General features: G+C 64.8%; 191 protein-coding genes, 1 tRNA gene, 1 pseudogene and 1 riboswitch (2 of these 194 running past the window's edge). Of the genes and pseudogenes, 105 read left to right on the top strand and 88 right to left on the bottom strand.

Going from position 1 to position 227,897, the window contains the following annotated elements:
* Together AC1RCO_RS07635 and AC1RCO_RS07630 are read left to right on the top strand one after the other, a co-directional pair.
* A protein-coding gene (locus AC1RCO_RS07635) for a winged helix-turn-helix domain-containing protein (RefSeq protein ID WP_011060933.1) crosses the window boundary here: on the top strand, positions 1–201 show its 3' end. Its footprint begins 510 nt before the window's first position; the window shows 201 of its 711 coding nt (coding positions 511–711); the start codon falls outside the window, past its left edge; the stop codon is at positions 199–201.
* Positions 202–1,491, top strand: coding sequence for an ATP-binding protein (locus tag AC1RCO_RS07630; RefSeq protein ID WP_011060934.1), 1,290 nt, complete (start codon positions 202–204; stop codon positions 1,489–1,491).
* A gap of 67 nt (positions 1,492–1,558) precedes the next feature.
* Here the strand turns inward: AC1RCO_RS07630 and AC1RCO_RS07625 are convergent, their stop codons facing one another.
* The 3 genes from AC1RCO_RS07625 to AC1RCO_RS07615 form a co-directional block, all read right to left on the bottom strand.
* Complete coding sequence (locus AC1RCO_RS07625; RefSeq protein WP_019093779.1) at positions 1,559–2,359, bottom strand: MipA/OmpV family protein; 801 nt, start codon at positions 2,357–2,359, stop codon at positions 1,559–1,561.
* A gap of 6 nt (positions 2,360–2,365) precedes the next feature.
* Entirely contained in the window at positions 2,366–4,177 is a 1,812-nt protein-coding gene (locus AC1RCO_RS07620; protein ID WP_492617601.1) for a serine hydrolase domain-containing protein, read from the bottom strand.
* A gap of 108 nt (positions 4,178–4,285) precedes the next feature.
* Positions 4,286–4,774: a GFA family protein gene (locus AC1RCO_RS07615; protein WP_011060937.1), complete on the bottom strand. Its 489-nt coding sequence runs from the start codon at positions 4,772–4,774 to the stop codon at positions 4,286–4,288.
* 110 nt (positions 4,775–4,884) lie between these two features.
* Positions 4,885–5,045: riboswitch (yybP-ykoY riboswitch) on the top strand.
* A gap of 10 nt (positions 5,046–5,055) precedes the next feature.
* Here AC1RCO_RS07615 and mntP point away from each other — a divergent pair.
* Complete coding sequence (mntP, locus tag AC1RCO_RS07610; RefSeq protein ID WP_019093782.1) at positions 5,056–5,628, top strand: manganese efflux pump MntP; 573 nt, start codon at positions 5,056–5,058, stop codon at positions 5,626–5,628.
* A 75-nt stretch (positions 5,629–5,703) separates the two neighbouring features.
* Here the strand turns inward: mntP and AC1RCO_RS07605 are convergent, their stop codons facing one another.
* Positions 5,704–6,270, bottom strand: a complete 567-nt coding sequence (locus AC1RCO_RS07605; RefSeq protein WP_011060939.1) for a GNAT family N-acetyltransferase — start codon at positions 6,268–6,270, stop codon at positions 5,704–5,706.
* Between the two features lie 275 nt (positions 6,271–6,545).
* Here AC1RCO_RS07605 and AC1RCO_RS07600 point away from each other — a divergent pair, with 275 nt between their 5' ends.
* Positions 6,546–8,234, top strand: coding sequence for a hypothetical protein (locus AC1RCO_RS07600; RefSeq protein ID WP_492617600.1), 1,689 nt, complete (start codon positions 6,546–6,548; stop codon positions 8,232–8,234).
* A gap of 2 nt (positions 8,235–8,236) precedes the next feature.
* A complete protein-coding gene (locus AC1RCO_RS07595; protein WP_011060941.1) occupies positions 8,237–8,587 on the top strand; it encodes a hypothetical protein in 351 nt (116 codons plus the stop codon).
* Here AC1RCO_RS07595 and AC1RCO_RS07590 read toward each other — a convergent pair.
* Positions 8,565–9,482 (bottom strand): LysR family transcriptional regulator, encoded by a 918-nt coding sequence (locus AC1RCO_RS07590; RefSeq protein ID WP_404673203.1) that lies wholly within the window; start codon positions 9,480–9,482, stop codon positions 8,565–8,567. The genes AC1RCO_RS07595 and AC1RCO_RS07590 overlap by 23 nt on opposite strands.
* A 142-nt stretch (positions 9,483–9,624) precedes the next feature.
* On the opposite strand from AC1RCO_RS07590, the gene AC1RCO_RS07585 reads away from it, so the two are divergent.
* The 6 genes from AC1RCO_RS07585 to AC1RCO_RS07560 all read left to right on the top strand — a co-directional run bounded on the left by AC1RCO_RS07585 (position 9,625) and on the right by AC1RCO_RS07560 (position 15,753).
* Complete coding sequence (locus AC1RCO_RS07585; RefSeq protein WP_041752747.1) at positions 9,625–10,452, top strand: HTD2 family dehydratase; 828 nt, start codon at positions 9,625–9,627, stop codon at positions 10,450–10,452.
* A 34-nt stretch (positions 10,453–10,486) separates the two neighbouring features.
* Positions 10,487–11,650 (top strand): acyl-CoA dehydrogenase family protein, encoded by a 1,164-nt coding sequence (locus AC1RCO_RS07580; protein ID WP_492617599.1) that lies wholly within the window; start codon positions 10,487–10,489, stop codon positions 11,648–11,650.
* Between the two features lie 9 nt (positions 11,651–11,659).
* Positions 11,660–13,009 (top strand): MmgE/PrpD family protein, encoded by a 1,350-nt coding sequence (locus AC1RCO_RS07575; protein ID WP_015635353.1) that lies wholly within the window; start codon positions 11,660–11,662, stop codon positions 13,007–13,009.
* 32 nt (positions 13,010–13,041) lie between these two features.
* Positions 13,042–14,247: a CaiB/BaiF CoA transferase family protein gene (locus AC1RCO_RS07570; protein ID WP_015635354.1), complete on the top strand. Its 1,206-nt coding sequence runs from the start codon at positions 13,042–13,044 to the stop codon at positions 14,245–14,247.
* A 164-nt stretch (positions 14,248–14,411) separates the two neighbouring features.
* Positions 14,412–15,224, top strand: coding sequence for an HpcH/HpaI aldolase/citrate lyase family protein (locus tag AC1RCO_RS07565; RefSeq protein WP_011060947.1), 813 nt, complete (start codon positions 14,412–14,414; stop codon positions 15,222–15,224).
* A 97-nt stretch (positions 15,225–15,321) separates the two neighbouring features.
* Positions 15,322–15,753 (top strand): HD domain-containing protein, encoded by a 432-nt coding sequence (locus AC1RCO_RS07560; protein ID WP_047336567.1) that lies wholly within the window; start codon positions 15,322–15,324, stop codon positions 15,751–15,753.
* A gap of 28 nt (positions 15,754–15,781) precedes the next feature.
* Here AC1RCO_RS07560 and AC1RCO_RS07555 read toward each other — a convergent pair whose 3' ends face one another.
* From AC1RCO_RS07555 to AC1RCO_RS07535, 5 genes are all read right to left on the bottom strand, one after another.
* Positions 15,782–15,973, bottom strand: coding sequence for a tautomerase family protein (locus AC1RCO_RS07555; RefSeq protein WP_011060949.1), 192 nt, complete (start codon positions 15,971–15,973; stop codon positions 15,782–15,784).
* Positions 15,974–16,063: 90 nt separating this feature from the next.
* Entirely contained in the window at positions 16,064–16,393 is a 330-nt protein-coding gene (locus AC1RCO_RS07550; protein ID WP_011060950.1) for a hypothetical protein, read from the bottom strand.
* Positions 16,394–16,456: 63 nt separating this feature from the next.
* Positions 16,457–17,920 carry an amidase gene (locus AC1RCO_RS07545; protein ID WP_492617598.1) on the bottom strand — a complete coding sequence of 488 codons (1,464 nt, stop codon included), beginning with the start codon at positions 17,918–17,920 and terminating at the stop codon, positions 16,457–16,459.
* 105 nt (positions 17,921–18,025) lie between these two features.
* Complete coding sequence (locus AC1RCO_RS07540; RefSeq protein ID WP_011060952.1) at positions 18,026–19,147, bottom strand: polyamine ABC transporter substrate-binding protein; 1,122 nt, start codon at positions 19,145–19,147, stop codon at positions 18,026–18,028.
* A gap of 106 nt (positions 19,148–19,253) precedes the next feature.
* Complete coding sequence (locus AC1RCO_RS07535; RefSeq protein ID WP_492617597.1) at positions 19,254–20,285, bottom strand: AraC family transcriptional regulator; 1,032 nt, start codon at positions 20,283–20,285, stop codon at positions 19,254–19,256.
* A gap of 480 nt (positions 20,286–20,765) precedes the next feature.
* Between AC1RCO_RS07535 and AC1RCO_RS07530 the strand changes: the two genes are divergently transcribed.
* Genes AC1RCO_RS07530 through dctM form a run of 3 tightly spaced genes read left to right on the top strand, consistent with a single transcriptional unit; the run spans position 20,766 to position 23,737 of the window.
* On the top strand, positions 20,766–21,767 hold the full coding sequence (locus AC1RCO_RS07530; protein WP_072442162.1) for a TRAP transporter substrate-binding protein: 1,002 nt from the start codon (positions 20,766–20,768) through the stop codon (positions 21,765–21,767).
* Between the two features lie 57 nt (positions 21,768–21,824).
* Positions 21,825–22,457, top strand: coding sequence for a TRAP transporter small permease (locus AC1RCO_RS07525; RefSeq protein ID WP_015635361.1), 633 nt, complete (start codon positions 21,825–21,827; stop codon positions 22,455–22,457).
* Positions 22,457–23,737, top strand: coding sequence for a C4-dicarboxylate TRAP transporter large permease protein DctM (gene dctM, locus AC1RCO_RS07520; RefSeq protein ID WP_011060956.1), 1,281 nt, complete (start codon positions 22,457–22,459; stop codon positions 23,735–23,737). The genes AC1RCO_RS07525 and dctM overlap by 1 nt, the downstream gene beginning before the upstream one ends.
* 232 nt (positions 23,738–23,969) lie before the next feature.
* Here the strand turns inward: dctM and AC1RCO_RS07515 are convergent, their stop codons facing one another.
* The 5 genes from AC1RCO_RS07515 to AC1RCO_RS07495 form a co-directional block, all read right to left on the bottom strand.
* Positions 23,970–24,581: a DNA-3-methyladenine glycosylase family protein gene (locus AC1RCO_RS07515; protein WP_248765875.1), complete on the bottom strand. Its 612-nt coding sequence runs from the start codon at positions 24,579–24,581 to the stop codon at positions 23,970–23,972.
* Positions 24,582–24,698: 117 nt separating this feature from the next.
* Positions 24,699–25,601, bottom strand: a complete 903-nt coding sequence (locus AC1RCO_RS07510) for an alpha/beta hydrolase (RefSeq protein WP_072452243.1) — start codon at positions 25,599–25,601, stop codon at positions 24,699–24,701.
* A gap of 44 nt (positions 25,602–25,645) precedes the next feature.
* Entirely contained in the window at positions 25,646–27,880 is a 2,235-nt protein-coding gene (locus AC1RCO_RS07505; RefSeq protein WP_370059492.1) for a TonB-dependent siderophore receptor, read from the bottom strand.
* Positions 27,881–28,027: 147 nt separating this feature from the next.
* Positions 28,028–29,365, bottom strand: coding sequence for a HAMP domain-containing sensor histidine kinase (locus AC1RCO_RS07500; RefSeq protein WP_492617596.1), 1,338 nt, complete (start codon positions 29,363–29,365; stop codon positions 28,028–28,030).
* Complete coding sequence (locus tag AC1RCO_RS07495) at positions 29,365–30,057, bottom strand: response regulator transcription factor (protein ID WP_492617595.1); 693 nt, start codon at positions 30,055–30,057, stop codon at positions 29,365–29,367. The genes AC1RCO_RS07500 and AC1RCO_RS07495 overlap by 1 nt, the downstream gene beginning before the upstream one ends.
* Before the next feature lie 182 nt (positions 30,058–30,239).
* Between AC1RCO_RS07495 and AC1RCO_RS07490 the strand changes: the two genes are divergently transcribed.
* The 9 genes from AC1RCO_RS07490 (at position 30,240) to AC1RCO_RS07450 (ending at position 37,185) form a co-directional block, all read left to right on the top strand.
* Positions 30,240–30,935 (top strand): helix-turn-helix transcriptional regulator, encoded by a 696-nt coding sequence (locus AC1RCO_RS07490; RefSeq protein ID WP_072442154.1) that lies wholly within the window; start codon positions 30,240–30,242, stop codon positions 30,933–30,935.
* Between the two features lie 5 nt (positions 30,936–30,940).
* Positions 30,941–31,726: a PhzF family phenazine biosynthesis protein gene (locus AC1RCO_RS07485; RefSeq protein WP_220224401.1), complete on the top strand. Its 786-nt coding sequence runs from the start codon at positions 30,941–30,943 to the stop codon at positions 31,724–31,726.
* A gap of 116 nt (positions 31,727–31,842) precedes the next feature.
* Positions 31,843–32,490 carry a hypothetical protein gene (locus AC1RCO_RS07480; RefSeq protein ID WP_053158042.1) on the top strand — a complete coding sequence of 216 codons (648 nt, stop codon included), beginning with the start codon at positions 31,843–31,845 and terminating at the stop codon, positions 32,488–32,490.
* Positions 32,487–32,963, top strand: a complete 477-nt coding sequence (locus AC1RCO_RS07475) for a surface-adhesin E family protein (protein ID WP_011060965.1) — start codon at positions 32,487–32,489, stop codon at positions 32,961–32,963. The genes AC1RCO_RS07480 and AC1RCO_RS07475 overlap by 4 nt, the downstream gene beginning before the upstream one ends.
* A 135-nt stretch (positions 32,964–33,098) precedes the next feature.
* Positions 33,099–33,392, top strand: coding sequence for a hypothetical protein (locus tag AC1RCO_RS07470; RefSeq protein ID WP_492617594.1), 294 nt, complete (start codon positions 33,099–33,101; stop codon positions 33,390–33,392).
* Positions 33,393–33,432: 40 nt separating this feature from the next.
* Positions 33,433–33,783, top strand: a complete 351-nt coding sequence (locus AC1RCO_RS07465; RefSeq protein ID WP_404673199.1) for a hypothetical protein — start codon at positions 33,433–33,435, stop codon at positions 33,781–33,783.
* Positions 33,784–33,890: 107 nt separating this feature from the next.
* Positions 33,891–34,499 carry a hypothetical protein gene (locus tag AC1RCO_RS07460; RefSeq protein ID WP_041752195.1) on the top strand — a complete coding sequence of 203 codons (609 nt, stop codon included), beginning with the start codon at positions 33,891–33,893 and terminating at the stop codon, positions 34,497–34,499.
* Between the two features lie 16 nt (positions 34,500–34,515).
* Entirely contained in the window at positions 34,516–35,103 is a 588-nt protein-coding gene (locus AC1RCO_RS07455; RefSeq protein ID WP_011060970.1) for a hypothetical protein, read from the top strand.
* Positions 35,104–35,577: 474 nt separating this feature from the next.
* Positions 35,578–37,185: an alpha/beta hydrolase gene (locus AC1RCO_RS07450; protein WP_492617593.1), complete on the top strand. Its 1,608-nt coding sequence runs from the start codon at positions 35,578–35,580 to the stop codon at positions 37,183–37,185.
* A 92-nt stretch (positions 37,186–37,277) separates the two neighbouring features.
* Here the strand turns inward: AC1RCO_RS07450 and AC1RCO_RS07445 are convergent, their stop codons facing one another.
* The 5 genes from AC1RCO_RS07445 to AC1RCO_RS07425 form a co-directional block, all read right to left on the bottom strand.
* Positions 37,278–37,970 (bottom strand): hypothetical protein, encoded by a 693-nt coding sequence (locus tag AC1RCO_RS07445; protein WP_225368753.1) that lies wholly within the window; start codon positions 37,968–37,970, stop codon positions 37,278–37,280.
* A gap of 97 nt (positions 37,971–38,067) precedes the next feature.
* Entirely contained in the window at positions 38,068–38,622 is a 555-nt protein-coding gene (locus AC1RCO_RS07440) for a UPF0149 family protein (RefSeq protein ID WP_065363862.1), read from the bottom strand.
* Positions 38,623–38,717: 95 nt separating this feature from the next.
* A complete protein-coding gene (locus tag AC1RCO_RS07435) occupies positions 38,718–39,119 on the bottom strand; it encodes a hypothetical protein (protein ID WP_015635375.1) in 402 nt (133 codons plus the stop codon).
* A 362-nt stretch (positions 39,120–39,481) separates the two neighbouring features.
* The gene (locus AC1RCO_RS07430) at positions 39,482–39,958 is read right to left on the bottom strand and encodes a MaoC family dehydratase (RefSeq protein ID WP_492617592.1); all 477 of its coding nucleotides are present in this window, start codon (positions 39,956–39,958) and stop codon (positions 39,482–39,484) included.
* A 9-nt stretch (positions 39,959–39,967) separates the two neighbouring features.
* Complete coding sequence (locus AC1RCO_RS07425; RefSeq protein WP_011060975.1) at positions 39,968–40,585, bottom strand: LysE family translocator; 618 nt, start codon at positions 40,583–40,585, stop codon at positions 39,968–39,970.
* A 242-nt stretch (positions 40,586–40,827) separates the two neighbouring features.
* Between AC1RCO_RS07425 and AC1RCO_RS07420 the strand changes: the two genes are divergently transcribed.
* The 4 genes from AC1RCO_RS07420 to AC1RCO_RS07405 all read left to right on the top strand — a co-directional run bounded on the left by AC1RCO_RS07420 (position 40,828) and on the right by AC1RCO_RS07405 (position 42,968).
* Positions 40,828–41,280 (top strand): Lrp/AsnC family transcriptional regulator, encoded by a 453-nt coding sequence (locus AC1RCO_RS07420; RefSeq protein WP_011060976.1) that lies wholly within the window; start codon positions 40,828–40,830, stop codon positions 41,278–41,280.
* 71 nt (positions 41,281–41,351) lie between these two features.
* A complete protein-coding gene (locus AC1RCO_RS07415; RefSeq protein WP_404673198.1) occupies positions 41,352–41,564 on the top strand; it encodes a DUF3079 domain-containing protein in 213 nt (70 codons plus the stop codon).
* Between the two features lie 45 nt (positions 41,565–41,609).
* Positions 41,610–42,260, top strand: a complete 651-nt coding sequence (locus tag AC1RCO_RS07410; RefSeq protein ID WP_404673197.1) for a DUF2239 family protein — start codon at positions 41,610–41,612, stop codon at positions 42,258–42,260.
* Positions 42,261–42,347: 87 nt separating this feature from the next.
* On the top strand, positions 42,348–42,968 hold the full coding sequence (locus tag AC1RCO_RS07405; protein WP_011060979.1) for a LysE family translocator: 621 nt from the start codon (positions 42,348–42,350) through the stop codon (positions 42,966–42,968).
* Between the two features lie 45 nt (positions 42,969–43,013).
* On the opposite strand, the gene AC1RCO_RS07400 is transcribed toward AC1RCO_RS07405, so the two are convergent.
* A complete protein-coding gene (locus AC1RCO_RS07400; RefSeq protein ID WP_019093798.1) occupies positions 43,014–43,601 on the bottom strand; it encodes an AidA/PixA family protein in 588 nt (195 codons plus the stop codon).
* A gap of 459 nt (positions 43,602–44,060) precedes the next feature.
* Here AC1RCO_RS07400 and AC1RCO_RS07395 point away from each other — a divergent pair, with 459 nt between their 5' ends.
* The gene (locus tag AC1RCO_RS07395; protein ID WP_220224262.1) at positions 44,061–45,248 is read left to right on the top strand and encodes a PrpF domain-containing protein; all 1,188 of its coding nucleotides are present in this window, start codon (positions 44,061–44,063) and stop codon (positions 45,246–45,248) included.
* A 187-nt stretch (positions 45,249–45,435) separates the two neighbouring features.
* Here AC1RCO_RS07395 and AC1RCO_RS07390 read toward each other — a convergent pair whose 3' ends face one another.
* Together AC1RCO_RS07390 and AC1RCO_RS07385 are read right to left on the bottom strand one after the other, a co-directional pair.
* A complete protein-coding gene (locus AC1RCO_RS07390; protein ID WP_445495896.1) occupies positions 45,436–45,882 on the bottom strand; it encodes a WapI family immunity protein in 447 nt (148 codons plus the stop codon).
* 1 nt (position 45,883) lies between these two features.
* The gene (locus tag AC1RCO_RS07385; protein ID WP_346624188.1) at positions 45,884–46,225 is read right to left on the bottom strand and encodes a low molecular weight protein tyrosine phosphatase family protein; all 342 of its coding nucleotides are present in this window, start codon (positions 46,223–46,225) and stop codon (positions 45,884–45,886) included.
* Positions 46,226–46,414: 189 nt separating this feature from the next.
* On the opposite strand from AC1RCO_RS07385, the gene AC1RCO_RS07380 reads away from it, so the two are divergent.
* From AC1RCO_RS07380 to katG, 3 genes are all read left to right on the top strand, one after another.
* Positions 46,415–46,972, top strand: a complete 558-nt coding sequence (locus AC1RCO_RS07380; RefSeq protein WP_401020233.1) for a helix-turn-helix domain-containing protein — start codon at positions 46,415–46,417, stop codon at positions 46,970–46,972.
* A gap of 125 nt (positions 46,973–47,097) precedes the next feature.
* Entirely contained in the window at positions 47,098–47,697 is a 600-nt protein-coding gene (locus AC1RCO_RS07375) for an HD domain-containing protein (protein WP_404673195.1), read from the top strand.
* 213 nt (positions 47,698–47,910) lie between these two features.
* A complete protein-coding gene (gene katG / locus AC1RCO_RS07370) occupies positions 47,911–50,091 on the top strand; it encodes a catalase/peroxidase HPI (protein ID WP_492617591.1) in 2,181 nt (726 codons plus the stop codon).
* 61 nt (positions 50,092–50,152) lie between these two features.
* Here the strand turns inward: katG and AC1RCO_RS07365 are convergent, their stop codons facing one another.
* The 3 genes from AC1RCO_RS07365 to AC1RCO_RS07355 all read right to left on the bottom strand — a co-directional run bounded on the left by AC1RCO_RS07365 (position 50,153) and on the right by AC1RCO_RS07355 (position 51,914).
* Complete coding sequence (locus tag AC1RCO_RS07365) at positions 50,153–50,821, bottom strand: hypothetical protein (protein WP_445495889.1); 669 nt, start codon at positions 50,819–50,821, stop codon at positions 50,153–50,155.
* Positions 50,799–51,419: a hypothetical protein gene (locus AC1RCO_RS07360; protein WP_047286240.1), complete on the bottom strand. Its 621-nt coding sequence runs from the start codon at positions 51,417–51,419 to the stop codon at positions 50,799–50,801. The genes AC1RCO_RS07365 and AC1RCO_RS07360 overlap by 23 nt, the downstream gene beginning before the upstream one ends.
* A 66-nt stretch (positions 51,420–51,485) precedes the next feature.
* On the bottom strand, positions 51,486–51,914 hold the full coding sequence (locus tag AC1RCO_RS07355) for a hypothetical protein (RefSeq protein WP_072442116.1): 429 nt from the start codon (positions 51,912–51,914) through the stop codon (positions 51,486–51,488).
* 178 nt (positions 51,915–52,092) lie between these two features.
* On the opposite strand from AC1RCO_RS07355, the gene AC1RCO_RS07350 reads away from it, so the two are divergent.
* Together AC1RCO_RS07350 and AC1RCO_RS07345 are read left to right on the top strand one after the other, a co-directional pair.
* On the top strand, positions 52,093–53,037 hold the full coding sequence (locus AC1RCO_RS07350) for a helix-turn-helix transcriptional regulator (protein WP_047336585.1): 945 nt from the start codon (positions 52,093–52,095) through the stop codon (positions 53,035–53,037).
* Between the two features lie 64 nt (positions 53,038–53,101).
* Positions 53,102–53,446: a hypothetical protein gene (locus AC1RCO_RS07345; RefSeq protein WP_492617590.1), complete on the top strand. Its 345-nt coding sequence runs from the start codon at positions 53,102–53,104 to the stop codon at positions 53,444–53,446.
* Positions 53,447–53,578: 132 nt separating this feature from the next.
* Here the strand turns inward: AC1RCO_RS07345 and AC1RCO_RS07340 are convergent, their stop codons facing one another.
* On the bottom strand, positions 53,579–54,007 hold the full coding sequence (locus tag AC1RCO_RS07340; protein ID WP_011060992.1) for a hypothetical protein: 429 nt from the start codon (positions 54,005–54,007) through the stop codon (positions 53,579–53,581).
* Between the two features lie 234 nt (positions 54,008–54,241).
* Here AC1RCO_RS07340 and AC1RCO_RS07335 point away from each other — a divergent pair, with 234 nt between their 5' ends.
* The 3 genes from AC1RCO_RS07335 (at position 54,242) to AC1RCO_RS07325 (ending at position 55,932) form a co-directional block, all read left to right on the top strand.
* On the top strand, positions 54,242–55,156 hold the full coding sequence (locus AC1RCO_RS07335) for an SGNH/GDSL hydrolase family protein (RefSeq protein WP_248765859.1): 915 nt from the start codon (positions 54,242–54,244) through the stop codon (positions 55,154–55,156).
* 321 nt (positions 55,157–55,477) lie between these two features.
* Positions 55,478–55,741 (top strand): hypothetical protein, encoded by a 264-nt coding sequence (locus AC1RCO_RS07330; protein WP_492617589.1) that lies wholly within the window; start codon positions 55,478–55,480, stop codon positions 55,739–55,741.
* Positions 55,742–55,743: 2 nt separating this feature from the next.
* A complete protein-coding gene (locus AC1RCO_RS07325) occupies positions 55,744–55,932 on the top strand; it encodes a DUF6360 family protein (protein WP_492617588.1) in 189 nt (62 codons plus the stop codon).
* 46 nt (positions 55,933–55,978) lie between these two features.
* Here AC1RCO_RS07325 and AC1RCO_RS07320 read toward each other — a convergent pair whose 3' ends face one another.
* Positions 55,979–56,647, bottom strand: a complete 669-nt coding sequence (locus AC1RCO_RS07320; RefSeq protein ID WP_492617587.1) for a phytanoyl-CoA dioxygenase family protein — start codon at positions 56,645–56,647, stop codon at positions 55,979–55,981.
* A 289-nt stretch (positions 56,648–56,936) separates the two neighbouring features.
* Between AC1RCO_RS07320 and AC1RCO_RS07315 the strand changes: the two genes are divergently transcribed.
* Complete coding sequence (locus AC1RCO_RS07315; RefSeq protein ID WP_492617586.1) at positions 56,937–57,221, top strand: DUF3077 domain-containing protein; 285 nt, start codon at positions 56,937–56,939, stop codon at positions 57,219–57,221.
* 119 nt (positions 57,222–57,340) lie between these two features.
* Here the strand turns inward: AC1RCO_RS07315 and AC1RCO_RS07310 are convergent, their stop codons facing one another.
* Positions 57,341–57,769, bottom strand: a complete 429-nt coding sequence (locus AC1RCO_RS07310) for a hypothetical protein (protein ID WP_492617585.1) — start codon at positions 57,767–57,769, stop codon at positions 57,341–57,343.
* A gap of 260 nt (positions 57,770–58,029) precedes the next feature.
* On the opposite strand from AC1RCO_RS07310, the gene AC1RCO_RS07305 reads away from it, so the two are divergent.
* Positions 58,030–60,741: an AAA domain-containing protein gene (locus AC1RCO_RS07305; protein ID WP_492617584.1), complete on the top strand. Its 2,712-nt coding sequence runs from the start codon at positions 58,030–58,032 to the stop codon at positions 60,739–60,741.
* A 322-nt stretch (positions 60,742–61,063) separates the two neighbouring features.
* Here AC1RCO_RS07305 and AC1RCO_RS07300 read toward each other — a convergent pair.
* A pseudogene (locus tag AC1RCO_RS07300) lies at positions 61,064–61,504 on the bottom strand (cupin domain-containing protein); the annotation flags it as partial.
* A 315-nt stretch (positions 61,505–61,819) separates the two neighbouring features.
* Between AC1RCO_RS07300 and AC1RCO_RS07295 the strand changes: the two are divergent.
* The gene (locus AC1RCO_RS07295) at positions 61,820–62,812 is read left to right on the top strand and encodes a hypothetical protein (protein ID WP_409286161.1); all 993 of its coding nucleotides are present in this window, start codon (positions 61,820–61,822) and stop codon (positions 62,810–62,812) included.
* 278 nt (positions 62,813–63,090) lie between these two features.
* On the opposite strand, the gene AC1RCO_RS07290 is transcribed toward AC1RCO_RS07295, so the two are convergent.
* Together AC1RCO_RS07290 and AC1RCO_RS07285 are read right to left on the bottom strand one after the other, a co-directional pair.
* Entirely contained in the window at positions 63,091–63,723 is a 633-nt protein-coding gene (locus tag AC1RCO_RS07290; protein WP_065363887.1) for a cupin domain-containing protein, read from the bottom strand.
* A gap of 73 nt (positions 63,724–63,796) precedes the next feature.
* Positions 63,797–65,749 (bottom strand): oxidoreductase, encoded by a 1,953-nt coding sequence (locus AC1RCO_RS07285; protein WP_492617583.1) that lies wholly within the window; start codon positions 65,747–65,749, stop codon positions 63,797–63,799.
* Positions 65,750–65,963: 214 nt separating this feature from the next.
* Here AC1RCO_RS07285 and AC1RCO_RS07280 point away from each other — a divergent pair, with 214 nt between their 5' ends.
* The 13 genes from AC1RCO_RS07280 (at position 65,964) to AC1RCO_RS07220 (ending at position 83,093) form a co-directional block, all read left to right on the top strand.
* Positions 65,964–67,037 carry an ABC transporter substrate-binding protein gene (locus tag AC1RCO_RS07280; RefSeq protein WP_161466926.1) on the top strand — a complete coding sequence of 358 codons (1,074 nt, stop codon included), beginning with the start codon at positions 65,964–65,966 and terminating at the stop codon, positions 67,035–67,037.
* A gap of 99 nt (positions 67,038–67,136) precedes the next feature.
* Positions 67,137–67,931: a class II aldolase/adducin family protein gene (locus AC1RCO_RS07275; protein WP_065363890.1), complete on the top strand. Its 795-nt coding sequence runs from the start codon at positions 67,137–67,139 to the stop codon at positions 67,929–67,931.
* A 281-nt stretch (positions 67,932–68,212) separates the two neighbouring features.
* A complete protein-coding gene (locus AC1RCO_RS07270) occupies positions 68,213–68,851 on the top strand; it encodes a TetR family transcriptional regulator C-terminal domain-containing protein (protein ID WP_210456765.1) in 639 nt (212 codons plus the stop codon).
* A gap of 83 nt (positions 68,852–68,934) precedes the next feature.
* The gene (locus AC1RCO_RS07265) at positions 68,935–69,651 is read left to right on the top strand and encodes a response regulator (protein WP_011061002.1); all 717 of its coding nucleotides are present in this window, start codon (positions 68,935–68,937) and stop codon (positions 69,649–69,651) included.
* A 1-nt stretch (position 69,652) separates the two neighbouring features.
* On the top strand, positions 69,653–70,450 hold the full coding sequence (locus tag AC1RCO_RS07260; RefSeq protein WP_401403268.1) for a substrate-binding periplasmic protein: 798 nt from the start codon (positions 69,653–69,655) through the stop codon (positions 70,448–70,450).
* Positions 70,447–72,702 carry an ATP-binding protein gene (locus tag AC1RCO_RS07255; protein WP_492617582.1) on the top strand — a complete coding sequence of 752 codons (2,256 nt, stop codon included), beginning with the start codon at positions 70,447–70,449 and terminating at the stop codon, positions 72,700–72,702. Before AC1RCO_RS07260 ends, AC1RCO_RS07255 begins: the two co-directional genes overlap by 4 nt.
* Before the next feature lie 208 nt (positions 72,703–72,910).
* Positions 72,911–74,314, top strand: a complete 1,404-nt coding sequence (locus tag AC1RCO_RS07250) for an amino acid permease (protein WP_258611860.1) — start codon at positions 72,911–72,913, stop codon at positions 74,312–74,314.
* A gap of 920 nt (positions 74,315–75,234) precedes the next feature.
* A complete protein-coding gene (locus AC1RCO_RS07245; protein ID WP_011061006.1) occupies positions 75,235–76,026 on the top strand; it encodes an enoyl-CoA hydratase/isomerase family protein in 792 nt (263 codons plus the stop codon).
* Positions 76,027–76,244: 218 nt separating this feature from the next.
* Positions 76,245–77,405, top strand: a complete 1,161-nt coding sequence (locus tag AC1RCO_RS07240) for an acyl-CoA dehydrogenase family protein (protein ID WP_011061007.1) — start codon at positions 76,245–76,247, stop codon at positions 77,403–77,405.
* A 21-nt stretch (positions 77,406–77,426) separates the two neighbouring features.
* Positions 77,427–79,526 carry an acetate--CoA ligase family protein gene (locus tag AC1RCO_RS07235; protein WP_370059049.1) on the top strand — a complete coding sequence of 700 codons (2,100 nt, stop codon included), beginning with the start codon at positions 77,427–77,429 and terminating at the stop codon, positions 79,524–79,526.
* 10 nt (positions 79,527–79,536) lie between these two features.
* Positions 79,537–81,144, top strand: a complete 1,608-nt coding sequence (locus tag AC1RCO_RS07230) for a 5-guanidino-2-oxopentanoate decarboxylase (protein WP_492617581.1) — start codon at positions 79,537–79,539, stop codon at positions 81,142–81,144.
* 26 nt (positions 81,145–81,170) lie between these two features.
* Entirely contained in the window at positions 81,171–82,379 is a 1,209-nt protein-coding gene (locus AC1RCO_RS07225; protein WP_019093507.1) for a pyridoxal phosphate-dependent aminotransferase, read from the top strand.
* A 9-nt stretch (positions 82,380–82,388) separates the two neighbouring features.
* Complete coding sequence (locus AC1RCO_RS07220) at positions 82,389–83,093, top strand: NAD(P)H-dependent oxidoreductase (RefSeq protein ID WP_169891783.1); 705 nt, start codon at positions 82,389–82,391, stop codon at positions 83,091–83,093.
* A 163-nt stretch (positions 83,094–83,256) separates the two neighbouring features.
* Here AC1RCO_RS07220 and AC1RCO_RS07215 read toward each other — a convergent pair whose 3' ends face one another.
* The 24 genes from AC1RCO_RS07215 to AC1RCO_RS07100 all read right to left on the bottom strand — a co-directional run bounded on the left by AC1RCO_RS07215 (position 83,257) and on the right by AC1RCO_RS07100 (position 113,935).
* Positions 83,257–84,243, bottom strand: a complete 987-nt coding sequence (locus AC1RCO_RS07215) for a 2-hydroxyacid dehydrogenase (protein WP_011061011.1) — start codon at positions 84,241–84,243, stop codon at positions 83,257–83,259.
* A gap of 18 nt (positions 84,244–84,261) precedes the next feature.
* Positions 84,262–85,557, bottom strand: coding sequence for an MFS transporter (locus AC1RCO_RS07210; RefSeq protein ID WP_053158148.1), 1,296 nt, complete (start codon positions 85,555–85,557; stop codon positions 84,262–84,264).
* Between the two features lie 137 nt (positions 85,558–85,694).
* Positions 85,695–86,657: a sugar kinase gene (locus tag AC1RCO_RS07205; protein ID WP_072442076.1), complete on the bottom strand. Its 963-nt coding sequence runs from the start codon at positions 86,655–86,657 to the stop codon at positions 85,695–85,697.
* Positions 86,650–87,432 (bottom strand): sugar phosphate isomerase/epimerase family protein, encoded by a 783-nt coding sequence (locus tag AC1RCO_RS07200; RefSeq protein ID WP_072442074.1) that lies wholly within the window; start codon positions 87,430–87,432, stop codon positions 86,650–86,652. The genes AC1RCO_RS07205 and AC1RCO_RS07200 overlap by 8 nt, the downstream gene beginning before the upstream one ends.
* A gap of 66 nt (positions 87,433–87,498) precedes the next feature.
* The gene (locus AC1RCO_RS07195) at positions 87,499–88,515 is read right to left on the bottom strand and encodes a LacI family DNA-binding transcriptional regulator (RefSeq protein WP_047336608.1); all 1,017 of its coding nucleotides are present in this window, start codon (positions 88,513–88,515) and stop codon (positions 87,499–87,501) included.
* A 142-nt stretch (positions 88,516–88,657) separates the two neighbouring features.
* Positions 88,658–89,590 carry an alpha/beta hydrolase gene (locus tag AC1RCO_RS07190; protein WP_072442069.1) on the bottom strand — a complete coding sequence of 311 codons (933 nt, stop codon included), beginning with the start codon at positions 89,588–89,590 and terminating at the stop codon, positions 88,658–88,660.
* Between the two features lie 87 nt (positions 89,591–89,677).
* Positions 89,678–90,619: a choline ABC transporter substrate-binding protein gene (locus AC1RCO_RS07185; RefSeq protein ID WP_492617580.1), complete on the bottom strand. Its 942-nt coding sequence runs from the start codon at positions 90,617–90,619 to the stop codon at positions 89,678–89,680.
* 127 nt (positions 90,620–90,746) lie between these two features.
* The gene (locus AC1RCO_RS07180; protein WP_325985975.1) at positions 90,747–91,358 is read right to left on the bottom strand and encodes a LysE family translocator; all 612 of its coding nucleotides are present in this window, start codon (positions 91,356–91,358) and stop codon (positions 90,747–90,749) included.
* Between the two features lie 50 nt (positions 91,359–91,408).
* Positions 91,409–92,248, bottom strand: a complete 840-nt coding sequence (locus AC1RCO_RS07175; RefSeq protein ID WP_492617579.1) for an AraC family ligand binding domain-containing protein — start codon at positions 92,246–92,248, stop codon at positions 91,409–91,411.
* Positions 92,249–92,328: 80 nt separating this feature from the next.
* Positions 92,329–92,970 (bottom strand): DUF1345 domain-containing protein, encoded by a 642-nt coding sequence (locus AC1RCO_RS07170; protein ID WP_065363903.1) that lies wholly within the window; start codon positions 92,968–92,970, stop codon positions 92,329–92,331.
* 128 nt (positions 92,971–93,098) lie between these two features.
* Positions 93,099–95,015: an HAF repeat-containing protein gene (locus AC1RCO_RS07165; RefSeq protein ID WP_492617578.1), complete on the bottom strand. Its 1,917-nt coding sequence runs from the start codon at positions 95,013–95,015 to the stop codon at positions 93,099–93,101.
* Positions 95,016–95,415: 400 nt separating this feature from the next.
* Positions 95,416–96,036 carry a glutathione S-transferase gene (locus tag AC1RCO_RS07160; RefSeq protein WP_072450555.1) on the bottom strand — a complete coding sequence of 207 codons (621 nt, stop codon included), beginning with the start codon at positions 96,034–96,036 and terminating at the stop codon, positions 95,416–95,418.
* Positions 96,033–99,677: an AAA family ATPase gene (locus AC1RCO_RS07155; protein ID WP_492617577.1), complete on the bottom strand. Its 3,645-nt coding sequence runs from the start codon at positions 99,675–99,677 to the stop codon at positions 96,033–96,035. The genes AC1RCO_RS07160 and AC1RCO_RS07155 overlap by 4 nt, the downstream gene beginning before the upstream one ends.
* On the bottom strand, positions 99,674–100,918 hold the full coding sequence (locus tag AC1RCO_RS07150) for an exonuclease SbcCD subunit D C-terminal domain-containing protein (protein WP_011061024.1): 1,245 nt from the start codon (positions 100,916–100,918) through the stop codon (positions 99,674–99,676). The genes AC1RCO_RS07155 and AC1RCO_RS07150 overlap by 4 nt, the downstream gene beginning before the upstream one ends.
* Before the next feature lie 134 nt (positions 100,919–101,052).
* Positions 101,053–102,024: an AraC-like ligand-binding domain-containing protein gene (locus tag AC1RCO_RS07145; RefSeq protein WP_077934014.1), complete on the bottom strand. Its 972-nt coding sequence runs from the start codon at positions 102,022–102,024 to the stop codon at positions 101,053–101,055.
* Positions 102,025–102,115: 91 nt separating this feature from the next.
* Positions 102,116–104,203, bottom strand: a complete 2,088-nt coding sequence (gene capA / locus AC1RCO_RS07140; RefSeq protein ID WP_169891769.1) for a caprolactamase subunit alpha — start codon at positions 104,201–104,203, stop codon at positions 102,116–102,118.
* A 19-nt stretch (positions 104,204–104,222) separates the two neighbouring features.
* Complete coding sequence (capB, locus tag AC1RCO_RS07135) at positions 104,223–105,968, bottom strand: caprolactamase subunit beta (RefSeq protein WP_011061027.1); 1,746 nt, start codon at positions 105,966–105,968, stop codon at positions 104,223–104,225.
* Positions 105,969–106,263: 295 nt separating this feature from the next.
* The gene (locus AC1RCO_RS07130; RefSeq protein ID WP_258611868.1) at positions 106,264–107,898 is read right to left on the bottom strand and encodes a BatD family protein; all 1,635 of its coding nucleotides are present in this window, start codon (positions 107,896–107,898) and stop codon (positions 106,264–106,266) included.
* Positions 107,895–109,640, bottom strand: coding sequence for a tetratricopeptide repeat protein (locus tag AC1RCO_RS07125; protein WP_019093496.1), 1,746 nt, complete (start codon positions 109,638–109,640; stop codon positions 107,895–107,897). The genes AC1RCO_RS07130 and AC1RCO_RS07125 overlap by 4 nt, the downstream gene beginning before the upstream one ends.
* Entirely contained in the window at positions 109,637–110,713 is a 1,077-nt protein-coding gene (locus AC1RCO_RS07120) for a vWA domain-containing protein (RefSeq protein ID WP_492617576.1), read from the bottom strand. The genes AC1RCO_RS07125 and AC1RCO_RS07120 overlap by 4 nt, the downstream gene beginning before the upstream one ends.
* Positions 110,706–111,200, bottom strand: coding sequence for a DUF4381 domain-containing protein (locus AC1RCO_RS07115; RefSeq protein ID WP_011061031.1), 495 nt, complete (start codon positions 111,198–111,200; stop codon positions 110,706–110,708). The genes AC1RCO_RS07120 and AC1RCO_RS07115 overlap by 8 nt, the downstream gene beginning before the upstream one ends.
* Positions 111,197–112,138 (bottom strand): DUF58 domain-containing protein, encoded by a 942-nt coding sequence (locus AC1RCO_RS07110; RefSeq protein WP_011061032.1) that lies wholly within the window; start codon positions 112,136–112,138, stop codon positions 111,197–111,199. The genes AC1RCO_RS07115 and AC1RCO_RS07110 overlap by 4 nt, the downstream gene beginning before the upstream one ends.
* A gap of 5 nt (positions 112,139–112,143) precedes the next feature.
* Positions 112,144–113,103, bottom strand: coding sequence for an AAA family ATPase (locus AC1RCO_RS07105; protein ID WP_003218556.1), 960 nt, complete (start codon positions 113,101–113,103; stop codon positions 112,144–112,146).
* 475 nt (positions 113,104–113,578) lie between these two features.
* Complete coding sequence (locus AC1RCO_RS07100) at positions 113,579–113,935, bottom strand: hypothetical protein (protein WP_019094865.1); 357 nt, start codon at positions 113,933–113,935, stop codon at positions 113,579–113,581.
* A 547-nt stretch (positions 113,936–114,482) separates the two neighbouring features.
* Between AC1RCO_RS07100 and AC1RCO_RS07095 the strand changes: the two genes are divergently transcribed.
* A complete protein-coding gene (locus AC1RCO_RS07095) occupies positions 114,483–119,342 on the top strand; it encodes an NAD-glutamate dehydrogenase (protein WP_492617575.1) in 4,860 nt (1,619 codons plus the stop codon).
* A gap of 97 nt (positions 119,343–119,439) precedes the next feature.
* Here the strand turns inward: AC1RCO_RS07095 and AC1RCO_RS07090 are convergent, their stop codons facing one another.
* From AC1RCO_RS07090 to AC1RCO_RS07080, 3 genes are all read right to left on the bottom strand, one after another.
* Positions 119,440–120,162 carry an META and DUF4377 domain-containing protein gene (locus tag AC1RCO_RS07090; RefSeq protein WP_015635425.1) on the bottom strand — a complete coding sequence of 241 codons (723 nt, stop codon included), beginning with the start codon at positions 120,160–120,162 and terminating at the stop codon, positions 119,440–119,442.
* Between the two features lie 367 nt (positions 120,163–120,529).
* On the bottom strand, positions 120,530–121,894 hold the full coding sequence (locus AC1RCO_RS07085) for an ArnT family glycosyltransferase (RefSeq protein WP_026020192.1): 1,365 nt from the start codon (positions 121,892–121,894) through the stop codon (positions 120,530–120,532).
* A gap of 286 nt (positions 121,895–122,180) precedes the next feature.
* Positions 122,181–122,495: a hypothetical protein gene (locus tag AC1RCO_RS07080; RefSeq protein WP_011061037.1), complete on the bottom strand. Its 315-nt coding sequence runs from the start codon at positions 122,493–122,495 to the stop codon at positions 122,181–122,183.
* 244 nt (positions 122,496–122,739) lie between these two features.
* Between AC1RCO_RS07080 and AC1RCO_RS07075 the strand changes: the two genes are divergently transcribed.
* The 3 genes from AC1RCO_RS07075 to AC1RCO_RS07065 are packed head-to-tail and all read left to right on the top strand — an operon-like array spanning position 122,740 to position 124,926.
* Entirely contained in the window at positions 122,740–123,396 is a 657-nt protein-coding gene (locus AC1RCO_RS07075) for an STN domain-containing protein (protein ID WP_050783811.1), read from the top strand.
* On the top strand, positions 123,393–123,938 hold the full coding sequence (locus AC1RCO_RS07070) for an RNA polymerase sigma factor (protein ID WP_011061039.1): 546 nt from the start codon (positions 123,393–123,395) through the stop codon (positions 123,936–123,938). Before AC1RCO_RS07075 ends, AC1RCO_RS07070 begins: the two co-directional genes overlap by 4 nt.
* 37 nt (positions 123,939–123,975) lie before the next feature.
* Entirely contained in the window at positions 123,976–124,926 is a 951-nt protein-coding gene (locus AC1RCO_RS07065) for a FecR family protein (RefSeq protein ID WP_492617574.1), read from the top strand.
* Between the two features lie 126 nt (positions 124,927–125,052).
* Here the strand turns inward: AC1RCO_RS07065 and gspJ are convergent, their stop codons facing one another.
* Positions 125,053–125,664 carry a type II secretion system minor pseudopilin GspJ gene (gene gspJ, locus AC1RCO_RS07060; RefSeq protein WP_041117921.1) on the bottom strand — a complete coding sequence of 204 codons (612 nt, stop codon included), beginning with the start codon at positions 125,662–125,664 and terminating at the stop codon, positions 125,053–125,055.
* Positions 125,661–126,122, bottom strand: coding sequence for a GspH/FimT family pseudopilin (locus AC1RCO_RS07055; RefSeq protein ID WP_492617573.1), 462 nt, complete (start codon positions 126,120–126,122; stop codon positions 125,661–125,663). The genes gspJ and AC1RCO_RS07055 overlap by 4 nt, the downstream gene beginning before the upstream one ends.
* Positions 126,123–126,252: 130 nt before the next feature.
* Between AC1RCO_RS07055 and AC1RCO_RS07050 the strand changes: the two genes are divergently transcribed.
* Positions 126,253–126,681, top strand: a complete 429-nt coding sequence (locus AC1RCO_RS07050; RefSeq protein ID WP_011061043.1) for a type II secretion system protein N — start codon at positions 126,253–126,255, stop codon at positions 126,679–126,681.
* A 3-nt stretch (positions 126,682–126,684) separates the two neighbouring features.
* On the opposite strand, the gene gspI is transcribed toward AC1RCO_RS07050, so the two are convergent.
* Entirely contained in the window at positions 126,685–127,071 is a 387-nt protein-coding gene (gene gspI, locus AC1RCO_RS07045; protein ID WP_011061044.1) for a type II secretion system minor pseudopilin GspI, read from the bottom strand.
* 148 nt (positions 127,072–127,219) lie between these two features.
* Between gspI and gspG the strand changes: the two genes are divergently transcribed.
* The 11 genes from gspG to AC1RCO_RS06990 all read left to right on the top strand — a co-directional run bounded on the left by gspG (position 127,220) and on the right by AC1RCO_RS06990 (position 152,338).
* Positions 127,220–127,669 carry a type II secretion system major pseudopilin GspG gene (gene gspG / locus AC1RCO_RS07040; RefSeq protein ID WP_011061045.1) on the top strand — a complete coding sequence of 150 codons (450 nt, stop codon included), beginning with the start codon at positions 127,220–127,222 and terminating at the stop codon, positions 127,667–127,669.
* Between the two features lie 8 nt (positions 127,670–127,677).
* Positions 127,678–128,658 carry a type II secretion system minor pseudopilin GspK gene (gene gspK, locus AC1RCO_RS07035; RefSeq protein WP_492617572.1) on the top strand — a complete coding sequence of 327 codons (981 nt, stop codon included), beginning with the start codon at positions 127,678–127,680 and terminating at the stop codon, positions 128,656–128,658.
* Positions 128,655–129,869, top strand: coding sequence for a type II secretion system protein GspL (gene gspL / locus AC1RCO_RS07030; RefSeq protein ID WP_492617571.1), 1,215 nt, complete (start codon positions 128,655–128,657; stop codon positions 129,867–129,869). Before gspK ends, gspL begins: the two co-directional genes overlap by 4 nt.
* Positions 129,862–130,428, top strand: a complete 567-nt coding sequence (gene gspM, locus AC1RCO_RS07025) for a type II secretion system protein GspM (protein WP_492617570.1) — start codon at positions 129,862–129,864, stop codon at positions 130,426–130,428. Before gspL ends, gspM begins: the two co-directional genes overlap by 8 nt.
* On the top strand, positions 130,425–132,809 hold the full coding sequence (gene gspD, locus AC1RCO_RS07020; protein ID WP_065363918.1) for a type II secretion system secretin GspD: 2,385 nt from the start codon (positions 130,425–130,427) through the stop codon (positions 132,807–132,809). Before gspM ends, gspD begins: the two co-directional genes overlap by 4 nt.
* Positions 132,810–133,029: 220 nt before the next feature.
* Positions 133,030–134,451: a type II secretion system ATPase GspE gene (gspE, locus tag AC1RCO_RS07015; RefSeq protein ID WP_015635436.1), complete on the top strand. Its 1,422-nt coding sequence runs from the start codon at positions 133,030–133,032 to the stop codon at positions 134,449–134,451.
* Positions 134,451–135,662 carry a type II secretion system inner membrane protein GspF gene (gspF, locus tag AC1RCO_RS07010; protein WP_011061051.1) on the top strand — a complete coding sequence of 404 codons (1,212 nt, stop codon included), beginning with the start codon at positions 134,451–134,453 and terminating at the stop codon, positions 135,660–135,662. Before gspE ends, gspF begins: the two co-directional genes overlap by 1 nt.
* A gap of 547 nt (positions 135,663–136,209) precedes the next feature.
* Entirely contained in the window at positions 136,210–137,388 is a 1,179-nt protein-coding gene (locus AC1RCO_RS07005) for a substrate-binding domain-containing protein (protein WP_492617569.1), read from the top strand.
* A 125-nt stretch (positions 137,389–137,513) separates the two neighbouring features.
* The gene (locus tag AC1RCO_RS07000) at positions 137,514–138,692 is read left to right on the top strand and encodes a substrate-binding domain-containing protein (RefSeq protein ID WP_011061053.1); all 1,179 of its coding nucleotides are present in this window, start codon (positions 137,514–137,516) and stop codon (positions 138,690–138,692) included.
* Between the two features lie 200 nt (positions 138,693–138,892).
* The gene (locus AC1RCO_RS06995; RefSeq protein WP_492617568.1) at positions 138,893–151,456 is read left to right on the top strand and encodes a filamentous hemagglutinin family protein; all 12,564 of its coding nucleotides are present in this window, start codon (positions 138,893–138,895) and stop codon (positions 151,454–151,456) included.
* A 165-nt stretch (positions 151,457–151,621) separates the two neighbouring features.
* On the top strand, positions 151,622–152,338 hold the full coding sequence (locus AC1RCO_RS06990; RefSeq protein ID WP_492617567.1) for a class I SAM-dependent methyltransferase: 717 nt from the start codon (positions 151,622–151,624) through the stop codon (positions 152,336–152,338).
* Positions 152,339–152,547: 209 nt separating this feature from the next.
* On the opposite strand, the gene AC1RCO_RS06985 is transcribed toward AC1RCO_RS06990, so the two are convergent.
* Complete coding sequence (locus AC1RCO_RS06985; RefSeq protein ID WP_492617566.1) at positions 152,548–153,753, bottom strand: MFS transporter; 1,206 nt, start codon at positions 153,751–153,753, stop codon at positions 152,548–152,550.
* A 124-nt stretch (positions 153,754–153,877) separates the two neighbouring features.
* Here AC1RCO_RS06985 and AC1RCO_RS06980 point away from each other — a divergent pair, with 124 nt between their 5' ends.
* The gene (locus AC1RCO_RS06980; protein WP_011061057.1) at positions 153,878–154,786 is read left to right on the top strand and encodes a LysR family transcriptional regulator; all 909 of its coding nucleotides are present in this window, start codon (positions 153,878–153,880) and stop codon (positions 154,784–154,786) included.
* 13 nt (positions 154,787–154,799) lie between these two features.
* Here the strand turns inward: AC1RCO_RS06980 and AC1RCO_RS06975 are convergent.
* Both AC1RCO_RS06975 and AC1RCO_RS06970 read right to left on the bottom strand, forming a co-directional pair.
* A tRNA-Gln gene (locus AC1RCO_RS06975) sits at positions 154,800–154,874 on the bottom strand.
* A gap of 169 nt (positions 154,875–155,043) precedes the next feature.
* Positions 155,044–155,748: a hypothetical protein gene (locus AC1RCO_RS06970; RefSeq protein ID WP_492617565.1), complete on the bottom strand. Its 705-nt coding sequence runs from the start codon at positions 155,746–155,748 to the stop codon at positions 155,044–155,046.
* A gap of 179 nt (positions 155,749–155,927) precedes the next feature.
* On the opposite strand from AC1RCO_RS06970, the gene AC1RCO_RS06965 reads away from it, so the two are divergent.
* From AC1RCO_RS06965 to AC1RCO_RS06940, 6 genes are all read left to right on the top strand, one after another.
* Positions 155,928–157,532, top strand: coding sequence for an FAD-binding oxidoreductase (locus tag AC1RCO_RS06965; protein ID WP_492617564.1), 1,605 nt, complete (start codon positions 155,928–155,930; stop codon positions 157,530–157,532).
* Entirely contained in the window at positions 157,529–159,118 is a 1,590-nt protein-coding gene (locus AC1RCO_RS06960; protein ID WP_053151291.1) for a glycerol-3-phosphate dehydrogenase/oxidase, read from the top strand. The genes AC1RCO_RS06965 and AC1RCO_RS06960 overlap by 4 nt, the downstream gene beginning before the upstream one ends.
* A gap of 23 nt (positions 159,119–159,141) precedes the next feature.
* Positions 159,142–160,716: an FGGY-family carbohydrate kinase gene (locus AC1RCO_RS06955; RefSeq protein WP_011061061.1), complete on the top strand. Its 1,575-nt coding sequence runs from the start codon at positions 159,142–159,144 to the stop codon at positions 160,714–160,716.
* 131 nt (positions 160,717–160,847) lie between these two features.
* Positions 160,848–161,351 (top strand): hypothetical protein, encoded by a 504-nt coding sequence (locus tag AC1RCO_RS06950; RefSeq protein ID WP_492617563.1) that lies wholly within the window; start codon positions 160,848–160,850, stop codon positions 161,349–161,351.
* Entirely contained in the window at positions 161,348–161,560 is a 213-nt protein-coding gene (locus AC1RCO_RS06945; protein WP_011061063.1) for a DUF4287 domain-containing protein, read from the top strand. The genes AC1RCO_RS06950 and AC1RCO_RS06945 overlap by 4 nt, the downstream gene beginning before the upstream one ends.
* Positions 161,561–161,707: 147 nt before the next feature.
* Positions 161,708–163,834: a TonB-dependent receptor family protein gene (locus AC1RCO_RS06940; protein ID WP_492617562.1), complete on the top strand. Its 2,127-nt coding sequence runs from the start codon at positions 161,708–161,710 to the stop codon at positions 163,832–163,834.
* A 98-nt stretch (positions 163,835–163,932) separates the two neighbouring features.
* Here the strand turns inward: AC1RCO_RS06940 and AC1RCO_RS06935 are convergent, their stop codons facing one another.
* The 3 genes from AC1RCO_RS06935 to AC1RCO_RS06925 all read right to left on the bottom strand — a co-directional run bounded on the left by AC1RCO_RS06935 (position 163,933) and on the right by AC1RCO_RS06925 (position 165,764).
* Positions 163,933–164,082 (bottom strand): hypothetical protein, encoded by a 150-nt coding sequence (locus tag AC1RCO_RS06935; protein WP_015635448.1) that lies wholly within the window; start codon positions 164,080–164,082, stop codon positions 163,933–163,935.
* A gap of 150 nt (positions 164,083–164,232) precedes the next feature.
* On the bottom strand, positions 164,233–164,730 hold the full coding sequence (locus AC1RCO_RS06930; protein ID WP_015635449.1) for a hypothetical protein: 498 nt from the start codon (positions 164,728–164,730) through the stop codon (positions 164,233–164,235).
* Positions 164,731–164,864: 134 nt separating this feature from the next.
* Complete coding sequence (locus AC1RCO_RS06925) at positions 164,865–165,764, bottom strand: serine hydrolase domain-containing protein (protein ID WP_308447958.1); 900 nt, start codon at positions 165,762–165,764, stop codon at positions 164,865–164,867.
* A 136-nt stretch (positions 165,765–165,900) separates the two neighbouring features.
* On the opposite strand from AC1RCO_RS06925, the gene AC1RCO_RS06920 reads away from it, so the two are divergent.
* Positions 165,901–166,431, top strand: coding sequence for a hypothetical protein (locus AC1RCO_RS06920; protein ID WP_041117962.1), 531 nt, complete (start codon positions 165,901–165,903; stop codon positions 166,429–166,431).
* 8 nt (positions 166,432–166,439) lie between these two features.
* Here the strand turns inward: AC1RCO_RS06920 and AC1RCO_RS06915 are convergent, their stop codons facing one another.
* The 5 genes from AC1RCO_RS06915 to AC1RCO_RS06895 form a co-directional block, all read right to left on the bottom strand.
* Positions 166,440–166,913 carry a hypothetical protein gene (locus AC1RCO_RS06915; protein ID WP_011061069.1) on the bottom strand — a complete coding sequence of 158 codons (474 nt, stop codon included), beginning with the start codon at positions 166,911–166,913 and terminating at the stop codon, positions 166,440–166,442.
* Positions 166,914–167,013: 100 nt separating this feature from the next.
* Complete coding sequence (locus AC1RCO_RS06910) at positions 167,014–168,726, bottom strand: amidase (RefSeq protein WP_041752218.1); 1,713 nt, start codon at positions 168,724–168,726, stop codon at positions 167,014–167,016.
* A 214-nt stretch (positions 168,727–168,940) separates the two neighbouring features.
* A complete protein-coding gene (locus tag AC1RCO_RS06905) occupies positions 168,941–169,561 on the bottom strand; it encodes a GIY-YIG nuclease family protein (RefSeq protein ID WP_015635452.1) in 621 nt (206 codons plus the stop codon).
* Positions 169,562–169,615: 54 nt separating this feature from the next.
* Positions 169,616–170,056 carry a hypothetical protein gene (locus tag AC1RCO_RS06900; RefSeq protein WP_283994478.1) on the bottom strand — a complete coding sequence of 147 codons (441 nt, stop codon included), beginning with the start codon at positions 170,054–170,056 and terminating at the stop codon, positions 169,616–169,618.
* A 20-nt stretch (positions 170,057–170,076) separates the two neighbouring features.
* Positions 170,077–170,925, bottom strand: a complete 849-nt coding sequence (locus AC1RCO_RS06895; protein WP_492617561.1) for a suppressor of fused domain protein — start codon at positions 170,923–170,925, stop codon at positions 170,077–170,079.
* 186 nt (positions 170,926–171,111) lie between these two features.
* Between AC1RCO_RS06895 and AC1RCO_RS06890 the strand changes: the two genes are divergently transcribed.
* Positions 171,112–171,471 carry a DUF7677 family protein gene (locus tag AC1RCO_RS06890; RefSeq protein ID WP_065363932.1) on the top strand — a complete coding sequence of 120 codons (360 nt, stop codon included), beginning with the start codon at positions 171,112–171,114 and terminating at the stop codon, positions 171,469–171,471.
* 74 nt (positions 171,472–171,545) lie between these two features.
* Entirely contained in the window at positions 171,546–171,983 is a 438-nt protein-coding gene (locus AC1RCO_RS06885) for an HIT family protein (RefSeq protein WP_065363933.1), read from the top strand.
* A gap of 248 nt (positions 171,984–172,231) precedes the next feature.
* Here AC1RCO_RS06885 and AC1RCO_RS06880 read toward each other — a convergent pair whose 3' ends face one another.
* The 3 genes from AC1RCO_RS06880 to AC1RCO_RS06870 form a co-directional block, all read right to left on the bottom strand.
* Complete coding sequence (locus AC1RCO_RS06880) at positions 172,232–174,451, bottom strand: OsmC domain/YcaO domain-containing protein (RefSeq protein WP_492617560.1); 2,220 nt, start codon at positions 174,449–174,451, stop codon at positions 172,232–172,234.
* Between the two features lie 151 nt (positions 174,452–174,602).
* A complete protein-coding gene (locus AC1RCO_RS06875; protein WP_019094888.1) occupies positions 174,603–176,111 on the bottom strand; it encodes an NAD(P)/FAD-dependent oxidoreductase in 1,509 nt (502 codons plus the stop codon).
* Positions 176,108–177,139 (bottom strand): LysR family transcriptional regulator, encoded by a 1,032-nt coding sequence (locus tag AC1RCO_RS06870; RefSeq protein WP_011061077.1) that lies wholly within the window; start codon positions 177,137–177,139, stop codon positions 176,108–176,110. Before AC1RCO_RS06870 ends, AC1RCO_RS06875 begins: the two co-directional genes overlap by 4 nt.
* Positions 177,140–177,624: 485 nt before the next feature.
* Between AC1RCO_RS06870 and AC1RCO_RS06865 the strand changes: the two genes are divergently transcribed.
* From AC1RCO_RS06865 to AC1RCO_RS06830, 8 genes are read left to right on the top strand one after another with little or no spacing between them, the layout of a single operon-like run.
* Positions 177,625–177,891 carry a phosphopantetheine-binding protein gene (locus AC1RCO_RS06865; protein ID WP_011061078.1) on the top strand — a complete coding sequence of 89 codons (267 nt, stop codon included), beginning with the start codon at positions 177,625–177,627 and terminating at the stop codon, positions 177,889–177,891.
* 13 nt (positions 177,892–177,904) lie between these two features.
* On the top strand, positions 177,905–179,254 hold the full coding sequence (pltA, locus tag AC1RCO_RS06860; RefSeq protein ID WP_011061079.1) for a 1H-pyrrole-2-carbonyl-[peptidyl-carrier protein] chlorinase: 1,350 nt from the start codon (positions 177,905–177,907) through the stop codon (positions 179,252–179,254).
* Positions 179,255–179,286: 32 nt separating this feature from the next.
* Positions 179,287–186,663 carry a type I polyketide synthase gene (locus tag AC1RCO_RS06855; RefSeq protein ID WP_492617559.1) on the top strand — a complete coding sequence of 2,459 codons (7,377 nt, stop codon included), beginning with the start codon at positions 179,287–179,289 and terminating at the stop codon, positions 186,661–186,663.
* A gap of 48 nt (positions 186,664–186,711) precedes the next feature.
* The gene (locus tag AC1RCO_RS06850) at positions 186,712–192,036 is read left to right on the top strand and encodes a type I polyketide synthase (RefSeq protein ID WP_492617558.1); all 5,325 of its coding nucleotides are present in this window, start codon (positions 186,712–186,714) and stop codon (positions 192,034–192,036) included.
* A 50-nt stretch (positions 192,037–192,086) separates the two neighbouring features.
* A complete protein-coding gene (locus tag AC1RCO_RS06845) occupies positions 192,087–193,721 on the top strand; it encodes an NAD(P)/FAD-dependent oxidoreductase (protein WP_077934032.1) in 1,635 nt (544 codons plus the stop codon).
* A 1-nt stretch (position 193,722) separates the two neighbouring features.
* Positions 193,723–194,865, top strand: a complete 1,143-nt coding sequence (pltE, locus tag AC1RCO_RS06840; RefSeq protein ID WP_492617557.1) for an L-prolyl-[peptidyl-carrier protein] dehydrogenase — start codon at positions 193,723–193,725, stop codon at positions 194,863–194,865.
* Positions 194,862–196,358, top strand: a complete 1,497-nt coding sequence (gene pltF, locus AC1RCO_RS06835) for an L-proline--[L-prolyl-carrier protein] ligase (protein WP_210671664.1) — start codon at positions 194,862–194,864, stop codon at positions 196,356–196,358. Before pltE ends, pltF begins: the two co-directional genes overlap by 4 nt.
* A 3-nt stretch (positions 196,359–196,361) precedes the next feature.
* The gene (locus tag AC1RCO_RS06830; protein WP_011061085.1) at positions 196,362–197,144 is read left to right on the top strand and encodes a thioesterase II family protein; all 783 of its coding nucleotides are present in this window, start codon (positions 196,362–196,364) and stop codon (positions 197,142–197,144) included.
* Positions 197,145–197,149: 5 nt separating this feature from the next.
* Here the strand turns inward: AC1RCO_RS06830 and AC1RCO_RS06825 are convergent, their stop codons facing one another.
* A complete protein-coding gene (locus tag AC1RCO_RS06825; RefSeq protein WP_026020031.1) occupies positions 197,150–197,785 on the bottom strand; it encodes a TetR/AcrR family transcriptional regulator in 636 nt (211 codons plus the stop codon).
* 111 nt (positions 197,786–197,896) lie between these two features.
* Here AC1RCO_RS06825 and AC1RCO_RS06820 point away from each other — a divergent pair, with 111 nt between their 5' ends.
* The 6 genes from AC1RCO_RS06820 (at position 197,897) to AC1RCO_RS06795 (ending at position 205,130) form a co-directional block, all read left to right on the top strand.
* Positions 197,897–198,910 (top strand): HlyD family secretion protein, encoded by a 1,014-nt coding sequence (locus tag AC1RCO_RS06820; RefSeq protein ID WP_011061087.1) that lies wholly within the window; start codon positions 197,897–197,899, stop codon positions 198,908–198,910.
* The gene (locus tag AC1RCO_RS06815; protein WP_041117996.1) at positions 198,907–200,676 is read left to right on the top strand and encodes an ATP-binding cassette domain-containing protein; all 1,770 of its coding nucleotides are present in this window, start codon (positions 198,907–198,909) and stop codon (positions 200,674–200,676) included. Before AC1RCO_RS06820 ends, AC1RCO_RS06815 begins: the two co-directional genes overlap by 4 nt.
* Positions 200,677–200,679: 3 nt before the next feature.
* Entirely contained in the window at positions 200,680–201,828 is a 1,149-nt protein-coding gene (locus AC1RCO_RS06810) for an ABC transporter permease (protein WP_011061089.1), read from the top strand.
* A 4-nt stretch (positions 201,829–201,832) separates the two neighbouring features.
* Positions 201,833–202,951 carry an ABC transporter permease gene (locus tag AC1RCO_RS06805; RefSeq protein WP_011061090.1) on the top strand — a complete coding sequence of 373 codons (1,119 nt, stop codon included), beginning with the start codon at positions 201,833–201,835 and terminating at the stop codon, positions 202,949–202,951.
* 11 nt (positions 202,952–202,962) lie between these two features.
* Entirely contained in the window at positions 202,963–204,459 is a 1,497-nt protein-coding gene (locus tag AC1RCO_RS06800) for an efflux transporter outer membrane subunit (protein ID WP_220224312.1), read from the top strand.
* Between the two features lie 71 nt (positions 204,460–204,530).
* On the top strand, positions 204,531–205,130 hold the full coding sequence (locus AC1RCO_RS06795) for a LysE family translocator (protein ID WP_174394776.1): 600 nt from the start codon (positions 204,531–204,533) through the stop codon (positions 205,128–205,130).
* Between the two features lie 117 nt (positions 205,131–205,247).
* Here AC1RCO_RS06795 and AC1RCO_RS06790 read toward each other — a convergent pair whose 3' ends face one another.
* From AC1RCO_RS06790 to AC1RCO_RS06770, 5 genes are all read right to left on the bottom strand, one after another.
* A complete protein-coding gene (locus AC1RCO_RS06790) occupies positions 205,248–205,886 on the bottom strand; it encodes a hypothetical protein (protein ID WP_258571660.1) in 639 nt (212 codons plus the stop codon).
* Between the two features lie 292 nt (positions 205,887–206,178).
* Positions 206,179–207,177: an NADP-dependent oxidoreductase gene (locus AC1RCO_RS06785; protein ID WP_492583435.1), complete on the bottom strand. Its 999-nt coding sequence runs from the start codon at positions 207,175–207,177 to the stop codon at positions 206,179–206,181.
* Positions 207,178–207,235: 58 nt separating this feature from the next.
* The gene (locus AC1RCO_RS06780; RefSeq protein WP_492617556.1) at positions 207,236–208,114 is read right to left on the bottom strand and encodes an alpha/beta fold hydrolase; all 879 of its coding nucleotides are present in this window, start codon (positions 208,112–208,114) and stop codon (positions 207,236–207,238) included.
* 75 nt (positions 208,115–208,189) lie between these two features.
* A complete protein-coding gene (locus AC1RCO_RS06775) occupies positions 208,190–208,978 on the bottom strand; it encodes an SDR family NAD(P)-dependent oxidoreductase (RefSeq protein WP_492617555.1) in 789 nt (262 codons plus the stop codon).
* 54 nt (positions 208,979–209,032) lie between these two features.
* The gene (locus AC1RCO_RS06770; protein ID WP_492617554.1) at positions 209,033–210,133 is read right to left on the bottom strand and encodes an alkene reductase; all 1,101 of its coding nucleotides are present in this window, start codon (positions 210,131–210,133) and stop codon (positions 209,033–209,035) included.
* Positions 210,134–210,282: 149 nt separating this feature from the next.
* Here AC1RCO_RS06770 and AC1RCO_RS06765 point away from each other — a divergent pair, with 149 nt between their 5' ends.
* Complete coding sequence (locus AC1RCO_RS06765; RefSeq protein WP_026020161.1) at positions 210,283–210,870, top strand: TetR/AcrR family transcriptional regulator; 588 nt, start codon at positions 210,283–210,285, stop codon at positions 210,868–210,870.
* Positions 210,871–211,172: 302 nt separating this feature from the next.
* Here AC1RCO_RS06765 and AC1RCO_RS06760 read toward each other — a convergent pair whose 3' ends face one another.
* Positions 211,173–211,955: a hypothetical protein gene (locus AC1RCO_RS06760; RefSeq protein WP_401260003.1), complete on the bottom strand. Its 783-nt coding sequence runs from the start codon at positions 211,953–211,955 to the stop codon at positions 211,173–211,175.
* Between the two features lie 123 nt (positions 211,956–212,078).
* The gene (locus tag AC1RCO_RS06755) at positions 212,079–212,870 is read right to left on the bottom strand and encodes a helix-turn-helix domain-containing protein (protein ID WP_492617553.1); all 792 of its coding nucleotides are present in this window, start codon (positions 212,868–212,870) and stop codon (positions 212,079–212,081) included.
* Between the two features lie 139 nt (positions 212,871–213,009).
* Between AC1RCO_RS06755 and AC1RCO_RS06750 the strand changes: the two genes are divergently transcribed.
* Positions 213,010–214,113 (top strand): extracellular solute-binding protein, encoded by a 1,104-nt coding sequence (locus AC1RCO_RS06750; RefSeq protein WP_015635473.1) that lies wholly within the window; start codon positions 213,010–213,012, stop codon positions 214,111–214,113.
* Positions 214,114–214,277: 164 nt separating this feature from the next.
* Positions 214,278–215,462 (top strand): contractile injection system protein, VgrG/Pvc8 family, encoded by a 1,185-nt coding sequence (locus AC1RCO_RS06745; RefSeq protein WP_492617609.1) that lies wholly within the window; start codon positions 214,278–214,280, stop codon positions 215,460–215,462.
* Between the two features lie 123 nt (positions 215,463–215,585).
* Here the strand turns inward: AC1RCO_RS06745 and AC1RCO_RS06740 are convergent, their stop codons facing one another.
* Together AC1RCO_RS06740 and AC1RCO_RS06735 are read right to left on the bottom strand one after the other, a co-directional pair.
* Positions 215,586–216,017: a hypothetical protein gene (locus AC1RCO_RS06740; RefSeq protein WP_492617552.1), complete on the bottom strand. Its 432-nt coding sequence runs from the start codon at positions 216,015–216,017 to the stop codon at positions 215,586–215,588.
* Positions 216,014–216,484 carry a DUF6896 domain-containing protein gene (locus AC1RCO_RS06735; protein ID WP_492617551.1) on the bottom strand — a complete coding sequence of 157 codons (471 nt, stop codon included), beginning with the start codon at positions 216,482–216,484 and terminating at the stop codon, positions 216,014–216,016. The genes AC1RCO_RS06740 and AC1RCO_RS06735 overlap by 4 nt, the downstream gene beginning before the upstream one ends.
* Positions 216,485–217,010: 526 nt before the next feature.
* Between AC1RCO_RS06735 and AC1RCO_RS06730 the strand changes: the two genes are divergently transcribed.
* The 4 genes from AC1RCO_RS06730 to AC1RCO_RS06715 all read left to right on the top strand — a co-directional run bounded on the left by AC1RCO_RS06730 (position 217,011) and on the right by AC1RCO_RS06715 (position 220,085).
* Entirely contained in the window at positions 217,011–217,805 is a 795-nt protein-coding gene (locus AC1RCO_RS06730; protein WP_041118028.1) for an NYN domain-containing protein, read from the top strand.
* Between the two features lie 77 nt (positions 217,806–217,882).
* Complete coding sequence (locus AC1RCO_RS06725; protein WP_492617550.1) at positions 217,883–218,554, top strand: DUF998 domain-containing protein; 672 nt, start codon at positions 217,883–217,885, stop codon at positions 218,552–218,554.
* Between the two features lie 55 nt (positions 218,555–218,609).
* Complete coding sequence (locus AC1RCO_RS06720; protein ID WP_492617549.1) at positions 218,610–219,206, top strand: hypothetical protein; 597 nt, start codon at positions 218,610–218,612, stop codon at positions 219,204–219,206.
* Positions 219,207–219,545: 339 nt separating this feature from the next.
* A complete protein-coding gene (locus AC1RCO_RS06715) occupies positions 219,546–220,085 on the top strand; it encodes a P-loop NTPase family protein (protein ID WP_065363949.1) in 540 nt (179 codons plus the stop codon).
* Positions 220,086–220,208: 123 nt separating this feature from the next.
* On the opposite strand, the gene AC1RCO_RS06710 is transcribed toward AC1RCO_RS06715, so the two are convergent.
* Positions 220,209–221,102 (bottom strand): LysR family transcriptional regulator, encoded by an 894-nt coding sequence (locus AC1RCO_RS06710; protein WP_065363950.1) that lies wholly within the window; start codon positions 221,100–221,102, stop codon positions 220,209–220,211.
* A gap of 99 nt (positions 221,103–221,201) precedes the next feature.
* Here AC1RCO_RS06710 and AC1RCO_RS06705 point away from each other — a divergent pair, with 99 nt between their 5' ends.
* Together AC1RCO_RS06705 and AC1RCO_RS06700 are read left to right on the top strand one after the other, a co-directional pair.
* On the top strand, positions 221,202–221,519 hold the full coding sequence (locus AC1RCO_RS06705; RefSeq protein ID WP_255313421.1) for a hypothetical protein: 318 nt from the start codon (positions 221,202–221,204) through the stop codon (positions 221,517–221,519).
* Positions 221,520–221,533: 14 nt separating this feature from the next.
* Positions 221,534–222,745 carry an MFS transporter gene (locus tag AC1RCO_RS06700; protein ID WP_065363952.1) on the top strand — a complete coding sequence of 404 codons (1,212 nt, stop codon included), beginning with the start codon at positions 221,534–221,536 and terminating at the stop codon, positions 222,743–222,745.
* Between the two features lie 177 nt (positions 222,746–222,922).
* Here AC1RCO_RS06700 and AC1RCO_RS06695 read toward each other — a convergent pair whose 3' ends face one another.
* Positions 222,923–223,111, bottom strand: a complete 189-nt coding sequence (locus AC1RCO_RS06695) for a short-chain dehydrogenase (protein ID WP_370505755.1) — start codon at positions 223,109–223,111, stop codon at positions 222,923–222,925.
* A gap of 339 nt (positions 223,112–223,450) precedes the next feature.
* Here AC1RCO_RS06695 and AC1RCO_RS06690 point away from each other — a divergent pair, with 339 nt between their 5' ends.
* The 4 genes from AC1RCO_RS06690 to AC1RCO_RS06675 all read left to right on the top strand — a co-directional run.
* Complete coding sequence (locus AC1RCO_RS06690; RefSeq protein WP_011061110.1) at positions 223,451–224,053, top strand: transposase; 603 nt, start codon at positions 223,451–223,453, stop codon at positions 224,051–224,053.
* A gap of 74 nt (positions 224,054–224,127) precedes the next feature.
* Positions 224,128–225,762, top strand: coding sequence for a ShlB/FhaC/HecB family hemolysin secretion/activation protein (locus tag AC1RCO_RS06685; RefSeq protein ID WP_492617548.1), 1,635 nt, complete (start codon positions 224,128–224,130; stop codon positions 225,760–225,762).
* A 21-nt stretch (positions 225,763–225,783) separates the two neighbouring features.
* On the top strand, positions 225,784–227,601 hold the full coding sequence (locus AC1RCO_RS06680) for a DUF2341 domain-containing protein (protein ID WP_065363954.1): 1,818 nt from the start codon (positions 225,784–225,786) through the stop codon (positions 227,599–227,601).
* An 11-nt stretch (positions 227,602–227,612) separates the two neighbouring features.
* Positions 227,613–227,897 carry the 5' portion of an ExbD/TolR family protein gene (locus tag AC1RCO_RS06675; RefSeq protein ID WP_011061113.1) on the top strand. 141 nt of this gene lie beyond the right edge of the window, so only the first 285 of its 426 coding nucleotides appear in the window; the start codon lies at positions 227,613–227,615; the stop codon falls past the right edge of the window.

Genomic DNA, 227,897 nt, shown 5'->3' with positions numbered 1-227,897 from the left:
AGCGCGCCGGGCAAGACCCTGTCCCGGGACGACATCCTCAACCGCATGCGCGGCATCGAGTTCGACGGCCTCAACCGCAGTGTCGACGTCTACATCAGCAAGCTGCGGGGCAAGCTCAAGGACAACCCGCGCGAGCCGGTGTGCATCAAGACCGTGTGGGGCAAGGGCTACCTGTTCAATCCGTTCGCCTGGGAGGTTTGAATGCTGCGTCTGTTTCTGGGGCTCTACCTGTTCCTGGCCCTGGGCTTCGCCGGGGCCATGACCGCGGTGCAACACATCTTCATCAACTACCTGGCCGCCGACCTGATCGAGTCCTACAACCGCGATGCGGTGCGCGGGCCGGCCTACAGCCTGAGCGAACAGTTGCGGCCGTTCGACGAGGCCGGGCGTCAACAGCAGCTGGAGCAGCTCAAGCCGCACTACGGGCTGCTGCTCAAACTGGTGCAGGCCGACGACCTGGACCTGAGCGTGCGCGAACAGGCCCTGCTGGATTCCAACCAGTTGGTGGTGCGCGAGGAGTTCACCGAATTCATCGGCAGCATCGACGGTGGCAAGCAACTGTTGAGCATCAAGCTGCCGGAAGACCCGCCCCTGACCCTGCTCTACAACATCGCCGCCTATGCCTTGCTCGGCGCGCTGCTGGCCATCGTCCTGTACTTCTGGGTGCGCCCGCACTGGCGCGACCTGGAGCGCCTGCGCCTGGCCGCCGAACGTTTTGGCGACAACGACCTGGGCACCCGGCTGCACCTGTCGCGGCGTTCCAACATCCGCGACCTGGCCCAGCACTTCAACCGCATGGCGGCGCGCATCGAGGGGCTGATCGCCAATCAGCGCGAGTTGACCAACGCAGTGTCCCACGAACTGCGCACGCCCATCGCCCGGCTGTCCTTCGAGCTGGACCAGTTGCAGCAACAACCAGATCCGGATGAAAACCGCGAGTTGATCGCCGACATGTATGCCGACCTCGGCGAGCTGGAGGAAATGGTCTCCGAACTCCTCAGCTACGCCAGCCTGGAACATGGCGCGGCCACCATCAACCGGGAAAACATCCAGGCCCAGAGCTGGCTCGACAGCGTGGTCGGCAGCGTGGCCCTGGAGGCCGAGGCGGCCGGGGTGCAACTGCTGATCCGTTCCTGCCAGGTGGAGTACGTGCGCATCGAACCGCGCTTCATGGCCCGGGCAGTGATCAACCTGCTGCGCAACGCCATCCGCTACGCCGACCGCCGGGTCGAGGTGTCCCTGGTGCGCCTGGAGCATGGCTACGAAGTGCGGGTCAACGATGATGGTCCCGGGGTGCCGGTGGATGGCCGGGAGAAGATCTTCGAGCCGTTTTCCCGTCTCGACGCCAGCCGTGACCGGCGTACCGGCGGTTTCGGCCTGGGCCTGGCGCTGGTGCGGCGGGTCTCGCAATGGCACGGCGGCAAGGTCGAAGTGGCGGATTCGGAGTGGGGCGGTGCCTCGTTCCGCATGACCTGGGCCCACCTCGACTGAGGTTCGCGCGCAGCCCTGAACCTGAGCAGCAACGCGGCCCGTGATCACGGGCCGCGCGTTCCCTTTCTTAGAAGCTGTACTCAAGTTGAGTGGCGATGCTGGTCTGCATGCGCCGGTCGACGATCGGGCTGTCGCCGGCTTCCTTGCTCAGGTACTTCATCGACAGCAGGGTCGAGACCTTGGTCTGCTCATTGAGGGGCAGGGTCCAGGCCAGGTCGGCACCGCTGCTGACCCGTCCACCCTTGGCCCGGTAGGCGCCGAAGCGGCTGTGGGCCGCCTGGGTGTCGCTCACCCCGTACCAGGTCTGCATGTAGTCGGCGTTGCCGAACAGGCTGTTGAGGCTGGCATCCAGGCTGCCGAAGCGGCCCTGGTAGAGGTTGCTGCCAATGCTCAGTTCCAGTGCGCTGTAGGCCGAGCCGGTGTCGCGGTTATCGTTCTTCTTCACCGCGTGGGTCAGGGTGGCGCCCAGTTCGAACGGCCCCAGGTCATAGCCCAGGTGCGCGCCAAACTGTGCCCGGGTCTTTATTTCGCCCATGCCCTTGAGGCGCTTGGAGCCCTGGCCCAGGTGGTTCTTGTCGCGCCGTGATTCGCTCGGGCCGACCCAGGTACTGAACGACAGGTCGCCCCATTCGTTGCCCCAGCCCAGGCCCTGGTCGGTATTGAGGAACACGCCCCAGGGGCTGATGATCTCGCCGCCGAGAATCGGCGCCAGGGCGCGTTCGTCACTGCCGCTGTAGCGCGGCACGCTGGCCACCCCGGCGTGCACGCCGTACTTCCAGTCTTCGGCGTGCAGCGTGCCGCAGACCGTGCTCAGGCCCAGGGTGCCGGCCCACAAGGCGGCGGTGGTGGAGTGTTTCAGGGTTTTCATGAAGGGTCAGAACCTCAGGTGGTTGGCGTTATAGGTGCGTTTGAATGAGTAGCCCAGGACGTTCACGCCGTTGACCTGGCGGCGCACGGTGTCGCCCAGGCCCGGGCCGTTGCCGGCGATCACCGCGTGGGCGTTGTCCACCGGGGCGAGGATGTAGTCGGTAAGGGGACGGCCTTGCTGCAGGCTGCGGATCATCAGGAAGCCGTCCTCCAGGGCGATGTCCATGCCGTTGATGGGCGGTTCGCCGGGGTCGTCGCTCAGAGCCTGGTAGGTGCCGATCGTGGCCAGCCAGTTGTCCGTCAGGGGCACCGGCTCGATCCGTTCTCCCACCGCCAGCAACTGGCCGTGGCTCTTGGCGGTGAACACCCGATGGCCCTGGACCTGCATCACGTCCAGTTGCAGCTGCCCCAGCGGGCCCAGGTCCTGGGGCCAGAGCCCGAGGCGCTTCTTGCGCACCCTTAGCCAGCCCTGTTCGTCCCGCAGCAGTTCGTAGCGCTCGCCGGCCAGCTCGGCGTACAGGCGCTGGTGCTGGTCGCGGATCCGCAGCACACCCCAGCGGGTGGCATAGAAGCCCGCCAGGTGCCGGCGATCCGCCGCTTGCGGAACCCGACGTTGCTGGGCCCGGGGGGCCGTGGCCGGTGGCGGTGGCGGTGGCGGGGCGCCGTGGGCCTGCAGCAGCATGCGCAGTACCTGGGGCACCAGGGGCTGGGCCAGGGCCTCGCCGCTGTCGGAATTGCTCATCACGATCACCGCCAGCTGCTGCTCGGGCAGCACGCTGATCCGGGCATGAAAGCCCTCGCCGAAACCGCTTTGCTGCCAGGTGCGCATATCTGGCCGGACCCATTCCTCGCCGCAGGGCGACAGGAACCAGCCAAGGCCTACCTGGCAGTCGAAATCCAGCGGGTTGCCGGCGTTCTGCGTGCGCACCATTTCGTCGATGGATGCCGCCGAGAGCAGTTGGCGGTCCTGGTACCGGCCCTGGGCGAACAGCATGCGCACATAGCGGCTCAGGTCCCGCGGGCTGCTCCACAGGCCCTGGGCGGAAAGGTCGCGGACCAGCGCATCGCTGCTGACACCGTCTTCATAGCCTCTTGCCCGGTAGGGCTGGGCGCGGCTGTCCCCGACAAAGCTCGACTGGCTCATGCCCAGTGGGCGCAGCAGGCTCTTCTGCAACTGCTGTTCGAAATCCACGCCGCTGCTGCGCTCCACCGCTGCCCCGAGCAGGGCATAACCGAGGTTGGAGTAGGCGGTCTGGGTTCCCGGAGCGTTGCTCAGCCACAACCCGCTGAGCTTTCCCGGCAGTTCGTCGAGGGCGTTGGGGGTGCGTGCGTCGCGCAGGTACTCGCTGGGAATGCCGCCCTGGTGGCTGAGCAGGCGGCGCAGAGTCACGGCCCGGTCGGCGGCGTTCTGGTCCTCGTGGAAGCGCGAGCGGACGTAGAACTCCCTGAGGGTGTTCTGCAGCGGCGCGTCCAGTTGCAGGCGCCCTTGTTCCACCAGTTGCATCACCGCCGTGGCAGTCAGCAATTGCGACAGGGCACCGGCGCGAAACGCGGTGTTTTCGGTCACTTGCAGGCCCCGGGCCTGGTCGGCGAAGCCAAAGCCCCGGGCCCAGATCAGTTGCTGGCCGTCCACCAGGGCGATGGATAGCCCGGGCACCTGATGTTCGGCCATCTGTTGCGGGATGTACTGCTTCAGGTAGCCGATGATGCTGGCGTAATCGCCGGGCGCGATGGGTGGCGGCGCCGGAGGCTGGCCGTTGCAGCCGAGGTTGCTCAAGAGCAGGCCCACCAGCGGCAGGCCGAGAAGTTTGCGGGACATGCAGCACCCGAGGGCCAATTGGATCAGCGGATGCTAGGGAAGGGGGGCGTGGCAGTCTTTGACAGCTTTGTCGGGAAACTGTCAAAGACTGTTAAGCCCCGGTTGCGCTCAGGCCTCCAGCCCCAGGCGCTGGTGCCACTGGGCAATCGATTCCTCGGGGTATTCGGCGAACTGCAGGTCGTGCGCCCCGGCATCGACCTCGACCCAGGGCGCCCTGGAGTCGAGCATCAGGTGGGTGTGTTGCGGCGGCACCGGCAACGGGGTGTCGATGGCCGAGGCAAAAGGGTGGATCAGCTCCGGCCATTGCGGGCTGAACAGCCACAGCCCGGAGCCGCAGCGCCCGCAGAAGTGCCGTTCGGCGCTGCTGCTGTGGGCCCGGGCGGCACCGGCGGGCTTGAGCCGGGCATGGTAGATGACGATGTGCTTGCGCCCGCGTACCTTGAGGCTGGCCGCATCGCCCCCCAGGTTGATGGCGTAGCCGCCACCGCCCTGGGTCTTGCGGCAGATCGAGCAGTAGCAGCGCTGGTAGGGATAGGGATGGCGGCTGGACAGGCTGAAGTGCACGGCGCCGCAATGGCAGGAGCCCTGGAGTTGCATGGGGTACCTCCACGAATCAACGGGTGGATTGCACAGGCTAGCCGCTGTGCGAGCAGCTGTCGTGGCGCGGTGCTGATGAAATTTTCACATGTGCCCGGCTAAGCTGCGCGCCTCTTTGGGGAGTAGCCTGCCACCGCGCCCTGCGGTGGCGCCCGTATCAACATTCTCGGCAACCTGCCGTGGTACGGGCACCGTTTCGGTTGGTGAGACCATCGACATACCTGCGCTGAAGTCGGGCGCGTGGGCATGTCGTGGACTCAAGCCCGACCGGAAGACTCAACGTGAACCCAGCCTCGATCATCTTTCTCGCCTTCGCCATGTCCACCGATGCCTTCGCCGCCGCGGTGGGCAAGGGTTCGGCCATGCTCAAGCCGCGCCTGCTGGAAGCTTTGCGCATCGGCCTGATCTTCGGCGTCATTGAAGCCATCACCCCGGTGGTGGGCTGGTTCATCGGCCAGGCCGCGACTCAATGGGTGGCCAACTGGGACCACTGGATCGCCTTCAGCCTGCTGCTGTTGCTGGGCCTGCACATGATCTACAACGGCACCCGCCAGCAGGCTGAGGCCGAGGAAGAAAAACCGCGCCAGCACGGCTTCTGGCTGCTGGCGGTGACCGGCTTGGCCACCAGCATCGATGCCCTGGCGGTGGGGGTGGGGCTGGCGTTCGTCAACGTCAACATCTGGGTCGCGGCCAGCGCCATCGGCCTGGCCACCATGACCATGGTCACCCTGGGAGTGATGCTGGGCCGCGCCATTGGCACGGTGATGGGCCAGCGCGCCGAAGTGCTGGGCGGGGTGGTGCTGATCATCGTCGGCTCGGGAATTCTCTACGAGCACCTGTCGGCTGTGGCTTGACTTCAGTATCGGCGGCGGGGCGGTTCTGCGGGCAATGCGGCCGCGCCTCGGGCCGAGGCGCGGAGCGCTCTGGCGTTACAGCGCCAGGCTGTGGATCACCTGGGTGGCGTCATCGGGGTCGATGGCGCTGCGCATGCCCAGCTGTTTTGCCAGGCGGCGCATGCTGTAGTTGGCGGCGGAATCCACCGAGTACATCTGCTGGAAACCGTTGTTGCGGGCTTCGTCGATCAGGTGCTGCATCAATAGCGCGCCGAGGCCCTTGCCTTGCCACTCATCGGCGATGGTCACGGCGAACTCGCAATGCGAGGGCTGCTCGTCTACCTGGGCGTAGCGGCTGATCCCCACTTCCCGCAGTTCGCCGTTGTCGTGGACCAGGGCCACATAAGCCACCCGCTGCGGCGTGCCGACATCCATCAGTTGATTGAGCAGTTGCTCGCCCACTTCCTTGATCTCACCGAGAAAGCGCTGGTGCCGGGTGGCCGGGGAGAGGTTTTCGATAAAGGCCTTTTCCCGCTCCCGGTCCTGGGGCCGCAGCGGGCGGATCAGCACATGGCTGCCATCGTTCAGGGCGTCGATCCAGTATTGGCCTTGCTGCGCCGGGAACGGTGGGTGGGCGAGGGTATCGAGAGCGGTGCTGGGCATGGTCAAGTCTCCGCGGAGCCAAAGGGCGGGCTGCGCACACAGCCCTGATTGGCTTCAGGTTTACTCCGCTGGCGAGGCGGGCACTTGATCGGCATCAATGTCTCTGCTTGCGCTGCCGGCCAGGGCGATCACCGGTCACGACCCGTTCAAGCCGCCACCGCTGCTGGCGTACAGGCATTTGGCTATTAATGCTAGCGCCTAATGTTCTTTTTCCTGGCGCGTTGCCGTGAGAGCGCTGATCTACGCTCTCGAACAGCCAAGGGAGGAGTCAGGATATGGAGCATCAACAAGACAAGAATCGTTTGCAGCGGCAGGTTTCCTACATTGCTATCAGTGTTGGTCTGGCGCTTCTGGGCGGCGTTTCGAACGCCGCCCCGGTGTCGATAACCGTATCGCCCGAGGTACCCGCCGATATACCCGGGGGGGCATCCCAGGCAACGTTGGCACAGGCTGCGGCCTTCGCCTGGCAGGAGTTCATCGCTCTCAACTGGCCGGCCCTGGGCGGGCAGCGCGATGTGCCCGATATCCGCCAGCCTTTCGGCAGCCAGGGCGTGCCTCTGGTGTGGCATACGTACCGAAGCAAGGTTGAGATCTTTCCGGGCAAGGGCAGTGCCAACGTCGGCCCCCCGGGCTACAAGCCTGATGGCGCTCCCAGTTATGGTTATGGCACTGCGCCAACCTATGACTACAGTTTTGCCGTGCCTGCCTGCTCTGGCCAGATCGCACCCAAACTGCCGGCCTGGATCAACCTCGACGAAAGCACCCAGATCGGCCTCGACCAGATGTATGCCGGTGTTGTTCCGGCGACTCCCACCGGAGGCAATTCCAACCCCCAGCTGGTGCGCTTCCTGGCCAAGGCCAATCAGGTGCAATACACCTACGTCGCCGCCAACCAGTTCTGGTACGCCAACCCCGCGCTGGCACAAGCCGCGCGGAACTTCTTCAACGCGGTCAAGCAGACACCTCCGACTTTCCCCAGCGCGCCGCGGGTCAACTTTCCCAACGGCACCATTGAGGTCAAGTCCGCCTGGCGCCAGCTGGGCCCCGGCGAGGACCCCTCGCGATTCCACAGGCAGACGGTGCGCTTCTACGAGCAACCACCGGGCAAGGGCACCTGCTATTTCGAGGCGCAATGGGCGATGGTGGCGTTGCACATCATCCAAAAGACCCCCACGGCCCCGAGTTTTATCTACGCGACCTTCGAACAGGCCGACAACATCCTGCTGCCCAGTGGCAAGCCGCTTGAGGATGAGAACGGCCGCATCATCAATCCAGCGCCGGGCCCCATGCCCACCAATCCCGGGCTGAGTTACCAGGACGACCCCAACAACCCTCAAGTCAAGGCCCTGGGGGCCTTCTGCAAGCCCGGCAAGCAACTGTATCTGCGCGAGATTGCCAAAGGCGGGACTCCGGCGGGCGGCCCGATCTGCATCAACCAGCGCTATGAGCCGATTGCGGCTGACGTGATTCAGGTCAATCAGGCGGCGCATCAGGCTATCCAGAGCTATAGCCAGGCCAAGAATGTCAAGAATTCGCCCTGGCAGTACTACAAGCTGGTCTCGGTCCAGGCCCAGCCGTTCGACACCACGCAGCTATCGAAAACCGATCCCAGCCACTCTGCCGCGGTGTACTACCAGGCCAATATCATGGTTGAAACGGACTATACCCTGCAGCAATTCAGGGGCCGGATTGCTGCTAACGGTGCTCCGACTTCCTTCCAGGCCGCAGGTGCGCCACCCCCTCCGAACGTGTTTGCCCAATCCGCCGGTTCCGCCGCTGTGCATGGGGTGAACATGGGAGGCTGCATGGGTTGCCATGGCAATGCCCAGGTGGCCGGCTTCGATTTCAGTTTCATCCTCAAAGGCGGCAACGTTCGGGCTCCCGAGACGGCAGGGGCTGAGTCGGCGGCAGCGGCCAGCCAGCGTTATCTGCAATTGTTCACCCCATCTAGCACAGGGAAATAGTCATGGCACTCAACACCTTCAAGGATGTACAGAACCTGCTCGATGCCTTCGTTGCGCAGAACAACCTGCCGATCTCCGGAGCGCCTCACGGGGCCTTCTGGCAGACCTCCTACCAGTCGTTCGTGACCGGTAATGTGCCGGGTATCCAAAACCCGGAAACAGGGCAGGCGGTACCTATCCTGGTCAAAGGCGATGGCGCGCATTCCAACCTGATTTATGCCCTGAGCGGAACCCCGGGCACCCCCTGGGGGCCGGATGGGGATTTTGGCCAGATGCCCCCCGGTGGCCCCTTTCTGCCTCAGGCCCAGATCGACGAACTGAGTGCCTGGATCAGCCAGGGTTGCCCGCAATAGAAGGTTTCTGGCTGGCCGGCATCAGCGTCGCGATCAGCGCCCGCACGCTGCCGGGCAGGGCCTCCAGTTCGCGGACGATGATGCTGCGTTCGCGCACGGCCCAGCTTTCATCCAGCTTCACCGTCACCAGCTGCATGGTGCGGCTGTGCCGCAAGGCCGCGGACTCGGGAATGATGCCGATGCCGACCCCGGCTTCCACCATGCGGCAGATCGCTTCGAAGCTCGACACCTGGATGCGCAGCGAGAGTTGCTTGCCCAGGCGCTCCACGTGCTCGCGCAGGAAGGTCAAGAGGGTGCTGCCTTCATGCAGGCCGATGTGCTGGTAGGCCAGGGTCTGTTCCAGGGTCACCGAAGCCTGCCCCGACAGCGGGTGGCCCACGGGCACCATCAGCACCAGGTGGTCGGTGCTGAAGTGCAGCACCTGCAGGCCGCTGGCTTCCACCGGGCCGGCGATGATGCCCATGTCGCTGGTGCCGTCCAGCACACCGCGAACGATGTCCCGGGACAGGCGCTCCTGCAGGTCCACCGTGACTCCCGGGCGTACCGAGAGAAATTTCGCCAGCACTTCCGGCAAGAATTCGGTGACCGCCGTGGTGTTGGCGAAGATGCGGATGTGCCCGGAGGAATCACCGCCGTACTGGGTGAATTCGCTTTTCAGGTAATCCACCTGGCGCATGATCAGCCGCGCGTGCTGCAGCAGCCGTTCGCCGGCGGGGGTGACTTCCACGCCACGGCTGTCGCGGTACAGCAGGCGGGTTTCGAGCTGGCCTTCCAGGGCCTTGATCCGCGCGCTGGCGGCCGCTGGCGAGAGGAAGGCGCGGCGCGCGCCCTGGGTCAGGCTGGGGGATTCGGCAATATGGATAAACAGGCGCAGGTCCGCCAGATCGAAATGCATGTCCGGGCTCCTGAAGGCAGGGGTAGGGGCGAATGGCGTTCAGCATAAACGAACGCCGGTTTATAGAAATGCAAATTCTCCATACGCGCCAGCCCCTTGCATGATGGCCGCCATCACCTTCGTGCCACAGGACCCTGCCACCATGAGTGCCACCGACCCCAGCGCCTGGATCGGCCGCAGCCAGCGGATCGACGACCACCTCAGCCATAACCTGCTGGCCCGCATCGCCGCCACGTTCGGCCAGCCCGCCCCGGCCCCGGGCGAGGCCCTGCCGCCGTTGTGGCACTGGTGTTTCTTCCAGCAGCCACAGCCGGCCTCGGCCCTGGGCGGCGACGGGCATCCGGCGCGGGGCGGTTTCCTGCCGCCGGCGGCCAACCGCAACCGCATGTGGGCCGGTGGCCGCCTGGCGTTTCACCGGCCGCTGCGGGCCGGCGCCGAGGCCAGTTGCACCAGTACCATCCTCCAGGTCGAGGAAAAGGCCGGGCGCACCGGCAAGCTGCTGTTCGTCACCCTGTGCCACGAATATTTTCAGGACGGCCAACTGGCGCTGCGCGAAGAACAAGACATCGTCTACCGCGAAGCGTCCCCGCCGAAAATGAGCAGTGGCGAGCTGCTGCCCGAAGGCGACTGGCGCGAGCCGGTGGAGCCCACGCCGACCCTGCTGTTTCGCTACAGCGCGGTGACCTTCAACGGCCATCGCATCCACTACGACTATCCCTACGTCACCGCCACCGAGGGCTACCCGGGGCTGGTGGTGCACGGCCCGCTGATCGCCACCCTGAGCCTGGGGGCCTTCTGCCGGGCCCACCCCGAGGCGCGCCTGCGCCATTTCGCCTACCGCGGCCTGCGGCCCTTGATTGCCCCGCAGCCTTTCGAGGTCGGCGGGCGCATCAGCGCCCCTGGCCACGCCGAACTGTGGGCCGGCGACGGCTCCGGGCTGGCCCAGCGCGGCGAAGTGCAGTTCGACTGAATTCCAACAATAAGCAAAGGCGGAGTGCCGATTGATGACCCCCCATGACACTGAAGAACTCAATGCCATCCGTGAAGGCGTGCGTGCCCTGTGCGCCGAATTCGACGCCGCCTACTGGCGCGGCATCGATGAGCGCAAGGGCTTCCCGGAAGCCTTCGTCAAGGCCCTGACCGAGGCCGGCTGGCTGGCGGCGATGATCCCTGCCGAGTACGGCGGCTCCGGCCTGGGGCTGGCCGAAGCCTCGGTGATCCTCGAAGAGGTGAACCGCTGCGGCGGCAACTCCGGCACCGTGCACGGGCAGATGTACAACATGTTCACCCTGCTGCGCCACGGCAGCCAGGCGCAGAAGCGCTACTACCTGCCCAAGCTCGCCAGCGGCGAACTGCGCCTGCAATCGATGGGCGTCACCGAGCCCACCACCGGCACCGACACCACCAAGATCAAGACCACTGCCATCCGCCGCGGCGACAAGTACGTGATCAACGGGCAGAAGGTGTGGATCTCGCGCATTCAGCATTCCGACCTGATGATCCTGCTGACCCGCACCACGCCACTGGCCGAGGTGCGCAAGAAGTCCGAAGGCATGTCGATCTTCCTGGTGGACCTGCGCCAGGCCATCGGCAACGGCCTGACCGTGCAGCCCATTGCCAACATGGTCAACCACGAGACCAACGAGCTGTTCTTCGACAATCTGGAGCTGCCCGCCGACAGCCTGATCGGCGAGGAGGGCAAGGGCTTCAAGTACATCCTCGACGGCCTCAACGCCGAGCGCACGCTGATCGCCGCCGAATGCATCGGCGATGGCCGCTGGTTCATCGACAAGGCCAGCGCCTATGCCCGCGACCGGGTGGTGTTCGGCCGGCCCATCGGCCAGAACCAGGGCGTGCAGTTCCCGATTGCCGAGGCCCATATCGAGATCGAGGCCGCCGACCTGATGCGCTGGCGCGCCTGCGAGGAATACGACAGCGGGGGCAACGCCGGGGCCAGCGCCAACATGGCCAAGTACCTGGCGGCCAAGGCTTCCTGGGAGGCGGCCAACGCCTGCCTGCAGACCCACGGCGGCTTCGGCTTTGCCTGCGAGTACGACGTCGAGCGCAAATTCCGCGAGACCCGGCTGTACCAGGTGGCGCCGATCTCCACCAACCTGATCCTGTCCTACGTCGCCGAGCATTTGCTGGAGCTGCCCCGCAGCTTCTAAGGAGCCCCCATGAGCCATACCCACGACTTGGCCGGGTTCCTTGCCGGCCTGCGCTACGCCGACCTGCCGGAAAGCGTCCTGCTGCGCACCCAAGAGCTGTTCCTCGACTGGCTGGGCTCGGCCCTGGCGGCCCAGGGCGCGCACCCGATCCCCTTGTTCGAGGCCTATGCCCGGCACATGGGCCCGGCCAGTGGCCCGGCGCGCATCCTGGTCAATGGGGCCGGCAGCTCGGCGTATTTCGCCGCCCTGGTCAACGCCGCCTCCTCGCACCTGGTGGAGCAGGACGACCTGCACAACAGCTCCGTGCTGCACCCGGCCACCGTGGTGTTCCCGGCGGCGCTGGCGGCGGCCCAGGACCTGGGCAAGTCCGGCCGCGAGCTGCTGCTGGCGGCGGTGGCCGGTTATGAGGCAGGGATCCGCATCGGCGAATTCATGGGCCGTTCCCACTACCGGATCTTCCACACCACGGCCACCGTCGGCACCCTGGCCGCTGCGGTGGCGGTGGGCAAGCTGATGGAATTCGACAGCGAGCAGTTCATCAACCTGCTGGGCAGCGCCGGGACCCAGGCCGCCGGGCTCTGGGAGTTTCTGCGCGACGCCGCCGACTCCAAGCAATTGCACACCGCCAAGGCCGCCGCCGATGGCCTGCTGGCCGCCTACCTGACCCGGGACGGCCTGAGCGGCGCGCGCAATATCCTCGAAGGCGAGCAGGGCATGGCCGCCGGCATGTCCCGGGATGCCGAACCGGCATTGCTCAGTGCCCGCCTGGGCAGCCGCTGGGCGCTGCTGGAAACCTCGTTCAAGTTCCACGCCTCGTGCCGCCACACCCATCCCGCCGCCGATGCCTTGCTTGAGGTGATGCAGCGCGAAGGCCTGGAACACGGGCAGATTGCCCGGGTGCTGACCCGGGTGCACCAGGGTGCCATCGATGTGCTGGGCCGGGTCCAGGTGCCGCAGACCGTGCACCAGGCCAAGTTCTCCATGGGCACCGTGCTCGGCCTGATCGCCGTGCACGGCAAGGCCGGGTTGCCGGAGTTCCAGCGTCATGGGCTGAACGACCCCCGGGTCGCGGCGTTTCGCGACAAGGTCGGCATGCAGCTGGACCCTGAAGTCGATGCGGCCTATCCAGCGCGCTGGCTGGGCCGGGTCGAGGTGCAGTGCGTGGACGGCCGCACCCTGCACGGCGCCATCGATGAGCCCAAGGGTGACCCGGGCAATGGCCTGTCCCGGGCCGAGCTGGAAGACAAGTTCCAGCGCCTGCTGCAGTTCTCCGGCGCCCGCACCCCGGAGCAGGGCAATGCCTTGATCCGTCGGGTCTGGGCCCTGCGGGACGCTGCCGATCTCAACTCACTGCTCTGAATGCCCGACATCGAACAGGGCGAGGACCGAACATGACTGACAACACAGCACAGCCACGGCCCCTGGACGGCATCACCGTGGTCAGCCTGGAACACGCCATTGCCGCGCCGTTCTGCACCCGCCAGCTGGCGGACCTGGGCGCCCGAGTGATCAAGGTCGAGCGCCCCGGCAGCGGCGATTTCGCCCGGGGCTACGACCAGCGGGTCAAGGGCCTGGCCTCGCACTTCGTGTGGACCAACCGCTCCAAGGAAAGCCTGAGCCTGGACCTCAAGCAGCCCGAAGCCGAGGGCCTGCTGGACAGCCTGCTGGCCGGGGCCGACGTGCTGGTGCAGAACCTGGCACCGGGGGCGGCGGCGCGCATGGGGCTGTCGTTCGAGGCGCTGCATGAGCGCTTTCCACGGCTGATCGTCTGCGATATTTCCGGCTACGGCGAAGGCGGCCCCTATGAGCGGAAAAAGGCCTACGACCTGCTGATCCAGAGCGAAGGCGGCTTTGTATCGGTGACCGGCGGCCCCGAACCGGAGCAGATGGCCAAGGCCGGTTGCTCGATCGCCGACATTGCCGCCGGCATGTACGCCTACAGCGGCATTCTTTCGGCCTTGCTGCTGCGTGGGCGCACCGGCCTGGGCAGCCGTATCGACATCAGCATGCTGGAAAGCCTGGTGGAGTGGATGGGCTACCCCCTGTACTACGCCTTCGAAGGCGCCGAACCGCCACCCCGGGCCGGCGCGGCCCATTCCACCATCTACCCCTACGGGCCGTTTCCCGCGGGTGACGGCGGCACGGTGATGCTCGGCCTGCAGAACGAACGGGAATGGGCGGCCTTCTGCGACAAGGTGCTGGAGCTGCCCGAACTGGCCACGGACGAGCGCTTTGGCGCCAACTTCAAGCGTTCGGCCAACCGCGAGGCGCTGCGCCAGATCATCGTCGAGCGCTTTGCCCGGCTCAGCGTCGCCCAGGTGATCGAGCGGCTGGAGCAGGCGCAGATCGCCAATGCCCGGGTCAACGACATGCAGGGCGTGTGGCAGCACCCGCAACTGGCGGCCCGGGACGCCTGGCGCCAGGTGGACAGCCCGGCGGGCCGCCTGCCGGCGCTGTTGCCACCGGCGCGCAACAGCGCCTATGCGCCGCGCATGGACGCAGTCCCGGCGCTGGGCCAGCACAGCGCAGCGATACTCGCCGAGCTGGGCCTGAGCCCGCAAGGCATCGAGCAACTGCAGGCCCGTGGAGTCATCTGAACCCCAACCTCCCCGTAGGAGCCGGCTTGCCAGCGTAGAGGCCGCGAGATCGCCTTCGCCGGCAAGCCGGCTCCTACGGAGGGCAGGGCAACACCAGGCTCTTGCCGTAGGGGCCGGGCAGCAAGCCTGGCCGCCATTGGTCTTCCAATAACAAGGATCCGAACATGTCCAACCCCATTGTCCGCTCCGCGCTGTTCGTCCCCGGCAGCCGCCCCGAGCGTTTCGCCAAGGCCCTGGCCTGTGGCGCCGATGCGGTGATCGTCGATTTCGAGGACGCCGTCGAGGAACCCCTCAAGGTGCAGGCGCGAGAGCACCTGGGGCGCTTCCTGCTGGCGCAGCCCCAGGTGCGGGCCTGGGTGCGAATCAACGCACCCGAGCACCCCCAGCACCTGGCCGACCTGGCGTTCTGCCAGGCCCATGCCGGTGTGGTGGGCATTCTCCTGCCGAAAGTCGAGAGCGCAGCCCAAGTGGCGCGGGTGGCCGCCAGCGGCCGCCTGGTCTGGCCGATCATCGAAAGTGCCCGGGGCTTGCTGGCCCTGGGCGAGATCGCCAGCGCCCCCGGGGTCCAGCGCCTGTCGTTCGGCGGCCTGGACCTGGCCCTGGACCTCAACCTCAGCAGCGGCTCGGCGGCGGCTCAGTTCGCCCTGGACCAGGCGCGACTGGCGCTGATCCTGCACTCCCGGGCGGCGGGGCTGCAGGCGCCGCTGGACGGGGTGTTTCCCGGCATCGCCGACAGCCAGGGCCTGGCCGCCTCGGTCCGCCACGCCTACGCCATGGGCTTTGCCGGTGCGCTGTGCATCCACCCGGCCCAGGTGCCGGTGATCCACCAGGCCCTGGCGCCCAGCGCCGAGGAATTGGCCTGGGCCCAACGGGTGGTGGAAGGCGGGCGCGAGGGTGCCGGGGCCTACCAGGTGGATGGGCAGATGGTCGATGCCCCGGTGCTGCTGCGGGCCCAGCGCTTGCTGGCGATGGCCTGACCCTGCGCCTGGGCCGCGGCGCAGGTAGAATGGCGCGGTCTTTTTATCGAGGTGGCACCATGCACGGCTCAGCCCCATTCACCTGCGGTAGCGTCCGATGAGCAGCCTGGAGCGGGCCATCGCGCTGGCCGCCCAGGCCCATGCCGGGCAAGTCGACAAGGGCGGCGCGCCCTACATCCTGCATCCCTTGCGCGTGATGCTGCGCCTGACACACCCCGAGGCGCGGATTGTCGCGGTGCTGCACGATGTCCTGGAAGACTGCCCCATCACCCCGGAGCAGTTGCGGGGCGAGGGCTTCAGCGAAGAGGTGCTGGCGGCACTGCTGGCGCTGACCAAGGTTGCCGGCGAGGACTACCCGGCGTTCATCCGCCGCGCAGGCGCGAACCCCCTGGCGCGGCAAGTGAAGCTGGCGGATCTGGCGGAAAACAGCGACCTGTCGCGCATCCCCGAGCCGGGTGCCGAAGACCTGCGGCGCCTGGAGAAGTACCGCCAGGCCACGGACTACCTGAACTCACTGGCGCGCGACTGAGTTCGTGATACCTGCGCCCAGCAGCGGCTCAGGCTTGGTCGTCGTCGCTGAGCTCGCCGGCAAACCCCCAATCGCTACCGTCGATTTCCTGGATCACGATGTGGGTATGCTCGGGCTTCTTGCCCAGTACCCGCACCAGGGATTCGGTGAATTCCTTGACCAGTTGGGCCTTCTGCTGGCGCGTGGCGCCCTTGGTGATCTGCAGGTTGATATAGGGCATGGATCGACACTCCAGGTGATGGCGCATGGACGGACGGCAGGGCAGCCTACGACAGCCGCTGCCCTCCCGCCAGCCAGGGGCCCTGGTGCGTCAGTTGCTGTAGCTGGACAGCGCCACTTCGGCGGTGCGTGCCGGTGGCTTGCGCCCACGGGTGCGCCAGTGCTCGATCAGCGCCCGGCCATGGGCCAGGCCGGCCTGCAGCGCGGCTTCAGTGCTGGCGTAGTCGTTGCCGTAGGGCGGGCAGGCGAAGTGCACGGAAAAGCACGGGTGCTGGCCGTGGCCGGTGAGGCGGCCGACGTAGCTGTAGCTGGAACCGGACTGATGGGGATCAAGGCTGGGAGAGCTCGGTTCACGAATGATCATCACGTAGATGTCGTGGTCGAATTGGGTGTCTTGATACCAACTGCTTGAAGAATCCATGGTCCACCTCCTTGTCCGTGAGCCTTCGCCGTGGCCGGCGTCGGCATTGTCTTCTGTGCGGGTCTAGCGGTTTGCGGGTGACGCCTGGGGGGCGTCGTGCAGCCCGGCGGGGTGGCGGAACACCCCCTCGGGCAGCCGTTTTTCCAGGGCCCGTGCGGCCCTCAGTACCAGGGCGTCGCGGCCGAAGCGGGCGACGATCTGCAGGCCGATGGGCAGGCCCGCCTCGCTCAGGGCGCAAGGCAGGCTCAACGCTGGCTGGCGGCTGAAATTGAACGGGAAGGTGGTGGGCTGCCACATGGCGCTGATCTGTTCCGGCCAGTTCGGCGGCAGCAGGCGTTCCACGGCGAAGGGTTCGACCACCGCGGCAGGGGTCAGCAGCAGGTCGTACTCACCCAGGAAAGCGTGAAGCTTCTGCGCCACCTGATGGCGCTCCTCCACCGCACAGGCGTAGTCCAGGGCATTGAGCTGGCGCGCGCGGACCTGGGCCTGCTGGAGAAAGTCCCCCACCAGATGGCGGTCCTCGGCGGGTATTTCCTGGGCCACGGCGCAGGCCACTTCCACCGGCCAGGCCCGCAGGTAGTTCGGCGCCGGGTTGCCGATGTCCGGCGAGGCCAGGACCAGGGTGGCGCCGGCTTCCTGCAACAGCCTGGCAGCGTTCAGGCAGGCTGCGGCGATCTGCGGGTCGACATGGGCGGCGTAGCCCAGGTCGGCGCTGAAGGCGATGCGCAGGCCGGCGACGCCGTCCTCGATGGAACTGAGGAAATCCCTGGGCCCATGGGGCCAGGCAAAGGGCTCGCCGGGCTCGTGCACGGCCATGAGCTCCATCAACAGGGCAATGTCGCGCACGTGGCGGGCAATCGGGCCTTCGGCGGCCATGCCGCCCGGGTCGATGCTCGGGCAGGCGGACACCAGGCCATGGCTGGGCTTGAACCCGACCACGCCGCAAAAGCTCGACGGGGTACGGATCGAACCGGCGGCATCGTTGCCTGTCGCGGCCGGGGCATAACCGGCTGCGACCCCCGCAGTACTGCCGCCACTGCTGCCACCGGCATGCAGGGCCAGGTTCCACGGGTTGCGGGTGATGCCGGTCAACGGGCTGTCGGTCAGGGGCGTGCTGCCCAGTTCCGGCAGGGTGGTCTTGGCGATGAAGATCGCCCCGGCTTCACGCAGGCGTGCCACCAGGCTGGAGTCCCGGGTCATGGCCGGGCGGTTGGCCAGGGCCCGGGAACCACTGCGGGTCTGCCAGCCCTGTACGTCGTTGTTGTCCTTGACCAGGATCGGAATGCCATCCAGCCGGCCCATGGGTTGCCCGGCGGCCCAGCGCGCGGTGGACGCCTGGGCAGCGCGCAGCGAGGCCGGGTCCTGGCGTTCGCAGAGGGCGTTGAGCTGTGGCTCGTGGCGCTCGATCTGCGCCAGCACGGCCTGCAGCACGTCCACCGGGGTGAACTGCAAGGTGGCGAACCCCTGCAGCAGCGCCTCGATCGACAGGTGCGGCAGGGCCGCTTGGCTGGAAGTGGGCAACGGCATATTCGGCTCTTCGTTCAAGCACGCCGGGCGCGGGCTGCGCCACGGCGTGGAAAGGCGGCATGGACGCCGTTGGCGGCGTCCTGGCGGGCCTTCGCAGTGAATGACTCAGCGGCCACTGGTGACCTTGACCCAGGTCCGGGTCCGGGTGCGCTCGGCCTTGGCCGGCAGCGGGGCCAGAGGGTAGAGGCGGGTCATGGTCTCGGCGCTGGGGAACAGGTCCGGGTTGTCCAGCAGCGACTGCTGGATGAACGGCTTGGAATCGGTCACGCCGTTGGGGTAGCCGACGTAGTTGCTGATGGAGGCAATGACCTTGGGTTCCATCAGGTAATTAAGGAAGGCGTGGGCGGTGTCCACGTGCTTGGCGCCGGCGGGAATGGCCACGGTGTCGATCCACACCAGGGTGCCTTCCTTGGGAATGCGCATTTCGATGTGCACGCCGTTCTTGGCTTCGTTGGCGCGGTTGGCCGCCTGCAGGAAGCCGCCGGAGTAGCCCACGGCCACACAGATGTTGCCGTTGGCGATATCGCCCATCCACTTGGCGCTATGGAAGTAGCGCACGTAGGGACGCAGCTTGAGCAGCATGGCCTCGGCCTTGCGGTAGTCCTCGGGGTTCTGGCTGTTGGGGTCCAGGCCCAGGTAGTGCAGGGCCAGGGGCAGCATTTCGGTGGGCGAGTCGAGGAAGGTCACGCCGCACTGGCTGAGCTTCTTCAGGTTCTCTTCCTTGAACACCAGGTCCCAGCTGTTGACCGGCGCGTCGCTGCCTAGCAGCTCCTGGACCTTGTCGCGGTTGTAGCCGATCAGGTTGGTGCCCCACATGTAGGGGATCACGTAGCGGTTGCCCGGGTCGCTCTGCTCCAGCAGCTTCATCACGGCCGGGTCGAGGTTCTTCCAGTTCGGCAACTGCCCGCGGTCCAGGGGCTGGAAGGCGCCGGCGCTGATCTGCTTGCTGACGAAACCGCTGGAGGGCACCACCACGTCATAGCCGCTGTTGCCGGTCAGCAGCTTGGCTTCGAGCACTTCGTTGCTTTCGAAGATGTCGTACTTGACCTTGATCCCGCTCTGGGCCTGGAAATCCTTGATGGTGTTGGGAGCGATGTACTCCGACCAGTTGAAGATGTTCACCGTGCGCTCGGGGGCGGCCTGGGCGGTGACAGAGGCGGCCAGGGCCAGGGCACCGAGGGTGCAGGCCGTGGCGAGGCGGGAGAGGGCGGTGTGCAACGATTTCATATGACAACTCCATGTCCGAAATGAGCGGAACCATCCGAGGCGGACATTTTTCGTCGGATAGGTCGCAGAGAGAATGCTTGCAACGGTCAATAGGGGATATTTAGCGTCAATCTTCGGCGCAGTCCGAGAGCGGCCCGAGCTGGCCGGCCAGCTGGCGGAAGCGCCCGGGAGCGACGCCGCTCCAGCGTTGGAAGGCGTGGCGGAAACTTGCGGTTTCCTTGAAGCCCAGGGCTTCGGCGATGCGGTAGATGGGCAGGCTGTGCTGGCCCAGCAACTGCTGGGCGCGGGCGTAGCGCAACTCGTCCAGCAACTGCTGATAGCTGGTGTCCTGGGCTCGCAGGCGCCGGCGCAGGGTGCTGGGGGAGCAGTGCACCTGGCGCGCCAGGCTGTCGAAATCCGGCACCGCGTGCAGCTGTTCATTGAGGATGCGCCGCACCTGGTCGATCCAGGTCGGCCGCGCGCTGAGCTCCTCGTTGAGGCGGATGCAGCGTTGCAGCATGTCGTTCTGGGTCACCAGGTCCGCCAGGGGCAGGCGCCGGTCCAGCCACTCCAGGTCGAAGCCGATGGCATTGCGCGCGGCATTGAATTGCACCGGGCAATTGAAGGCCTGCTCGTAGCTGTCCATATAGGGCTGGGGGCCATGCATCAGTTGCACCTGGCGCAGGGGCAGGGAGCAACCCAGCAGGTCCTGGCAGGTGACCCGGTAGGACGACATGCAGAAATCGGTGTTGAACACCTCAAGTTCGCTTTCGCTGTACTGGTCGGCGGTGAGCCAGGCCAGGCCGTCGCGGACCTCAAGGTCGAGGCGGAAGAAGGTGCCCAGCAGCAAGGGGTAGCGCAGCGCCAGGGACCAGCCTTCGCGCAGGGTGGCGCTGGTCAGCAGGGTCAGGCCGAACATGCCGTAGGCGGAAATGTGCAGGTTGCGCCCCAGCACCAGCCCCAGGTCCTGGCGAAACTGCACGGCGTTGCTGAACACGCGCATTTCCTGGCTGATATTGATCAGGCTGTTGGGCAGCTCCAGGTCCGCCAGCTGGATGCCGCTGCCCTCCAGCAGCACCTGGGCGGGTACGTCGCTGTCACGGAAGGCGTCCAGCACCGCTTGGGTGGTATGCAGGGTGGTCAAGCGAAGGGCGGTCATCGACGATCTCAGAGTGATATCGGGAGGCGTGACTTTAGGGGTTACGCGCCCGCGGTTCAATTGCCCCTTGCAGGCGCTGGCGGGGGCGGCGCAGGGCTAGGGGGCCCTTTCGCCGGCAAGCCGGCTCCTACGGGGAGGTGGGCGGCGCCGATTGCGCAGGCACTGCCCGTTGCAGGAGCTGGCTTGCCAGCGAAGACGCTGGCGGGGGCGGCGCAGGGCTCGGGGGCCCTTTCGCCGGCAAGCCGGCTCCTACGGGGTGGTGGGCGGCGCCGACTGCGCAGGTACTGCCCGTTGTAGCAGTTGGCTTGCCAGCGAAGGCGTTGGCGGGGGCGGCGCAGGGCTCGGGGGCCCTTTCGCCGGCAAGCCGGCTCCTACGGAGCGTTCGGCGGGGGTGAACGCGGGTATCAAAAATTCGAAATTCTCTATACGCCATGCCTTAGGCACTCTTCCCTCAATCACAACAATAAAAAGGTGAAGTCCATGTTCAAGCTCTCAAGAGCGCTGTTCTGTGCCGCCGCATTGCTCGCTGCCGGGGTGGCCCAGGCCGCCGAATCCACCGGCAACCCGATCATCATCAAGTTCGCCCACGTGGTGGCCGAGAACACCCCCAAGGGCCAGGGCGCGCTGCTGTTCAAGAAGCTCGCCGAGGAGCGCCTGCCGGGGCGGGTCAAGGTCGAGGTCTACCCCAACTCGTCGCTGTTCGGCGATGGCAAGGAAATGGAGGCGCTGCTGCTGGGGGATGTGCAGATGCTGGCGCCGTCCCTGGCCAAATTCGAGCAGTACACGAAAAAGATCCAGATCTACGACCTGCCGTTCCTGTTCGACGACCTGGCGGCGGTGGACCGCTTCCAGGCCGCCGAGGGCAAGCAGTTGCTGACCTCGATGCAGGGCAAGGGCATTCTCGGCCTGGCCTACTGGCACAACGGCCTGAAGCAGTTGTCGGCCAACAAGCCCCTGCACGAACCCAAGGACGCCCGTGGCCTGAAGTTCCGCGTGCAGGCCTCCAGCGTGCTCGAAGAGCAGTTCAAGGCGATGCGCGCCAACCCGCGCAAGATGAGTTTCGCCGAGGTCTACCAGGGCCTGCAGACCGGCACCGTCAACGGCACCGAGAACACCTGGTCGAACTATGAAAGCCAGAAGGTCAACGAGGTGCAGAAGTACTTCACCGAGTCCAACCACGGCCTGATCGACTACATGGTGATCACCAACGCGAGCTTCTGGAACGGCCTCCCGGCGGACGTGCGCGGCGAGCTGGAAGCCATCATGGCCGAGGTCTCGGTGGAGGTGAACAAACAGGCCGAGGCCCTGAACCAGAGCGCCCGGCAGAAGATCGTCGAGGCCAGGACCAGCGAAATCATCGAACTGACCCCCGAGCAGCGCCAGGCCTGGCGCGACACCATGCGCCCGGTGTGGAGCAAGTTCGAGGACGAGATCGGCGCCGACCTGATCAAGGCCGCCGACGCCGCCAACCAGCGCCACTGATACGCCCTCCCGGCCGTCCGCGGCGGACGGCCACTGCCCGTTTCGCGAGGTATCTCTATGCAGTCCCTGAGACGTATCTGGGAGCACCTGGAGGAGGGCCTGATTGCCCTGCTGCTGGCGACCATGACCCTGGTGACCTTCGTCTACGTGATGCTCAACAACATCTACACCCTGTTCTTCGCCCTGGCCGACAAATGGACCGCCAGCAGCGCCTTCTTCAACGCTCTGGGCGACGCCACCATGGGCCTGGCCCAGGACATGACCTGGAGCGTGGCCCTGACCAAGGCGATGTTCGGCTGGCTGATCTTCTTCGGCATCTCCTATGGCGTGCGCACCGCCGGGCACCTGGGGGTGGACGCCCTGGTGCGCCTGACCCCGCGCCCGGTGCAGCGCTACCTGGCGCTGCTCGCCTGCCTGTGCTGCCTGGTGTACGCCGGGCTGTTCATGGTCGCCAGCTTCAAGTGGCTGAGCGCGATCATGGCCGCCCATATCGGTGCCGAAGACCTGGACCGCTTCGGCATCCAGGTCAGCCATATCGTGGTAATCGTGCCCATCGGCTTCGCCCTGGTGCTGATCCGCTACCTGGAAATCTTCTACCGCATCTTCACCCGACGGCAGTTCGGCCTGGGCCTGGCCGACGAGGCGGGCGAGGCCAGCAAGCTGGCGGGCAGCCATGAGGAGCGTCACTGATGGCCGTGCTCTGTCTGTTTCTGCTGCTGTTCGTGTTCATGTTCCTCGGCGTGCCCATCGCCATTGCCCTGGGCCTGTCGGGGGCGGTGTCGATCCTGATGTTCAGCCAGGACTCCCTGAGCTCCCTGGCGATCAAGCTGTTCGAGACCTCCGACGCCTACACCTTCCTGGCGATTCCGTTCTTCCTCTTGTCCGGGGCCTTCATGACCACCGGCGGCGTGGCCCAGCGCCTGATCGACTTCGCCAACGCCTGCGTCGGCCACATCCGTGGCGGCCTGGCAATTGCCGCGGTGCTGGCCTGCATGCTGTTCGCCGCGCTGTCCGGTTCCTCACCGGCCACCGTGGCGGCGGTAGGCTCGATTGCCGTGGCGGGCATGGTGCGCTCCGGCTATCCCAAGGAGTTCGGCGCCGGGATCATCTGCAACGCCGGGACCCTGGGCATCCTGATTCCGCCGTCGATCGTCATGGTGGTGTACTCGGCGGCCACCGAGACTTCGGTGGGCAAGCTGTTCATGGCCGGCGTGGTGCCCGGCTTGCTGCTGGGCCTGCTGTTGATGGTGGCGATCTACATCGTGGCCCGGGTGAAAAAGCTGCCGGCCCAGCCACGGGCCACCTTTGGCCAGTGGCTGAGTGCTGCGCGCCGGGCGTTCTGGGGCCTGTTGTTGCTGGTGATCATTCTTGGCGGCATCTACAGCGGCATGTTCACGCCCACTGAGGCGGCGGCGGTGGCGGCGGTGTACTCGGCCTTCGTCGCCCTGTTCGTGTACCGCGACATGAAGCTGCGGGACTGCCCCAAGGTGCTGCTGGAGTCGGGCCGGCTGTCGATCATGCTGATGTTCATCATCGCCAACGCCATGCTCTTCGCCCATGTGCTGACCACCGAACAGATCCCCCAGGAAATCACCGCCTGGGTGATTTCCGAAGGCCTGACGCCGATCGGTTTTCTGCTGATGGTCAACGTGGTGCTGCTGGTGGCGGGCAGCTTCATGGAGCCCTCGGCGATCGTGCTGATCCTGGCGCCGATCTTCTTCCCGATTGCCATGAAGCTGGGGATCGACCCGATTCACCTGGGCATCGTCATGGTGGTCAACATGGAGATCGGCCTGGTGCACCCGCCGGTGGGCCTGAACCTGTTCGTGACCTCGGCGGTGACCGGCCTGACCCTGGGCCAGACCATCCGCGCGGCGATGCCGTGGCTGATGATCCTGCTGCTGTTCCTGATCCTGGTGACCTACGTGCCGCTGATCTCCCTGGCCTTGCCCAACTGGCTGGGCATGTAGCGCCCCCATCGCTGGCAAGCCAGCTCCTACAGGCGGGCATAACCCCGTAGGAGCCGGCCTGCCGGCGAACCGCGCAGCGGCCATTGGGCGCGGTTGATGGCGAGGGAATGGGGCGATCTTGCGGGCGCTTTCGCTGGCAAGCCAGCTCCTACAGGCGGGCATATCCCCATAGGAGCCGGCCTGCCGGCGAACCGCGCAGCGGCCAGTCCGCACCGGGTCAAGTGCGCGGTGTTCAGGCCGTCGGCACGCGCCACAGGTACCAGGCAGCAGTGGTGCGCCAGGGGCTCCAGGCCTGGCCGATCTGGCGTAGCTGCCGGGGGCTGGGCTGTTTCTCCAGGTCTTTCAGGCGGCGATAACCTTCGCGCACGCCAAAGTCGTCCACGGGCAGTATGTCCTCGCGCTCAAGGCTGTAGATCAGCAGCATCTCCACGGTCCAGCGGCCAATGCCGGGCAGCTGGATCAGGCGCTCTATCAACTGTTCGTCATCCAGGCCACGGGCGCTGGCGGCATCGGGGACGCGGCCGTCCAGGGTGGCCTGGGCGATGCCCTGCAGGGTCGCTACCTTGCGTGCGGAAAAGCCGCAGCCGCGCAGGCTCTCCAGGCTGGCAGCGGCCAGTTGCCCGGGCGTGGGGAAGGCCTGCCCGGGAAACAAAGCGCGCAGGCGGCCGAGTATCGCGTCGCCCGCGCGGGCATGCAGTTGCTGGTAGGCCACCGCGCGCACCAGCGCCTGATAAGGCTCGCGCTCCGGGCGGGGCTGGTGCAGGCAGGGGCCGACGGCGGCGATCAGCGCGGCCCAGTCGGCATCCAGTGCGGCAAGAAAACGAGTGGCGGGGCAGGTGGGCATTGGTGATCCGGAACAAGTGGCGGGGCGAGCGGCAGATTAGCCCGCCGCCCCAAGGCTTGCACCCTGTCTCTTGCGCTGGAACTCGCGGCCCGGGCCTTGCACCCGGGCGCAGGGTTTTCAGTCCTTGGCCGCCGATAGGTAGAGCCGCTCCAGCACGTAGTGCAACGAGGCCGCCAGGGTTTGGCCATGGCTGAGTGTTTCAAAACTGTGGTAGTCCAGGGCCAACCCCGGCACCTGGGCCAGTTGCGCCTGCAACTGTCGGGCGCGCTGGTCGGCCTCGGGCCCTGCTGGCTGGCGCGGGTTGCCCGGCTCGGCGCCGCCGCGCATCAGCAGCAATTGCGCATGATGGCCCTGCAGGCGCTCGGCCAGGCCCTGGGCCTGGGGCAGGATCAGGCCGTCGCCCCACCACAGCGAAGGGCTCGCGGCAGCGTAGTGGCGAAACGCCTGGGGCTGGCTGAACAGCGCCTGCAGCACCAGCAGGCCGCCATAGGAGTGGCCCCACAGGGTCTGTTGCGCGGTATCTATCGGTGCCTGGGCCGCCACGGCCGGGCGCATGCGTTCGCGCAGCAGTTGCAGGAAGGCTTGCGCGCCGCCGCTGGGTTGCCCGGTCAGCGGGTCTTGCTGCTGCGCCTGGCCCGGTTGCTGCGGGGTGTAGTCATAGGTGCGGGCGTTGCGCTCGATACGCAGCGGGGTCTGGTAACCCACTGCCACCAGCAGCGGCGCCTGGCCCTGGTCCAGGCGCTTGAGCTGCTCGGGGTCGAGGGCGCCGATGGCGGCGTTGCCATCGAGCATCCACAGCACCGGGTAGCCCTGTGGCGGCGGCGCCTGCAACGGTTTGCCGATCCACAGTTGGTAGTGCCGCTGGCCGTCGGCGGAATCCAGTTGCAGGCTAGTGAAGCGGTAGGGCAGGTCCTGGCGTTGCAGCAGGCTGCGGTCCATGGGCTGGTCCGGGGCGGGGGCGGCCAGGGCCGCTCCCGCAAGGCCCCAGGCCAGGGCCAGGGGCAGGAAAAAAGTTCTCATCAGGCGTTCTCGACAGGCTCTTGGTGATGGCTCTTGGTAATGGCTCAGAACGAAGCGGTCAGGCTGGTGTACAGGGTGCGCCCGGGTTCGTTGTAGGTGGCGGCGCCGGCCCCGGCGATGTTGTTCACGCCCTGGGCATTGCCTTCACGGAACAGGCGTTTGTCGAACAGGTTGTCGACCCCGGCGGTCAGGCTCAGGTTGCGGGTCAGGGCGTAGGTGCCGCTGACCCCGGCAATGGCGTACGGCGCCAGTTGCTGGGTGGCGCTGCCGGTGACGCGGTCGCCGTGGTAGTCGTACTTCTTCGGCGTCTGCTGGCCGTACCAGGCCACGGTCGCCTGCAGCGACAGGTCCTGGGTGGCCTGCCAGTCGAGCATCGAGTTGAGGGTGTAGCGCGGGGTCACCGAGAGGTAGTCGCCGGTTTCCTTGTTCTTCGATTGCAGCATGTAGGTGAAGTTGTTGTTCCAGGTCAGCTGGCTGGCCAACGGAATGGTCAGGGTGCCTTCCAGGCCTTCCACCAGGGCCTTGGGCACGTTTTCCCACTGGTAGATCGCCGAGTTGCGGTAAGCGCCGCTGCCGCCGCTGGCATGGCTCACCGGCGCCAGGCCGGATTCCACCTTGTTCTTGTAGTCGTTGCGGAAGTAGGTCAGGCCGGCCACCCAGCCGTCGGCCTTGTATTCCAGGCCCAGTTCCTTGTTGACGCTGGTTTCCGCCTTGAGCTTGTCGTTGCCCTGCAGGTAGCAGCTGGTGCTCTGGCCATAGCAGCCCTGGCCGCGGCTGTAGAGCAGGTAGTCGGAGTTCAGCTGGTACAGGTTCGGCGCCTTGTAGGCCCGGGCGATGCCGGCCTTGAGGGTCAGGGTGTCGCTCAGGGCGTGGGACAGGTTGAGCGATGGGCTCCAGTTGTCGCCGACGATGCTGTGGTGATCCAAACGCAGGCCCGGGGTGAGCATGGTGCCCGGCTGCAGTTCGATGTTGTCTTCGGCAAACAGCGAGAAGATCTGCGCGCTGGACTGGGTGCTGCGGTTGCTTGAGCTCAGGCCGCCCACGGCGCCGCCTTCACTGGTGCTCTGGGTGTTGGCGCTGGGGTCGTCGAGCTTTTGCTGGGACCATTCGCTGCCCAGGGTTAGGGTCTGCTCGAAGCCGGCGCGCAGGGGCAGGTTGACCTCGCCATGGGCGGTCAGGTCGCGCAGCACCGCGGTGTAGAACTCGCTGTTGCTGAAGATGCCTTCGGTGCCGCCGGCCAGGCCTTCGTTGATCCGCGTGTTGCGGGTCTTTTCGTATTGCAGGTAGGCCATGGAACTGCCGAAGTCCCATTCGCCACGATGGGTCACCGAATAGGTCTCGCGGTAGCTGCGGTTGGTCTCGTGGCCCAGCAGGTTTTTCACCGTGCTGTTGCTGTTGGTGTTCTGGGTATCGCCGGTGTAGATGTTGCCCTGGCGGCTGAAGCCGGCTTCGAAGTCCAGGCTCTGGTCCGGGGTCAGGTGCCAGCTCAAGAGGCCGTTGAGGTCCTTGTTGCGTACCCCTTCGCGGCCGGCGGGCAGGGTGCCGACCTGGTTGCCGGTGCGCAGGGATTCATGGCCGGCGTTGATGTCGGCGTCGTCGGAATCGGTCTTGGCCACGTTGCCGTAGACCCGGTAGCTCAAGCTGTCGGTCAGCGGGCCGTTGAGACCGAAGCTCATGCGTTGGGTGGCCCCTTCGTCCTTGTGGGTCGGGAACGAGCTGTAGATCGTGGCATTGCCGTGGGTCTGGATGCCGGCCTGCTTGGTGATGATGTTGATCACCCCGCCAGCGGCGCCGTTGCCGTAGCGGGCCGCCGCCGGGCCGCGGATCACTTCGATGCGTTCGACCTGGTCGGCCGGTACCCAGTTGGTGTCGCCGCGGCTGTCACGCTCGCCGCGCCAGCCGTAGCGCACCGAGTTGCGGCTGCCCACCGGCTTGCCGTCCACCAGGATCAGGGTGTTTTCCGGGCCCATGCCGCGGATGTCGATCTGCCGGTTGTTGCCGCGCTGGCCACTGGTGGAGTTACCGGTGAGGTTGACCCCGGGCATGGTGCGGATGATCTGCGACAAGTCGTTGGCCGGCGGGCGCTTCTGGATGTCCTCGGCGGTGATCACCGAGACCCCCGGTGCCTGCTTGGTTTCTTCCTTGGCGGTGGCCACCACGCTCTGCGGTTCCAGTTCCAGGACCGGCTGGGTCGAGCCTTCGTTGGCGGCCTGCACGGCCTGGCTGAGCAGGCAGCAGGTGGACAGCAGGAAAGGGGCGAAAGGACGCATCGAGCGCATGGACATCGGTGATCTCCGGGACAGAGGCAGAAACAGAAGATCACGAATGATAATGACTGCTATTTGCGAGTAAAGCGCATTAACTTTCTAAACACTTCCAGGTCGGGGCGAGGTTTTGTCAGGGGGCCGGGCGCGCTTGTGCCGGGCCTAGGCGGCGGGTAGCAGCAGGTGCATGCACAGCCCGGGGTGGCCGTTGCTGGCCCAGATCCGCCCCTGGTGCAGCTCCACGGCGCGCCGGGCAATGGCCAGGCCCAGGCCGAAGCCGTCGCCCTGGGCCGAGTCCAGGCGCTGGTAGGGCTGGAAGATGCGTTGCAGGTCCTGTTCGGCAACCCCTGGTCCCTGGTCTTCCAGGCACAGGTGCCAATAGGCGCCTTCGCGCCAGCCGCGCAGGCTCACCCGGCCGCCGGCGGGGGAGTAGCGGATCGCGTTGCGCAGCAGGTTCTCCAGGGCCTGGGCGATGCTGTCCAGGTGCACCTGGACCCGGCACTCGGCGTCCAGCAGGCAGGGCAGGCTCTCGGCGTCCCAGGCGCTTTCGAAGCAGGCGTCCTGGCGCAGGGCTTCCCAGATCGACAGCACCTGCACCGCTTCGGTAGGCAGTTGCGGGCGCTCGGTGTCGAGCCAGGCCAGGTCCAGGGTGTCTTCCAGCAGGCGCTGCATGTCGGCGATTTCCCGGTCCAGGCGCTGGCGCAACTGCTCCGGCGGCAACCGGCTGTCATGGGCGATGCGCAACCGCGCCAGGGGCGTGCGCAGCTCGTGGGACAGCGTGCGCAGCAGCAGGCGCTGCTGGGCCAGGCTCTGGCGCAGGCGCTCGGCCATGTGCTCGAAGGCCAGGGCCAGTTCTCCCAGTTCGTCGTGGCGGTTCACCAGGGGCGTGCCCAGCCCCTGGCTTTCCAGGTCGTCGGCGCGCAAGGCATCGGCGCGGTCGCGCAGGCGGTTCAACGGCAGCACCAGGTGGCGGTAGAGCAACAGGCCGAGCAGGGCGGCCAGCAGGGTCGGCACCACGCCATGGCTGAGCACGTGGGTCCAGGGCGTCAGGCCGCTGGGCAGCAGGCGCTCGGGCAGTTGCAGCACCAGCCGGCCTTGCTCCGGGTGCTCGGGGAATTCGATGCTGACGTAGGGCAACTCGTCCTGCAGGCGCCGGCTCATGGGCCAGTCGAGCTTGCGCATGAAGGTCAGGTGGCTGGCTTCCTCGGCGGTCAGCGGCGTGCTGCCCAGGCTCTGCAGGCGATCGCCGATCACCGCGACCCAGGTGTCTTCCCGGGTTGCCAGTTGTCGCTGGAACTCATCGACCGCGGCCACGCCGCCCTGGCGCCAGGCGTGCTCGGCCTGCTGGGCGTAGCTGGCCAGGTACTGGCGGTCGGCGGGGTCGAGAAAATAGGTGCTGCGCTCGGCCGACAGGCCCCAGGTCCAGATGATCCAGGTCAGCAGCAGGCAGAAGCCGATCTGCAACAGCGCCAGTTTCCACAGCAGGGGGTGACGGCGCATCAGTGGCGTTCCGCTTCCACCAGGATGTAGCCCGCGCCGCGCACCGCCTGGATCTGCAGGTGCTGCACCCCAAGGTCGGCGAGTTTGCGCCGCAGGTTGCACACGTGTACATCCAGGCCGCGATCGAGCCTCGTGTAGATGCGGTGCAGCACGTGCTGATAGAGAAACGGCTTGCTCAGGGTTTCCCCGGGGTGCTCGCGCAGGGTCGCCAGCAGCCGGTATTCCGAGCCGGTCAGGCCCGCTGCGCGGCCCTGGTGCAGTATGTCCTGGGCCTGGTCGTCGAAGCTCAGGTGCGGGTCCTGGCGCGTGGCCTGCAGCTGTTGCACCCGGGCCATACGCCGCAGCAGGGCGTCGGCGCGGGCGTCCAGTTCGGCCAGGCTGAAGGGCTTGGGCAGGTAGTCGTCGGCGCCTCGGGTAAAGCCGGTGATGCGGTCCTGCTCGGCGCCCAGGGCCGACATCAGCATCACCGGCGTGCCCTGTTCCTGGCGCAGGGTTTCCAGCAGGGCCAGGCCGTCCATGCCCGGCAGCATGATGTCCAGCAGCACCAGGTCGAAGTGGCCGGCGCGCACCACGGCCAGCCCCTGGCGGCCGTCGGTGCAGGTGGTGACGGTAAAGCCGCGCTGGCGGAAATGCAGGTCCAGGTCGTCGCGCAGTCGGGCGTCGTCTTCCACGAGAAGCAGGTTGGGGGTCATGGGGCAGAGCACTTGAATGGGGATATTTAATGAGAACGTTTTACATTTGCGAATATTGCAGCAATGCCCTTGGCTATGCAATTGCCATGATGGGCGGGCATGACCGGGATCAATCGAACAAGAAGTTGAATATTCAACAAAGTGTTGATATTTTTCCTGGCCGTTCACCTTGGTAGTCACCCATGAACCGATCTTGCGCTTCCCTGCTTGTCGAACGTCAGCTGGTGCTGCAGGTGCTGCACAGCACTTTGCAGATGCTGGGCAGCGTGGTCGGCCGGCACGTGGAGATTGTCCTGCATGACCTTGACCGTCCCGAGTGCTCGATCGTCGCCATCGCCAATGGTCATGTCACCGGGCGCCGGGTAGGCGACCCGGTGCTGGTCGGGCCGCGCCAGGACCTGGGTTTTGCCGCGGTGCGACGCGCCCTGCAAGACCGCTCCGCGGCGACCCCGCTGGTGCTGGAGAACTACCCGACCCTGGCCCCCGACGGCCGCGAGCTGCGCAGTTCCACGGTGATCTTTCGCGACAGCAGCGGGCAGCCCTTCGCCAGCCTGTGCAGCAACAGCGACCTGAGTGGTATCGCCGCCGCTCATGCCTGCCTCGGGCAGTTGCTGGGCCTGGGCAGCGCGCCTGCGCCGCGCCGCGACGAAGCCCCCGACATGGAACAGTTGCTGGCCCAGATCATCCAGGGCGCCTGCCCGGGAAACGGGGCGCGCATGAGCAAGCAACACAAGCTCGACGCCGTGCGCCAGATGCAGGAGCGCGGGGTGTTCATCGTCAAGGGCGGGATCGAAAAGGCCGCCGCGGCCCTGGGGGTGACCCGCTACACCATCTACAACTACCTGGAACAGATCCGCGCCCAAGGCGCCGAGGAATGACCGCGATGCAGCTCGATATCTTTCAAGTGGATGCCTTTACCTCCCACGTCTTCGGTGGCAACCCGGCGGCGGTGTGCCCCCTGGATGCCTGGTTGCCGGACGAGGTCCTGCAGCGCATCGCCCTGGAGAACAACCTGTCGGAAACCGCCTATTTCGTGCCCCGGGGCGAAGTCTTCGAACTGCGCTGGTTCACCCCCACGGTGGAGGTCGACCTGTGCGGGCACGCCACCCTGGCGGCGGCCTGGGTGCTGTTCGAGCAGTTGGGCGAGCGCCGCGACGTGCTGCGCTTTGCCACCCGCAGCGGCGAGTTGCGGGTGAGCCGCGAGGGCGGCCTGCTGTCCATGGACTTTCCCGCCAAGCAGCCCGAAGCCGTGGCGATTCCCCCGGCCCTGCTGCAAGCCCTGGGGTTGCCGGCGGCCGAGGCCCTGTACCGCACCGACGATTACCTGCTGGTGGTGGACGACGAATCTCTGGTGGAGGCGCTCAAGCCCGATTTCGCCGCACTGGCCGCCTTCGATGTGCGCGGCATCGCCGTGACGGCGCCGTCCCGGGCATTCGATTTCGTCTCGCGCTGGTTCGGCCCGCGGGTCGGGGTCAATGAAGACCCGGTCACCGGTTCCGCCCATACCTCCCTGGCGCCTTACTGGGCCGCGCGCCTGGGCAAGCGTCAGTTGCGGGCGCAGCAGGGCGGGGCGCGCAAGGGCCAGTTGCAGTGCCAGGTGCTGGACAACGGGCGGGTGATCATCAGCGGCTACGGCGCCTTGTACCTCAAGGGCGGTATTTTCCTCTGAACCGGCTGCGGCGCCGCTCTGCCATGCAGGCCTGGTGCCTGCAGGCGGATTTGTCTCGGCGGTGCCGGCGGGAGTAGAGTCGCGTTTTTTTTCGCCTGCTCAGGATGCTCCAGACCATGCAACGGACGCGCACCTTGCCCCGCCTTTCCACCTCACCGCTGTTGGCCTTGCTCCTGGGCTTGAGTGCCGGCGCTGCCCAGGCAGCGAGCCTCAGCCAGAGCCTGCTGGAGTGCCAGCCGAGTTTTTTCAAGGCCCTGTATCAGCAGCGCGCCGAGCTCGGGCAGGTGGTGAAACTGGCGGAGAATCAGCGCCAGGGCATCGCCTGGATTCCGGTGGCGGAGCGCCGCGACAGCGCCACCGCGCTGATGGCGTTTTCCCGGCCGCTGCTGGATCAGGGCCTGCCCCTGACCGCCTACTACGACCGCCAGTTCGACCTGGGCGAGCAGGGCACCTTTCACTTCTGGGGCTTTGAAATCGATGCCAGCCGCGAGGCCGTCATGGCCGCGCTGCCCCAGGCCGGTTGGCAGGAGACTGGCGAATACTTCGTCTCCCGGCCGCAGATCAAACTCAACGCCGCGGCCCCCTGGCAGGACAACCCGGCCGCCGCTTCGGGCATCGCCCCGGCGCCGGGCTCCGCGGAAAAGATCCTCATGCTCAGCCAGGAAGACGGCAAGACCCGTTTGCTCTGCTCGCTGCAGGGCACTGTCGATCAGCCATTGCTGGAGCAGGAGCGGCCGGACCTGGCCCAGGGAGCGGGCCGATGAACAAGCTGTCGAGCTTGAGCGCGGCGCTTTTGCTCGCCGGTTGCGCGCATTCGGGTACCCCCGGGGAGGCCCCGGCGCCGCAGCGTCCGGACGGCATGTTCAAGGTGCTGGAAAGCCCGGAACTGGCCACCTACTTTGCCGCCAACTCGCTGGCCCTCTACCAGAACAACCCGAACCTGCGGCAGTTCTATCTGGTCAACAACTACGCCAAGCCTGCTGCGCTGGGCGGTGGCAAGCCGCCGATCTACAGCTCCCGCGCGACCCGGGTGATCAACTGCGAGAAGGATGAGTCGGCGCAATTCGGCCGGGTGTACTTCTCCGAGCCCTTCGCCCAGGGCGTGGAGGTCATGCGCAAGGATGATCTTGCGCAATGGGCCGCCTTTCCCCGTCAATCGTTGATCGGGGAGCTGCGCAACATGGCCTGCGCGGTCGATCCGACCCGGCTCAAGCTGGCTCCGGCACCGAGTCGGTGAGCGGTGTCAGCCGGGCCTGCTGTTCAGCCCGGCCAGGCCATGATCAGCATGGGCGGTGGCCTGCCTGATTGAAGCGCGCGCCGCACGCCGCCCAGGCGGCGTTCTGTCCAACTGTTGAGCACCAAGGAAGTTTCGATGCTGGAAAGCAACCGCACCATCACCCTCTCTGGCGAGCAGGCGCTGCAGGCCCTGGCGGAGCTGGAGTTCGTCTTGATCTCGTTGCACAAGATGGGCGCCTACTACATGGATAAACCCGTGGCCGACTACCAGCGCGCCACCACCGATTTCATCGATAACCAGCAGGTCACCCAGCGCCTGGCCCAGGTGCGCAGGATTCTCAGCGAACCCTTCGACCGTACCCTGGGGGAGGACGACATGAACGACATCGAGCGCCATGTGGAGGGGCTCGAACTGTGGCGCCCCGAGTAGCAGGGCGAGGGCTGCCCGCCGATTTATCAAGGAACCTGCCATGTCCAGAATAAGCATCGCCGCCGCGACTCCTAGCACTGACCTGGCGCTGGTCAAGTTTCTCCATCAACGCCTGGGCCTGTCCCTGAGCGTTGCCCAGGGCTATCTGCGCCGTGGCGCCGAGGGCTTCTTCTACAGCGCCAAGCTGTTTCACAACGACCATGTGGAACGTGGGCAGGAACTGCGCGACATCCTCGCCTTCTGCAACAACGCCCAGGTGCCGCTGCTGATTGTCGAAAGCGACCCCGATGAGGAGTGGAACGGTGTTGCGCCCGAAGCGCTGGAGGACTGCGCGATGCCCCAGGAGCACTTGTTCAATCTGCTCCAGGCCTATGAAGAGGACTATCAATAAGGCCCGGCAGCGGGCCTGTAGCGCCCAACCGAATGCGAGGTTTTCCTAAAGTTCTGGGCGCCGGGGTCGAGACGTTGGTGCTGTCCGTCCCTCAATAAGGATATTTCGTGTTCAGAACCCTCCTCAGGGCCACCGCCCTTGTCGCCACCCTGGCGCTGACCGGCTGTGTGTCCTACAACGTCACCGGCCCCCTGGGCGCACCGCTGCATCCCGCGCCTGCCAGCAGCCCGCGCACCGCGCAAATCGCCGATGTGCAGGTTTCCGCCGCCGGTATCGACGAAGCCACCCGCACCGCCATCAGCCGCTCCCTGACCGCCCAGCTGACGCCCTACGTCAAGAGCGCCGGCTACTTCCAGCAACTCAGCGAGTTTCCTACCCGCCTGGGGGAAAACGACGTGGTGCTGAAGTTCAACATGACCTCCCTCAAGGGCCATCGCGGGCCGCACCCGGGCTATGTGCCGGGGGCCCTGCTGACCCTGACGCTGTGGATCTGGGTCAATGGCCCGATCTACGTCGACAGCTTCGACCTGGCCGGTGATCTGTCGATCGTTGATCGCGACGGCAAGGAACTGGCCAGCGCCAGGGAGCAGCTCAAGTTCGAGCGCAATGTCGGTCTCTACGGGCGCGAATACTGGGCCCCGACCCAGGGCGCCAAGCAGCTCAACGAGCTGGTTGCCAAATTGCTCGACAACGCCACCGCCCGGTTGGCGCACTAGGATCAAGGAGCGTCACATGTTCGGTTCCATCAAGCACCTACTGGTGCTGGCCGCGGTACTGCTGAGCGGCTGCGTGTCCTATTCGCAACACGAACTGGCACCGGTCACGGCCTGGCCACCCACCGCCCAGGCGGAGCAACACAAACCCACGGCCTTCGTGCGCACCACCGCGATGAACCAGGTCAATGGCGGCCCGGCCAATGCTGCCGCCGGCGCCCCGGCCGCCGCCTGGGAAGCGGCGGTGGCCGATACCTACCGCCAGTCCGGGCGCTTTGCCCGGGTCAGCACCGACAAGGTCGAGTCGGACCTGTACGCCGAAGCCACCCTGTACAACAACGAACAGTTCAGCATGGCCTCGGCCATCATCACCGGCGCCACCTTCTTCATCATCCCGTCCACGGCGAAGAACACCTTCACCCTGGAGACGGTGTTCAAGGACAAGGACGGCAAGGAACTGGGGCGGATTCGCAAGAGCGAGTCGGTGCGTACCTGGATGCAACTGCTGCTGATCGTGGCGATTCCTTTCCAGGCGGATACCCGCGACGTGGTCCAGCAACTGGCCCGCAGCACCCTGGATGAAGCGGTGCAACGCCAGTTGCTGTAACCCCCGCGCAGCACCTGATGGCAGGCATGAAAACGCCGCTGGCCCGGGTAGGGCCAGCGGCGTTTCTCATGGGCCGGGCCAGCAGCGGAACCAATATTCTCATGCCACTGCACTGGCCAGAGCCCGGCGTAGTTGATCTTGTAGTAATTGATTATTTTTGTGTTTATTAAGTAAAAGTTGATTGTCGCCTAACTATAAGTTCGCTATCGAATAGGTTTTTTCAAGTAGTGGCTGGATTTAAATTTGATTTGTGCTAGCGAGTGAGGGCAGGTCGGAGTGTTGAAGTAAAGTTGATCTCATGTGGAAAAGGCTTTAGAGGTAAGTCTTAATATTTATATATCGAGATGCTGGCTGAATGCCGCTTGCTGACTATAGTGGTGTTGTGACTAGGCAAGATGTCCACGTTGCCTCTAACTAATGTGTCTACGGCGCGAAGGTCAGTATAAGGGTCAGGAGTGATCCAGGGAGTTAGTTATGATGCGTCTCAAATGGTTAAGCCTGATTGCCTTGGGAGTAGGAGTTGCTGGTTGTTCCGGACCCGGGTCGGTCATGGAGCCTTATGAGTCGGCATTGCAACTGGATAGCACCAATGCAAAAAACTTCCATTCCAGCCTGTATTTTCCATCCGGAACCGCCTTGCATTACCCAGGGTATGTCGTGGCCATTGAAAAAAGCCCACAGGCCATCGTCGGCGGCCCCAAGGCTTATCCCCAGGTCAGCTTCGTACGGAGCGGCCAATACATCAGCGCGGAAGAACCAAGCCGCTGGGGAACACCAAGTCAGATCAGGAGATTTCAGGAAAGTGACTCTAAGGCGATGTTCATTTCGCACATCATAAAAAACTCGATAGCCAAGGACACCGCCGGGGCAAGTGATCCTTATCTTTCAAAGAATCATTGCTTTGTATATAACGCTTACGCGGCAAAGCAATTATCACTCGTCAAAAAGAACTATGATCTGGCGAAAATAAGTGACTGGCATGCCTGCTCAATATCCACCAACCTAGACAAGGTGGATGCCCATGCCTATCAGTTTTACGATTATGGAAAGTATGCGCTGCTATCGCTGGAAAATAATTTGACCCAGGACCTTCGGCAAGGTAGTTACACCCATGTTCTGGTGATTGTCATGGGCTGGAACACTGCCCAACAAGAAGCAATACGAAATTTCAATGACTTGGCTGGTAACTTGATGGCCGCTTCTTTGGAAGCGGCCAAGGGACAGCAAGAAAGTCCGATCGACAGGACGCTGGCAATCAAACCGCTGGTCGATGATCAGGTGACTGGTCACTTCCGCCCCTTGGTCATTGGCGTGACCTGGCCGTCTTATTGGTCCAACTCCTTCGGCAACGTATTCAGCTATTCAAATAAGGCCAATGATGCGGACGAAGTAGGCTTGTCCTGGCTGAACAAGATGCTCAACGAAACCATTCCGCGCAGCCTGGCGGCCTCTGGCAGCAAGGCCAGGGTTGTTGCGCTAGGCCACAGTTTCGGGGCGCGCGCCATGACTCGCGCGGTGTTCAGTTCACCGGCCCTGGTGCCTCTTGGCAGTCAGTTCTCCGATCAGCCGATGGTCACCAGCCCGGTTGATCTGGCCGTTGGCTTGCAAGGGGCGATGAGCATCAACCGTTTTGCCCCGGACCTCGGACGTGAAGGCGCTCCCTATCGGGACTACGGGCATCTTCAAAAGACCAAGGTGGTGCTGACTGCAGCCACCAACGATTCGGCGACCGGCGCCCCCTTTATCGTCTGGACCGATCCTGCCGGATCGATCGGCTCATACCACAAGGCCTGCGATACGACCGACCCCCAGTACCAGCGCATATTCGAGTGCATGACGGCTTCTGACACATCCGCAGTTCCAGGAGGTCGGTTCGAAGTCTGCAAGCACGGTCAGCAAGGCTGCGCCGAGCCGTTCAAGAGCACCGGCCCGGACAGAAAAGTGGCCTATATCGACGCTTCTAACGGTATTACCGAATTCAACTCGCCGGGATCCGGAGGAGGGGCCCACAGCGATATCTACCGCCTACCGATGGGCCGTTTGCTGTGGAAACTGATTGAGGAATATGCGCCTACCCAATGATCTGAGGGCCTTACTACTACCCTGTTGAAGCGCACCCAGCTTTGCAGGCATGGCGCACACCATGCCTGCTTAAAACGGGAATGGACCTTTGATCAGACTTTCACGGCCAGGAGTAGTGAAGCGGCTCGTGAAGCGCAGAAGGTTGCATCATCGCGCCAAGTCACCATGAGCTGGCCTAGAGTTAAATCGGTGATGGCCGGCAATGAGTACCAATGACCATTCAAGTGAAGTTGGATGTCCTGTCGTGGAATGGTCAGGCAGGGGGGATCGCAAATGATGTATCGACACTCTTGATCGTTTTGGGTCCCATCGGCAAAGCTTGTTCGCCCTGTCAACGCCGCGGTGTCTTTTTTATAGCGAGCCAGAAAGCACAGGAGCATCCAATGTTTGTAAGGCGAGATCAGCCCTGAGGCAGCCTCAATGCACTCCTTATGGTGCGAGGCAATCTTCGTTTGTGCATAGGGGAATGGGCTGTAGTAGTAGAACACGTACACCAGACCATGGACGGCTGCGTAATTTTTCAGCGCTTCGTTCATCGTCAGGTCTTGGGAATGACCTCCTCCCTGGTTGCGGCAGGGTATGGTGAATTCGCTTGAGAAGTATCGCGTCCATTGGTCAGCCGCTTCTGTTCGGTAGTAGAAGTCCTCGTCGGGCTCATGATCGCAAGTTGGCAAGCCGGACAGATATTCCTCCAATGTCGGAGGGGCGGCGGGTGCGGGAATGTCCTGCGGCTGCGGCTGCGCTGGTGCATTCCGGCTGAAAAGTCTCTTGATGCATTTGAACATGGGCATTATCCGTCCTTGGCTGGCAGACTTCCCCGAGCGGGAAATCTGCCTTTTTTTGCCCCTTAGGGCCCCCGCGGTGCTTCTGCTGGCGTCAGCCTCAGCGCTGCGCCGTCCAATAGGCATGCAGCGCCCGCGCCGCCGGTTCGATGGCCGCTACCTGCTGGCGATGCTGCTCCAGATCCAGGTCGGCCGGCAGTTCGAAGTTGTCCTGTTCGGCACAGTCGATGATCGTCTGCAACAGGCCGGTCTGTGGTGCCGGCATCTGCGGCCAGTTGCCCACGGCCACGCCACGCAGGTAGCCAAAGCACCATTCTTCGGCCAGCAACAGGTCCTGGCCCTGGTGTTCGGTGGTTTCGAAACGTGCATGGAAACCCTGGGCATCACTGGCCAGTTGTTCGGCCAGGGTGTTGATGTGGCGCACGCACAGGTCGATGAACTGCCGGCACTCTTGCGGAGTTTCCCAATTGGGGTTCTCGCCGCCCCAGATCGCCGGGAACCATTCGGCGATATCCACCTGGGTCGGGCCCGACACCAGCGCGGTGAAATAGCCGTCCAGCTCGCAGGGGTTGAGTACCGAGTGGTCGTCGCCGTACTTGAGCAGGGTGTCTTCGAGGGTTTCGAAGTCGGCGGCGTTCAATGGGGTGTTTTGCATGAGAGAAGTCCTGGAAAAAGCAGCGGCAAGTTTCCGGGTTCAGGCCCCGGGCTGCAAGCCTTGAACGGTATGGGCGGCGCTTGAGTGCGCGGCCCTCAGGTGCCGCGCAACAGGTCCTGGGAGTCCAGCAGGCGGTAGGCGATTTCCGGGCGCTGCTCCATGGCCCGGCGGATGGCGGCCGGGATCGATTGCCGGGTCTTGCGGCACAGGCCGGGCAACTCGCCCAGGGAAATGGCGATGCCGCGCATGCTGCGGACCACGTTGTCACTGGGGCTGATCTGGACGCGGATGCCCAGTTGTTCGTACATCCGCCGCTGCATGTGTTCCAGGTCCGCCAGGTCCTTGAGGTTTTCCAGGCGTTCGAGCAGGCGTTTTTCCTCCTGGCGCGTGAGATTGAGGATGCGCAGGTCGGCTCCGGGGGTGTCCAGCAACTGCTCGCGCTCGCAAATGCAGGCGCCGGGTGGACAGGGTTGGCGGATCGCGGGGCTGGGGTTCATGGTGATCCATCATAGCGATCCCGTAGCCGCTGTCAGAGAAAATTCTGTGCCCGGCCAGCCCCAACGAGATGGCGTGGTGGCGGGGCTTTGTGTAGGAGCTGGCTTGCCAGCGAAGGCGTCTTCGGGTTCGCCGCAGGGCTTGAGGGCCTCTTCGCCGGCAAGCCGGCTCCTACGAGGTGGGGTAGTGGCGGGGCTTTGTGTAGGAGCTGGCTTGCCAGCGAAGGCGTCTTCGGGGGCGTCGCAGGTCTTGAGGGCCTCTTCGCCGGCAAGCCGGCTCATACGAGGTGGGGTAGTGGTGGGGCTTTGCGTAGGCGCTGGCTTGCCAGCGACGGGGGCTTTGGGTGCGTCGCAGGTCTTGAGGTCTACCGAGCCAAGGGGTTGCCCGGGTCGCCTTCGGCGAGCATCTGGCTCAGTAACTGCCGTTCCTGTTCGCCGGGAAGCACGCCGCGGGTTTCGCCTTCGAGCACGATCACGCCATCTTCGTTGCTCAGGGTGATGACCGCCGTGGCCCGCTCCCGGGCATCCACCTCGGTGATCAGCCAGCGGCAGGTCACGGTATCCCCCGCATAGTCCGGGCGGCGGAACTGGAAGCTCATCGCCGAGGCCAGCCAGCCGATCTGCCCGCCGATCTCGGTCACCAGGCTGGCGGTCAGCAGGCCATGGGCCACCGGTTCGCGAAACCCTCGGGCCTCGGCGAAGGGCGGGTGGTAGTGCACCGGGTTGTAGTCCCGGGAAATCTCGGCAAAGCGCTGGATGTCCTGGGGAGTGAAGCATCGCGACAGGCTGAAGCTGTCACCGCTTTGCAGCCCGCGAGCCGCCCGTTGTCTGAAGCTGTGCATGGGTCTTCCTCAAGCCAGGAGTTGTTCCGCCAGCAACACTAGCGCAATCAGGACCATCAACCCGCCCGACAGGCGACTGACCCACAGCGCCGCCACCGGCCGCGCCTGTAGAACCGTGCGCGAGCCGAAGCCCACCAACAGGTAGATCACCGCGCAACTGAAGGCATGCAGCAGCCCCAGGGCGAGGATCTGCAGCGACACCGGCCAGGCGGCCGCGGGGCTGGTGAACTGTGGCAGCAGGGCCAGGAACAGCAGGAAGACCTTGGGATTGAGGCCGCTGACACACAGGCCCTTGAACGACCAGCGTGCCCAGGAAGCATCGGCCTGGCCTGCGCCGGCCTGTGGCGTGGACGGGTGGCGCAGCAGGCCGACGCCCAGCCACAGCAGGTAGCCGGCACCGGCCACGGTCAGGCCCGCAAGGGCCAGGGGGTAACGCGCCACCAGCCCGCCGACCCCGGCGGCCACCACCAGGGTCGCCAGCAGGTGGCCGCTCAGCAGCCCGGATACCGCGGGAATCACCACCCGGCCGTTGAGCCCGGCAGAGATGGCATAGGCCCAGTCGGCGCCGGGGGTGATCACGAACAGCAGCGACACTGCCCAGAACGCGGCCAACATGCTCGGTTCCATGCTGGCTTACCTCGGCTGGCTGCAGGTAGCGTGGGCGGGGCAGGCGGTCGCGCTAGGCAGCGCAGGGTGCGGCTTGGCAAGGGGGTAGGGCATGGGGCTTTCTCACGGGCATCAGGGGCTCGACCGCCGCACAGCTGCGGTGAACAGGGGCTTCAAGGTGTGAAGAAAGAATAGTGAAGATCGAGGGGGATTTTTTCTCTAATATTCCAACTGAAAACCTTCGAATGGGGAGAATTATTCAGATGGATCGGATTGATCAGAAGATTCTTGCCGAACTGCAAGCTGACGGCCGCCTTTCGGTCACCGACCTGGCCGAGCGGGTCGGTCTCAGCCTGTCCCCTTGCCATCGCCGGGTACGGGCGCTGGAGCAGTCCGGGGTGATCCTGGGCTATCGCGCACAACTGGCGCCCAGCGCCCTGGGGTTGAATTTCTCGGCCATGGTGTTCGTCACCCTGCGCGAGGGCGATCACCAGGCCGTGGCGGCCTTCGAAACTGCCTTGCAGGGCATTGTCCAGATCGTCGAGGCGCAGCGGCTGTTTGGCGAACCCGATTACCTGCTGCAGGTGATCACCCGCGACCTGCCGGCGTTCCAGCGGTTGTATGACGAGCGCCTGTCGACCTTGCCCAATGTCCAGCGCCTGACCTCGACCCTGGTGATGAAGCAGGTGATCCAGGACCGCACCCTGCCATTGTGATCGGGATCAAGGCTCGAAGGCCCCGCAGGTTCTAAGGTGCAGGCTCCTTCATCCAGGTTCCGGGAGCCGCCATGGCCAAGCCCTTTCCCCTGCGCCCCAAACACCCCGAGCGGATCTGCTGGGGCTGCGACCGCTACTGCGCGGCCAATGCCCTGGCCTGCGGCAATGGTTCCGATCGCACCATGCACCCGGCGGAAATGCTCGGGGAGGACTGGTACCTGGACGGCGACTGGGGCATCGAGATGCCCGCCGACAGCGAGCCGGCCCCACAGCGGCAGTCTTAAATATTACCCGGGTATTATTGCTTGTCTTATTAATACCCGGGTAATATGCAGCCTCGTTTCCTTGAGGCCATAACCATGTCCGACTCACTTACCCAACCCGTCACTGCGTTTCAGGCCCAGCAGGTGCTGGCGGCCGGCCCGTTGCTGGAGGTCGCGCTGGCGGTCAAGCGTGCCAGCGAAGAGGCGGCGCCGCAGCCGTTGCTGGTGTTCGACGATGCCAGCGGCCGGGTCATCGACCTCGACCTGCGGGGCACCCCGGACGAAGTGCGCCAGCGCCTGGCCGCCACGCCGGCGCCGGGCAACGGGCGCTATCGCCCGCGCCAGCCTGCTGCTGCGCCGGTCGAGGGCGAAGAGGCTGCGCCCCGGGGGCGGGGGCGACCCAAGCTGGGGGTCATCGCTCGGGAAGTGACCCTGTTGCCGCGCCAGTGGGACTGGCTGGCCGAGCAGCCCGGTGGCGCCTCGGCGGTGCTGCGCCGGCTGGTGGACGAAGCCCGGCGCCATGGCGCCGAACCGCAGCGCCAGCGGGCCGCGCAAGAGGCGGCCTACCAGTTCATGCTGGCCATGGGCGGCGATCTTCCCGGTTATGAAGAAGCCACCCGGGCGCTGTTCGCCGCGGACCTGGCGCGCCTGCAACAGTGCATCGAGGACTGGCCGCAGGACATCCGCGCCTATGCCTTGCGCCTGGCCGGGGCGTAATCGCCGGGGCTGGCTTGTGTCCCGGGGCCCAGGCGTTTTATGTTCCTTGCCGGTCAACAACGACGCCTTGCCGATTCTGGAGTGCCTATGAACCTCGCCACCCTGGCGCTATTTCTCCCGGCCTGTTTCGCCCTGAACATGGCCCCCGGGCCGAACAACCTGCTGTCGGTGCGCAATGCCAGCACCTACGGTTTTCGCACCTCGTGCCTGGCGGGCATCGGCCGCCTGGCAGCGTTCGCCCTGATGATCGCCCTGGCCGCCGCCGGCCTGGCGGTGGTGCTGCAAGCCTCGGAGCTGTTGTTCTACGGGATCAAGATTCTCGGCGCGGGCTACCTGCTGTACCTGGCCTATCAGCTGTGGACCGCGGACCCCCAGGTGCAGAGTGCGGAGCGCAGCCGGGTGTCCGGGCTGCTGGCCCTCAGCCGGCAGGAATTTCTGGTGGCCATCGGCAATCCCAAGGCGATCCTGATCTTCACCGCGTTTCTGCCGCAGTTCGTCGAGCCCGGGGCGCCAGTGGGTTCGCAGTTCCTGGTGCTGGGGCTGTTGTTCCTGCTGCTGGAGTGGATCGCCATCAGCGCCTATGCGCTGATGGGCCTGCACATGCGCCGCTGGTTCAGCGAGCCTGCGGGCAAGCGCCTGTTCAATCGTTGCTGCGCGGCGTTGCTGTCGGCGGCGGCCTCGGTGCTGTTGCTGGCCCGGCGCGCCTGAAGCCTGGAGCAAGCCTCTCCCCGCAACGGGGAGAGGCCATGGCCATCAGTGGATGGAGAAGTACGGGTCCCAGGAGCAGTAGGCGATCACCTTGTTGTTGCTGTCCAGGATCATGAAGGCCCAGGTGTAGGTAATGCGCGAGCCGACCCGGGTGGCGTTGGCCTGCCAGTAGTAGTTCTGCACGCTTTGCGCGATGGGCTGCCCGGCCGGGTTGTCCTTGTCGATGATGGGCAGCGGCGTGCTGTCCAGGACCACCGGCGTGACGTCGGTCAGATAGGGCGGATTGCCGGCACTCGGTATCGGGTTGGTCTGGGTGTACTGGTACAGCAGCACCGCGTTGTACATGCCCTTGGACAGGCTGGTGGCGCGCCAGCGGACAATGTCCCCCTGACGCAGGTTGACCGCCAGTTCGGAGCCGCCGTCCGGCCCGTCGGTGTTGTCGCGGCGGGCCACCATGTAGACCACCTGGTCGGACAGGCGCTGGCCGTTGCTGTAGTAGTTGTAGAGCTGGGTGGGGGTGGCGCTGTGCTGGCTCAAGGTCAGCGTGTTGCCGCCGTCGAAGGTCTTGCCGTTGCTTTCCAGAATGGTGTCCACGTCAATGGTGACAAGGATATCCACGATGTTTTCGTTCATGTCCGGCTCCCTGTTGTCGCGCTATGGGCCTGGCGATCCAGGCCCGGGTGTCATCGGCTGTGCAGCGTGCGGCCACCGAGCATCCGGGCGCGGCGCAACAGCTGTCGGGCACCGGGCGAAATGCACTTCCATGAGGTCGCCAGTGGAATCTAGAAGCTCAAGACTGTTAGTCAAATGGGCCGGTCAAAAAAGCGCCGCGAGGGCGTCCTGGCCGCTTCGGGCTACAGGCCTGTAGCACCCGTGCCAAGGCCCAGGTGCTGATCGGCCCATAGCGCCGCCTGGGCGGCATGGCTCAGGCCCAGGTCGTGATCGGCCCCGGGCACGATGTCCAATCGGGCGACCCCGGATCGCCAAGCGACAGGCCCCGGGATCGGCCGCGACGGTTTATCATGCTGCGCTGCCGCCCGTTGCCCGTGCGACAAGGGGCTGCTCCATTCGCCCACCCTGGAGGCGCCCGCCATGCCTGATCTGCCCAAGCCTGCTGCCATCCCTGAATTCCCCGTGTGCCACGCCCGTGGCGGCACCTCCACCGGGCTGATCCTGGCCCGCGAAGCGCTGCCCCGGGACGAAGCGCTGGTGGAAGAGTTGCTGCGCCACCTGATGGGCGTGCCGCTGCAGGGCGAGTGGCCGGGCAACAGCCAGATCACCGGCCTGGGGCGCGGCGGGCCCACCAGCAACAAGGTGTTCATCGTCGAGCGCCGCCCCGGCGAGACGCGCATGGTCAGCACCCTGGCGCAACTGGCGGCGGGCAAGAGCGCCATCGACTGGAGCGTCAACTGCGGCAACATGTCCGCGGCCCTGCCGTTGTACGCCCTGCAGCGCGGCTGGCTGGAGCCCGGGGAGGGCGGTGGGCAGATCGAGATCTACAACAGCAACACCCAGACCACGATGTATGCGCGCCTGGGCTTCGCCAATGGCCGGCTGCTGAGCGACACGCGGATTCCCGGGGTCAACGGGGTGTTTCCCGGGGTCGACCTGTTTCTCGACAAGCCGGTGGGGGCCAAGACCGGCGCGCTGTTCCCCACCGGCAAACGGGTGGACCTGCTGGACGGCATCGCCGCCACCTGCATCGACGTGGCGGTGCCCATGGTCATCCTGCGCGCGGCGGACCTGGGCAAGACCGGCGAGGAAACCCCGGCCCAGCTGGACGCCGACCCGCAATTCAAGGCGCGCCTGCTGGAACTGATGGTGCTGGGCGGGTTGCGCATGGGCCTGCGCAAGCGCGATGGCAGCCTGATGAGCGCCGACGACCTGCGGCGCAGCGAAACCATCCCGAAGATCTGCATCGTCAGCCCGGCGCGGGAGGGTGGGGATATTGCCACCCGCTACTTCACCCCGCAGAACGCCCACCCGTCCCTGGCGGTGTCCGGCGGTTGCTGCCTGGCGGCGGCCTGCCTGGCCGAGGGCACCGTGGCCCATGCCTTGTTGGCGCGGGCGCCGGTGCTAGGCGAGGAGCCGGGCGAGTACCCGCTGGCAATTGAAAACCCCGCCGGAGTGCTGGAGACCCTGATCAATGCCCGGCTGGCCGGTGGGGAGCTGCTGATCGATGGCGCCGCCTACCGGCGCAGCGCGCAGATCCTGTTGCAGGGCAGCACGCCGCTGTACAACGCCTCCCCAGCGTTGATCGCCGCCCTCGGCTCCGTCTAACCACCACCACCACCACCGAGGCTCCTTCGCGGCCACACAGAGTCCAACCCTGCGCGTGCCCCGCTTCTTGTAGCCGCTGCCGAAGGCTGCGCACGAGCCGCAGGCTCGCAGGCGATCCCCCTGGCGCCTAGGCCCCTTCGGTGCCTATCGCAGCCTGCGGCAGCGGCTACAGACGGGCGGCTGTGGTTCAGCGCTGGGGGAAATCCCGGCGCAGGGCATCCAGCCCTGCCAGCAGCCGAGGCACGGCATTGCAGGCCAGGGGCAGCGTCACTTGGCAGCCGTCCAGCCGTTGCTCCGGGTTCAGCCAGGGCGGTGCGGCTTCAAGGCAAAAGTGGATCTGGATCTGCGGCTCGGGGCCGCCCAGGTAGTGAAACGCCAGGCAGGGCTCGGTGAACCAGCAGGGCCGGGGAGGGCCTTCGGGCTGATCTAGGGCCTGTAGCCACTGGGCCAATTGATCGAGCTCATGAGTCCTCAGGCAGGCATCCTTGAAACGCCAGTCGCCCTGGGGATGCTCGATGCGGCCCTGCACCATCAGCCAGTTGGCGTCCAGGTGATCGTGGCTGCCAGGGAACTGGTAGCCAAGGATGTCCAGCTCCACCCGCAGCTCAGGTGGGGCCCTGAATATCAGGGGCATATCAGCGAGCCTCGCCGCCATCGGGAAGAAACTGCGGCACCTTCTGCTGCAGCAACTGGATCAGCTCCGGGTCCATGAACTCGTAATCATCGGGAATGTTCAGGCAGACAATCTGCTGGTTGTTCAACTGCGCCTTGAAGCGCTTGCGCAGTTTTTCCCGGTGCCGGGTTTCCATCACCACAATCAGCCCGGCCCATTGCACCAGCTCCGGGCCCAGGGGCACTTCGGCATCGTGGTTGAGCCCCGCCGAAGCGGTCTCGATCCCCGGCCAGTCGGCGAACAGCTGCTCGGCGGTGGGGCTGCGCAGCTTGTTCTGGCTGCAGACAAACAGGACATTGAGCATTGGGCCGAACTCCTTGGCACAGACGCCCGGCCCGTAGAGGGCAGGGCAAAGACGCTGATTTTTCGGGGCTTTTACTGCACTGTCCAGCAACTTGTGGCGGGCCGGGCGAATGGCGTGGGTCAGCGCCAGTTGCCCGTCAAGCGCCGGGGCTGCGAAACTGTCGGCCCCTTTACCCCTATCACTCATTCCATGCCCGCAGCCCCGTTCACCTCCCCCCATCTGGGCCTGGCCCTCAGGCGCTGGCGCCTGTTGCACCGGGTCAAGCAGCAGCACGCCGCAGAGCTGTTCGGCGTGGCGCAGTCGAGCATTTCCCGTTGGGAAAACGGCCGGCAAGCCATGGAACCGGCAGAGCGTGCGCGCTTGGAGCAACTGCTGGCGGCCAACCTCAGCGCCGCCGCCGATCAGGCCCTGGCGCGGCTGGTGAATGACAGCCCGCGCGCCGTGCACCTGGTGTGCGACCTGACCCACCGCCTGCTGGCCTGTTCCGCCACCCGCGCCGGGCAGTTCGGCGTGCCCTTGAGTGAGCTGCTGGGGCAATCCCTGTGGGGCTTCTGCACCGAGGAAATCGTGCGCAAGGAAGCCGCCCTGGATGACCTGGGCTGGCGCGAAGTGCTGGCGCCGCCGTCCCTGGAATTCTTCAGCGGCCACAACGATTCGGCCATCGTGCCCATCGCCCCCAGCCAGTGCCGCTGGACCCGCCTCAACCTGTCCGACGGCAACGCTGTGCGGCTGGTGGAAACCCTCTGAAGCGCTTGTCGAGGCACGCCACGCATATTTTATCCGTGGACCGGGCTCCGGCCGCTGACTAGTCTGGTAAGCCATCGCCCGCCGCCCCACGGCGCGGGCCTCGTTCACTTGCAGCAGGCTTGTCCATGACCTCCGAACTTCTCAGCGGCCGCCTTGAATTCCTCCGTGAAGCGGAAAAACTCAAGGACGTGCTGCGCAGCGCCCACACCTCCAGCGGCCGCCAGGAAAGCACCGCCGAGCACAGCTGGCGCCTGTGCCTGATGGCGCTGCTGTTCGAAGACCAACTGGGGGATCTGGACCTGCTGCGGGTGCTGAAACTGTGCATCGTCCACGACCTGGGGGAGGCCATTCACGGCGACATCCCGGCGGTGGCCCAGGCCGCCCACCCGGACAAGAGCCAGCAGGAGCGCGCGGACCTGCAACTGCTGGCCCGAGCCCTGGACGCCCCGGCCCGCGAGCACCTGCTGGAGCTGTGGGACGAATACGAAGGCACCGCCAGCAACGAGGCGCGCGCGGTCAAGGCCCTGGACAAGCTGGAAACCCTGCTGCAACACACCCAGGGCCAGAACCCGGCGGGTTTCGACTACCGCTTCAATCTCGGCTACGGCCGCCGCTACACCGACGCCAGCCCACTGTTCCAGGCCCTGCGCCAGCAGATCGATGCCGACACCCAGCGCCGCCTGGACGCCCAGGCTCAGGCCGCGGTTCAGCATCGGCTGCGCTAAACAAGCCCGGGCGCCGCTCGCCAGATCCAGGGAGGTTCCCAGGGGGCAGGGCGCCCCGCGCAGAAACCTTGCAGGCGTCATGGTTTTTTTCTGCCAGGGTCATCAAGCGGGTCTATTTTTACCTTCGCTTGCCGTTCACTACGCTTTTCATACGCACGTCCAGCCTCGGGCCCATATCGAGCAGCCGGGTAGGGATGACCGAAGGAGAGTCCCATGTCCAACGAATCCAAGTGTCCGTTCAAACACACCGCCGGCGAAGGCACCAGCAACCGTGACTGGTGGCCCGGCCAACTGAACCTGAAGATCCTTCACCAGCACTCGCACCTGTCCGACCCCATGGCGGAAGATTTCAACTACGCCGCCGAATTCAACACCCTGGACCTGGCCGCAGTGAAGCGCGACCTGCAGGCGTTGATGACCGATTCCCAACCCTGGTGGCCGGCGGATTTTGGCCATTACGGCCCGCTGTTCATCCGCATGGCCTGGCACAGCGCCGGCACCTACCGCATCGCCGATGGCCGGGGTGGTGCCGGGGGCGGGCAGCAGCGCTTCGCCCCGCTCAACAGCTGGCCGGACAACGTCAGCCTGGACAAGGCGCGGAGGCTGATCTGGCCGATCAAGCAGAAGTACGGGCGCAAGATTTCCTGGGCCGACCTGATCATCCTCACCGGCAACGTCGCCCTGGAATCCATGGGTTTTAAAACCTTCGGCTTTGCCGGTGGCCGCCAGGACGTCTGGGAGCCGGAAGACAACGTCTACTGGGGCAGCGAAACCACCTGGCTCGACGACCAGCGCTACAGCGGCGACCGCGAGCTGGAGAACCCCCTGGGGGCGGTGCAAATGGGCCTGATCTACGTCAACCCGGAAGGCCCCAACGGCAACCCCGACCCGCTGGCGGCGGCCCGGGACATCCGCGAAACCTTCGCCCGCATGGCCATGGACGACGAAGAAACCGTGGCCCTGATCGCCGGCGGCCACACCTTCGGCAAGACCCACGGCGCCGGCCCGGCGAGCCACGTCGGCCCGGAACCGGAAGCCGCCGGCCTGGAAGAGCAGGGCCTGGGCTGGAAAAGCAGCTTCGGCACAGGCGTCGGTGGCGACGCCATCACCAGCGGCCTGGAAGTGACCTGGACCACCACCCCGACCCGCTGGAGCAACGACTTCTTCGACCACCTGTTCGGCTTCGAATGGGAGTTGACCACCAGCCCCGCCGGCGCCCACCAATGGCGGCCCAAAGCCGGCGCCGGGGCCGACAGCGTGCCCGACCCCCACGACCCGAATAAACGCCGCACGCCGTCGATGCTCACCACCGACCTGTCGCTGCGCTTCGACCCGGCCTACGAGGCGATCTCCCGGCGCTTCCACCAGCACCCCGAGCAACTGGCCGAAGCCTTCTCCCGGGCCTGGTTCAAACTCACCCACCGCGACATGGGCCCGCGCGCCCGCTACTTGGGCCCGGAAGTGCCGGCCGAGGAGCTGATCTGGCAAGACCCGATTCCCGCCGTGAACCACCCGCTGATCGACGCCCAGGACATCCAGCAGCTCAAGGGCCAGATCCTCAATTCCGGCCTGTCCGTGGCGCAACTGGTGTCCACCGCCTGGGCCTCGGCCTCGACCTTCCGCGGCTCGGACAAACGCGGCGGCGCCAACGGCGCACGGATTCGCCTGGCCCCGCAGAAGGATTGGGAGGTCAACCAACCGCAGCAACTGGCCCAGGTGCTGCAAGGCCTGGAAGCGGTGCAGAGCGCCTTCAACAGCGCGCAAAGCACTGGCAAGCGCGTGTCCCTGGCGGACCTGATCGTCCTCGGCGGTTGCGCGGCGGTGGAACTGGCAGCGAAAAATGCCGGCTACAGCATCAGCGTGCCCTTCGCCCCGGGGCGCATGGACGCCAGCCAGGAACAGACTGACGTCGAATCCTTCGCCGTGCTGGAACCGGTGGCAGACGGATTCCGCAACTACCTCAAACCCGTCAGCGGCGTCACCGCCGAAGCCCTGCTGGTGGACAGAGCGCAACTGCTGACCCTCAGCGCCCCGCAACTCACCGTACTGCTGGGCGGCCTGCGAGTGCTGGGGGCCAACGTCGGGCAATCGCCCCACGGCGTCTTCACCTCGCGCCCGGGCACCCTGAGCAACGACTTCTTCGTCAACCTGCTGGACATGGGCACCCAATGGAAACCCCTGTCCGAGGCCCGCGACCAGTACGAAGGCAGCGACCGCGCCACGGGCCAATACAAATGGAGCGGTACTCGGGTCGACCTGCTGCTGGGTTCCAACTCGCAACTGCGGGCCCTGGCCGAGGTGTATGCGGCGGCGGATGCGGGTGAGCAGTTCGTGAAGGACTTTGTGGCGGCCTGGGACAAGGTGATGAACCTGGATCGGTTCGATCTGCGCTAAAACGGGAGCAAACCGGGTAATACGACAACGCCTCCCTAGGGAGGCGTTTTTACTGGCCCGGCTACTGCGTTGCCCCCACCCGTTGCACCTCCGGGAACAGTTGGCCCAGGGTGCTGCGGGCCTGGGCCGCATTCAGGTAGGCGTAGAGCAGGTCGGTCAGGGCTTGGAAATCCAGGCGCTGGCCATCGAGCATCGGGTTGAACAGCCACAACCGCACGCGCATGCCCGCGGCCACCGGCCAGGCATGGGGCGCGGCCAGGGACTTGAAGCAGGCTGGTGCCAGGGCCGGCGCACGGCTACCGGCGATCACCGAGAACACCAGCCCCAGGCTCAGGTAGCGCTGCTCCAGTTCGAAACCATCGAAACACACCCAGGGAGTGGGGGCGGGCGCATTGGCGAACTGCAGGGTGTCGGGGGTCAGCGCCAGCACCTGCTGGCCATGCCGCCGACGCAGGGCTTCGGCCGCCGCCAGGCCCACAAGCCCGGCGCCCAGCATCAGCGCCCCGGGCAGCCAGAACCACAGCTGGGCAGAGCGCAACTGCCAGGCCGAAGGCAGGCTGGCCAGCCAGCCGCCCAACAGCACCAGCAGCAGCGAGAGCAGGGCCAGCATGACCGCTTGCCCAAGGGAGCGCTCGCGAATCTCGCAGCGGCGCCGGGGGCCGTCGGCATCGGCCTGCAGTTGCAGCAACAAGGCTTCTTTTTCGGCGTTATCCACGGCCTTGCAACTCATCCAGCTGTTGCTGTGCATTGGCCGCCTGGCAGTAGGCGTCCAACAGCGCGGCAATGTCATCGATGGCCAGTTTGCGCCCCCCGCTCATCAACCCGGCGGAATGAATGCGAATGTGAGGTTCGGGGCTCTTGAGCGCCATGGCCTGGTTGCCGAACAACTGGCGCACGGGCCTGTGGGTCGGCAGCGCGCTGCCCGGGCGCAGGGTCAGCTGCTGCAGGGTCAGCAGCCCCTCATCCTTGACATGGACATCCACCACGTCCGTCAGGTTGACCGGTGCACTCAGGGAATCCACGAACAGCTGGCGCCGGGTCAACCGCATGAAGGCATGCTGGCCGGCGTGGCGATGCTGCCAGGTCACCAGGGCGAACAACGCGGACAGAAACAGCCCGCAGAGCAACATGCCGGTCTTGCCCTGCTGGATACCCCAGGCCAGCATGCCCAGCGAAATCAGCGTGAACAGCGGGCCCAGCAATTGATAGCGGCGCGTGTTGGTGAATTCGCTCTGCTCGGGCACACGCTGGATCACCTGTTGGAGCTGGGCGATCACCTGTTCGCGCTGAGCGTCGCGGGATGCATCGGGTTGCAGCGATGAAGTCATAAACAAGTCCTTGATTCACAGAAAACAAAGCGGCCGAGCGTCTGGGTGCCGGCGCTCCCCCAGGGCTTACCGGGCCTTGAGATAGTCGGTAAGGAACGCCTGGGCATCGCCCTGGCTCGACAGGTTCTCGTCATAGCGCACCCGCACCGGCGCGGCTTCACCCGGCAGGTACAGCTCGCCCCAACCCTCCTGGAGCACCAGTACCACGAATTTCTGCCCGTCGACGGTCGTGGCGTAGCGGGTATCCCTGGCGGTCTTTTCCACGGCCATTTTCTGGATGCGCAGGTTCCAGTCGTGATCCACGTCCTCCACCTGCACCAGGGCCTGATGCTCACTGCGCTCACCGATGCGCAAGGTCCAGACCTTCACCCCCTGCTGGCCGACATAGGCCGCCAGCTTATCCGCCACCGGGGGCCGTTCATCGGCTTGGGCCAGGCCGGTTACCAAGGCCAGCGCCATGGCCCACACGGCCGCCCATCTGCAATAAAGCTGCATTGTTCACACTCCTGACATCTGAAAAAGCCGTTCATTGAAGTCGGCACCTGCTGCCCTGCCAAGCGCTTTGGCCGTCATTCACAAGAAAAATTCCGACGCTCACAACCACCGCTGCGCAAAGTGTGAGTGAGTTACCATTGGCCGCCGTAGCAACCACCCCCATGGACCCGCTTTGCCGATGGAATGCTGGAACCCCTACCTCGATACACAATTCTGCTTCGACCGGCCGGTTGGCCTGGCCCGCGCCGGGGTGTTCGACCCCAGTGCCCGGCGGGTGATGGGCAGCGCCGTCGGCCACTACCGCGCCCGCACCGTGCGCCCACACTTGCAGTACTTCGACTGCAACCTGCAATTCCCCGATCCGCTGCGCATCCACAAGGTATTGCCCGACAGCCTGTGCATCGTCCAGGTGCTGGCCGGGCAATGGCAGCACCGGATCGACGGCCAGCTCCACCACTACACCCCCGGCGCGCCCCAGGCACTGGGCCTGAGCGAAACCATGGAAGCGCTGGACCAGATGCCCGCCGGCAGCCACGCGCGCATGGCCGGCCTGCGTATCGCCGGTAGCTATCTGCGGGAACTGGCCGAGGAAGACCCGACGCTGCAGCCCTTGCTCGGCCTGCTGGACGACGGCATCCGCTTTCGCCAGTTTCAACGCTGCCGGGCGTTGGGCAGCTTGCTGGAGCGGCTCTACCAAGCGCCGTACCAGGGCGCCCTGCAACGCCTGCACCAGGAAAGCCTGAGCCTGGCGGTGCTGGTGGAGCTGGCGGTGCACCTCCAGGGCCAGCGCCCTGCGGCGCCCACGGTGCGGGGGCAACTGGACCTGGCCCACGAAGCCCGTCGCCAGCTCGACGCCCACCTGCTGGACCCGCCCGGCAGCCAGGCGTTGGCCCAGCAACTGGGGGTAGGAGAGACCACCCTGCGCCGCGCCTTTGCCCAGGTATTCGGCCAGTCGATGCTGCAGTATGTGCGGCGCCAACGCATGGAGCTGGCACGCACCCTGTTGCGCCAGCGCAAATGGCACGTGGCGCAGATAGCCTACCGCCTGGGCTACGCCAACCCGGCCAATTTCAACCACGCCTACAAGGCCCACTTTGGCCATCCGCCCGGCGCGGAAGGCTAGCGCAGGCGCACCCCAGCCCCTTACGCCTTACTCGATCGTCAGCGATACCTACATCGATCAAGCCATGCAAGAGGGCAGCAAGGTGCTGGCCTACAGACCCGCGGCGCGACAGGTGGATGGTTACGGACAGCCCATCACCCCGGCGCGGCGAATCGAAGTGGTTGAAAACCCGGGGCAGGACAGCGACGAAAACGGCCTGGCCAAGATCGCCGGAATACCCGCCTGGATTCAGGGTCAAGAGACACGCCCAGGCTTGAACTATGTGCTGCAGATCAACAACTCCCGGCTGAACAGCGCCGCTCAAGAGCACAAGGGCATTTTGGTCGGTGGAGCCTGCTACCTGCTATTGAAGCAAGGCATTGATGACGAAGACCTGATGGCCGGGGCCCTGATCATCCAGAGTTCATAAGAAAGGGGCCGGGCCCTCAGCGTCATGAACCAGAACCGGTTTGATCTGCGTTGAGAGGGATGCACACGGGGAAAAACGACAACGCCTCCCTAGGGAGGCGTTGTTACAGAGCGGTCACGGCCGCCCGACGCTTTACTTCGCCTTGAGGTACTCATTGAGAAACGCCTGGGCATCGCCATAGCTGGACAGGTTGCTGTCATAACCCACCTTCAGCGGCTTGGCCTCACCCGGCAGATGCAACTCGCCATAGCCTTCCTGAAGCAGCAGCACCACGAACTTCTGCCCGTCCACCTGAGTGAAGTAACGGGTGTCGCGATCGGTTTGCTCCACGTTCATTTTCTGAATACGCATGTTCCAGTCGTGGTCGGCGTCTTCCACCTGCACCAGCGCCTGATTGGCGCTGCGCTCACCGATGCGCAAGGTCCAGACCTTCACCCCGTGCGGCCCGGTGTAGGCCAGGATCTTGTCCGCCACCTGTGGCCGTTCCTCGGCCTGGGCCAGCCCGGTTCCCAGTACCCACGCCATGACCCACGCGGCCGCCCAACGGTAATAAAGCTGCATCCTTCTAGCTCCTGAACATGAAAAGGGGCGGTTATTGAAGCCGACCCGTGCGGCGCTGCCAAGCACCCAAGGCAACAGGCGGGATAAAAAAACCGGCGCACACGCTGGACTCACCCGCCACCGACCTGTCGCGAACAGCACACTCTTTGCGCCCTCGGCTAAATACAGGTCGCAAGCGTGGCGAGGCAAAGCGTCGCCACCGGTAGTCTAAGAGCACCACCCGGGAGACTTTCAATGATTCGACGCGCTTGCTTGGCCGCTCTATTGACAATGACTGCCGCAACCGCCTTTGGCGGCCCTGGCTACGATCATCTCTATGCGTTCGGTGACAGCTACTCTGACAATGGCGCGGGTGAAACCTTCACCCGAACCATGGCCGCGCAGAAGGTCAAAGATGCACAGGAACTGCCTGGTTCGTTGTATTGGCAGGGACGCTGGAGCAATGGTCCCACCGCGGTCGAGCACTTGGCGCAGGCCTTGAAAATTCCCTTGACCGACTACGCCATTGGCGGCGCCAAAAGCGGCAACGGCAACTACTACGCCTGGATGCAGCCCTCTCGCGACACTGGGGTTTTCGGGCAAATCGCCGATCACCTGAAGGCCGCTAAAACACACAAGGCTGATCCGGATGCGCTGTATTTCATTTTCATCTCAGCCAACGACTTTTTTGAATGGGCCGACTTCGCGCACCCGGAAACGATCGACGTGCTTGGCCAGAACAGCGTGGCGAACATACAGAAGAGCACCGAGACGCTGATCGCCGCAGGGGCGAAGCACCTGATGGTGGTGGGGACCACGGATTTGAGCCATGTGCCGGCTGTGGTGCAGGGCAATCAAGTCAAGAACGCAACGCAATACCAGCAGATACTCGAACAAAAACTGCCCGCCGTGCTGACAACACTGGCTAACGCCCATCACGTGAGCATTGGCTACTTCGACCACCTGGCCTTCAGCAACAAGCTTCGTGCGGCACCCGAGGTGGCGGGTCTGAAGGATCTGGATACCCCGTGCCAAGCCACCTACCCGGACGTCAAACCCGTGTGTGCGGATCCGGATAGCCATTACTACTGGGATGAGTGGCACCCAACCCGCAAAGTCCACAGCCTGGCCGCCGAGGCGATGCTTGAAACGCTAAAAGCGAGCCGTTGAGGTTCTCTATCCGCTCATAGCCGGTCAGCATTGCCCGGCTATGAGCGCCAAGCATTGTCATGGTCATTGCTCGGACATCCTTGCCCTTGTCGTTGAGAACAGCATGCTGTGTTCACGGGACGCTTAGCGACATGTGACCTTGTCGGCACCCTGGGGGGAGACGCCGGCTACGAGTTCTCCAGTGGTATGGCGGACATGGGCTTGGCTCCATTCTTGAGGTCGTTGTTTGGGCTTAAACCCGATAAAGTGACCCGCCTCAAAGCGCCTAACGCACAAGCCGCGCCCCGATTCAAAGGCTGCATTTTCAGGATGAATACCCCTATGAGCCAACTCACCGCACTGATTGCCCAAGCGCAAGCCGGGCTTTCGGTCCAGCAAAACATTCCCCAGGAACGCTGGGAGGCCATCGCCACCCAGTGCGGCGCCGAGGAAATCGCCGAGATCAAAACCCGCATCGCCTCACTCAAGGCCGCCAGGGAAGCGGTGGAAGACTGGGACGGCGACACCCGCGATGACCTGTATTTCGCCATCGCCCACTTCACCCGCCTGCTGGAACTGGCCAGCGCCCACGCACAAGGTGAATGAACATGTCGGTTGACAGCACAACGGATTATTTCGAGAGCAGCGACGGCGACGTGCGCCTATGGATAGAGCAGGGCAGTGCCATTCATCTCAAGGCCATCAGCCCGCACAACGACCCGGTGGAACTGACGGCAGAACAGGCCCTGGAACTGGCCCAGGCACTGCAACGTCTGGCCAGCCGCCTGGCCGACTGAATGAGCGCCACGCTGCGGCTGACGCACCCCTGGCGCCCGAGCCTACTCAGGCAAAATCCGCCGGTTCGAAACGCTCGCGGGTGTCCATGCGGATAGCACGCAGGCCCAGCGTCTGCAGATGGGACTCATACAGCCCCAGGGCGCAATAGCTGACCAGCAAGCTGCGACGGCGCGCACCACTGGGGTTCAGACTGGCCCCATGCACCAGATCGGCATCGAACAGCAGCACGTCCCCCGCATTCCCCGCCAACTGCACCACCCGGGATTCATCACTGAAATCAAAGGGCGCCAACCGCTCCCCGGGGCGATGACTGCCGGGCACTATGCGCGTCGCGCCATTGGCCGGCCCATAGTCATCGAGATAGACCAGCGCCGTGACCCGGTCGCCGAGGCGCTGCTCCGACAGATCCCGGTGCAATACCTGATGACCGCCCCCCGCCAACGGCTCCCGGCCCTCCACCTGAGCCAGAAAAAAGCCTTCCCCGATCAACTCCCCGGCCACCGCCAACAGCGCCGGCAAACGACACACCGCCTGCACCCGTGCATCCAGATCCACCAGCGCATGACGCCAATCGTGGCCCCGAGGCACCGGCCATCGCTCAGGCCCAATCACCCCCGCCTCGAACGTGGCCCGCAGCTCATCCAGCCAGTCGGCGGGCAGCGCCTGACGCAGCAATTGGTAACCGTTTTGCTGGAGATGTTCGCGGTCGATCATGAGGGGCAGATGTCCTTATCCGGGGTGGGGGAGAGCATAACGGCTCGCTAATCCGAGTGACATAACCGGCTACGGTTTAGCGGTTGCCGGACCCTGAGCAGACCTCATAGTCTGCTGCGGTCGCTGCAAAATCAGCGACCGGGCCTGAGAACCCGATCAGATGCAGGCACATTGTTGATCAGGGAGTTTCAATCATGTCTGCCGGTAATCTGTACGTAATTTGCTGCTGTTCCTTTCCGCTTTCTTCGCTCAATAGCCTCTGCTGCCAGACCCTGGCGGGAGGTGCCCAATGAGCCATTCAAACTCCATCAAAACCCAAGGTTTTGTCACCTTTGGCCAATGTGCCGATCCTGAACTAACGTTGTTTCGCGTCAATGCGGATGTGCCTTTGCAGCAGGCGTTGGAGCAGGCTTCGACGTTGTTGTACTACGCCAAGAAGTTAGCGTTGGATGCGGCTATGGAAGAGCAGGGGGAGCGGTATGCCTGGGCTGCGTACTTTTTGGCGGAGATGGGGAAGGCGGTGATTGATGATGCGGGGTTGGGGTTGAGGGAAAGAGAGGGGGGGCTGAGTTAGGGCCACACCGTACTAGATAGAAACGCCGCTTACCGCTAGTTGATAAGCGGCGTCTTTATGAATTGAGGGACCGCTATCGGCCAGAAGCGGACGAAAAACTATTTCCGCTCCCCATTGCTTTAGTCGTCCTGATCGCGGTCACGACACCACCGGAGGAAGCCACTAAAGGTAGTTGCGATAGGTGCTAATTCGCCCTTTAGAAGAAGGTCGAACTGACCGAACTCTACATCAAACACAGCTTGGGATGAGCGATTGTAGAGCACGATGCCTTGCCCCACTACTCCGGTAAGAGCCAGATAACCAACTGGTACTCCAAGCTCGTTGATCGCATAGGTAGTCATCTGCTCAACCTGATCTATTTCGATCAACTCATACCATCCCCGAACAGGCATTGCGCCGTGACGAAAATAAAGATCGGCTAGCTCAGTACCCTCGATTTCCAACGTGGTGACGTAAAACGAGACGTCAGCTTGGTGAGCTAGCAAATGTGCTCTATAGCCAGAGGAAGAGTTAGATTGGAGCCATTCTTCGATGTCGGAAGGGAGCATATGTTGAGGGCCAGGAGCGAAGTTTGTTCGGCAGGCTACTAGAGTATTTTTACCGTGCAAAGCTCTAGGTAAGCGCTGTCCGCTCCTGGCCGATAGCTGCCCTCCGCGAAGGACAGCTATCGACCGGAAGCACGGCAGATGGCTAAACGCATGAGCCGGCTATCGATCCTGTACGCAATGATGGCAATATGACTCTTCTTGGAGAAAGTAGCATTCGGCGCAAGGAAACACCGGATGTCATACGCATAGGGATATGGAATATGGCTTCGATTCAGGTGGATGGTGAGGACAAGACCGCAAAGATCAGCGACTGGGCGATTCGCTGGAGTGACAAGTACGAAACCCTGGAACTGACCTGTCATTTCCCTTCCAAGAAAAAATACACCCGTCCTCTCAGTAACTGCCAAGTTTTGCCATCCCGTGAGTTGACCAATGTATTGCTGCACAAGCCCAGCAGCACGATTGTTACACCCATTGCCAAAGCGACGATTTATGGCGAGAGATATGCCGTCGTGCACTACCCGGGTGCCCCAAAGCCATATGTCTACAAGATGGACGGTATCGGCTTTACCGCCCCGACATCGATGAAGGAAACGCCGGTCTTCCGCTATTTCACTAGCGTGGCGAATGCCCGACGGGATCACGCCGAGTCGAAGATTGACCGTGAAATCGCCGATAATGTGGTGCGTCAGCTCGGAAAGCTGCCAGCCATTGCTGGCACCGCCTTGCAAGCCTACTGTATGGGGCGCAACGGCACGTTGGCGCCGGGTCAGGGGCTCATTTATCCGTTCGGGCTTAACGAGAGTCAGCTTCAGGCGGTCGAGCGGGCGTTCAGCGCGCAAATCAGTGTGATCGAAGGCCCGCCAGGGACCGGCAAGACCCAGACGATCCTCAACATCCTCGCCAATATTCTGTTACGTGGGCAGACGGTAGCGGTGCTGTCCAACAACAATGCGGCCGTGGAAAACGTCTACGAAAAGCTGGACAGATACGGCCTGGGCCACTTGGTCGCCAAGCTTGGCAATCAGGAAAAACGTAAAGCCTTCTTCGCCGACCTGCCTGCTTGGCCATCAAGCGCCCCCGAGCCGGCACCGTCTCTGGATGAGATCCAGGCCTTGCTGACCCGTTTGAAGCAACACCTGCAAGACCACAACAGGGCGGCACAACTGCAAATCGAGCTGGACGAGCTGGTCATCGAGCGGCGCTACCTGCAGCAGTGGCAGGCCGAAAGCGATGTGCAGGCCACAGGCTCGCTCGACAAGTACGGCCTGACACCGCGTAAGACTGCGGACCTCATGGCCTACCTGGCTTACCTCGGCGAGCAGCGCATTCATCTAAAAGACCGCATCGAGCTACTGTTCAAATTCAGAATCTTTCGCACCAAGCCATTCGCCGAGGGTGAGGCGCGCATGGCCGTTTTCCATGCACTGCAGATGCATTACTACGACAAGTCGCTACGGGACAAGGAAGCTGAGCTGAGAACTTGCCGTGAATCGCTGGAACGCGCTAATTTCACGGCCCTGCTAAATGAGCTGACAACAGCATCGATGCACCATCTGAAGCAGCATCTGCAACTTCAGGTACCGCCGTTGGACAACTTTGAAGTCAAAACTTACTGCAGGCATTTCGATGCCTTCGTGCAGCGCTTCCCTATTCTGGGCAGCGGCACGCACTCCATTGTCAATTCGATCGCGCCGGGCGCTGTCCTCGACTACGTGATCATCGACGAAGCCTCTTTGCAGGACATCGTGCCGGGCATCCTGCCACTGGGCTGCGCAAAGAACCTGATCGTCGTCGGAGACAACCGCCAGTTGCCGCATATCCCTGTGGCACTGGGACTTCAAGCACCCGCCGAGACCTACGATTGCGAGCGCTACAGCCTGCTGGATTCGTGCATTGCCGTGTTCCAGGACGCGCTGCCCAGAACCCTGCTGAAAGAGCATTACCGCTGCCACCCCAGGATCATCCAGTTCTGCAACCAGCAGTTCTACGACAACGCACTGGTGGCGATGACCGAGGACAAGGGAGAAGCGCCCCTGCGCCTAGTGGTGACAGCCAAGGGTAATCACGCCAGGAAGAATACCAACCTTCGGGAATTGGACTCCCTGCTGAAGATGCTTGAGGACGAGGGGCAGCCTGTCGGAATGGACGGCGAAGGCCGCGGTTACATCGCCCCGTTCCGGGCGCAAGTCAACCTTTCCGATACGCACTTGCCAACGGATTTCGTCAAGGACACCGTGCACAAGTTTCAGGGGCGCGAATGCGACGAGATCGTCTTCTCTACCGTGCTGGACAAGAAACGCTACAACCAGGCGCAAACACGCCTGGATTTCGTCGACGACCCACGCATGATCAACGTGGCAGTTTCGCGGGCCAAACATCGCTTCACCCTGGTGACCGGCGACGAGGTGTTCACTGACAATAATGGCCACATCGCTGCGCTGATCCGCTACATCAGCTATTACGCACAGGACGAGCAGATCGTGCACGCGCCGGTGGTGTCGGCATTCGACTTGCTATACCGCGAGTACGACCAGTCTCTGGCACGCTTGGACGCCCGACTGCGGTCCGAGGACTCACGCTACAAGTCCGAACAGATCGTGGCACAGTTGCTGCGCGAAGCGTTGTCAGCCCCGGAGTGCCAGGCATTGAAGTACCACACACAGATCAAGCTGGATAAGCTTGCATCGCCGGGTAAGCTGGACTGGACGGAGCCCCAGCGGGCGTTCATGCGGCGTGCCAGTTGCGATTTCGTGATCTATTTCAAAGTGGGCAAGAAACCGATAGGGGTGATTGAGGTCGATGGCGGGTACCACGACCGACCCGTGCAGGCAGCTCGGGACGCTATGAAAAATGAAATTTTGGCTAGAAGTGGCATTCCTATTCTGCGGCTGCGGACAGTTGAGAGTGACATTGAGCGGAGAGTTGGCAACTTTATCGGGCAGTGGACTAGTCCTACTCAAAGCGCATAAGCACTGGGTCAGAGGCCGTCAATCGTTGATGGTAGCAATCGACCCGAAGCTGCTTGTAGCCAAATCGCAAGCTGGCCGATCGAAGGTTACCGAATGTATTCGCGACCCCTATGGGAGCGGTCTTGCCGGAATACCGCACTACCGCGAACACTGGTTAAGCCCTTGCCATCCAACACTATGCTGGCTTCGCGAGCAAGCCGGCTCCCACAGAGACAGCATTGCGTATGTAAGGATCAGGCTTGGTCAGTAATCGCTTCAGAGATCAGGTCGAAAGCAGCTTTTCGGGACTCGCAGCTGTTGATCGATAGCTGCCGTTTCCCCCTCAAAACGTCGGCGGCGTTATCACCCACAACACCACCGCATCCTCCTCCCCAGGGTTCCCATACTTATGCGGTTCCTGACTGGAGAAGCTAAAGCTATCCCCCTCACTCAACTGAAAATACCGTTCCCCCACCCACAGCTCAAAGCTCCCCGACAGCACATACCCGGCTTCCTCACCCTCATGGCTGTAACTCTCCTTGCTGTAGGTCCCCGGCGGAAACCGCGAGTGCAGAAACTCCAGCTGCCGGGTCGGTTGCGGGGTCAACAGCTGATCAATAATCCCGTTCTCATAATTCACCTGCAGCCGCTGTTTCTTGCGCACGACATAGCTTTGATCCTCGGGCGCGGTCTGGGTTTCGCTGACGAAGAGCCATTGGATGGTCACGCTCAGGCTGCGGGCGAAGTTAAATAGGGCTGTGCGGGGAGGGAGGTCGCGCTCCAGTTAGCTGATAAGTGGCATTTTTTAGTTGTTGAGGCTGCTTTCGGCCAGAAGAGGACATTGGGCGGGCTAGTAGCTGCGAAAGTCTTTGGCGACGTGATGGATGGCTAGGCGGTGGATGTAATGGGGCACTAACCGGAGTCAACGGCCTTTACGCACCAGTGGAGGACGTTTGCACGAAGCACGCGAGTATTATGTTCCCCAGACAGGACCCAACGCGTTAGTTTTTGCGTTGCAGGTACTCCTACGGTTGGCTATACCCGGATTGGCAATAGCACATTGCTACACAAGCCAAGCTGACAACATGGAGCGTCATATATGAAACGCCTCAAAACTGTAGGAGTAGCAGTATTTGCTTTGGCATTAACAGGTTGTGAATCGTGGTCAATCATTACCTCATCAAAAATAGAGCCTTCCGCAACAGACGCGGAATACAGCGCTGTAGTGCCTGTAGCTACGGATGAGGGGTGGAATACGCTGTTCGACAATGATTCGATTGCTGAGAACTACCGGAAGGTTTGTGTCATCGCGGGCCGGCAGGAATTGATTGGCTCGGCAGGGGCGGCGGTGCTAACCGCTATCGGCGGTGCCGCATGGGATTTGGGTGTCATGGCGGTAAATGACAAAGTCGAGAAGATTCAAGAGCGGTCAAGCAGTACCTGGAATGCAGCATGGACTACGACTTCAGATGAGTTGAAGAGTTATCGATGCCTTGCCCTAGTCAGATACAGATACACCATGACAGAGACCAAAGGTAAGCAAACGGAAAGCGTACCTATCCCTCAGATGGTATTGCTGCTCAAACTTACTGAGTTCGACCCGAAGAAGGACAAGCTGAAAGCCGTTCAGTTTGTGCCATTGCTCGCTGCCTCAAGAACTAGCGCAGCACTGACCAAAGACGAGGGGAAGGGGCTGGGCAAGATCGGCCTCTCCGCTGCCGGTGCAATCTCCTATTACGTTGATGGAGAGCTTAAAGAATCAACGCCAGATGCAATCAGTGTCTCGGGAGTTACGGTAGGCGAAACAGGGAGCAATCCGCCTCTGATGGTCAAGTCATTTGGATACGGCGGATCAAACGCGACGAAACCTGTCACCTACCCCTTCGACAGTACTGCTGGCACAGATGACGGGAAAGGTCATAAGGTCCGCGAAATCACTCCGTTGTACGTGAAGTTTGCAGTGGCGGAGACAGGCACGTTGTCCGGTAAAGATGCGAAGGCGAAGGCCGAAATCAAGGTCATTACCGACGCGCTCGGCCCTGTTGTGAAGGATCTCATCAAGAAGAGATTTGAGGACGACGGTTCAAAGTAATCGCTAACAAGGCCGTTGTTCTGCTTTTGGGCGAGCCCTGCCCCCAGATTGTGGAGTCAGGGTTCCCTAACGCGGATTCCACTCCGATGATCTCGAAGCGCTGCCCCCAAAGCTAGAAGGCCTCAAGACCAAGCTTAAAGACCTTATTCCGCATGTTGCAAAGGCGCGTCGTTCCCATTTCCAAGAGCCCAACGAAATCTCACTCGCTGTCTGGCTTATCCCATCGCAGCGCTTATTGAACGAGAGTCCGCTTTGGGTCGATAGCTGCCGTTTTCCCCTCAAAACGTCGGCGGCGTTATCACCCACAACACCACCGCATCCTCCTCCCCAGGATTCCCATACTTATGCGGTTCCTGGCTGGAAAAGCTAAAGCTATCCCCCTCACTCAGCTGGAAATACCGTTCCCCCACCCACAGCTCAAAGCTCCCCGACAGCACATACCCGGCTTCCTCGCCCTCATGGCTATAACTCTCCTTGCTGTAGGTCCCCGGCGGAAAGCGCGAGTGCAAAAACTCCAGCTGCCGGGTCGGCTGTGGGGTCAGCAGTTGATCGATAATCCCGTTCTCATAATTCACCTGCAGCCGCTGTTTCTTGCGCACCACGTAGCCCTGATCCTCGGGTGCGGTTTGGGTTTCGCTGGCGAAGAACCATTGGATGGTCACGCCCAGGCTGCGGGCGATGTTGAACAGGGCGGGGATGGAGGGGTAGGCGAGGTTGCGTTCCAGTTGGCTGATGTAGCCGGCGGTGAGTTCGCTCTGTTGCGCCAGTTCGCTCAGGGTCAGGCCGCGGCGTTTGCGCAGGCCGCGGATGCGGGTGCCAAGAAACTGTGGGCCGCCAGGGGCTTGGTTGTCGCTGCCGGGCTCCGGTGCGGGAGGGCGGCTCGCGGGCGGCGTCTTGCTGCTTTGGTTCATGGCGGGCTCCGGACCAGGGGAACGGGCGCGTCCGGGCACCCGTCCTGCAAAAGCCCTGGAGTATAAAGCAGCCTCAAAGCGCCCAGGCGACTTTCAAGCCTTCGTGGATGGCTTCTTCCACGGTGCGCGGTGCCAGGCAGTCGCCGATGCGTTGGAAGGGCACCAGGCCTTTGAGTTGTTGGCCGAGGTCGTCCACGGATTGGTGGCCTTGGCACAGGACCAGGCTGTCGACGTTTTCCAGCAGCATGGGTTCGCCGCTGGCGGTGTGTTGCAGGTAGACGGTGCTGTCGTCGCAGCCGTAGAGGCGGGCGTAGGGGATGATCGGGATCGCCAGTTTGTGCAGTTCGCCGGCCATCTGGTCGCGCACGTACAGCGGCAGGCTTTCGCCGCAGTGGGTGCCGTTGACCGCCAGTTGCACTTGGTGCCCGGCGCGGACCAGGCGCTCGGCGATGCCGGGGCCGATCCAGTCGCAGCGCCAGTCGGCCACCACGACGCTGCGGCCCAGTTGCACTTCGTCGCGCAGTACTTGCCAGGCGTCCACCACTTGCAGGTCGCCGCCGCGTTCGAAGTTCGGCCAGTAGGGCTGGGCGCCGGTGGCGATGATTACGTGGTCGGGGTTTTCGCGCTCGATCAGGGCGCGGTCGACTCGGGTGTTGCGCACCACTTCGACGCCGGCCAGTTGCATTTCCCGTTGCAGGTTGGTGCTGGCGCCGCCGAATTCGCTGCGCCGGGGCAGCAGCTGCGCCAGTTGGATCTGGCCGCCCAGTTGCGCGCTGGCTTCGTAGAGGGTCACGCGGTGGCCGCGTTGGGCGGCGACGGCGGCGGCTTTCATCCCGGCCGGGCCGCCGCCCACCACCAGGACGCGTTTGCCGCGGGCGCTGGGCTTGGGCTGGCCGTAGAGCAGCTCGCGGCCGGTTTCCGGGTGCTGGATGCAGGAGATCGGCAGGCCCTTGTGGAAGTGGCCGATGCACGCCTGATTGCAGGCGATGCAGGCGCGCACGTCTTCGGCTCGGCCGCTGTCGCTCTTGTTGGGCATCTGCGGGTCGCAGATCAGCGCACGGGTCATGCCGCACACGTCGGCCTGGCCCTTGGCGATGATCGCTTCGGCTTCCTGGGGCTGGTTGATGCGCCCGGTGACGAACAGCGGGATCGACAGTTTGGCCTTGAAGGTGCCAGCTTCCCGGGCCAGATAAGCCGCTTCCACCGCCATGGGCGGGACTATGTGCACCGCGCCACCGAGGGAGGCGGAGGTGCCAGCGACTATGTGCACGTAGTCCAGTTGCCCTTGCAGCAATTGCACGGCGGCCAGGGATTCGTCTTCGGTGAGGCCTTCAGGGTCGCGTTCATCGGCGGAAATCCGCAGGCCGATGATGAAGTCGGCATCGGTGCTGGCGCGCATGGCGTCGAGGATTTCCCGGATAAAGCGCAGGCGCTGTTCCAGCTCGCCGTTGTAGCCATCGGTGCGGCGGTTGACCCGCGGGTTGATGAACTGCGCCGGCAGGTAGCCGTGGCTGGCCACCAGTTCCACGCCGTCCAGCCCGGCCTGATGCAGGCGCCGGGCGGCGTCGGCGTAGCCCTGGATGATCTCGTCGATCATGTCCTGGTCCAGGGCCCGGGGCATGACCCGGAAGCGTTCGTTGGGCACCGCCGAAGGGGCGTAGGCCACCGCCAGCAGGCCGTCGGCGGACTCCATGATTTCCCGCCCCGGGTGGAAGATCTGCGACAGCACCACCGTGCCGTGGGCGTGGCAGGTTTCGGCCAGGCGCCGGTAGCCGTCGATGCAGGCGTCGTCGGTGGCCATCAGCACGTGGCTGGTGTAGCGCGCACTGTCGTGGACCCCGGCCACCTGCAGCACGATCAGGCCCACGCCGCCTTCGGCCCGGGCGCGGTGGTAGGCAATCAGCTGTTCGTTGACCAGGTTGTCGGTGGGCATCGAGGTGTCGTGGCCGCTGGACATGATGCGGTTCTTCAGGCGTTTGCCACGGATCTGCAAGGGTTCGAACAGGTGCGGGAAGGCGCTGGTCATTGCGGTGACTCCAGGCGGGCCAAGGGCAGGGGGCGGGGCCTTGGCGTTGTTATTGTTGGCCTATCAAAATTTACCGCCAGTAAAAAATCAACTTGTTTTTTTACTAGTGCTTGCAGTAGCTTCGATCTGCGCCCGCTCCCGGGGCCAACCTCACAACAATAAAAAAGGGCTGTGCCGGCGCCTGCCGGTGTGGCACCGCGAAGAGGATTCACAGATGAAAGCGCTCACCCGCAAGCACGGTTGTTCTTTCCTGGCCCTGAGCCTCGCCCTGGGTCTGACCCTGGGCCAGCCGCTGATTCAGAACAAGGCCCAGGCAGCCCCCGACATGGTGGTCGTGGCGTACGGCGGAGCCGGACAAAAAGCCCAGGATGTGGCGTTGTTCCAACCCTTCAGCAAGGCCGATGGCAGCAAGCTGATCCAGAGCGAATACAACGGCGAAATGGCCCGGATCAAGGTCATGGTCGACACCGGCAACGTCGACTGGGACGTGGTGCAGATCGAAGGCCCGGACCTGATGCGCGGCTGCGACGAAGGCATGTACGAGCCCCTGGACTGGAAGGCCCTGGGCCGTGCCGAGCAGCTGATTCCCGATGCCGCCCAGCCCTGCGGCTCGGCGGTCCTGGTGTGGAGCGTGGCCATTGCCTACGACCGCAACAAGCTGGCCAAGGCCCCGACATCCTGGGCGGATTTCTGGGACGTCAAACAGTTCCCCGGCAAGCGCGGCCTGCGCAAACGCGCGGTGTACAACCTGGAATTCGCCCTGATGGCGGACGGGGTCAAGGTCGAGGACGTGTACAAGGTCCTGGCCACGCCCGAGGGGGTGGACCGGGCCTTTGCCAAGCTCAGCGAACTCAAGCCCTACATCCAGTGGTGGGAGGCCGGGGCCCAGCCGGGGCAGTGGCTGGCCGCCGGTGATGTGGTGATGACTTCCACCTACAGCGGCCGCATCGCCGTGGCCGCCCAGGCCGGCGCGCCGCTGGCGGTGGTGTGGCCCGGCAGCCTGTACGGCATGGACTACTGGGCGATCATCAAGGGCTCGAAACACGTGGATCAGGCCAAGCGCTTCATCGCCTTCGCCAACACCCCTGAAGCCCAAGTCAACTACGTCAAGCAGATCCCCTATGGCCCCACCAACACCCTGGCCGCGGCCAAGCTCGACCCGGCGCTGGCGCAGTGGGTGCCGACCTCGGAACAGAACCTCAAGGGTGCACTGGCGATGGACGTCGGGTTCTGGGTTGATCATGGCGAAGAGCTGGAAGAGCGCTTCAACGCCTGGGCCAGCAAGTAAGCGCAACGGGCTGGACGCCTGCGGGCGTCCGGTCCTATTGTTTGCGGGCTCTTTTTACCGGCCCCGTTTGCCCGCCCACCTGCCTGGAGGACTCCAACAATGAACAATATCGCTCCCAGCCCCCACGCCCTGACCGAGCGCAGCGCCACTGAACAGCGCCTGCGCGAAGAGCTGGCGGCCTGTTACCGGCTGATCGCGCACTTTCGCATGACCGACCTGATCTTCACCCATATCTCGGTGCGCCTGCCCGGGCCCGAGCATCACTTCCTGATCAACCCCTACGGCTTGATGTTCGATGAAATCACCGCCTCCAACCTGGTGAAGATCGACCTCAATGGCGAAGCCGTGGAGCCGTCGCCGTACCCGGTGAACCCGGCGGGGTTCGTGATCCACAGCGCCATTCACGGCGCCCGGGAAGACGCCCAGTGCGTGCTGCACACCCACACCAAGGCCGGATGCGCGGTGGCGGCGCTCAAATGCGGCTTGCTGCCGGTGAACCAGATTTCCATGGAGTTCTATGGCCGCGTGGCCTACCACGACTACGAAGGCGTGGCCCTGGACCTGAGCGAGCAGCAACGTCTGGTGGCCGATCTCGGCGACAAGAGCGTGCTGATGCTGCGCAACCATGGCCTGCTCACCGTGGGCGAAACCGTGAGCCAGGCGTTTTTGCGCATGTACTACCTGGAGAAGGCCTGCGAGATCCAGCTGGCGGCCCAGGCAGCAGGGGAGATCGTGCTACCACCGGACGCGGTCTGCGCCCACACCGAACGCCAGTTCAACGACCCGGGCCGGCCGCTGCAGGAAGGCGAACTCAACGACCCGGACGCCATGCAACTGGCCTGGGCAGCGTTGTTGCGCCTGCTGGAGCGCATCGCCCCCGACTACCGCGCCTGACCCCACGTGGGTTTGTATCTACCTGTAGCCGCTGCCGAGCCATGGCGAGGCTGCGAAAAGGCCCGCAGGGCCTTGCTTGACGATCTGCCGCCGAACCTGTGTCGCCTTGAAGATCGTTGCGTCCCTACGACGGAATGCCGCCCAGACCGTTCGCAGCCTTCGGCAGCGGCCACAGGAAGCGGTACGGCTCGGGCGGCCACACAAACGCTGGATAGCCACGGAAGGCCTGTTGTACAGTCGTTCAGTTTCAACTTCCCGCCACTGCCCAAGGAACCCGCCCCATGAGCCAGGAAGCGCGCTTTTCCCGCCTGGAACCCGACCTGCGCAAGGCCGAGCTGATCGAGGCGACGCTGACCTGCCTCAAGCTCCACGGTTTCCAGGGCGCGTCGATCCGCAAGATCTCCGCCGAGGCCGGGGTTTCGGTAGGGCTGATCAGCCATCACTACTCCGGCAAGGACGAGCTGGTGGCCGAGGCCTATCGCGCCATCACCGGGCGGGTCATGAGCCTGCTGCGCGAGGCCATGGAGCAGGCCGCGCCCGACCCCCGGCAGCGGCTGTCGGCGTTCTTTCGCGCCTCGTTCTGCGCCGAACTGCTGGACCCGCGGCTGCTGGATGCCTGGCTGGCCTTCTGGGGCGCGGTGAAGACCGCCGAGGCGATCAACCTGGCCCACGAACATTCCTATGGTGAATACCGCAACGAGCTGGCCGGCCTGCTGGGCCAGTTGGCCGGCCTTCAGGGCTGGAAAGGCTTCGACGCCGATCTGGCGGCCATCAGCCTCAGCGCCTTGCTCGACGGCCTGTGGCTGGAATCCGGGCTCAACCCGGGGACCTTCAGCCCGCAGCAGGGCGTGCAGATCTGCGAGGCCTGGGTCGAGGGGCTGCTGGCCAGCGGCGGGCGAGGTTTCGCTGTGCCGACATAGGGCTGTTGATCGGTTGTTCAGTAATGGCTAGGCTGCTGCGCTGTAGGTGGTTTCTCTAATAAAAATAATCAGGAACACAGGCGATGACTCCTCGGGTATTGATCGTCGACGACGATCCGCTGATTCGCGAGCTGCTTCAGGCTTATCTCTCTCAGGAAGGCTACGACGTGCATTGCGCCGCCACCGCGGAGCAGGCGGAGAGCTTTCTCGGCCAGCACACGGTGGACCTGCTGATGCTGGATATCCGCCTGCCGGGCAAGGACGGCCTGACCCTGACCCGGGAGCTGCGGGTGCGCTCGGAGGTGGGGATCATCCTGATCACCGGGCGCAACGACGACATCGACCGCATCGTCGGCCTGGAATGCGGCGCCGACGACTACGTGATCAAACCCCTCAACCCCCGCGAGCTGGTGTCCCGGGCCAAGAACCTGATCCGTCGGGTGCGCCAGGCCAGCCCGCCCCAGGCCCCGGCCAACAGCCCGAGCCCGGTCAAGCAGTTCGCCGACTGGGCCCTGGACACCGACCGCCGCCGGCTGATCGACCCGCGGGGCGCTGAAACCCTGCTGACCCACGGCGAATACCAATTGCTCAGCGTGTTCCTGCGCAACAGCGGCCATACCCTGAGCCGCGACCAGTTGATGGACCAGATCCGCAACCGCGAATGGGTGCCCAGCGACCGTTCCATCGACGTGCTGGTGGGCCGCCTGCGGCGCAAGCTGCACGACGATCCGGCCGAGCCGGAGCTGATCATCACCATCCACGGCGCCGGTTACCTGTTCACCGCCAGCGTGGCGGCCTGAATTGCTGCGTCGCGCGCTGGTGCTGTGCCTGGGCCTGTGCCTGATCCCGCTGGCCGGCGCGACCTGGGCCGAGCCCCAGCCCGTGCTGCGTTATTGCGACTACCCGGTGTACCCGCCGATTTCCTGGAGCGACGGCAGCCAGGTGCGTGGCCTGGCACCGACGGTGGTGCGCCAGGTGCTGGGGGACCTGGGCTATCAGGTGCAGGTGGTGGTGCTGGGCAACTGGAAGCGCTGCCTGCTGGACGCCGCGGCCGGCCGGGTGGATGTGGTACTGGCCTACAGCACCGGCCAGCGCCAGCAGGACCTGTTGTTTTCCCGGGTGCCGGTGCTGCGTGAGGAGGTGGCGCTGTTCGTCAACCGCCGCAACCTGCCGAGTTTTACCCACTTGCAGGACCTGACCGCCTACCGCGGCGGCCTGCTGTTCGGCGAGAGCTACGGCCAGGATTTCGACCGCGAGGTGGTGCAGCACGGCAATATCGAATGGGTCTCCAGCAGCCAGCAGAATTTCGGCAAGCTGATCCGCCAGCGCATCGATTTCATCCCCCATGAACGCCGCACCGGGCAGTTGTTCATCGAGCAATTGCCGGGGGCCCAGGACATCATCGCCTTGCCCCAGGCGGTGAGCGTCGACTACCTGCGCCTGGCGGTGTCGCGCCATTCGCCCCTGGCGCCGCGCATGGCCGAGATCGACACCCAGTTGCAGCGCCAGGTGGACAGCGGCGCGGTGCAGCGCTGGCTGGCGCAGAGCCAGGACGGCTACCGCGCCATGCTCAAGGCCCAGGTCGAGGGCCGGCCATGATTGCGCTGCGGCCCAGCGGCCTGTTGCGCCGCCTGTTGCTGTTTATCCTGCTGTTCAGCCTGTGCTTCACCGTGCTCGCCAGCAGCGTGCAGCTGTACTTCGAATACCGCCGGGAAATGCGCGACATCGACAGCCGCATGGAGCTGATCCGCGCCGGTTACCTGGGCAGCCTGGAACGCAACCTGTGGGACCTCAACCAGGAGCAGCTGACCGTGCAGTTGCAGGGGCTGGTGGACTTTTCCGATGTGGCCCGGGTGCACCTGATCAGCAACGACTTCGACTTGCAGCAGGGCAGCGCCGAGCTGATCGGGCCGCTGCGGGTGGAGCGTTTCCCCCTGAGCTACCAGCCGCCGTCCGGGCCCTTGCGCCAGTTAGGCGAGTTGCAGGTCAGCACTGATCTGGGGGCAGTGTATCGGCGCCTGTACGCCACCGGGCTGGCCAGCCTGTTGTGGATGAGCGTGTTTCTCTGCGGCTTGGCGGTGGCCTTGTCCGGGCTGTTCTACCGCCTGGTGACCCGGCACCTGCAAGTGATGGCCGATTTCGCCCGGCGCGTGGCGGCCGGCGAGCTGCACGAGCCCTTGCACCTGGACAAGCGCCAGCGCCCGGATGGCGACGAGATCGACACCGTGGCCCGAGCCCTGGACGACATGCGCCGGGCGGTGCTCGATGATGTGCAGCGCCGCGAAGCCGACCGCCTGGCCCTGCAGGACAAGCGCGATGAATTGCAGAAAATGGTCCAGCGCCGCACCGCCAGCCTGATGCACGCCAAGGACGAGGCCGAAGCCGCGAACCTCGCCAAGTCGCGCTTTCTGGCGACCATGAGCCATGAACTGCGCACCCCCTTGAATGGCATCCTCGGCATGGCCGAACTGCTGCGTTCGGCGCCCCTGGGCAGCCAGGATCGCCAGCGCTTGCAGGCCCTGCACCAGGCCGGGGAGGGGCTACTGAGCATCCTCAACGAAGTGCTGTCCTTTGCCCGGTTGGAGGAGGGCGAAAGCCGCCCGGAAGTGCGGGATTTCTCCCTGCGTCAGTTGCTGGAAGAAGTCACCACCTTGTTGCAGCCCCGGGCCGAGGCCAACCGCACCCGCCTGGAATTGCACATCGACGAACAACTGGCACCGCGCCAGCAGGGCGCCGAGCAGTACCTGCGCCAGGTGCTGAGCAACCTGCTGGCCAACGCCATTCGTTTTACCGAAGACGGCTGGGTGCGGGTCGAGGTGCAAGTGCTCGACAGCACCGCCGGTGGCCAGCGCCTGCGCTGCTGCGTGCGCGACAACGGCATCGGCATTGCCGCGTCGATGCGCGAAAAGATCTTCGAGCGTTTCGTCCAGGCCAGTGATGAAGTCAGCCGCCGCTATGGCGGCACTGGCCTGGGATTGGCCATCTGCAAGCACCTGCTGCAGCAACTGGACGGACGCATCGGCGTCGACAGCGAGCTGGGGCAGGGCAGTTGTTTCTGGTTCGAGCTGGTGCTGGGGGTGGGTCAAGAGCCTTTGCCGTCGCCACAGCTTCAGGTGCCGGCGCAGGGTTTGAAGATCCTGGTGGTCGAAGACGTGGCCCTCAACCGCGAAGTGGCCAGCGGCCTGCTGCAGCGTGACGGCCATCAGGTGTGGCTGGCGCAAGACGGTGAAACGGCCCTGGCCCTGTGCCGGCAGCAAGCCTTCGACCTGTTGCTGCTGGATGTGCACTTGCCGGGTATCAGCGGGGTCGAGTTGTGCCGGGACATCCGCCGCCGTCCCGGGCCCAATCGGCAGGTGCGGATCTTCGCCCTGACCGCCAGCGTCCAGCCGTCTGTGGTGCGCAGTTATCTGCAGGCCGGGATGCAAGGCATTCTCGGCAAGCCGTTGCAGTTGGCCAGCCTGCGTCAGGCGCTGGCCGGGCAGTTGCAGCCACCGCCGTTGCAGGCCCCGCAAGGCTTGCTCGACCAGGGCTTGCTGGACACTCATCGCAGTCTGTTGGGCGAGCAGAAGTTGCAGGACCTGCTCCAGATCCTGGCCGATGCACTGGATCAGCAACAACCACTGTTGGCCGACGCCCTGGCCGCCGAAGACTGCACCGAGGTCCTGCACCTGGCCCATCGGCTGGCGGGCAGTGCCGACTCCCTGGGGTTTTGCGCGCTGGCCCGGGTGCTGCGGGAGTTGGAGGAGGCGGCGCAGCAGGCGGATCGCCCGGCTCTGGCGTCCCTGGCGGCGAGGCTGCAGCAGCCCTGGCAAAAGTCTCGGACCTTGCTGCAGCGCTTGCTGGCGGCCTGACGTACAAAATCCTTACGACTTTTTACATCTTCGATCTTTTGCTTCAACCCGAACTTACATGGCTTTCCAATAATCGCTTGAGCCGCGCCCGCCGCGGCCTTCGAAGCTTATTGGAGATAATAATAATGAACTGCCTGCAAGCTGCTTGTACCCCACGTCCCGTCCCATCGCCCCGCGCCCTGCGCCTCACCGACTGCTGAGGTGCACCATGACGACCAGTACTGAACGCAAAGGCATCCAACTGACGCGCTCGCTGAAGAGCCGGCACATTTTCATGCTGTCCCTGGGCGGCGTGATCGGCACCGGGCTGTTCATGGGCTCCGGGGTCACCATCAACCAGGGCGGGCCCTGGGGGGCGATCCTCTCCTACCTGGTGGCCGGCTTCCTGATGTACCTGGTAATGGTCTGCCTGGGCGAGCTGTCGGTGCAGATGCCGGTGTCCGGCTCGTTCCAGGCCCACGCCACCAAGTACATCGGCCCGGCCACCGGCTTCATGATCGGCTGGGTCTACTGGATGAGCTGGGCCACCACCGTGGGCCTGGAGTTCACCGCCGCCGGCATGCTGATGCAGCGCTGGTTCCCCGGGGTGCCGATCTGGTACTGGTCGGCGCTGTTCGTGGCCTTGCTGTTCGGCATCAACGCCCTGGCCACCCGGGCCTTTGGCGAGGCCGAATACTGGTTCGCCGGGGTCAAGGTGCTGGCGATCCTGAGCTTTATCGTGGTGGGCGCGCTGGTGATCTTCGGCGTCATCGACCTGCCCAGCGGCGCCCCGGCGCCGATGTTCGACAACCTCAAGGGCGACTCCCTGTTCCCCAACGGCCTGCCGGCGGTGTTCGCGGTGATGATGACCGTGGTCTACGCCTTCCAGGGCTGCGAGATCATGGGCGTGGCCGCCGGTGAAACCGACCAGCCGGAAAAAAGCATTCCGCGTGCCGTGCGCAACGTGGTGTTTCGCGTGCTGATCTTCTACGTCCTGGCAGTGATGGTGCTGGCGGCGATCATTCCCTGGCAGCAGGCCGGGCTGGTGGAAAGCCCCTTCGTCCAGGTGTTCGACATGGTGGGCATTCCCTACGCCGCCGACCTGATGAACTTCGTGATCCTCACGGCGATTCTTTCGGTGGGCAACTCCGGTTTGTATGCCTCCACGCGCATCCTCTGGGCCATGTCCAAATCCGGCATGGCGCCCAAGGCCCTGTCGCCCCTGAGCAAACAAGGCGTCCCCCTGCGCGCCCTGTTCATCACTCTGTGTTTTGCCCTGATCTCGCTGATGACCAGCTTCATCGCCGCCGACACCCTGTTCATGGTGCTGATGGCGGTGAGCGGCATGGCCGGCACCGTGACCTGGATCGTCATCGCCCTGGCCCAGTACCGCTTCCGTCGCCAGTTCCTGCGCGAAGGCGGGCAACTGGAGCAGCTCAAGTACCGCGCGCCCTGGTTTCCCCTGGTGCCATTGCTGTGCATCGTGCTGTGCAGCTCGTTGTTTGTGTTTCTGGCCCTCGACGAAACCCAGCGCCCGTCGCTGTATTGGGGGTCGGGCTTTATCGCTCTGTGCTATGGCGCCTACTACCTGATGCAACGTAGACGCCAACTGCAACCTGCAGCCGCTGTGTAGGAGCCGGCTTGCCGGCGAAGGGGCCCGGGAGACATGCAGCGCCTGGGCGGACGCCTTTGCCGGCGTTTGCGGCTAGAGGGACGGGGTAGATATTCATTCCTGCGGTCATGGCCGCTGGTGGTTTCGCCTTTACAGCGAGGTTGACGGGGTACATATCCGTTGCTGCGGGTGCGGCCACTGGCGGTTTCGCTCTTACAGCGACTCACTTTTTTCAAACGCCAAAAAAGTAAGCAAAAACGCTTGCCCCTCCATGGGCCCCTCGCTAGGGCTCGGGGTTCCCTCTCTCCGGCATTGCTCCGGGGGCCGCCGCCAACCGGCCATCCATGGCCGGGTGGCGGCTAGCTCGGCATCCCTGCCGAGCTGCCCCCTACGCAACGCCTACGCTCGGCCGGCTGGGAAGGGGCCTGAAGATCAAGATCAAGATCAAGAGCAAGATCAAAAGCCAAGCGCGTTTTACGCGCTTTTCGTAGGAGCCGGCTTGCCGGCGAAGAGGCCCGCAAGCCTTGCATCGCCAGGGCCTGCGCCCACGGGGGCAACCACCGCAACTCCCTGTAGCCGCTGCCGCAGGCTGCGAGCGGCTTGGGCGGCATGCCGACGTAGGAGACGCGGCGGTCTTGAAGGCGCCCAGGGTCTGCCTGAGGACCGCCAAGCAAGGCCCTGCGGTCCTTTGCGCAGCCTCGCAGGCTCGGCAGCGGCTACAGAGCCCGCGCGGGAGGTTGTAGGCGGTTGTTCGAAGTTGTAACAGAGGCGCCCGAAGCAACGATTGATTCTGATTAATGTTTATTTAAAACAATGAGTTATGTGTGTTTTCCGGAATGAGGACAGGCCTCGATCAACCAATTGCCGCCTTGTTGAACACTCGTTTAGTATGGCCCTCACGTCACCTCCCTCACGCCAACCACAATAATTCGAGGACGCACATGACCCCTTCATCGTCGCTGCTCAGCCGGGTCGAAGCCGGCGTAGCCTGGATCACCCTCAATCGCCCGGAGCAACGCAACGCCCTGGACATCCCCACCCTCAAGCAACTGCATGCCTTGCTGGAGCACTGCAACAGTGACCCGGCGGTACGGGTGCTGGTGCTGACCGGCAGCGGCCGCAGTTTCTGCGCCGGGGCCGATCTGGCGGAATGGGCCGAAGCCGAGGCCCGGGGCGCCCTGGAAAGCTACGGCTGGACCGAAACCGCCCACGCCCTGATGACCTGCCTGCACAGCCTGGACAAACCCACCATCGCCGCCATCAACGGCACGGCGGTGGGCGGTGGCATGGACCTGGCGCTGTGCTGCGACCTGCGGGTGGCGGGGCAGTCGGCGCGCTTCAAGGCCGGCTACACCAGCATGGCCTACTCGCCGGACGCCGGGGCCAGCTGGCACCTGCCGCGCTTGATCGGCAGCGAACAGGCCAAGCGCCTGCTGTTCCTCGATGAGCTGTGGAGCGCCGAACGGGCCCTGGCCGCCGGTTTGGTCGGCGAGGTGTGCGCCGACGAACAACTGATCGGCAGCGTCAGCGAGCTGGCGGCGCGCCTGGCCACGGGCCCGACCTTCGCCTTTGCCCAGACCAAGAAGCTGATCCGCCAGGGCGCCGACCGCAGCCTGGCGCAGCAACTGGCCGCCGAACTGGCCGCCGGCCTGCTCTGCGGGCGCAGCGCCGACGGCGCCGAAGCCCTGCGTGCCGTCAGCGAAAAACGCCCGCCACGTTTCCAAGGGCTGTAGGGGCGGCCGGGCGGCGCTCGGTTTGCCGGCGAAAGGGCCCCTGGGCCATGCGCCTATTTTGTAGGAGCCGGCTTGCCGGCGAAGGCGCCCGCAAGAACAGCGCCTGATTCAAGGGCCTGTTCGCCAGCAAGCTGGCTCCTACGGGAAGGTGTTTTTCGCCAGATCGTCCTGCCAGATCACTGGTTTTTTTGCACCGTCAATCACTCACAGGTAGCGCCATGAATTTCCAACTCAGCCAAGAACAAGAAATGTTGGTGGACGCGGTTCGCAGTTTTGTCAGCAAGGAGTTGCTGCCCCACGAAGAGGCGGTGGACCGCGCCGATGAGGTCAGCGCCGACCTCGCCGGGGAAATCCGCAGCAAGGCCATCGCCGCTGGCTTCTATGCCTTCAACATGCCGGAAGAAGTGGGTGGCGGCGGCCTGGACTACCTGTCCCAGGCGCTGATCGAGCGCGAGCTGGCCAAGTGTTCCTGGGCCCTGCATGTGTTCGTTGCCCGGCCGTCGAAAATCCTCATGGCCTGCACCGGCTCGCAGATCGGCGACTACCTGCTGCCCTGTGTGCAGGGGCGCAAGGTCGACTGCTTCGCCCTGACCGAACCCGGGGCCGGCTCCGACGCCAATGCGATCAAGACCCGCGCCGTGCGCGACGGCGGTGACTTCGTGCTCAACGGCAGCAAGCACTTCATCAGCCACGCCGGGCATGCGGATTTCGCCATTGTCTTTGCGGTCACCGGCACCTATGAGCACAACGGCCGCCAGCGCAACGCGGTGACTTCGTTCCTGGTGGATCGCGACACCCCGGGCCTGACCATCCGCCGTGGCCCCAAGTGCGTGAGCAACCGCGGCTACCACACCTTCGAGATGTTCTTCGATGACTGCCGGGTACCGGCCAGCAAGGTGCTGGGGGAGGTGGGCAAGGGTTGGGAAGTGGCCAACGCCTGGCTCACCGCCGGGCGAGTGATGGTCGCCGCCAACTGCGTGGGGCAGGCCCAGCGCGCCCTGGATGCCTCCTTGCAATGGGCCGCGGACCGCAAACAGTTCGGCCAGGCCATCGGCAGTTACCAGGGGGTGTCGTTCAAGCTGGCGGACATGGCCACGCAGATCCGCGCCGCCGAGCTGTTGACCCTGCACACCGCCTGGAAGATGGACCAGGGCAGCATGACCGATGGCGAGGCCGGCATGGCCAAGCTGTTCGCCAGTGAAGTGCTGGGCCGGGTGGCCGACGAGGCGGTGCAGATCTACGGCGGCATGGGCCTGATGGACGAAGGCCCGGTGGAGCGCATCTGGCGCAACGCGCGGATCGAGCGGATCTGGGAAGGCACTTCGGAGATCCAGCGCCACATCATTTCCCGTGAACTGCTGCGGCCGCTGATGCGCTGAGCGCCCTGGAGAATTGCCGTCATGTCCCAGACTTTGCGTGACAATCTCAAGCGCCTGCTGGCCCCGCGGCACCTGGCTTTCGTGGGCGGGCGTAGCATGGCCCGGGCCCTCAGGCGCTGCGCCGAAGGCGGTTTTGCCGGGCCCATGTGGCTGGTCAACCCGCAGCATGCCGAGCTCGATGGCGTGCCGTGCGTGGCCAGCATCGAACAGCTGCCCTGCGGCCCGGATGCGGTGTTCGTCGCCACCAACCGCGAGCTGACCCTGACCTGCGTCGCGGCGCTGGCGGCCAAGGGCGCCGGCGGGGCGATCTGTTACGCCTCGGGCTTTGCCGAAACCGGCGCCCAGGGCCAGGCCCTGCAACGGCAACTGCTGCAGGCGGCCGGCGACATGGCGCTGCTGGGCCCCAACTGCTACGGCCTGCTGGACTACCTGCACAGCGCCGCGCTGTGGCCGGTGGCCCATGGCGGTCAACCCGTGGAACGCGGTGTGGCGGTGCTGACCCAGAGCGGCAACTTTGCCTACAACCTGTCCATGAGCGATCGCTCGCTGCCGGTGGCCTACATGGCGTCGGTGGGCAATCAGGCGCAGCTGGGCATTGCCGAACTGATGGACGTGCTGCTGGACGAGCCGCGGGTCACTGCCATCGGCCTGCACCTGGAAGGCCTGAAGAACGTGCCGGGTTTTGCCCGGGCGGCGCATAAAGCCCTGGAGAAGGGCATACCCATCATCGCCCTGAAGACCGGGGTGTCGCAGATCGGTGCCGAGCTGGCCTTGAGTCACACCAGTTCGCTGTCGGGATCGGACGCGCTGTACGACGCGCTGTTCCAGCGCCTGGGGGTGATCCGGGTCAGCGGCCCGGTGAGTTTTGTCGAAACCTTGAAGGCCGCCTCCTGCGGGCAGTTGCCGGCTGGCCCGCAGCTGATGGCCCTGGCCTGTTCCGGGGGCGATGCCGGGCTGATCGCCGACTACGCCGAGCGCAACGGCCTGCAGTTGCCCAAGCTGGATGCCGGGCAATGCGCCGAGCTGGCCCAGGTGCTGCCGGGCTACGCCAACCTGGTGAACCCGCTGGATTTCACCACCGCCATCTGGGGCGACGCCCAGGCCCTGCAAGCCATGCTCGACACGGCCCTGCGTACCGAGGCCGACAGCGCCATGCTGGTGCTGGATTACCCGGCCGAATTTACCGGCGAGCGCAAGGAATGCGACCTGCTGCTGGAGCTGTTCTGCGCCGCGTTGCAGCGCCACGGCAAGCGCGGTTTTGTCACTTCGGCCTTTCCCGAGCTGCTGCCCGCCAGTGCCCGCGAGCGTTTGCACGGCCACGGCATTCCCGCCTTGCAAGGGGTGGAGGATGGCCTGGCGGCCTGGGGGCGGATCGTCGCCTATCAACAGCGACGCCCGGCGTTGCTGGCCCTGGGGGAGTCGGCCCTGGTGCCGCTGTGCCCGCAGGCTCTGGACGGTAGCGCTGTGCTGCTGGACGAGTGGCAGTCCAAGCAGGCCTTGCGCGCTTTTGGCCTTTGCACCCCCGATGGTGTGTTGACCACCCCCGGGCAGGCCCTGAGCGCGGCGGCGGGCATTGGCTACCCGCTGGTGCTCAAGGCGGTGAGCGCCGAGCTGCCGCACAAGACCGAGGCCGGGGCGGTGGCCCTCAATCTCAAGGACCCTGAAGCCCTGAGCGCCGCATTGCGGCTGATGCGCACGCGGATTGCCGAGCATGCGCCGGGGCTGGCCTTTGAACAGATCCTGCTGGAGCCCATGGCCGCGGCGCCCCTGGCGGAGCTGATTGTCGGCATCAAGCGTGAGAACGACTTCGGCCTGGCCCTGGTGATCGGCGCCGGCGGGGTGCTGGTGGAACTGCTCAAGGACAGCCGCAGCCTGCTGCTGCCCACCACCGAAGGGGCGATCCGCCAGGCCTTGCTCAGCCTGCGCAGCGCTACCTTGCTGCAAGGCTTTCGCGGGCGCCCCGAGGCCGATCTTGAGGCCCTGGTGGCGGCCATCGGCGCGGTGGCGGACTACGCCTGCGAACATGCCGGGCAACTGCTGGAACTGGATGTGAACCCATTGTTGGTCGGTGCCCAGGGCACCGTCGCGGTCGATGCGTTGATTCGCCTTGGCCAGGCTTGAGGAGAGAGACATGCACGATCAGACCTTGACCGGTGGCCAGGCCCTGGTGCGCCTGCTGGCCGGCTACGGCGTCGACACGGTGTTCGGCATTCCCGGGGTGCACACCCTGGAGCTGTATCGCGGCCTGCCCGGCAGCGGCATCCGCCATGTGCTGACCCGCCACGAGCAGGGCGCGGGCTTCATGGCCGACGGTTACGCCCGGGTCAGCGGCAAGCCCGGGGTGTGCTTCGTTATCAGCGGCCCGGGGGTGACCAACGTCGCCACGCCGATTGGCCAGGCCTATGCCGACTCGATCCCGCTGCTGGTGATTTCCAGCGTCAACCACAGCGCCAGCCTGGGCAAGGGCTGCGGCTCGCTGCACGAAACCCAGGACCAGCGGGCGATTACCGCGCCTATCACCGCCTTTTCGGCCCTGGCCCTGAGCCCGGAAGATTTGCCGGAGCTGATCGCCCGGGCCTTTGCCGTGTTCGACAGCGAGCGCCCGCGCCCGGTGCACATCAGCGTGCCCCTGGATGTGCTGGCAGCCAAGGTGGCCCGGGACTGGACCGGTGAAGTGCGGCGACGCCCCGCTCGCGGCCCGGCTGCGGCGGCAGATATCCAGCAAGCGGCGGACAAACTGCGCAAGGCCAAGCGGCCGATGATCATTGCCGGTGGCGGCGCGCTGCACGCCGCCGAGCAACTGCGGACCCTGAGCACGCGCCTGGGGGCGGTGTTCTTCAGCAGCGTCGCCGGCAAGGGCCTGCTGCCGGATGAAGCGCCACTGAACGCCGGGGCGACCTTGTGCGTGGAGCCCGGCTGGCAGTTGATCGCTCAGGCCGACGTGGTGCTGGCGGTGGGCACCGAAATGGCCGACACCGACTACTGGCGCGAGCGCCTGCCGCTGAACGGCGAGCTGCTGCGCCTGGATATCGACCCGCGCAAGTTCAATGACTTCTACCCGTGTTCGGTGGCCTTGCACGGCGATGCCCGCGCCACCCTGGACGCACTGCTGCTGGCCTTGGAGCAACAGGTCACGCCTGCCACGGCGGCGATTCATGCGGTGGCCGATCTGCGCCAGGCGGTGCAGAACGGGCAGGGGCCCTTGCAGCAGATTCACCGCTCGATCCTGCAACGCATTGCCGCCGAGCTGCCGGAGCACGGCTTTATCGCCAGCGACATGACCCAGCTGGCCTACAGCGGCAACTACCTGTACCCGACCCGGGCCACCCGCAGTTGGCTGCACCCCACCGGCTACGGCACCCTCGGCTACGGCTTGCCGGCCGGCATCGGCGCCAAGCTCGGTGCCCCCGAGCGGCCTGGGCTGGTGCTGGTGGGCGATGGTGGTTTTCTCTACACCGTGCAGGAGTTGGCCACGGCGGTGGAGGAACTGCGCAGCCCGCTGGTGGTGCTGCTGTGGAACAACGATGCCCTGGGGCAGATCCGCGATGACATGCTGGACCTGAACATCGAGCCCATTGGCGTGCTGCCGCGCAATCCGGATTTTGCCGCCCTGGCCCGGGCCTTTGGTTGCAGCGTCAGCCAGCCCGCCAGCCTCGATGAGTTGCAACAGGAACTGCGCGAGGGCTTTGCCCGCAACGGCGTGACCCTGATCGAACTCAAGCACGCCTGCGCGCGCTGACCATCCCTTTTTCCTGGAGCTTGTGCATGCGCTTTTCTCGACTGACCCAACGTATTGCCGGAGACGGCGCCGCCGCCTGGGACATTCATTACCGGGCCCTGGCCAAGCGTGAACGTGGCGAGGAAGTCTGGTTGCTGTCGGTGGGCGACCCGGATTTCGACACCCCCCAGCCCATCGTCCAGGCGGCCATCGACAGCCTGCAGGCCGGCCACACCCATTACGCCGATGTGCGCGGCAAGCGCGCCTTGCGCGAGGCCATCGCCCGCCGCCATCAGCAGCGTAGCGGGCAAGTGGTGGATGCCGAGCAAGTGGTGGTGCTGGCCGGTGCCCAGTGCGCCCTGTACAGCGTGGCCCAGTGCCTGCTGGACCCGGGTGACGAAGTGATAGTGGCTGAGCCGATGTACGTCACCTATGAAGCGGTGTTCGGTGCCTGCAACGCCCGGGTGGTGCCGCTGCCGGTGCGGGCCGAGGACGGCTTTCGGGTGCAGCCCGAGGCGGTGGCCGCGCGCATCACCGGCAAGACCCGGGCCCTGGTGCTCAACAGCCCGCACAACCCCACCGGCGCGAGCATTCCCCGGGCCACCTGGGAGGCCCTGGCGGCGCTGTGCATCGAACATGACCTGTGGCTGATCTGCGACGAGGTCTACAGCGAGCTGCTGTACGAGGGCGAGCATGTCAGCCCGGCCAGCCTTCCGGGCATGGCCGAGCGCACCGCGACCCTCAACAGCCTGTCCAAGTCCCATGCCATGACTGGCTGGCGCCTGGGCTGGGTAGTGGCGCCGACGGCCCTGGCCGCGCACCTGGAAAACCTCGCCCTGTGCATGCTCTACGGCTCACCGGAATTCATCCAGGACGCCGCCGTGGTGGCCCTGGAACAGCCCTTGCCGCAGCTGCAAGAGATGGCCCAGGCCTATCGCCAGCGCCGGGACCTGGTGTGCGACTGCCTGGCCGATTGCCCCGGTGCCCGGCCGTTGAAACCCGATGGCGGCATGTTCGTCATGGTCGATATCCGCGCCACCGGGCTCAGCGCCCAGGCCTTCAGCGAGCGCCTGCTGGATGAGCAGGGCGTCTCGGTGCTGGCCGGCGAAGCCTTCGGCCCCAGCGCCGCCGGGCATATCCGCCTGGGGCTGGTGCTGCAAGCGGATGACCTGCGCGAAGCCTGCCGGCGCATCGCCTTGTGCGCCCGGCAGTGCCTGGCCGAACGCGATGCCCCTGTTACTGTGCAACCTGTCTGAGGAAGCTTCATGAATGTGTTGATCGTCCACGCCCACCCCGAACCGCAGTCCTTCACCGCCGCCTTGCGTGACCAGGCCCGCAGCACCCTGGAGGCCCAGGGGCACCAGGTGCAGGTCAGCGACCTGTACGCCATGAACTGGAACCCGGTGGCCAGCGCCGCGGATTTTGCCTCCCGGGACAACCCGGATTACCTGGTGTATGCCCTGGAACAGCGCCTGGGGGTGAAGAACCAGAGCATTGCCGCGGATATCCAGGCCGAGCTGGACAAGCTGCTGTGGGCCGACCTGTTGATCCTCAACTTCCCGGTGTTCTGGTTCTCGGTGCCGGCCATGCTCAAGGGCTGGATCGACCGGGTGCTGGTGTCGGGGGTGTGTTATGGCGGCAAGCGGTTCTATGACCAGGGCGGGCTGGCGGGCAAGAAAGCCCTGGTGACCCTGACCCTGGGCGGGCGCGAGCACATGTTCGGCGAAGGCGCGATTCACGGCCCGCTGCAAGACATGCTGCGCCCGCTGCTGCGCGGCACTTTGGCCTATGTCGGCTATGACGTGCTGGAACCCTTCGTGGCCTGGCACGTGCCCTACATCAGCCAGGAGGCTCGTGAAGCCTTCCTGCACAGCTACCGCCAGCGCCTGCAGCACCTGGCGGACGACCAGCCCCTGGTTTTCCCGCGCCTGGACCAGTTCGATGAAGCCCTGTACCCCTTGCCGGCCTGAAATCCCCACCGCCGATACGCCTTCCTCCGTAGGAGCCGGCTTGCCGGCGAACAGGCCCTTGAGCCGTGTGCTGCTCTTGCGGCCGCCTTCGCTGGCAAGCCAGCTCCTACACGAGCATTCCCGGCGATAGGGAGTTCTTCGGGGGCGCTGCGCGGGCTGGCCGTTAGGGGCGCGGGCTGGTCCACGCCGCGGGGTTGACCAGGTTCGGTGGGCGCTGGCCGGCCAGGGCCGCCAGCAGGTTGTCCACTGCGCAGCGGGCCATGGCTTCGCGGGTTTCGTGGGTGGCCGAGCCGATGTGCGGGGTGGCCACGACGTTGGGCAGTTGCAGCAGCGGGGAGTCGTGGTCCAGCGGCTCGCGTTCGAAGACGTCCAGCCCGGCGCCGCGAATCCGCCGTTGTTGCAGGGCTTCTATCAGCGCCGCTTCATCCACCACCTTGCCCCGGGAAATATTGATGAAGATGCTTTCGGGGCGCATCAGGGCGAACTCCCGGGCGCCGATCAGGCCCTGGGTGCGTTCGGTCAGGGGCAGGGTCAGGCAGATGAAGTCGGCTTCCTCAAGCAGTTGCTCCAGGCTTCGGTACTGGGCATTGAAGCGTTGCTCCACCGCGGGCTTGGGCCGGGTGCTGTGGTAGATCAGCGGCATGCCGAAGCCGAAATGCCCGCGCTGGGCCAAGGCTTCGCCGATGCGCCCCATGCCGATGATGCCCAGGGTCTTGCCGTGGACATCCGTGCCAAAGTGCGCCGGCCCGATGTTGCGCTGCCATTGCCCGGCGCGCACCAGGTTGGCCAGTTCCACCACCCGCCGGGCGGTCGCCAGGATCAGCGCGAAGCCGGTGTCGGCGGTGGTCTCGGTGAGCACGTCGGGGGTGTTGCTGAGCAGGATGCGGCGCTGGGTCAGGTAGTCGATGTCATAGTTGTCGACCCCCACCGAAACGCTGGCCACCGCCCGCAACCGGGGCGCCAGGTCCAGCAGTTCGGCGTCCAGGCGCAGGCTGGCGCCCAGCAGCCCGTCGGCGCTCGGCAGCGCCTGGCGCAGGGCATTCAGCCCCGCCGCGTCGAGTGTTTCGATCAGGGTCACCTGCGCCTGCTCCTGCAGGCGGGCCATCAGCGTTGGGGAGAGTTTCTTGTACAGCACCAGGTGTTTTTTCATGGGGTTCTCTAGACCGTTTCAAGGGTGGGCCAGGCGCCGGCGCAGGGGCAGGGCCTTGGCCTGCGGCTGGTCGGCACCGGGTTTGAGCAACAGGGTCAGCAGTACCGAGAGCAGCAGCGCGCCGCTCATCAGCAGGTAGGAGGCGCCGGGGGAGCCGGTGGCGCTGTTCAGGTAGCCCACCAGGTAGGAACCGCCGAAAGAGCCCAGGGCGCCCATGCTGTTGATCAGGGCCATGGCGCCACCGGCGACGTTGGCCGGAAGGATCTCCGGGACGATGGCGAAGAACGGCCCGTAGGGCGCGTACATGCAGGCCCCGGCGATCACCAGCAGGCTGTAGGACCACCAGAAGTGCTCGGCCCCCAGCAGGTAGGAACCGTAGAAAGCGATGGCCGCCACCAGCAGCGGCGGCCAGACGAAGCGCTTGCGCTTCTGGGTGCGGTCCGAGCCCCAGGACACCGCCAGCATGGCGATCACCGCCGCCAGGTAAGGCAGCGCCGAGAGCCAGCCGGCTTCCACCATGTCCATCTGCGCGCCGTGCTTGAGGATCGACGGCAGCCACAGGACAAAGCCGTAGACCCCGATGCTCCAGCAGAAGAATTGCAGGGCGAGGATGATCACCCTGGGCGAGCGGAACGCCTCGGCGTAGTTCTTCACTGCCTTGATCCCTTGCTGTTCGGCGGCCAGGGCACTTTCCAGGTCGCGTTTTTCGTCCTGGCTCAGCCACTGCGCCTGGCTGGGCCGGTCATCGGCCAGGCGCCACCAGATAAAGGCCCAGATCACCGCCGGCAGGCCTTCGATGATGAACATCCAGCGCCAGCTGAAGTGCTGCACCAGGTAGCCGGAGACCACCGACATCCAGAGCATGGTCACCGGGTTGCCGAGGATCAGGAAGGTGTTGGCCCGGGAGCGTTCGGCGCGGGTGAACCAGTGGCACAGGTACACCAGCATCGCCGGCATCACCGCGGCCTCTACCACCCCCAGCAGGAAGCGGATGCCGATCAGCATGTAGGCGTTGGCGACTATCCCGGTGAGGGTGGCCAGGCCGCCCCAGAGGATCAGGCTGACGAAGATCAGCTTCTTCACGCTGCGCTTTTGCGCGTAGATCGCCCCGGGCACCTGGAAGAAGAAATAGCCGAGGAAGAACAGCGCCCCCAGCAGCGAGGACAGGCCGGGGGTGATCTGCAGGTCGTCGGCCATGCCCGAGGCCGCGGCGAAACCGTAGTTGGCGCGGTCCAGGTAGGCCAGGCTGTAGGTGATGAAGACGATGGGCATGATGTACCACCAGCGGCGGGTGGCGAGTTTGAGCGTGTCCATGAAAGTTCTCCTGAGCTTGTTGTTTTTGTCGCAGCAGGTGGTTCGTGGTGTTCGGTCACTGCAGGAGCCGGCTGGCCGGCGAAGGGGCCCTTGAGGCATGTGTCGCCGGGCGGGCGTCTTCGCTGGCAAGCCAGCGCCTACAGGGCGCTGGCGGTTTTCAGGCTGGGTGTGTGCTCCGGTAGTTCGTGGCGCAGGGGCAGGCCTTCCATATCGCCACGGCTCTGCACCGCGCGGCTGCCGATCCAGTTGGCCCGCTGCACCGCTTCGAGGATGCCGCGGCTTTCCAGCAGGGCGCTGATCAGGCCCACGGCAAAGCCGTCGCCGGCGCCTACGGTGTCCACCACCTGGGCCACCGGCACGCCCTCGACGAAGCCGGCATCCAGCTGGGTGCGGTAGTAGGCGCCGTGGGCGCCGAGCTTGATCACCACGGCTTCGGCGCCCTGGTCCAGGTAGAAGGCGGCGATGTCCGCCGGGTCGTCGCGGCCGGTGAGCAGGCGGCCTTCGGCGAGCCCCGGCAGTACCCAATGGGCCAGCGCCGCCAGGCGGTTGATCTCGCGGATCATCAGCGCTTCGCTGGGCCACAGGGCGGGGCGCAGGTTGGGGTCGAACGACACGCTGTGCCCGGCGCTGCGCTGGGTGTGCATCAGGTGGCCGGACAGCTCCCGGGCCGAGTCCGAGAGCGCCGGGGGAATGCCGGTGGCATGCAAGTGGCGGGCCCGCAGCAGGGCCGGGTCGAGGTCGCCTATGGCCAGGTGGCTGGCCGCCGAACCGCGGCGGAAATACTCGACCCGCGGGTCGTCGCCGCCGTCTTCCCGGGACTTGAGCTGAAAGCCGGTGGGATGGATCGGGTCGCAGCGCACGAAACGGCAGTCCAGGCCTTCGGCGCGCAGGGTGTCGAGCACGAAGCGCCCCAGGGAGTCGTTGCCTACCCGGCTCAGCCAGGCCACCTTGAAGCCCAGGCGTGCCAGGCCGATGGCCACGTTGCTGTCGGCCCCGGCGATGCGCTTGTGGAAGTGCTGGACCTGGGCCAGGTCGCCGCCGTGTTCGGCAACGAACATCGCCATGGTTTCGCCGAACGAGAGGATATCGATATCAGGCATCTGCATGCTCCAGGCGCGATTGGCCAAGGTGGGCCAGCAGGCTGACCTGCTCGGTGGTCACTTGCAGCAGGTCGGTGCCTTGCAAGGGGTATTCCACGGCCCGGGTAATACCTTGAGTCATGTGCCGCAGCAGTTGTTCCCATTGATGCAGCTCCGGGGCGCCGGGCGGTATGGCCACCAGCTTGCCGTCGACCCGCAGGCGCACCGCCTTGCAGTGCACGTAGGCCACGTGCCGGCCCAGCAGGCGCGCGGCGTTGAGCGCCGATTGCTCCTGCCATTGCCAGTTGCCGATGTCGAAGGTCATGCGCAGCGGCAGGTTCAGCGCCTCTACCGCGCTGAAAAAGCGCTGGAACGGCTCGATGCGCCCGCCGTGGGCGGTCTGGTCGTTCTCCACCAGCAGGGCCAGGGGCTGGCGAAACAGCAGGCTGGCCAGGCTGCGCAGGTCGTGGTGTTCGCGAAAGTGCCCGAGGGACACCTTGAGCCGCTTGGCGCCGAACTCTCGGGCCCGTTGCAAGGTGGCGCTCAGTTGCGGGTTGGGCTCGCTGCGCTCGGCCTGCCACAGCTCCAGGGGCGAGGAAAACACGCTTTCCAGGCCGTGCTCCGCAGCGCTGCGGGCCAGCTCGGCGGGCTGCTCATGGGTCAGCAGTTCTTCGCGCCATTCGATGCAGGACGCGCCGGCGGCGGCCACCAGGGGAATGAAATGCGCCTGACCTTGTGCGCGCACAAGGTCTGCGCCGTAGCTGGACAAACTGATGGAGACGGGGGATTGCTGCATGTTCCTGACCTCTGAAACCGGTTTCATTTTTGTTCGAGAAAAAAGTGGTGGGTCTTGCCCCCACTGTTACAACCGGGTGGAGCCGCGCACGATCAACTGCGCCGGAAAATCCACCACCCGCGCCGGGGCATCGTCGCCCCGCAGGCGCTTGAGCAGGCATTCGAAGGCACTGGTGCCTATGGCTTCGGTGGGCTGGGCCAGGGCCGTGATGCCATTGCCCACCAGGGGGTACCAGTCCAGGTCGTCGAGGGCGATCAGGCCCACGCCTTCGAACAGCGGACACTCCAGCTCACGCAGGGCACGGGTGGCGGCCAGGGTCGCCACGCCGTTGGCGCAGAACAGCGCCTTGGGCCCGGGGCCGGGGGCGGCGAGAAAGGCTTGCAACTGGCTGGTCAGGTGGCTGCCGGTTTCCAGCAGTTGGCCGCGCAAGGCCGGACGGCGCTCGATCTCGGCCTGGAAACTGGCGCTGCGCTCCAGCCGCGAGCTGGTGCCGTCATGGGGTTCGCTGACCAGCAGCAGGTCGCGATAGCCCTGCTGCTGCAGGTGGTCGAGGGCGCTGCGCACCGCCGCCGGGTTGTCCAGGCCCACCAGGTCGGCCTGCAACTGCGAGAGCTTGCGGTCCACCAGGACCATGGGCATCTCTTCCTGCAATTGCTGCAACTGTTCCAGGTGGTGGCCCAGGGTGTTCACGATCAGGCCTTCGATGTTGTAGGCCCGCAGGTTGGCCAGGTGCCTGGCTTCCTGTTCGTCGTCGCGGTCGGTGTTGCACACCACCAGACTGTAGCCGTGCTGGCGGCAGGCGGTTTCCACGCCATGCATCACGGCAATCGAATAGGGGTTGCGGATATCGGCCACCAGCATGCCGATCAGGCGGGTGCGCCCGCGCTTGAGGCCGCGGGCCATCTGGTTCGGGCGGTAGCCCAGTTCGCTGATGGCCTGATCGATGCGCAGGGCAATGGCATCGGAGAGCAGGGCCCGGTCCTCGCCGATAAAGCGCGACACGCTGGCCTTGGAGACCCCGGCGCGGCGGGCGACATCGAGCATGGTGACGCGGCTGCGCTGGGCGGCGGAAAACTGATTCACGGGCGACGACCTTGTTTTTGGAATTATGGGTTCCAGTTGCGCTGAAACCGGTTTCAGGAAACCGCAAAAGCGCTTCGGCCGTCAATAGTGCAGAGGCAGGAAATAGCATCCACGCAGGTCGGTGGCTGACCAACGGTCGCGTTCAGGGGCGGCCCAGGTGCTGTTCCAGGTAGGCCAGCAGGGCGCTGTACAGGGCGTCCACTTCAGGGGCCAGGCCCCTGGCACGCAGGCAGCCGTGCACCAGCCCCAGGCCCGGGTACAGCTGGCTTTGCCCACCGGCTGCGAGCAAGTGCTGGTGATAACGCTCGCCGTCATCGCGCAGCGGGTCGAACTGTGCCAGGGCGATAAAGGCCGCGGGCAAGCCGGCGAACTGTTGCGCCAGTAGCGGCCGGGCATAGGCCGAGCGCTGCTGCGGGCCGGGCAGGTACAGGGCCTGGAAACAATCCAGGTCGCTGCTGCTGAGCAAGGGCGCGTCGGCGCACTGGCTGCGCGAGGGCAGGTTGGCGGCGCCACCCAGGCCGGGGTAGACCAGCACCTGGGCCGCCGGCCCGGGTTCGCCGGCATCGCGCAGGGCCAGGCACAGCGCCGCCGCCAGGTTGCCGCCGGCGCTGTCGCCCATCAGCACCCGGCGCTGCGGGTCCAGTGGCAGGGGCAGCAGCCCTTGTTCCAGGGCCCGCCAGACCCCCAGGCAATCGTCGAAGGCGGCGGGGAACGGGTGCTCCGGGGCCAGCCGGTAGTCCACGGCGATCACCAGTATTCCCAGCTCGCTGGCCAAGCGGGCGGTGATGAACTCGTGGGAGTCCAGGCCCCCCAGCACCCAGCCGCCGCCGTGCAGGTACAACAGCCAGGGCCAGCCCGAAGGTGCAGCCGGGCGCTCGGGGTGATACAGGCGCAGTGGCACCCCGGAAAGTTGCAGCTCCTGTACCGCCAGCCCGGCCGGGCGAGGCGGGGTGAAGGCCCGGCACATGCGCTCGTAGCTGTCGCGCAGGCCCTGGAAGCTGCTGTCGACGCTGGTGTAGCTCAGGGTTCGCTGGACAAAGGCCGCCAGCTCGGCAGAAAGCGGGTAATGGTTCATGGACAGTCCTGGAGGGTGGGAGCCGGCTTGCCGGCGAAGGGCCCGTGAGACCGCCTGCGCCGGCAAGCCGGTTCCTGCAGAGGGTGGCTACAGGCTCGCTTTGACCGCTGCCACGCCATCGCCGCCGTCGAAGGTGGTCACCCCCGCCAGCCAGCGCTGCAGGTCCTCGGGATGCTCGCGCAACCATTGCCGGGCCACCTCCTGGGGCGATTGGCGCTGCATGATGGGCACCATCAGCTGGCTTTCCTGGGCTGCGGTGAAGCTCAGGTTCTTCAGCAGCCGGTCAACGTTGGGGCAGCGCTCGGCATAGTCCGGGGCGGTCACCGTGGACACCGTGGCCGCGCCTTCGTTGGGCCCGTACACGTCCTCGCTGCCGGTGAGGTAGGTGATGGCCAGGTTGATGTTCATCGGGTGCGGGGTCCAGCCGACGAACACCACGAACTCCTTGCGGTTGATCGCCCGCTGCACCGCTGCCAGCATCCCGGCCTCGCCGGACTCGATCAGCTTGAAGCCCTTGAGGCCGAAATGGTCGGTGTCGATCATGGTCTTGATCGTGGTATTGGCGCCGCTGCCGGGTTCGATGCCGTAGATCTTGCCCCCCAGCTGCTCCTTGAAGCGGGCGATGTCGGCGAAGGTCTTCAGGCCCGCTTGCGCCACGTAGTCCGGCACTGCCAGGGTCGCCTGGGCATCGGCCAGGCTGGGCTGGGCCATGACCCTGACCTGCCCGGCGGCCAGGAAGGGCGCGATGTTCTGGTCCATGGCCGGTTTCCAGTAGCCGAGGAAGATGTCCAGGCGCCGGTCGCGAATGCCGGCGAAGATGATCTGCTGCACCGCGCTGGTCTGCTTGCTGTCGTAGCCCAGGCCGCCGAGCAGCACGTCGGCCATGGCGCTGGTGGCGATCACGTCGGTCCAGTTGACCACGCCCATGCGCACGGTCTTGCAGGCGGCGGGCTCGGCGGCCCAGGTCGGGGCACTCAGCAGGGCGCTGGCGCAACAGGCCAGGAAACAACGCTTGAACGGTGTTTTCATCGGAGGCTCTCGTGGGGCAGTGGTTTTTGTTCGGGGCGGCGTCTTGTTGCGCCGTGTGCGCCACCCTACAGCGCCCCGGTGCCGAGCCAAAGGCACTGGAGCGACCGCCCGTTGCACTGTGGCGACCTCAGGCCCACAGGCTCATCCAGGTGGATGCCAGCAACAGCAGGGCCATGCCCCGATTGAATGCCTGCAGCGCCCGCGGCGAGCGCAGCCAGCGCGCCGAACCGGCCCCCAGCAGTGCCCAGGCGCCCAGGCACGGCAGGGCGATGAGGAAAAACACCAGGGACAGCCACAGCGCCCGCCACTGTCGGTCGGCCTCGGTACCGGCGAACACGCTGACCACCGCCAGGGCCATCATCCAGGTCTTGGGGTTCACCAGTTGCAACGCGGCGGCGCCGGCCAGCCCCAGGCGGCGCGGCTGCCCGGCACTGGCATCCAGGGCGCTGGCCGGGGCCTGCCAGATCTGCCAGGCCAGGTAGCTGAGCCACAGCAGCCCGAGCCACTGCATGGCCTGCTGCACCTTGGGCCTGCCGGCGAGCCAGTCGCCCAGGCCGGCGCCCACCAGCAGCACGATCCCGGCCGCGGCCAGCGCCGCGCCGAGGATGATCGGCGGCGCCGCCCGCAGGCCATGGCGGGCGCTGTTGTTCAGCACCAGGATATTGGTCGGCCCCGGGGTGATGGAGGCGACGAAGGCAAACAGCACAAAGGGCAGCAGGGTCGAGAGAGACAGGGGCATGGCGGGCAACTTTGGGAAGTGATCGGCAGTTGATCCTGGCCCAGTTGCTTTCAGGCGTCTGGAAGCTTTGTGCAGCGCTTGCGATACAGCGCCGGGCTCAGCCCGTAGGCACGCATGAACCAGCGCCCCAGGTGGCTCTGGTCGGCAAAGCCCAGGGCCGTGGCGACCTCGGCCGGCGCTGCGCCTCCGGCCAGCAGGCGGCGTGCCCGGCTCAGGCGCAGTTGCACCAGGTAGGCATGGGGTGGCAGGCCGAAGGCGGCCTTGAAGGCGCGGCTGAGGCGAAAGCGGTCGACCCCGCAGGCCTGGCTCAGGGCTTCCAGGCTCAGGTCCTGGGCCAGGTGTGCATGCAGGTAGTCCCGGGCCCGTTGCGCCACCAGCGGCAGGCGCGGGTCCTGGGTGTAGCGCCGGCGCCAGTGCAAGTGCCCGGTCAATTGTTCCAGCAACTGGTCCAGGGCACTCTGGCGGACGATGCGCAACTCGCCATGGTGCAGGCTGTGAAAGGCCGCGCTGGTGGCCCGGGCCAGGCGCGGATCGCTGGCCAGGGTACTGCCGAATGCCAGTTGGGCATTGGCCGGCGCCTCGGCGAACAGCGCCCCCAGTTCGCGCTCCAGCCACTGCGGGTCGAGGTACAGCATGCGGTAGGTAAAGCCGCCCTCGGTGGGGGCCTCGCCGTCGTGGATTTCCCCCGGTTCCAGCAGGAACACCTTGCCCGGCGTGCTCTGGTGCCGGGCCCGGCGGCAGTTGAACTGCTGCACCCCTTGCTCGGTGACGCCCACCAGGTAGCTGTCGTGCCAGTGCGGGTCATAGGCGTGGCCGGTGAAATGGGCCCGCAGGGTCTCGATGCCGGTGTCGGCATCCTGGGCCAGGTCGATCCAGTTGGGCGTGGTCATGGGGCGGTCCGTGGGGCGTGGCGGCAACCCTGGCAGTTAACGCCGGTGCCAGGGCTGGGGTCTAGAAGTTTTGTGCAGCCTCAACTGAACAGCCCGGCGGCGATATTGATCGAGAAACCGAGGATCGCGGTGTTGAACAGAAAGCCGATCAGCGATTGGGCGAGGACGATCTTGCGCAGCTCGCGGGTGGCCACGCCGACGTCCGAGGTTTGCACCGCCACGCCGATGGTGAAGGAGAAATACAGGAAGTCCCAGTAGTCCGGGTTGGTCGGGCCTTCGGCAAAGCGCAGCGCCGGTTCCTTGCCGTCCCAGGTGTAGTAAAGGCGCGCGTAGTGCAGGCTGAAGATCACCCCCACCAGCAGCCACGAGCCGATCACCGTCAGCCCGGTGAAGCCGTAGTGGACCAGGCGCTGGGTGCTGTCCAGGTCCTTGCTGCCCACCAGCTCCAGGGTGATCGCCACCAGGCTGGCAATGGCCGCCACACAGACGATCAACAGCACCAGGCCGGCGTTTTCATCCTCGGCTTCGGCGATGCGCCTGACCTCATCGGCCCGGGCCCGAACGGTGAGCCAGAACATCAGTGCCAGGTAGCTCCAGACAGCGGCGTTCCAGCCAATGAGGATCTTGCCGGTCAGGCTCTGGGCAGGAGCGAGCAGACCAATGGCGCAGCCGATCAGGACGCCGATGGTCAAGCGGGGGTGGGTGCGGATGACGACGGACATGGGCATTTTCGCGAGAGTGGAAGTGGCCAAACCTTAGCATGGTGCTTGGCTCCCGGGCCCGCCCAATGGCGAACGTGCACCCGCATCCCCGGCCGGCCTCGAACTCCGGCCGGTGGGGCAGGCTGCTATCAGAACTGATAAGTGAAGGCTGTCTGAATACCGGTCACATCACTGCCACCTGGTTGCTGCGCCCAGAACACGCCCGTATGCACGGCGCTGTGTTCGTTCAGGGCATAGCTCACTCCCGTGCCGGCCCCCAGGCGAGCGTCGTGCTGTTTTCCGGCCTGGTAGGTGTAGCGCCCCAGGTACTCCATTTGGGCGTGAAAGGCATCGCGCTTGTTGCGCAGGTCCTGGGTCAGCTCCAGGTTGGCACTGAGTTCCAGCTGCCGGGTGAGCTTTTTGGCGCCCCGCACACCGAGGTTCAGGCTGGTGGTCGTGCGGCCCATTTTCGCGTAGCTGGCTGCAAACACCGCGCCGCTGTTTTCACGATAGCCCTGGCGGCTGACCTGAGTCTGGCTGAGGCCCAGATACGGCGTCAGGGTCATTGCATTGAGCATCACGCCGTAGGCGCCTTCGATGCTCAAGGACTTGCCGCGCAGGCTCGAACGTCCTTGGCCGGCCTCGGTGTAAGCCAGTTGTTCGCGTGTGATGTCGACCTTGGAAGACACATAGGCTGCGGCCACACGGCCCTGCCAACCCAGCCCGTGGCCTGTTTCATCAACGGCGGCGAAGAGGGCGACCGCCGGTGCTGCCGACCCTGCCTTGGTGTAGTTGTCCGGCAGTTGCCGATCGAGGTCCTGATCCAGGGTGACGCCAAGGCGCAGATGCTCGGTGGGACGAACCCCCAAGGTCAGGCTCATGCTGGTCTGCCTGGCCACGCTGTTGCGGCTGTAGCTTGGGCCCACACCGATACAGAACGAGCCACTGTCGATCTGGCATTCCTGGCTCATCAATCGAGCCAGTTGTTCGCTGCGCAAATCGAGCATCCCCCAGGCCCGATTGGCGTTCTTGGCCATGGCGGTGCGGGTGTTGTCCAGGTCGACAAGGTGGGAACCTGTTTCGGTGATTTTCCATAGCGCGGCGTGCGTGGCACCTTCGCCCGTAATGCTGATACCCACGACAACATTGCCGTCAGCGGAGACGCCGGTCGCCGATGACGTTCCACCACCCAGGGTGCCCAGGTCGACCATGCCGCTGGCATCGGTGTGCCGGAATGCATGGGGATCGCCAGTGGCCGTCGCAGCTGTACCCACGACGACGCGACCGTCGGCAGAAGCGCCATAAGCAAAGGAAGGGCCACCCCATGAGCCCAGGCCGACCATGCCGGTGGTGTCAGAGTGTTTGAACGCTTGAGTGTCGCCTGTAGCTGTCTGGGCCGTTCCCACGACAACATGGCCGTCAGCGGAGATGCCGAATGCCAGTGAGGTCTGCCCTCCCAGGGTGCCCAGATCGATCATGCCGCTCGCGTCGGTGTGCTTGAAGGCGTGTTTCAGGCCTGTGCTGGAGTCGATATTCGCGTATCCCACGACGATGCTGCCGTTCGCGGACACGGCGGTGGCAAAGGAGACGCCGCTGTTGTCCGCCTTCAGGGTGCCCAGATCGATCATGCCCTTCGCGTCGGTGTGTTTGAACGCACGATAGTAGCTATTGGTTGCAGACGAATAGCCTACGACAACCGCGCCGTCAGCCGATACGCCTGTCGCCTCTGACATCCCCTCTCCACTCAACGTGCCCAGGTCGACCATGCCGGTTGCATCGGTGTGCTTGAAGGCGTGAGTGTGGTTACTGGAGAGGGCGGCGAACCCCACGACCACCTTGCCGTCAGCGGATACGGCCTTGGCATGGGATTGATTGCCACCCAGTGTGCCCAGATTGACCATGCCGGTCGCATCGCTGTACTTGAACGCATATTGATTGCCGCTCGTGAACTCAGTGCCGACGATGAAACGGCCGTCAGCCGATACACCGTAGGCGACGGAGTCATCAACGCCTAAAGAACTCAGGTCGATAGTAATGTCGGCACAGGACTGTGCTGAATAAATCATTCCATAGATCAGTGTTAGTGCGGCTGTTGCAAAAGGCGATTTCAATGTAATGAACCTGGCGATAAAGTAAATGATTACAGCGGCCTGAGTAATGGAATTTTTTTATGGGCGAACAGGCTACTGCCGAGGTAAAGGCTTGGTTTACGCAGCGATGAGGGTGTGACGCCCGGATGGCTTGGGGTTTAGGGCCGGGCGGGGCGCAATGGCGTGAGTCGAAGTTGTCTTGCTTACATGCGGGTAGTAACTGGGCGTTTAACTAATTGCTGTGTTGGATATGAATTTGATGTGTCGGGTTAGTTTAGTTATTAGTTGCGGATGAAGTCTTTAGGAAGATTCTGAAAGCCGGTTATTTCGGCAGCTCAATCTATTTGAGGCTGCCGATGCGCGCATCTTGTGAAGGTTATTGTTTGGCCATGACTGCCAGGAACAACTCTGATTCGAGTTGCTCCTGCAACCACTCCTGCAAGGAGCGATAAGGCGTCTGGGCAAACCACTCCCGGTCCACATGGGCAAACTGGCGAACAAACGGCAGCAGCGCCATGTCCGCCAGGCTCGGATGCGCCGCCAGCAGATAGCGGCGCTGCTGCAACAGGCTATCGAGGCGCGCCAGAAACGCCTCGCCCTGGGCCCGGTAGTGCTCCATGGGCGCCTCGGGGTAGCGCTCGGCGTACTTGTAGCGATTGAGGTGCACCTTGAACACCTGGTCATTCTCGGCAATCAGCGCCGCCATCTGCGCCTGGGCCGTCGGGTCCGCCGTGAGCCGCCAATCCTCGGGGTCATGCTGGGCCAGGGCCCAGTGCATGATCTCCAGGCTTTCATCGATCACCCGATCCTCCAGTGCCAGCACCGGCACCGTGCCCTTGGCCGACAGCGCGAGCATCTCGGCCGGCTTGGCCTTGAGGCTGACTTCGACAATCCGCATTGGCACCCCGGCATAGCGCAGGGCCAGCCGCGCACGCATGGCGTAGGGGCAGCGGCGAAAGGAGTAGAGGGTCGCCCCCGGCGTTTGCAGCGTGCTCATTTCACCTCCAGGGTGCTCAGGCCATTGCCCTGGCGGCTGACCTTGATCTGTACCGGAATCCGTTCGTGCATTTCCTGTACGTGGGAGATCACCGCCACCTTGCGGCCCTGGGCCTGCAGGCCGTCGAGGGCATCCATGGCCAGTTGCAGGGACTCGGGGTCGAGGCTGCCGAAGCCTTCGTCGATGAACAGCGATTCGATCTTCAGGGTGCTGGAAGCCATGGAGGCCAGCCCCAGGGCCAGGGCCAGGGACACCAGGAAGGTTTCGCCGCCGGACAGCGAGTGCACCGAGCGCAGTTCGTCGCCCATTTCGGTGTCCAGCACCAGCAGGCCGAGCATGCTGCCACCGCGCTTGAGGCGGTAGCGGCGCACCAGTTGGCGCAGTTGGGCATTGGCGTGGTGCACCAGCAGGTCGAGGTTGTAGGCCTGGGCGATCTTGCGGAACTTGTCGCCTTCGGCCGAGCCGATCAGGGCGCTGAGCCGGGCCCAGCGCTGCCACTGGGCGTAGGCCTGTTCAAGGCGTTGGTTGAGGGCCTGGTTGGCGGCCTGGCGGCGCTGGTCCTCGCTTTGCCGTGCACGCAGGTCCGCCACCTGTTGTTCGCTGGCCTGGGCCTGTTGCTGCAGCTGTTCCAGGGCCTGGGCCAGTTGTTCGGTCTCCAGGTTGCCGTTGTGCTGGGCCTGATGCTGTTCCAGGCGCTGCTGGCGTTCCTGCAGCAGGACCTTGGCCTGCTCGATGGCCTTGTCGTTGTCTTGCAGGCGCTGGCGCAGTTGCTGCACCTGTTCTTCGTCCAGCTCCAGCAACTGTTGCAGGCCGGCGTCATCCAGTTCCGGGTGCCCGGCGCGCCACTGCTCGATGCTGGCGGCCAGCTGCTGTTGTTCGCTTTCCAGGGCTTGCAGGCGTTCTTCCCGGGCCTTGAGCTCGGCGCCCAACTCGATCGCTTGCTGGTGCAGTGCCTGCTGCTGTTGCTGGGCCAGGGCCTGGGCGCTGCGGGCCTGGTCCACGGCTTGCTCCAGGTGCTGCTGCCAGTGCTCGGCGCTGGGTTGCTGGCCCAGCAGTTCGGCGAGCCTGTGCTGGCAGGCCTGTTGCTGCTGGTGCAGGGTGTCGAACTGCTGTTGGGCCTCGGCCAGTTGCTGCTGGCGGGTCAACTGGCGGTCCTGTTCCTTTTCCAGGGTCAGCTGGCGCTGTTGCTGTTCTTCGGCCTCTTCCTGCTGCTCGCGCAGTTGCTCGATGCGTTGCAGCACCTGCTGGTCGAGCTGCATGAAGGTGCTGGCCGGGTCGCGGCGCAGGCCGTCGAGGACCTCTGCCGGCAGCAGGTGGCTGAAGCTGGCCAGTTCCTCGTCCAGGCGCTGGCGGTCGGCGCTCAGTTGCTGCTGTTGCTTGTCCAGGTGCTGGGCGGCCTGCTGGCTGGCGTCGATTGCCGCCTGCAGCTGGTTTTGCAGGCGCGCGGCATCTTTTTGCAGGGTCAGCAGGGCGCCCTGGCGGTTTTCGTCCTGGGTGATGCTCTGCTGCAGCTGGTCGAGTTGCTGTTGCAGCCAGGCGTCGCGCTTGGGCGGGTCCTGGTCCAGGAGGCTGGCGCTCAAGGGGTGGGCTTGCAGGCTTGGGGCCAGGGCCTGCTGCTGGCTCGCCAGTTGTTCCTGCTGCTGGAGGAATTCCTTCTGCTGGGCGATCAGCCCCTGGACCTGGGCCCGCAGTTCGTTGAGCTGTTCCTTGAGGCTGTCCACCGTCTTGCGGGCGCTGGCTTCTTCGTTCTCGTCGTGGCGCCCGAGGCTCTGCAGCAAGGCTTCAGGCTGGTGGTAGGGGTGCTCGACGCTGCCGCACACCGGGCACGGCTGGTCGCTCTGCAATTGCCCGCGCAATTCCTCGACGCTGGCGCTGCGGGCCAGCCGCTGGCGCTCCAGCAGGGCCTGGGTGACGCTCAGGGTCTGCTCGGCCACCACCAGCTCGGCCTTGGCCTGCAGGCCGACCTTGTTCAGTTCCTCGCGCTGGGCGGCCACCGCCTGCTGCCTGTCCTGCAGGGCCTGGCCGCGCTGGTCCAGTTCGCGTTGCTGGGCCCAGAGCCGGGCCAGCTCTTCGACGGCGCGCTGCTGCTTGCGGTTGTCCTGGAGCAGGGTGCCGAGCAACTGGATCTGCTCGGCCACCGCCTGGGGCTCGGCCCCGGCTTCGCTGTAGAGCAGTTCGAGCTGCGTGCGTTGCTCGCTCAGTTGCTGGGCGGCGCTGCTGGCGCGCTGTTCCAGGGCCGGCAGTTCGGCCTGGCCCTGGTGCAGGCGATTGCCGATCAGCATCAGCTGTTGCAGGCGTTCGCGGTAGGCGTTCCAGGCGTCGCTCAAGGGGGCGAGGGCGACGCTGTGGGCCAGTTGCCCGGCGATCCGCTCCAGGCGTTCGCCCACCAGGCGCTGTTTTTCCAGCAGTTGCTGGATGCCTTGCTGGCCCTCGGTGCTGGCCTGCTCGGCGCGGCTGCGTTGGGCCTCGGCCTGGGCCAGGCTCTGCCCCAGGCGCTCCAGGTTGGCCTGTTCGGCAAAGGCTTCGCGCAGCAACGGGGCGCTGGTGCTGTGCTGTTCCTGGGCCTGGGACAGGGCCGTGCCGGCGTCCTGCAGTTGCTGTTGCAGGCGTTCCTGCTGTTGTTGCAGGGCGCCTTGCTGTTCGACCTGCTGCTGGATCTGCTGGCGCAACGGCAGCAGGCTGGCGCCCAGCTCTGCCTGGCGCAGGAACTGGTGCCGCTGCGGCGCCAGTTGTTCCAGGCGTTGCAGGCGCAGGCGCTCCGGGGCCAGGGCCAGGGCGTCCTGTTCGGCCGCTTGCAGTTGTTCGGCGGCGCTCTGCCGGGCTTCCTGCCACTGGCGTAGTTCCTTGAGCCAGACGTGCTGGGCTTCCAACTGCCTGAGCTGGGCCTGTTGCTCCTTGAGCTGTTGCTGGGCCTGGCTCAACTGCTGTTCAAGCTCGGCCCGGGCCTCGGGCTCCAGCGGGCTGATGCCGCTGGCCTGGGCCTTGAGCTCCTTGTGGGCGTCTTCGGCCTCCTTGCTCTTGCTGTAGGCGCGGCGCCCCAACTGGCTGTAGACCGCAGTGTTGGTGAGCTTTTCCAGCAGCTCGCTGCGTTCCTTGTCGTCGGCCTTGAGAAAGGCGCTGAACTCGCTCTGGGCCAGCATCACCGCCCGGGTGAACTGTTCGAAGTTGAGCCCCAGGCGGGCCTCGATCAGTTGCTTGTATTCGCTCTTGCTCTGGTTGCTCAGCAGCTGTTCGCTGTCAAGGTCGGTGAGGTTCTGCCGGCTGCCTTGCAGCTTGCCGGTGGCTTTGTCGCGGGCGCGGTTGGTTTCCCAGCGGGCGCGGTAGCGACGGCCGTCGATGCCGACAAAATCCACCTCGGCATAGCCGCTGCCGGTGCCGCGGCGCAGCAGGGTGCGCGGGTCGCTGGTGAGGATCTCGCTGTCGACCTCGGGGACCTTGGTCTCGCGGCCGATATTGTTCAGCCGCGGCACCGCGCCGAACAGCGCCAGGCACAGGGCATCCAGCAGGGTGCTCTTGCCAGCGCCGGTGGGCCCGGTAATGGCGAACAGCCCGGCGCTGGCCAGGGGCTCGGCGGTGAAGTCGATCTCGAAGGGGCCGGCCAGGGAGGCCAGGTTCTTCAGGCGGATGGCCAGGATCTTCATGGCTGTTCACCTTCTTGCTGGACGTCCTGCAACAGCAGGGCGAAATCCTTGAGGGTGGCTTCGTCCACCTCGTTGGCGTAAGCGTCGCGCCAGGCGCGGCGGAACAGTTCTTCGGGGGTCAGCTGGTCCAGCTCGATCAGCTCGGCACTGGCCTCTTCACCGTCGCCTGCGCCCTTGCCGGCGTATTCGGCGGCGATCCGCACCAGGCGCACGGCCTTGCCTTGCAGGGCGCTTTCCACTTGCTGGCGCAGGTCCGGCTGGGGCTCGTCCAGGCGCACCCGCACTTCCAGCCAGGGCTGGCGCTGCTCCTCGGCCAACAGGTCGATGTCCGGCAGCTCGCCGAGCTGGGTCAGGAGTTCCCCCAGGGGCGCCGGGCCCAGGCGTTGCAGGTTCACCGCGCGGGGAATCAGCCGCGGTTCGACGCTGACCAGGGTCTCGCCGTCCAGGCGCACGTCGAGGATCTGGTGCTGATAGCCGATCTCGGAGAACGACAGCGGGATCGGCGAGCCGCTGTAGCGGATGCGCTCCTCGCCGTTGACCTTCTGCGGCTTGTGCAGGTGGCCCAGGGCCACGTAGCTGATGTCCGGGCCGAACAGGCTGGCGGGCAGGGCCTCGGCGTTGCCGATGATCAGGCTGCGTTCGGAATCTTCCGAGACCGAGCCGCCGGCCATGTGCGCATGGCTGACGGCGACCAGGGCCTGGCCCGGCTGGCGCTTGGCGTTGGCCGCGGCGATCAGCCATTCGTGGACCTGGGCAATGCCCTTGAGGTAGTCGTCGCCCAGCTGGCGGCCGGTGACTTCCGCCGGCCGCAGGAACGGCAGGGCCAGGCACCAGGCGGCGACCTGGCCGCTGGCGTCGGGCAGCGGCAGCAGCAGGCGCTCGGCGTCCAGCTGGCCGTCGTCCAGCCACAGCACCCGGCCCAGGGCGTGGGTGCGCAGGCGGCGCATCAGGGGCGCCGGCAGCTCGATGCGCGAGCCGGAGTCGTGGTTGCCGGCGATCATCACGACGGTCAGGGCCGGCTGCTGCTCGTGGGCGCTGACGATGAAGTCGTAGAGCCGCTCCTGGGCGCTGACCGGCGGGTTGACTGTGTCGAAGATATCGCCGGCGATCAGCAGCACATCGGGCTGTTCGTGCTTGAGCTGGCGCAGCAGCCACTCCAGGAAACAGGCGTGTTCGAAGTCGCGTTCCTGGCCGTGGAGGTTCTGGCCCAGGTGCCAGTCGGAGGTGTGAAACAGACGCAAGGCAGGCTCCGCATGCAAAAGGCTTGGCCGCACATAAGGGTGACCGCGGCGAAAGGGCAGAGAGTTTACTGGCAAATGCGTGTTCATGCCCGAGCCGTGGCAAATGCCCCGGCGCCGCCAAGTGGGGCCGGCGTTCAGTGACGCGGTACGACAGTGCCCTGGCCGGCGCGCACTTCGCTGGCGGTGCAGCCGAACCGCTGGCGAAAGTGCCGGGCGAACTGGGCCTGGTCGGCAAACCCCCAGCGCGCGGCCAGCTCGCCGATCGACAGGCGGCAGTGGGCGTCGCGCAGTTGGCGGTGCACGGCGCAAAGGCGCTGCTGACGAATCCATTCGCCCAGGCTGAAGGGGCTGTCGGCAAAGAGCTTGTGCAGATAGCGCAGGGAAATGCCACAGGCGCTGGCGATCTGCCTGGGGTTGAGCTCCGCCGAGCCCAGGTGCTGCTCCACGTAGCTTTCGATGCGTTGCAGGTGCAGGGCGGCGAGGCTGGAGCTTTCACTGCTGAGCACCCGTTCGTCCTGGCGCAGGGTCAGCAGCAGGGTCGCCAGGGCCTGTTCCAGCAGCATATGCCGCGCCGCCGGGGCGCATTCGTCGAAGCGCGCGGCGCACATGGCCAACTGGTCGGCGAAGATCCGCCCCAGGCCGCGCCGGGCATCGAAACAGAAACGGGTGTAGCGCTCGGCGCCGCGCAACTGGCCGTGCAGGGCCTGCTCCGGCAGCTTGAACACCCAGAGGTCGTTGTCGCTGGCGTAGCGGAAGCGGTAGGGCGCATCGCCCCGCTCGAAGATGAAGCTGCCGGGGCGGCAATGCAGCTCGCGGCCGTCCTGTTCGAACAGCACCTCGTGGCGCCGGGGAATGGTCACCAGGTAGCAGGCCTGGGTGTCGTTGCTGACCTGGGCCTTGCTCCGGGAATAGCCCAGGCGGCTGGAACGCAGGCGCGACAGGGCCAGGGCACTGCTGGGGGTTTCCCAGATCCGCAGGTTGCCCTGGAAGGGGCGGTCGCTGCTGAATTCAAGGGACAGGGGAAAGTAGGCGTTGCCAATGGCTTCGGCCCAGCGGGGCTGGCATTGGTGCTCGGGCCAGTAACGGGTGGATAGCTGCTGAACCATCATCACTCCTGCTTTCTTGTGTTTTTTAGTCAGGACAGCACCGGGTGGTCAGCCACGGTGCCGGTGATCTTTGGGCAAAAGCGCGGGTCGGTCAATCGGCAGGCGTCAGCCGGTAGCAGGCCGAGGGCGCGAGCGTCGCCTGCCAGCCCGGCGGCACCACGATGTTGGTGGTGGCTTCCTCGATCACGCAGGGGCCGGTGAGGGTCTGCCCGGCCTGCAGCTGTTCGCCCTGGTAGACCGGCGTCGGTTGCCAGCCGCCGGCTTCGTCGAACAGCATCGAGCGCTGTTCCCGAGGCGTTGCCGGCACCTGCTGCTCGGGGATCGGCAACTCCGGCATCGGTGGGTGCTGCAGCCTGGCGATCACCGAGCATTCAAGGTTCACCAGCTCGATCGGGCTCTGCGGCTCGCTGTAGGAGAACAGCGCCTTGTGCCGGCTGTGGAAGGCCTCGCGCAGGGCGCCGAGGCCGGCCGGGTCCAGCTCGTTGCTGGCCAGCTCGACGCTGCATTCGTGGATCTGCCCCAGGTAGCGGATTTCCAGGTGGTACTGGGTATCGACCCGGTTGCCGTTGCTGAAGCCGTCCTGGCGCAGGTTCTCCAGGCCCTGTTCGCGCAGCCGGGCCAGGGTCCGGTTGAGCAGCGCCAGGTCCACGTGCTGGTCGTCCAGGCGCATGGGCAGGGTGGTCAGCTGGTCGTAGCGGATGTCCGAGAGGATCTGCCCGAAGGCGCACAGCCCCGAGGCCACCTTGGGAATCAGCACCACCTGGCTGCCGATTTCCTCGGCCAGGCGGATCACGTGCATGCCCGCCGCGCCGCCGGCGCCGATCAGGGCGAACTGGCGGGGATCGTAGCCGCGCTCCACCGATACCCGGCGGATGCCGCTGACCATGTTCAGGTTGACCAGGGTGATGATTCCCAGCGCCGCGCGCTCGATGCTGATGCCCAGGGGCTCGGCGATCCGGCTGGCGATGGCCTGCAGCGCCGCCTGGCGTGACAGGCGGATGCTGCCGCCGAGCAAGGCGCCGTCCGCCAGGTAGCCCAGCGCCAGGTTGGCGTCGGTCACCGTCGGCTCGCTGCCGCCCTTGCCGTAGCACACCGGCCCGGGGTTGGCTCCGGCGCTGCGCGGGCCGACCTGGAGCATGCCGAAGGGGTCCAGGTGGGCGATGGAGCCGCCACCGGCGCCGAGGGTTTCCACCTGGATCATCGGCACGCCGATGCGGTAGCGCAGAAAGTCGCTGTCCTTGCTGAAGTTGGTGCGCCCACCCTGGCTCAGGGTGATGTCGAAGGAGGTGCCGCCCATGTCCACGGTGATCACGTTGTCGATGCCGAATGGCCGGGCCACGCACAGCCCGGCCTGGGGCGCCGAGGCCGGGCCGGAATTGATCGCATTGACAGCCCGGGTGCTCATGATCGCGCCGGGGGCCAGGCCGCCGTTGGACTGGAAGTAGCGGGTCGGCTGCTGTGCGCCCAGTTCTTCGAACAGGCTGTCGATGCGCTCCACGTAGCGTTGCATCACCGGGCTCAGGTAGGCGTTGACCACGGTGCTGGAGGTGCGGGTGTATTCACGGATCTGCGGGAACACTTCATTGCCGGTGCAGACGAAGACCCCGGGCAGGGCCGCGCGCACCAGCTGTGCGGCGCGCTGCTCGTGGGCCGGGTTGCGCACCGACCAGACAAAGGAGATGGCCACCGCCTGCACCTCCTGCTCGCGAAAGTACTCGATGGCCCGCAGGATCGCCGTTTCGTCCAGGGGCGCGTGCTCCTGGCCGTCGCTGCGCATGCGCCCGCCGATGGGCCGGCGCAGGTGGCGCGGCACCAGCATGTGGGCCTGGGGGTAGCTGGCGTCGTAGCGGTGGCCGTCTTCCTTGTGCCCCAGGCGGATTTCCAGGCTGTCTTCGTGGCCGTCGGTACACAGCAGGCCGACCTTGGCCCCGGTCTTCTCGATCAGGGCGTTGAGGGCCACGGTGGTGCCGTTGATGCACAGATCGCAGTCGCCGATGATCTGCGCCGGGCTGCGCCCCAGGGCGTCGGCCATCTGCGCCAGGCCGTTGCGGATGGCCAGGGTGCCGTCCTGCGGGGTCGAGGGGGCCTTGAACAGCTGCACGTTGCCGAGCTGGTCGGCGAGGATGAAATCGGTGAAGGTGCCGCCGGCGTCGATGCCCAGGCGATAGTGTTTGCTCATGGGGGGATGCTCCGTGGGTTCAGGGGCGGGCGCGCAGGGCGCGGGTGGCGTCGTGGTCCAGGCGCTGCTCGGCGTCGAACACCACGCCGTAGTCCAGGCGCGCGCCTTCGAGGGAGACCAGGCCATTGCGCAGGTCTTCGGCCACTCGCTCCAGGGGCCGCAGGAAGGGGTCGCCATAGCCGCCACCGCCGGGGTTGAGGTTGATCACCCGCTCTCCGGGTTGTGCGGTCAACTGGGCGTTGTGCTGGTAGGTGTGTTCCTGGCCGTCGGCACGGCGATGGGTCAGGCGCCCGAGCTTGGGCGCCAGCAGGCCGTTGCGCGCCCCCGCGGCGCCGGCGGTGGGCAGTTGCCGGCCTTCGCCGAAACCCACCACGGTCATCGGGTGCTGCAAGGGTTCGATCTCGATGCAGGTGCCCGAGCCGCCGCGAAACTGCCCGGCGCCGCCGCTGTCGGTGATCAGGCTGTAGCGGTGGATGAGGATCGGGTAGGCGTATTCCAGCAGTTCGATGTCGCCGGACATCAGCGCGCCAAAGCAGCACAACGGGCCGCAGGCCGGCCAGCCGTCCATGGCCTGGTTGGCCCCGGCCCCGGAGATGATCGAGGCCAGGACCATGGTCACGTATTCGGCGTTGTCGTTGCGCGGGTCGTGGCCGGCGATGTTGATCCCGCTGGCATGGCCCCAGGACGCGGTGACCCGTTCCGGCGCGGCCTGCTCCAGGGCCTGGCGCACCGCGTCGGCGAGGGTTTCCATGGGGGTGGTGGTGCTGTTGACGTGGGGCGCGGGTTCGCTGGCGTTGCACAGGGTTCCGGGCTCCCCCAGGTCGACGCTGATGCAGCGGTACAGGCCCTCGTTATAGGGCGGCGGCACCTGGGCGAACATCATCAGCCCCAGGTACACCCCGGACACCGAGTTGCCGGCGTAGGAATTGATGAAGTAGGGCACCTGGGGCGGGCTGTCGATGCGCACCCGGGCCTGATCGCCGCTGATCTGCACCTGGGCGGTGATGGTCAGCTGGCCCAGGCCGTGGCCCGAATCCTCCAGCACCGCGCTGCCGTGGTAGAGGCCATCCGGCACCTCGCGCAGCAGGGCGCGCATGTGCCGGTCGGCCATGTCCTTGAGCTCGCCGATGCAGGCGCGCACCTGTTCCACGCCGTAGCGCTCCAGGAGTTGCAGCAGGTGCCGCTCGCCGACGCTGCAGGCGCCGTACTGGGCATTCAGGTCGCCTTCCTGGTAGACCCGGGCGCGCATGTTGGTCAGCAGCAGGTTGATCACATCCTCGCGGCGCTGGCCCCGGGACCAGAGCTTGACCGGCGGAATCCGCAGGCCCTCGGCATAGATCTCCCTGGCGTCCGGGTTGTAGCCGGCGGGCACCGGGCCGCCGATGTCGGTGAGGTGGCCCTTGCACACCGCCCAGAACACCAGCTCGCCCCGGTAGAACACCGGTTTGTACATGCAGCAGTCGAGGATATGGCTGCCCTGGTAGGCCGGGTCGTTGTGGTAGATCACGTCCCCTTCATGGATGTCGTCGCCGAAGAATCCGGCCACGCATTTCATCGCCGGGATCAGCGAGCCGAGGTGGATCGGGATGTCCTGGCCCTGGAGGACCATTTCCGGGAGGTGGTCGAACAAGGCATTGGAGTAGTCGTGGGCCAGGTTGAAGACGCTGGAGCGGCCGGTTTTCTCCAGGGTCAGGGTCATTTCACGCTGGGCGGTTTCCAGCGCCCCTCGCACCACGGCGAGGGTGATCGGATCTACTGTGCTCATGGCTCACCTGAGTTCTTGTTGTTCTCGGGGTGGGGCGCGACGGCTGTTGCGCCCACGGCCTTAAGCTACGCGCAGCCAGGCGCACCTGGCTTGTCGTCGGGTGCAGGGCTTTTTGCGTTCTGGTGCACTGTTGCCACTGCTGAATGTGGGGGGCACGCGCTGCAGGAGCTGGCTCCCCAGCGAACAGGCCCGCCCAGGCGCGGCATGGCTTACGGGGCTTTTCGCCGGCAAGCCGGCTCCTGCGCGGGAGGTCGCCGGCAAGCCGGCTCCTACGGGGGGCTGCGCGAAGCGCCGGCTACTTGGGGTACAGCGGCGGCAGGCTGGTGGTGTCCGCCACCGGGTCCTGGACCCGTTCGTCGATCGGGATGGCGCGTATCGCTCGCCACAATTCCTCGCCCTGCCAGTACTGGCCGGTCTCGCTGTAGAGCGCGCCGTTGAGGCCGTCCAGGGCGTCGGACAGCGGCACGAAGCGCGCGGCCATTTCGGCCAGGGTTTCGGGCTGTTGCCGGGCCCAGGCGTCCAGGGCCTGGCGGGTAGCCTGGGGGTCGTTGGCCTGGCAGGCACGCTTGAGGTCGTCCAGCAGCGAGCGCGGGCTGGGGCCGGTCTGGGTGGCGCGCAGCACCGCCGGCTGCCAGCGGGCGCGCCACCACAGGCCGAAGCCCAGCAGGGTGGTGCAAGCCAGCAGCAGGGTGCTCAGTTGCCACAGCCACAGGTTGCCGCTGTCGGGCCCGGCCGGGGCGTTGCCTGCCGGGGTGTCCACCACCAGGCTCGGGTTGTTCGCCACCTGCAGGGCCCGCGACGGCAGGCTGGTGCTTTCCAGGCGGTCTTCGACGGTGTTCCACCAGGTCACTTCAATGGCGGGCAGTTCGACGTTGCCGGGGCGGGTGGGCACCAGCGCCTGGCGGTCTTCGCGAATGCCCAGAAGGCCCTGTTCAACGTGCTGGTTGCTCAACTGCGGCTGGTCCGGGTAGCTGCGCAGGCCATTGACGTCGGCCAGGGGCAGCGGCGGCAGCTGGGCGCTGGACAGGCCTTCGGCGCGCAGGGTCAGGCTGCGGGTCAGGGAGTCTCCGACCTGAGGGTGCTCGGGCTCCGGGTTCCAGCTTTCGCTCAGGCTCAGGCTGCGGGCCGGCAGCCAGGGCGCGTCGGCCGGGTAGGTGGCGGGCTTGGCCTTGACCTGCAGGCTGATGTCACTGGAGCTGACGTGGATCAGCTTGCCGGCCCGGGGCGTCTGCGAGCTGGTTTCCTGGCCCGGGTCCGGGTTGGCCAGGGTGGCGCTGAAGGTCAGCGCGGGAATCTGCAACGGCCCGCTGCGCTGGGGATAGAGCGCGTAGCGCATCTCGATCACCCCGTGGCGCACGCCATTGATGAGCTTTTCGTAGGTGCGCGGCTCGCCCAGCTGTTCCACCCGGGTGTCGCTCAGCAGCAGCGGGCTCAGGCTGCTGTCGTCGAACAGCGGCACCGAGTGGTAGATGTGCAGGGTCAGCAGGGCCTGGGCCTGGACATAGACGCTGGGCTGGTCGAGCTCGGCTTCGATGAACACCGGTTCCAGGCGGGCGTTCTGGTCCTGGGCCGGGCTGGTGTTGACCTGCAGGCTCAGGGGCTGGCTCTGCAGGCTGCCCAGTTGCAGCGGGGCGATTTCCAGGGTGCCGGTGTGGCGCGGCAGCAGGGTGACGATCCAGCGGGTACTGGCGTGGTTGTCCCCCAGGCCGTTGAGCTGGTTGACCTGGCGTGTGCCGCGCACCTCGAATTGTGCCTCCAGGGGCGCCAGGTCCGGCTTGCCGAACTGGGTGACATCGGTGGACTCCAGGGTCAGCTCGACGGTTTCCCCGGAATTGACCTGGCTGCGGTCCAGGCTGGCGAGCAGGCCGGCAGCCTGGGACTGGCCAGTGCAGAACGCGAGGGCAAGCAGTAGGGCGGTGCAGCGGGTCATCGAGTTTTTCCCTGATCCTGATGTTGTTGCTGTTCGTACCAGAATTTGCGCCTGAGCAATTCACCCGGGTCGTCGGGGATCTTGCGCAGCCATTGTTCCAGCGCCTGCTGGTGTTCAGCGTCCAGGCTGTCCTCCACCGGGCGCAGCGGGGTGGTGGTGTGCTGGTCGTCCAGCTCGCTGCCGGGCACTTCGCTGTGGCCGGCGGCCTGTGGATCCGGCGGCGGCGTGTCGCCTTCGTTGGCCGGCGTCTGCGCCGGGTCCTGCGGGCCATCGCTGCCCGGTGGTGGCTGGGTGGCCGCGCCGCTGGGGCCCGGGCGGGTGTCGTCGCCTTCGGGGGTGTCCGGCTTCTTCGCCGGTGGCGGTGTTTGCGCCTGGGCCTGTTGCTGTTGCAGCAGGCTCTCCACCAGGGCCTTGTTCTGCAACGCCGGTTGCAGGTCCGGCTGGCGTTCCAGGGCCTGCTCGTAGGCGTCGATGGCGGCTTCCAGCTCGCCGCTGCGGGCCAGAGCGTTACCGCGATTGTAGTGGGCGCGGGCGTCGTTGCCCTCGGCGAAACGCTCGGCGGCGGCAGTGTAGTTGCCGGCTTCGTACAAGGCCACGCCTTGCCATTGCGGGTCCTGGAAATGCCGCGCGGCCTCCGCCGGGCGCTGCTGTTGCAGAAGCCGCTGGCCCTGCTGGTCGGGGCGCAGCCACAGGTCATTGAAGTCGAAGGCGTAGCTCGGTTGCGGCACGGCGAACAGCAGCAGGGGCAGGCAGAACAGCCAGCCCCGGCGCCCGGCGCAGGCGGCCAGCAGCAACAGCGGCAGCAGCAGCCAGTAGCCCTGGTCGGCCCAGGTATCCAGGCGCAGGGTCTGGCCGTCGCTGCGCAGGCCTTGCGGGCCGCCCAGCAGGCCCAGGCCGCGCAGGTCGCTGTCGTCCAGGCGCGCCTGGCGGTAGCGCCCGCCCACGTCGCCGATGAAGTGCTTGAGGTCCGGGCTGTCCAGGCGCGATACCAGGATCGCGCCCTGGTCGTCCTTGAGGTAGCTGCCGTCTTCCTGGGCCACCGGGGCACCGTCGCGGCTGCCGAAGCCGAGCATCAGCAACTGCGGGGCGTCGCCCTTGAGCGCCTGGCGGATGCCCTGGCGTTCCTCTTCGTTGAGGGAGGAGGCCATCAGTAGCACCCGGCCCTGGCCCAGGGCCCCCTGGTCCAGCAGCTTCAGGGCCTTGAGCAGGGCCAGGTCGGCGCGCTGGCCGGCCTGGGGCATGATCGACGGCTTGAGGGCGTCCAGCAGGTTGCGGCTGGTGGCCAGGTCATCGGACAGCGGCACCAGGGTGTGGGCGCTGCCGGCGTAGACCACGATGGCGGTCTGCGCGTCGCTGCGCAGTTGCAACAGGTCCAGCAGCTTGTGCCGGGCCTGCTCCAGGCGATCGGGCGGCACGTCGTTGGCGAGCATCTGCGGGGTCAGCTCCAGCAGCACCACCAGCGGGTCGGCGGGTTTCTGGCTGGTCTGTTCCACCCGCTGCCAGCTGGGGCCCAGCAGGGCCAGCACCGCCAGCAGCCAGGCCAGGCCCAGGGCCACCCAGGGCAGCTTGCTTTCGCGGCCATTGCCGCCGCTGAGCAGGGCGGCGTGAAAGGCCGGGGGCAGGATCATCTGCCAGCGCCCGGCGCGTTTCTGCCGGTGCCAGAGCTTCCACAGCAGCAGCGCCAGCAGGGGCAGTACCAGCAACCAGCCGGGGCGGAACCAATGGGGCCAGAGGCTGATCATCGACGCCTCCGCAAGCGCAGGCGCTTGAGCCGCTGGCGCCAGTCATGGGCAGGCAGCAGGAAGTTCGACTGGGTGAAGAAGCGTTGCAGCGGGTTCTGCGGCCAGCGCTCGCGCAGCACCAGCAGCACGCTGAGCAGCAACGCCGTGGCCAGGGGCCAGTGGTACAGGGCCTGGGCCTGGCGTGCCTGGGTCGGTTGCTGGGCCACCGGTTCCAGTTGGTCGAGGGTTTGCTTGATCGCTTGCAGCTCCTGGCCGTCCCGGGCGCGGAAATAGCGCCCGCCAGTGACTTGCGCCAGCTCCTTGAGGGCCGGTTCGTCCAGGTCCAGGCTCGGGTTGATGCCCAGCACGCCGAGGGTGGCGCTCTGTTCCGGGTCGGCGCCGATGCCGATGGGGTAGATCTTCACCCCTTCCTCGGCGGCCAGCCGGGCGGCGGTGATGGGGGCGATCTCGCCGCCGTTGTTGGCGCCGTCGGTGACCAGGATCAGCACCCGGCTCTGGGCCGGGCGCTGGCGCAGGCGCTTGAGGGCCAGGCCGATGGCATCGCCGATGGCGGTGTTCTTGCCGGCGATGCCGATCTTCGCTTCATCCAGCCAGACCCGCACCGTGTGCCGGTCGAAGGTCAGGGGCGCCTGCAGGTAGGCCTTGCTGCCGAACAGGATCAGGCCCACCCGGTCGCCTTCGCGGTGTTCGAGAAAGTCCCCCAGCAGGTGCTTGACCAGGTTCAGGCGGCTGACGTCCTCGTCCTGCCATTGCATGTCGGGGAAATCCATGGAGCCGGAAACGTCCACCGCCACCAGCAGGTCGCGGCCGCTGGCGGCCACCGGCAAGGGGTCGCCCAGCCATTGCGGGCGCGCGGCGGCCAACAGCAGCAGGAGCCAGAGCAGGATGAAACGCACCTGCTGGCGCCAGGCCGGGAGGTGGGCGCGGGCCCGGCGCTTGGACAGGCCTTCCAGGTCACTGAGAAAACTGACTTTCAGCGCCGGCTCGCCGCTGTCGGCCACCGGCAGCACCAGGCGCAGCAGCCAGGGCAGCGGCAGCAGGACGAAGACCCAGGGCCAGGCGAACTCAAACATGCTTGCGAATCCAGGTGTCCACCGCCTGGGTCAGGCCGGCGATGGCTTTGTCGTCGAGCTTGCATTCGGGCTTGTAGGCGCCTTCCACCAGCACCATCCAGCGGGTCAGGCCGGCGGCCGGGCAACGGTTGTCGAGGAACGCCAGCCATTTGCGCCCGTTCAGGGTGTGGCTCTGGCTGTAGGGGTAATGGTTGCGGCACAGGCGCTTGAGCAGGGCATTCAAGGCCTGCAGCCAGGCGCCGGCGGGGGCACCGTCATAGGGCTTGGGCAGCAGCGCCAGTTCTGCCAGGGCGGCCAGGCGCACCGGGTCCAGGGGCTGCTCGCTGCGGGCGCGCACGGCCTTGCGCGGCCACAGGTGGCGCCAGTGCCAGAGGGCCAGGCCCAGCAGCGGCAGCAGGATCGCCAGCAGCCACCAGCCCGGGGCCGGCGGCCACAGGCTGACGGCGGGCGGCGGCAGCAGCGGTTGCAGTTGTTCCAGGCTGCTCATCGGCCGGCTCCGGGGCGCTGCGGGTTGAGGTACTCGCGCAGCTGCTCGACCATCTCGCTCTGGGTGCTCAGGGGCATCAGCAGCACCCGCAGCTTTTGCGCCAGGCGTTCCCAGCGGGCGATGCGCGCTTCGCTCATGGCGCGGTAGGCCTGGCGCAGGTCGTAGTTCAGGGTGTCCAGTTCCAGCTGGGCGCCGCGTTCGGCAAAGCGCAGCAGGCCGGCGGCGGGCAGGGCGTGGTCCAGCGGGTCGGAAAGGGGCATCAACAGCAGGTCGCAATGGCGCGACAGCAGGCTCAGTTGCTGCTCGGCGGCGTCGCTCAGGGCGCGTTCGTCGCAGATCACGATCACCAGGCTGCCGGGGCGCAGGACTTCGCGCCCGCGCAGCAGCGCGGTGCCCAGGGCGTCGCGCTGGGGCCGGGCTTCGCTGTGCAGCGACTGGTTGACCCGCACCAGGCGGTTGAGCAGCTGCAACAGGCTCTGCTTGCTGCGCCGCGGCTTGATCTCGTAGTGCTCGTCGTCGCCGTAGACCAGCCCGCCGACCCGGTCGTTATGGCCCAGGGCGGCCCAGCCGATCAGGCTCGCGGCCTGGGCGGCGAGCACCGACTTGAACATCAGCCCCGAGCCGAAGAACAGCTGGCGGCTCTGTTCCACCATGATGAAGATCGGCCGCTCGCGCTCTTCGTGGAACAGCTTGGTGTGCGGTTCCTGGGTGCGCGCGGTAACCCGCCAGTCGATGGTGCGCACGTCGTCGCCGGCCTGGTAGACCCGCACCTGGTCGAAGTCCACGCCGCGCCCGCGCAGCTTGGAGTGGTGCAGGCCGATCAGCGGGCTGCGCTGGCTGGGGGTGGAGAACAGCTGCACCTCGCGCACGCGATGGCGCATCTCGATCAGCTCGCCGAGGGTGATGCGAATGCCGGGTTCGGCAACGGGCTGGGTCATGGGCTTCAGGCGACGGCAACGACGTCGAGGATGCGCTGTACCACACGGTCCTGGTCGATGCCGGCCGCTTCAGCCTCGAAGGACAGGATGATGCGGTGGCGCAGTACGTCGAACAGCACGGCCTGGATGTCTTCGGGGCTGACGAAGTCGCGGCCGGCGAGCCAGGCGTGGGCCCGGGCGCAGCGGTCCAGGGCGATGGAACCGCGGGGGCTGGCGCCGTAGGCGATCCACTCGGCCATCTCCGGGTCGAACTTGGCCGGGGTGCGGGTGGCCATCACCAGTTGCACCAGGTATTCCTCCACCGCATCGGCCATGTACAGGCCGAGGATTTCCTTGCGTGCGGCAAAGATCGCCTGCTGGCTGACCCGGCGCTCGGGCTTGGTTTCGCCGTTCAGGGCTTCGCCACGGGCCTGCTGGAGGATCCGCCGCTCCACCGCGGCGTCCGGGAAGCCGATCTTGACGTGCATCAGGAAGCGGTCGAGCTGGGCTTCGGGCAGCGGGTAGGTGCCTTCCTGCTCGATGGGGTTCTGGGTCGCCATCACCAGGAACAGCGGCGACAGTTCATAGGTGCTGCGTCCGACGCTGACCTGGCGCTCGGCCATGGCTTCGAGCAGGGCCGACTGGACCTTGGCCGGAGCGCGGTTGATTTCGTCGGCCAGCACCAGGTTGTGGAAGATCGGGCCTTGCTGGAACACGAAGCTGCCGGTTTCCGGGCGATAGATCTCGGTGCCGGTGATGTCGGCGGGCAGCAGGTCGGGGGTGAACTGGATCCGATGGAATTGCGCTTCAATGCCTTCGGCCAACTCCTTGATGGCCTTGGTCTTGGCCAGCCCCGGAGCGCCCTCGACCAGCATGTGGCCGTCGGCGAGCAGGGCGATGAGCAAGCGCTCGATGAGTTTTTCCTGGCCGAGAATCTGCGTTGAAAGAAAGGTTCGCAGCGCCAAAAGCGCTTCACGATGTTCCATCGGTGACTGTTCCTGGAGAGGGTGCGCCCCGGGCGTTGAGGGAACGTCGGGGCTGGGGGCGATACTTTAATCCATAGCGGGGGTCGGCGACTAACGGGGAAAACCTGATTTGGCGAATTAGTCGAAAAAAATCCGTGTTTTATTCAGCACCACGTGCACCCCGGTAGGAGCCGGCTTGCCGGCGAAGAGGCCGGCAAGGTTTGCGGCGGGGCCGAAGACGCCTTCGCTGGCAAGCCAGCTCCTACGCTCGGGCGCGGTGTTGGGGTTCTGGTAGGAGCCGGCTTGCCGGCGAAGAGGCCGGCAGGGTTTGCGGTGCAGCCGAAGACGCCTTCGCTGGCAAGCCAGCTCCTACGCTCGGGCGCGGTGCTGGGGTTCTGGTAGGAGCCGGCTTGCCGGCGAAGGGGGCGGCAAGGTTTGCGGCGGGGCCGAAGACGCCTTCGCTGGCAAGCCAGCTCCTACCGGGAAGGGCGGCGGGTCAGGACAGCTGGCTGATGTAGGTGCCGGTGCCCTTGAGGATGTTCTGCAGGGTTTCCTCCACTTCGGCCAGGTCCGAGGCAGCGGTGCTGTGGCGGATCTCCAGGTGGTCGGCGCCGTTCAGGGCGTCGGCGTCGGCCGCGGCGATTTCGATCAGCAGGGTGGTGGGGCTCAGGGTCACCTTGACGCCATCGAGGGTCGAGGGCTCGCCGTCGAGGGTGATCTCCAGTTCGTCTTCGTCCGGGTAGCGGCTCATCAGGAACATCTCGCCCTGGGTGCTGTGGCAGCAGAGCATGGCCATGTTGTCTTCTTCGTCGTCGCAGGGGTTGGCGATCAGGTGGGCGGTGGTCATGTGCATGGGGGCATTCCTGAGAGAGTGGCCGGGCGGGCAGAAAGGAAACAATTCTGCCAGCCCGATGGAATTTCTGCTGGCTTGTCTGTCAGAGAACAGGTCGTGAACACAATCGCTGCGGCAGTCACTTTTGGTACGCAAGTACCGTGAATCCGGGGAAAAAAACCGGTTTTTCCACCGCGGCTGCTAGTGTTGCTCAAAGCGCGAGCGTTCTGCTGCGTGCCGTTGACCGAATATGTCGCAGCATCGCAAGCAGTTGTCACATCGCACTCGTTAAGCTGCGCAGCGGACAATTTGTTCTTAGTGCAATAGGTTGCGTCTGATTTGTGATGGTCACCTGTAAAGGCATTGCGCTCGGTTTCCCGGCTAGCGTCAGTCGTTTTTGCAGATGCCCATCCCCGGAAGGTGAATGTGACCTGTGCGTCTCGTCCAGCTTCACCCACCTGTCATCCTGCTACCTCTGCCCGAGACCAGGAGCAGGATGCAGCACCGCCCCGCGAGGGGTTTGCACGCGACGCTTCCATCAATAACAAGCCCAAGCGGAGTACCACAGATGGCGTTCTTCACCGCAGCCAGCAAAGCCGACTTCCAGCACCAACTGCAAGCGGCACTGGCGCAGCACATCAGTGAACAGGCACTGCCACAAGTGGCGCTGTTCGCTGAACAATTCTTCGGCATCATTTCCCTGGACGAACTCACCCAGCGTCGCATGTCCGACCTGGCGGGCTGCACCCTTTCTGCCTGGCGCCTGCTTGAGCGCTTCGACCACGGGCAACCGCAGGTCCGCGTCTACAACCCCGATTACGAACGCCATGGCTGGCAGTCGACCCACACTGCTGTGGAAGTCCTGCACCACGACCTGCCGTTTTTGGTGGACTCGGTACGCACCGAGCTCAACCGTCGCGGCTACAGCATCCACACCCTGCAGACCACCGTGCTCAGCGTACGTCGTGGCAGCAAGGGCGAGCTGCTGGAAATCCTGCCCAAGGGCACCCAGGGCGAAGGCATCCAGCAAGAGTCGCTGATGTACCTGGAGATCGACCGTTGCGCCAATGCCGCCGAACTCAGCGTGCTGGGCAAGGAGCTGGAGCAGGTACTGGGCGAAGTGCGGGTCGCCGTGGCCGACTTCGAGCCGATGAAGGCCAAGGTCCAGGAACTGATCCAGAGCATCGACAACAGCCAGTTCCCGATCGCCGCCGAAGAAAAGACCGAGATCAAGAGCTTCCTCGAATGGCTGGTGGGCAACCACTTCACCTTCCTCGGTTATGAAGAATTCGTGGTCGGCGCCGACCAGGACGGCGGGCATATCGAATATGACCCGAACTCCTTCCTCGGCCTGGCCAAGCTACTGCGCGCCGGCCTGACCAGCGATGACCTGCGCATCGAAGACTACGCCGTCAACTACCTGCGCGAACCGACGCCGCTGTCCTTCGCCAAGGCCGCGCACCCGAGCCGCGTGCACCGTCCGGCCTACCCGGATTTCGTCTCGATCCGTCAGATCGATGCCGACGGCAAGGTCATCAAGGAATGCCGCTTCATGGGCCTGTACACCTCTTCGGTGTACGGCGAAAGCGTGCGGGTGATTCCTTACATCCGCCGCAAGGTCGAAGCCATCGAGCAGCGCTCGGGCTTCCAGGCCAAGGCGCACCTGGGCAAGGAACTGGCCCAGGTCCTGGAAGTGCTGCCCCGCGATGATCTGTTCCAGACCCCGGTGGACGAGCTGTTCAGCACCGTGATGTCCATCGTGCAGATCCAGGAACGCAACAAGATCCGCGTGTTCCTGCGCAAAGACCCCTACGGCCGCTTCTGCTACTGCCTGGCCTACGTGCCGCGCGACATCTATTCCACCGAAGTGCGGCAGAAGATCCAGCAAGTGCTGATGGATCGCCTGCAAGCCACCGACTGCGAGTTCTGGACCTTCTTCTCCGAGTCGGTACTGGCCCGCGTGCAGTTGATCCTGCGGGTGGACCCCAAACAGCGCATCGACATCGATCCGCTGCTGCTGGAAAAAGAAGTGGTGCAGGCCTGCCGCAGCTGGCAGGACGACTACGCCAGCCTGGTGGTGGAAAGCTTCGGCGAAGCCCACGGCACCAATGTGCTGGCGGACTTCCCCAAAGGCTTCCCGGCCGGCTACCGCGAGCGCTTCGCTGCCCATTCGGCGGTGGTGGACATGCAGCACCTGCTGAGCCTCACCGAAGCCAACCCGCTGGTAATGAGCTTCTACCAGCCCCTGGGCCAGGTCTCCGGCCAGCGCGAGCTGCACTGCAAGCTGTACCACGCCGACACCCCGCTGGCGCTGTCCGACGTGCTGCCGATCCTGGAAAACCTCGGCCTGCGCGTGCTGGGCGAATTCCCGTACCGCCTGCGTCACAACAATGGCCGTGAGTTCTGGATCCACGACTTCGCCTTCACCGCCGCCGAAGGCCTGGACCTGGATATCCAGCAGCTCAACGACACGCTGCAGGACGCCTTCGTCCATATCGTGCGCGGCGATGCCGAGAACGATGCCTTCAACCGCCTGGTGCTGACCGCCGGCCTGCCATGGCGCGACGTGGCGCTGCTGCGTGCCTACGCCCGCTACCTGAAGCAGATCCGCCTGGGCTTCGACCTGGGCTACATCGCCAGCACCCTGAACAACCACACCGACATCGCCCGCGAGTTGACCCGGTTGTTCAAGACCCGCTTCTACCTGGCGCGCAAGCTCACCAGCGACGACCTGGAAGACAAGCAGCAGCGTCTGGAGCAGGCGATCCTCACCGCCCTGGACGACGTACAGGTGCTCAACGAAGACCGCATCCTGCGGCGCTACCTGGACCTGATCAAGGCCACCCTGCGCACCAACTTCTACCAGACCGACGCCAACGGCCAGAACAAGTCCTACTTCAGCTTCAAGTTCAACCCGCACCTGATCCCCGAGCTGCCCAAGCCGGTGCCCAAGTTCGAAATCTTCGTCTACTCGCCGCGTGTCGAAGGCGTGCACCTGCGCTTCGGCAACGTTGCCCGTGGCGGCCTACGCTGGTCCGACCGTGAAGAAGACTTCCGCACCGAAGTCCTGGGCCTGGTCAAAGCCCAGCAAGTGAAGAACTCGGTGATCGTGCCGGTGGGCGCCAAGGGCGGCTTCCTGCCGCGTCGCCTGCCACTGGGCGGCAGCCGGGACGAGATCGCGGCCGAGGGCATCGCCTGCTACCGCATCTTCATCTCCGGCCTGCTGGACATCACCGACAACCTGAAGGACGGCGCCCTGGTGCCGCCGGCCAACGTCGTGCGCCATGACGACGATGACCCCTACCTGGTGGTCGCGGCGGACAAGGGCACTGCGACCTTCTCCGACATCGCCAACGGCATTGCCATCGACTACGGCTTCTGGCTGGGTGATGCATTCGCCTCCGGTGGTTCGGCCGGTTACGACCACAAGAAGATGGGCATCACCGCCAAGGGCGCGTGGGTTGGCGTGCAGCGCCACTTCCGCGAGCGCGGCATCAACGTGCAGGAAGACAGCATCACCGTGGTCGGCGTCGGCGACATGGCCGGCGACGTGTTCGGCAACGGCTTGCTGATGTCCGACAAGCTGCAACTGGTGGCGGCATTCAACCACCTGCACATCTTCATCGACCCGAACCCGGATCCGGCCACCAGCTTCGTCGAGCGCCAGCGCATGTTCGCGCTGCCGCGTTCGGCCTGGAGCGACTACGACACCAGCATCATGTCCGAAGGCGGCGGTATCTTCTCGCGTAGCGCCAAGAGCATCGCCATCTCGCCGCAGATGAAAGAGCGCTTCGACATCCAGGCCGACAAGCTGACCCCCACCGAGCTGCTCAACGCCTTGCTCAAGGCGCCGGTGGACCTGCTGTGGAACGGTGGTATCGGCACCTACGTCAAGGCCAGCACCGAGAGCCACGCCGATGTCGGCGACAAGGCCAACGACGCCCTGCGCGTCAACGGTAACGAGCTGCGCTGCAAGGTGGTGGGCGAGGGCGGCAACCTGGGCATGACCCAGCTGGGTCGTGTGGAGTTCGGCCTCAATGGCGGCGGTTCCAACACCGACTTCATCGACAACGCCGGTGGCGTGGACTGTTCCGACCACGAAGTGAACATCAAGATCCTGCTCAACGAAGTGGTGCAGGCCGGTGACATGACCGACAAGCAGCGCAACCAGCTGCTGGCGAGCATGACCGACGAAGTCGGCGGCCTGGTGCTGGGCAACAACTACAAGCAGACCCAGGCCCTGTCCCTGGCTGCGCGCTGTGCCTACGAGCGTGCCGCCGAGTACAAGCGCCTGATGAGCGACCTGGAAGGCCGTGGCAAGCTGGACCGCGCCATCGAGTACCTGCCGACCGAGGAGCAGCTCACCGAGCGCGCCGCCACCGGCAAGGGCCTGACCCGTCCGGAACTGTCGGTGCTGATTTCCTACAGCAAGATCGACCTCAAGGAAGCCCTGCTCAAGTCCCTGGTGCCGGATGACGACTACCTGACCCGTGATATGGAGACCGCGTTCCCGCCAAGCCTGGTGGCCAAGTTCTCCGAGGCCATGCGTCGCCATCGTCTCAAGCGCGAGATCGTCAGCACCCAGATCGCCAACGACCTGGTCAACCACATGGGCATCACCTTCGTGCAGCGCCTGAAGGAGTCCACCGGCATGAGCCCGGCGAACGTCGCCGGTGCCTATGTGATCGTGCGGGACATCTTCCACCTTCCGCACTGGTTCCGTCAGATCGAAGCCCTGGACCACCAGGTTTCGGCTGAAGTGCAACTGGCGTTGATGGACGAGCTGATGCGCCTGGGCCGTCGTGCCACCCGCTGGTTCCTGCGCAGTCGGCGCAACGAGCAGGATGCGGCGCGCGACGTTGCGCACTTCGGTCCGCACCTGGCGGCCCTGGGCCTGAAGCTCGACGAGCTGCTCGAAGGCCCGACCCGCGAGGGCTGGCAAGCCCGTTACACCGCCTATGTCGAAGCCGGTGTGCCGGAGTTGCTGGCGCGCATGGTTGCAGGCACTACCCACCTGTACACCCTGCTGCCGATCATCGAGGCCGCTGATGTGACCGGCCACGATGCGGCGGAAGTGGCCAAGGCCTACTTCGCCGTGGGCAGTGCCCTCGACCTGCCGTGGTACCTGCAGCAGATCAGCGATCTGCCGGTGGCCAACAACTGGCAGGCGGCGGCGCGCGAAGCCTTCCGCGATGACGTGGACTGGCAGCAGCGGGCGATCACCATCAAGGTCCTGCAGATGGCCGATGCGCCGGATGACATGGAGGCCCGCGTGGCCCTGTGGCTGGAGCAGAACGCGAGCATGGCCGATCGCTGGCGCGCCATGATGGTGGAAATCCGTGCCGCCAGCGGCACCGACTACGCCATGTATGCGGTGGCCAACCGCGAGTTGCTGGACCTGGCCATGAGCGGTCAGTCGGTGCTGTAACGGCCTGACCCCGCCCAGAACCAAAAAAGCCCCGTATCTTGCGATACGGGGCTTTTTTATTGCCTGTCGGTTTGTGCCGGCTGGCGGGTGGCTCGGCTCAGTGGGCCGCCGAGGCGTCCTGCTCGACCACCATGTCCAGCACATAGACGCTGGACGGGGCATCGGCGGGTGCATTCTTCCACTCGTACTGCTTGACCCGCAGCACATTGCGCACGCCGTCCTGGTGCTCGTAGCCCTCGATGGACTGGTACAGCGGGTGCCAGGTGTCCTGGGTCGGCAGCTGCAGGCCGGCGTCGTCGTAGCGGCGCTCACGCACTTGCAGGCACTGGAAGTCGGGGATCAGCGGGTGGCTGCACTTGACGGTCTTGGCCGCCACTTCCAGGAAGCGGGTCTGGCCCTGGCTGCCGTAGCGGGTTTCCGGGGTGGGCTGGCCTTCGAACGTGAGCAGGGTGCCGTCCTGGGTGGCCAGTTGCAGGGTCGGGGTCGACTGGTCGCCGCCGAAGGTGGTGCGCAGGTCGCCCTTGAGCAGGTTGGCGATTTGTGCGTCCAGGGCCATCAGTTTCGGCTCGCAGGCCATCAGGGTGGCGGCCAGTGGCTGTACCTTGAGCACGCCATTTTCATGCTGGAAGCCGCCGAACTGGCGGTTGCAGCCGCCGCTGATGCTCAGGTTCTGCCCGGCGAAGGTCAGGCGCAGCTGGCGCTCGATGCCCTTGTCCAGGGCGGCGACGGGCTTGCCCGCCGCATCGCGGGCCGCAACCAGCTGCCAGTAGTAGGCGGACAGCGCAGGCTGGGCGCTGACGGAGGCAGTGCTGGCGGGCATGGAAGAAGATCCTTCAGGGGTGGTGGAAGCCGGGGTGCAGGCCTGGAGCAGGGCGGCACAGACGGATACGAGGAGGATGTTTTGCTTCATGGTTCGCTCTTTCAGCCTTGATGGAGTATGGCCTGCCGCATGGGGGGGCAGGCCCAGGCCGGTAACCTGTGGCGGTGAGGTCGTCGGGCCAGTGCTGCGTGGGCCGCAAGCCGCCGCAGGGCGACCTCCGCCGTTACCGATTGCGATGTGACAGCACTGTGCCAGTTCGGTTTCATCGCCGGGGGTGCCCGGGAGTGTTACCAAATCTTGCACGCTGCCGGTGAGCGCCGTTGCCTGCTTCCGGCCGGGCGCTGCGGGCCAGGTGTGGACGCCCGCCTTACCAGAACCAGTAAGGCAGGAATTTGGGAGTGGGTTCTTTGGCCAGTTCCAGATGATAGGTGATGGCGTTGAAGAAGAACCCATCCAGCAAGAGAAAGGCCGCCACGCCGAATGCCAGGACGATGACCTCGTAATGCCGGTGCCCGGTGTACTGCCGGCCGATCCAGTAGCGTACGCCGCTGAGCAGGGCAAAGCTTGAAAACACCCCGGCGAAGTCGGGCTGCAGGGGCCGGGCGGCAAAGCTGTTGTAGCCCAGCACCAGCAGCGCCAGGAACGCGCCGATGGTCGGCAGGTTCAGGCACAGGCGCAGCAGGCGTCTGCGGGTGGCGCTGAACAGGCCGTTGGGGTCGATGAAGATGTAGGCCGCCAGCAGGGAAATGGCCGGGGTGATGGACAGCACGTAACGCGCCTTCTTCGAGTTGGGGATGGTGAAGAACACAATCAGCACCACGAACCAGGCGCCCAGGTGCAGCAGCAGGCGCGGCGCCGACAGCGACGGGGCGCCGAGCCACTGGCGGCCGCTCCTGGCCATCACGCAGAGGGCGTAGAACGCCGTGAAGCTGTAGGTGATCAGCCCGGCGCTGAAGTAGAAGTAGTAGCGCGGCGAGTGATCGCTGGCGATCCGGCCCAGGCCCTGCATCTCCAGCACTTGCTGCATGAAGGCATCGCCGCCCTGCACGTGGGCGGCCCAGGCCAGTAGCGCGACCCCGGCGGCGAACAGCAGGCCGCTCACCAGCGAGAACCCGACCAGGGTTCGCCACTGCCGGCTCAGCAGGTAATAGCTGCCGACCACCAGTGCCGGGCCGATCATGCCGATCGGGCCGCGCAGGGCAAAGCCCAGGATCAGGCCGAGGAACACCAGCGCCAGGCGTCCGCGTTGCTGCTTGAGGTCGGCGGAGTAGGCCAGGTAGAAGCAGCCCGCGGTGATCAGGGCGGGGTAGATGTCCAGGGCCAGGGAGTTGACGCTATCCACGAAGGCCCAGGTGAACAGCGCAAAGAGCACGCCGCACAGGCCCCATTTGCGCTCATGCAGGGCCCCCAGCTTGTAGATGAACACCAGCATCAGCGACGCAGCGATGCAGAAGGGCAGGCCCATCGACAGCACGGACAGCTGGCCGAAGGGCAGCGACGCCAGATAGACCAGCACCGTGTTGGCAATGGTGTAGTCGGGGTAGGGCTGCAGATCGTCGGCAATGGGGAACAGCGTCATGCCGTGCTGCAGCATGTAGTCGGCAAAGTCGACGAAGCGCGTGGTGTAGTTGAGGACTGCCGGTTTGTACTGCAGCGCCATGAACAGCGCGAGGGCAATCAGGAAAATGCTTTGGCAGGGGCGCTGCAGGATCAGCTTTTTATAGTCTTCCATGCGTCCAACACGCAAAAAAACACCAATGATAGGGTGGCCGGCAGGCGAACGCCATCCACGCGCCGTGTTCGGGGCCGTTGCCGGCACCGGGGTTCAAGGCTCGGCAATCTAGCGCGCCCGGGGTTAACGCCCGGTATACGGGCAGGGGCTGATCAAGGGGGCGCGGCGCAGTGCGCGATTGGCCACGGGGCGACCGTCGCCCGCTGCCTTCGCCGCTGTCCAGGCGGGCCCTGGGACGGGCCCGGTGGCGGGTAGCGGCCCGGCAATCGGCCGACCGCGGCGCCGTTCAGGGCCGTTGCGGCTTGACCGAGGTGCCGAAGGTGTTGCCCATGCGCACGCCGGTGGCCGCCGGCGTCGAGAGCCCGACCTGATTCGGTGGGCGCTTGTTCACCGGGTCCTCCAGGGCCTGCTGGTTGGCCTGGGCCGCCTTCACTGCGTCCGGGTTGTTGCCCATCTGTTTGCTCAGGCAGTTGTAGTCGGGGGCCTTGTAGCCGCCGACGCTGACTTCCACGCAGCCCTCGCTGGCTTCTTCGGCATGCAGCGTCCAGGGCAGGGCGCTGAGCAGCCACAGGGCTGCGCTGTATCGGCTTAATCGTTTCATCCTGGCCTCCTGGCTGGCCCGGGGAATCGGGCTTCGATGCCGGCCGAGTGTAGTGCAAAGCCCGGCCTGAAAAAGTGATGGTTTTTTTGCCGTGGCCGTAACACCAGATTCATAAACTGGCCTCAGGATGACGCTTTTCAGGGATTGGACCGCAGTGCAGCGACGCAGAGCGCAGGTCGGGCGATGGACTTCATTGCACGGGGGCTTGGCGACCTGTGTGGTGGCGCTCGGGCTGCTGCTGTGGATGCCGGCGGGCTGGGCCCAGGGCCCTCCCGGCGGGCCGCCGCGGGTGGATTCACAGGCCCTGCTGGCACTGGAGATACCGGCGCAGAACCTGGCGGATGCCCTGGAGCTGTTCAGCCGCGCCACCGGGATGGCGGTGCTGGTGGACCGGGAGCTGACCCGGGGCCGGCGCTCGGTGGGGATCAACGGTCACTACAGCGCCCGGGAAGGCCTGAGCCGGTTGTTGGCCGGCAGTGGCCTGATGGCCCGCTACGCCCGCAGCGATGCTTTCACCCTGCAGGTGCCGCAGGCCACACAGCCGGCCGTGCAGCCCGGCGCGGCGGGCAGTCGTGCGGCGCGGCTCAACAGCAGCTACGCCAGCGCCCTGCAACGGGCGGTGGAACGCAGCCTGTGCGGCTCGGCGCTGACTCGGCCGGGGAGCTTTCGCGCCTTGCTGCAACTGTGGATCGGCGGCGACGGAGCGGTGCAACACAGCCGCCTGGTGAGTTCCACCGGCGACCTGCAACGGGATGAGGCGCTGGTGCAGCGCCTGGCCCAGACCCGGGTCGAGCGCCAGGCACCGAGCTCGTTGCGCCAGCCGCTGACCTTACTCTTGATACCGGACACGACAGGGAAACGCATGGACTGCAAGGAATGGGAAGGAGCTTCCGGGGTATGAAAAATACCGGACACAGTGCGATGGTCAGGCTGTTCCTGACGTCCTACGAGGATTTTCGGGTGCGCTTGCGCAGGCGCCTGGGGTCCGAGGACCTGGCCAACGACGTCCTGCACGAAACCTACCTGCGGGTCGACCGCATGGAAGAGCCGCCGAACCTGGCGCAACCCAATGCCTACCTGTACCGCATGGCGCTGAACATTGCCGCCGACCGGCGCCAGTCCGATGCCCGCCTGCTCACCGGCGATGAGGTCGAGGAGCTGTTGCAGATCGCCGACGAAGCCCAGGACCCCTCGCGGGTGGTGGGTGGCCAGAAGGAAATCCAGACCCTGCTCAAGGCCCTCTACGAACTCCCGGCGCGGCGCCGCAAGATCTTCATTGCCGCGCGCCTGGAAGAGGCGCCGCACCTGGAAATTTCCCAGCGCTTCGGCATTTCCACACGGATGGTGGAGAAGGAACTCAAGGCAGCCCTCGGCCATTGCGCCCTGCGCCTGGAAAGAAAAGTCATTCAGCGGTTCGGTCCCGGGGCCGGAAAACCGTCCTAGACAAAGAGCCCTGATCAATCCGTGAGTACCTGCGCGCTTGAACATTTTTAGCATCTCCACACCCCAGGCCTCGGCGGACCAGCAGTTGCTGAGCGAAGCCCGGGACTGGCTGGTCCTTCTGACGTCGGGGCGGGCCACCGCCGCTGATGCCCGGGCGCTGCGCCAATGGTGCGGGCAAAGCCCGCAGCACGCGGCCGCCTTCGAGCAGACCAAGGCCCTGTGGCATTGCCTGCAACCGGCAGCGGCGCTGCTGGAACAGCAAGCGCGGCCGCGGCACTTTGGCCGCCGGGCCTTTCTTGGCGGCGCCCTGGCGGCCTCGGCGGCGCTGTTCATGGTGCGGCTCACGGTGCCGGGCGGCTTTGCCGGATTGACCGCCGACTTTGCCACCGAAGTCGGCGAACAGCGCCGGGTGGATCTGGCCGAGGGCGTGAGCCTGGAGCTCAACACCCAGACCCGCATCAGCCGGCGTGACCTGGGCGCGGGCGAGCAGGGCATCGAACTGCTGGAAGGCGAAGTGGAAGTCTTCAGCCAGCGCCTGCAGCCGCTCAAGGTCCAGGCCGGCGAGGGCTGGCTCAGCGCGCGCCAGGCGCGCTTCAACCTGCGCAACACCGACCACCAGGTGTGCGTCACCTGCATCGAAGGCAGCCTGCAAGTGGACGTGGCCGGGCGCAGCATTGGCCTGGACAGCGGCCGCCAGCTGACCTACGACCCGCGCAGCATCGGCGAGCCCCAGCTGGTGGACATCCACAGCGTGATTGCCTGGCGCGAGCAGGTCCTGGTGTTCGACAACGCCAGCCTCAACACGGTGATCAGCGAGATCAATCGCTACCGCCCGGGAATGCTGGTGCTGCTCAATGCCGAACTGGGCAAGCGCAAGGTCCAGGCGCGTTTCAACCTCAACCAGCTGGCTGGCGTGGCCTTGCTGATCCGCGACGCCTACGGTGCCAAGTGCACCGAATTGCCCGGCGGCGTGGTGCTCCTGAGCTGATCCGCGAAACACCAACAGCCCCCTGTAGGAGCTGGCTTGCCAGCGAAGGGGCCGGCGCTATTTGCCGAATTCTCAGGGCCTGGCCGCTACGCGGTTCGCCGGCAAGCCGGCTCCTACGGGAGAGGGTTATTGCAACGGCCCCAGCACTTGCCGGTAGCGCTCTTCGCCCTGGGGCGTCTGGCGCACCAGGCGGATCTCCAGGCCCAGGGGGCTGTCCTGGCGGTTGCCGCTGAGCTGGCGCCAGCCTTTGTCGGCATCCCAGACCCGTACTTGCAGGTCGCTGACCCGGTTCAGCACCGCCACGCCGTCGCGCGGCGCGGGCAAAGGGTAGCGGTCGCGGGGCTCGGCCACGGCGCGGTACAGGGTGTCGCCCTTGAGCCACCAGCGCACCCGTTGCAGGCCTTCCCCCGGGGTGGCGGCGCTGCGTATCACCTCCAGGCGAAAGCCCTTGCTGTCGGAGCTGCGCACGCTCAGCGGGGCCGGGCTGTCGGGCTCGGCTTCTTCGCTGTCGCCCAGGGCCGGCTCGCGCAGCTGGGTGCCGGCACGCAGGGCCACGTCACGTTCCAGCTGGTTGAGGGTGCGCAGCAGTTCTTCGGTCTGTTCGGTGCTGGCCTTGAGATGGCTGTCGGCGCGGGTGACGCTGTCCAGGCCGCGCCAGGCAATCAGGCTGACCACCGCCATCAGCATGATCGCCACCATCACTTCGATCAGGGTGAACCCCTGCTGCCGACGCTTCATGGCTGGGTCACCACCCGCAGTTGGCCGGCGGCGCTGCGTTCCAGGCTCAGGCTGTGCTGGCCGTCGGACAACAACAGGCGCAGCGGCGGGTTGATCCATTCGGCGTTCAATACCAGGCGCTGCCTGGGTTCGATGCGCACTTGCAGCGCCGGGGTTTCCCAGGCCCGGGGGCGCAGTTGGGGGTCGCCACGCAAGTCATCGATGCCGCCTCCGGATTCGCTGTGGCGGCTGAAGGCAAAGCCCTTGGCCGTGGCTCGCCAGGTGATCGGCCGACCATCGGCGCGGGCTTCGGCCTGGGCCACTTGCAGCAGTTGCGCCAGGCGCTCGGCGTCCTTGCGCAGCAGTTGCAGCGGGTCGGGCTTGATGCTCAGGCCCACGGCCGCGCTGGCAATGCCGATGATCACCAGCACCACCATCAGCTCGATCAGGGTGAAGCCTTGTTGCTTGCCTGCCTGCATCGGATTGCACTCCTTGGCCCTCGGACCAGCCTGCTAGACGCAGATGATCGTCCGGTGAAATAAAACCGTGAGAATTGAGCGGTAGGCTGGGGGCACGGACAAACAGGAGGTCCCCCCGATGCTACGTGCCATGTCATTCGCCCCGCGCCTTGATGCCCCTCGACTGCTGCAGTACGCGGCCTTGCTGGCGGCCCTGGGTGGGGTCGCCACCTGGTCGTCGCTGCTGCTGACCCCGGCCGAATCCCAGACCCCGGCGGTGGCGCCCCAGGTGCTGGCCGCGCGTTCCGACAACCCGGCCCTGCAGTGGTTTGCCAACCAGCCGGCCCAGGTGCAGATCAAGGTGTCCGGGGTCATGGCCGGGGCCCGTGGCGCAGTGGCGATCCTGCATCTGAACGATGGCCCGCCGCGCAGCTTCCTGGCCGGGGAAACCCTGACCCAGGGTGTGCGCCTGGCTGCGATCGAGGCCGACGGCGTGCTGATCGAGCGCGGCGCCGAGCAGTCGCGGATCAAGGTCAGCAAGTTGCCGGACTCGCCGGAGCTGCCGCGGTTGACCCGCTAGGCCTCACTGGCGTTGTACCTGCGGCCGGCTGACCAGGGTTTCCAGGCGCGCAAGCGGCGGCGCCTCGCGGCTGCGGTCGCTGACTTGCACCTGCACCCGCACCAGCCCCGGCGCACTGCCCGGGGCGATGCGGGTTTCGCAGCGCAGCTTGAGCCGTCCCTGGTCGCAGTCGAGGTTCTTCACGCCGCTGTTCAGGCGGCCTTCCAGGCGCACTTCGGCGACCCGGCTCTGGGCCGCCAGCAAGGCCAGGGATTTGTCCCGCAGCAGGCCATTGCTCTGGGTCATCAGGCCCGCCACGCGCACCGCCGCAGCCATCGCCACGGCAATGATGGCCAGGGCCACCAGTACTTCGATCAGGGTGAAACCAGCTTGTTTGCGCAGGGCTTGCATGGGCCGCTCGAGACCGGGAAACAGCCTCGCAGACTAGCCTGCGGGCTTGACCGAATGGCGACCGAAACTCCCGAGGTTTTTCAATACCACTGACATATCTTCTTGCAACACTGCGCGACGAATCGAACTTACGCCAAGGAATGTCGAGATGGATATCGCGCCTGTAACATCCCCGCCCCGAGGCCTGCGCGGCCAGCGTGGCTTCACCCTGATCGAGATCATGGTCGTGGTGGTGATCCTCGGGATCCTGGCAGCCATGGTGGTGCCCAAGGTCCTGGATCGCCCGGACCAGGCACGGGCCACGGCGGCCAGGCAGGACATCGCCGGGCTCATGCAGGCCCTCAAGCTCTATCGCCTGGACCACGGCAGCTACCCGAACATGAACCAGGGCCTGAAGGTGCTGGTGGAGCGCCCGGCCAATGCCAAGGACAGCAACTGGCGCTCCTACCTGGAACGTCTGCCCAATGACCCCTGGGGCCGCCCGTATCACTACCTCAACCCCGGTGCCAACGGCGAAGTGGATGTGTTTTCCCTCGGCGCCGATGGCCAGCCCGACGGCGACGGCGTGAATGCCGATATCGGCTCCTGGCAACTATAGGGCCGGTCGTGAAAGCCCATTCGCCCAGTGCGGCGAAGCAGCGTGGCATGGCCATCATCAGCGCCTTGCTGATCGCCGCGGTGGTGGCGGTGATCGCCGGGGGCATGCTTGCCCGGCAAACCTCTTTCACCCGTGCGGTGGAAGCCGAACAGGCGCGGATCGTCGCTGCCGGGGTGCTTCAGGGCGGCCTGGAATACAGCCGGCAACTGCTCTGGGACGCGCGCCAGCGTGATGTGTTGACACGCCTCGACCAGGCCTGGGCGCGGCCCATCGGCGACCAGGCCCTGGGTGGATTCAACGCCGGGTTCCAGGGCCACCTGCAAGACCTGCAGGGCAAGTTCAACCTGCGCAACCTGGTGTTCAACCAGCAGGTGGATGCGGGGCAACTGCAGAGCTTCCAGCAGTTGTGCCAACTGATCGGCATCGACGGCGCCCTGGGCCGGCGCATCAGCCAGCGGGTGATCGCTTCCTACCCCCAGCGCCTGCAGGCGCCAGCCGCCACCAGCAGCCATGGCAGTTTCAACAGCGGTCGCCAGACCTCGGCAGGCGCTGCGGCGCAGACCCTGGCGCCCAGGCAGCCGATGCTGCGCAGCCTGGACGACTTGCTGGGCCTTGAGGGCGTGACCCCGGAACTGCTGGCGCGCCTGGAGCCGTACGTGAGCATCCTGCCGGGCAATACCTGGATCAACGGCAACACCGCCAGCGCCGAGGTGCTGGTGGCGGCGGTGCCGGGCCTGGATCTGTCCCGGGCCCGGGCCCTGGTGGCCGAGCGTGACGCCGGGCACTGGTTCATCAACCGTGGCGACTTCGTCAATCGCCTGCGCCTGCCGCAGTTGCAGGTGGACCAGATCAAGGTCGGCATCACCAGCGAGTGGTTCCTGCTTCAGGGCCAGGCCCGCCGTGATCAGCGCCGGGTCAGCCTGCAAGCGCTGCTGCACCGTCCCGAGGACCGCATGCCCCAGGTGATCTGGTCGCGGGTGGGCGCATGAGCCGCCTGCGCATCGGCCTGCCGCCCCTGGACTTGTTGCTCGGCACCGAGCAGCCGCAGCAGTGCCGAGTGGATTTTGCAAGGCTCGATCGCGGCGGGCGGATCACGGATACCGGTTGCTGTGCCCTGGGCCAGCTGGGGTTGCCGGGCAAGGGTGACAAGCCGCCCGCAGTGGAGTGTTTCCTGCACCCACTGGACAGCCTGCTGACCCAGATCCCATTGCCGCAATTGCCCGCTGCGCGGATCAAGGCCGCGGTGGCCTGCGCTGCCCAGGCGCTGATCCTCGGCTCCAGTGAACAGATGCATGTGGCCCACGGCCCCCGCGATGCAGAGGGCCAGGTGGCGCTGAGCTGGCTGCCCCGGGAACGCCTGCAGGCCCTGGGGCGGCTGCTGGAGCAGGCCGGGTTGAAGCTCGCCGGCCTGTACCCGGCGCCCTACGCCTTGGCGGTGCCGCCCCCGGGGCAGGTCAACCTGTGCCTGCTGGACGAACAGTTGCTGGTGCGCCAGAGCGCCACCCAGGGCAGCGTGCAGCCCCTGGTGGCCGAGACCCTGGAGCAGTTGCGCGCCAGCGCCAGCGAGCTGTGCTGGATCGGCGAAGTGCCAGCGCTGCCGGGGCAACCATTGCCAGCGCCAGAATCCCTGCCGGCGCAATTGCGCTGGAGCGGCACGTCGCCTTCCTGGGGCCTGCACAGCGGCGCGCTGGCCGGCACCCGCGCCCCCCGGGGCTGGGGCCGGGCCCTGGGCTGCTGCGCCCTGGCGGTGGCGGTCTGGGTGCTGGGCCTGAACCTGTACGCCGCCCGCGAGGCAGAGCAGGGGCAGCGGCTCAAGGCGCAGATGAGCCAGCGGGTGAAGCAGGTATTCCCCGAATTGCCGGTGGTGCTCAATCCGTTGCAACAGGCTCGCCAGCAACTGGCGGCGCGCCAGAGCGGCGCTGCGGCGGACCCGAGCCAGGGCTTCGCCCACCTGCTGGCCCAGGCGGGGCTGGCCATGCCGTTCATGGTGGGTAGCGTGCAAAGCCTGGAGTTTTCCGGGCAGCGCTTGCAGCTCCAATTGTTGCCAGACACCCCGAAAACCGCCGACAGCGCCTGGCAGGGGGCCCTGATCCAGGCCGGCTACAGCGTCCAGGCCCAGGGCAATGGCTGGAGCCTGGCCCCGGGGCAGGCTCCAGCCGAAGAGAGCACAGCCGAGGCAACGGGGGAAGACAATGAATAAGGCCATGCTGGCGCCGTATCGGGCGCGCTGGTCGCGCCTGCGGGCCCAGGCCCTGGGCCACTGGAACGGCATGGCCCTGCGGGAAAAGCGCTTGCTGGGGGCTACTGCCCTGGGGTTGCTGGGGCTGTTGCTGTGGTTGCTGCTGATCCAGCCGCCGCTGAAGAAGATCGACTACTGGCAAGCCGAGACACCCAAGCTGCGCTCCCAGGCCGAGGCCCTGGAAGTGCTGCTGCACGAGGTCGCGGCGGGCCCTCGCAATGCCCCGGGCGAAAGCCTGGAACAGGCCCTGCGCCAGGCCCTGGATGCGGCCGGGCTCCAGGGCCGCTACCAGTTGCAACACGCGGATCAAGCCGGCCCCGAGAGCTGGCGGTTGACCTTTGAGCAGGCCCCGGCGGATGCCGTGGTCGGCTGGCTGCTGGGGGCTCCCCGGCAGTTTTCACTGCAGGTGGTGGAGGCTCGTCTGCAACGCGCAGACGCGGCCGCCGCCCAAGACTCGGCAGGCACACTGTCCGGGACCGTTCGCATGGATCAGGCGCAGGGCGCTAAGGAAGCTTCATGAAGTGGTCAGGTTCCAACTACGTGCGCCAGTGTCGCAAGGCCGCACCTTTTCTGCTGCTGGCGCTGGGGGCTTGCAGCAACACCACCTCCACCACGCCGCCGCCCTTGCTGGTGGACAGCGAGCTGGGCCAGCCCCTGGCCGACACCCGGCGCAGCGGCGATCTGCTGGCGGACCGCGAGCGCTTGCAGGCGCAACAGGCGCAACGGCCGAAAGTCCTGCACCCGGTGACCAGCAGCAGCCGCGCCCAGGGCACGTCGCGCAGCACCAGCGTGCCGCGCAATCCTCTGGGGGATCAGCCGGTGCAGTTGAACTTCGTCGACGCCGATATCCAGGCGGTGGTGCGCGCGCTGTCCCGTTCCACCGGCCAGCAGTTCCTGGTGGACCCACGGGTCAAGGGCAACCTGACCCTGGTCAGCGAAGGCCAGGTGCCGGCGCACCAGGCCTACGACATGCTGCTGGCGGCCCTGCGCATGCAGGGTTTCTCCGTGGTGGACGTGGGCGGGGTGGCCCAGGTGGTGCCCGAAGCCGACGCCAAGCTGCTGGGCGGGCCGATCTACAGCGCCGACAAGCCGGCGGGCAACGGCATGCTGACCCGCACCTTCCGCCTGCAATATGAAAATGCGGTGAACCTGATTCCGGTGCTGCGGCCCATCGTCTCGCCGAACAACCCGATCAATGCCTACCCGGGCAACAACACCATCGTGGTCACCGACTACGCGGAGAACCTGCAGCGGGTGGCGCAGATCATCAACGGCATCGACACCCCGAGCGCCATCGACACCGATGTGGTGGCGGTGCAGAACGGCATCGCCGTGGACATCGCCACCATGGTCGCCGAACTGCTGGAAACCCAGGGCGCCGACCAGACCCAGAAGATCAGCGTGATCGGCGACCCGCGCTCCAACTCCATCATCATCCGTGCCGGCAGCCCGGAGCGCACCGAACTGGCGCGCAACCTGATCTACAAACTGGACAACGCCCAGAGCAACCCCAGCAACCTGCACGTGGTGTACCTGCGCAACGCCCAGGCCGGCAAGCTGGCCCAGGCCCTGCGCGGGCTGCTCACCGGGGAAAGCGACAGCGCCGGCAGCGACGGCGCCCGGGCCATGCTCAGCGGCATGGGCGGCAACAGCCAGGGCGCCCAGGGCGCGAGCCAGAACAGCAGCGGCACGCCCACCGCCAGTGGCAACCTGAACAACAGCAGCAGCGGCAGTGGTGCCTACGGCCAGGGCAGCAGCGCCGGCCAGGGCGGCACGGGCCAGCAGAATGACCAGAACACCGCCTTCAGTGCCGGTGGCGTGACCATCCAGGCCGATGCCACCACCAACACCTTGCTGATCTCGGCGCCGGACCCGCTGTACCGCAACCTGCGGGAGGTCATCGACCAGCTCGACCAGCGTCGCGCCCAGGTGGTGATCGAGAGCCTGATCGTCGAAGTCAGCGAAGACGATGCCAGCGAGTTCGGCGTGCAGTGGCAGGCCGGCAATCTCGCCGGGCGCGGCGGCTTTGGCGGGGTCAACCTCGGTGGCAGCGGGCTGGTGGGCACGCCGGCGAGCAAGACCAGCATCGACGTGTTGCCCAAGGGCCTGAACGTCGGCGTGGTCAACGGCACGGTGGACATCCCGGGGATCGGCAAGGTGCTGGACCTCAAGGTCCTGGCCCGGGCATTGAAGAGCAAGGGCGGCACCAACGTGTTGTCGACGCCCAACCTGTTGACCCTGGACAACGAGGCGGCGAGCATCTTCGTCGGCCAGACCATTCCCTTTGTCACCGGCAGCTATGTGACCGGCGGTGGCGGCACCAGCAACAACCCGTTCCAGACCGTGCAGCGTGAAGAAGTGGGTCTGAAGCTCAATGTGCGGCCGCAGATCTCCGAAGGCGGCACGGTGAAGCTGGATATCTACCAGGAGGTCAGCAGCGTCGACCAGCGGGCTTCGGTGGACGCCGGCACCGTGACCAACAAGCGGGCGATCGACACCAGCATCCTGCTGGATGACGGGCAGATCATGGTGCTCGGCGGCCTGCTGCAGGACGGCTACAGCCAGAGCAACGACGCAGTGCCGTGGCTGTCGAACATCCCCGGGCTCGGGGTGCTGTTTCGCAACGACAAGCGCAGCGTGACCAAGACCAACCTGATGGTGTTCCTGCGGCCCTACATCATTCGCGACAGTGGCGCGGGGCGCAGCATTACCCTCAATCGCTATGACTTCATGCGCCGGGTACAGGGCCAGTTGCAGCCGGAGCGCAGTTGGGTGATGCCGGATATCCAGGCGCCGCAACTGCCGGCGGCGAGCAAGGCGATCCCCGGGGCAGTGCCGGTGTCCCTGCAGGGCGTACCGCAGACGCCGCGGGCGCCGATTCGCGCGGTGCCGGTGCAATGAACGGGGCAAAGGGGCCCCAAATCCGGGCTGCCAAGCCCTTCGTAGGCACCGGCTTGCCGGCGAAGCGGCCCGTGGATCGGGCGCTGATCTTGCTGGCGCCTGCGCTGGCAAGCCGGCGCCTTATGGGGGATACCCCCATTCATTTCCAGGCCGTCGGGCATCGCGGGTTTCACCGTGGCAGCCCACGCAATGGCGCCGCACCCCACAAGGAGCCACAGCCATGACCACCCAGTTGCCCTACGCCTGGGCCAAGTCCCAGCGCATCCTCCTGCGCCACACCGAGCAGGGCGCGGTGCTGCTGGTGTGCCCCTCGACGCCTGGCTGGTCCATCAGCGAAGCCCGCCGCCAGTTCGGCCCGGCGCGCCTGGAGCGGATTCGCGACGAGGAACTCGACGGCCTGCTGGCCACCGCCTACGCCGACACCGGCAGCGCAGCAGCGGTGGTCGGGGCGGCGGAGAACGAGGTGGACCTGGACCGCCTGATGCAGGACATGCCGGAAATCACCGACCTGCTGGACACCCAGGACGGCGCCCCGGTAATCCGCATGATCAACGCCTTGCTCACCCAGGCCGCGCGGGACGAGGCCAGCGATATCCATATCGAACCCTTCGAGACCCATTCGGTGGTGCGCTACCGGGTCGACGGCACCCTGCGCGACGTGGTGTCGCCACGCAAGGCGCTGCACGGCGCGCTGGTGTCGCGGATCAAGATCATGGCCCAGCTGGACATCGCCGAAAAACGCCTGCCCCAGGACGGGCGCATCGCCCTGCGGGTGGCCGGGCGGCCCATCGATATCCGTGTGTCCACGGTGCCCACCGGGCATGGCGAGCGGGTGGTGATGCGCCTGCTGGACAAGCAGGCCGGGCGCCTGCAACTGGAGACCCTGGGCATGGACCCGGACCTGCTGGCGCGCCTGGATACCCTGATCCGCCAGCCCCACGGCATCGTCCTGGTCACCGGGCCCACCGGCAGCGGCAAGACCACCAGCCTCTACGCGGCCCTGGCCCGGCTGGATGCCAGCACCAGCAATATCCTCACCGTCGAGGACCCGGTGGAATACGACCTGCCGGGCATCAGCCAGATCCAGGTCAACGCCAAGATCGACATGACCTTCGCCCTGGCCCTGCGGGCGATCCTGCGCCAGGACCCGGACATCATCATGATCGGCGAGATCCGCGACCTGGAGACCGCGCAGATCGCGGTCCAGGCCTCGCTCACCGGGCACCTGGTGCTGGCGACCCTGCACACCAACGACGCGGTATCGGCGGTCAACCGCCTGATCGACATGGGGGTGGAGCCGTTTCTCCTGGCCTCGTCGATGCTCGGGGTGCTGGCCCAGCGCCTGGTGCGGCGCCTGTGCAGCCAGTGCAAGGAGCAGGACCCGGCCAACCCCGGCACCTGGCGCCCGGTGGGCTGCCCGGCCTGCAACCACATCGGCTACAGCGGGCGAACCGGGATCCATGAGCTGTTCTGCATCGATGACGATGTGCGCAGCCTGATCCACCAGGGCGCGGAGGAGCAGGCCCTGCGTGCCGCCGCGCGCCGGGCCGGGATGTTCAGCATGCGCGAGGACGGTGAACGCTGGGTGCGCAGCGGCGCCACCGCGCCGGAAGAAATCCTGCGTGTGACACGGGACGCCTGATGAATCGCTATCGCTATGAAGCCGCCGACGCCCTCGGCAAGATCGAATCCGGGCACCTGGAAGCCGACAGCCAGGGTGCGGCCTTCGCCAGCCTGCGCAGCCGCGGCCTGACCGCCTTGCTGGTGCAGCTCGATGGCAACGGCGGCGACGGCGGAGCAGGGGGGCTGCTGCGCCCCAGGCTCTCGGACAACGACCTGGCCTGGGCCACCCGCCAGCTGGCCAGCCTGCTGGGGGCCAGCCTGCCGCTGGAGGCCGCGCTGAGCGCCACGGTGGAGCAGGCCGAGCGCAAGCACATCGCCCAGACCCTGAGCGCGGTGCGCGCGGATGTGCGCAGCGGCATGCGCCTGGCCGAGGCCCTGGCGGCGCGGCCCAGGGATTTTCCGGAGATCTACCGGGCGCTGATTGCCGCCGGCGAAGAGTCCGGCGACCTGGCCCAGGTCATGGAGCGGCTGGCGGACTACATCGAAGAGCGCAACGGCCTGCGGGGCAAGATCCTCACCGCCTTTATCTACCCGGGGGTGGTGGGGCTGGTGTCCATCGGCATCGTGATCTTCCTGCTCAGCTATGTGGTGCCTCAGGTGGTCAGTGCCTTCTCCCAGGCGCGCCAGGACCTGCCGGGGCTGACCCTGGCCATGCTCAATGCCAGTGATTTCATCCGTGCCTGGGGCGGCCTGTGCTTTGCCGCCATGGTCGCCGGGTTCTGGGGCTGGCGGGTGTACCTGCGCAACCCCCGGGCGCGCTTGAACTGGCACAGCCGGATCCTACGCCTGCCGCTGATCGGGCGCTTTGTCCTGGGGCTGAACACCGCACGTTTTGCCTCGACCCTGGCGATCCTCGGCAGCGCCGGGGTGCCTTTGTTGCGGGCCCTGGAAGCGGCGCGCCAGACCCTGTCCAACGACCGCCTGAGCCAGAGCGTGAGCGAGGCCACGGCCAAGGTGCGCGAAGGCGCCAACCTGGCGGCGGCGCTGCGGGTGGAAAAAGTCTTTCCGCCGGTGCTGATCCACCTGATCGCCAGCGGCGAGAAGACCGGCGCCTTGCCGCCGATGCTGGAACGGGCGGCGCAGACCCTGTCGCGGGATATCGAGCGTCGGGCCATGGGCATGACCGCCTTGCTCGAACCCTTGATGATCGTGGTGATGGGCGGTGTGGTGCTGGTGATCGTGATGGCGGTACTGCTGCCGATCATCGAGATCAACCAACTGGTCACCTGAACCGCACAACCCCGCCCGACCTGACCCCGTCCGGCCCGGTCCGGCCCGGTCCGTAGGCGCTGGCTTGCCAGCGAAGGCGTCGGCAGCGGCGATGCAGGGCTGGCGGCCCTCTTCGCCGGCAAGCCGGCTCCTACGAGAGCGAAGCGGTGGTGCGAAGCACAGGGCAGGGCAGCCATAAAATTTCGCGCCGCGTGCCTCACTCCCGACCAGGCAACGGGCCAACCTCGGGTTCCTCGTTCTGTCATGTTCAGACCCGGTGGCCAGCCCCCTCGGCGCTTGCAGGGCAATGCCGCTTCCAGCCCCGGCAACCTGGCGGTCATTTTCCCGGGAAAGGCGCGAAAACCTCCGACAAACACCCGAGAATCTTTTGCAAAAACAGGCGCTTTCTCCCGAGGTTTTTTCCTTTATCTGTCACCGGAAACTGCGAACTTCTCTCCCCATGGCCTCACCCATCAAGCCGTCTGGATCAAGGCTTCTGGCCCGAGTGCCATGGCGTCATGCAAGAGCTATTCACCCAACGTACGAACACGACGAAAGGAGATTCTTCATGTTTAAGCGCAACGTTCTCGCGGCATCCCTGACCCTGGCTGCCCTGTGCTCGGCACAGGCTGCAATGGCTGATATCAACGGCGGTGGCGCAACCCTGCCACAACCGCTGTACCAGACCGCTGGCGTACTGACCGCCGGCTTCGCTCCCTACATCGGCGTAGGCAGCGGCAACGGCAAGGCTGCCTTCCTGAACAACGACTACACCAAGTTCGTGGCCGGCACCACTGGCAAGAACGTGCACTGGGCCGGTAGCGATTCCAAGCTCAGCGCAGCAGAGCTCAAAGGTTATGAAGACAATCACCAAGCGGCCTGGGGCAAGCTGATCCAGGTGCCTTCGGTGGCCACTTCGGTTGCCGTTCCATTCAACAAGGCTGGTTCCACCGCCGTTGACCTGAGCGTCAATGACCTGTGCGGCGTGTTCTCGGGGCGCGTTTCCAAGTGGGAGCAGCTTCCGACTTCGGGCCGTACCGGCGCCATCACCGTGGTTTACCGCAATGAAAGCAGCGGCACCACCGAGCTGTTCACCCGCTTCCTGAACGCCAAGTGCGCCGAGACCGGCACCTTCGCCGTGAGCACCAACTTCGCTTCCAGCTACTCGGGCGGCCTGCCTGCCGGTGCGGTTGCCGCTGTTACCAGCCAAGGCGTCATGGACGCGCTGAACGCAGGCGACGGTCGCATCACCTACATGAGCCCGGACTACGCCGCGCCGACCCTGGCCGGCCTGGACGACGCTACCAAGGTGGCCAAGGTGGCTGGCGTTTCCCCGGCGCCTGCCAACGTTTCCTCGGCTATCGCCGCGGTTGCCGTGCCTGATACCACTGTTCGTGGCGACCAGAACCTGTGGGTTCCTGTCTTCACTTCCCAGGCCAACATCGACGCCAACCCAAGCGACAAGAGCCTGCGCCTGTACCCAACCAGCGGTTACCCAATCCTGGGCTTCACCAACCTGATCTTCAGCCAGTGCTACGCCGACGCTAACCAGACTTCGCAAGTACGGGCTTTCTTCAGCCGTCACTACGGTGCCCTGGTGAACAACGACACCGCCATCAACAACAACCGCTTCGTGCCTCTGCCAGCTGCCTGGAAAACCGCAGTACGTGACTCGTTCGTCACTGCCTCCAGCGGCCTGAGCATCGGTAACGCCAGCGTCTGCAACGCCATCGGCCGTCCGCTGTAACTCTCGCGTCCGATACCTGCAGCACCCGGATCAGCAACGGTTTCGACCGTTGCTGATTTTTTTCATGCTCGGCACAACGGTCCGGCACGAGTGCTCGCCCGTCCTGATACGACAGGAGTCATGTCATGTTCAAAATGCATTGGTTAGCCACGTCACTGGTGGGCAGCGCCCTATGTGCCCAGTTGGCCCTGGCGGATATCAACGGTGGCGGGTCGACGCTGCCGCAGTCGTACTACCTGGCGCCCGGGGTACTGACGGCGGGTTTTGCGCCCTACATCGGCTCTGATCTCGGGGACAAGGAAGCCTTTCTGAACAACGACTACAACCGCCTGATTCCGGGCGCCCCTACCCGGAACGTGCACTGGGTGGCCACTGAATCGAAGTTGAGAGGCAGCGAACTCGACGGCTACTCCATGGCCCATGGCGCGAGCTGGGGGCCGTTGATCCAGGTGCCCGTCGCCGCCACGGCGGTGGCGATCCGCTTCAACAAGGCCGGCATTGGCAACCTGGACCTGAGCGTCAATGACGTGTGCGGGATCTTCTCGGGCCGGCTGGACCGTTGGGAGTACCTGTCGAGCGGTGCAGGCACTTACGGACCGCTGACGGTGGTCTACCCGCAAGGGCCCAGTGGCACCACCGAGCTGTTTACCCGTTTTCTCAATGCCAAGTGCTCTGAACCGGCCGGGCCTTTCGCGGTGACCCGGTTCTTCGCCAACGCTTATCCAGCCTCGGTGCCACAGACCGCCAAGAGCGCGCAGGGCAGCCCCCAGATCATGGAAGTGCTCAATGCAACCCCGGGGAGTGTGACCTTCATCGGTTCCAGCCACGCATCCAGCACCCTTGCCGGGCTGGAAGATGGCAGCAAGGTAGCGCGGGTAGGGGGGATAGCCCCGACACCGGCGAACATCGTCAACGCCATCAGCCTGATCAGCCCGCCGACGGCGAACCTATCGACCGGCCCGTTCAGCGACCCCATCAGGTGGGTACCGGTGTTCGCCGCTTCGTTCGATGGCAATGACCCCTCGGTGGTGCCATTTCCCAGCGTCGGGTATCCGATCCTGGGCTTTAGCACCGCGATTTTCAGCCAGTGCTACGCCGATGCGACGCAAACCGCCCAGGTGCGGGCGTTCTTTGCCCGCCAGTACGGTTCGCTGGTCACTAACGATGCGGCACTGCTCAACAACAACCTGCAACCCTTGCCGGCGATCTGGAAGGCCGCGATACGGAACGCCTTCGTGACGCCCGCCAGCCTGCGCAGTATCGGCAACCCCAATATCTGCAACGCCATCGGCCGACCTTTCTAGCCGGCCAGCGCCGCTTGCCCCTGCCTGCCGCCGTGGCACGCAGGGGCAGGGGCGACACCCTGCACCCCAAAGATGAATTTTCCGTGACATCCGTTCGGTCGCGCCTCGCGCCAACGGCCTATCCCCTAAAGCAGTGACGCGCGCCCTGGGCCCTACAAGCGTCGCGCTCCCGTGGGCGTCATAACAAAGGATGAGTAGTAATGGTTCGCTGCAAACCACCGGTCAAATCCCCCGCGCTGCGCCCTGATGGCGAGTTGCCGATCCTGCGGCTCAAGCCCCTGGCCCAGGCCATCGCCCTGCTGATGGTGGCGGGCAGTGCCCATGGCGCCACGGCCTTCAGTTCCGGCTGGTTCGCCGACAAGGGCGCGTCCCAGGCCGCCACCGCCGCGCGCACCAACGGCCAGGTACCGGGGATCCCGCCGCTGTCCCAGCAGACCCGCGCCAACCAGCAGTTGCAGCGCTCCCTGAGCAACCTCAATTCCAGCGTTGCCGCCATCGCCGCCCAGCAAGCGGCCCAGGCTGCCGCACGCCAGGCCGCATTCGGCACGGTGAGCACCATTCCCGATGGCCTCGGCGAAGGCGGGCTGAAGGTCGACAACAGCCTGACCCAGGGCTGGCTCAATGCCAAAGGGCCGGTGCAGAGCCAGTCCGGCGGCAAGACCACGGTGACCATCGAGCAGACCGCCGACAAGGCCATTCTCAACTGGGAGACCTTCAACGTCGGGCGCAACACCACCGTCGATTTCCAGCAGCAGTCCAACTGGGCGCTGTTGAACAAGGTCAACGACCCCAATGGACGGCCCAGCGAAATCCAGGGCCAGATCAAGGGCGCCGGTACGGTGATGATCATGAACCGCAACGGGGTGATCTTCAGCGGCACCAGCCAGGTCAATGTGCGCAACCTGGTGGCGGCCGCGGCCACCATCAGCGACGAGCAGTTCACCCAGCGCGGGCTCTATGTGGACGCCAACGGCACCCAGCCGACCTTCAGCGATGCCCTGGGCAAGGTCCAGGTGCAGCGCGGCGCGCTGATCCAGACCCACCCGGCGGCCACCTCCACCGAATCCGGCGGCTATGCCTTGCTGCTGGGCTCGGAAGTGGAGAACGCCGGCACCATCGTCACTGCCAAGGGCCAGACCACCCTGGCGGCCGGCGACAGCTTCTACATCCGCCGCGGGGTCGGCACCAGCGGCAACCAGCACTCCACCACCCGGGGCAATGAAGTTGCCACTTCGCTGAAGGCCGGCAGCAGCGCCGGCAAGGTCAGCAACAGCGGCCTGATCATGGCCTCCACGGGCGACATCACCCTCACCGGGCACCAGGTGGCGCAGAACGGCGTGGCCCTGGCCAGCACTTCGGTGGACACCCGCGGCACCATCCATTTGCTCAACTCCGCCAGCGACAGCACCGGCAGCGTGACCCTGGGGCAGGGCAGCACCACCGCAATCCTTCTGGACAGCAGTGGCAGCAACGCTCTGGACAGCCAGCGCAACAACGGCCTGATCAACCTCGACGGCACCCCGACCAACCTGATCACCGGCCAGTTCAACAACCTCAGCAGCGTGGCCGACCGCAGCGACCAGTCCCGGGTGGAGATCGTCAGCGGCGGCACCGTGGATTTCCAGGACGGCTCCATCACCCTGGCCACCGGTGGCCAGGTGGCGGTCAGTGCCGGGCAGCGCAGCCTGGTGCGCGATGGCGCGGTGATCGATGTGGCCGGCGCCGTCGGGGTCAAGGTGGCGATGGAGTCCAACAACATCAAGATCAACGTCCAGGGCAACGAGCAGCGCGATTCGGCGGGCAACCGCGACAGCGGCCAGTTGATCAACAACGACGTCTGGGTCGACCTGCGCGAGCTGGTGTTCGTCCCGGCAGGCACCAACGGCTACGCCACCGATCGCTGGTACACCGCCGGCGGCCTGCTGGAAGTGGGCGGCTACCTGGGCACCCAGGGCCACAACGTCGGCGAGTGGATGGCCCAGGGCGGTACCCTGACCTTCACCGGCAAGGACGTGGTGACCCAGTCCGGCGCCCAGTTGAACCTCTCCGGCGGCACCGTCGATGTGCAGGGCGGCTACATCCAGCAGACCTGGCTCAAGGGCGCCGACGGGCGCTTGTACGAGCTCTCCAGGGCGCCGGGGGACCTGCTCTACACCGGCATCTACAAGGGCTATGTGGACAGCAGCCCGCGCTGGGGCCGCACCGATTACTACTACAACCCGCTGATCGCCCAGCAGCGCCGCTACGAGGCCGGCTACAGCGTCGGCCGCGACGCCGGCAAGCTGGTGATCGGCACCAGCAACGCCGTGCTCGAAGGCCAGCTGGTAAGCGAAGTGTTCAAGGGCGACCGCCAGACCCAGGCGCCGAACATCAACCTCGACGGCTACCAGCAATCGCACAAGGCCGCGGCCCAGCGCGCGCAACTGATCATTGGCAACTACACGCCGATCTACAACAAGGCCAGCGGCACCCTGCGCTACGCCCTGAGCCCCAGCGTGGACAAGGTGCTGATCGAGGCCAACCAGCAGAAGATCGCAGACGGCCTGGACCTCGCCACAGCCCTGCCGGCCAACCGCCAGGGCCAGCTGGTGCTGGACAGCGACCAGCTCAACGGCTTCCAGCTGGGGGCGATCAAGGTCGGCGCCAGGCAGCAGGTCCAGGTCAACGGCGCGCTGAAGGTGGCCGATGGCGGCGACATCACCCTGTTCGGGCCAGAGGTCAAGATCAACGCCAACCTCACCGCCCACGGTGGCAGCATCAACGCCGGCAACGTGCTGAACCAGGTGGATGTGAACCGCAACTTCGTGGTCGGCGATGTGATCCTCGCGCCCACCGGCGGCGCCCAGGCCCGGGTCGATGTAGCCAGCGGGGTCAAGCTGGATGCCAGCGGGCGCTGGAACAACCTGGCCCTGGACCCCTCGGACAGCAGCGGCCTGGCCTTTATCAACGGGGGCAAGGTGTCGCTGCGCAGCAGCGGCGACCTCAACCTGGCCAACGGCACCCTGGTGGATGCCAGCTCCGGCGCCAGCATTGCCTATGACGGCAAGACCAGCGGTGGCAAGGGCGGCGACGTGACCCTGGCCGCCGACGGCAAGCTTGACCTCGATGGCGAGCTGCGCGGGTATGGGGTCAACGGCGGCGGCACCCTGGCCCTGCAGGCGCACAAGGTGCTGATTGGCGCCCATGATCCGGCCCCCGAGGCCGGCACCCTGCAACTGGCCGGGGATTTCTTCAACAAGGGCTTCGGTGCCTACGACATCACCGGCAACGAAGGGCTGACCGTGGCCGAGGGCGCGCAGGTCGAGGTCAACATGCCGGTCCACCGCTTCGGGGCCCAGGCCAGCAGCAGTGCCACTGGCAGCGACCCGGCCACGGTGCTGGAGCGCTGGTTGCCGCAGCTGTACCAGCAGGATGCAACCAGGGGCGTGCTGACCCAGCGCCGTGGCGCCGGCCTGACCCTGAGCGCCGGCAACCAGTACTCCACGGCCGCCCAGTTGGCCACCACGGCGCTGAGCGTGGGGCAGGGCGCGGTGATCAGTGTCGACCCGGGGCAGGCCATCAACCTGCGCAGCGTTGGCCAGTTGACCCTGAACGGCACGCTCAATGCCTGGGGCGGCAGCGTCAGTCTGGGCGGCCTGACGGTGGCCAGTTCCGAGGCCGCCAATGCCGCCGGTCACGGGCGCTCGATCTGGGTCGGCGAGCAGGCGGTGATTGATGTGGCGGCGCGGGCGGTGAGCGCCGTGGACAACCGTGGCCGCCGTTACGGCCAGGTGCGCAATGGCGGCAAGATCGCCATCGGCGGCGAGATCGACCTGGCCACCGGTATCGCCAAGGCCAGCGACCTGTTTGTGGTGGTGCGCGAGGGGGCGCGTCTCGACGCTTCCGGCGCCCAGGCGGCCCTGGACATTCCCGGCCAGGGCCGGGTGCAGGTGGCCAGCAACGGTGGCAGCATCAGCTTCGCGTCCAACAACGGCCTGTACCTGGACGGCAGCTTCGTCGCCCGGGCCGGAGGCGCTGGCGCTGCAGGGGGCACCTTGTCGCTGGCCCTGGAAAGCCCGTACTACATCAAGAACGCGGTCAGTGACCGGGTGCTCAAGGCCCGGGAGCTGGTGCTCAGCCAGATCCATCAGGGCAGTGCATTGCCCGGTAGCGCCGACGCCGCGGCCGCCAGCCTGGAGTATGGCCACGGCCGCCTAGGGGTGGATCAGGTCACCGCCGGCGGCTTCGACAACCTGGCACTGCTGAGCAACGGCCTGTTGAGCTTCGATGGCGATGTGTCGCTGAACATGGGCCAGAGCCTGCGCCTGTACAGCGGTGCCCTGAACCTCAGCGAAAGCGCCGCGGCCAATAGCCGGGTCGACCTGTCGGCACCCTACCTGCTGCTGGCGGGCATCCTCGCGCCGCTGGAAGCCAAGGACCAGTACGTGCGTCCGGTCTCCACCGGCACGCCGTCGCAACAGGCCACCCAGGCGCAGTTCAATGCCAGCGGCAACCTGATCGATGTGCGTGGCAACGTGGTGTTCGGCAGCAAGGGCACGTTGCGCCAGGCCGACAACAGCCTGCTGAGCGTCGAGCGCCGCGGGTTCGACCATGTGCAACTGACCAGCCAGGGCGACCTGCGCTTTCTCGCCGGGGCCGGGGCCGATGTGATCGCCAAGGGCATCAGCACCCAGTTGCTGACCCAGGGCGACATGACCCTGCGGGCCGCGCAGTTGTACCCGGGTACCGAGGTCGGGGCCCGGGTGATTGCCGGCTACCTCAACGATATTTCCGGCACCAGCATCAACTTCGACCCCACGCGCACCCTGACCATCGGCCGCACCGGCCAGGGCGAGGCGCCTGTGCCGTACTCGGCCTTCGGCCGCTTGCAGCTGGGCGCGGCCAACATCCAGCAGGGCGGGGTGGTCCGTGCGCCCCTGGGGCTGATCGAGATCGGCAACCTGGGCGCTAGCAAGGTCGAGCTGCTGCCCGGCAGCCTGACTTCGGTCAGCGGCAAGGGCCTGGTACTGCCTTACGGCGGCACCGTCGATGGCCAGGTCTACAAGTACAACGGCAAGACCGTGACCTTCCTCGGCCAGGGCGCCCTGGTGAATGAGAACAGCGACCTGAGCGTCGGGGTGATCCTGGGCGGCAAGTCGGTGCAGGTACAGCCCGATGCCACCGTGGACCTGTCCGGTGGTGGCGAACTGCTGGGCGCCGGGTTCATTTCCGGGCGCGGCGGCTCCACCGATGCGCGCTACAGCCCGCTGGTGCAGATCGGCGCCAACGGCAGCTTCATCCTCCCGGGCCTGGGCAGCAACCCGATCTACGCCATAGTGCCCGGGGCGCAGCCGGGCTATGCGCCGGTGGCACCGGAGGGTGGCGCGGTGGACCCGCTGATCGGCCAGCAGATCACCATCGGCGCCGGGGTTCCGGGGCTGGCGGCGGGCACCTACACCCTGATGCCGTCCACCTATGCGCTGATGCCGGGGGCCTTTCGCGTCGAGATCAACGGCCTCGCCGGGCTCGGCACCGAAGGCGCGACCCAGCCGTTGCGCAATGGCTCCTGGTCCACCGCCGGGCGCCTATCGATCGCCCATACCGGGATCAGCAACAGCGTCGCCAGCCAGTTGATCCTGACCTCGGCCGACACCCTGCGCCGCTATTCCCAGTACAACGAAACCGGCTATGCCCAGTTCGCCCTGGCCGATGCCGCCAAACTCGGGGTGCCACGGCCGATGCTGCCGGTGGACGCCAAGACCCTGAAGCTGGCCCTGGAGCCGGGGGCCGGTGCGGATGCCTTCTCGTTCAAGGGCATTGGCCGTTTCGATGCCGCTGCGGGGGGCTATGGCGGCACCGTCGCGGTGTTGAACATGGGCAGTGGCAACATCGAAGTGGTGGCGGCCGGCAAGTCGGCCACCCAGGGTTTCAACGGCGTTACCCTGGATGCCGACAGCCTCAACGCCATGGGCGCAGCGCGCCTGATGCTGGGCGGCCTGACGCTGGTCAAGTACGGCCAGGGCGGCAACTACATCACCGTGGCCGAAGGCGTGAACACGCCCAAGGGCTCGATCACCTTGCGCGAGGGCGCCACCCTGGCCGCGCCGGAAGTGTTCCTGGTGAGCAACACCGGCGAGATCGTCCTGGAGCAGGGCGCCTCGATCAATACCCTGGGCCGAGGCAAGGCCAGCTATGACGCCCGTGACGGTTTCACCTACCAGGTGGCCAATATGCTGGCGGTGTCCAACGGCCTGCTCAACGTGATCAGCAAGGCCCAGGCCGGCGGACAGACCAGCGGTGGCATCCGGCTCGGGGTGTGCGCCAGCGCGCCGTGCAGCGGGCAGACCGCACTGTATTCCGATGGCAGCCTCGTTGCCTTGACCGACAACGCCTTCGAGCTGGGTGACCAGGTGCGCTACGGCACCCGCCACCTGAACCTGGGCCTGAACAACATCAACGTCGGCAGCCCGGAGGCGCTGGCGGCAGCGGCGGCGGGCAATCGCCTGCCCAGCGGCATGACCCTGACCCAGCAACTGCTCGACCGCCTGCTGCGCGGCGATACCCAGTTCGGCGCCCCGGCCCTGGAGACCTTGCAGCTCTCGGCCCGGGACGGCTTCAACTTCTACGGCAGCGCCAGCCTGGACACCTACGACCCGGCGACCGGCAAGTCGCTGCTGAGCAACCTGATGCTCTCCACCCCGGCGATCTACGGTGCCGGGGGCGCCAATGATGTGGCCAGCATCCACACCGCCAACCTGATCTGGCAGGGTTCCGAGACCCCGGCAGGCGCGGTGGTGGCCGGCGGTGCCGGAACCGGCAGCGGCCGCCTGCAAATCAATGCCGAACGCATCGAGTTCGGCTACGGGGCCTTTGCCCAGCCCAGCACCACCAAGAGTTTCGACCGCCTGGCCCTGGGTTTTGCCAACGTCGACCTCAATGCCAGCCAGCGCATTACCGCCAACCACAAGGGCAGCCTATCGGTCTACCAGAGCCAGGGCGCCTTCGATCCGCTCAAGGGGTTTGCCTACAGCGGCGGCAACCTGAATATCCTCACCCCACTGATGACCGGCGAGGCCGGCTCGGTGAACCGCATCACCGCTGGCGGCGCCATGGATATCGGCGCCTCGGCCGGCCCTCGTGGCCAGGCCAATGGCCAGGGCGCGGAACTGTCTCTGCAGGGCGACAGCATCCGCCTGGCCAGTGCCGTGGTGCTGCCCAGCGGCAAGGTGACCCTGGGGGCCCGGGGTGATGTCAGCCTGACCGATGCGGCGCTGATCGATGTGGCTGGCCGCACCATCGCCTTCAATGACCTGAGCAAATACGGCGCCGGCGGCGAAGTGCTGCTGCAGAGCGCTACCGGCAATGTGCTGCAGGCCACGGGCTCGACCATCGACCTTTCGGCCACCCATAACCAGGCCGGCAAGCTGCGGGCGGTGGCGCTGGACAGTGCGGCCGGGCGGGTAGACCTGGCGGGCAAGGTCCTTGGCGGCAGCAGCGGCTACTACGATGCCGGCGGCACCCTGGTGCCGTTCCTCGGCGCCACGGTGGAAATCCAGGCCCAGCACCTGGGCAGCAGCGGCACCCTGGACGAGCAGTTCGCCGCCCTCAACCAGCGCCTGAACCAGGGCCAGGTCTTTGGCGCACGCAGCTTCCAGCTCAAGCAGGGCGACCTGACCATCGGCGACGGGGTCAGGGCCAGCACCGTCAACGTCTCGGTGGACAACGGCAGCCTGCGGGTTACCGGGCGAGTGGACGCCAGCGGCGAACGGGTCGGCAGTATCAACCTGGCGGCCGGCAAGGGCCTGACTCTGGACGGCAGCGCGGTGCTCGACGCCCACGGCAGCAAGCTGCGGGTGGACAGCTACGGCAAGATCATTGACTCACCGAACCGCGCCAGCGTGGTGCTCAGTTCGGGCCAGGGCCGCCTGACCCTGGCCGACGGTGCGCGTATCGACCTGCGCCACGGCACCGACGTGGCAGTGGGCAGCGCTGCGGGGCAGAACGACGGCCGCAGCCGCGGCACCCTGGAGCTGAACGCGCCGCGCCTCGTCCAGGCGGACCAGAGCAGCAACGACATCGACATCGATGCCCGCGGCCCGCTGGATATCCAGGGCGCGCGCTCGATTGCGGTCAACGGCATGCTCCGCTACGACGATGCTCCGGAAAAAACCGACGCCACCGCCAGCGGCCGCCCTTACCAGGAAATCACCCAGGCCTACCTGGATGCCAAGCATGCCCAGAGCACGGCCTTTATCAATGCGGCCCTGCAAAACAGCGACCTGCTGCAGAACAAGCTGGCTGGCCTGAACAACGCCGGCTATGCCGACGCCTTCCATCTGCGGCCCGGGGTCGAGATCGTCAGCAAGAGCGCAGACGGCGACCTGGTGGTGCAGGGCGACCTGGACCTGTCGGGCTATCGCTATGCCAGCCTCAACCCCCACAGCCAGAAGACCTCGGTCTACGGTTCCGGCGAGGTCGGCAGCCTGACCCTGCGCGCCGGGGGCGACCTGAATGTCTATGGCAGCATCAACGACGGCTTCGCGCCGCCGCCTGCCACCGTGGACGACAAGGGCTGGGTGCTGCTGCCGGGCGTGGACTTCACCGGTGGCACTATCATCGTGCCGGGCAACGGCGTGACCCTGGCCGACGGCACCGCCTTCCCGGCGGGCAGCACCCTCAACTACGACCTGCCGATCAAGGGGCTGACCGTGGCCGCGGGCACGCGCCTGCCGGTCACGGCGACTCTGGACCAGACCCTGGTACTGCCGGCGGGTACGGTACTGGCGGCGGCGATTCGCGATGCCTCGGGCAACCTGCTGTTCGCCGCCGGCACCCTGCTCGGCGAGCCCCGGACCCTGGTCGCCGGCACCCGTCTGGAGGCCGGGACGCTGTTGACCCAGGGCACCCAGCTGCGGTCCATGACCTGGCCCAAGGGCGTGCCGCTGCCGCAAGTACACCTGGCCAATGTGAACAACAACATCGTCATGCTCGACGGCAGCAAGGCCCTGCCCAAGGGCGGGCTGATCCCGGCCGGCACCAACGTCAAGCTGCCGAGCGGCGTCGACTCGGTGCAGTTGCGGCCCGAAGACGTCGGGCGCCAGGGCAAGCTCTGGGCCATTGCGCCGATGCTTGCCGAAGGCTCGCAATCCTGGTCCCTGCGCCTGGTGGCCGGGGCCGATACCAGCGCAGCCGACAGCCGCATCGTGCAGGCCAACCCACGCAGCGGTGACTTGCATCTGGCGGACAGCCATTACGGGATGTTCGCCAAGGAACTGCCCAGCCAGGTGGTGCGGACCTGGACCCAGGTGGCGGTGGATGACCTGGCCGGCGTAGGGATAGTGGTCAAGGCCGGCGATCCGATCGACGAACAACTGCTGGTGGATCTGGGGCAGACCTCGATCGAGCAGTTCTGTGCCGACAGCCCGGCCTATTGCGCGATCAAGGCCAGCTACGCCTGGACCCAGCTGGCGGTGGACGAGCTGGCGGGCGCCGGGGTGGTGGTCAAGGCCGGCGATCCGATCGATGAGCAACTCCTGCTGGACCTGGGGCAGTCGTCCGTCGCGGCCTTCTGTGAAGAGTCGCCCGCCTTCTGCATGGCCCTGGACAGCAAGACCTATGGCGCAACGCCGTCCAGCAGCCGCTTCAGCGTGATCCGCACCGGCACCGGCGACCTTGAACTGCTCAGCGCCGGCAACCTGAGCATGGACTCGCTGTACGGGGTCTACACCGCCGGTACTTCCTCCACGGCGACGACGGCCGGCGATCCCTACAACCAGCCACGGGCCCTGGGAACGGGAGCCACGGTGCTCAATGACCCGGGCAGTTACTTCGAGCAGTTCGTCAATGGCAGCGGCACCAGCCTGTACCGCGCCTGGTACCCGGAGGCGGGGGGCAACCTGCGGGTCAGTGCCGGTGGCGACCTGACCGGCAATATCAGCAGTACCGCCAACGACAGCCGTGCCTGGCCCAACCCCAAGGACAACGGCCAGGACTCGGCCGAAGTGGGCAACTGGCTGTGGCGCCAGGGCAGCGGCGATGTCGCCACCGGCGGTTCGGCGCAACCCGTTGCCTGGTGGATCAACTTCGGCACCTATGCGGCCAACGGCAGCGCCGACCGGATGCTGGGCTTTACCGGGTTCGGCACCCTGGGCGGCGGCAACCTGGAGCTGAATGTCGGCGGTGACGCGGGCATCCTCCAGCGCCTGACGGACAGCGCCGGCGCCTCCACCGTGGCGCCCCGCAGCCAGGGGCTGGTGCTGGCCGTGGGCAGTACCGGCCGGGTCGCCAGCGATGGCAGCCTGCAACTGACCGGCGGTGGCGACCTGCGGGTGAACATTGCGGGCGCCTTGAACCCGGCCAGCAACCTGGTCATCGAGCATCGCAACGGGGTGGTGGTCAACCTGCGTGGCAGCAGCCATTTGCAGAGTGCCTCCCTGGGCAGCATCGACCTGCACTATGGCGGCACCGCCGTTGACCACAACCCCAGCGAAGCCCGGGCCTTCGACCCGTTGCGCGCCACCCGTGGCCTGGCCCAGGGCGGCCTGACCCTGGTGCCCGGCGATGCCACCTTCAACCTGCAGAGCCGCGGCGACCTGGTGGTGCAGAACGTCGAGGACCCGGGCCGGGTCCGCCAGTTCAACACCGCGCTCTTCAGCCGTGGCAGCCAGCAAGGCAGCGGCCGGAGCTGGTTCACCCTGTGGACCGAGCGTACCGCCATCGACCTGATGTCCCTGGGCGGCAACCTGACCCCGCTCACCAGCCCTGGCAGCACCGATCTGGCGGTGGTCTATCCGTCGATCCTCAGGGCCGTGGCAGCCAGCGGCAGCCTTTACTATGGCAAGGCCGCCAGCGCGCAAGTCGGCGACCTCAACTACCGGGTGCCGCTGTTCCTGGCGCCGGGCGCCGCAGGGCAGTTGCAGTTCCTGGCCCAGGACTCGATCTACGCGGGCGGTTTCACCGTCAGCCAGTCGGGCGCCGCGGCCGCTTCGGTGGCCACGCCCTGGCGTCCGGCATTTGTCGGCAGCATCGAGGGTGAGGTGGTGGCCAGCAACCTGTCGGTCAACGGCAACCCGGTCATCGGCTCGATCCTGCCGTTGTTCGCCTTCGGTTCCGGCAGCGTCTCCGGGCTGGTTGCCGGCCCGGCCGATCCGGCGCGTTTCTATGCGGTGAACGGCGACCTGATGGGGGTCAACAGCGGCCGGATCATCACCTTCGGCCAGGCGGCCTCCCAGTTGCACTCGGGGCAGACCTGGTACGAGGGCAGCCGCCCGGTGTGGATGATGGCCGGGCGCGATATCGTCAGCAGTGGCCGGACCTTCGGCGTCGAGGACCCGGTCAATGGCTCGACCTCCCAGGGCAACCTGTTCGTGCACAACAACCCCAGCGACATCTCCGTCGTCAGCGCCGGGCGCGACATCCTCTACAGCAACTTCAACGTCGCCGGCCCCGGCACCCTGGAACTGACCGCGGGGCGCAACATCCTCATGGAGGACAAGGTCAGCGTCACCAGCATCGGTGCCGTGGCGCCGGGGGACCGCCGGCCTGGGGCGAGCATCGTGATGCAGGCCGGGTTCGGCCCCAACGGCCCGGACTACCGGCGCTTCGTCGAGGCTTACCTGGACCCGGCCAACCTCGCCCAGCCGGGCGAAAGCCTGTCGGGCGCCCGAGTGGCCAAGACCTACGAGGGCGAACTGCTGGACTGGCTGGCCGAGCGCTTCGGCTTTGTCGGCGACAGCGTCCAGGCCCGGGCCTATTACGCGGCCCTGCCCGCGGAACAACAGCGGGTGTTTGCCCGGAATGTGTATTTTGCCGAGCTCAAGGCCGCCGGCCGCGAGTACACCGAGGAAGGCGGCATGCGCCAGGGCAGCTATGCCCGTGGCCGTGCGGCGATTGCCGGGCTGTTCCCGAGCACCGACGTGGCGGGCAACCCGATCACCTACCAGGGCGATATCACCCTGTTCGGCGGTGCCGGGGTGCACACCGACTTTGGCGGCAACATCCAGATGCTGACCCCGGGCGGCAACCAGACCTTCGGCATCGAAGGCACGGCGCCACCGGCCTCGGCGGGGATCATCACCCAGGGCGCGGGGGACATCCAGCTGTACTCCCTGGGCAGCATCCTGCTGGGCCAGAGCCGGATCATGACCACCTTCGGCGGCTCGATCATGGGCTGGTCGGCGGCGGGCGACATCAACGCCGGCCGCGGTTCCAAGACCACCGTGGTCTATACACCGCCCAAGCGGGTCTACGACAACTGGGGCAACGTCAGCCTGTCGCCGTCGGTGCCCAGCACCGGGGCGGGGATCGCCACTCTCAACCCGATACCCGAAGTGGCGGCCGGCGACATCGACCTGATCGCGCCCCTGGGCACCATCGATGCCGGCGAGGCGGGGATCCGGGTCTCGGGCAACGTCAACATCGCCGCTCTGCGGGTGGTCAACGCGGCGAACATCCAGACCCAGGGCAAGTCCAGCGGGGTGCCGGTCACGGCGGCGGTCAACACCGGCGCCATGACCTCGGCCAGCGCCGCCGGCTCCGCCGCGTCCCAGGCCGCGGAAGATGCGGCCCGCAACCAGCAGGCGGCGGCCAAGCAGGGCCGGGCGTCCATCGTCACCGTGGAAGTGCTGGGCTTTGGTAGCGAACCGGTGCAACGCCCCCGTGAAGACGCCAGCCGCGCCCCGGGCTACAACCCCGACAGCCCGGTGCAGGTGCTGGGCGCCGGGCCCTTGAGCGACCAGGCCCGGGCGCGCCTGACCGACGAGGAGCGCGGGCAACTGACGCTGTAGGTTCTCTCGTGGTAGCAAGGCTTGGGGGGCGATCGTCGATCGCCCCTTTTTTTTGGAGCAGGGGAGGTGCTATTCCAGGTGGGAATGCAATGAATAAAAACAATGAATTTTAATTATCAAACCGCAGGGCCTAGCCTGTCCCGATCCTTTGAATGGAGCCCTGCCATGACCTCATCCTCGGTAAACCCGGCTGAAAAATTCGACCGCTCGCGAGCCGACGAATACGCCCGCCAGAGCCGTATCGCCCTGGCGGGCTACGACGCCTGCCATGACCTTGCCGCCTGCATGTTGGCGGCCAGCCTGGGCGAGGGGCGTGCGGCCCACATCCTGGCCGTGGGGGTCGGTGGCACGGCCCAGGAGATTATCGCCATGGCTTCCCTGGAACCGGGCTGGCGCTTTACCGCTGTAGACCCCTCGGCACCGATGCTGGAGACAGCGCGCCAGCAGTTGCAGGCGCAGGGTTTGCTGGAGAGGACCGAAGTGCGTCTGGCCACGGTGGACGAACTGGCGGCGGACGAACCCTTCGACGGGGCCACGCTGATCGGCGTGCTGCACCATCTGCCCGGTGATGAAGCCAAGCGGCAACTGCTGCGGGCCATCGCCCTGCGCCTCAAGCCCGGCGCGCCGCTGATCGTCGCCGGCAATCATTACGCCTACGCCGGCCAGCCCCTGCTGCTGGCGGCCTGGGGGCAACGCTGGCGCCAGCAGGGCGCGACGGCGGATGAGGTACACGCCAAGCTGGGGAAAATCCTTCAGGGCGCCGACCCGCCCCATTCCGAGGCGGCGGTGCAACGGTTGCTCGAAGAGGGCGGTTTCAGCGCGGGAACACGTTTCTTCAGCAGCCTGTTCTGGGGCGCCTGGCTGAGCCGCAAGAGTCGCTGAGGGGCCGCTCGAACATGCCTGGCACGCCTTCAGGCCGGCAAGTTCCACAAGGTCATCACTCATGGAGTGTCGCCGCATGCCGGGCCAGCCCGCGAGGCCGGTATCGCCTTTGAGCATCTGCTGTGCATGAGGAATGTGCCGCCACTGGCGGCCTCGCCCCCCTGTCGGGCAGCCCAGGCGCCGATTGCCGCGCGCCTGGGCATCAATGATCACGCGCCGGTCCTGCTCCTGGCCTGTTCCAGGTTAGCCGCGCCCAGCCAGTAGAACAGCCCGCCGGCGACTATGAACGCTCCCAGCATGTAGAAGATCCAGTGCGCCGGGTGGCTGGCCAGGAGCATGCCGCAGAGTATCGGGCCCAGTGCGCCGCCGAGGTTGGAGAGGTTCTGCGCGCCGTAATACAGGCCTCGCAGGTGTTCGGGGGCGATCAGGTCGATGAACATGTACTCGGCGGGAAACACGATGATTTCCCCCAGGGTGAACACCACCATCGACAGCACCCACAGCGCCAGGCTGGTGGCCAGGCCGAAGCCGCTGACCCCCAGCAGGAACAGGCCCAGCCCCAGCGCCAGCCAGCGGCTCAGGTGGCGCTGGGTAATCCTGCGGCCGATGGCGTATTGCAGGGCGATCACCAGCAGCGCATTGGTCGCCACCAGGGTGCTGATGATGCGATAGGTGGCCTCCGCCGAGGTGGTGACCACCAGGTACTGCGACAGGTACGCCGAGAACTGGCCAAAGACCACGGCGCTGAGCAGGCCGCCCAGGGTGAAGCACACCAGGCGGTAATCCCGTAGCAGCTGTTTGCCCAGGGCCGCGAAGGATAGCGGCGCTGGCGTCGGGCCGGCGGCGTTCAGCTGTCTGTCGCCCCAGCACATATGGATCGCCAGGAACCCGGCGCCCAGGGCGGCGGAGATCAGGAACGGCAGGCTGATGTCCAGGCGCGCCAGCCCGGCGCCGAGGAACGGGCCCACGGCGTAGCCGATATTGGTCAGGGTGTATTTGATCGAGAAGGCTTCGCTGCGCTGTTCCACCGACAGGCGCTGGGCAAAGCCGGCCTTGATCGCGATGTCGATCACCGCATAGGCCAGGTTGACCAGCACCAGGCACAGGTAGAACAGCCACAGCTGGCGGGCACCGAAGGCGCCGATGAAGCCCAGGGTGAACAGCGCGCAGCAGGCCAGGATCAGCCGGTAGCTGGGCGTGCGGTCCACCAGGAAACCACCGTAGAGGCTCAGCAGCGAGCCGAGGATCATGCTGCTGCCGATCACCAGGCCGATGTCGCTCACTTGCAGGCCGAAAGCACTGCTCAGGTAGATCACCAGGTAGGGCAGGGTGATTGCCCGGGCCAGGGTCAGCACCAGGGTGCCGGCCAGCAGCAGGTTGATTGCTTTCGGGTAGCTTTTCAGGGTGCGCAGCATCCGTGCCTCATCGGTCTGTAACGGCGTTTTTGAGAATGGCAGCCAGCTTACTGGGGAATCTGGTTCTGTTTTATGATGTTTTTTACCCAGTGAATGGAATCAGATTCATGAATAAGAGGCGCCGATGTTTTCTTCCGAACGCTTGAAGGGGATCGATGTGTTTGTCTGCGTGGCCGACTGCGGCAGCTTCAAGGCCGCCGCCGAACGGCTCAACCTTACGGCTTCCGCCGTCAGCAAGGCCATCGCCCGGCTGGAAGGGCGCCTGCAGGCGCGGCTGTTCCAGCGCACCACCCGCAGCCTGGCGCTGACCGACGCGGGCACGGCCTTCTACCGCACCTGCAGCGGGGTGCTGGCAGACCTGGAAGAGGCCGAGCTGGCGCTGAACGCGGAAAACTCCGAGCTGCGGGGGCGGGTGCGCATCGACCTGCCCGGGACCTTCGGCCGCTCCCAGGTGCTGGGCGCCGTCCTGCGCTTTGCCCGGGAGCATCCGGGCTTGCAGCCGCACATCACCTTTTCCGATCCCGGTGTCGAGCCGCTTGAAGCCGGTGCGGACATCGCCGTGCGCCTTGGCGGCTCGGGGCAGTGGCCGGCGGCGCTGGGGCACCGCTGCCTGGGCCGCGAATGGCACCTGTTCTGCGCCTCGCCCGACTACCTGCGCAGCCATGGCGTGCCGCTGACCGACCAGGACCTTGAGCGCCATCAGTGCATTGCCTATGGCTGGGTGGATGGCCGGGTCAGCCCCTGGAACTTCGCGAGCGGCCGCCCGGGCGAGAGTGAGCGCCGGGTGATGTCCGCCAGTTGCGTGGTGGGCGATGGCGAGGGGCTGTTGATGGCGGTGCAGCAAGGCTACGGCATTGCGCAACTGCCTTCCTGGCTGGTCAAGCGCCAGTTGGAGGACGGAAGCCTGGTGGAGGTGCTGCCGCAATGGGCCAGCGAAGGGCAGGCGATCCATCTGCTGTGGCTGAAAAGCCGGCAGGGGTTGCCCAAGGTCAGTGCATTGCTGGAGATGCTGGAACGGAATCTGCGGGGATAACGATGAGAAAAAATGGCAGGGGCGGCTGGATTCGAACCAACGCATGGCAGGATCAAAACCTGCTGCCTTACCGCTTGGCGACGCCCCTGTAGCTGTTGCGACGTTACTTGCCTGAACTGCAGGCCCGGGGAGGGCCGCTGCAAGAACGGGCGCAAATTTATCAACTTATCGGCGGGCTGGGAAGCCCCCTGGTGAAAAAAATGAGTTTGAAAACAGCTGCTTAGTCTTTTTCAGGGCGATTTTATCCGTCCCGGGGTTCAAGGGACCAGGTAGCCGGGCTGTGAATCCTTCAGCGGCCGGGCCATGTCCAGTGCGCGGCGGATGGCCCGCAACTCCGCCCCTTCAAGGGCGCGCCGGCCAAATTGATAGTCGTCGCCCCCCGGGCCCAGGTGCACCGAAAGCAGCCCGAACAGCTGCTCGCCCACTGCTTCGATGAACATTTCCATATAGCTTTCGTAACGGCCGTAGGCGCACAGGTAGATCAGCCCCTGGACCTCGGTGCGCTCGCACTCGTGAATGTCATCCCAGGTCAGGCAACTGCCCTGTTCGCCACTGATCAGCGGCAGGTGCCAGGCGTTCGGTACGAGCGGTTGGGCGCGCAGGGCCGCCGGTAGCGGCTGGCAGGACAGCACCTGGAAGCGGTACCTGAGCCTGCCATGGTGGTTGGCATGCCGTGGCGCGGGCGGCTCGGCGGCCGGGCCGGTGATCCGCACGTGCAGCAGGTGGCTCAGGGCGATTTCCGAGGGTTGCTCGTTCCAGCCATTGAGGTCCGCCAGCGGCGGGCACCAGATCAGTTGCAGGGTTTCACCGAGCACGATGCCGTCCTGGCGTTGGAAGAAGGCTGAGCTCTGCTCGCCCACCACTGGCAGCAGGTCGCGCAGCTGCAAGGTCGGCGCGCCGTAGTCGATGCCCAGGTCGGTGGACCAGAACAGGGGGGTGCAGGTTCTCAGGGTTGCCGGCATGGACGCGAGCCTGTGATGGGGAAGGGGAGGATTCTTCGGTAACTGGCGCCGGATGTCACCTCTGTCTGACTCAATCGGCTACATCCGCTGGCTCAATGTGACCGTGACAGCCCGCTGCCGCGCACTAGTATAGGGAGCCTTGGGCAAGACCTATAAGAACAGCAGAAGGACACACACGCATGCGACGCTGGAACGGCTGGGGGGATGCATCCACGGTGGTCGAATTGCCGGCCCAGGGCGCGGGGTTTCTCGCCGAGCGCCTGGGGCCGGGACGCAGGTTGCCGGAGGCGACCCTGGAGCAGGCCCTGGCCCGGGTGCCGGCATCGCGCCTGCAAGCCCATGACTTGTACAGCATCAGTGTCGAGGACCGGCTGCTGCACGCCCGCGGCCAGAGCCTGGCGGACTGGCTGGCGCTGCGCGAGGGCGAGCTGGGGGCCTACCCGGACGCCGTGGCGTTCCCGGAAACCGCCGAACAGATCCGCCAGTTGCTGGCCCTGGCCGAGGACCGCGACCTGTGCCTGATTCCCTACGGCGGGGGCACTTCGGTGGCCGGGCACATCAACCCCGGCTGGTCCGAGCGGCCGGTGCTGACGGTGTCCCTGGCGCGCATGAGCCGCCTGCTGGACCTGGACGAAGACAGCCTGCTGGCGACCTTCGGTCCTGGGGCCAGTGGCCCTCAGGTGGAAAGCCAGCTGCGGGCCCGGGGCTACACCCTGGGGCACTTTCCCCAGTCCTGGGAACTGTCGACCCTGGGCGGCTGGGTCGCCAGCCGCTCCAGCGGCCAGCAGTCGTTGCGCTACGGGCGCATCGAGCAGCTGTTCGCCGGCGGCACCCTGGAAACCTTTGCCGGGCCGATGCCCATCGCCACCTTTCCGGCGTCCGCCGCCGGGCCGGACCTGCGCGAGGTGGTGCTGGGCAGCGAAGGGCGCTTCGGGATCATTTCCGAGGTCAAGGTGCGGGTCAGCCGCCTGCCCGATGACGAACGTTTCTACGGGGTGTTCCTGCCCGACTGGCAGCAGGCCCTGCAAGCGGTGCGCGCCCTGGCCCAGGCCCGGGTGCCGCTGTCGATGCTGCGCCTGTCCAATGCCCTGGAGACCGAAACCCAGCTGGCCCTGGCCGGCCACCCGACGCAGATCGCCTGGCTGGAAAAGTACCTGGCCTTGCGCGGCGCCGGGGCGGGCAAGTGCCTGTTGACCTTCGGCGTGACCGGCAACCGCCGGCAGAATGCCTTGTCCCTGCGCCAGGCGCGCCAGCACCTGAAGGCTTTCGGCGGGGTGTTCACCGGCACCCTGCTGGGCAAGAAATGGGCGCAGAACCGCTTTCGCTTTCCCTACCTGCGCGAAAGCCTGTGGAACGCCGGCTACCTGGTGGACACCCTGGAGACCGCCACCGACTGGAGCAATGTCGACCGCCTGCTGCAACGCATCGAGCAGAGCCTGCGTGACGGCCTGGCCGCCGAGGGCGAGCAGGTGCATGTGTTCACCCACCTGTCCCATGTCTATGGCGAAGGGTCGAGCATCTACACCACCTACGTGTTCCGCCCGGATGCCCAGTACCCGGCGACCCTGGCCCGCTGGCAGGCACTCAAGCACGCTGCCAGCCAGACCATCGTCAACCACCGCGGCACCATCAGCCACCAGCACGGCGTGGGCAAGGACCATGCGCCGTACCTGCTGCGGGAGAAGGGCCCGCTGGCCATCGATGCGCTGCAGGCCCTGAGCCGCCACTTCGACCCGGCCGGGCGCCTCAACCCCGGCACCCTTTTGGAGCCCCGTGAACCATGAGCCAGGACTGGAATGCCCAGTGGCGCCAACAGGCGCTGCCCGGGCTGGCGGCGCAAGCCTGGGACCTGATCGTGATCGGCGGCGGCATCAGCGGCGCCGGCATCCTGCGCGAAGCGGCGCGGCGCGGCTGGCGTTGCCTGCTGCTGGAACAGCGAGACTTTGCCTGGGGCACCTCCAGCCGCTCCTCGAAGATGGTCCATGGCGGCTTGCGCTATATCGCCAAGGGCCAGTGGCGCCTGACCCGGGATTCGGTGCGCGAGCGCCAGCGCCTGTTGCAGGAGGCCCCGGGGCTGGTGGAGCCCATGAGCTTCCTGATGCCCCATTACCGCGGCAAGTTTCCCGGGCCCCGGGTGTTCGGCGGCCTGCTGGGTGTGTATGACGCCCTGGCCGGGCGGCGCAACCATCGCTTCCACGATGCCCGGCAGCTGGCTTTCCTGGCCCCCGGGGTCAAGGAGCCGGGGCTGTTGGGGGGGACCAGCTTTCTCGACGCCCTGACCGACGATGCGCGGCTGGTGATGCGGGTGCTGGCCGAGGCCCGGGCCGATGGCGCCCAAGTGTTCAACGGCGTTCGGGTCACCCGCCTTTTGCGCGAGAACGGGCGGGTCTGCGGGGTGCAGATCGAGGACAGCGAAGGCGGGCAGCCGCAGCAGGTGCGCTGCGCGGCCCTGGCGGTCGCTACCGGCGCCTGGGCCGAGCGCCTGCGCCCGGCGGACCGCGTGCGCCAGCTGCGGCCCTTGCGCGGCAGCCATCTGCTGCTGCCGGGCTGGCGCTTGCCGGTGGCCCAGGCCTTCAGCTTCATGCATGCCGAGGATGGCCGGCCGGTGTTCGTCTTCCCCTGGGAGGGCGCCACCGTGGTCGGCACCACCGACCTGGATCACCGCGATGACCTGGACCAGAGCGCCAGCATCAGCCAGGAAGAGCTCGAGTACCTGCTGGCCGCCTGCGCCCAGCAGTTTCCCCAGGCCCTGATCACTGCCGGCGACGTGCTGTCGACCTGGGCCGGGGTGCGCCCGGTGGTGGCCAGCAGCGACGGCCAGCAGGGCAAGCCTTCCAATGAAACCCGCGAGCATGTGCTGTGGCAGGAACCCGGCTGCGTGACCCTGGCCGGCGGCAAGCTCACCACCTTCCGGCCCCAGGCCATCGAAGTGCTGCAGGCCTGCGGAGCGATGCTCGGGCGTGAAGTGGTGGACGACGGCGCCCCGGTCTTCACGCCTGTGGCGCCCCTGGAGATCCCTGGCCTGAGCGGCGCCCAGGTGCGGCGCCTGGCTGGCCGCCACGGCCGCCATCTGCCGCGGCTGGCGCAGTGGGTGGCGACTCTGGGCGGCGATTGCGTCGGCGCCAGCGACACCCTGTGGGCCGAGCTGGCGTTTGCCGCCGAGGCGGAAATGGTCCTGCACCTGGACGACCTGCTGCTGCGCCGCACCCGCATCGGCTTGCTGCTGGCCGAGGGCGCCGCCCAGTACCTGCCGGCCATCCGCCGCCTGTGCCAGCCACAGCTGGGCTGGGACAACGAGCGCTGGCAGGCCGAGGAACAGCGCTACCGGGCCCTGTGGCAACGCCATCACAGCCTGCCGCCACTCGCCTAACGATGCTCAACCAAGAGAGCCCCATGGATAACCACAACAACAATAAGCAGGACTACCTGCTGGCCATCGACAACGGCACCCAGAGCGTTCGTGCGCTGCTGTTCGACCTCAAAGGCAACCTGCTGGGCAAGGGCAAGGTGGAGCTTGAAGCCTATTTTTCCAGCCGGCCCGGCTGGGCCGAACAGCACCCGGACTACTACTGGGCCAAGCTCGGCGAAGCCTGCCAACTGCTCTGGCAGCAGACCGGCATCGACCGTTCGCAGATCCGCGGCGTGTCCCTGACCACCCAGCGCGGGACCCTGATCAACGTCGATGCCCAGGGCCGCGCGCTGCGCCCGGCGATCCTCTGGCTCGACCAGCGCCAGGCCGAGGTCGAAGGCAAGATCAAGGGGCCCTGGGGCTGGTTGTTCAAGTTGATCGGCGCCGAGGCCACGGTGGATTATTTTCGCGCCCAGGCCGAGGCCAACTGGGTGGCTCAGGAACAGCCCGAGGTGTGGGCCGCCACCGACAAGTTCCTGTTGCTCTCGGGCTTTCTCACCCATCGCCTGACCGGCAATTTCGTCGACTCGGTGGGCTGCTGCGTGGCCTACCTGCCGTTCGACTACAAACGCCTGCGCTGGGCCGCCCCCAGTGACTGGAAGTGGCAGGCCCTGGCGGTGCGCCAGGAGCAGTTGCCGACCCTGCTCAAGCCCGGGGAAACCCTGGGCCGGATCACCGCCGAGGCCAGCCGCCATACCGGCATACCCGAAGGCTTGCCGCTGATTGCCGCGGGTGCCGACAAGGCCTGCGAAGTGCTGGGCTCGGGCGTCCAGGACTCCACCACCGCCTGCCTGTCCTACGGCACCACGGCCACCATCACCACCACCCGTTCGCGCTACCTGGAGGTAGTGCCTTTGATACCGCCGTACCCGGCGGCGGTGCCGGACCACTACAACTGCGAGGTGATGATCTTTCGCGGCTACTGGATGGTCAGCTGGTTCAAGCAGCAGTTCGGCCTGCGCGAAGTGCAGCAGGCGGCGGAGCAGGGGCTGGAGCCGGAGCAGCTGTTCGACGCCCTGGTCCAGGCGGTGCCGCCCGGGTCCATGGGCCTGACCCTGCAACCCTACTGGTCGCCGGGCATCCGCGAGCCGGGCATGGAAGCCAAGGGGGCGATGATCGGCTTTGGCGACGTGCACACCCGGGCGCACATCTACCGGGCCATTCTCGAAGGCCTGGCCTATGCCCTGCGACAGGGCATGGAGCGCATCGAAAAGCGCTCCAGGCTGAAGATCAGCCGCCTGCGGGTGGCCGGCGGTGGCTCCCAGAGCGACGCGGCCATGCAACTGACGGCGGACATCTTCGGCCTGCCGGTGGAGCGGCCCCATGTCTATGAAGCCTCGGGGCTGGGTGCGGTGATCGCCTGCGCAGTGGGCCTGGGGCTGTACCCGGACTTCGCCACGGCCATCAGTGCCATGACCCGGGTTGGCGCAGTGTTCGAGCCCCAGCCCCAGGCGCAGCAGATGTACCAGCGGCTGTACAGCGAGGTCTACCTGCGCATGTACCGCCAGCTCAAGCCGCTGTACCAGAGCATTCGCGAGATCACCGGCTACCCGGCTTAGCGGAAGCGCCGGCCAGCGGCCGGCAGGGGGGGCGAACCTCTGCGGGGTAAAAAGTTCTTCCAGGCGCCAGGGCTGATCTATCGTGATCAAGGGGCAGGGCCCCTTCGACCCCCCACGCCGGCGAGACGAGCATGAACCGCCAGGAAGCGCTGAACATCCTGTGGAAGCGACTGTTCCTCATCTTTGTGCTGCTATTGGCGGCATCCCTGGTGTCGGTGGCCATGGCCGATGGCTACACCATTCCCTCGGTGGTGTTCATTGCCGGCAACATCGGCGGCTATGTCGGTTTTCACCGCCAGCTTTCCAGCCTCAGCGAGGAGGAAATCATCGGGCTGTGCAGTTCCTGGTTCAGCCTGGTGCTGCCGTCATTCATCGGCGGCATCCTCGCGGGGCTGCTGTATATCCTGTTCATTTCCGGGGTGGTGCAAGGGGAGCTGTTTCCAAAGATCGTCGCCGATGAAACCTGTCGCTACAGCGAGAACAGCTTCTATGTGATCTTCTGCCAGCACGCCGGTGGCTATGCCGCCTACGCCAAGCTATTGTTCTGGTCCTTTGTCGCGGGGTTCAACCAGAACTACGTGGTGGACCTGATCGACAACATCAAGGGCAGCCAGAAGACGGAGAGTCAGCCATGAGTGAACAGAGCAAAGGGCCGGCGTCGTACTTCCCCTCCATTGAAAAGCACTACGGCCAGCCCATCGGGCACTGGCTGGAGCTGCTGGCAACGGTCGACGGCAAAAAGCATATGGAGCTGGTGGCCTGGCTCAAGACCGAACACGGCATGGGCCATGGCCACGCCAATGCCCTGGTGGCGCACTTCCTGGCGGCCAGCAAGGGCCGCTAGTCCCCGGGGCGCCATTCTTCGCCAGTGAAAGCCTGACTGCCGACATCCGCTTTCCTGGCGAAAAAAGCCAAATTCCCCTGTGTTCTCTTCGTTCTTTCCTACGTCGCACCTTGCATTGCCCTCTTTCTGCCTGTCGGAGTTTTCTCGATGTCTTCGCCAAAATCCTTGCCCGCGGCCCTGTTGGGCCTGGCCCTGGCCTGCCCGGCATTTGCCGAAACCCGTGCCGTGGAGCTGGCTCCGGCGCAGGTCCTGGGCCAGGAACAGGGCGGTGAGGGGCAGCCGGCGCAGGAAGCCGCGGCGCGGCTGGCCCAGGTGCCCGGCGGCACCAATGTGGTGGACATGCGCCGCCCGCTGCAGGGCCGGGTGGCCAGCAACCAGGATGTGCTGGCCTACCAGCCCGGGGTCTATGCCCAGTCGGCGGGCAACGAAGGGGTGAAGATCTCGATCCGCGGCTCGGGCATCAACCGCGCGCCGGGTGCCCATGCCTCGGGGCTGTATACAATGCTCGACGGCCTGCCCCTGACCGGCCCCGGTGGCACGCCCTATGAATTGCTGGAGCCCTTGTGGGTCGACCACGTGGAAGTGCTGCGCGGCGCCAACGGGTTCGACCGTGGCGCCCTGGCCCTGGGCGGGGCCATCGACTACGTCAGCCATACCGGCTATGACGCACCGCTGTTGCAGGTGCGCTACGCCACCGGCAGCCACGGTTATCAGCAGCGTCAGGTCAGTTCCGGGCAAGTGCTGGGGGATTTCGATTATTACGTGTCATTGACCGACTCCAATGCCGACGGCTACCAGGATCACACCCGCAGCCAGAGCAAGGGGCTGATCGGCAACTTCGGCTACCGCTTCAACCCGAACCTGGAAACCCGCTTCTACCTGCGCTACCGCGAGACCGACAACGATCTGGCCGGGCGCGTGACCAAGCGCTCCATCGAACACGACCCGCGGGCGGCCAACCCGGCCTACGTCAGCCGCGACGACCGGCGCAAGCAGCCGGGCAGCACTTTTGTCGGCAACAAGACCACCTATTACATCGACGATGATTCGAGCATCCAGACCGGCCTGGTCTACCACGACTACCCCATGGACCTGCGCGAAGGCCCCAACCGTCTGAAGGTGGCCTACAGCGACGTCAGCGGCACCCTGGACTACAAGCGCCGCGACAGCCTCTGGGGCCTGGAAAGCCGCAGCACCCTGGGCCTGCGGGTGACCAAGCACCTGCCCAATGACGGTGCCAGCGAGTTCGTGCGCATTCCCACCGGCAATACCAAGACCTACGCGCCGGGCACGCGGATCCGCAACTTCACTTACCAGGGCTCGGACACCGTCCTGCACGTTGGCAATGACCTGGAGATCGCCGACGACCTGTGGCTGACCACCGGGCTGGCGGCCATCTACACCCGCCGCGAAAGCGCGGTGACCTACCCCGAGGGCGGCGGCAAGACCAGCCTTGGCGACTGGGACTACGCGCCGCGCCTGGGCCTGCGCTACCAACTGAACCCGGATCTGCAACTGTTCGCCAACCTCAGCCGCTCGGTGGAAGCGCCACACCCCTGGTCGCTGATCTACAGTGCCAATCAGCGTTTTCCGGACACCAGCGGCGTCGCTTACGGTGCTCAAAGCAATCCGGTCAAGCTGCGCAATCAGACCGCTACCACCCTGGAACTGGGCGGGCGTGGCGACAGCAGCCTGGGCCAGTGGAGCCTGGCCTGGTACTACGCCCAGGTGCGCCACGAACTGCTTTCGGTGCTGCCGGATGCCAACGCCATCACGCCTTACGAACTCAACGCCAGCCCCACCGTGCACCAGGGCGTGGAAGCCAGCCTGCAGAGCGAGCTGTGGTCGCGCCCGGGCGTCGGCCGCCTGAGCCTGCGCCAGGCCTATACCTTCAGTGATTTCCACTACCGCGACGATCAGCGTTTCGCCGACAACCGCCTGCCGGGCCTGCCCATGCACTACTACCAGGGCGAGCTGCGCTACGACTGGCCCCTGGGCTTCTTCGCCGCGGTCAATACCCAGCTGGTGTCCAAGGTGGCGGTGGATTACGCCAACAGCTACTACGCCGATCCCTATGCGCTGTTCGGCGCCACCCTGGGCTACAACGCGCCGAAGAACGACTGGCAGACCTGGGTCGATGTGCGCAACCTGACCGACAAGCGCTACGCCGCCACCGTGACCCCGGGCTATGACGACAAGGGGCTGGACGCGGCGCGTTCAACGCCGGGGGAGGGGCTGGGGGTGTACCTGGGGGTGTCCTGGAGCCTGCGCTGAAAGCAGGGCCGCGAGCGAGCCGACACCCGTCAATGAAAGTGCCCGCAGCAGCGGGCACCTGGTTCATGCCGGGCGGTTTCAGCCCGGGCGGCAGTGATTTACCACTGGCCCGAGAACACGCAGGTCAGTGCTTCGATGGCGCTGAACTTCCACAGCGAGTCGCCGCAGTCGCTGGCAAAGGCGTGGGCGTTGGAGGCGGTGAGGGCCAGGGCGATGGCCGAGGCATAGACGATTTTCTTGAGCGACATGGGAAAACTCCTTGTTATGAATCCGCACGTTCTTGTAGGCGCCGTCCTGAAGGGGGGGCTGCTGCGGACTATAGGCCCGTGCTGCCCCCGGCACTATTAGCCCGAATGTGCTAATGGCCCATGCGCATCACTGTGCCGCCCGGCCCAGGCTCAGTTGCGAAAATACAGCTCGTCCAGCTGCCGCCGGCGTATCACCAGGTACTCCTCCCAGACCTTGGGGAAATCCTCGTCCCGGGTCAGGGGGAAGGTCAGGTAGTAAGTCCGACCGCTGACACTGATGTACTCCCGCACCCGCTTGTACGCCGGCTGTTCCAGCAGCGAGATGTATTCGTCATAGGCGTAGTGGTAGTGGGAAATCGTCACCCGATGGGGCGCGATCATGCAGCGGGAGAAGTCGATCACCCAGCCATGGCTCATGTCGCTGCCCAGGTAGCCGTAGACCCCATCCTCGGAGAGGCTGATGGCTTTTCGTGCCTGTACCCCATCCTCATCGTTGACCAGCACGATCTGGCTTTCGAAATAGCGGATGGCCTGTTGCTCGGGGCCGCGCAACTGCAGGTTCCAGCCGACGGCGCCCATGCGGAACTCGCCCTGCTCGGTGAATTCGGCAGTCCAGCCGTTGGCGAGGCTAATGCGGTGTGTGGTCATTGTCGTCCTGGTGATGGCTGTCCCTGAAGGCTGGGGATTGTACGTCAGCCGCGGTGCGAAGCGGCAGGGCCCGTGGCGCCCGGTCAGTCATGCCAGCATGCGAGCTGTCCTGTGACTGTGGCCGTGCCCTGTGGCTAGTTCGCCAGTGCGTGGCGCAGATGCGCCAGGGCCCGGGTTTCGACCTGGCCCTGGTCGCTCCCCGGATTGAAGACCGCGCAGCAGGCGCTGGTGCCGGCGACGTTGGCGCGATAGACCGCCAGCGTGCTGCCGGGGCCGCTGCCGGTGTGGCCGTAGAGCGTCAGGCCAGACTCGACACTGCCCACCATCAGGCCCATGGCATAGCCGGGAGCGACCCAGGGCCGGCCGGCCATCGGCCCGCCCAGAACCTGGGCCTGCTGCATGCCTGCCAGCAGTGCCGGGGGCAATAGCGCGCCGCTCAACAGCCGATCCAGCAGCAGCGCCGCCTCCGCCAGAGGCCCCACCAGCAGGCCGTGGTAGACCCAGCCGGGGTGGTAGTCGCCCAACTGGCCCAGGTCCACATCCCGCAGGTCTTCGCGGGTCACGGCGAGGCGTGTGCGAGACAGGCCCAGGGGCGCCAGTACCCGTTGTTGCAGGGCAAGGTGCAGGGGCAGGTCCGTCGCCTGCTGGATCAGTTGCGCCACGAACAGGTAGCCCACATTGGAGTAGCGCCACTGGCTGCCGGGGGCGTAGCGCAGGCGGCTGGCGTCCAGGCGCTGCAGCATCTGTGCACCGGGCCATGCATCCTCGTTGCGCAAAACCGCGTCGTGGTAGTCGCTCAGCTCGCTGTAGTCCGCCAGCCCGGCCTGATGCCGCAGCAACTGGCGCAGGGTGAAGGGGCCCTCGGGCAGCGGCTCATCCAGCCCCAGCAGGCCGTCGCGCACCAGGGTCAGGGCCGCTGCGCTAAGCACGGTCTTGGTGAAGCTCCACCAGGGCACCAGTGGCTGGGGTTGCTGTGGGGCCAGTGGTTGGCCGTTGTGGATCAGGGCATGAAGCACGGAGGGGATGTCCTTGATGGGCTGTGTTGCCGCGCGCTGTTGGGTCAATCAGGCCGTGAGCGGCCCTGCAGGGTACGGCATAATGCGCGGCCGTTTTGGCTAAACCTAGGAATTGATCAGGAGGATCAGGCTGGCTATGTACAGACTTGGGCACATGATAGACAACCAGTGGGTCGAGCACAGTTATCCGCCGGTATTCGTGGTGGCCCCCATTGGCGAGGGGCAGCGCGTGGTGGCTGGCGTTCCAGGCTCGGACCCGCAGGTCCTGCTCAGCCTGCTGGGCTGCCTGGCCGAACCGCTGGTGCTGCTGTTCGTGCTGCATACGCCCCGGGACGAATCGCAAGCCGGACGCTACTGGAGCCCGCAGCTGTCGCGTGAAGACGTTCAGGATTTCATCTACGACTTCAAGCCACTGCTCTGTGGCGACAGCCGTTTCGACCTGTGGGTCCACTCGCCCGAGCAACAGGCCACCGTGGTCTGGGACCGGCACAACCTGATCTATGGCTACGGGCCGCTGGAAGACTACGCCACGGCCCTGCGCGCACTGGGCTTCGGCCATGGCGAGCCGCAGTTGCCCGTGCCCCATACCCACCACTACCACCCGCAGCTGGACGACCTGTGCCGGCAGTTGCTCACCCACTTCGATTGGCAGCACTCGCCATTGCGGCCAGAGGATGAGCAGTGATGGTGCAATCAAGCCCACTCATGCTCGGTCAATCTTTTGAATTCAGTGCAGGCCTCGTCAAACTGTTGCCTGGAGAATTCGGCGCGTTGAGCGTTGCTGTTCCAGGCCACCGCAGTGACCAGTCCGTCGATCACTGTGACGGCTCGTCCAAAACGTTCCCAGATCAGCTTGTCTCCCCGTACCACCTGCTCGACCACGGCCACTGTGCAACTTAGATCCATGTCGTCGGGGCAGATCAGCAACGGGACGATGCTCGAGCAATCCTCGCTCGCGGGAGCCAGTAACTGCCAGGCAAGTTCTGCGTGCTCGTCATCGATCAGCCAGCCCTGGGCCGGTACCAACCCCTCGGTGCTGTCTGCCCCCGAGCCATCGTAGATGACCCCCTTGATCCAACTGTCCAGGGGGACGTCGTCGAGGGTGAAGACGGGGTGGGGGGCCTTGGTGTATTTCGATTGATGCATTGCAGCGCGAATGTGGTTCATGGGGTCTCGCCAACGGGTTGAGCGCAAAAGGTCATGCGCAAAGGGGACTCGAAGGGACGGAGTTGAGGAACGGGGCCGTTGCGGCCCCGGTCCCGGTTTGTCACTGGCCGCTGTGCAAGGCCGGCGTGCGCGGTGGTATCAGGCGCTTGCTGCCGGTGGCCTCGAAGGCCGAAGCCAGGCGCAGCAGGCTCGAGTCGTCATAGGCGCGCCCGGCGAAGGTCAGCCCCACCGGCATGCCGATGTCCGCCATCACCCCCATGGGCACGGTAACGGTGGGCACCCCCAGGTGGCGGATGGCGAGGTTGCCGTTGGCCACCCACACGCCATTGCTCCAGGCGATGTCTGCCGACTCGGGGTTGATATCGGCATCGGCCGGGCCAACGTCGGCCACGGTGGGGAACAGCACGGCGTCCAGCCCCAGGCGGTCCATCCAGTCTTCCAGGTCGATGCGCCGGGTCTGCTCCAGGCCGCGCAGGCCGTCGGCCAAGGTGGCGATCTGGTCCCAGGTCTTGAGCCCGCGCTTGGCCATGTTCACGTATTCGTCCATGCCGGCGGCCAGGTCGTCTTCGCGGTTGGGCAGGGTGCCGGGGTCGTGGGGGAAGATCTGCGGCCCGTCGACATCCGCCAGGCGGTTGAGCTTGGGGTCGTCGTTGGCCCGCAGGAAGTCGTCGAAGGCCCAGCCCGAGAGCTCCCACAGCTCGTCGTGGAGGAACTCCTTGCTGACCAGGCCGCGGTTGTACACGGTCGGCGCGCCGGGGCGGTCGCCCTCGCAGTTGGACACCAGGGGGAAGTCCACTTCCAGCACTTGCGCGCCGGCGGCCTCCAGGGCCTGGCGCGCCTGTTCCCAGAGGCTGATCACCGAGGGCCGGGTATGGATGCGCTGGCCGGTGGGGCCGCCGATGCCCGGTTTCTCGCTGGTGCCGGCCTCAGGGTCGGCATTGATGTACATGCGCGGCACGCCAAGGCGCTTGCCCTTGAGCGCCGCGGCGCCGGCCGCCAGTTGCGGGTAGGAGGCCGGGCGCACCGAAGCGACGCTGGGGATCGGCACCCAGGGCTGCAGGCGCCACAGGTCGCCGCGGGTGTCCGGGTCTTCGGCCACCACCACGTCCAGCACTTCCAGGAGGTCGGCCATGGTCCGGGCAAAAGGCACCACCACGTCCATGGTCGGGGTCAGCGGCCAGTTGCCGCGCACCGAGATCACCCCGCGCGACGGGGTGTAGGCGCACAGCCCGTTGTTGGAGGCCGGGCCACGGCCGCTGGACCAGGTTTCCTCGGCCAGGCCGAAGGCGGCGAAGCTGGCGGCGGTGGCGGTGCCGGCGCCATTGGACGAGCCCGAGGCGAAGGGCGCGGTCAGGTAAGCGGCGTTATAGGGGCTTTCGGCGCGGCCATACACGCCACGCTGCATGCCGCCGTTGGCCATGGGCGGCATGTTGGTCTTACCCAGGCAGATGGCCCCGGCAGCCCGCAGGCGCTCGATGGTGAAGGCGTCGCGGTAGGCCACCAGCTCGGCGAAGGCCGGGCTGCCGGAAGCAGCCGTCAGGCCCTTGACCAGGTAGCTGTCCTTGGCGGTGTAGGGAATGCCGTCCAGCGGGCCCAGGGTCTGGCCCTTGGCGCGGCGCTCATCGGCGGCCCGCGCCTCGTTCAGCGCCTCGGGGTTGCGCACCACCACGGCGTTGAGGGCGGTGGCGGTGTTCGGGCCGTCATAGGCCTCGATCCGCGCCAGATAGGCCTGGACCAGTTCCACCGAGGTGGTCTGCCCGGATTCCAGGGCAGCGCGCAGGTGGGCAATGGAGACTTCGGTGACTTCGATCATGCTGCTACCGCCGTTGGCTGGTGGGTGATGAGGTGCAGAGGGCGCAACGGAGCGCGTGTGTTGGGGTATTGGCTGTGCATGGTGGTTCTCGTGGTACGGCTGGCACGACAAGGGTGGCATGGGAACGCTGGGGGCCTTTTTAGCATCTAGTGCGGGGTAGAGGAATCGGCTTGATGGATTATTGCTTCAGGCCAGCTGCGCCAGGGCCTGCGGGCTAGAGGTAGATCTTTCCCTCGGCGTCCCTTGCGTGAAACTGCTGCAGGAAAGCGTGGTAGTCACGATAGTCATGGAAGTCCATGCCGGCCTTGTCAGCCCGATCGTGGAGATCCCGTGGATTGGGACGAAAGATTTTCTTGATCTGGCGCATTCGCTGCACATCGATGCCGTTGAATTTTTGATCTCGCTCATAGTGACTGTAGAGATTCTTTCCACCGACCGAGAACCCGCGGCGAGCCAGAATCCAGTCGACTTGAGCCTCTGCCTCCTCGGGATGTATGGGGAACCATTCGGAGTCACGGCCGGTGTCCAAGTGCTTGATCGGCTCTCCAAAGACCGATCTTGAATGGATGTAACGCTCGATGTCGGACAGCTCCCGGCGCGAAGTCCCGTTGGAGCACTTGGACAGTTCATAGACCGTGAACAGGGTAAGGAAAGGATTGTAGGTCTTGCCTTCGGCAATCCGTTGCTGCGGAGTTCGCTTGGTGGTCAGCCCGATCTTTGTCAGGCCCATGTCGCGGATGTCGATGGCGATATAGAGCCAGGCATACAGGGCAGGGGTGCAGTCAGCGTAGTACTCGTTGAACTGCGCTTCTTCATCGTCAAAATCGAGGTCCATCTAGCCACCTTCCTTACGGGCTGCTGAATGCAATCGCTGATTGCAAGAGCTCGCTCATGCGGGCTCCACGTTGAACTCGCCGAGGTAGTCCAGGGTTGCCGTGCTTGCGGGCTGGCGTTGATTGGCGCCGCCGGAGATCGATTTGTGGTCACCGTAAATCGACTCGCAGCCAACGATGATGAAATGGCTGTAGCCGGAGTCGACGCGCGTGCGCAGCTGCTTTTTTTCGGCGTCGCTGCGGATCAGCGATTCCAGGTATTGCGGGCCGTCTTCACTGCCGATCAGCTCGACGAAATCGGAGTCCATGTAGTACCCCAGCTCCTGTTTGAGGCGCCAGCTGGGGTTGCGTGCTTCCCAAGCGCTGAACTCGGCGTCGCTGACATCAGCCGCGGGTTCGGGCTCCCACTGTTCGAAGGCAAACCGTTCGGCCTCTGCCTGGTCCGGGAACCGGGCAGCGAACAGGTAGAAAGGAAAGTAGGCATCGGCTTCTGACATGGACGGCTAGGCTCCTTGGTTCAGATCAGGCTGGCGCGCTGCAAATGGCTGACATGACCATGGCCGGCGGCGCTCAAGCGCACGGCCAGGTCTTCCCGGGCCTGGGCCCCGCCGCTGCGCACGTACTCCAGCTCCGCGGCGGTGATCAGCACCACCGGCACCAGGGTCACGGGGGACAGCGGCATGTCTTCCAGGCGTGTCGGGAAGTCCGGGGCCGGGCCGCCCACCAGTACCCCGGCGCAGTCGTCGGCGCTGATGAAATGCGCTGGCAGTTGCTCGCTCATGGTGCGGGACTGGCTGACGCCGGGCAGTTCCAGGGACAGCACCCCGTAGCGCTGCAGGCGTGCAGTGAGGCCACCGGCATCGGCCGTGGTGTTGGCCACGCAGCGCAGCAGTTCAAAAGCCCAGCTATCGGCGAACGGATAGACATCACCCACCGCGCCCTGGGCATGGGGTGGGATGTCCGGGGTTTCGACGAACAGTTCCATCTCGAAACCATTGCCCAGATCATCACCGGTGACCCCATCGAACGGATCGGACAGGCCCTCGGTGGCGAGAATGATGCCGTTGTTGCGACGCACGATGCGATAGGCCTGGCGCGTGGAGGGCCAGTGCGAGCCGCCTATGAAACTGGGGCTGATGGCGAAGCCCAGGACGTCTTGCTCACAGTGGCCGACCGCTTGCCAGTGGCGATCGAGGCAGGCGGCACCGGCCTCCATCAGGGCAATGCCGGCCAGCTCTGCTTGGGTTGGCTGGTACTGGGCGTAGGGCTCCTCTGCGGCGGCCGGCTCGCCGGCGGGCAGGGTGGGCTCGGCCTTTTGTGGCGCCGGCTTTTTGAAGACGCTGAGCAGTTTTTCCAGGAAATTCATCGGGCGATCCTTGCGGGGCAAGTGCGTTGCACAAGGCGCACAGCACAGGGGTAGAGAGAGGGGGCACATTGTGACGGGTTTGCCATGCCCATGGAAACCGACGGATGCAAGTTGCACGAAGCCTTGCCTTGCCGGTGTGGCTGCCCGAGAATCCGCCCCGGTCCGCTATCAAGGAAAGTGATCAGCATGTCTTACCCGAAGAAGCTAAGTCCGGAGTTTTCCGGGGCACTGAGAACCTTCAGTTTCTGGGTCGCCAACGGCACCTTGGGCTATCCGTTGCTGGAAGGCGTCGACTACCGCAGTTGCCTCGGGGACGAGCCGAGCATGCTGGAGATGGCCTATGCCATTTTTGCCAATGTGCTGGAGCTGGACGAGCAGGGCGTACCGGTGAATGCCAAGTACGCCGAGCACCGGGCGGCGCAGTACATCCGTCAGTATTGCGATCCGGGCTACCAGGCACGGCCGGCGTTCGAGGACTGGGAGCAGGAGCTGTACGGCCCGCCCGAGCGGGACGACAGCAAGCCCTGGCCAGCCGGCGTGGCCTAGGTTTTTCGACGGCTGGATACAAGCCTCGGGCACTATGGCTTCGAAACGACGAACCCCCTCATCAAGGATTATGAATGTCGCTGATTTCGCAACGTGTAGAACTGGCCCGCCAGGGTGCCAACGACAAGCTGATTTGCCGCATGGCTTCGGGCTGGGCGGTGATGGGCGATGTGCAGTTTCTTGAGGGCTATTGCCTGTTGTTGCCGGACCCGGTGGTGGCCAGCTTGAACGACCTGGATGCCCAGGCCCGGGCCACCTACCTGCTGGACATGGCCCGCATCGGCGATGCGCTGCTCGAGGCCACCGGAGCGCTGCGCATCAACTATGAAATCCTCGGCAACTCGGAGCCTGAGTTGCATTGCCATATCTTTCCCCGCTACGCCTCGGAGCCGGAAGGCAAGCGCCGGATGCCGGTGTGGTTCTACGACTGGAAGACCGCGCCGCCCTATGTCGAGGCCGAGCACGGCCCATTGCGCCAGCAGCTTGCCCGGATACTGGCTGGCCAATTGTAGGAGCGAGCTTGCTCGCGATGGTCGTTAACGAAAACGCCGCGTTCACTGGGGGAGCGCGGCGTGCTTGAGTGCTTCGCGAGCAAGCTCGCTCCTACGGTGTCTGGTGGTGCGATCAATCCGGGCGTCTGGTTAATTGTAGGAGCGAGCTTGCTCGCGATGCTCGTTAACGAAAAACGCCGCGTTCACTGGGGGAGCGCGGCGTGCTTGAGTGCTTCGCGAGCAAGCTCGCTCCTACAAGGGGCTGTTGATCAGCGGTTTGCTGCGCTCCACTTGGCTCGCGCTGCGTGCAGCTTCTTGTAGCTGTCGATCAGCCGCAGGTGGCGGTCCAGGCCTTCGAGCTGCAGGTTGGTCGGGGTCAGGCCGTAGAAGCGCACGCTGCCTTGCACTGAGCCGATCACCGCGTCCATCCGTTCGTTGCCGAACATGCGCCGCAAGTTGGCCTCGTAGTCGCCCAGCTCCAGCTCGTTGTCCAGCTCCACTTCCAGCACCGCGTTCAGGGCCTGGTAGAACAGCCCGCGCTCGACGGTGTTGTCGTTGTATTGCAGGAACATCTCCACCAGCTCCTTGGCCGGGTCGAACTGCCCCAGGGCCACGTGGATCAGCAGCTTCAGCTCCAGGATGGTCAACTGGCCCCAGGCGGTGTTGTCGTCGAACTCGATGCCGATCAGGGTGGTGATGTCGGTGTAGTCGTCCAGTTCGCTTTCTTCCAGGCGCTCCACCAGCGAGCGCAGGCCGTCTTCGTCCAGGCTGTGCAGGTTGAGGATGTCTTCACGGAAGAACAGCGCCTTGTTGGTGTTGTCCCAGATCAGGTCGTCCACCGGGTAGATTTCCGAGTAGTCCGGCACCAGGATGCGGCAGGCCGTGGCCCCCAGGTGTTCGTACACCGCCATGTAGACTTCCTTGCCCAGGCCCTCGAGGATGCCGAACAGGGTCGCGGCCTCCTCGGCGTTGGCCGCCGCTCTTTCACCGCTGCTGCCCTGGCTGGTGAAGTCCCACTCGACGAATTCGAAATCCGCCTTGGCACTGAAGAAACGCCACGACACCACGCCGCTGGAGTCGATGAAGTGCTCGACGAAGTTGTTCGGCTCCATCAGCGCCTGGCTTTCGAAGGTCGGCTGCGGCAGGTCGTTCAAGCCTTCGAAACTGCGGCCCTGGAGCAGTTCGGTGAGGCTGCGCTCCAGCGCCACCTCGAAGCTCGGGTGGGCGCCGAACGAGGCGAACACGCCGCCGGTGCGCGGGTTCATCAGGGTCACGCACATCACCGGGAACTCACCGCCCAGGGACGCATCCTTGACCAGCACCGGAAAGCCTTGTTCTTCCAGGCCCTGGATGCCGGCCAGAATGCTCGGGTACTTGGCCAGCACTTCCTGAGGCACATCCGGCAGGGCCATCTCGCCTTCGAGAATCTGGCGCTTGACCGCCCGCTCGAAGATCTCCGACAGGCACTGCACCTGGGCTTCGGCCAGGGTGTTGCCGGCGCTCATGCCGTTGCTCAGGTACAGGTTCTCGATCAGGTTGGAGGGGAAATACACCACCTCGCCGTCGGACTGGCGCACATAGGGCAGGCAGCAGATACCGCGCTCGATATTGCCCGAGTTGGTGTCGTACAGATGCGAGCCGCGCAGCTCGCCATCGGGGTTGTAGATGGCCAGGCAGTGCTCGTCGAGGATCTCCTTGGGCAGCTCATCCTTGCGCCCCGGCTGGAACCAGCGCTCGTCCGGGTAATGCACGAACTCGGCGTTGGCGATCTCTTCGCCCCAGAACTGATCGTTGTAGAAGAAGTTGCAGTTCAGGCGCTCGATGAACTCGCCCAGGGCCGAGGCCAGGGCGCTTTCCTTGGTGGCGCCCTTGCCGTTGGTGAAGCACATCGGCGACTGCGCATCACGGATATGCAGCGACCAGACGTTGGGCACGATATTGCGCCACGAAGCGATTTCGATCTTCATCCCCAGGCCCGCGAGGATCCCGGACATGTTGGCGATGGTCTGCTCCAGGGGCAGGTCCTTGCCGGCAATGTAGGTGCCTTCGCTGGAGCCCGATTGCGGCATCAACAGCGCCTGGGCATCGGCGTCTAGGTTTTCCACTTCCTCGATGATGAATTCGGGGCCGGTCTGCACCACCTTCTTCACCGTGCAACGGTCGATGGAACGCAGGATGCCCTGGCGGTCCTTGTCGCTGATGTCCGCCGGCAGCTCGACCTGGATCTTGAAGATCTGGTTGTAGCGGTTTTCCGGGTCGACAATGTTGTTTTGCGACAGGCGGATATTGTCGGTGGGGATATTGCGGGTCTGGCAGTACAGCTTCACGAAGTACGCCGCGCACAGCGCCGAAGAAGCCAGGAAATAATCGAACGGACCCGGCGCCGAACCATCGCCCTTGTAGCGGATAGGTTGGTCGGCCACCACCGTGAAGTCGTCGAACTTGGCTTCAAGTCGAAGGTTGTCGAGAAAGTTGACCTTGATTTCCATGGGGGGGCACCGGCATCACAAAGCAAAAAATGGCGGGCATTATCCGGGTTTTTGCGCGGGAAGTGTTGTGGTTTTCGGCGGACGGGTGGATCGCCAGGGCTGGCTGCCGGTCACAGACACCGGCACCCGGCCCCGGGCATCACTCAGGCATTCAGACTTTGAGGATGAAACGATTGGATATCCGTGAATAGCCCAGGGGCAACAACTCGGCTTCGTGCTCCTTGATCAGCTCATGCAGCGCGTTGGCGGTTTCGGCCACCGGCCTGGCTTGTTCCCTGGCCTGTTGCATGACCTGGCACGACCGCCTGAACAGGCTTTCATAGGCGGGCGAGTCCAGGGACAGGCAGCCAGGGAAGCGCACCGCCTCAAGCGCTGCATCGAACTGGCGGGCGTCGCCACTGTGTTCCAGGTCGTGCAGCAGCTTTTGCAGAAAGGCACTGCCCAGGTTGGAGCCGCTGAGCCAGACCCGATGCCACACGTTCCACAGGTGAAAGTCGCTGAAGGCTTCATAGGAGCAGGAGACCAACTGGTCATTGGTCGCCACCGCGTTCAGGCAATGGCGCTCGACTTCGATGAACTGCTCCCGTTGCCAGCGGTTGCTGCGGGCGGCGTCCAGCACCTTGGGGGCCAGCCTGAGGATGGACTCGAAGGTGGTGATCAACCCCCTGGAGAACAGCGGGTCGATAAACCCTGTGGCTTGCGGCAGCAGGCAGAAGCGATCCCCGACATTTTGCACGCTGCGGTAGTTGATCCGCGGCGCGTAGATCCACTCCCGGGCATTGACCGCATCCTTGAAGTGTTCGCCGATGGCCGGGTACTTTTTCAGCAGTTTGCGAAACTCGATCTCCGGAGCCTCGGTGGGACGGTACTTGGCGTTGTTGAACTGGAAGCCGATGCTGCACAACTGATTGGTGCCCTGCGGGTGGTTGTTGAAGGGGATGACCCACAACCAGCCCTCTTCGAAGATGTGGTGCAAGGTGCTCTTGAACAGTTCGATGGGGGAACGAGTGCGGGACAACGGAGCCAGGGCATCTTCGTAGCTCTTCACATTGAGCATGTGGGTGAAGAATGAGCAGGTGTCGGTCGCCAGCCCTTCGGTGGTGCGCAAGCCCAGTTGGCGGGAGAGCGGAGAGCCCTGGGCAGCAGCGTCAATGATGAACGCGGCCTTGACGGGGGCGGCGTTGGACAATGCCACCTCGACCCCGTCGTCGTTGAGGCTGATCGACTCGATCTTGATGTTCTGTCTGGATTCGGCGCCGTGTTTCAGGGCAATCATCAGGGCGAAATAGTCGATGTCCTGCCGGAAAAGATGGGCTTCCGGCACCTTCAGCGGCGGGGCCACAAGGTGGTCGGGGGACGACGGCGCGTTCTCTTGATGCCAGGCAAAACTGAAGCCCAGCTTGATCCCGCAGGCGCTCGAACCGACGTGCTGGATGATCTTGTCGGGGTGCGAGAGGTAGGCGATTTCAGGGATGTCGAAGCGCTTTGAGAGCAAACGCAGCAGAAAACCGCTTTCCGGTGTCGCCGCTTCGCCGACGGAGAATCGTGGGTGCTGGGCCGAGTCGAGGATCAGAACGTTCAGCCCGGACTTCGCGAGGACGGCGCCGGTCAGCGCGCCGGCGATACCACTACCGATGATAATGACGTCGTACTGATTCATGATGTCTGGCTCTTGTCTTGCAAGGTGGTCGCTCTGGAAAGCGCTGAATGCATTGCGGTATCGAAATGCAGGGTGGCCAGGGTCTGCGGTATTTCCTTTTCAAACGGCAAGTCCCAGTAAGGCGTGCTGCCGATCGAGCGTTTCAACTCATTGATGAACAGGCGGGTCTTGGCCGGGACAACGCTGCTGCGTGCCCTCAGTGCGTAGATCGCTCCCTGTTGCGGATCGGCCTCGCAATATTCGTCGAGCAGCGACACCAGTTGGCCGCTGGCGATCTGTTCATGCACCAGCCAGGTGGGCGCGTGGATGATTCCTATGCCCTGAAGGGCGCCGTCCACCAGCAACTCGGAACTGTTGACCGATAGCCGGCTGCTGGGCATGAGCTTCTTGAGCAGGCCATCGACCTTGAATTGCCAGGTCAGTGAGAAGTTGCTGCAGGTGCTGTGGATCAGGCAGGCATGTTGGTACAGGTCTTCAAGAGTTTGCGGACAGCCGTGTTGCCGGATGTATTCCGGGCTTGCGCAGAGCACGCGCCGCATATCCGCAAGTTTCGTTGGAATCAGATTACTGTCCGGCAATATGCCCAGCTTGATACAGATATCGACGTTATCGATGCTGGGGTCGAGAGCTTTGTCGTTAAGCGAGAATTCAATTTTCAAACCGGGATGATGGTTCAGTATTCTGCTCAATAAAGGCGCTACATGGCGCCGTCCAAAGGCCACGGGTGCTGAAACCTTGAGAACGCCTAGGGTCGATGCAGTGTGTTCTTTTACTTCTGATCTAGCATGCCCAATGCATCTCGAGATGTTCTTTGCATGTTCGAGAAAGAGCAGGCCTGTTTCGGTAAGTATCAAGCATTTTGTCGATCGATTGAATAGACAGGTTTCAAGTTCTTTTTCGAGGCTATTGATTCTGCGCATCACCGAAGAAGGTGGGATGCCAAGTAGTCTTCCTGTTTCGGAGAAACTACCCGTTTTAGTTACGGATATATAAAGGTCTATGTCATTGACAACGCCTAGCGCCTTCATTCCTAAATCCTTTTAGAATTTTTAGTGTCTTATTTTTGTAAAGGCAAATTACAAATAGATCATGACAGCCTCCTTAGTACGGCTAGGCTTTTTGTTTGTCAAGCAGTGCTGGGGCCATGATTAGTTGGCTTTGGGAAAATTGATTCATAACATTTCAGGCGCCACAGCTCTACCCGGCGCAGAGCGGAACACCGTCCAAGTGCAAGGCTTGGTTTGCACTATCTGGATACAAAAATAGTTCTAGTGGCTAATTGCGCAGAGCGCCAAAACTATGCTTGGGCGCTCGAAGATGACTTTCTGAAGGCCGTCATATAGGCCTGTGGAACATCGTTAAGTTGTGTTGGCTTCGATATTGTCGGGGCTGTTTTGCCTTTGCGGATATGCAAAGGCCTTTTGCAAAAACGGCTATTCACAAGTGCATTCTTATTGAGGATTGTAGACGGGTTTTCCCAACCCACGATTGTCGAATGCAGGAGCGTACGTCTATGGACGGAGAGGAAGTTAAAGAAAAGATTCGTCGCTACATCATGGAAGATTTGATCGGGCCAAGTGCAAAGGAAGATGAGCTTGATGACCAGACTCCACTACTGGAGTGGGGCATTCTCAATTCGATGAATATCGTCAAGCTCATGGTCTACATCAGGGATGAAATGGGTGTCTCGATTCCAAGTACCCATATCACCGGCAAATATTTTAAAGACCTGAATGCAATATCCAGGACTGTCGAGCAACTAAAGGCCGAGTGCGCCTAACAGGGAGTGGGCAATGAGCGATCATGATTATGATGTAGTGATTATCGGTGGCGGGCCGGCGGGTTCGACCATGGCCTCCTACCTGGCAAAAGCCGGTGTCAAATGCGCGGTGTTCGAAAAAGAACTGTTCGAGCGCGAGCATGTTGGCGAGTCGCTGGTACCGGCCACCACTCCGGTGCTGCTGGAAATCGGGGTGATGGAAAAGATCGAGAAAGCCAACTTCCCGAAGAAGTTCGGCGCTGCCTGGACCTCGGCAGATTCCGGCCCCGAAGACAAGATGGGCTTCCAGGGCCTGGACCACGATTTCCGTTCGGCGGAAATCCTCTTCAACGAGCGCAAGCAGGAAGGGGTCGATCGCGACTTCACGTTCCACGTCGACCGCGGCAAGTTCGACCGCATTCTTCTGGAGCACGCAGGTTCGCTGGGGGCCAAGGTCTTCCAGGGCGTGGAGATCGCTGACGTCGAGTTTCTCAGCCCGGGCAATGTCATTGTCAATGCCAAGCTGGGCAAGCGCAGCGTGGAGATCAAGGCCAAGATGGTGGTGGATGCCAGCGGTCGCAACGTGCTGCTGGGCCGCCGGCTGGGCTTGCGAGAAAAGGACCCGGTCTTCAACCAGTTCGCGATTCACTCCTGGTTCGACAACTTCGACCGCAAGTCGGCGACGCAAAGCCCGGACAAGGTCGACTACATCTTCATTCACTTCCTGCCGATGACCAATACCTGGGTCTGGCAGATCCCGATCACCGAAACCATTACCAGCGTGGGCGTGGTTACGCAGAAGCAGAACTACACCAACTCCGACCTCACCTATGAAGAGTTCTTCTGGGAAGCGGTGAAGACCCGGGAAAACCTGCATGACGCGCTGAAGGCATCGGAGCAGGTCCGCCCGTTCAAGAAAGAGGCGGACTACAGCTACGGCATGAAAGAAGTCTGTGGCGACAGCTTCGTGCTGATCGGCGATGCCGCACGGTTCGTCGACCCGATCTTCTCCAGCGGCGTCAGCGTTGCACTCAACAGTGCGCGCATCGCCAGCGGCGACATCATCGAGGCGGTGAAGAACAACGACTTTAGCAAGTCCAGTTTCACTCACTACGAAGGCATGATCAGGAATGGCATCAAGAACTGGTATGAGTTCATCACGCTCTATTACCGCCTGAACATCCTCTTCACCGCGTTCGTTCAAGACCCACGCTACCGCCTGGACATCCTGCAATTGCTGCAAGGGGACGTCTACAGCGGCAAGCGCCTGGAAGTGCTGGACAAGATGCGCGAAATCATCGCTGCGGTTGAAAGCGACCCGGAACACCTCTGGCACAAGTACCTGGGCGACATGCAGGTTCCTACCGCCAAACCCGCGTTCTAAACACTAAACACCCAGTCGAAGGAGATGACTGAATGGATGCTCGTGCGCCCATGGATTTTGAACCCATTGCAATCATCGGGAGTGGATGCCGCTTTGCCAAAGGTGCATCGACCCCCGAGGCATTCTGGGAGCTCCTTCGTGCTGGGACCGATTTTGTCGGACCGGTTCCCGCAGAGCGCTGGGACACAGCGGCGATCTACGATGAGAGCGCTGCTGAAACCGGTACGACCTACAGCAAGGTGGGGGCGTTCCTCGAGCACATCGACCGCTTCGATGCGCATTACTTTGGCATCTCGGCCTCTGAAGCCAAGGAAATGGACCCGCAGCAGCGCCTGCTGCTGGAGGTCGCCTGTGAAAGCGTGGCCCGTGCCGGCCTGACCCGCGAGCAGCTCAAAGGCAGCAGGACCGCGGTCTATGTCGGCATGCTGGGCATGGATTACCTGGCACTGCATTCCCGCGAGGCCGGCATCGAACAGATCAATCCCTACTATGCCGCCGGCAAGGAATTCAGCTTCGCCGCCGGGCGTATTGCCTACCACCTGGGTGTTCATGGGCCGGCAATGACCGTGACCACTGCATGCTCTTCTTCCCTGGTGGCCATGCACCTGGCCTGTCGCGCCTTGCAGGCAGGGGAGGCGGACATGGCCCTGGCCGGAGGGGTGAACCTGATGCTGGCGCCGGACCTGACGATCTACATGAGCCAGATCAGGGCGATCTCGCCCAGTGGCCGCTGCCGGGTATTCGATGCGGCGGCCGACGGGATCGTCCGGGGCGAGGGCTGCGGGGTCACGGTGCTCAAGCGCCTGGCAGATGCCCTGCGCGATGGCGACCCGATCCAGGCGGTGATCAGGGGCTCGGCGATCAACCAGGATGGCGCCAGTGCCGGCCAGACCGTGCCCAACGCCAATGCCCAGGCTGCGGTGATCAGCCAGGCCCTGAAAGTGGCCGGCTTGAGCGTGGACGACATCGACTATGTCGAGGCCCACGGCACCGGTACGCCCCTGGGCGATCCGATCGAACTCTCTTCGCTGGACAGTGCCTTCCAGGGGCGTGGGCGGCCGCTGTGGGTGGGCTCGGTCAAGGCCAACATGGGCCATCTGGATGCGGCCGCCGGAATGGCCAGCGTGATCAAGACCATGATGGTTCTCAAGCACGCCGAGGTGCCTGCGCAACTGCATCTCGCACAGTTGAACCCACTGGTGGACTGGAAGCGTTCCCGGCTGGCGGTGCCCACGGCGATCGAGTCGTTGCCCGACCGGCCGCGCCTGGCTGGAATCAGTGGTTTCGGGCTCAGTGGCACCAACGTCCACATGATTCTCGAAGATGCCAGCGCCTATCGGCAGGCACAGCCGCAGCAGGAACGATCGGCACAGGGCCGGCCCTGGGTCCTGCCGGTATCGGCCAGGTCCGCGCAGGCCGTGGTGGAGCAGGCCAGGGCCTATGCCGTTCATCTGCCGCAGCAGGACGATGGGCAATTGCAAGCCTTTGTCGCCAGCGCCATTCATCGTCGTGATCACTTTCCCTACCGGTCGGTCGTGGTGGGTGCGAACGCCGCGCAATTGAAGAGCCAGCTGGAGCAGTTGCCGGCCCCGACCTTGGCCTGCACGACGGACGAAGAGGATCGGCGCGGGCCCGTGCTGGTGTTTACCGGGCAGGGCGCCCAGTGGGTGGGAATGGGTCGCGACCTGCTTGAACGGGAGCCGGCCTTCCTGGCGATGATCCGGCGTTGCGACCAGGCGCTGGCCCAGTGGGCAAGCTGGTCGGTGGAGGCCGAGCTGCGCAGCGACGCCAGTGGGTCCCGCCTGCACCTGACCGAATTTGCCCAGCCCTGCATCTTTGCCATCCAGGTGGCGATCAGTGAATGCCTGCGCCAGTGGGGTGTGATCCCGGCGGCGGTGGTCGGCCACTCCATGGGGGAAGTGGCCGCGGCCTATTGCGCCGGAGCATTGGACCTGGAGTCGGCGGTGCGGGTCATCCACCATCGGGCCCAGGCCATGAAGGACACCCTGGGGCAGGGGCGGATGCTGGTGGTGGGCTTGCCCGCGCCGACGCTCCAGTCGCGTCTGGCGAACAACCCGCAACTGGAACTGTCGGTGGTCAACAGTCGAAACAGCTGTGTGGTGTCCGGCAGCCCGCAGGCTGTACAGGCTCTGGATCAGCAACTGCGTGACGAAGGCATCTTCACTTACCTGATGCCGGCGGAATATGCCTTCCACTCTTGCCAGATGGATGAGTGCCTGACGCAGATCCGCGCGGGGCTGGAGGATTTGCCGGTGGTTGCCGCGCACACGCCCTGGATTTCCACCAGCGCGATGCCCGAGGAGCCGATCCTGGCAGATGCCGACTACTGGGCGAGGAATGCCCGTGGCATCGTGCGCTTCGATCGCGCCATCGAACAGTTGATCGAGCAGGGACACCGGCTGTTCGTCGAGATCGGCCCGCACACCGTGCTGGCGGCGTCGATCAACCAGGCCCTGGCCGACAAGGGAACCCAGGGGCTGGTGTGCGGCGCCTTGCACAAGCAGGGCGACGCCGCCCTGGAGCTGGCCAGTATTGTTGCCCGCCTGTACGAGTGGGGCGCAGGTCCCGACTGGCAAGCCTTCCAACCCAGGGAGGCGGCGCTGGAGCTGCCGGCCTATCCCTGGCAGCAGGAGCGTTTCTGGTTTGCCCCGGCGCCGCGGCCGCAGCCGGCAGGGCTCGTGTCCCAGCTGCGGGCGCAGGTACTGGTGTATGACGCCCAGGGCAATCTCTGCGCCCAGGCCAACGATGTGGCGCTGAGCGTGCCGCAGCTGGCACAGGCCGCTGTGCCGGCACCGGCCAAGGTGCCCGCAGCGGCGCAGCCGGTGGGGGATGTGCGGGCGCAGATTGGTGCACTGCTGACGCAGATCATCGGCGTGGCCTGTGCCGACCCGGACCCGGATCGAGGCTTCTTCGAACTGGGCCTGAGCTCGATTTCCCTGGTTGAATTCAAGCGCATGCTGGAGCGCCAGTTCGCCCTCAAACTGTCGGCGACCGTGGGCTTCGACTATCCCACCATCAACCGGCTGGGCCAGTACCTGGAAGGGCTGCTGTCCCGGGAGCCGGCCAGCACCCCGGTAACGGTCGATGCCGGGGCGACCGACGCCGCGGGGAGCGTCGCCGTGGTGGCCATGGCGTGCCGGTTTCCCCAGGCCGACAGCCCCGAGGCACTCTGGAAGCTGATGCTGGAACAGACGGACACCGTGGGGCCGGTACCGCCGTCCCGGCTCGCCGGCGCCAAACCGGAGGAAACCTTCCCGCGGTTTGCCAGCCTTATCCAGCGCCCCGAAGGGTTCGACGAAGCGTTCTTCCGCATTTCCCCCAAGGAAGCCCGGAGCATGGACCCCCAGCAACGGCTGTTGCTGATGGTGGCCTGGGAGGCTCTGGAACGGGCCGGTATCCCTCAGGAGAAGCTGCTGGAACAGAGGGTCGGGGTGTTTGTCGGGGCCAACTCCCACGACTACGAAACCCGGGTCCTGGGTAGCGCGCAAGGCGTGGATGCCCACTACGGCACTGGCAGTTCGTTTTCGGCGATCTGCGGGCGCCTCTCGCATTTTCTCGGCGTGCGTGGGCCGAGCCTGACGGTGGACACCGCATGCTCGTCATCGCTCACGGCCATCCATCTGGCGTGCAACAGCTTGCGTGCCGCGGAGTGCGACATCGCGATTGTGGGTGGGGTGAATGTCATCGCCTCGGCGTCGATCTTTCAATCCATGGGGCAGGCCGGCGCATTGGCCCCGGACGGCATCAGCAAGGCCTTCGACGACAGTGCCGACGGTTACGGTCGAGGGGAGGGCTGCGGCGTGGTCATTCTCAAGCGCCAGGCCCAGGCCGAGCGGGAGCGTGACCCGATTGTCGCGACGATTCTCGGTTCGGCGGTCAATCACGACGGTGCCTGTGCCGGGCTGACAGTGCCCAATGGTCCGGCGCAAGAGGCGCTGATCAGCGAAGCACTGGCCAACGCCGGCGTGCATCCGGAGCAAGTCAGCTACGTCGAGGCCCATGGCACCGGCACGGTGCTGGGTGACCCCATCGAGCTCAACGCCCTGCACAACGCCTATCGCCAGGCCAGCCCCGACAGTCCGCCGCTGACGGTGGCCTCGGTCAAGGCCAATATCGGGCACCTCGAGGCGGCAGCGGGCATCGCTTCGCTGATCAAGGCCTGCCTGGTGGTGGAGCACGGCCGGATTGCCCCGCAAGCCCATCTGCAGCGGGCCAACACCCGTGTCGACTGGGCGGCCATGAACCTCAAGCTGGCGCATCAGGCCATGGACTGGCCGGGCCGGCCGGAGTCGCGGGTGGCCGGGGTGAGTGCCTTTGGTTTCACCGGGACCAACGTGCATGTGCTGCTCAAGGGCTATACGGCGCCCGCGACAGCGCCTTTGCCACCCGCCACAGCACCAGTGGCCTTGTGCCTGTCCGCGGCCACCCCGGCGGCATTGGCGGAGCTGGCCCAGCGCTATGTGTCCTTCCTGGGCGCTACCGAGCACTGCCCACAGACCATCTGCTACAACGCGCTGATGCGGCGCACGGCGTTCAAGGAACGCCTGGTCGTCCACGGCCAGGATTGCCGCGAGCTGGCTCAGGCACTACAGGCCTGGCTGGCCGGCAGCCCCATCGCCAATGACCGCAAACCCGCGGCCGGCGAACCCTGGGCAACCCTGGCCGAGGCCTTTGGCCGCGGCGCCCAGTCGCCGGGCCCCGAGCGCTTGCCGGACGGCTGTCAGGCCATCGGGTTGCCCACCTATCCCTGGCAGCTCAACGACTACTGGATCGATGCTGGCCAGCCGGCTACGGCGGTGCAGCCCGCCCGGGCAGCCTCGGGCCATCCTTGCCTGCAGAGGCTGGTACGGCCGGCCGGGCAGCTCTGGTACTGGTCGGGGGCTCTCGCTCCCCAGGCCGGGCATTACGACCCGCTGGGCGAGCAGGGGTACAGGGTCAAGACTCACCTGTTGCTGGATGCCGTGCTCCAGGCGGTGCGGGAAACACCGCGGGGCGTGCAGCAGATCCGCGACTTGCAGATTGCCCAGCTGCGCCTGCGCGGCGAACAGCACCTCACTTCGCACCTGAGCATCCACCTCACCCAGGCGCCTGACGCCTGCTTCGAACTGGCCTTGCAAGGGGCCGGCGACGAGCGCCGCCAGGTCTGCATGAGCGGAACCCTGGTTGACTGTGCAGCGCAGTTGCAGGAGGAAACCCTGTGCGGGGTGTCGATGCTCGATGAGCCTTCACCGCCGGCGCCGGACGTTGGCCTGTGCCCATGGTCCGGGTGTGCGGCCACGGGCGGGCAGCGGGCCTTGTACCGTTTTGCCCACTCCCTGACGGCGGCCGAGCGCCAGACCCAGTTGCTGGCCAGTGTGGTCGAGCTGTTTGAAGGCGCCCACGCCGCCGCGCTGGTCGGGTTCTCCGGGCTCCAGGTATGGGCAGACCTGCCGGCGCAGGTATGGATTGTGCTGGCCGGCCATGACGCCGACAAACCCGACAGCCTGCAGGTAGTGGATGCCCGGGGTTGCCAGCTGGCGCTGTTCGAAGGTCCGCAGTTTGGCCATCCTGGTTCGTGGTACTTGCCCGACCTCCAGACTGCACCCCTCGACCTGCCGATGATCGCTCGCCAATGGCAGGACTATCCGATGCCGGGCGAGGGCGCTCGGCAACGCGAGGGCTACTGGATGGTGCTGGCCTGGAGCACTGCCGAGGTCCAGCCACTGGCTGCGGCGTTTGCGGCTGAACAGCGTCCGGTCGAAGTCATCGAGCTGCGCGCCGGGCAACAACCTCTGGCCCGCAAGCTGTCCTCGGCGTTGCGCGGGGCAGTGGCCGATCCGTCCTGCCTGGGGGTGATCGTTGCCGGCGTTGAGGCTCAGGAGGCCGACGGCCTCGGTATATCCCTGGTGGCCTCTGCGGCGCTGGTACAGGCCTTCGCCGGTGCGATTGCCAGCGTCGGAACACCGGCAAAGCCGGTCTGGTTCGCCCTTCATGCCAGTGATGCTGCGTCGCCGGCCATGGCCGCTGTCCAGGCCACCTGGCAGGGCGCCGCGCATATCTTCGCCCTGGAGCATCCTGCCTGGTGGGGCGGTCTGGTGACTTTGCAGGGCAGCGACAGAAGAAGCTACGCCAGCCTCTGCCGGCTGTTGCACGGCCAACCTGGCCATGATCACTTTGCGATCAGCGGCGCCCGGGTCGAGGTGCAATACCTGGTGGAGGATCAAGCCGACCCGCTACAGCGTCTGGAGCCGCCGGCGCTGAACGGAACCGTTGTGCTGCATGCCGTCCCGGGATCTGACCTGGAGACTGTGCTGACGGCGCTCGGGCAGCGGGGTGTGCAGCGTGTGCTGCTGCTCTGCGAGGCCCCCGGGCAACTGCACATGCCTGAGCGGATGCCCGAAGCGATGGCGATCAGCAGCCTCTCGGACCTGAGCCGGGAAAACCTGGCTGACACCTTCGCGACGCTGCGAGCGCAAGACCGCATCGCCGGCTTTATCCACCTCGATCTTGACTGGCGCACGGTTGCGCTCAAGGAGCCAGAGTTTGTCGTGCGAATGCAGGAAGGCGTTCGGCCGCTTGAGGTCTTGCAGCAGGTTCACCAGCTGATCGATGACCCTGAAGCGTTCTTCCTGATCCTGGGCAGCGTGTCTTCCCTGCTTGGCGGGGCCGGCTTCGCCCGCTCGGCGATTGCCGATGCATATGCCTTGTGGGTGCATGCACAGCGCCGGCGCCAGGGGTTGAACTGCCAGCTGCTGCACCTGACGCAGAGCGAACAGGAGCTTGAGCAGGACGCCGCAGCCCGCACGGCCATGCAAGGCAGCGGCCTGCAGCCTTTGCAGCGCTCGCAGATAGTGCAGGCCATAGCCCGCGTGCTGGGTGGCCAGGGCCAGTGCGGGCTGCTCAATGTCGACTGGCAACAACTCAAAGGGCTGTACCTGAGCGTGCTGCCCTGGCCCTTGCTCGAACACCTGGGTGCAGCGGATAGCGCAGCGGATCAGCGTCTGGCCGAGCTGATTGGCCTGCCACCGCTGCAGCAGCGCCGGGCCATGCAGGCGCTGGTCTGCGAGGTAGTGGGGCAGGTGTTCGGCGTTGCCGATGGCCTGGAGCTCGATGTCAGGAAGGGCTTCTTCGACATGGGCATGTCCTCGGTCATGTCGCTGGACCTGCGCTCACGGCTGGGCCGGGCGTTGAGCATCGACCTGCCTTCGACCTTCGGCTTCGAATACACCTCCATCGAACAGGTCACGGACTACCTCATGGGCCAGCTCCTGGCGCCTGAAACCCGGGAGCCGGTGGCGGCGCCCGAACCTGTGTCGCCAGCGTCGCGGCATCAGGACCTGCATGAACTGTCACGGGCCGAGCTGATTGGTGCTCTCGAAGACGAGCTGCGCGATATCGCCAATTACTAGCCCTGGGGCTGGATGACAACTGCCAGAGAATCACTGATCGAGGCCTTTATGGATAACGATGTCCGCGATGTAAGCAAGGAACAGCTGCAAGAGAGTCTTGCTCAGGCAATCACCACCATCCGTGCGCTCAAGGAAAAGGTGGCCGGCAAGAGCTCGGCGCCTGTCGAGCCGATCGCCGTAGTGGGCCTGGGGTGCCGGCTGCCGGGCAGTGCCGACACACCGAAGCGGCTGTGGAGCCTGCTGAAAAACGCCACCGATGCGGTGGGCGACATGCCCAGCGACCGTCTGTACGGCACCGACTATTACCATCCTGATCCCCAGGCACCCGGCAAGGCCTACGTCATGCGCGGTGGCTTCATCGAGGGGGTGGATCAGTTCGACCCGGGCTTCTTCGGCATTTCGCCCAAGGAAGCCGAAGGCATGGACCCCCAGCAGCGCCTGGCCCTGGAGGTTGCCTGGGAGGCCCTGGAGAACGCCGCGATCGCCCCCGACAGCCTGCATGGCAAGAAGCTCGGCGTGTTCATGGGGGTCAGTACCAATGATTACGTGCGCCTGCGCCAGCAGTTGGGCGCGGTCGAGGACGTCAACGCCTACCAGTTCTATGGCGAAACCAGCTTCGTGGCCGGGCGCATTGCCTACACCCTGGGCTCCAGGGGCCCGGCGGTGGTGCTCGACACCTCCTGCTCCTCATCCCTGGTGGCCCTGCACCAGGCCTGCAACAGCCTGCGCAGCCGCGAGAGCGAGCTGGCGCTGGCCGGTGGGGTCAACCTGATCCTGTCGCCCTACGGTTTCATCCTGGTCAGCAAGCTGCGGGCCGTGGCCCCCGATGGCCGCTGCAAGACCTTCGACGCGGCGGCCGATGGCTACGGGCGCGCCGAAGGCTGCGTGATCCTTGCGCTCAAGCGGCTGAGCGATGCGGTACGCGACCAGGACCCGGTGCTGGCCGTGATCGAGGGTAGTGCGGTCAACAACGACGGCGCCAGCAGCGGCATCACCGTGCCCAACATCCACGCCCAGGAAGAGGTGATCAGGCTGGCGCTCGGCCAGGCCGGGCTCCAGGGCAGCGAGGTCGACTATGTCGAGGCCCATGGCACCGGCACCGCGCTGGGCGACCCGATCGAACTGCACGCCCTGCATGCGGTACTGGGCAAGCAGCGGCCCGTCGATGCACCGCTGCTGGTGGGCTCGATCAAGGCCAACATGGGGCATCTCGAACCGGTCGCGGGGGTGACCGGGCTGGCCAAGGTCCTGCTGTGCCTGCAACAAGAGGCCCTGGTGCCCCAGGTGCACTTCAACACGCCCAACCCGCGGATCGAATGGGATCGCCTGGCCCTGAAGGTGGTCACCGAATCCACGCCCTGGCCACGCCAGGGCAAGGCGCGGCACGCCGGTGTCAGTTCGTTTGGTGTCACCGGCACCAACGCCCATGTGCTAGTGGGCGACGCGCCGCTGCGCGAACGTGCCCAGGGGCGCGACAACCCCTGGCAGCTGATCACTCTGTCGGCCAAGGGCGAGACGCCCCGGCGCCAGATTGCCGGACGCTATGAACGTTTTATCGCCGACAACAGCCAGCTCGAACTCAAGGACCTGTGCTACACGGCGAACGTCGGGCGGGCACACTTTGGCCATCGTTTCGCGGCCGTGGCCGATAGCCGTGAGGGGCTGCGCGAGCAACTGGCAGCCTATGCGTCACGCAAGGTGGTGGGGCATGTATTCGAAGGGCGCTGCCAGGGAGCGGCGGCGCCGCTGGTGATGCTCTTTCCGGGGCAGGGCTGCCAGTACCGGGCAATGGCCCAGGCACTGTATGACAGCGAACCATTCTTCAAGACGCAGATCGATGAATGCCGCGCCCTGTTGCAGCCGCTGATGAACGTGGACCTGCTGACCCTGGTGCTGGACGCGGGTGCGGCCAGTGACAGCTACCTGCAACAGACCCGCTATGCCCAGCCGGCGATATTCGCGGTCGAATATGCCCTGGCGCGGTTGTGGATGCATTGGGGGGTCGCTGCCGATGCGCTGTTCGGACACAGTTTCGGCGAGATCGGTGCAATCTGTGTGGCCGGGGCGGTATCCCTGGCTGACGCGCTGCGTATGGTGGAGGCGCGTGGGCGCCTGGCCCAGCAACTGATGACGGCCGGCGGCGCGATGTACGCACTGGGCATGAGCGAGGCGCAACTGCTGGAGCTGCTCAAGGACCGGCCCGGCAGCGCGATCGAACTGGCGGCGGTCAACAGCCCGCAGGACGTGGTGGTGGCCGGGCCGCAAGCCGAGGTCCAGGCGCTGGCCGAAGCGGCGCTCGCCAGCGGTTGCAAGGTCAAGAAGCTTGCGGTTTCCCATGCCTTCCATACCGCAGCCACCGAGCCGATGCTTGAAGCGTTCCGCCAGACGGTGGCGCAGATCACCTTCAGCGAGCCGCGCTTGCCGGTCATCAGCAGTGTCACTGGCCGGGTGCATACGCTCTCCAGCCTGAGCTCGCCCGATTACTGGTGTACGCACACCCGCCAGGCCGTGAGGTTCAGCGAAGGGGTCAACACCCTGATCGCAGAGCTGGGGGTGAAAACCTTCCTTGAAGTGGCCTCCGATGCTGTGTTGACGCCGCTGATCGGCCGTCACCCCCTGGCGGACGACAGCCTGGTCCTGGCCAGCCTGCGCCGGGCCGGCGATCCGTCCAGGGACCTGCGCCTGGCCGCCGCGCAGCTCTACGTGGGCGGCCATAACCTCGACTGGGCCCGGCTGCACGAGCATGACGGGGCCTTGCGCCAGGCCTTGCCCGGGTATGCGTTTCAGCGCCAGCGCTACTGGTTCGACAACGCCAGCGGCTCGCCCCTGCAACAGGTCGCTGCGGGAGCGGTCGGCCGGCTGCTGGGGCACTCGGTCAATGCACCCACTCCGGCATTCGAGTCGACGCTCGATAGCGCGCTCCTGCAGGCCGTGGGCGGCGAGATCCGCGATGACCTGGCGCTGCTGCGTCCTGACCGGTTGCTGGCAGCCCTGAGCGATGAGCTGGCCGGCCACTTGCAGCTGGACACCTATGGGATGAGCCTCGCCAGCATCACCCCGGCCCTGGCGTTCCATGTCGATGACCAGTTGCATCTGTTCACCGAACTCAAGCCGCTCTCCGGCGCGGCCTGGGAGGTCAACTGCTCGGCCCTGAGCGCAGCGGCCAAGGTTGCCGGTGCCGATTGGCAGCCGGTCCTGTCGCTGACCCTGGAAGGCCTGCCGGCGGCTGTCCGGGGCGGCCTGCCGGACCCGGGCCATGCCGCCGCCCAGGACGCAGGCTTTGTCTACCACATGCAGTTGCCGGCAGAACCCGATCCGCATGGCAATCGCCTTGGGCAGGTCCTCGAGTACCTGGGGCAGGCGGTGCCGGGCGATGTGCCGGGCTCGATAAGCGGCATCCACCGCTGGGTCGCCAGCCGGTCCGCTTCGCCCCGGGCAAAAAGCCTGGTGATTGCCACGAGCCAGGCACATCCGCAGCAGTTCGACTGCGCCTTGTACGATGCGCACGGCCAGTGTGTAGGCAGCCTGGAAGGGCTGACCCTGGCTGCCGCCCCGAGTGAGGAGGCGCTGCGTGGCATGCTTTACCAGCCCGACGTGCTCTACAGCCTGGATTGGCTCGAACGCCCTCGCCAGCGCGCCGAAGTGCCGCAGCAGGGCCGCTTGTTCACCCTGGTCAGCCGCTCGCCGGAGACCGCCGCTCCTCTGGTCGAACACCTGCAGCGTGGCGGGCATCGTGCCCGGGTCCTGTGCCCGCAGCAGTTGCTCGATAGCGCGCGGAGGGTGCTGGCCCAGGACCCGAGCCAGGCATTGACCGATGAAGGCGAGGCCTTGGCCGCCGATATCATCGTGCTCGATGGCAAAGACATCGAGGATGCCGGCTCGACCACGCTGCAGAGCCTGTCGAGCCTGCAGGCGACACTGTTCCACCCGTTGCTGGAGATGGTCCAGGCGCTCATCGAACTGGGCCCGCGCGGTGGCCGGTTGTGGCTGGTGACCCAAGGGGCAAACCCTGTTGGCCTGGATCGCGACCAGCCCCTGCAAGTGGCGACCGGGCCGTTGTGGGGGCTGGGCAAGACGCTCGCCCTGGAGCACCCCGAACACTGGCGCGGGCTGATCGACCTGGCCCCCGACGATCCTCACTGGGCAAGGGCGCTGGCCGAAGAAGTCAGCGACCCCGATGGCGAGGACAAGATCTGCCTGCGCCCGGGCAAGCGTTATGTCCAGCGCCTGAACCATTTCAGCGCTGCGCATTTGCCAGCACAGGCCTATGCACCTTGCCCGCAGGGCAGTTACCTGATTACCGGCGGCATGGGTGGAATTGGCCTGGCCATGGCCCAGTGGCTTCTGGATAAAGGCGCGGGCGCTGTGCTGATCACCGGCCGGCGGCCACTGGAGGATGTCGCCACGGGCCTGGAGCGCTTCGGCGCTGCGGCATCGCGGGTGAGTTACGTCCAGGCCGACATCACCTCGCCCCAGGACATGCAGCGGCTGTTCTGCGGTCTGGAGGCGTCGGGCGCGAGCCTGAAGGGCATCTTCCATGCCGCCGGGATTTCAATTCCGCAGGATCTCAAGGACGTCGACCGTGACAGTTTCGACCAGGTGATGCGGCCCAAGGTCGAGGGCACCTGGTTGTTGCACGAACTGTCCCTGGGGCTGGACCTGGACTTCTTTGTCCTGTGTTCGAGCATCGCCAGTGTCTGGGGTTCGCAGCATGTCGCCAGCTACGCAGCCGCCAATCAGTTCCTCGACAGCCTGGCGTGGCAGCGTCGGGCCATGGGCCTGAGTGCCCTGGTGATCGACTGGGGGCTGTGGGCCGGCGGCAGTCACCTGTTCGACGAGCAGGTGCTGAATTTCCTCACCAGCGTTGGCTTGAAACAGATCGCCCCGGTACAGAACGTCGGCCTGCTGTCGCGGATTCTGGCCAGCGAGCTGCCCCAGATGGTGGTGTCAGGGGTGGACTGGAATCGCTTCAAGCCACTGCTCGAATCCCGCGGCCCGCAACCGCTGCTGCAGTACATCCGCAGCCAGGCTCCGACCGCCAGGGCCGGCGAAAGCAGCAACGTGGAGATCCTGCAGCAACTGGCGGGCGCCGACGAAGCCGCTGCCCTGGCATTGCTGGATGACTACGTGTGGGAGCAGTACGCGCAGTTGCTCGGGGTCAAGACCGAACAGGTGCGGGCCAAGCTCGAGGATGGCGGCAGCCTGATGGACTACGGCCTGGACTCGCTGCTGGTGATGGACATGGTCGCCCGCTGCCGGCGCGATCTGAAGCTGGAGATCAAGGCCCGCGAGTTTCTTGAGTGTCCGGGCCTGATGTGGCCGGACTTCCTGGCCCGTTCGATAAAGGAACAGGGCTGCGTGGCCGAGGCCTGACAGGCCGCGGGCAGTGCAACCCAGACCCATGATCTGTGATTGAGGTGGTTATGAACGATGTGCAGTCTGGCAAGGCGCCAGAGCATTACGACATTCTCTTGGCGGGCAACAGCATCAGCGTGATCATGCTCGCCGCCTGCCTGGCCCGGAACAAGGTCCGGGTCGGTTTGTTGCGCAACCGGCAGATGCCCCCCGACCTTACCGGTGAGGCGACGATTCCCTATACCTCGATGATTTTCGAGCTGATTGCCGACCGCTATGGCGTGCCGGAAATAAAGAATATCGCCCGCACCCGGGATATCCAGCAGAAGGTGATGCCGTCTTCCGGGGTCAAGAAGAACCTCGGGTTCATCTATCACCAGCGCAGCCGGGCGGTGGACCTGGGCCAGGCGCTGCAATTCAACGTGCCCTCCGAGCATGGCGAGAATCATCTGTTCAGGCCCGATATCGATGCCTATCTGCTGGCGGCGGCCATCGGTTATGGCGCGCAGCTGGTGGAGATCGACAACAGCCCAGAGGTGCTGGTCGAGGACAGCGGGGTCAAGGTAGCTACGGCACTGGGGCGCTGGGTCACTGCCGATTTCATGGTTGATGGCAGCCAGGGCGGCCAGGTGCTGGCGCGGCAGGCGGGCCTGGTCAGCCAGGCTTCGACGCAGAAGACCCGGACCCTGGAATTCTCCACTCATATGCTCGGGGTGGTGCCGTTCGATGAGTGCGTGCAGGGCGACTTTCCCGGCCAGTGGCATGGCGGCACTCTGCATCACGTGTTCGACGGGGGCTGGGTGGGGGTCATCCCGTTCAACAACCATCAGCACTCGCGCAACCCTTTGGTCAGCGTGCTGGTTTCACTGCGTGAGGACCTCTGCCCGAGCATGGACGGCGACCAGGTCCTGGCCGGCCTGATCGAGCTGTACCCCGGCCTGGGGCGGCACCTGTCCGGCGCCCGGCGGGTGCGCGAGTGGGTGCTGCGCCAGCCGCCCCGGCAGGTCTATCGCACGGCGCTCGAACGCCGCTGCCTGATGTTCGACGAGGGTGCCGCGAGCAACGATCTGTTGTTCTCGCGCAAGCTGTCCAATGCTGCGGAACTGGTTCTGGCCCTGGCGCACCGGCTGATCAAGGCGGCGCACAGCGGTGACTACCGCAGCCCGGCCCTGAATGATTTTGTCCTGACCCAGGACAGCATCATCAGCTTGAGTGACCGGATCGCCTCAGCGGCCTATGTGTCGTTTCGCGACCCCGAGTTGTGGAATGCCTTCGCCCGTGTCTGGCTGCTGCAGTCGATTGCCGCCACCATCACCGCGCGCAAGATCAACGATGCCTTTGCCAAGGACCTGGACCCGCGGGTGTTCGATGAAATCGACCAGCTCGCAGAGGACGGTTTCTGGATGCCTCTGTATCAGGGGTACAAGGATATTCTCAACACTACGCTGGGCCTTTGTGATGACGTCAAAAGCGCCAAGGTCTCTGCTGCGCACGCGGCGAGCAGCATCTTTGCGGAGCTTGCCAACGCCAGTTTTGTTCCGCCTATTTTTGATTTTGCTAATCCTCACGCTCGTGTCTATCAACTGACCACCTTGAGAAAGCTCAAGGCGCTCTGGTGGGGCCTGATGCAAGTGCCCTCAGAGGTCGGACGGCTGATTTTCTATCGATCCTTCAGAAAACCTTCCCTGCGCAAGGAGAGTTGAAATGGACTTCAACTACGACGATACCCAGAAAAAACATGCGGCCATGATCGCCCAGGTGTGTGCCGAGCAACTGGCGACCTGTGGCAATGAACACTCGCGGTATTTCACCGCCCGGCAATGGGCGATCTGCGGCGAGGCCGGATTGCTGGGGCTGTCGATTCCCCGGGAACACGGTGGCCAGGGCCTGGGTGCACTGTCGACGGCCATTGCCATGCACGCCTTTGGCCTGGGTTGCACAGACATGGGCCTGGTGTTCGCGGCGGCGGCCCACCAGTTTGCCTGTGCGATGCCGATCGTCGAGTTCGCAACAGCGGAAACCAAACGCGATGTGTTGCCCAAACTCGCCAGCGGTGAATTCATCGGCTCCAACGCGATCACCGAACCGGAGGCCGGCTCCGACTCCAGCAATTTGAAGAGCCGTGCCTGGCCCCAGGCTGATGGCAGTTATCGCCTTGACGGCCACAAGAGCTTTGCCGGCAATGCGCCGATTGCCGACATCTTCGTGACCTATGCCACCACCCAGCCCGAGTACGGTGCCCTGGGGGTCAGCGGTTTTATCGTCCCCCGCAGCAGTGCGGGGCTCAGGGTCAGTGAGCCCCTGGACAAGGTATGCCTGAGAAGCTGCCCCGCGGGTGAAGTGTTCTTTGACGATTGCAGGGTTCCTGAGGTCAACCGCCTGGGTGAGGAGGGGCAGGGCCGGCAGGTGTTCCAGAGCTCCATGGGCTGGGAGCGTGCCTGCCTGTTCGCAGCGTTCCTGGGGATGATGGAACGGCAACTGGAACAGACCATCGAGCATGCGCGCACCCGGCGCCAGTTTGGCAAGCCGATTGGCGACAACCAGGCGGTTTCGCACCGTATCGCGCAAATGAAGCTGCGCCTGGAGTCGGCGCGGTTGCTGCTGTTCCGGGCGTGCTGGGGCATGGACCAGGGCGATCCGGGGCAGCTCAACATTGCCCTGTCGAAACTGGCCATCAGTGAAGGGGCGCTGGCATCGAGCATCGATGCGGTGAGGATTTTCGGCGGCCGGGGCTGCCTGGAGTCTTTCGGGATCGAGGCGATGCTGCGCGATTCCATCGGCACTACGATCTTTTCCGGCACCAGCGACATGCAGCACGAGATCATTGCCCGGGAGCTGAAGCTATGAAGCTGCTCCATGAACGGATGATGCACAGCCTTGCCCGCTACCCGCGGCAGACGGCGGTGGTGGATGAGCAGGATGCCTTGAGCTACGAGGCGCTGGAGCTCAGGACCCGGGAATTCGTGGCAATGCTCTGTGCCCTGGGGGTCGGCCAGGGGCAGCGGATCCTGCTCTGGGCGCACAAGTCGGTGGACCTGGTGGCGGTCATGCAGGCGGCCCTGCGGCTGGGGGTGGTGTATGTGCCGGTGGACCCTCTGAGCCCGGTGTCGCGCCTGGAAAAGATCGCCGGGGATTCCCAGGCCGTGCTGGTCCTCTGCACCGCGGCACGCCAGGAAGAACTCGCCGGCTCCGCGCTTGCCCAGGTGCGCAGCGTGGTCCTGGACGACCCGGCCAGCGCCGGCTACTGGCGCAACATCGATACCGGCTCCAGCGTAGTGCCGACGTTGGCCATCCAGCCGGACGATCTGGCCTACATCCTCTACACCTCCGGGTCCACCGGCGTGCCCAAAGGGGTTGCGCTCAGCCACGGCAATGCCCTGGCCTTCGTCGACTGGGCGTGCGAGCGCTATTGCTTCCAGCCTGGCGAGCGTTTCGCCAACCATGCCCCCCTGCATTTCGACCTGTCGGTCCTGGACATCTACTGCGCGCTCAATGTGGGCGCGACGGTGTGCCTGGTTCCCGAGTCGATCGCGTTCTCGCCGCGGCTGCTGACCGACTTCATCCGCCAGCACGAAATCAGCATCTGGTACTCGGTGCCCTCGGTACTCATGATGATGATGCAAGACGGCGACTTGCTCAGCGATATCCAGGACACCCTGCGGGTACTGTTGTTCGCCGGCGAGCCTTTTCCGATCAAGCACCTGCGTGACCTGCGCGCGGCCTATGCCGATGTGCGTCTGGCCAATCTCTTCGGCCCCACGGAAACCAATGTGTGCACCGCATTCGAGGTCGGCGCCATCGATCCCGAGCGCGTGCTCCCGGTGCCCATCGGCACGGCCGCCTCCGGCAACCAGGTGTGGGCGCAAAAGCCTGATGGCAGCCGCTGTGCAGTGGGTGAAGAAGGTGAGCTGGTGGTGCAGGGGCCTACGGTCATGCTGGGCTATTTCGCCAAGCCGGCTCAGGAGGGGCCCTACAAGACCGGCGATATGGTCAGGCAGCGGCCTGACGGCAACTACGAATACCTGGGGCGTCGTGACGACATGCTCAAGGTGCGTGGCAACCGGATCGAGCGCGGGGAAGTCGAAGCCGCGCTACTGGCCCATCCCCAGGTCAGCGAGGCCGCCGTGCTGGTGGTCGGGGAGGGGATGAACGCGCAGTTGTGGGGCGTGCTGGTCGCTCACACCCGGGACGCTCTTTCGCTGATCGACCTCAAGCGCCACTGCGCCCAGCGCCTGCCTCGCTACATGATCATCGACAAGGTGCTGTGCCTGGACGCACTGCCACGCAACGCCAATGGCAAGGTCGATCGCTTCGCCCTGGCCAGGCAGGTGGAGGGCTGACCCATGGGAACTCCATCACGCGTGGCCAAGGACGCCTGGTTTCCCTATGCCAGCCGGCCTCGGGGCAAGATGCGCCTGTTCACCTTTCCCTATGCCGGGAGCGGGGCCTCGGTCTTTCATCGCTGGTTCCTGCCCCTGTACGACCAGGTCGACCTGTATGCCTTGCAGTTGCCGGGCCGCGAGGGTCGCAGCCAGGAGGCCTGCTACAGCGACATGCAGGCGGCGGCCAATGACGTGGCCGACTGCCTGGAGCAGTTTGGCGATGACATCCCCTGCTGTTTCTTCGGCCACAGCATGGGCGCCTTGCTGGCCTTTGCGGTCGCCGGTGTGCTGCAGGAGCGGCGGTTGCCGATGCCGCAGCAACTGATGCTCTCGGGCATGGTTGCGCCCCATGTGCGGCAACGGGTAGCACCGCTGCACCAGCTGCCGGCAGAGCAGGCCATCGCCGCGCTGCAGGCCATGGGGGGCGTGCCGGCGGTGGTGCTGGCCGAGGAGGACCTGATGCAGATGTACCTGCCCATCATTCAGGCCGACATACAGATGGTCTACTCCTACGCCGGTGCCCAGCCGCAGCCGCTGGACACCCGCATGATCTGCCTGAGCGGCGCCCAGGACCTGATTGCGCCGCCTGCGCAGATGCAGCAGTGGCGGCGCTACACCCTGGGCGGCTTCGAGCAGTTCGTGTTTGCCGGTGGCCATTTCTTTCTCGACGCCCAGGTCATGTCGCGGGTCAAAACAGTGCTGGGCAGCGCCCTGCACAATCAGCCTGGCAGTCTGGCGGTGTGAGCCGACTATTGGGCAATGGCCGCGAGGCCGGACCTGGCGAACAGCTTGAAGTGGGCTTTCAGGGCGTTGGCGTCGTGTTGCAGGACGGCTTGCAGCGGGCTGGGCTGCTGGCGATCTATCACCGCCAGCATCAGGCAGGGCGCGATGATGCTGATGGTGCAACGCGCCAGCGCCGGGTCACCGATCGGAAAGCCGGTGATCTCGCTGATGAGCGCTTCCAGCAGACGGAATTTGGGCATCACTTCTTCTTGCACAAGGCTGGTGAAATGGACAGTGGGCGCCAGTATTTCCCGTGCACAGACTTTGCTTTGCCAGCTCTGCTCATCGAGCACCCGGGTGACGATGGCATCGATGAAGCTATCGAGCTTGATCAGCGCCGGCTCTTCGCTTTGCGCCAACTGCGACAGGGCTTCGAAGCTCACCAGCTGCTTGTGTCCCTCGATCAGCACCGCCTTGTACAGGGCTTCCCGGCTACCGAAGTGGTAGTTGATGGCGGCGAGGTCGGCGCCGGCTTCTTCACAGATGAGCTTGCTCGCGGTGTTGGCATAGCCATGCTGGGCAAACAGGCGGGCAGCCACTTCGAGAATGCGGATTTTAGTGTGTTCGCCGTCGCTTCTGCTGGTTCTGCGTCGCGTGTTCATGATGTTCCTCGTGGTCTGAGCGGGGGGTTGCTTCATGGCCAGTATCTGTTATTTTCTAATTTAAATTCAAATTGAATTTTAATTAGGCCTTGGCAAACAAAGGACTCATGGATGAAGAAGCAGTTGATTGTAGGGGTTGCCGTACTGCTGGTGGCCACAGCGGGTGTTTCCTGGTTTCTCCTTCGCCCCGAGAAGCAGAACGACCACCTCAAGCTCCATGGCAACGTCGACATTCGCCAGGTGTCCCTGGCGTTCGACGGCAGTGAGCGAATCGCCGCGCTGTATGCCGAAGAGGGCGACCTGGTGCAGCCAGGCCAGGTCCTGGCGGAACTCGACACACGCACACTGCGCCTGGAAATAAATCGCTCCAAGGCCAGGATCGGCGCCCAGGAACAGGCGCTGCTGCGCTTGAAAAATGGCACACGGCCTCAAGAGGTCGAGCAGTCCAAGGCACGTTTTGATGCCGCCCAGGCGCAAATGCAGCTGGCTCAACTGCACATGCAGCGCCTGCGCAGGATCGCCGACGACACCCAGGGCAAGGGCGTCAGCCAGCAACGCCTGGACCAGGCAGCCGCCCGCTTGCAAGTGGCCAAGGCCCAGTCGCAGGAGCAGCGCGAATCCTGGACCCTGGCCAAGATCGGCCCACGCAATGAAGACATCGCCCAGGCCACGGCCGACCTGCAAGCCTCCAGGGCCGACCTGGACCTGCTGGAACATTACCTGGCGCGCGCTCAGCTCAAGGCGCCGACCCAGGCCCGGATCCGCACGCGCCTGCTGGAGCCGGGGGATATGGCCTCGCCGCAGCGCCCGGTGTTTGCCCTGGCCCTGACCGACCCCAAGTGGGTACGGGCCTATGTCAACGAACGCCAGTTGGGCCACATACGTGCGGACCAGATGGCGCGGGTCTACACCGACAGCTTTCCTGACCAGGCCATCGACGGCAAAGTCGGCTACATCTCCTCGGTTGCCGAATTCACCCCCAAGTCGGTGGAAACGGAAGACCTGCGCACCAGCCTGGTCTACGAGATCCGGGTGCTGGTCAAGGACCCTGACGATCGCCTGCGGCTCGGTATGCCGGCGACCGTCTACCTTGACCAGGCACCGGTGGCCGGGGCCACGCCATGAGTGCGCCAGCGGTAACGGTTCAGGCTGTTGAACTGGTCAAGCGCTTTCGCAGTGGAACGCGAGAACAGTTGGCTCTGGAGCAGGTTTCTCTGGAGGTGCCCAGTGGCAAGTTGAGTGCCCTGGTGGGGCCGGACGGGGCCGGAAAAACCACCCTGTTGCGGATGATTGCCGGCTTGCTCAAGGCCGACGAAGGGCTGTTGAAGGTGCTGGGGCTGGACGTCGCCGCAGATCCGCAGCAGGTGCAGGACCTCATCAGCTACATGCCGCAGAAGTTCGGCCTGTACGAAGACCTGACGATCCAGGAAAACCTCGAACTCTACGCCGACCTGCATGGCGTGCGCGCCCAGCAGCGCGAGGAGCGCTTTTCCCGGTTGCTGCAGATGATGGACCTGACGCGTTTTCGCGACCGGCTGGCCGGACAGCTTTCCGGCGGCATGAAACAGAAACTGGGGCTGGCCTGTACCCTGGTCCGTTCACCGCAACTGTTGCTGCTGGACGAGCCCACCGTGGGGGTGGATCCGCTGTCGCGGCGGGAACTGTGGAGCATCATCGAACAACTGATCGAGCAGGAAAACCTCACGGTGCTGATCAGCACTGCCTACATGGACGAGGCCCAGCGTTGCGCCCAGGTCTTTGTGCTGTACCAGGGGCGGCTGATCGCCCAGGGGCCACCGGCGCAGTTGTGCCATCTGGCGCAGGGCCTGTGCTATGGCGTCGGCCCCGAGGCCGGCACCCCGGCCAGGCTGTTGCAGGCGCGCTTGCTTGACGACAATGAACACATCATCGATGCCGTGCCCGAAGGCGGCATGGTTCGCTTTATCCGCAGCGCCCAGGTGCCTCTGCAGGCCATTCCATCCCTGGCTGGCCAGGCCTCTCCCCAGGCGCTGGAGGCCCGCCTCGAAGATGGCTTCATGGTGTTGCTCCGGCAACAGGTTGGCAGTGTTGCAAGCCTGGACGAGCCGGCGCAGGCGCCCGCCAGCGACGGCCAGGGCGACGCTGCCTCTGGGCGTGCGGTGGTCATCGAGGTCCGCGACCTGGTGCGCAAGTTCGGGGACTTCACCGCGGTTGCCAGCACCTCGTTCGAGGTGTTGAAGGGCGAGATATTCGGCTTGCTGGGCCCCAACGGAGCCGGCAAGACCACCACGTTTCGCATGCTTTGCGGTTTGCTTCCCGCCTCCAGCGGGCACCTTGAGGTGGCCGGCGTCAACCTGCGCACCGCACGGGCGGCGGCGCGGCGCAAGATCGGCTACGTCTCGCAGAAGTTCGCCCTGTACGCGAACCTGTCGGCCCTGGAGAACCTGCGCTTCTTCGGCGGCGCCTATGGCCTGCACGGCGCGAAGCTGAAAGCGCGGGTGGCGTTGATGCTCGAACAGTTCGACCTCGACGAACACAAGCACCTGCGCAGCGGCGAGCTGCCCGGTGGCTACAAGCAGCGCCTGGCCATGGCGGTCGCGCTGCTGCACGAGCCGCAGATCCTGTTTCTCGACGAACCCACCAGCGGTATCGACCCCTTGGCCCGCCGGGCATTCTGGCGCCGTATCACCGCCCTGGCGCAAAGCGGCACGACGATCGTGATCACCACCCACTTCATGGAAGAGGCCGAGTACTGCGACCGTATCGTCATCCAAGATGCCGGACGGCTGCTGGCCCTGGGCACTCCGGAACAGGTACGCCACCAGGGCAGCGAGTCGCTTGCCGACATGAACAGCGCCTTCATTGCCGTGGTCGAGCGTGCTCGGGCCCAGGCCAGCGCCCCGGTGCAGTGAGGAATGACCATGACTGACTCCAATCGATCCGCCTCAGGGTTCAGGCGCAGGCTCATTGCGCTCACCCGAAAGGAGTTGCGCCAATTGATGCGTGACAAGAGCAACCTGGCGATAGGCATTGTCCTGCCCATCGTACTGATCCTGATATTTGGCTACGGCCTGTCCCTGGACATTCGCAACACGCCGCTGGCCGTGGTCCTGGAAGACAGCTCCCCCAGCGCCCGCAGCGTGGTGGCGAAGCTTGCGAGTTCGGACTACTTCTCGGTGGTCCAGGTGACCAGCATGGCCGAGGCCCGAGCGCTGATGGACAAGCGTCGGGTCGACGGCATCGTGCGCGTGCCGGCGGATTTTTCCAGGCGCCTCGAACAGCAGGATGCGCGCTTGCAATTGCTCCTGCATGGCGCCGATGCCAACAGCGCGGCGACCCTTGGACGCTATGTCAGGGGCGCGCTGAATGTCTGGCAACAGCAGCAGTTCGACCGCTCCCGGCAGCCCCAGTCGGCCGGTCGGGTGCTGGTCGTCGAACGCATGTGGTTCAACGCCGCCAACAGCAGTACCTGGTACCTGGTGCCCGGGCTCATCGCCCTGATCATGACCCTGGTGGGTGCCTTCCTGACCTCTCTGGTACTGGCCCGGGAGTGGGAGCGGGGCACGCTCGAATCACTGTTCGTCACCCCGGTCAGGTCGATCGAAATACTCCTGGCCAAGATCATTCCCTATTTCCTGGTGGGCCTGCTGGGCCTGGTGATGTGCCTGGTTTCGGCGCGGTTGCTGTTCGAGGTACCGATCCAGGGTTCGCTGGTGCTCCTGCTGTTGAGCTCCATGCTCTACCTGCTGGTCACCCTGGGCATTGGCCTGCTGATTTCGGCGAAGACACGCAACCAGTTCCTGGCCAGCCAGATCGCGATCATCTTCAGCTTCCTGCCGGCGCTGATGCTCTCGGGGTTCCTCTTCGATCTGCGCAATGTGCCGACGTTCATCCGCGTGGTGGGCTCGATCCTGCCGGCGACTTACTTCATGGAACTGGTCAAGACCCTGTTCCTGGCTGGCAACAACTGGCCATTGATCGCCAAGAACCTCGCAATCCTCGCGGCCTACGCCGTGTTCCTGTTGAACGCTGCACGCCTGTGCACCCGCAAGAAGCTGGATTGAAACCATGGACAAGCTGATGAATTTCCTACGCGAGTTGCTGTTCCTGTTTCAGAAGGAGTTCCTGGCCATCGTCAAGGACCCGGCCAACCGGGTGATCCTGATTGCCCCGGCGATCGTCCAGTCATTGCTGTTTGGCTACGGCGCCACCTACGACCTGAACTACGTGCCCTATGCCGTGCTGGATCAGAGCCAGGGGCGCGCTTCGACAGAGCTTTTGGCACGCTTCGATGCCTCCGGGGTATTTGCCCGAGTGTCGACCCTGACCAGCGTCGATGAGATCGCCCCGGTGATCGACCGGGGCAGTGCCTTGCTGGTGCTGCATATCGCCGCAGACTTCGACGAGCGCCTGAGCCGGCATGAAAACGCCGGCTTGCAGTTGATCCTGGATGGGCGTAACTCGACGACCGCGGGAATGGCGGCCGGGCATATCGCCAACCTGGTGGCTGACTTCAACCAGCAGTTCCTGGCGGTGGACAACGCGCCGGTACGCCTGGAGACCCGTGCCTGGTTCAACCCCAACCTGCAAACCCGCTGGAACATAGTGCCGGGCCTGATCGCCGCGCTGAGCATGATCCAGACCCTGATGCTGGCGGCGTTGTCGGTAGCCAGGGAGCGCGAGCAGGGCACCTTCGACCAACTGCTGGTGACTCCGCTGACGCCTTTCGTGATCCTGCTGGGCAAGGCCCTGCCGTCGGTACTGATCGGTCTCTTGCAGTCCAGCCTGATCCTCCTCATCGGCCTGTTCTGGTTCAAGATCCCCATGATCGGCTCCGTGCTGGACCTGTACCTGGGGCTGTTCGTCTTCACCAGCGCCTGCGTGGGCATCGGGCTGTCGATCTCGGCGCTGTCGGCCAACATGCAGCAGGCCATGGTGTACACCTTCGTGCTGATGATGCCGCTGATCCTGCTCTCCGGCCTGATCACCCCGGTGCACAGCATGCCCGAGGCCCTGCAACTGCTGACCTATCTCGATCCGCTGCGCTTTGCCATCGACCTGGTCAGGAGGATCTACCTGGAGGGGGCAACGCTGGCGGATGTGTCCTGGAACCTGGTGCCCATGCTTGCCGTTGCGCTGGTGACCCTGCCGCTGGCTGCGTGGCTGTTTCGCAATCGATTGGTGTGATAAGGAACGTCATGAAAACTACTCACTCTGGATACCTGCGTAATGGGCTGACGCTGGCCATGCTGCTGGCCATCACCGCCTGCACCGTCGGGCCCGATTTCAAGGCCCCGGCAGTTCCCAGCCCGGAACGCTGGACGGATTGGCACAGTGGTCCGCCAGCGTCTTCGGTGCCGGGCAAAGCCCCGGCGACCACCTCGCAAACCGCAGACGGCAACTGGTGGCAGGTGTTTGGCGACCCGGTGCTGGACCAGCTGCAGGCCCAGGTGCGCGAAGGCAGCCCGGACCTGCACACGGCCTTGCTGCGGTTTGCCCAGGTGCGGTTGCAACGCCAGATAGTCGCTTCCCTGGAAACGCCCGAAGTGTCCTTTTCCGCGGCGGCTTCGCGAAACCGGCAAAGCCGGTATGCGCCGAACAATCGAATGCTTGAAGCCTTGGGCAGCGACAGTGATGCCCTGGAAAAGGTGCTTACCGACCCTTATAGCCTGTACCAGGCCGGGTTCGACGTTTCATGGGAGCTGGATCTCTGGGGGCGGGTGTCACGCCTGGGTGAAGCCGCCCAGGCCGAGGTCGATGGTGCGGCCGCGACCCTGGACGACGTGTTGCTCAGTGTCTCCAGCGAGCTGGCGCGAAACTACTTCGAAGTGCGTACCGCACAGCGCCAGACCCGTCTTCTGGAGCAGGAGGCACAGATCCTGGCCGCGCACCTGCAAGTGGTTGCCGTCCAGGCCCGGGAGGGCGAGGAAGACGGGTTCGCGGTGGAACGCCAAGAGGCACGGCTGGCCTCGCTGCATGCACAGATACCGGGCTGGAAGACGCTGCACACCCAGGCGGGCAACCGTATTGCGCTGTTGCTGGGGGAGCATCCCGGAGCCCTGGAAACCTTGCTCGCGGAGCGGCCTGATAATGCCTTGAGCCGCCCGCTGCCCAACCTGCAGTTGGGCCTGCCTGGCGACCTGGCCCGGGAGCGTCCGGACATCCGCGCGGCCCAGGCCCGCTTGCACCGGGCGACGGCGGGCATCGGAGTGGCCGAGGCCGAACTGTACCCGAGCGTGATGCTGGGGGCCGACTTCGGCTTCGAATCCTACAAGAGCGGCCAGTTTGCCGACTGGAGCAGCCGCACCTGGTCGGTAGGGCCGCGCCTGGACCTGCCGCTGTTCGACCGTGGGCGGCGCAGCAAGACCGTGGTCCTGCGCACACTCGAACAGCAAGAGGCGGCCGTGGCATTTCACCGGACCGTACTGGCAGCCTGGCAGGAAGTGGACGATGCGATGAGCCGCTACCACAACGAATACCAGCGTGCCGCGCACCTCAAGGACAGCTATGACAGCAAGGCCCGCACCTATGAGTGGACCCGCGTCCGGTACGCGGCCGGGGAGGCCGGCTACCTGGAGGAACTGGAAGCGCAGCGCACCGTGCTGGAGGCGCAGCGCGACCTGGTCAATAGCGACAGTCAACTGCGTACTCACCTGATCAGCATTTACAAATCCATGGGTGGGCATTCCACCTGAGCCCCTGAAACGCTGCCTCTGGCAGCACTCCCCCCAGACCCACTTTCCTAACGGAATAGGAAGCCATGCAAATGGATGACCTCTACAAGATCGCGCTTTTTTCGTCCCTGATACTGGTAGTGCCGGGGCCCTCAAACACCTTGCTGCTGGCCTCGGGCTTCAAGTTCGGCGTGTTGCGCTCGCTGCCACTGGTGTTGATCGAAATGCTCGGCTACACCGTTTCGATCTGCACCTGGGGCTGGGGGCTTGTGCTGCTGTCCCACGACTACCCGTGGCTGATCCACCTGATCAAGCTGCTGTGCGCCTTGTACATAGCGGCGCTGGCCTTGAAGACCTGGAAGACCTCCACCACCGGAGCCCAGCACACCGAGCGCTTTGAGAGCTGGCCACGGCACCTGTTTATTGCGACCTTGCTCAACCCCAAGGGGCTGATCTTCGCCAGTGTGATCTTCCCGGCCAGCTCATTCGCCAGCCTGGGGGATTTCCTGCCGTCATTGAGCGCTTTCTTCCTGGCACTGGCGCCAATAGCCTTGCTCTGGGTCTCGCTGGGGGCGGGCATTCGAGCCCAATACCTGGGGCGGGTTTCTGGACCGCTGTTTTCCCGGGGCACCGCCGTCGTTCTGGCGCTGTTTTCCGCCACCCTCACTTACACCGTGGTTCGTGCGGTGTAGGTGTTTTTGCCGCGGCTTTCAGCGCCCAGGTGAGGCTGGGGCAATGGCGCTGCAGAGAGAGGCCCTTGTACCCCCCGTGTTCCAGCACCACTCTGTTGTCGACAACACCCGGGGGGCTCATTCCACGTAGCGCAGCCACAAATGGGTGCGACCGCGAACAGCCTCGACAACCGTTGAAACCACGGCTTGCCGGTTTTCCTCGGAGGTGTTGTAGAGCGCACAAAAATCGCTCGCCACCGCGCTGGCTACGCAAAGGTCGGCAGGCGCTGCACGCAGGAAGCAGAGGTAGGACGCGCCAACCCCATCACCCGGGATTTTGCTCGCCAGTGGGGCGGTTTTTGGGCAGGCGCGTACCCGCGGGCGCTGAGCGGTGGCCTTGATCCGATGAACAGGGCGTTTGGCGGATGTTAATCTGCGCCTCCCGGACAAACGGTGGGCCAGTGGATGCAGAGGATGTTGAGTGAAGCCGAGCTTCACAAGGTGCTGGAATCGATCGAAAGCGACTCCTGCCATGACCTGAATCTTCTGTATGACGGGATGCAGATAGACCGGTGTGCTCTTTTCAATCAAGTCGCCATGGCGGTGGCCCGGCTCTTTATCGAGGGGCAGCGCGACTTTCATTACGGCGATGCGGTCATGAATACCTTGTTCAGTGACATTGTTGATGTGTCCTTGAACGCTGACATGCCCGAGCCGGCCTTTTCCATCTACCTCGCGTTTGATGCCGGAGAGCATCGTCACCCAGGGGATGGGCAAGATGAATTGCCTTGGGAAAAGTGGACGCGGCCGGCGCTTGAACGGATTCTGCGCGCAGCCGATGAGGGGGCGTCGGCCGAGGTTTAGCCGACCTGGGTCGCGGCCAGAACCGCCGGCGAACTCACGCGGTTTCGCTACGGCTCCAGCATCAAGCGGCGCCAAAGGATCTGTGGCAGCGCGACAGCAGCGGCCGGCGCTTGCGGCTCCGGCCTCTCCGGTGCCTGGGCTGACGTTGCCTCGCTGGGCCCAGGCGCTCTTGTCGACTCGGTCGGGTCATCGGTAGGTGGTGTGGTCATTTGATCCTGACCACCACCTTGCCCTTGGTTCGTCCCTGCTCGACGTACTGCAAGGCCTCTGCCGTCGATTCGAAACTGAAGCTGCGATCAACCACAGGTTTGATGATTCCGGCCTCGATCAGCGCGGTGATCTGTTGCAGCTGGGCGCCATCGGCCCGCATGAACACAAAGGCGTAGCGGATGTCCCGCTGGCGCGCCTTGCGCCGGATACCCAGGCTCAAAAGCCGCATGACCTGCTGCAACGGCCAGGCCAGCCCTTGCTCCTGGGCGAATTGCACCGTGGGTGGCCCGGAGATGGAAATCAGCTGTCCGCCGGGCTTGAGGACCTTGAGGGACTTTTCCAGTACGTCGCTGCCCAGGCTGTTCAACACCAGGTCGTAGCCATGCAAGAGGCTTTCGAAGTTCTGCTGCTTGTAGTCGATTACCTGATCGGCGCCCAGGGCTTTGACCCATTCGACATTCGCCGTGCTGGTGGTGGTCGCGACGAAAGCGCCGAGGTGTTTGGCCAGCTGGATGGCAAGGGTGCCGACACCGCCTGCGCCTGCGTGGATCAGCACTTTCTGGCCCTTTTTCAGTTGGGCGGTTTCCACCAGCACTTGCCAGGCGGTGAGTGCGACCAAGGGGATCGACGCGGCCTCGGTCATGGTGGTGTTGGCAGGTTTCAGGGCGATTGCGTTTTCGTTCACGGCGATCCACTGGGCGAACGTCCCGATCCGTGTTTCAGGCGGGCGCGCGTAGACTTCGTCTCCCGGTTTGAAGCGTTGCACTTGGGGGCCAACTTCAACCACGACGCCCGCCAGGTCATTGCCCAGTACCAGCGGCAATGCATAGGGCAGGATCAGCTTGAATTCGCCGTTGCGGATCTTCGAGTCCAGCACGTTGACGCTGCTGGCGTGGACCTCGATCAACACGTCGTGGGCACCCAGCGTGGGCGTGGGCGCTTCGCCCATGCGCCCACTGTTCTTGCCATAGCGATCAATTAGAAAGGCTTTCATCGTGGTGCGGCTCTTGTCGGTTGGAATAGGTGTGGGCGGTGCTTGGGTGGGGTTGTTGTCATGGGGCTCTGTCGTCAAGGAACGCCCGGACCTTGGCCACGAAGTCCGCGTGGTACTGGAAAATGCCGCCGTGCCCGGCGTCCTCATACATCACTAGCTGTGCGTTGGGGACACGCTTGGCCAGGGCATGGGAGTTGGCGCTGGGAACCATGATGTCGTTGTCGCCATTGACGATCAGCGTCGGCGCCCGCAAGCGCCCGAGATCCTGCGGCGCCTGTCTGCCCCACGCGGTGATGGCTTGCAGTTGGCGCAGGAAAGCGCCGGGCGTTGGGCCCTTGTCGCGATGCTTGCTGCGGGCTTTCAGGCGTTGCAGATATTCCGAGGCGGCTCGACGACCATGGGGCGTCGAGGTAAAGAACAGGTAGTACTTGGGATCGCGCAAGGTCAGCAAGCCTTTGAGCATCAAGGGCCAGGTCACCGAGCCGACCTTGTCGATACCGATGCCGCCGGCCGGTCCGGTGCCGGTGAGAATCAAGCGGTGCACCAATTGGGGGGCTTGCAGGGCGATGTCCTGAGCGACGAAGCCGCCGAGTGAGAAGCCCAGGATATCGACGCTCTTGAACCCCAGGGCCTGTATCAGCTCAATGGCGTCTTGCGCCATGTCGCCGACCGTCAGGGGGGCGGTTCCACCCGAGCCGCCGATGCCGCGATAGTCGGTGGTGATGACTCGCCGGGTCTGTGCCAGCCCATCGATGATTGCCGGGTCGAAGTTGTCCAGCACCGCGCCCCAGTGGTTAAACAGCACCAGGGGCATGCCGCCCGCGGGTCCGGTATCGCGATAGGCGAAGGGAATGCCCCTGACCATGATCGACTGGTTCGCCGCGTTGATGAACGACGTCTGCAAAGCCGGGGGGAAGGTTGTCTGCGTTGGATTCATTGCTACTCCGAACAGCGGACCGGATTCGTCGCAGTGCCTGCCGCGAATCCGCCGCGAATGCTCGCTACCTGAAGTTCACTCTTGGGTCTGGTAACGCTGGGCAACCTCGGATTGACGGATGTGCCCCAGCAGGCCTTGACGTGCGCTCTGCAGGTCATCCCAGGGTTCAGCCTGTTGCAGTGGCGGGATGGTCACCGGTTCGCGCCGATCGAAACCGACCAGTGCGGCATCCACCAGATCGCCCACTTCCATGATTTCGTCCAGGGTATTGATGTCGACGCCGGAGCGGTCCCAGATTTCCGTGCGGGTGGCGGCCGGCAGCACGGCCTGCACGTACACGCCCCGGGGCGACAGTTCCAGGCTCAGGCCCTGGGACAGGAACAGCACGAAAGCCTTGGTTGCACCATAGACCGTCATGCCGAACTCCGGCGCCAGGCCCACCACCGAACCGATGTTGATGATCGCGCCGTCACCGGCTTTGGCCAGGCGCGGGGCAATGGCACTGGCCAGGCGCACCAGTGCCGTGGTGTTGAGGGCAACCAGTTGCGCAACGCTGTCGGTGCTTTGCTCGATGAAGTTGCCGGACAGCGCGGCGCCGGCGTTATTGATGAGGATGCCGATACGGGCGTCGTCGCGCAGGCGGCTTTCAACGGTTGTCAGATCGCTGAGTTGGGTCAAATCCGCTTTCATCACCTCGACGGCGACCCCGTGTTCGCCGCGCAGTCGGGCTGCAAGTGCGTCCAGGCGTGCCCGGTCGCGGGCAACCAGGACCAGATCATGGCCACGTTGCGCGAAGCGCTCGGCGTAGATGGCTCCGATGCCAGTGGAGGCGCCAGTGATGAGAACGGTAGGGCGTGAGCTCATGGGGTTATCTCTCTTTCGTAATGGGTGAAAACGGACAGCTCGGTTTCTGCTTGCTCAGCTTGCGCTGGCGCTCGATTCAACCAGCGTCGGGTAGTCGATGTAGCCCGCCGCGCCGCCGCCGTAGAGGGTGGCGGGATTGAATGCGGACAAGGCGGCGCCGGTCTTGAGGCGCTCCACCAGATCCGGGTTGCCGATGAACGGGCGACCGAACGCGATCAGATCGGCCTGGTCTTCGGCGAGCCGTGAGGTTGCCAGCTCCAGGTCATAGCCGTTGTTGGCGATGTAGGTGTTTTTGAAACGCTGGCGCAGGGCGGTGAAATCCAATGGCGCCACGTCACGTGGGCCACCGGTCGCGCCTTCGACCATGTGCAGGTAAACGACGTCGAGGGCGTCGAGTTGATCGACGACGTAATTGAATTGCGCCTGCGGATTGCTGCTGGAGACACCGTTGGCCGGCGACACCGGCGACAAGCGCACCCCGGTGCGATCCGCGCCGATTTCATTGACCACGGCAGCGGTGACTTCGAGCAACAGACGCGCACGATTTTCAATCGAGCCGCCGTAAGCATCGGTGCGTACGTTGGCGCTGTCCTTGAGGAACTGATCCAGCAAATAGCCGTTCGCGCCGTGAATTTCCACGCCATCGAACCCGGCAGCGATAGCGTTTGCCGCGGCCTGGCGGAAATCGGCGACGATCCCCGGCAGTTCGTTGATGTCCAGTGCGCGGGGCTCGCAGGCGTCTTCAAAGCGGTTATTGACGAACACCTTGGTGGCCGCACGCAGCGCGGAAGGGGCCACGGGGGCGGCGCCGTTTTCTTGCAGATCAACGTGGGACACGCGGCCGACATGCCACAGTTGCACAAAGATCTTTGCGCCCTTGGCGTGGACGGCGTCGGTCACCGTGCGCCAGCCATCAATCTGCGCCTGGGTGTAGATCCCGGGGGTGTCCTGATAGCCCTGGCCCTGCTGGGAAATCTGCGTGGCTTCGCTGATCAGCAAGCCTGCGCTAGCGCGTTGGCTGTAATAGGTGGCGGCGAATTCGCTGGGAACAAAGCCTGCGCCCGCGCGGTTGCGGGTCAGTGGCGCGAGGACGATGCGGTTCGCCAGCGTGAGGGCGCCAAGGGTGTAAGGGGTGAACAGATTCTGATCGGTCATCTGGTGTCTCTTCCGTGCCCGTGGGTGGAGGTCGGTGGTGCGTGCAATTAGGATGATGATCGAAATCTAAACTGTCAACGGTTTTGATTATGATCGACATCTATGTATGATTGGGCCGATGATTTCCCAATGAACATGAGGTATTGCACGTGAGAGTGAGCAAGGCCCAGGCGCAGGCCAATCGAGAGCACATCGTTGAAACGGCCTCAGAGTTGTTCCGTGAGCGCGGCTTCGACGGTGTGGGTGTGTCGGATCTGATGGCGGCGGCCGGTTTCACCCACGGCGGCTTCTACAAGCATTTCGGCTCGAAGGCCGACCTCATGGCCGAGGCCTCGGCCTGCAGCCTTGCCAAGTCGCTGGCAGGCGTGCAGGCGCTGGATGTGCCTGGCTTCATCGACGTCTATGTGACCAGAGAACATCGCGACGGACGTGGCAGCGGTTGCACCATGGCCGCGTTGTGTGGCGATGCGGCGCGCCAATCGGATGATGTGAAAGCGACGTTTGCCGAAGGGGTCGAACACACCCTGCAAACCCTGGGGGACAAATACCCGACCCGGCCGGATGCCGCTCCGGAGGAGGGCAGGCGGAAAATGATCGACCTGCTGTCCCGTGCGGTGGGTGCGATTATGTTGTCGCGTGCCTGCCCGGATGATTCCGCGCTGGCGGATGAGATTCTTGAGGTGTGCCGCGCTGAGATGTTTGCGTCGTTGCCGGTTGATAAAGGCAAGCCGGCATAAAGGGGGGCATGCCAGGGTTGTGCGCTTGCGGTCGTTGAGCGCACGTCGGCGTCAATTATGATTTGAAACGTGCCTCGGATCTGCCTGGGCGCACACCAGTGTCAAATTCTTCCTTCACCTTGACTGACGATTCGGCATTTCCAAGATCAGCCTCAATGGGGCCAATGCAACCCCAACAGTCACCGCCACAATCGACTGAAAGCGGATCGTCTTTGAGGCCCAGTTTTCGACCACATATACCGCACATGTCTGACATGCCTAGATCCTTGCTCAGCCAACCTCAATCGTCTTTTCTCCGAGCGTCATTCCACGTAGCGCAGCCACAAATGGGTGCGACCGCGAACAGCCTCGACAACCGTTGAAACCACGGCTTGCCGGTCCTCCTCGGGGGTGTTGTAGAGCGCACAAAAATCGCTCGCCACCGCGCTGGCGACGCAAAGGTCAGCAGGCGCTGCACGCAGGAAACCGAGGTAAGACGCGCCCACCCCGATCAACTCATAGCCATGGGCCTGGGCGAAATGGCGGGCCACCGCAAAGTTTTGCGCGGGGCCCAGGTCGCAACTGAAGTAGCCGTTGGGAAAAGCGGCGAGCGCCTGACAGGACTGCTCGACGGGCACCAGGAGTGCCGAGAGGGGTTGGTCGAGCAGTGATACAGGGTTTTGCTGATAGTCCACCCATTCGCGCAGGGCTGGCTCATCAAGGGTCAGGCCGTGGGCGCAAGCGTCTTCGAACGAGCTGCCCGCCACCAGGTCAGTGAAGTTGCGCAAGCAGATCGCGAACTCGGCCTTGGTGGTGGGGTAGCCCAGGTATTCACCCTGTTCGAAGCACTCTGCAGGTAGCTGGGCGATCTCCTGCTCCGAGGCATCGTCCAGCCCCAGGTTGTTGCGGGCATGCCCGGAGGTGTAGCGGGCCTGGGGCAGATCATCCAGCGAGAGAAGGGGCTGGAAACCCGGGTGGTCGCCAGCGATCTTGCGGTAGGCGTCGATCAGCTCATCCAGGCTGGAAATGGCGCTCAGGCTGTATTCATCGCAGGTGCCAGCGGCGGGGTTGCCAGGCATTGCGTTACCGCGAAATTGGATATCCATCGAATGGCTACCGGCTCCATGTGGGTGTTCAGACGAATGAGCAACGCTCGGTCGAACGTACGTGAGCCTGCTGGTGCTCTCGCTGTTCGTGCCAGGCCTGTGAGTTCATTCCAGGCCCGGGGCCTAGCTTAAAGAGAGCACATCCTGCCTGGGCATGAAGAAGCGTGCAAAGAGTTCGGACTGTGACTTGATGTTCAACTTGGCGTAGATGTTGCGGCGGTGCACTTTGATCGTCTCTGTGGAGAGGGAGAGCTTTCCTGCGATTTCCTTGTTGGAAAAGCCACTGAGCAGCAGCCTGAGCACATCACTTTCCCGCGTGGTTATCTGGCTACCAAACTGGGTGATCGTCTCCGGCCATTGCGGCGGTTCGCTGAGGCTTTTTTCCACATCGACTTCGAAGCACATGCGCTGATGCATGAGTGCCGTGACCCACGGCTTGATGATGTCCAGCATGGTGATGTGTTCCTGGCTGAAATGGGCGTTGCTGCCAATGGAAATGCACAGTGTTCTGTCAGCATCGAGCTGGATGTTGTATTGCACTTCATCTACGCAAATATATTGTGCAAAGTACTTGTGGTAGTACTCGGTTTCAACAAAGTACTCCGGCGCTATATCCAGTAGATGAAAGAAGCCGCTCTGCGGGTTTTCCCGGTTGGCGATATAGAAGGGGTCCAGCAAATACAGGCCTTTTACATAGAGGTGAATGAACGCATCCACTTCTTCTGCATCTGCCACCTCGGGCAGGCTGACAACTTGCACTTGTTGATTGCTGAAGATCAAAACCACCCAGTTATCAATCTGCACATATTCATTGAGTGTGCGGATAAGTGAGCTCCAGAACTCTGGGCGATTCAACTGCAGAATCAGTTTTCCAATCGAACGGTGCCAGGCCAGGCTATGAAGATCGAGTGGCATTTTCTACCCCTTTAGGGTTAGGGAATGGTCGGCCGGAGCTAAGTAATCGTAGGTATTTACTATTGGCTGATGCCCGGTATATTCGCTGGCACGGGTTTACGACCGCCATGAGGGCACGTCGTCTGGACAAGGATGTTGCATGAGAAAGTCACGTTTGCGAACCATTTTTTCGGCTGCGTTTCTCTATGCCGGAATAAGCACAACGGCGGGTGCCGCAGAGCCTGCCATGTACCTCTACAACTGGTTCGGGCTGCTCGCACCAGAGACTCCAAAGGAGTTCGAACAGGCCACCGGCACCCGTATCCACATGGATGCCTTCGACAGCGCCGATATCATGCAGAGCAAGGTCATGGCCGGGCGCACGGGGTATGACGTGGTGGTGGCGACCTCCAATGTACTGCCCAGCCTGATCCAGGCCGGAGTCCTGCAGCCACTTGATTCAGGTCAACTAAGTAACCTGTCCCATGTCGATCCCGCCATCCTGGCGCAACTGGCGGTCAATGACCCTGGCAATCGCTACGCCGTGCCCTACTTGTGGGGCACCACCGGCATTGGTTATGACGTGGATAAAGTCAAGGCAGCCCTGGGTGACAATGCCCCGGTCAACAGTTGGGACCTGATCTTCAAGGAAGAGAACATCAGCAAGCTGCAGTCTTGTGGTGTGGCCATGCTCGACTCTCCCAGCGAGATCATCTCGATTGCCTTGAATTACCTCGGGCTGCCCAGCAACAGCAAGAACCCGGATGATTACCAGAAGGCGCAAGCGCTGCTGTTGAAGATTCGCCCCTATATCCTTTATTTCGACTCCTCCAGAATCGACACCGACTTGGCGGGCGGCAACATCTGTGTCGTTGTGGGCTGGGCCAATGGCGCCCTGGCTGCGCAGGCCGCCAATGAAAGTGCCAATACCGGGCGCAGGATCAACTACAGCCTTCCTCGTGAAGGTGCGCTGGTCTGGTCGGAAAACCTGGTGCTGTTGAAAGATGCCCCTCACCCCAAGGAAGGGCTGGCCTTCATCAACTATATGTTGCGCCCGGAAGTGATTGCCAAGACCTCGAATCACACGCTTTATCCTAATGGCAATAAAGATGCCACCGAGTTTGTCGAGCAGAAGTTGCGCGATAACCCCTGGATTTATCCAGACAAGCAGACCATCGCCACATTGGTTCCGCTTGAGCCGCTGCCTTTGAAACTGGAAAGAATCCGTACTCGGGTCTGGACCAAGGTGAAGAGCAGTATCTGATCTGAGTTGACTCTTCGCTTGCTGTTTCATGCACATTGTTATTGTGTGTGAGCGCATTGTTCAAACACTCGGAGACATGTACGCGTCTTGTGCAAGATGAACTTTTTCGCAAGGCGCTGCACGACCGTGCCCATTCAACAGGTTATGCAATAAGAGAACAGTGGATGTTCAGCCCAGCCAATGCACCCCGGTTCAGCCTGACAATCGACGGTTTTGCGCACGACTTCAAGGTGCGCGCGTTCACCGGAGAAGAGGCGATCAGCAAGCCTTACTTCTTCAATGTGGAGTGTGTGAGCGAGCGACCGGATCTGGATCTGCAATGCCTCTTCGATGTGCCGGCTTTTCTGGCATTCGACACTTGGGGCAATGGCATTCATGGGCGCATCTATCACATTGCGCGAGGCCCGGACGCTCAAGGCTTGGCGCACTACAACCTGGCCCTGGTGCCGCACCTGTCCTACTTGCGTCACCGTATCAACAAGAGGATCTATCAGCAGTTCTCGGTGCCCGCTATCGTCGCCCTGGTCCTGGAGGAGCATGGGATTCTGGGGGATGCCTACCGCTTTGAGCTCGGGGCGAGCTACCCCGAGCGTGACTGCTGCACCCAGTACGATGAAACCGATCTGCATTTTATTCAGCGCCTGTGCGAGGAAGAGGGAATTCACTTCCACTTCCAGCACAGTGCTCAAGGCCACGTGCTGGTCTTTGGCGATCAGCAGGCAGTATTCCCCGCGATCGGGCCGATCACTGCTTTTGCCCCCGGGCACGATGGGCTCGCCACCCTGTTACCGGTCGGTCACGGCACGCCGACAAGCCTGCGTGCCAGGGAGTCGCGCCAGGTTGAAGGGCAAGGTACGCAGAGCGGGCTGCTCAGTGGTCATGTCCTGGAAACCTCGGGCCAGGGCAGCGACCTCTGGTTACTGACTCAGGTCATTCATGAGGGCAAGCAACCACAGGTTGCGGGTGAGAGCGTCGCCAATGGCCACACTGACAACCAGGATCAACTGCGCCAGGGTTATCGCAACCGTTTCACCGCGCTTGCGTTGGACCTTTGCTATCGCCCGCCTTTGGCTCATGAGAAGCCTCTGGCGCCAGGCAACCAGACGGCGCTGGTCATCGCCCTGGAAGACCAGGCGAACTCGCGTGGTCAGCGCTTTGAAAGGGTCAAGGTCAAGTTTCCCTGGGACCGCGAAGGTCGGTTCGACGACAAGAGCAGTTGTTGGCTGGCCGGTACTGCCAATTGGCGTTGTGAAGTGACGCCGCTGCGACCCGGTGTGGAGGTCAAAGTCGCATTTCTTGAAAACGACCCCGATCAACCGCTGATCAGCGGTTGCCTGTGTTGCGGCTGATACGCTATTGCCCTGAACGCGCATCAAGCCGCCAGGGAGCAGGTCCGGACCGCGCTCGATAGTGAATCGTCGGTTGCCGTCATTGGCCTGATCCCAGGCCTCGGTCCTGACGACAGGGCTTTCTCATGAGTGTCTGGCCGCGTAGGTCTGGCCCGTCAGCAGGATGACGCCTTCTTTTGAGCAGACGCGGGTGATGCTGTTGATCACGACTTCAAGGCCGCTTGAATGCGGAAACAGCGAAAACAGCAACTCGAAATACAGGTAGTCCTGGACCAGGCGCGCCGCCAGATCGGGATGGTCCTTCAACAGCGTCCTGAAGCTTGGGTAGCCCAGCTCTGCAAGCTCCGGGATGTCGACAAAACCCTGGTCGATATCGTCGGTTCTGCATTCGGCGGCAAAGGTGTCCGCGCAGTCAAGAAAGCGTTGCGGCAGATCGCCGTGGTGGATGCGCAGTTCATAGGGCGTTACCGGGATCGTCAGTGCCTCGCCGAAGCCCAGGCTGCGATAGCCGACGGTTCGTGGGTCGATGATTTGATCGGCGGAGGTGAACTTCATGATGGGCTTCCGGGGTGCTCGGGGGGTGAAGGACTGTCGCTATCTTCGAGCGTGCGCGCTTGGGGTTTAACGGTTGCGACGTAATAAAGGATATAGCCCGAATACACCAGCGAGCCTGCTGCCACTTCATCGTCGAAGCACTGCTTTAGTTCATCCTCATCCGTAAAACCGTATTCCACGAGCCTGTTCTCGGCAAAGCCGGCCAGCCTCGATAGGGTTATTCCGTCGATTTCGCCCTGCTCGCCAAAGTCAAAGCTCACCGTTGCCGTTGGCAGGTGAACGGCGCAGCCATAGCCGTGCTTGAAGTAGCGAATACCGCCAGCCAGTTCTCCTTGATCCGGGATATCGGTTCCCACCCAATCGGCGTTGCTGGCAGGGAGGGGAATGGTGGATTGTTGCATCAGTTCGACAGCCATGCGGATGCTGGCTTGGTAGTCGGAAACAAGATGGGCGAAGTGCGGGTTCATGGGCATTCACGTCGAGGTTGAAGGGGCGGGGAGCCTGGTTTTCCCCAGAAGCGCTTGATCAGTTCCTGCATCACGTTGTAGTACCGGCAGCGCAGCCAATTTTGACATACCCTGAGAATCGACCTTGGGGTGCCTGGCCTCTATCTATGGGTTGCATCTTTCAGTGATGAGTTTTTTGGTTCATTGGTGGGCTCGGAGCACATTGCCATTATCTGAGCTATAAACATCTCAATGGAGAGTGTTTTAGAGGGATCTACCAATGAGTAGCACTACGTCGACAGTCCCGAGTTTCAACATTTCGCCATATCAAATTGAACTTTTCGGTTGTTCTGTTCTAACCGCCATGCTTCCCCCGGCAGCCATAGTAGATCAAATACTAGTCGGCGATATGCTCCCTGATTACATAATGGCTATGTCAGGAATATTACTTTACGGGTGATGTATGCTCAATCTGATTTATATGTAGGTCACTCTTGCAGCTATGTGGCCAAGCGTCAGATGTACCTTCCGAAGAAAGGAGTCATTCATGAAAAGCGTCGCACTGATAACGATTCATGGTATGGGGAAAATTAAACCGGGGTATTTTCGAGATCTTGAAGAGGGGGTCATCGAAAAGCTCGGGAGTAAGCGGTGGGATAAAGTATCCTTCAAGAACATACAGTATGCCCCTATTTTACAAGGTCCTCAGGATAAATTATGGGATGCCATGTTGAAGGAGAAAACCAATGAGCTTGATGCACTGAAAATACGACAGTTTTTTCTGTTTGGTTTTGGGGATGCCGGCTCTTTGGAATACAGTGCGCAAAAGGACCCTCGAAAATATCTTGATGTCCAAAAAGAAATCCAAAATGTTTTGCTGTCTGCATTCAAAGAATGCGGTAGTGATCCGAATACGCCAATAGTCTTGATTGCTCAGTCTTTGGGCTGCCAAGTCATATCGAATTATCTATGGGATGCCCAAAATGGAAGGTATATATTTTCATCGCCCAATACCGGTCCGGAGGCGAATTTTCTTAAGCTGAAGTCGCTCAATAATCTAATTACAACGGGGTGCAATATCCCCATCTTCGTTTCAGGTCTGGACGCAAGGGTTTGCTTTGATCCGCCAAGCCCCAATTTTACCTGGGATAACTACTATGATCAGGATGACGTATTAGGCTGGCCATTACGCCAACTTGGAAAGAATTACAATATTGTTCATGATCATTCGATTAATGCCGGTGGCATACTTTCGTCATGGAACGTCGCGAGCCATGGTGAGTATTGGTCTGACAAAGATGTAATTTCCGCAGTGTCGACAAGACTAATGGAATACCTGTAGATGTATTTTAAATGCCCCGGCGTCCAAGTTTGTCAATGGAGTCCACGCTGGGGCAACGGTATACCTGAAAAGCTCTGATGAATATCAAACTATGTGAGGGACAGGTTATGCTTTCAACGCCTCAGCGTCCTGAAATAGACAACGATACGATAAAGTTGCAAGTGGGCATAATAGCTATGGTGCTTGCGAATGTAACGGACTTTCTTTCGGGAGGGGACATAACTTCTATAAGTGCTTCGTATCATGAGAGTGAATGGGGGCGCAATTTGTTTGTTGGGTTACTTTTTGCGATATCTGCTTTTATGCTCGCGTACAATGGCTTTTCGCGAAAAGAGATGTTGCTTAGTAAAGTGGCGGCCGTTGCCGCATTCGGTGTTGCAACATTTCCATGCGGGTGTAATGGATATATAGAAACCATACCTCATGTGCACTATGTTTCTGCTGCTGTTATGTTTTCCATATTGGCTTATTTTTGTTACTTGTTTCGTGGGCGTGCTGAGTCCAAGGGGCATGTTGAGGCAAGGCGGCGATCGGTGATTTATACTTTCTGTGGCGTCGCAATAGTTTTGTCAATGCTGGTGATGGTTGTTGATCATGTTTTTAATGAAGCGTTGTCTGGCTTTAACTCGAGGCTTACTTTTTATTGTGAGCGGGTCGGTCTGATCGCATTCGGCATATCCTGGTTGACCGCCAGTAAGTTGCTTCCGGTCATTTCTGCGGTCGACGAGAGGACTCATCCATTTAAATAGACTTTTCAGTTGGAAAGTCACATGTTGGAATCATTAACTACGCGGAAAGAAACGGATGTTTGACGAGCTGATATTTACCGGTGAAACGCCTGCAAAAGATGATGCCTATGCCGGTGGTGGGGCCTGCCTGCCCACGGAGCTGGCTTGGCCCTGTTCGCCTGATGGAGTACCGCTGACACACCTGATGGCCTTTCCTGGACATTGGTTTTCAGAGGCCCTGATCGATAGGAGTTATTGGGTTTCGGTTTTTGTACCGTACTTGCCGGGCGAGGTCGGCCACTATCGAAAGTTGCGTGCCGTCCTGGGACGCTCGCAAGCGGTTGTCATGGGCTATGTTCGAGCCGGTTCCGAGCGGAATGAGGCTGTTCAGCCGATTTCAGAGTGCGGGGCGGTACGGCTGGGGGTGAACGCCGACGTGGACGATGACGAGAACCTGGCCTCGAAATTGGATGGCGTGGACGCTTGGCTGCAGGCGCCTGTTTCAGCGGAGGCAGGGCGCAGAAGGGTATCCATTTATGGGGGCGATCTGGATAGAGCGCTGCCTGAGTACAAAGGCGTGCTTTCGGATGGCATGGGGTATCTGTTTCTGGATGAGGATTTTTCAGAGCGGATAGGCGCGGGGATTGGTCGGTTTTTTTTGCAGTTGGGGTAGGGGAGATGGCGCTATCGAAAGCAACGGCCAGGCCAGCGATTTTCGCTGAAAGGGCGTTTGACTGCGTGAACGGGCGCTGCTCGAACAATGCCAGTTGAGATGCTTCTAGATCGACGGAGAGGGCCAATGCTCTATCCCTTGGTCGGGGCCTGACCTAAGTATCTGTGGCCCTTGGCGGCTAACCGTTTGGACTCACCTGTGTCGATGCTTTGTCGTTTGGGCTGACCGCTTTCGGTCAGAAGTTGCCTGTCGTGATGAGCGCCTGTTGTTGACCGAGGTAAGCATTGACGTAAAATCGCCGCCCCAAAAAATCAGCTTGCATAGCGAGAAGGAGCTTCGATGCAACGGGTGATGATTGTTGGTCAACCTGGATCAGGCAAAAGCACTTTGGCGCGTGAGCTTGGTCAGCGCACGGGCTTGCCGGTCGTTCATATCGACACTATCCACTGGCAGCCAGGGTGGATCGAACGAAGCCCGGACGAGAAGACGCGGCTTTGTCTCGATGTAGAGGCTCGAGATCGCTGGATATTCGAAGGTGGCCATTCAGCCACTTGGGACAACCGGGTGGCCCGTGCCGATCTTTTGATATGGATTGATCGTTCGGCGACGCTTCGATTCTTGCGCGTACTGCGCAGAACGCTGCTCCAACGCGGTCAGTCTCGGCCCGACTTGCCGGAGAACTGCCCCGAGCTGCTGGCGAACCTGCCGGAGTTTTTTAGATTCATGTGGCGGACGAAAAAATCAGCGCGAGAAAAAATGCAGCAACTTGTAGCAACAGCGCCATCAGCTTGCCTCGTGGTTTGTCTGCGGTCGAATCGGGATATCGGCATTTTTCTCGCGAGTATGGGAAGTGCGACTGTCCAAGCTCTGCAGGATTGATCGACGGTTGACTGACTGCGGAAACTGCCGCTTACGAGCGGCAGCTCCTGGCCGATTGTTGCCTGTCACGATCGGCCGCAATCGATCCATAGCAGACGTTGTCGCGCGTCGAATGCAGAGGGCTCAGCTTCTATATTTCAGCGCCTCCACCAATGCAGAAAAGGCGGGAGACGCTTGTCGCCTGTTCGGGTAATACAAATGGTAACCCTGAAACTCAGGGCACCAGTCGGCCAAGACTTCTTTGAGCCGGCCGTCAGCCAGATAGGGTGCTACCAATTCCTCTGGTACGTAGGCCAAGCCAACGCCATCAACGGCGGCATTGAGTACGTGCATGATGCTGTTGAAAACAAGTTGTCCATCTGCCTTGACGGTAAAAGCCTGGCCATTACTTTCAAATTCCCATGCGTAGATCGCCCCTGATGGTCTGTGTCGGATATTCACGCAGTCATGCCCGGTCAGCTCATGGGGGGTTGTTGGTGCCGGGTTGCGTTCGAAATATTCTGGAGAGCCCACCACAGCCAACCGCCAATCTGGGCCTATGCGAACGGCGATCATGTCTTTGCTGATCGATTCGCCCATGCGAATGCCAGCATCGAATCGTTCCTCGACCACGTTGGTGAATCCATAGTCGACGTAGAACTCCAGTGTGATATCCGGGTAGCTCTTCAGGAAGCTTGCAAGCATTGGCCGAATGCACAACTCAATCTGATCATCAGTACAGGAAATACGAATCGTGCCACTGGGCTTGTCCCGCAGCTCGCCCAGCGCTTCAAGCTCGGCGGTAATCTGATCAAAAAGCGGAGCGATCGAGCGCATCAATCTTTCTCCCGCCTCTGTGGGCGACACATTGCGTGTCGTGCGGGCCAGCAGTCGTATCCCCAGTCTTTGTTCAAGTGCCCGGATCGTATGACTCAGCGCAGAGGGAGTAATGCCCAGTTTAGCGGCGGCTTTCGTAAAGCTTTGATCTCGCGCCACCGCAAGAAAAGCTTGGAGATCGTTGACTTTAGTACTGGCCATTGCTGAGTTTTTCTCAAAACCACATGAAGATTACGCCTACTAATCAAGATATTTCGAATCCGTCAAGCTCTGTCACATATCTGGAACGGAGTACTGATGATGAGCGAGACACCTGTAACCCTCCTCGAAGCTGCAGAAGCCTTGAACTCTCCAGGGCTTGATCGGCGCGCATTCGTAAAGGCCAGCGGCGTCAGGATTGCGGCCCTGGGCGTCCTTTCAGTCGCAGGCGGTGCTGCCTTAGCAACTGACTCGAAAAGCGCTGTCAGCGCGCCGGAAGGCGCCAACAATTTTTACAAAAGTGACAAGGTCACTGTGCAAAAGGTGACCTTCAAGAGCTCATACAGTCTTCAAATTGTGGGCAATCTTGTAACGCCCAAAAATCTGGATAGAAACGCTAAAACGCCTGCAATTGTTTGATGAGAGGTTTTTGAATGACGGCTCAAGTATTCGACACCCCGGCAGGTGAGGCCTTCGGCACGCCGGGGACTGGTGAACTGCCGGCTTACTGGAGTGGCATCTTTGCGATGACACTGTGCGTATTCGCGTTGATCGCCTCGGAGTTCATGCCTGTCAGTTTGCTCACGCCGATTGCATCTGATCTGCAAATCAGTGAAGGACTGGCCGGGTATGGGATCGCCATCTCCGGCGCCTTCGCGGTGCTGACAAGCCTTGCGATTTCCAGGCTAGTGGGTTCAATGGACCGCAAGACGCTGTTGCTTGTACTGACCGGGATTATGTGTGTGTCGGGGCTGGTGGTCGGTCTGGCGCCGAACTATACGGTGTACATGATTGGTCGTGCGCTGATCGGCGTGGTGATCGGTGGATTCTGGTCGATGTCGGCGGCAATGGCCATGCGCCTGGTACCTGCCCATAGCGTGACCAAGGCTCTGGCAATCTTCAACGGCGGCAATGCTTTGGCAACCGTAGTGGCCGCTCCGCTGGGAAGCTATCTGGGGAGTGTCATCGGTTGGCGGGGTGCTTTTTTCTGCCTTATTCCGGTAGCGATTATCGCGTTGATCTGGCAGTGGATCAGCCTGCCAGCCATGGCGCCGGCGCCGCGCAAACCGGGCGCTGGCAATGTCTTCCGATTGTTTAAGAGCCCATTGGTCAGTTTCGGCATGTTGAGTGTGGGCATTTTCTTCATGGGGCAGTTTGTACTGTTCACCTATCTGCGCCCGTTCCTGGAAACCGTCACAGGTGTAGATGTATCCCTGTTGTCGATGGTCCTGCTGGTCATCGGCGTGGCGGGTTTTGTCGGGACCGTTCTGATCGGCACTTTCCTGAAAACCGGAATGTACCGCGTCCTGGTCTGCATTCCACTCTTGATGGCCGCGATTGCACTTTCTTTGATTGTCCTTGGCGGCAAAGTCGTGGCAGCTTTTGTACTGCTTGGGCTGTGGGGCCTGATCGCGACGGCGGCACCTGTGGGGTGGTGGTCGTGGTTGGCCAAGGCGCTGCCCAAGGATGCTGAAGCCGGTGGCGGCTTGATGGTGGCAGTCATTCAGCTATCCATTGCGCTGGGCTCTACCCTCGGTGGGCTGCTGTTCGACGGCAGCGGTTATCGCATGACATTTCTCGCAAGCTCTGTCTTGCTGGTACTCGCGGCAGTGATGGCCTTTTTCACATCGCGAAACCAGGTTTAATAGAAGGCAGACTGAGTAAGGCAGGCAACTGTCCACAATTTGTAAGATCGGATTTGATCCAACATCCGCTATTGGCCGTTTTCAACCACTTTTAAAAGACTTCTTTCCCCCTAAAAAACAAATCACCGCCTCCATTTGAAGCGCTCCGCGCCGCCCAGCAGTACGGAGCGCAACGCATCAGGCTTGCAGCCGCCAGCCCATCACACCCAACAGGGCGCAACTGTCACGCAGCACGATTGCCGCTACGTTGGAGATCTGTTGCAGATTGGCGTCGTCAGCATTCCCCGGCTCTGCGCGGGAGAGGCTTTCCAGCAGTTGAGTCATGGCCAGTAAAGGTGCCGCACCCTTGGCATGTAGCACGTCCAATGGTGCGGTCTTGCTTATGAAACAGAGCCCCCGTCCGGGCGGCGCATTTTCAAGCTTTCCCCAGTACAACAATTCCCTCTCGTAGGAGCCGGCTTGCCGGCGAAGAGGGCGGCCTGGTCGTGCGCGGAATAACGACAGCCCAGCGCTGCCCTGGCGGCTGTCTTCGCCGGCAAGCCGACTCCTACAACGTTCGCGCGTTGCTCTCGTGAATGAAGCTTTTATGACAAAAGTTCGGTAGCACATGGCCACGCGCGTCTTGGGTATGTAACGCGCTTGAGGGGGCCGCCAGGCCACTTTTTTAAGCCGAGGCGGGACGCCGGGAGTGAGGCTATGGGGACTATGGAACGCTACTCGAAAGTGGGCATGCAGGAGCTGGATCAACGGCTGTCGAAGATTGTCGAGGCCGCGCGCAAGAAGCCGGTGTCGGTCTATCGCTACGGCGCGCCGTGGGTCTGGATCGTCTCCCAGGATGATTGGCAGGGCGCCTTGAAGGAGGTGGCCAGCTATATCCCGCCGGGGCATTCGCTGGTGCTGCTGCGTCCGCAGATCGATGAGTTGCTGGATCAGCACCGCGATCTGCTCCAGGGCCTCAATGCCGAGCCGGGGATGCTGATTGCGCCGCGCACGGTGATGCACATTCTGTTGTTGCAGTTGCTGTATTCGGTGCCCAGCGAGCAGCAGCTGTATGAACAGCTCAGTTACAACCTGTTGTTCCGTTGGTTCGTCGGTCTCGATCTGAACCAGAAGGTCTGGAGCTTCAGTGTCCTGAGTCGCGACATCGCCACGCTGTTGAACAACCCGCGGGCGGTGCAGTTGATCCAGAAAATCATCGGTGAAGTGTTCTGCGGTGCCTTGCTGCAAATGCCCGAGTTCTCGTTGAACTTCGCGCTGTTGCACACCTGGCTGGCTCGCCACGAAAACACCTCGATCACCAGCAATTGAAGCGGCCAAACGCTGTGCAGACGGCGACGGCAATGCGCGTACGCGCGCCAATTTTCAGTTTTTTAGGGGGCGGTGTGGAGCATCTGGGCAAATCAGGGCGACCGGGCAGTGGCGGGCGCTGGTGGCCGTTGTGCGGTTGGTTGGCACTGGCGGCGCTGGTGCCGGCGGTGCAGGCCGAGGAGGGCGAGCCGGCCCCGGTCGAAGCCTCGGCCGCGGCGCGGTTGGTGGACGTCAATGAGTACTTCGTGCGTGGCAATACGGTGCTCGATGCCCGGGCCATCGAGGAGGCGGTGTATCGCTTCCTTGGCCCGCAGAAGGCCCTGGCCGATATCGAAGGCGCCCGGGATGCGCTGCAGAAGGTCTATCAGGAGCGCGGCTACCAGTCGGTGTTCGTCGAGCTGCCGGAGCAGAAGGTCGAGGACGGTATCGTTTATCTGCAGGTCAGTGAAACCAAGGTCGGTCGGGTGCGGGTGGTGGGGGCCAAGCATTATTCGCCGGTGGAGATCCGCGACCAGGTGCCGGCGCTGAAAGAAGGCGAGGTACCGGACTTTGCCACGGTACAAAGCCAGCTGGCCGGGCTCAACCGCGGCGCCGGGCGCCAGGTCATGCCGCTGGTGCGCGAAGGCCAGCGCCCGGGGACCATGGACGTGGACCTGCAAGTGGAAGACCAGAACCCCTGGCACGCCAGTGTCGGCCTGAACAACGACTACAGCGCCGACACCGAGAAGCTGCGCACGGTGGTCAATGTCGGCTACGACAACCTCTGGCAACTGGGCCACAGCATTTCCCTGACCTATTTCACCGCGCCCCAGGACACCGACAACGCCAAGGTCTGGTCCGGTTCCTACACCGCGCCGCTGAGCGATCGCTGGGCCCTGCAGTTCTCCGGTTACCAGTCCGACAGCAACATCGCCACCATCGGCGGCAGCAATGTGCTGGGCAAGGGCCATTCCTACGGGGTGTCGGCGATCTACACCTTGCCCGCCGCGGGCAACTGGGCCAACTCGCTGTCGGTGGGTGTGGATTTCAAGGACTTCGAGGAAGAGATGCGCTTTGGCCGCAGCAGCGACCAGATTCCGCTGAAGTACGCCCCCATGACCTTTGGCTACAACGGCTACCGCTACAGCGAGAAAGCCCAGCTGGGCCTGGGCCTGAACCTGATCGTCGGCACCCGGCGCTTCTTCGGCTACGGCAGCGACGCCGAGGAGTTTCACTACAAGCGCGACGAGGCCAGCGCCAGCTTCTCGGTGCTCAAGGGCGACCTGAATTTCACCTACACCTTCGCCAACGACTGGCAGTCGGCGTCCAAGGCGGCGTTCCAGCTGGCCTCGGGGCCGCTGGTGTCCAACGAGCAGTATTCCGCCGGCGGCGCCACCTCGGTGCGCGGCTACCTGGCCGCCGAGCGCACCGGGGACGAGGGCTACCTGTTTTCCCAGGAGCTGCGCACGCCGTCTTTGGCCAAGTTCCTCGGCAGCTACGTGCAGGAGTGGCGCTTCTATGCCTTTGCCGAAGGCGCGCACCTGTCGCTGCACGACCCGCTGCCCGAGCAGGAGGACGAATACAGCCTGGCCAGTGTCGGCCTGGGCACCCGCGCCAGTTTGAGCAAGTGGCTGTCCGGCAGCCTGGACTGGGGCTACCCGCTCAAGGACGGCCCCAACACCCAGAAATACGACCCGCGCCTGCACTTCAGCGTGCAAGCGACGTTCTGACTTTTTACGGAGACCCTTCACATGCAACGCTTATTCCTGAGCCTGTTGATCTGCCTGGGCTTCGTGCTCCCGGCCACGGCCCATGCCTGGTGGCAGGACGACTGGCATTACCGCAAGCAGATCAGCGTGGACACCACCCCGCAAGGCGCGCCCATCAACGAGGCCCTGGGCCGCACCGCGCTGCTGGTGCGCCTGCACACCGGCAACTTCACTTTCGACGGGGTCAAGGAAGACGGCGCCGACCTGCGCTTTGTCGCCGCCGATGACAAGACCGTGCTCAACCACCAGATCGAAAGCTTCGACCCGCTGATGGGCATGGCGCTGATCTGGGTCGATGTGCCCAAGGTCGAAGGCGGCCAGCGCCAGGACATCTGGATGTACTACGGCAACCAGAAGGCCCCGAGCACGGCCAACGGCCAGTTGACCTTCGACCCCAGCTACACCGCGATCTACCACTTCGACGGCAGCAACGGCACCCCCGCCAAGGACACCACCGCCTACGGCAATACCGCGCAGAACGCCACCGGCGCGGCGATTGACGGGGTGATCGGCCGGGCCTTGCAGTTCAGCGGTCAGCCGCTGTTGCTGCCGGCCAGCCCGTCGCTGCAGCACAACGCCGGCGGCGCCTTCACCTTCAGCGCCTGGGTGCGCCTGGACCAGGCCAGCGGCGAACAATTGCTGCTGGCTCGTCGCGAAGGTGTCGGCAGCTTGCTGATCGGCATCAACCAGGGCATGCCCTTCGTCGAAGTGGACGGCCAGCGCGCTGCCTCCACTCAGCCGCTGAACCCGGGGCAGTGGCAGCACCTGGCCCTGAGCGGCGAGGGCAGCCGGCTGGCGCTGTACGTCAACGGCCGCGAGACCGCGAGCCTGGCCCAAGCCATTCCCACCTTCAATTCACCGTTGGCCATCGGCGCCGACTTGCCAGCGGCCGCCGGGGCCGAGGCCAGTCACTTCCAGCCCTTCACCGGGGCCCTGGACGAGCTGCGCCTGTCCAAGGTGGCACGTCCGGCGGCGCTGATCCTGGCCGATGCCAGCGCCCAGGGCGCGGAGTCGAAGCTGGTGGCCTATGGCGTCGATGAAGAACAGTCGGGTTTTGGTTTCGGCAGCCTGGGTTTCCTGCTCAAGGCGGTGCCGGTGGATGCCTGGGTGATCATCCTGGTGCTGGTGGGGATGATGATCCAGTCCTGGGTGATCATGCTGCGCAAGAACCGCATGGTCGGCCGGGTCAGCGCTGCCAATGCGCTGTTTCGCGAGCAGTTCGCCAAGGTCGGCACCCGCCTGGAGATGTTTGCCGACGACCAGGTGCTGGCCAGCCGCCTGGAGCATTCCTCGCTGTGGCGCCTGTACCTGGTGGCGGTGAAAGAAATTCGCACCCGGCGCGAGCAGGGCGCCGATACCTCGTCGGTGTCGGCGGCCACCATCGAGGCCATCCGCTGCTCCATGGATGGCGTGCGCACCCGGGAAAACCAGCAGCTGAGTTCCAAGCTCTCGACCCTGTCCAACGCCATTGCCGGCGGCCCCTACATCGGCCTGTTGGGCACGGTGCTGGGGATCATGGTGGTGTTCCTCGGCACCGCCATGGCCGGTGACGTCAACATCAACGCCATCGCCCCGGGCATGGCCGCGGCCCTGCTGGCCACCGCCATGGGCCTGTTCGTCGCGATCCCGGCGCTGTTTGGCTACAACCGCCTGATCACCCGCAACAAGGAAGTCGGCGCCGACATGCGGGTGTTCGTCGACGAGTTCATCACCCGGCTGGCGGAGCTGCATGGCGAGAGCCAGCACAGCGAGAACGCCCACTGGCGGGTCAGCCACAGTAACGCGTCGGTTCCGGCCTGAGGAGAACTGCCATGGCTTCCGTGAATGCCTCCCATGACGACGAAGACGATGCCGCCGTCGACAGCATCAACATCACGCCCCTGGTGGACGTGCTGATGGTGGTGCTGGTGATGTTCATCCTCACCGCCACCGCCCAGGTCTCGGGCATCCAGATCCACTTGCCCAAGGCCAGCGCCTCGGTGTCGCTGTCCGAGGCCAAGACCAAGGCCATTTCGGTGAACGATGGCGGCCAGGTGTTCCTCGACGCCTACCCGGTGACCCTGGGCGAGCTGGAAGAGCGCCTGCGCATCGAGAAG

The organism is Pseudomonas sp. GW823-FHT03E05 (assembly GCF_058796855.1).
This window is presented reverse-complemented; position numbering and strand designations above follow the sequence as displayed.

Bases quoted from the DNA above. Each gene is read 5' to 3' on its own strand.
- AC1RCO_RS07630 (WP_011060934.1), top strand. From the start codon at position 202: ATGCTGCGTCTGTTTCTGGGGCTCTACCTGTTCCTGGCCCTGGGCTTC.
- AC1RCO_RS07625 (WP_019093779.1), bottom strand. From the start codon at position 2,359: ATGAAAACCCTGAAACACTCCACCACCGCCGCCTTGTGGGCCGGCACC.
- AC1RCO_RS07620 (WP_492617601.1), bottom strand. From the start codon at position 4,177: ATGTCCCGCAAACTTCTCGGCCTGCCGCTGGTGGGCCTGCTCTTGAGC.
- AC1RCO_RS07615 (WP_011060937.1), bottom strand. From the start codon at position 4,774: ATGCAACTCCAGGGCTCCTGCCATTGCGGCGCCGTGCACTTCAGCCTG.
- AC1RCO_RS07605 (WP_011060939.1), bottom strand. From the start codon at position 6,270: ATGCCCAGCACCGCTCTCGATACCCTCGCCCACCCACCGTTCCCGGCG.
- AC1RCO_RS07600 (WP_492617600.1), top strand. From the start codon at position 6,546: ATGGAGCATCAACAAGACAAGAATCGTTTGCAGCGGCAGGTTTCCTAC.
- AC1RCO_RS07595 (WP_011060941.1), top strand. From the start codon at position 8,237: ATGGCACTCAACACCTTCAAGGATGTACAGAACCTGCTCGATGCCTTC.
- AC1RCO_RS07590 (WP_404673203.1), bottom strand. From the start codon at position 9,482: ATGCATTTCGATCTGGCGGACCTGCGCCTGTTTATCCATATTGCCGAA.
- AC1RCO_RS07585 (WP_041752747.1), top strand. From the start codon at position 9,625: ATGAGTGCCACCGACCCCAGCGCCTGGATCGGCCGCAGCCAGCGGATC.
- AC1RCO_RS07580 (WP_492617599.1), top strand. From the start codon at position 10,487: ATGACCCCCCATGACACTGAAGAACTCAATGCCATCCGTGAAGGCGTG.
- AC1RCO_RS07575 (WP_015635353.1), top strand. From the start codon at position 11,660: ATGAGCCATACCCACGACTTGGCCGGGTTCCTTGCCGGCCTGCGCTAC.
- AC1RCO_RS07570 (WP_015635354.1), top strand. From the start codon at position 13,042: ATGACTGACAACACAGCACAGCCACGGCCCCTGGACGGCATCACCGTG.
- AC1RCO_RS07565 (WP_011060947.1), top strand. From the start codon at position 14,412: ATGTCCAACCCCATTGTCCGCTCCGCGCTGTTCGTCCCCGGCAGCCGC.
- AC1RCO_RS07560 (WP_047336567.1), top strand. From the start codon at position 15,322: ATGAGCAGCCTGGAGCGGGCCATCGCGCTGGCCGCCCAGGCCCATGCC.
- AC1RCO_RS07555 (WP_011060949.1), bottom strand. From the start codon at position 15,973: ATGCCCTATATCAACCTGCAGATCACCAAGGGCGCCACGCGCCAGCAG.
- AC1RCO_RS07550 (WP_011060950.1), bottom strand. From the start codon at position 16,393: ATGGATTCTTCAAGCAGTTGGTATCAAGACACCCAATTCGACCACGAC.
- AC1RCO_RS07545 (WP_492617598.1), bottom strand. From the start codon at position 17,920: ATGCCGTTGCCCACTTCCAGCCAAGCGGCCCTGCCGCACCTGTCGATC.
- AC1RCO_RS07540 (WP_011060952.1), bottom strand. From the start codon at position 19,147: ATGAAATCGTTGCACACCGCCCTCTCCCGCCTCGCCACGGCCTGCACC.
- AC1RCO_RS07535 (WP_492617597.1), bottom strand. From the start codon at position 20,285: ATGACCGCCCTTCGCTTGACCACCCTGCATACCACCCAAGCGGTGCTG.
- AC1RCO_RS07530 (WP_072442162.1), top strand. From the start codon at position 20,766: ATGTTCAAGCTCTCAAGAGCGCTGTTCTGTGCCGCCGCATTGCTCGCT.
- AC1RCO_RS07525 (WP_015635361.1), top strand. From the start codon at position 21,825: ATGCAGTCCCTGAGACGTATCTGGGAGCACCTGGAGGAGGGCCTGATT.
- dctM (WP_011060956.1), top strand. From the start codon at position 22,457: ATGGCCGTGCTCTGTCTGTTTCTGCTGCTGTTCGTGTTCATGTTCCTC.
- AC1RCO_RS07515 (WP_248765875.1), bottom strand. From the start codon at position 24,581: ATGCCCACCTGCCCCGCCACTCGTTTTCTTGCCGCACTGGATGCCGAC.
- AC1RCO_RS07510 (WP_072452243.1), bottom strand. From the start codon at position 25,601: ATGAGAACTTTTTTCCTGCCCCTGGCCCTGGCCTGGGGCCTTGCGGGA.
- AC1RCO_RS07505 (WP_370059492.1), bottom strand. From the start codon at position 27,880: ATGCGCTCGATGCGTCCTTTCGCCCCTTTCCTGCTGTCCACCTGCTGC.
- AC1RCO_RS07500 (WP_492617596.1), bottom strand. From the start codon at position 29,365: ATGCGCCGTCACCCCCTGCTGTGGAAACTGGCGCTGTTGCAGATCGGC.
- AC1RCO_RS07495 (WP_492617595.1), bottom strand. From the start codon at position 30,057: ATGACCCCCAACCTGCTTCTCGTGGAAGACGACGCCCGACTGCGCGAC.
- AC1RCO_RS07490 (WP_072442154.1), top strand. From the start codon at position 30,240: ATGAACCGATCTTGCGCTTCCCTGCTTGTCGAACGTCAGCTGGTGCTG.
- AC1RCO_RS07485 (WP_220224401.1), top strand. From the start codon at position 30,941: ATGCAGCTCGATATCTTTCAAGTGGATGCCTTTACCTCCCACGTCTTC.
- AC1RCO_RS07480 (WP_053158042.1), top strand. From the start codon at position 31,843: ATGCAACGGACGCGCACCTTGCCCCGCCTTTCCACCTCACCGCTGTTG.
- AC1RCO_RS07475 (WP_011060965.1), top strand. From the start codon at position 32,487: ATGAACAAGCTGTCGAGCTTGAGCGCGGCGCTTTTGCTCGCCGGTTGC.
- AC1RCO_RS07470 (WP_492617594.1), top strand. From the start codon at position 33,099: ATGCTGGAAAGCAACCGCACCATCACCCTCTCTGGCGAGCAGGCGCTG.
- AC1RCO_RS07465 (WP_404673199.1), top strand. From the start codon at position 33,433: ATGTCCAGAATAAGCATCGCCGCCGCGACTCCTAGCACTGACCTGGCG.
- AC1RCO_RS07455 (WP_011060970.1), top strand. From the start codon at position 34,516: ATGTTCGGTTCCATCAAGCACCTACTGGTGCTGGCCGCGGTACTGCTG.
- AC1RCO_RS07450 (WP_492617593.1), top strand. From the start codon at position 35,578: ATGATGCGTCTCAAATGGTTAAGCCTGATTGCCTTGGGAGTAGGAGTT.
- AC1RCO_RS07445 (WP_225368753.1), bottom strand. From the start codon at position 37,970: ATGTTCAAATGCATCAAGAGACTTTTCAGCCGGAATGCACCAGCGCAG.
- AC1RCO_RS07440 (WP_065363862.1), bottom strand. From the start codon at position 38,622: ATGCAAAACACCCCATTGAACGCCGCCGACTTCGAAACCCTCGAAGAC.
- AC1RCO_RS07435 (WP_015635375.1), bottom strand. From the start codon at position 39,119: ATGAACCCCAGCCCCGCGATCCGCCAACCCTGTCCACCCGGCGCCTGC.
- AC1RCO_RS07430 (WP_492617592.1), bottom strand. From the start codon at position 39,958: ATGCACAGCTTCAGACAACGGGCGGCTCGCGGGCTGCAAAGCGGTGAC.
- AC1RCO_RS07425 (WP_011060975.1), bottom strand. From the start codon at position 40,585: ATGGAACCGAGCATGTTGGCCGCGTTCTGGGCAGTGTCGCTGCTGTTC.
- AC1RCO_RS07420 (WP_011060976.1), top strand. From the start codon at position 40,828: ATGGATCGGATTGATCAGAAGATTCTTGCCGAACTGCAAGCTGACGGC.
- AC1RCO_RS07415 (WP_404673198.1), top strand. From the start codon at position 41,352: ATGGCCAAGCCCTTTCCCCTGCGCCCCAAACACCCCGAGCGGATCTGC.
- AC1RCO_RS07410 (WP_404673197.1), top strand. From the start codon at position 41,610: ATGCAGCCTCGTTTCCTTGAGGCCATAACCATGTCCGACTCACTTACC.
- AC1RCO_RS07405 (WP_011060979.1), top strand. From the start codon at position 42,348: ATGAACCTCGCCACCCTGGCGCTATTTCTCCCGGCCTGTTTCGCCCTG.
- AC1RCO_RS07400 (WP_019093798.1), bottom strand. From the start codon at position 43,601: ATGAACGAAAACATCGTGGATATCCTTGTCACCATTGACGTGGACACC.
- AC1RCO_RS07395 (WP_220224262.1), top strand. From the start codon at position 44,061: ATGCCTGATCTGCCCAAGCCTGCTGCCATCCCTGAATTCCCCGTGTGC.
- AC1RCO_RS07390 (WP_445495896.1), bottom strand. From the start codon at position 45,882: ATGCCCCTGATATTCAGGGCCCCACCTGAGCTGCGGGTGGAGCTGGAC.
- AC1RCO_RS07385 (WP_346624188.1), bottom strand. From the start codon at position 46,225: ATGCTCAATGTCCTGTTTGTCTGCAGCCAGAACAAGCTGCGCAGCCCC.
- AC1RCO_RS07380 (WP_401020233.1), top strand. From the start codon at position 46,415: ATGCCCGCAGCCCCGTTCACCTCCCCCCATCTGGGCCTGGCCCTCAGG.
- AC1RCO_RS07375 (WP_404673195.1), top strand. From the start codon at position 47,098: ATGACCTCCGAACTTCTCAGCGGCCGCCTTGAATTCCTCCGTGAAGCG.
- katG (WP_492617591.1), top strand. From the start codon at position 47,911: ATGTCCAACGAATCCAAGTGTCCGTTCAAACACACCGCCGGCGAAGGC.
- AC1RCO_RS07365 (WP_445495889.1), bottom strand. From the start codon at position 50,821: ATGAGTTGCAAGGCCGTGGATAACGCCGAAAAAGAAGCCTTGTTGCTG.
- AC1RCO_RS07360 (WP_047286240.1), bottom strand. From the start codon at position 51,419: ATGACTTCATCGCTGCAACCCGATGCATCCCGCGACGCTCAGCGCGAA.
- AC1RCO_RS07355 (WP_072442116.1), bottom strand. From the start codon at position 51,914: ATGCAGCTTTATTGCAGATGGGCGGCCGTGTGGGCCATGGCGCTGGCC.
- AC1RCO_RS07350 (WP_047336585.1), top strand. From the start codon at position 52,093: ATGGAATGCTGGAACCCCTACCTCGATACACAATTCTGCTTCGACCGG.
- AC1RCO_RS07345 (WP_492617590.1), top strand. From the start codon at position 53,102: ATGCAAGAGGGCAGCAAGGTGCTGGCCTACAGACCCGCGGCGCGACAG.
- AC1RCO_RS07340 (WP_011060992.1), bottom strand. From the start codon at position 54,007: ATGCAGCTTTATTACCGTTGGGCGGCCGCGTGGGTCATGGCGTGGGTA.
- AC1RCO_RS07335 (WP_248765859.1), top strand. From the start codon at position 54,242: ATGATTCGACGCGCTTGCTTGGCCGCTCTATTGACAATGACTGCCGCA.
- AC1RCO_RS07330 (WP_492617589.1), top strand. From the start codon at position 55,478: ATGAGCCAACTCACCGCACTGATTGCCCAAGCGCAAGCCGGGCTTTCG.
- AC1RCO_RS07325 (WP_492617588.1), top strand. From the start codon at position 55,744: ATGTCGGTTGACAGCACAACGGATTATTTCGAGAGCAGCGACGGCGAC.
- AC1RCO_RS07320 (WP_492617587.1), bottom strand. From the start codon at position 56,647: ATGATCGACCGCGAACATCTCCAGCAAAACGGTTACCAATTGCTGCGT.
- AC1RCO_RS07315 (WP_492617586.1), top strand. From the start codon at position 56,937: ATGAGCCATTCAAACTCCATCAAAACCCAAGGTTTTGTCACCTTTGGC.
- AC1RCO_RS07310 (WP_492617585.1), bottom strand. From the start codon at position 57,769: ATGCTCCCTTCCGACATCGAAGAATGGCTCCAATCTAACTCTTCCTCT.
- AC1RCO_RS07305 (WP_492617584.1), top strand. From the start codon at position 58,030: ATGGCTTCGATTCAGGTGGATGGTGAGGACAAGACCGCAAAGATCAGC.
- AC1RCO_RS07295 (WP_409286161.1), top strand. From the start codon at position 61,820: ATGAAACGCCTCAAAACTGTAGGAGTAGCAGTATTTGCTTTGGCATTA.
- AC1RCO_RS07290 (WP_065363887.1), bottom strand. From the start codon at position 63,723: ATGAACCAAAGCAGCAAGACGCCGCCCGCGAGCCGCCCTCCCGCACCG.
- AC1RCO_RS07285 (WP_492617583.1), bottom strand. From the start codon at position 65,749: ATGACCAGCGCCTTCCCGCACCTGTTCGAACCCTTGCAGATCCGTGGC.
- AC1RCO_RS07280 (WP_161466926.1), top strand. From the start codon at position 65,964: ATGAAAGCGCTCACCCGCAAGCACGGTTGTTCTTTCCTGGCCCTGAGC.
- AC1RCO_RS07275 (WP_065363890.1), top strand. From the start codon at position 67,137: ATGAACAATATCGCTCCCAGCCCCCACGCCCTGACCGAGCGCAGCGCC.
- AC1RCO_RS07270 (WP_210456765.1), top strand. From the start codon at position 68,213: ATGAGCCAGGAAGCGCGCTTTTCCCGCCTGGAACCCGACCTGCGCAAG.
- AC1RCO_RS07265 (WP_011061002.1), top strand. From the start codon at position 68,935: ATGACTCCTCGGGTATTGATCGTCGACGACGATCCGCTGATTCGCGAG.
- AC1RCO_RS07255 (WP_492617582.1), top strand. From the start codon at position 70,447: ATGATTGCGCTGCGGCCCAGCGGCCTGTTGCGCCGCCTGTTGCTGTTT.
- AC1RCO_RS07250 (WP_258611860.1), top strand. From the start codon at position 72,911: ATGACGACCAGTACTGAACGCAAAGGCATCCAACTGACGCGCTCGCTG.
- AC1RCO_RS07245 (WP_011061006.1), top strand. From the start codon at position 75,235: ATGACCCCTTCATCGTCGCTGCTCAGCCGGGTCGAAGCCGGCGTAGCC.
- AC1RCO_RS07240 (WP_011061007.1), top strand. From the start codon at position 76,245: ATGAATTTCCAACTCAGCCAAGAACAAGAAATGTTGGTGGACGCGGTT.
- AC1RCO_RS07235 (WP_370059049.1), top strand. From the start codon at position 77,427: ATGTCCCAGACTTTGCGTGACAATCTCAAGCGCCTGCTGGCCCCGCGG.
- AC1RCO_RS07230 (WP_492617581.1), top strand. From the start codon at position 79,537: ATGCACGATCAGACCTTGACCGGTGGCCAGGCCCTGGTGCGCCTGCTG.
- AC1RCO_RS07225 (WP_019093507.1), top strand. From the start codon at position 81,171: ATGCGCTTTTCTCGACTGACCCAACGTATTGCCGGAGACGGCGCCGCC.
- AC1RCO_RS07220 (WP_169891783.1), top strand. From the start codon at position 82,389: ATGAATGTGTTGATCGTCCACGCCCACCCCGAACCGCAGTCCTTCACC.
- AC1RCO_RS07215 (WP_011061011.1), bottom strand. From the start codon at position 84,243: ATGAAAAAACACCTGGTGCTGTACAAGAAACTCTCCCCAACGCTGATG.
- AC1RCO_RS07210 (WP_053158148.1), bottom strand. From the start codon at position 85,557: ATGGACACGCTCAAACTCGCCACCCGCCGCTGGTGGTACATCATGCCC.
- AC1RCO_RS07205 (WP_072442076.1), bottom strand. From the start codon at position 86,657: ATGCCTGATATCGATATCCTCTCGTTCGGCGAAACCATGGCGATGTTC.
- AC1RCO_RS07200 (WP_072442074.1), bottom strand. From the start codon at position 87,432: ATGCAGCAATCCCCCGTCTCCATCAGTTTGTCCAGCTACGGCGCAGAC.
- AC1RCO_RS07190 (WP_072442069.1), bottom strand. From the start codon at position 89,590: ATGAACCATTACCCGCTTTCTGCCGAGCTGGCGGCCTTTGTCCAGCGA.
- AC1RCO_RS07185 (WP_492617580.1), bottom strand. From the start codon at position 90,619: ATGAAAACACCGTTCAAGCGTTGTTTCCTGGCCTGTTGCGCCAGCGCC.
- AC1RCO_RS07180 (WP_325985975.1), bottom strand. From the start codon at position 91,358: ATGCCCCTGTCTCTCTCGACCCTGCTGCCCTTTGTGCTGTTTGCCTTC.
- AC1RCO_RS07175 (WP_492617579.1), bottom strand. From the start codon at position 92,248: ATGACCACGCCCAACTGGATCGACCTGGCCCAGGATGCCGACACCGGC.
- AC1RCO_RS07170 (WP_065363903.1), bottom strand. From the start codon at position 92,970: ATGTCCGTCGTCATCCGCACCCACCCCCGCTTGACCATCGGCGTCCTG.
- AC1RCO_RS07165 (WP_492617578.1), bottom strand. From the start codon at position 95,015: ATGATTTATTCAGCACAGTCCTGTGCCGACATTACTATCGACCTGAGT.
- AC1RCO_RS07160 (WP_072450555.1), bottom strand. From the start codon at position 96,036: ATGAGCACGCTGCAAACGCCGGGGGCGACCCTCTACTCCTTTCGCCGC.
- AC1RCO_RS07155 (WP_492617577.1), bottom strand. From the start codon at position 99,677: ATGAAGATCCTGGCCATCCGCCTGAAGAACCTGGCCTCCCTGGCCGGC.
- AC1RCO_RS07145 (WP_077934014.1), bottom strand. From the start codon at position 102,024: ATGGTTCAGCAGCTATCCACCCGTTACTGGCCCGAGCACCAATGCCAG.
- capA (WP_169891769.1), bottom strand. From the start codon at position 104,203: ATGAGCAAACACTATCGCCTGGGCATCGACGCCGGCGGCACCTTCACC.
- capB (WP_011061027.1), bottom strand. From the start codon at position 105,968: ATGAGCACAGTAGATCCGATCACCCTCGCCGTGGTGCGAGGGGCGCTG.
- AC1RCO_RS07130 (WP_258611868.1), bottom strand. From the start codon at position 107,898: ATGACCCGCTGCACCGCCCTACTGCTTGCCCTCGCGTTCTGCACTGGC.
- AC1RCO_RS07125 (WP_019093496.1), bottom strand. From the start codon at position 109,640: ATGATCAGCCTCTGGCCCCATTGGTTCCGCCCCGGCTGGTTGCTGGTA.
- AC1RCO_RS07120 (WP_492617576.1), bottom strand. From the start codon at position 110,713: ATGTTTGAGTTCGCCTGGCCCTGGGTCTTCGTCCTGCTGCCGCTGCCC.
- AC1RCO_RS07115 (WP_011061031.1), bottom strand. From the start codon at position 111,200: ATGAGCAGCCTGGAACAACTGCAACCGCTGCTGCCGCCGCCCGCCGTC.
- AC1RCO_RS07110 (WP_011061032.1), bottom strand. From the start codon at position 112,138: ATGACCCAGCCCGTTGCCGAACCCGGCATTCGCATCACCCTCGGCGAG.
- AC1RCO_RS07105 (WP_003218556.1), bottom strand. From the start codon at position 113,103: ATGGAACATCGTGAAGCGCTTTTGGCGCTGCGAACCTTTCTTTCAACG.
- AC1RCO_RS07100 (WP_019094865.1), bottom strand. From the start codon at position 113,935: ATGCACATGACCACCGCCCACCTGATCGCCAACCCCTGCGACGACGAA.
- AC1RCO_RS07095 (WP_492617575.1), top strand. From the start codon at position 114,483: ATGGCGTTCTTCACCGCAGCCAGCAAAGCCGACTTCCAGCACCAACTG.
- AC1RCO_RS07090 (WP_015635425.1), bottom strand. From the start codon at position 120,162: ATGCCCGCCAGCACTGCCTCCGTCAGCGCCCAGCCTGCGCTGTCCGCC.
- AC1RCO_RS07085 (WP_026020192.1), bottom strand. From the start codon at position 121,894: ATGGAAGACTATAAAAAGCTGATCCTGCAGCGCCCCTGCCAAAGCATT.
- AC1RCO_RS07080 (WP_011061037.1), bottom strand. From the start codon at position 122,495: ATGAAACGATTAAGCCGATACAGCGCAGCCCTGTGGCTGCTCAGCGCC.
- AC1RCO_RS07075 (WP_050783811.1), top strand. From the start codon at position 122,740: ATGCCGGCGGGCTGGGCCCAGGGCCCTCCCGGCGGGCCGCCGCGGGTG.
- AC1RCO_RS07070 (WP_011061039.1), top strand. From the start codon at position 123,393: ATGAAAAATACCGGACACAGTGCGATGGTCAGGCTGTTCCTGACGTCC.
- gspJ (WP_041117921.1), bottom strand. From the start codon at position 125,664: ATGAAGCGTCGGCAGCAGGGGTTCACCCTGATCGAAGTGATGGTGGCG.
- AC1RCO_RS07055 (WP_492617573.1), bottom strand. From the start codon at position 126,122: ATGCAGGCAGGCAAGCAACAAGGCTTCACCCTGATCGAGCTGATGGTG.
- AC1RCO_RS07050 (WP_011061043.1), top strand. From the start codon at position 126,253: ATGTCATTCGCCCCGCGCCTTGATGCCCCTCGACTGCTGCAGTACGCG.
- gspI (WP_011061044.1), bottom strand. From the start codon at position 127,071: ATGCAAGCCCTGCGCAAACAAGCTGGTTTCACCCTGATCGAAGTACTG.
- gspG (WP_011061045.1), top strand. From the start codon at position 127,220: ATGGATATCGCGCCTGTAACATCCCCGCCCCGAGGCCTGCGCGGCCAG.
- gspL (WP_492617571.1), top strand. From the start codon at position 128,655: ATGAGCCGCCTGCGCATCGGCCTGCCGCCCCTGGACTTGTTGCTCGGC.
- gspM (WP_492617570.1), top strand. From the start codon at position 129,862: ATGAATAAGGCCATGCTGGCGCCGTATCGGGCGCGCTGGTCGCGCCTG.
- gspD (WP_065363918.1), top strand. From the start codon at position 130,425: ATGAAGTGGTCAGGTTCCAACTACGTGCGCCAGTGTCGCAAGGCCGCA.
- gspE (WP_015635436.1), top strand. From the start codon at position 133,030: ATGACCACCCAGTTGCCCTACGCCTGGGCCAAGTCCCAGCGCATCCTC.
- gspF (WP_011061051.1), top strand. From the start codon at position 134,451: ATGAATCGCTATCGCTATGAAGCCGCCGACGCCCTCGGCAAGATCGAA.
- AC1RCO_RS07005 (WP_492617569.1), top strand. From the start codon at position 136,210: ATGTTTAAGCGCAACGTTCTCGCGGCATCCCTGACCCTGGCTGCCCTG.
- AC1RCO_RS07000 (WP_011061053.1), top strand. From the start codon at position 137,514: ATGTTCAAAATGCATTGGTTAGCCACGTCACTGGTGGGCAGCGCCCTA.
- AC1RCO_RS06995 (WP_492617568.1), top strand. From the start codon at position 138,893: ATGGTTCGCTGCAAACCACCGGTCAAATCCCCCGCGCTGCGCCCTGAT.
- AC1RCO_RS06990 (WP_492617567.1), top strand. From the start codon at position 151,622: ATGACCTCATCCTCGGTAAACCCGGCTGAAAAATTCGACCGCTCGCGA.
- AC1RCO_RS06985 (WP_492617566.1), bottom strand. From the start codon at position 153,753: ATGCTGCGCACCCTGAAAAGCTACCCGAAAGCAATCAACCTGCTGCTG.
- AC1RCO_RS06980 (WP_011061057.1), top strand. From the start codon at position 153,878: ATGTTTTCTTCCGAACGCTTGAAGGGGATCGATGTGTTTGTCTGCGTG.
- AC1RCO_RS06970 (WP_492617565.1), bottom strand. From the start codon at position 155,748: ATGCCGGCAACCCTGAGAACCTGCACCCCCCTGTTCTGGTCCACCGAC.
- AC1RCO_RS06965 (WP_492617564.1), top strand. From the start codon at position 155,928: ATGCGACGCTGGAACGGCTGGGGGGATGCATCCACGGTGGTCGAATTG.
- AC1RCO_RS06960 (WP_053151291.1), top strand. From the start codon at position 157,529: ATGAGCCAGGACTGGAATGCCCAGTGGCGCCAACAGGCGCTGCCCGGG.
- AC1RCO_RS06955 (WP_011061061.1), top strand. From the start codon at position 159,142: ATGGATAACCACAACAACAATAAGCAGGACTACCTGCTGGCCATCGAC.
- AC1RCO_RS06950 (WP_492617563.1), top strand. From the start codon at position 160,848: ATGAACCGCCAGGAAGCGCTGAACATCCTGTGGAAGCGACTGTTCCTC.
- AC1RCO_RS06945 (WP_011061063.1), top strand. From the start codon at position 161,348: ATGAGTGAACAGAGCAAAGGGCCGGCGTCGTACTTCCCCTCCATTGAA.
- AC1RCO_RS06940 (WP_492617562.1), top strand. From the start codon at position 161,708: ATGTCTTCGCCAAAATCCTTGCCCGCGGCCCTGTTGGGCCTGGCCCTG.
- AC1RCO_RS06935 (WP_015635448.1), bottom strand. From the start codon at position 164,082: ATGTCGCTCAAGAAAATCGTCTATGCCTCGGCCATCGCCCTGGCCCTC.
- AC1RCO_RS06930 (WP_015635449.1), bottom strand. From the start codon at position 164,730: ATGACCACACACCGCATTAGCCTCGCCAACGGCTGGACTGCCGAATTC.
- AC1RCO_RS06920 (WP_041117962.1), top strand. From the start codon at position 165,901: ATGATAGACAACCAGTGGGTCGAGCACAGTTATCCGCCGGTATTCGTG.
- AC1RCO_RS06915 (WP_011061069.1), bottom strand. From the start codon at position 166,913: ATGAACCACATTCGCGCTGCAATGCATCAATCGAAATACACCAAGGCC.
- AC1RCO_RS06910 (WP_041752218.1), bottom strand. From the start codon at position 168,726: ATGATCGAAGTCACCGAAGTCTCCATTGCCCACCTGCGCGCTGCCCTG.
- AC1RCO_RS06905 (WP_015635452.1), bottom strand. From the start codon at position 169,561: ATGGACCTCGATTTTGACGATGAAGAAGCGCAGTTCAACGAGTACTAC.
- AC1RCO_RS06900 (WP_283994478.1), bottom strand. From the start codon at position 170,056: ATGTCAGAAGCCGATGCCTACTTTCCTTTCTACCTGTTCGCTGCCCGG.
- AC1RCO_RS06895 (WP_492617561.1), bottom strand. From the start codon at position 170,925: ATGAATTTCCTGGAAAAACTGCTCAGCGTCTTCAAAAAGCCGGCGCCA.
- AC1RCO_RS06890 (WP_065363932.1), top strand. From the start codon at position 171,112: ATGTCTTACCCGAAGAAGCTAAGTCCGGAGTTTTCCGGGGCACTGAGA.
- AC1RCO_RS06885 (WP_065363933.1), top strand. From the start codon at position 171,546: ATGTCGCTGATTTCGCAACGTGTAGAACTGGCCCGCCAGGGTGCCAAC.
- AC1RCO_RS06880 (WP_492617560.1), bottom strand. From the start codon at position 174,451: ATGGAAATCAAGGTCAACTTTCTCGACAACCTTCGACTTGAAGCCAAG.
- AC1RCO_RS06875 (WP_019094888.1), bottom strand. From the start codon at position 176,111: ATGAATCAGTACGACGTCATTATCATCGGTAGTGGTATCGCCGGCGCG.
- AC1RCO_RS06870 (WP_011061077.1), bottom strand. From the start codon at position 177,139: ATGAAGGCGCTAGGCGTTGTCAATGACATAGACCTTTATATATCCGTA.
- AC1RCO_RS06865 (WP_011061078.1), top strand. From the start codon at position 177,625: ATGGACGGAGAGGAAGTTAAAGAAAAGATTCGTCGCTACATCATGGAA.
- pltA (WP_011061079.1), top strand. From the start codon at position 177,905: ATGAGCGATCATGATTATGATGTAGTGATTATCGGTGGCGGGCCGGCG.
- AC1RCO_RS06855 (WP_492617559.1), top strand. From the start codon at position 179,287: ATGGATGCTCGTGCGCCCATGGATTTTGAACCCATTGCAATCATCGGG.
- AC1RCO_RS06850 (WP_492617558.1), top strand. From the start codon at position 186,712: ATGGATAACGATGTCCGCGATGTAAGCAAGGAACAGCTGCAAGAGAGT.
- AC1RCO_RS06845 (WP_077934032.1), top strand. From the start codon at position 192,087: ATGAACGATGTGCAGTCTGGCAAGGCGCCAGAGCATTACGACATTCTC.
- pltE (WP_492617557.1), top strand. From the start codon at position 193,723: ATGGACTTCAACTACGACGATACCCAGAAAAAACATGCGGCCATGATC.
- pltF (WP_210671664.1), top strand. From the start codon at position 194,862: ATGAAGCTGCTCCATGAACGGATGATGCACAGCCTTGCCCGCTACCCG.
- AC1RCO_RS06830 (WP_011061085.1), top strand. From the start codon at position 196,362: ATGGGAACTCCATCACGCGTGGCCAAGGACGCCTGGTTTCCCTATGCC.
- AC1RCO_RS06825 (WP_026020031.1), bottom strand. From the start codon at position 197,785: ATGAACACGCGACGCAGAACCAGCAGAAGCGACGGCGAACACACTAAA.
- AC1RCO_RS06820 (WP_011061087.1), top strand. From the start codon at position 197,897: ATGAAGAAGCAGTTGATTGTAGGGGTTGCCGTACTGCTGGTGGCCACA.
- AC1RCO_RS06815 (WP_041117996.1), top strand. From the start codon at position 198,907: ATGAGTGCGCCAGCGGTAACGGTTCAGGCTGTTGAACTGGTCAAGCGC.
- AC1RCO_RS06810 (WP_011061089.1), top strand. From the start codon at position 200,680: ATGACCATGACTGACTCCAATCGATCCGCCTCAGGGTTCAGGCGCAGG.
- AC1RCO_RS06805 (WP_011061090.1), top strand. From the start codon at position 201,833: ATGGACAAGCTGATGAATTTCCTACGCGAGTTGCTGTTCCTGTTTCAG.
- AC1RCO_RS06800 (WP_220224312.1), top strand. From the start codon at position 202,963: ATGAAAACTACTCACTCTGGATACCTGCGTAATGGGCTGACGCTGGCC.
- AC1RCO_RS06795 (WP_174394776.1), top strand. From the start codon at position 204,531: ATGGATGACCTCTACAAGATCGCGCTTTTTTCGTCCCTGATACTGGTA.
- AC1RCO_RS06785 (WP_492583435.1), bottom strand. From the start codon at position 207,177: ATGAAAGCCTTTCTAATTGATCGCTATGGCAAGAACAGTGGGCGCATG.
- AC1RCO_RS06780 (WP_492617556.1), bottom strand. From the start codon at position 208,114: ATGAATCCAACGCAGACAACCTTCCCCCCGGCTTTGCAGACGTCGTTC.
- AC1RCO_RS06775 (WP_492617555.1), bottom strand. From the start codon at position 208,978: ATGAGCTCACGCCCTACCGTTCTCATCACTGGCGCCTCCACTGGCATC.
- AC1RCO_RS06770 (WP_492617554.1), bottom strand. From the start codon at position 210,133: ATGACCGATCAGAATCTGTTCACCCCTTACACCCTTGGCGCCCTCACG.
- AC1RCO_RS06760 (WP_401260003.1), bottom strand. From the start codon at position 211,955: ATGGATATCCAATTTCGCGGTAACGCAATGCCTGGCAACCCCGCCGCT.
- AC1RCO_RS06755 (WP_492617553.1), bottom strand. From the start codon at position 212,870: ATGCCACTCGATCTTCATAGCCTGGCCTGGCACCGTTCGATTGGAAAA.
- AC1RCO_RS06750 (WP_015635473.1), top strand. From the start codon at position 213,010: ATGAGAAAGTCACGTTTGCGAACCATTTTTTCGGCTGCGTTTCTCTAT.
- AC1RCO_RS06745 (WP_492617609.1), top strand. From the start codon at position 214,278: ATGTTCAGCCCAGCCAATGCACCCCGGTTCAGCCTGACAATCGACGGT.
- AC1RCO_RS06740 (WP_492617552.1), bottom strand. From the start codon at position 216,017: ATGAAGTTCACCTCCGCCGATCAAATCATCGACCCACGAACCGTCGGC.
- AC1RCO_RS06735 (WP_492617551.1), bottom strand. From the start codon at position 216,484: ATGAACCCGCACTTCGCCCATCTTGTTTCCGACTACCAAGCCAGCATC.
- AC1RCO_RS06730 (WP_041118028.1), top strand. From the start codon at position 217,011: ATGAAAAGCGTCGCACTGATAACGATTCATGGTATGGGGAAAATTAAA.
- AC1RCO_RS06725 (WP_492617550.1), top strand. From the start codon at position 217,883: ATGAATATCAAACTATGTGAGGGACAGGTTATGCTTTCAACGCCTCAG.
- AC1RCO_RS06720 (WP_492617549.1), top strand. From the start codon at position 218,610: ATGTTTGACGAGCTGATATTTACCGGTGAAACGCCTGCAAAAGATGAT.
- AC1RCO_RS06715 (WP_065363949.1), top strand. From the start codon at position 219,546: ATGCAACGGGTGATGATTGTTGGTCAACCTGGATCAGGCAAAAGCACT.
- AC1RCO_RS06710 (WP_065363950.1), bottom strand. From the start codon at position 221,102: ATGGCCAGTACTAAAGTCAACGATCTCCAAGCTTTTCTTGCGGTGGCG.
- AC1RCO_RS06705 (WP_255313421.1), top strand. From the start codon at position 221,202: ATGAGCGAGACACCTGTAACCCTCCTCGAAGCTGCAGAAGCCTTGAAC.
- AC1RCO_RS06700 (WP_065363952.1), top strand. From the start codon at position 221,534: ATGACGGCTCAAGTATTCGACACCCCGGCAGGTGAGGCCTTCGGCACG.
- AC1RCO_RS06690 (WP_011061110.1), top strand. From the start codon at position 223,451: ATGGAACGCTACTCGAAAGTGGGCATGCAGGAGCTGGATCAACGGCTG.
- AC1RCO_RS06680 (WP_065363954.1), top strand. From the start codon at position 225,784: ATGCAACGCTTATTCCTGAGCCTGTTGATCTGCCTGGGCTTCGTGCTC.